The sequence below is a fragment of the Bradyrhizobium sp. HKCCYLRH3059 genome (genome assembly GCF_051168035.1).
GTDB lineage: Bacteria > Pseudomonadota > Alphaproteobacteria > Rhizobiales > Xanthobacteraceae > Bradyrhizobium.
Window position 1 is genome coordinate 114821 of sequence record NZ_JBNPUF010000007.1, and the last position, 229266, is coordinate 344086.

General features: G+C 64.3%; 211 protein-coding genes (2 of these 211 only partly in view). 104 read left to right on the forward strand and 107 right to left on the reverse strand.

Annotation, left to right across the window (positions count from 1 at the left end):
- Positions 1-173: the final stretch of a lysylphosphatidylglycerol synthase transmembrane domain-containing protein gene (locus ACQR13_RS22155; RefSeq protein WP_315712786.1), read on the forward strand. It extends 790 nt beyond the left edge of the window; only the last 173 of its 963 coding nucleotides appear in the window; the start codon falls outside the window, past its left edge; its stop codon occupies positions 171-173.
- A gap of 105 nt (positions 174-278) precedes the next feature.
- On the opposite strand, the gene asnB is transcribed toward ACQR13_RS22155, so the two are convergent.
- From asnB to ACQR13_RS22170, 3 genes are all read right to left on the reverse strand, one after another.
- Positions 279-2249 carry an asparagine synthase (glutamine-hydrolyzing) gene (gene asnB, locus ACQR13_RS22160; RefSeq protein WP_316192919.1) on the reverse strand — a complete coding sequence of 657 codons (1971 nt, stop codon included), beginning with the start codon at positions 2247-2249 and terminating at the stop codon, positions 279-281.
- Positions 2250-2287: 38 nt separating this feature from the next.
- The gene (locus ACQR13_RS22165; RefSeq protein WP_316172937.1) at positions 2288-4243 is read right to left on the reverse strand and encodes a TIGR04372 family glycosyltransferase; all 1956 of its coding nucleotides are present in this window, start codon (positions 4241-4243) and stop codon (positions 2288-2290) included.
- A gap of 417 nt (positions 4244-4660) precedes the next feature.
- A complete protein-coding gene (locus tag ACQR13_RS22170; RefSeq protein WP_316172938.1) occupies positions 4661-5722 on the reverse strand; it encodes a hypothetical protein in 1062 nt (353 codons plus the stop codon).
- Between the two features lie 453 nt (positions 5723-6175).
- On the opposite strand from ACQR13_RS22170, the gene ACQR13_RS22175 reads away from it, so the two are divergent.
- The 18 genes from ACQR13_RS22175 (at position 6176) to ACQR13_RS22260 (ending at position 25410) form a co-directional block, all read left to right on the forward strand.
- Positions 6176-7678 (forward strand): MBOAT family O-acyltransferase, encoded by a 1503-nt coding sequence (locus tag ACQR13_RS22175; RefSeq protein ID WP_434863245.1) that lies wholly within the window; start codon positions 6176-6178, stop codon positions 7676-7678.
- Between the two features lie 67 nt (positions 7679-7745).
- Complete coding sequence (locus tag ACQR13_RS22180) at positions 7746-8882, forward strand: hydrolase (RefSeq protein WP_315753224.1); 1137 nt, start codon at positions 7746-7748, stop codon at positions 8880-8882.
- A 133-nt stretch (positions 8883-9015) separates the two neighbouring features.
- Positions 9016-10149: a hypothetical protein gene (locus ACQR13_RS22185; protein WP_315753225.1), complete on the forward strand. Its 1134-nt coding sequence runs from the start codon at positions 9016-9018 to the stop codon at positions 10147-10149.
- Positions 10150-10630: 481 nt separating this feature from the next.
- On the forward strand, positions 10631-12118 hold the full coding sequence (locus ACQR13_RS22190) for a PfkB family carbohydrate kinase (RefSeq protein WP_409977946.1): 1488 nt from the start codon (positions 10631-10633) through the stop codon (positions 12116-12118).
- A 9-nt stretch (positions 12119-12127) separates the two neighbouring features.
- Entirely contained in the window at positions 12128-12850 is a 723-nt protein-coding gene (locus ACQR13_RS22195; protein ID WP_315753226.1) for a nucleotidyltransferase family protein, read from the forward strand.
- A gap of 108 nt (positions 12851-12958) precedes the next feature.
- The gene (locus ACQR13_RS22200; protein WP_315712796.1) at positions 12959-13897 is read left to right on the forward strand and encodes an NAD-dependent epimerase/dehydratase family protein; all 939 of its coding nucleotides are present in this window, start codon (positions 12959-12961) and stop codon (positions 13895-13897) included.
- A complete protein-coding gene (locus ACQR13_RS22205; RefSeq protein ID WP_315712798.1) occupies positions 13894-14502 on the forward strand; it encodes an SIS domain-containing protein in 609 nt (202 codons plus the stop codon). Before ACQR13_RS22200 ends, ACQR13_RS22205 begins: the two co-directional genes overlap by 4 nt.
- A gap of 12 nt (positions 14503-14514) precedes the next feature.
- Positions 14515-15513: an NAD-dependent epimerase/dehydratase family protein gene (locus ACQR13_RS22210; RefSeq protein WP_315753227.1), complete on the forward strand. Its 999-nt coding sequence runs from the start codon at positions 14515-14517 to the stop codon at positions 15511-15513.
- A gap of 45 nt (positions 15514-15558) precedes the next feature.
- On the forward strand, positions 15559-16407 hold the full coding sequence (locus ACQR13_RS22215; RefSeq protein WP_315753228.1) for a transketolase: 849 nt from the start codon (positions 15559-15561) through the stop codon (positions 16405-16407).
- Positions 16404-17327: a transketolase family protein gene (locus ACQR13_RS22220; protein ID WP_315753229.1), complete on the forward strand. Its 924-nt coding sequence runs from the start codon at positions 16404-16406 to the stop codon at positions 17325-17327. The genes ACQR13_RS22215 and ACQR13_RS22220 overlap by 4 nt, the downstream gene beginning before the upstream one ends.
- An 8-nt stretch (positions 17328-17335) precedes the next feature.
- Entirely contained in the window at positions 17336-18373 is a 1038-nt protein-coding gene (locus ACQR13_RS22225; RefSeq protein ID WP_315753230.1) for a zinc-binding dehydrogenase, read from the forward strand.
- Between the two features lie 9 nt (positions 18374-18382).
- Complete coding sequence (locus tag ACQR13_RS22230; RefSeq protein WP_315753231.1) at positions 18383-19000, forward strand: hypothetical protein; 618 nt, start codon at positions 18383-18385, stop codon at positions 18998-19000.
- The gene (locus ACQR13_RS22235; RefSeq protein WP_315753232.1) at positions 18978-20024 is read left to right on the forward strand and encodes an aminoglycoside phosphotransferase family protein; all 1047 of its coding nucleotides are present in this window, start codon (positions 18978-18980) and stop codon (positions 20022-20024) included. The genes ACQR13_RS22230 and ACQR13_RS22235 overlap by 23 nt, the downstream gene beginning before the upstream one ends.
- Positions 20025-20051: 27 nt before the next feature.
- Positions 20052-20714: a class I SAM-dependent methyltransferase gene (locus ACQR13_RS22240; protein ID WP_315712807.1), complete on the forward strand. Its 663-nt coding sequence runs from the start codon at positions 20052-20054 to the stop codon at positions 20712-20714.
- Positions 20715-21393: 679 nt separating this feature from the next.
- The gene (locus ACQR13_RS22245) at positions 21394-22338 is read left to right on the forward strand and encodes a TylF/MycF/NovP-related O-methyltransferase (protein WP_315712808.1); all 945 of its coding nucleotides are present in this window, start codon (positions 21394-21396) and stop codon (positions 22336-22338) included.
- A 57-nt stretch (positions 22339-22395) separates the two neighbouring features.
- Positions 22396-23484, forward strand: a complete 1089-nt coding sequence (locus ACQR13_RS22250; protein WP_315753233.1) for a GSCFA domain-containing protein — start codon at positions 22396-22398, stop codon at positions 23482-23484.
- Between the two features lie 50 nt (positions 23485-23534).
- Positions 23535-24428, forward strand: coding sequence for a hypothetical protein (locus ACQR13_RS22255; RefSeq protein WP_315753234.1), 894 nt, complete (start codon positions 23535-23537; stop codon positions 24426-24428).
- Positions 24429-24435: 7 nt separating this feature from the next.
- Positions 24436-25410, forward strand: a complete 975-nt coding sequence (locus tag ACQR13_RS22260; RefSeq protein ID WP_315753236.1) for a hypothetical protein — start codon at positions 24436-24438, stop codon at positions 25408-25410.
- Between the two features lie 59 nt (positions 25411-25469).
- Here ACQR13_RS22260 and ACQR13_RS22265 read toward each other — a convergent pair whose 3' ends face one another.
- Entirely contained in the window at positions 25470-26375 is a 906-nt protein-coding gene (locus tag ACQR13_RS22265; protein WP_315753238.1) for a TylF/MycF/NovP-related O-methyltransferase, read from the reverse strand.
- Between the two features lie 538 nt (positions 26376-26913).
- Between ACQR13_RS22265 and ACQR13_RS22270 the strand changes: the two genes are divergently transcribed.
- Positions 26914-27882, forward strand: a complete 969-nt coding sequence (locus ACQR13_RS22270; RefSeq protein WP_315753240.1) for a TylF/MycF/NovP-related O-methyltransferase — start codon at positions 26914-26916, stop codon at positions 27880-27882.
- Positions 27883-27887: 5 nt separating this feature from the next.
- Here ACQR13_RS22270 and ACQR13_RS22275 read toward each other — a convergent pair whose 3' ends face one another.
- The 3 genes from ACQR13_RS22275 to ACQR13_RS22285 form a co-directional block, all read right to left on the reverse strand.
- The gene (locus ACQR13_RS22275; RefSeq protein WP_315753242.1) at positions 27888-29867 is read right to left on the reverse strand and encodes an acyltransferase family protein; all 1980 of its coding nucleotides are present in this window, start codon (positions 29865-29867) and stop codon (positions 27888-27890) included.
- Positions 29845-30888 carry a hypothetical protein gene (locus tag ACQR13_RS22280; RefSeq protein WP_315753244.1) on the reverse strand — a complete coding sequence of 348 codons (1044 nt, stop codon included), beginning with the start codon at positions 30886-30888 and terminating at the stop codon, positions 29845-29847. The genes ACQR13_RS22275 and ACQR13_RS22280 overlap by 23 nt, the downstream gene beginning before the upstream one ends.
- A 71-nt stretch (positions 30889-30959) precedes the next feature.
- Positions 30960-32921, reverse strand: a complete 1962-nt coding sequence (locus ACQR13_RS22285) for an acyltransferase family protein (RefSeq protein WP_315753246.1) — start codon at positions 32919-32921, stop codon at positions 30960-30962.
- A gap of 540 nt (positions 32922-33461) precedes the next feature.
- On the opposite strand from ACQR13_RS22285, the gene ACQR13_RS22290 reads away from it, so the two are divergent.
- Positions 33462-35600: a TIGR04372 family glycosyltransferase gene (locus tag ACQR13_RS22290; RefSeq protein ID WP_316172939.1), complete on the forward strand. Its 2139-nt coding sequence runs from the start codon at positions 33462-33464 to the stop codon at positions 35598-35600.
- Positions 35601-35750: 150 nt separating this feature from the next.
- On the opposite strand, the gene ACQR13_RS22295 is transcribed toward ACQR13_RS22290, so the two are convergent.
- A complete protein-coding gene (locus ACQR13_RS22295) occupies positions 35751-37799 on the reverse strand; it encodes a TIGR04372 family glycosyltransferase (RefSeq protein ID WP_316172940.1) in 2049 nt (682 codons plus the stop codon).
- Between the two features lie 153 nt (positions 37800-37952).
- Complete coding sequence (locus ACQR13_RS22300; RefSeq protein WP_315753252.1) at positions 37953-38222, reverse strand: hypothetical protein; 270 nt, start codon at positions 38220-38222, stop codon at positions 37953-37955.
- 380 nt (positions 38223-38602) lie between these two features.
- Between ACQR13_RS22300 and ACQR13_RS22305 the strand changes: the two genes are divergently transcribed.
- From ACQR13_RS22305 to ACQR13_RS22355, 11 genes are all read left to right on the forward strand, one after another.
- Positions 38603-39814: a methyltransferase domain-containing protein gene (locus ACQR13_RS22305; protein ID WP_315753253.1), complete on the forward strand. Its 1212-nt coding sequence runs from the start codon at positions 38603-38605 to the stop codon at positions 39812-39814.
- Positions 39811-40347, forward strand: coding sequence for a WbuC family cupin fold metalloprotein (locus tag ACQR13_RS22310; RefSeq protein ID WP_315753255.1), 537 nt, complete (start codon positions 39811-39813; stop codon positions 40345-40347). The genes ACQR13_RS22305 and ACQR13_RS22310 overlap by 4 nt, the downstream gene beginning before the upstream one ends.
- Entirely contained in the window at positions 40344-41084 is a 741-nt protein-coding gene (locus ACQR13_RS22315; RefSeq protein WP_315712830.1) for an SDR family NAD(P)-dependent oxidoreductase, read from the forward strand. The genes ACQR13_RS22310 and ACQR13_RS22315 overlap by 4 nt, the downstream gene beginning before the upstream one ends.
- A gap of 69 nt (positions 41085-41153) precedes the next feature.
- Positions 41154-42419, forward strand: a complete 1266-nt coding sequence (locus ACQR13_RS22320) for a class I SAM-dependent methyltransferase (RefSeq protein ID WP_315753257.1) — start codon at positions 41154-41156, stop codon at positions 42417-42419.
- Between the two features lie 145 nt (positions 42420-42564).
- Complete coding sequence (locus ACQR13_RS22325) at positions 42565-43407, forward strand: ABC transporter permease (protein ID WP_315712833.1); 843 nt, start codon at positions 42565-42567, stop codon at positions 43405-43407.
- 32 nt (positions 43408-43439) lie between these two features.
- Entirely contained in the window at positions 43440-44189 is a 750-nt protein-coding gene (locus tag ACQR13_RS22330; protein ID WP_315712834.1) for an ABC transporter ATP-binding protein, read from the forward strand.
- 42 nt (positions 44190-44231) lie between these two features.
- Positions 44232-45299: a glycosyltransferase family 2 protein gene (locus ACQR13_RS22335; RefSeq protein ID WP_315753259.1), complete on the forward strand. Its 1068-nt coding sequence runs from the start codon at positions 44232-44234 to the stop codon at positions 45297-45299.
- Positions 45296-47404, forward strand: coding sequence for a TIGR04372 family glycosyltransferase (locus ACQR13_RS22340; protein ID WP_315753261.1), 2109 nt, complete (start codon positions 45296-45298; stop codon positions 47402-47404). The genes ACQR13_RS22335 and ACQR13_RS22340 overlap by 4 nt, the downstream gene beginning before the upstream one ends.
- Positions 47405-47596: 192 nt before the next feature.
- Positions 47597-50470: an NF038122 family metalloprotease gene (locus tag ACQR13_RS22345; RefSeq protein ID WP_410052255.1), complete on the forward strand. Its 2874-nt coding sequence runs from the start codon at positions 47597-47599 to the stop codon at positions 50468-50470.
- 150 nt (positions 50471-50620) lie between these two features.
- Entirely contained in the window at positions 50621-51778 is a 1158-nt protein-coding gene (locus ACQR13_RS22350) for a glycosyltransferase family 4 protein (RefSeq protein WP_316225665.1), read from the forward strand.
- Entirely contained in the window at positions 51775-52776 is a 1002-nt protein-coding gene (locus tag ACQR13_RS22355) for a glycosyl transferase (protein ID WP_315825084.1), read from the forward strand. The genes ACQR13_RS22350 and ACQR13_RS22355 overlap by 4 nt, the downstream gene beginning before the upstream one ends.
- A gap of 4 nt (positions 52777-52780) precedes the next feature.
- Here ACQR13_RS22355 and ACQR13_RS22360 read toward each other — a convergent pair whose 3' ends face one another.
- From ACQR13_RS22360 to rfaD, 4 genes are read right to left on the reverse strand one after another with little or no spacing between them, the layout of a single operon-like run.
- Positions 52781-54694, reverse strand: a complete 1914-nt coding sequence (locus ACQR13_RS22360; RefSeq protein WP_315753268.1) for a polysaccharide biosynthesis protein — start codon at positions 54692-54694, stop codon at positions 52781-52783.
- Complete coding sequence (locus ACQR13_RS22365; protein ID WP_315753270.1) at positions 54691-55974, reverse strand: O-antigen ligase family protein; 1284 nt, start codon at positions 55972-55974, stop codon at positions 54691-54693. Before ACQR13_RS22365 ends, ACQR13_RS22360 begins: the two co-directional genes overlap by 4 nt.
- Positions 55971-57443 carry a D-glycero-beta-D-manno-heptose-7-phosphate kinase gene (gene rfaE1, locus ACQR13_RS22370; RefSeq protein ID WP_316166172.1) on the reverse strand — a complete coding sequence of 491 codons (1473 nt, stop codon included), beginning with the start codon at positions 57441-57443 and terminating at the stop codon, positions 55971-55973. Before rfaE1 ends, ACQR13_RS22365 begins: the two co-directional genes overlap by 4 nt.
- A gap of 38 nt (positions 57444-57481) precedes the next feature.
- Positions 57482-58462, reverse strand: coding sequence for an ADP-glyceromanno-heptose 6-epimerase (gene rfaD / locus ACQR13_RS22375; RefSeq protein ID WP_315768713.1), 981 nt, complete (start codon positions 58460-58462; stop codon positions 57482-57484).
- 148 nt (positions 58463-58610) lie between these two features.
- Between rfaD and waaF the strand changes: the two genes are divergently transcribed.
- From waaF to ACQR13_RS22390, 3 genes are all read left to right on the forward strand, one after another.
- Entirely contained in the window at positions 58611-59723 is a 1113-nt protein-coding gene (gene waaF, locus ACQR13_RS22380; RefSeq protein ID WP_434863246.1) for a lipopolysaccharide heptosyltransferase II, read from the forward strand.
- A gap of 63 nt (positions 59724-59786) precedes the next feature.
- A complete protein-coding gene (locus ACQR13_RS22385; protein WP_434863304.1) occupies positions 59787-60326 on the forward strand; it encodes a D-sedoheptulose 7-phosphate isomerase in 540 nt (179 codons plus the stop codon).
- Positions 60327-60854: a D-glycero-alpha-D-manno-heptose-1,7-bisphosphate 7-phosphatase gene (locus tag ACQR13_RS22390; RefSeq protein WP_434863247.1), complete on the forward strand. Its 528-nt coding sequence runs from the start codon at positions 60327-60329 to the stop codon at positions 60852-60854.
- Here the strand turns inward: ACQR13_RS22390 and ACQR13_RS22395 are convergent.
- Complete coding sequence (locus ACQR13_RS22395; RefSeq protein WP_315753281.1) at positions 60836-61882, reverse strand: glycosyltransferase family 4 protein; 1047 nt, start codon at positions 61880-61882, stop codon at positions 60836-60838. The two genes, ACQR13_RS22390 and ACQR13_RS22395, sit on opposite strands and share 19 nt — an antisense overlap.
- A gap of 129 nt (positions 61883-62011) precedes the next feature.
- Here ACQR13_RS22395 and galE point away from each other — a divergent pair, with 129 nt between their 5' ends.
- The 4 genes from galE (at position 62012) to ACQR13_RS22415 (ending at position 67717) form a co-directional block, all read left to right on the forward strand.
- A complete protein-coding gene (galE, locus tag ACQR13_RS22400; RefSeq protein ID WP_315753283.1) occupies positions 62012-63025 on the forward strand; it encodes a UDP-glucose 4-epimerase GalE in 1014 nt (337 codons plus the stop codon).
- A 102-nt stretch (positions 63026-63127) separates the two neighbouring features.
- On the forward strand, positions 63128-64933 hold the full coding sequence (locus tag ACQR13_RS22405; protein WP_315753285.1) for an ABC transporter ATP-binding protein: 1806 nt from the start codon (positions 63128-63130) through the stop codon (positions 64931-64933).
- A 33-nt stretch (positions 64934-64966) separates the two neighbouring features.
- Positions 64967-65668 (forward strand): fumarylacetoacetate hydrolase family protein, encoded by a 702-nt coding sequence (locus ACQR13_RS22410; RefSeq protein ID WP_434863248.1) that lies wholly within the window; start codon positions 64967-64969, stop codon positions 65666-65668.
- 1533 nt (positions 65669-67201) lie between these two features.
- Positions 67202-67717: a hypothetical protein gene (locus tag ACQR13_RS22415; protein ID WP_315712857.1), complete on the forward strand. Its 516-nt coding sequence runs from the start codon at positions 67202-67204 to the stop codon at positions 67715-67717.
- A gap of 81 nt (positions 67718-67798) precedes the next feature.
- On the opposite strand, the gene ACQR13_RS22420 is transcribed toward ACQR13_RS22415, so the two are convergent.
- From ACQR13_RS22420 to ACQR13_RS22430, 3 genes are all read right to left on the reverse strand, one after another.
- Complete coding sequence (locus ACQR13_RS22420) at positions 67799-68728, reverse strand: aspartyl/asparaginyl beta-hydroxylase domain-containing protein (protein ID WP_315768730.1); 930 nt, start codon at positions 68726-68728, stop codon at positions 67799-67801.
- A 220-nt stretch (positions 68729-68948) separates the two neighbouring features.
- Positions 68949-69104, reverse strand: coding sequence for a hypothetical protein (locus tag ACQR13_RS22425; protein ID WP_316201824.1), 156 nt, complete (start codon positions 69102-69104; stop codon positions 68949-68951).
- A 176-nt stretch (positions 69105-69280) separates the two neighbouring features.
- Positions 69281-69973, reverse strand: coding sequence for a PilZ domain-containing protein (locus ACQR13_RS22430; protein WP_316186981.1), 693 nt, complete (start codon positions 69971-69973; stop codon positions 69281-69283).
- A gap of 672 nt (positions 69974-70645) precedes the next feature.
- Here ACQR13_RS22430 and cpaB point away from each other — a divergent pair.
- From cpaB to ACQR13_RS22450, 4 genes are read left to right on the forward strand one after another with little or no spacing between them, the layout of a single operon-like run.
- Positions 70646-71461: a Flp pilus assembly protein CpaB gene (gene cpaB, locus ACQR13_RS22435; RefSeq protein ID WP_315712864.1), complete on the forward strand. Its 816-nt coding sequence runs from the start codon at positions 70646-70648 to the stop codon at positions 71459-71461.
- Positions 71462-71478: 17 nt separating this feature from the next.
- A complete protein-coding gene (locus ACQR13_RS22440) occupies positions 71479-72948 on the forward strand; it encodes a type II and III secretion system protein family protein (RefSeq protein ID WP_410052254.1) in 1470 nt (489 codons plus the stop codon).
- A gap of 33 nt (positions 72949-72981) precedes the next feature.
- A complete protein-coding gene (locus ACQR13_RS22445) occupies positions 72982-73719 on the forward strand; it encodes a CpaD family pilus assembly protein (RefSeq protein WP_315712867.1) in 738 nt (245 codons plus the stop codon).
- Positions 73716-74984 (forward strand): AAA family ATPase, encoded by a 1269-nt coding sequence (locus ACQR13_RS22450; protein WP_316187617.1) that lies wholly within the window; start codon positions 73716-73718, stop codon positions 74982-74984. The genes ACQR13_RS22445 and ACQR13_RS22450 overlap by 4 nt, the downstream gene beginning before the upstream one ends.
- 131 nt (positions 74985-75115) lie before the next feature.
- Here ACQR13_RS22450 and ACQR13_RS22455 read toward each other — a convergent pair whose 3' ends face one another.
- The 3 genes from ACQR13_RS22455 to ACQR13_RS22465 form a co-directional block, all read right to left on the reverse strand.
- On the reverse strand, positions 75116-75985 hold the full coding sequence (locus ACQR13_RS22455; protein ID WP_315712870.1) for a tetratricopeptide repeat protein: 870 nt from the start codon (positions 75983-75985) through the stop codon (positions 75116-75118).
- Positions 75986-76069: 84 nt separating this feature from the next.
- On the reverse strand, positions 76070-76315 hold the full coding sequence (locus tag ACQR13_RS22460) for a PilZ domain-containing protein (protein WP_315712872.1): 246 nt from the start codon (positions 76313-76315) through the stop codon (positions 76070-76072).
- Between the two features lie 136 nt (positions 76316-76451).
- A complete protein-coding gene (locus ACQR13_RS22465; RefSeq protein WP_316192909.1) occupies positions 76452-78374 on the reverse strand; it encodes an FAD-binding monooxygenase in 1923 nt (640 codons plus the stop codon).
- Between the two features lie 100 nt (positions 78375-78474).
- On the opposite strand from ACQR13_RS22465, the gene ACQR13_RS22470 reads away from it, so the two are divergent.
- Positions 78475-78927, forward strand: coding sequence for a MarR family winged helix-turn-helix transcriptional regulator (locus ACQR13_RS22470; RefSeq protein WP_315753628.1), 453 nt, complete (start codon positions 78475-78477; stop codon positions 78925-78927).
- 213 nt (positions 78928-79140) lie between these two features.
- Here ACQR13_RS22470 and ACQR13_RS22475 read toward each other — a convergent pair whose 3' ends face one another.
- Complete coding sequence (locus tag ACQR13_RS22475; RefSeq protein ID WP_409998680.1) at positions 79141-80691, reverse strand: flavin-containing monooxygenase; 1551 nt, start codon at positions 80689-80691, stop codon at positions 79141-79143.
- A gap of 60 nt (positions 80692-80751) precedes the next feature.
- On the opposite strand from ACQR13_RS22475, the gene ACQR13_RS22480 reads away from it, so the two are divergent.
- Positions 80752-81477, forward strand: coding sequence for a hypothetical protein (locus ACQR13_RS22480; RefSeq protein WP_316225656.1), 726 nt, complete (start codon positions 80752-80754; stop codon positions 81475-81477).
- A gap of 175 nt (positions 81478-81652) precedes the next feature.
- Positions 81653-82384, forward strand: a complete 732-nt coding sequence (locus ACQR13_RS22485; protein ID WP_315825096.1) for an alanyl-tRNA editing protein — start codon at positions 81653-81655, stop codon at positions 82382-82384.
- Between the two features lie 118 nt (positions 82385-82502).
- Here ACQR13_RS22485 and ACQR13_RS22490 read toward each other — a convergent pair whose 3' ends face one another.
- Complete coding sequence (locus tag ACQR13_RS22490) at positions 82503-83471, reverse strand: AraC family transcriptional regulator (protein WP_434863249.1); 969 nt, start codon at positions 83469-83471, stop codon at positions 82503-82505.
- A 494-nt stretch (positions 83472-83965) separates the two neighbouring features.
- Between ACQR13_RS22490 and ACQR13_RS22495 the strand changes: the two genes are divergently transcribed.
- Positions 83966-85651, forward strand: a complete 1686-nt coding sequence (locus tag ACQR13_RS22495) for a methyl-accepting chemotaxis protein (RefSeq protein WP_315712876.1) — start codon at positions 83966-83968, stop codon at positions 85649-85651.
- A 92-nt stretch (positions 85652-85743) separates the two neighbouring features.
- Positions 85744-85998, forward strand: a complete 255-nt coding sequence (locus ACQR13_RS22500; RefSeq protein WP_316187620.1) for a hypothetical protein — start codon at positions 85744-85746, stop codon at positions 85996-85998.
- A 112-nt stretch (positions 85999-86110) separates the two neighbouring features.
- On the opposite strand, the gene ACQR13_RS22505 is transcribed toward ACQR13_RS22500, so the two are convergent.
- The gene (locus ACQR13_RS22505; RefSeq protein WP_315753608.1) at positions 86111-86602 is read right to left on the reverse strand and encodes an AAA family ATPase; all 492 of its coding nucleotides are present in this window, start codon (positions 86600-86602) and stop codon (positions 86111-86113) included.
- 466 nt (positions 86603-87068) lie between these two features.
- Here ACQR13_RS22505 and ACQR13_RS22510 point away from each other — a divergent pair, with 466 nt between their 5' ends.
- From ACQR13_RS22510 to ACQR13_RS22525, 4 genes are all read left to right on the forward strand, one after another.
- Positions 87069-87449 (forward strand): DUF2946 family protein, encoded by a 381-nt coding sequence (locus ACQR13_RS22510; RefSeq protein WP_434863250.1) that lies wholly within the window; start codon positions 87069-87071, stop codon positions 87447-87449.
- A gap of 179 nt (positions 87450-87628) precedes the next feature.
- Positions 87629-90127 (forward strand): TonB-dependent receptor, encoded by a 2499-nt coding sequence (locus ACQR13_RS22515; protein ID WP_434863251.1) that lies wholly within the window; start codon positions 87629-87631, stop codon positions 90125-90127.
- Between the two features lie 268 nt (positions 90128-90395).
- A complete protein-coding gene (locus ACQR13_RS22520) occupies positions 90396-90674 on the forward strand; it encodes a PepSY domain-containing protein (RefSeq protein ID WP_315753602.1) in 279 nt (92 codons plus the stop codon).
- A 47-nt stretch (positions 90675-90721) separates the two neighbouring features.
- Positions 90722-91297: a cytochrome b/b6 domain-containing protein gene (locus tag ACQR13_RS22525; protein WP_315753600.1), complete on the forward strand. Its 576-nt coding sequence runs from the start codon at positions 90722-90724 to the stop codon at positions 91295-91297.
- Between the two features lie 9 nt (positions 91298-91306).
- Here ACQR13_RS22525 and ACQR13_RS22530 read toward each other — a convergent pair whose 3' ends face one another.
- Positions 91307-91486 (reverse strand): hypothetical protein, encoded by a 180-nt coding sequence (locus ACQR13_RS22530; RefSeq protein ID WP_315753598.1) that lies wholly within the window; start codon positions 91484-91486, stop codon positions 91307-91309.
- Positions 91487-91780: 294 nt separating this feature from the next.
- On the opposite strand from ACQR13_RS22530, the gene ACQR13_RS22535 reads away from it, so the two are divergent.
- On the forward strand, positions 91781-92803 hold the full coding sequence (locus ACQR13_RS22535; protein ID WP_315712887.1) for a hypothetical protein: 1023 nt from the start codon (positions 91781-91783) through the stop codon (positions 92801-92803).
- Between the two features lie 282 nt (positions 92804-93085).
- Here ACQR13_RS22535 and ahcY read toward each other — a convergent pair whose 3' ends face one another.
- The 3 genes from ahcY to ACQR13_RS22550 all read right to left on the reverse strand — a co-directional run bounded on the left by ahcY (position 93086) and on the right by ACQR13_RS22550 (position 97232).
- The gene (gene ahcY / locus ACQR13_RS22540; RefSeq protein WP_315712889.1) at positions 93086-94507 is read right to left on the reverse strand and encodes an adenosylhomocysteinase; all 1422 of its coding nucleotides are present in this window, start codon (positions 94505-94507) and stop codon (positions 93086-93088) included.
- A gap of 121 nt (positions 94508-94628) precedes the next feature.
- Positions 94629-95825: a methionine adenosyltransferase gene (gene metK, locus ACQR13_RS22545; RefSeq protein WP_434863252.1), complete on the reverse strand. Its 1197-nt coding sequence runs from the start codon at positions 95823-95825 to the stop codon at positions 94629-94631.
- Positions 95826-95882: 57 nt separating this feature from the next.
- Entirely contained in the window at positions 95883-97232 is a 1350-nt protein-coding gene (locus tag ACQR13_RS22550; protein ID WP_315712892.1) for a hypothetical protein, read from the reverse strand.
- Between the two features lie 155 nt (positions 97233-97387).
- Here ACQR13_RS22550 and ACQR13_RS22555 point away from each other — a divergent pair, with 155 nt between their 5' ends.
- The 4 genes from ACQR13_RS22555 to ACQR13_RS22570 all read left to right on the forward strand — a co-directional run bounded on the left by ACQR13_RS22555 (position 97388) and on the right by ACQR13_RS22570 (position 101582).
- Positions 97388-99055: a caspase family protein gene (locus tag ACQR13_RS22555; protein ID WP_434863253.1), complete on the forward strand. Its 1668-nt coding sequence runs from the start codon at positions 97388-97390 to the stop codon at positions 99053-99055.
- Positions 99056-99238: 183 nt separating this feature from the next.
- A complete protein-coding gene (locus tag ACQR13_RS22560; RefSeq protein ID WP_315712895.1) occupies positions 99239-99616 on the forward strand; it encodes a DUF2147 domain-containing protein in 378 nt (125 codons plus the stop codon).
- 57 nt (positions 99617-99673) lie between these two features.
- Positions 99674-100366 carry an SGNH/GDSL hydrolase family protein gene (locus tag ACQR13_RS22565; RefSeq protein ID WP_434863254.1) on the forward strand — a complete coding sequence of 231 codons (693 nt, stop codon included), beginning with the start codon at positions 99674-99676 and terminating at the stop codon, positions 100364-100366.
- A gap of 85 nt (positions 100367-100451) precedes the next feature.
- Entirely contained in the window at positions 100452-101582 is a 1131-nt protein-coding gene (locus tag ACQR13_RS22570) for an acyltransferase family protein (RefSeq protein ID WP_316187624.1), read from the forward strand.
- 42 nt (positions 101583-101624) lie between these two features.
- Here ACQR13_RS22570 and ACQR13_RS22575 read toward each other — a convergent pair whose 3' ends face one another.
- From ACQR13_RS22575 to ACQR13_RS22600, 6 genes are all read right to left on the reverse strand, one after another.
- On the reverse strand, positions 101625-102743 hold the full coding sequence (locus ACQR13_RS22575) for a cobalamin-independent methionine synthase II family protein (protein ID WP_434843980.1): 1119 nt from the start codon (positions 102741-102743) through the stop codon (positions 101625-101627).
- A 448-nt stretch (positions 102744-103191) separates the two neighbouring features.
- Positions 103192-103908 carry an ABC transporter ATP-binding protein gene (locus ACQR13_RS22580; RefSeq protein ID WP_315712901.1) on the reverse strand — a complete coding sequence of 239 codons (717 nt, stop codon included), beginning with the start codon at positions 103906-103908 and terminating at the stop codon, positions 103192-103194.
- Entirely contained in the window at positions 103908-104654 is a 747-nt protein-coding gene (locus ACQR13_RS22585) for an ABC transporter ATP-binding protein (protein WP_315712902.1), read from the reverse strand. The genes ACQR13_RS22580 and ACQR13_RS22585 overlap by 1 nt, the downstream gene beginning before the upstream one ends.
- Positions 104651-105688 carry a branched-chain amino acid ABC transporter permease gene (locus ACQR13_RS22590; RefSeq protein ID WP_315768766.1) on the reverse strand — a complete coding sequence of 346 codons (1038 nt, stop codon included), beginning with the start codon at positions 105686-105688 and terminating at the stop codon, positions 104651-104653. Before ACQR13_RS22590 ends, ACQR13_RS22585 begins: the two co-directional genes overlap by 4 nt.
- A gap of 7 nt (positions 105689-105695) precedes the next feature.
- Positions 105696-106565 (reverse strand): branched-chain amino acid ABC transporter permease, encoded by an 870-nt coding sequence (locus tag ACQR13_RS22595; RefSeq protein WP_315825108.1) that lies wholly within the window; start codon positions 106563-106565, stop codon positions 105696-105698.
- A gap of 244 nt (positions 106566-106809) precedes the next feature.
- A complete protein-coding gene (locus ACQR13_RS22600) occupies positions 106810-107988 on the reverse strand; it encodes an ABC transporter substrate-binding protein (protein ID WP_315768767.1) in 1179 nt (392 codons plus the stop codon).
- Between the two features lie 284 nt (positions 107989-108272).
- Between ACQR13_RS22600 and ACQR13_RS22605 the strand changes: the two genes are divergently transcribed.
- Positions 108273-108572: a hypothetical protein gene (locus ACQR13_RS22605; RefSeq protein WP_434863255.1), complete on the forward strand. Its 300-nt coding sequence runs from the start codon at positions 108273-108275 to the stop codon at positions 108570-108572.
- A 15-nt stretch (positions 108573-108587) separates the two neighbouring features.
- On the opposite strand, the gene purU is transcribed toward ACQR13_RS22605, so the two are convergent.
- Complete coding sequence (gene purU, locus ACQR13_RS22610) at positions 108588-109451, reverse strand: formyltetrahydrofolate deformylase (protein ID WP_316201822.1); 864 nt, start codon at positions 109449-109451, stop codon at positions 108588-108590.
- Positions 109452-109607: 156 nt separating this feature from the next.
- Between purU and ACQR13_RS22615 the strand changes: the two genes are divergently transcribed.
- Entirely contained in the window at positions 109608-110450 is an 843-nt protein-coding gene (locus ACQR13_RS22615; protein WP_315753580.1) for a uroporphyrinogen-III synthase, read from the forward strand.
- Between the two features lie 130 nt (positions 110451-110580).
- On the opposite strand, the gene fcl is transcribed toward ACQR13_RS22615, so the two are convergent.
- The 3 genes from fcl to ACQR13_RS22630 all read right to left on the reverse strand — a co-directional run bounded on the left by fcl (position 110581) and on the right by ACQR13_RS22630 (position 113407).
- A complete protein-coding gene (gene fcl, locus ACQR13_RS22620) occupies positions 110581-111534 on the reverse strand; it encodes a GDP-L-fucose synthase (protein ID WP_434863256.1) in 954 nt (317 codons plus the stop codon).
- The gene (gene gmd / locus ACQR13_RS22625; protein WP_315825111.1) at positions 111518-112600 is read right to left on the reverse strand and encodes a GDP-mannose 4,6-dehydratase; all 1083 of its coding nucleotides are present in this window, start codon (positions 112598-112600) and stop codon (positions 111518-111520) included. Before gmd ends, fcl begins: the two co-directional genes overlap by 17 nt.
- 132 nt (positions 112601-112732) lie before the next feature.
- Positions 112733-113407, reverse strand: a complete 675-nt coding sequence (locus ACQR13_RS22630; protein WP_315753574.1) for a Crp/Fnr family transcriptional regulator — start codon at positions 113405-113407, stop codon at positions 112733-112735.
- 329 nt (positions 113408-113736) lie between these two features.
- On the opposite strand from ACQR13_RS22630, the gene ACQR13_RS22635 reads away from it, so the two are divergent.
- The 10 genes from ACQR13_RS22635 (at position 113737) to ACQR13_RS22680 (ending at position 127885) form a co-directional block, all read left to right on the forward strand.
- The gene (locus ACQR13_RS22635; RefSeq protein ID WP_315712912.1) at positions 113737-114558 is read left to right on the forward strand and encodes an ABC transporter ATP-binding protein; all 822 of its coding nucleotides are present in this window, start codon (positions 113737-113739) and stop codon (positions 114556-114558) included.
- The gene (locus ACQR13_RS22640; RefSeq protein ID WP_434863257.1) at positions 114555-116486 is read left to right on the forward strand and encodes a long-chain fatty acid--CoA ligase; all 1932 of its coding nucleotides are present in this window, start codon (positions 114555-114557) and stop codon (positions 116484-116486) included. Before ACQR13_RS22635 ends, ACQR13_RS22640 begins: the two co-directional genes overlap by 4 nt.
- A gap of 121 nt (positions 116487-116607) precedes the next feature.
- A complete protein-coding gene (locus tag ACQR13_RS22645; protein ID WP_316166153.1) occupies positions 116608-117501 on the forward strand; it encodes a branched-chain amino acid ABC transporter permease in 894 nt (297 codons plus the stop codon).
- A 3-nt stretch (positions 117502-117504) separates the two neighbouring features.
- Complete coding sequence (locus ACQR13_RS22650) at positions 117505-118578, forward strand: branched-chain amino acid ABC transporter permease (protein ID WP_315712915.1); 1074 nt, start codon at positions 117505-117507, stop codon at positions 118576-118578.
- Between the two features lie 58 nt (positions 118579-118636).
- Positions 118637-119923, forward strand: coding sequence for an ABC transporter substrate-binding protein (locus tag ACQR13_RS22655; protein ID WP_316169712.1), 1287 nt, complete (start codon positions 118637-118639; stop codon positions 119921-119923).
- 166 nt (positions 119924-120089) lie between these two features.
- Entirely contained in the window at positions 120090-120926 is an 837-nt protein-coding gene (locus ACQR13_RS22660) for an ABC transporter ATP-binding protein (RefSeq protein ID WP_315712917.1), read from the forward strand.
- A gap of 126 nt (positions 120927-121052) precedes the next feature.
- Positions 121053-122273 carry a phenylacetate--CoA ligase family protein gene (locus ACQR13_RS22665; protein WP_434863258.1) on the forward strand — a complete coding sequence of 407 codons (1221 nt, stop codon included), beginning with the start codon at positions 121053-121055 and terminating at the stop codon, positions 122271-122273.
- 136 nt (positions 122274-122409) lie between these two features.
- The gene (locus ACQR13_RS22670; protein ID WP_316191404.1) at positions 122410-123600 is read left to right on the forward strand and encodes a CaiB/BaiF CoA transferase family protein; all 1191 of its coding nucleotides are present in this window, start codon (positions 122410-122412) and stop codon (positions 123598-123600) included.
- 167 nt (positions 123601-123767) lie between these two features.
- On the forward strand, positions 123768-123929 hold the full coding sequence (locus tag ACQR13_RS22675; protein ID WP_315712919.1) for a hypothetical protein: 162 nt from the start codon (positions 123768-123770) through the stop codon (positions 123927-123929).
- Positions 123930-124825: 896 nt separating this feature from the next.
- Positions 124826-127885, forward strand: a complete 3060-nt coding sequence (locus tag ACQR13_RS22680; protein WP_434863259.1) for an autotransporter outer membrane beta-barrel domain-containing protein — start codon at positions 124826-124828, stop codon at positions 127883-127885.
- Positions 127886-127951: 66 nt separating this feature from the next.
- On the opposite strand, the gene ACQR13_RS22685 is transcribed toward ACQR13_RS22680, so the two are convergent.
- The 6 genes from ACQR13_RS22685 to ACQR13_RS22710 all read right to left on the reverse strand — a co-directional run bounded on the left by ACQR13_RS22685 (position 127952) and on the right by ACQR13_RS22710 (position 134691).
- Positions 127952-129472: a tripartite tricarboxylate transporter permease gene (locus tag ACQR13_RS22685; RefSeq protein ID WP_316183848.1), complete on the reverse strand. Its 1521-nt coding sequence runs from the start codon at positions 129470-129472 to the stop codon at positions 127952-127954.
- A 119-nt stretch (positions 129473-129591) separates the two neighbouring features.
- A complete protein-coding gene (locus tag ACQR13_RS22690; protein ID WP_315753558.1) occupies positions 129592-130134 on the reverse strand; it encodes a tripartite tricarboxylate transporter TctB family protein in 543 nt (180 codons plus the stop codon).
- Between the two features lie 32 nt (positions 130135-130166).
- A complete protein-coding gene (locus ACQR13_RS22695; protein ID WP_315825115.1) occupies positions 130167-131153 on the reverse strand; it encodes a tripartite tricarboxylate transporter substrate binding protein in 987 nt (328 codons plus the stop codon).
- A 133-nt stretch (positions 131154-131286) separates the two neighbouring features.
- A complete protein-coding gene (locus tag ACQR13_RS22700) occupies positions 131287-132084 on the reverse strand; it encodes an enoyl-CoA hydratase/isomerase family protein (protein ID WP_315753554.1) in 798 nt (265 codons plus the stop codon).
- On the reverse strand, positions 132084-133277 hold the full coding sequence (locus tag ACQR13_RS22705) for a pyridoxal-phosphate-dependent aminotransferase family protein (protein WP_434863260.1): 1194 nt from the start codon (positions 133275-133277) through the stop codon (positions 132084-132086). The genes ACQR13_RS22700 and ACQR13_RS22705 overlap by 1 nt, the downstream gene beginning before the upstream one ends.
- Before the next feature lie 208 nt (positions 133278-133485).
- Positions 133486-134691, reverse strand: a complete 1206-nt coding sequence (locus ACQR13_RS22710; RefSeq protein WP_315753550.1) for a pyridoxal-phosphate-dependent aminotransferase family protein — start codon at positions 134689-134691, stop codon at positions 133486-133488.
- Positions 134692-134818: 127 nt separating this feature from the next.
- Here ACQR13_RS22710 and ACQR13_RS22715 point away from each other — a divergent pair, with 127 nt between their 5' ends.
- The 5 genes from ACQR13_RS22715 (at position 134819) to ACQR13_RS22735 (ending at position 140905) form a co-directional block, all read left to right on the forward strand.
- Positions 134819-135577 carry a GntR family transcriptional regulator gene (locus ACQR13_RS22715; protein WP_315753548.1) on the forward strand — a complete coding sequence of 253 codons (759 nt, stop codon included), beginning with the start codon at positions 134819-134821 and terminating at the stop codon, positions 135575-135577.
- 113 nt (positions 135578-135690) lie between these two features.
- Positions 135691-138648 carry an FAD-binding and (Fe-S)-binding domain-containing protein gene (locus ACQR13_RS22720; RefSeq protein WP_434863261.1) on the forward strand — a complete coding sequence of 986 codons (2958 nt, stop codon included), beginning with the start codon at positions 135691-135693 and terminating at the stop codon, positions 138646-138648.
- A 167-nt stretch (positions 138649-138815) separates the two neighbouring features.
- The gene (locus ACQR13_RS22725; RefSeq protein ID WP_315753544.1) at positions 138816-139244 is read left to right on the forward strand and encodes a GlcG/HbpS family heme-binding protein; all 429 of its coding nucleotides are present in this window, start codon (positions 138816-138818) and stop codon (positions 139242-139244) included.
- 206 nt (positions 139245-139450) lie between these two features.
- Complete coding sequence (locus tag ACQR13_RS22730) at positions 139451-140455, forward strand: SDR family oxidoreductase (RefSeq protein WP_315753542.1); 1005 nt, start codon at positions 139451-139453, stop codon at positions 140453-140455.
- Positions 140456-140542: 87 nt separating this feature from the next.
- Positions 140543-140905: a VOC family protein gene (locus tag ACQR13_RS22735; protein ID WP_315753540.1), complete on the forward strand. Its 363-nt coding sequence runs from the start codon at positions 140543-140545 to the stop codon at positions 140903-140905.
- 1 nt (position 140906) lies between these two features.
- Here the strand turns inward: ACQR13_RS22735 and ACQR13_RS22740 are convergent, their stop codons facing one another.
- Positions 140907-141731, reverse strand: coding sequence for a GNAT family N-acetyltransferase (locus ACQR13_RS22740; RefSeq protein WP_315753538.1), 825 nt, complete (start codon positions 141729-141731; stop codon positions 140907-140909).
- Positions 141732-141942: 211 nt separating this feature from the next.
- Between ACQR13_RS22740 and ACQR13_RS22745 the strand changes: the two genes are divergently transcribed.
- Both ACQR13_RS22745 and ACQR13_RS22750 read left to right on the forward strand, forming a co-directional pair.
- Positions 141943-142428, forward strand: coding sequence for a hypothetical protein (locus ACQR13_RS22745; RefSeq protein ID WP_315753536.1), 486 nt, complete (start codon positions 141943-141945; stop codon positions 142426-142428).
- A gap of 145 nt (positions 142429-142573) precedes the next feature.
- Complete coding sequence (locus tag ACQR13_RS22750) at positions 142574-143683, forward strand: DUF418 domain-containing protein (protein ID WP_315753534.1); 1110 nt, start codon at positions 142574-142576, stop codon at positions 143681-143683.
- A gap of 698 nt (positions 143684-144381) precedes the next feature.
- On the opposite strand, the gene ACQR13_RS22755 is transcribed toward ACQR13_RS22750, so the two are convergent.
- The 5 genes from ACQR13_RS22755 to ACQR13_RS22775 form a co-directional block, all read right to left on the reverse strand.
- The gene (locus ACQR13_RS22755) at positions 144382-145161 is read right to left on the reverse strand and encodes an enoyl-CoA hydratase/isomerase family protein (RefSeq protein WP_315753532.1); all 780 of its coding nucleotides are present in this window, start codon (positions 145159-145161) and stop codon (positions 144382-144384) included.
- 72 nt (positions 145162-145233) lie between these two features.
- Positions 145234-145971, reverse strand: a complete 738-nt coding sequence (locus ACQR13_RS22760; protein WP_315753624.1) for an esterase/lipase family protein — start codon at positions 145969-145971, stop codon at positions 145234-145236.
- Positions 145971-149396 carry an acyl-[ACP]--phospholipid O-acyltransferase gene (locus ACQR13_RS22765; RefSeq protein ID WP_434844940.1) on the reverse strand — a complete coding sequence of 1142 codons (3426 nt, stop codon included), beginning with the start codon at positions 149394-149396 and terminating at the stop codon, positions 145971-145973. The genes ACQR13_RS22760 and ACQR13_RS22765 overlap by 1 nt, the downstream gene beginning before the upstream one ends.
- Before the next feature lie 268 nt (positions 149397-149664).
- A complete protein-coding gene (locus ACQR13_RS22770; protein ID WP_315753528.1) occupies positions 149665-149931 on the reverse strand; it encodes a hypothetical protein in 267 nt (88 codons plus the stop codon).
- A 188-nt stretch (positions 149932-150119) separates the two neighbouring features.
- Positions 150120-152207: a molybdopterin oxidoreductase family protein gene (locus ACQR13_RS22775; RefSeq protein WP_434863262.1), complete on the reverse strand. Its 2088-nt coding sequence runs from the start codon at positions 152205-152207 to the stop codon at positions 150120-150122.
- Positions 152208-152568: 361 nt separating this feature from the next.
- Between ACQR13_RS22775 and ACQR13_RS22780 the strand changes: the two genes are divergently transcribed.
- The 3 genes from ACQR13_RS22780 to ACQR13_RS22790 all read left to right on the forward strand — a co-directional run bounded on the left by ACQR13_RS22780 (position 152569) and on the right by ACQR13_RS22790 (position 154704).
- The gene (locus ACQR13_RS22780) at positions 152569-153255 is read left to right on the forward strand and encodes a GntR family transcriptional regulator (protein WP_315713634.1); all 687 of its coding nucleotides are present in this window, start codon (positions 152569-152571) and stop codon (positions 153253-153255) included.
- A gap of 55 nt (positions 153256-153310) precedes the next feature.
- On the forward strand, positions 153311-154309 hold the full coding sequence (locus tag ACQR13_RS22785) for a TRAP transporter substrate-binding protein (protein WP_315825123.1): 999 nt from the start codon (positions 153311-153313) through the stop codon (positions 154307-154309).
- Between the two features lie 206 nt (positions 154310-154515).
- Entirely contained in the window at positions 154516-154704 is a 189-nt protein-coding gene (locus tag ACQR13_RS22790; protein ID WP_315753523.1) for a TRAP transporter large permease subunit, read from the forward strand.
- Between the two features lie 29 nt (positions 154705-154733).
- Here the strand turns inward: ACQR13_RS22790 and ACQR13_RS22795 are convergent, their stop codons facing one another.
- Both ACQR13_RS22795 and ACQR13_RS22800 read right to left on the reverse strand, forming a co-directional pair.
- The gene (locus ACQR13_RS22795) at positions 154734-155465 is read right to left on the reverse strand and encodes a Crp/Fnr family transcriptional regulator (RefSeq protein WP_315753521.1); all 732 of its coding nucleotides are present in this window, start codon (positions 155463-155465) and stop codon (positions 154734-154736) included.
- A gap of 569 nt (positions 155466-156034) precedes the next feature.
- Complete coding sequence (locus ACQR13_RS22800) at positions 156035-156748, reverse strand: helix-turn-helix domain-containing protein (RefSeq protein ID WP_315712941.1); 714 nt, start codon at positions 156746-156748, stop codon at positions 156035-156037.
- Positions 156749-156886: 138 nt separating this feature from the next.
- Here ACQR13_RS22800 and ACQR13_RS22805 point away from each other — a divergent pair, with 138 nt between their 5' ends.
- The gene (locus tag ACQR13_RS22805) at positions 156887-157204 is read left to right on the forward strand and encodes a c-type cytochrome (protein WP_315712942.1); all 318 of its coding nucleotides are present in this window, start codon (positions 156887-156889) and stop codon (positions 157202-157204) included.
- 10 nt (positions 157205-157214) lie between these two features.
- On the opposite strand, the gene ACQR13_RS22810 is transcribed toward ACQR13_RS22805, so the two are convergent.
- The 3 genes from ACQR13_RS22810 to ACQR13_RS22820 are packed head-to-tail and all read right to left on the reverse strand — an operon-like array spanning position 157215 to position 160237.
- Positions 157215-158315, reverse strand: a complete 1101-nt coding sequence (locus ACQR13_RS22810; RefSeq protein ID WP_434841796.1) for an ABC-type transport auxiliary lipoprotein family protein — start codon at positions 158313-158315, stop codon at positions 157215-157217.
- Positions 158316-158318: 3 nt separating this feature from the next.
- Positions 158319-159098 (reverse strand): ABC transporter ATP-binding protein, encoded by a 780-nt coding sequence (locus tag ACQR13_RS22815; protein ID WP_315712944.1) that lies wholly within the window; start codon positions 159096-159098, stop codon positions 158319-158321.
- A gap of 2 nt (positions 159099-159100) precedes the next feature.
- Positions 159101-160237 (reverse strand): ABC transporter permease, encoded by a 1137-nt coding sequence (locus ACQR13_RS22820; RefSeq protein WP_315753517.1) that lies wholly within the window; start codon positions 160235-160237, stop codon positions 159101-159103.
- Positions 160238-160398: 161 nt separating this feature from the next.
- Between ACQR13_RS22820 and ACQR13_RS22825 the strand changes: the two genes are divergently transcribed.
- On the forward strand, positions 160399-160671 hold the full coding sequence (locus ACQR13_RS22825; RefSeq protein WP_315753516.1) for a hypothetical protein: 273 nt from the start codon (positions 160399-160401) through the stop codon (positions 160669-160671).
- Positions 160672-161178, forward strand: coding sequence for a phage holin family protein (locus tag ACQR13_RS22830; protein WP_315712946.1), 507 nt, complete (start codon positions 160672-160674; stop codon positions 161176-161178).
- A 38-nt stretch (positions 161179-161216) separates the two neighbouring features.
- On the opposite strand, the gene ACQR13_RS22835 is transcribed toward ACQR13_RS22830, so the two are convergent.
- Positions 161217-163910 carry a bifunctional acetate--CoA ligase family protein/GNAT family N-acetyltransferase gene (locus ACQR13_RS22835; protein ID WP_315712948.1) on the reverse strand — a complete coding sequence of 898 codons (2694 nt, stop codon included), beginning with the start codon at positions 163908-163910 and terminating at the stop codon, positions 161217-161219.
- A gap of 250 nt (positions 163911-164160) precedes the next feature.
- Between ACQR13_RS22835 and ACQR13_RS22840 the strand changes: the two genes are divergently transcribed.
- Together ACQR13_RS22840 and ACQR13_RS22845 are read left to right on the forward strand one after the other, a co-directional pair.
- Positions 164161-165150 carry a zinc-dependent alcohol dehydrogenase family protein gene (locus ACQR13_RS22840; protein WP_315753513.1) on the forward strand — a complete coding sequence of 330 codons (990 nt, stop codon included), beginning with the start codon at positions 164161-164163 and terminating at the stop codon, positions 165148-165150.
- 22 nt (positions 165151-165172) lie between these two features.
- A complete protein-coding gene (locus tag ACQR13_RS22845) occupies positions 165173-166717 on the forward strand; it encodes an AAA family ATPase (RefSeq protein ID WP_434841795.1) in 1545 nt (514 codons plus the stop codon).
- 40 nt (positions 166718-166757) lie between these two features.
- On the opposite strand, the gene ACQR13_RS22850 is transcribed toward ACQR13_RS22845, so the two are convergent.
- The gene (locus tag ACQR13_RS22850) at positions 166758-168431 is read right to left on the reverse strand and encodes a PHA/PHB synthase family protein (protein WP_409998682.1); all 1674 of its coding nucleotides are present in this window, start codon (positions 168429-168431) and stop codon (positions 166758-166760) included.
- A 209-nt stretch (positions 168432-168640) separates the two neighbouring features.
- Entirely contained in the window at positions 168641-169003 is a 363-nt protein-coding gene (locus ACQR13_RS22855) for a hypothetical protein (RefSeq protein ID WP_315825132.1), read from the reverse strand.
- A gap of 162 nt (positions 169004-169165) precedes the next feature.
- Here ACQR13_RS22855 and ACQR13_RS22860 point away from each other — a divergent pair, with 162 nt between their 5' ends.
- A complete protein-coding gene (locus tag ACQR13_RS22860) occupies positions 169166-169894 on the forward strand; it encodes a CBS domain-containing protein (RefSeq protein ID WP_315753506.1) in 729 nt (242 codons plus the stop codon).
- Between the two features lie 55 nt (positions 169895-169949).
- Here ACQR13_RS22860 and ACQR13_RS22865 read toward each other — a convergent pair whose 3' ends face one another.
- The 6 genes from ACQR13_RS22865 to ACQR13_RS22890 all read right to left on the reverse strand — a co-directional run bounded on the left by ACQR13_RS22865 (position 169950) and on the right by ACQR13_RS22890 (position 173510).
- Positions 169950-171212, reverse strand: a complete 1263-nt coding sequence (locus tag ACQR13_RS22865; protein ID WP_315712958.1) for a CaiB/BaiF CoA transferase family protein — start codon at positions 171210-171212, stop codon at positions 169950-169952.
- A gap of 193 nt (positions 171213-171405) precedes the next feature.
- The gene (locus ACQR13_RS22870) at positions 171406-171867 is read right to left on the reverse strand and encodes a GNAT family N-acetyltransferase (RefSeq protein WP_315753505.1); all 462 of its coding nucleotides are present in this window, start codon (positions 171865-171867) and stop codon (positions 171406-171408) included.
- A 4-nt stretch (positions 171868-171871) separates the two neighbouring features.
- The gene (locus ACQR13_RS22875) at positions 171872-172171 is read right to left on the reverse strand and encodes a hypothetical protein (protein ID WP_316216926.1); all 300 of its coding nucleotides are present in this window, start codon (positions 172169-172171) and stop codon (positions 171872-171874) included.
- Positions 172168-172551: a hypothetical protein gene (locus ACQR13_RS22880; RefSeq protein ID WP_315739049.1), complete on the reverse strand. Its 384-nt coding sequence runs from the start codon at positions 172549-172551 to the stop codon at positions 172168-172170. The genes ACQR13_RS22875 and ACQR13_RS22880 overlap by 4 nt, the downstream gene beginning before the upstream one ends.
- 1 nt (position 172552) lies before the next feature.
- Positions 172553-172795: a hypothetical protein gene (locus ACQR13_RS22885; protein ID WP_434844939.1), complete on the reverse strand. Its 243-nt coding sequence runs from the start codon at positions 172793-172795 to the stop codon at positions 172553-172555.
- Between the two features lie 136 nt (positions 172796-172931).
- Positions 172932-173510: a hypothetical protein gene (locus ACQR13_RS22890; protein ID WP_434844938.1), complete on the reverse strand. Its 579-nt coding sequence runs from the start codon at positions 173508-173510 to the stop codon at positions 172932-172934.
- A gap of 253 nt (positions 173511-173763) precedes the next feature.
- On the opposite strand from ACQR13_RS22890, the gene ACQR13_RS22895 reads away from it, so the two are divergent.
- On the forward strand, positions 173764-174849 hold the full coding sequence (locus ACQR13_RS22895; RefSeq protein WP_434844937.1) for an acyltransferase family protein: 1086 nt from the start codon (positions 173764-173766) through the stop codon (positions 174847-174849).
- A gap of 34 nt (positions 174850-174883) precedes the next feature.
- Here ACQR13_RS22895 and ACQR13_RS22900 read toward each other — a convergent pair whose 3' ends face one another.
- From ACQR13_RS22900 to ACQR13_RS23000, 21 genes are all read right to left on the reverse strand, one after another.
- Entirely contained in the window at positions 174884-175918 is a 1035-nt protein-coding gene (locus tag ACQR13_RS22900) for a phage tail protein (protein WP_434844936.1), read from the reverse strand.
- Between the two features lie 257 nt (positions 175919-176175).
- Entirely contained in the window at positions 176176-176697 is a 522-nt protein-coding gene (locus ACQR13_RS22905; protein WP_434863263.1) for a hypothetical protein, read from the reverse strand.
- Positions 176698-176706: 9 nt separating this feature from the next.
- A complete protein-coding gene (locus ACQR13_RS22910) occupies positions 176707-177792 on the reverse strand; it encodes a hypothetical protein (protein ID WP_434844934.1) in 1086 nt (361 codons plus the stop codon).
- A gap of 101 nt (positions 177793-177893) precedes the next feature.
- Positions 177894-178760: a tail fiber domain-containing protein gene (locus ACQR13_RS22915; RefSeq protein ID WP_434863264.1), complete on the reverse strand. Its 867-nt coding sequence runs from the start codon at positions 178758-178760 to the stop codon at positions 177894-177896.
- Between the two features lie 812 nt (positions 178761-179572).
- A complete protein-coding gene (locus ACQR13_RS22920; RefSeq protein WP_315739058.1) occupies positions 179573-180427 on the reverse strand; it encodes a hypothetical protein in 855 nt (284 codons plus the stop codon).
- A 195-nt stretch (positions 180428-180622) separates the two neighbouring features.
- Complete coding sequence (locus ACQR13_RS22925) at positions 180623-181048, reverse strand: hypothetical protein (RefSeq protein ID WP_315739059.1); 426 nt, start codon at positions 181046-181048, stop codon at positions 180623-180625.
- Complete coding sequence (locus ACQR13_RS22930; RefSeq protein ID WP_315739060.1) at positions 181032-181343, reverse strand: hypothetical protein; 312 nt, start codon at positions 181341-181343, stop codon at positions 181032-181034. Before ACQR13_RS22930 ends, ACQR13_RS22925 begins: the two co-directional genes overlap by 17 nt.
- Entirely contained in the window at positions 181340-182812 is a 1473-nt protein-coding gene (locus tag ACQR13_RS22935; RefSeq protein ID WP_434844931.1) for a hypothetical protein, read from the reverse strand. The genes ACQR13_RS22930 and ACQR13_RS22935 overlap by 4 nt, the downstream gene beginning before the upstream one ends.
- A 143-nt stretch (positions 182813-182955) precedes the next feature.
- A complete protein-coding gene (locus tag ACQR13_RS22940) occupies positions 182956-183567 on the reverse strand; it encodes a hypothetical protein (RefSeq protein ID WP_434844930.1) in 612 nt (203 codons plus the stop codon).
- A complete protein-coding gene (locus tag ACQR13_RS22945) occupies positions 183567-184583 on the reverse strand; it encodes a hypothetical protein (RefSeq protein ID WP_434844929.1) in 1017 nt (338 codons plus the stop codon). The genes ACQR13_RS22940 and ACQR13_RS22945 overlap by 1 nt, the downstream gene beginning before the upstream one ends.
- Position 184584: 1 nt before the next feature.
- Positions 184585-185016 carry a hypothetical protein gene (locus ACQR13_RS22950; RefSeq protein WP_434844928.1) on the reverse strand — a complete coding sequence of 144 codons (432 nt, stop codon included), beginning with the start codon at positions 185014-185016 and terminating at the stop codon, positions 184585-184587.
- Between the two features lie 25 nt (positions 185017-185041).
- Positions 185042-185713, reverse strand: coding sequence for a phage adaptor protein (locus ACQR13_RS22955; protein ID WP_434844927.1), 672 nt, complete (start codon positions 185711-185713; stop codon positions 185042-185044).
- Positions 185686-186024, reverse strand: coding sequence for a hypothetical protein (locus ACQR13_RS22960; protein ID WP_434844926.1), 339 nt, complete (start codon positions 186022-186024; stop codon positions 185686-185688). Before ACQR13_RS22960 ends, ACQR13_RS22955 begins: the two co-directional genes overlap by 28 nt.
- Positions 186024-186335: a hypothetical protein gene (locus tag ACQR13_RS22965; RefSeq protein ID WP_434844925.1), complete on the reverse strand. Its 312-nt coding sequence runs from the start codon at positions 186333-186335 to the stop codon at positions 186024-186026. Before ACQR13_RS22965 ends, ACQR13_RS22960 begins: the two co-directional genes overlap by 1 nt.
- A gap of 1 nt (position 186336) precedes the next feature.
- Positions 186337-186699: a hypothetical protein gene (locus ACQR13_RS22970; protein ID WP_434844924.1), complete on the reverse strand. Its 363-nt coding sequence runs from the start codon at positions 186697-186699 to the stop codon at positions 186337-186339.
- A 67-nt stretch (positions 186700-186766) separates the two neighbouring features.
- Positions 186767-187729: a DUF5309 domain-containing protein gene (locus ACQR13_RS22975; protein WP_434844923.1), complete on the reverse strand. Its 963-nt coding sequence runs from the start codon at positions 187727-187729 to the stop codon at positions 186767-186769.
- A gap of 366 nt (positions 187730-188095) precedes the next feature.
- The gene (locus ACQR13_RS22980) at positions 188096-188566 is read right to left on the reverse strand and encodes a hypothetical protein (RefSeq protein WP_434844922.1); all 471 of its coding nucleotides are present in this window, start codon (positions 188564-188566) and stop codon (positions 188096-188098) included.
- A gap of 19 nt (positions 188567-188585) precedes the next feature.
- Positions 188586-189164: a hypothetical protein gene (locus ACQR13_RS22985; RefSeq protein ID WP_434844921.1), complete on the reverse strand. Its 579-nt coding sequence runs from the start codon at positions 189162-189164 to the stop codon at positions 188586-188588.
- Entirely contained in the window at positions 189161-189931 is a 771-nt protein-coding gene (locus ACQR13_RS22990) for a hypothetical protein (RefSeq protein ID WP_434844920.1), read from the reverse strand. Before ACQR13_RS22990 ends, ACQR13_RS22985 begins: the two co-directional genes overlap by 4 nt.
- 242 nt (positions 189932-190173) lie before the next feature.
- Entirely contained in the window at positions 190174-190473 is a 300-nt protein-coding gene (locus ACQR13_RS22995; RefSeq protein ID WP_434844919.1) for a hypothetical protein, read from the reverse strand.
- Entirely contained in the window at positions 190466-192127 is a 1662-nt protein-coding gene (locus tag ACQR13_RS23000) for a portal protein (protein WP_434863265.1), read from the reverse strand. Before ACQR13_RS23000 ends, ACQR13_RS22995 begins: the two co-directional genes overlap by 8 nt.
- 108 nt (positions 192128-192235) lie before the next feature.
- Between ACQR13_RS23000 and ACQR13_RS23005 the strand changes: the two genes are divergently transcribed.
- Positions 192236-192547: a hypothetical protein gene (locus ACQR13_RS23005; protein ID WP_434844917.1), complete on the forward strand. Its 312-nt coding sequence runs from the start codon at positions 192236-192238 to the stop codon at positions 192545-192547.
- Positions 192548-192613: 66 nt separating this feature from the next.
- Here the strand turns inward: ACQR13_RS23005 and ACQR13_RS23010 are convergent, their stop codons facing one another.
- The 10 genes from ACQR13_RS23010 to ACQR13_RS23055 all read right to left on the reverse strand — a co-directional run bounded on the left by ACQR13_RS23010 (position 192614) and on the right by ACQR13_RS23055 (position 200401).
- Positions 192614-193303, reverse strand: coding sequence for a hypothetical protein (locus ACQR13_RS23010; protein WP_434863266.1), 690 nt, complete (start codon positions 193301-193303; stop codon positions 192614-192616).
- Positions 193300-193680: a hypothetical protein gene (locus tag ACQR13_RS23015; RefSeq protein WP_434844915.1), complete on the reverse strand. Its 381-nt coding sequence runs from the start codon at positions 193678-193680 to the stop codon at positions 193300-193302. Before ACQR13_RS23015 ends, ACQR13_RS23010 begins: the two co-directional genes overlap by 4 nt.
- 129 nt (positions 193681-193809) lie before the next feature.
- Positions 193810-194400: a portal protein gene (locus ACQR13_RS23020; protein WP_434863267.1), complete on the reverse strand. Its 591-nt coding sequence runs from the start codon at positions 194398-194400 to the stop codon at positions 193810-193812.
- Positions 194401-194530: 130 nt separating this feature from the next.
- A complete protein-coding gene (locus tag ACQR13_RS23025; protein WP_434863268.1) occupies positions 194531-195823 on the reverse strand; it encodes a hypothetical protein in 1293 nt (430 codons plus the stop codon).
- Positions 195824-196291, reverse strand: a complete 468-nt coding sequence (locus ACQR13_RS23030; protein WP_434863269.1) for a hypothetical protein — start codon at positions 196289-196291, stop codon at positions 195824-195826. It abuts the gene before it with no gap.
- Positions 196292-196445: 154 nt separating this feature from the next.
- The gene (locus ACQR13_RS23035) at positions 196446-197732 is read right to left on the reverse strand and encodes a PBSX family phage terminase large subunit (protein WP_434863270.1); all 1287 of its coding nucleotides are present in this window, start codon (positions 197730-197732) and stop codon (positions 196446-196448) included.
- 102 nt (positions 197733-197834) lie between these two features.
- On the reverse strand, positions 197835-198587 hold the full coding sequence (locus ACQR13_RS23040) for a hypothetical protein (RefSeq protein ID WP_434863271.1): 753 nt from the start codon (positions 198585-198587) through the stop codon (positions 197835-197837).
- Positions 198588-198821: 234 nt separating this feature from the next.
- Entirely contained in the window at positions 198822-199178 is a 357-nt protein-coding gene (locus ACQR13_RS23045) for a hypothetical protein (RefSeq protein ID WP_434863272.1), read from the reverse strand.
- Positions 199179-199376: 198 nt separating this feature from the next.
- Positions 199377-199811, reverse strand: coding sequence for a hypothetical protein (locus ACQR13_RS23050; RefSeq protein ID WP_316169730.1), 435 nt, complete (start codon positions 199809-199811; stop codon positions 199377-199379).
- Positions 199812-200137: 326 nt separating this feature from the next.
- Entirely contained in the window at positions 200138-200401 is a 264-nt protein-coding gene (locus ACQR13_RS23055) for a hypothetical protein (RefSeq protein ID WP_316169731.1), read from the reverse strand.
- A 679-nt stretch (positions 200402-201080) separates the two neighbouring features.
- Here ACQR13_RS23055 and ACQR13_RS23060 point away from each other — a divergent pair.
- On the forward strand, positions 201081-201266 hold the full coding sequence (locus ACQR13_RS23060) for a hypothetical protein (protein ID WP_315753501.1): 186 nt from the start codon (positions 201081-201083) through the stop codon (positions 201264-201266).
- 31 nt (positions 201267-201297) lie between these two features.
- Here ACQR13_RS23060 and ACQR13_RS23065 read toward each other — a convergent pair whose 3' ends face one another.
- Together ACQR13_RS23065 and ACQR13_RS23070 are read right to left on the reverse strand one after the other, a co-directional pair.
- Complete coding sequence (locus ACQR13_RS23065) at positions 201298-202236, reverse strand: hypothetical protein (RefSeq protein ID WP_316201810.1); 939 nt, start codon at positions 202234-202236, stop codon at positions 201298-201300.
- A gap of 100 nt (positions 202237-202336) precedes the next feature.
- Positions 202337-206194, reverse strand: coding sequence for an ATP-binding protein (locus tag ACQR13_RS23070; RefSeq protein WP_434863273.1), 3858 nt, complete (start codon positions 206192-206194; stop codon positions 202337-202339).
- Between the two features lie 165 nt (positions 206195-206359).
- On the opposite strand from ACQR13_RS23070, the gene ACQR13_RS23075 reads away from it, so the two are divergent.
- Together ACQR13_RS23075 and ACQR13_RS23080 are read left to right on the forward strand one after the other, a co-directional pair.
- Positions 206360-207664: an NRAMP family divalent metal transporter gene (locus tag ACQR13_RS23075; protein ID WP_316201808.1), complete on the forward strand. Its 1305-nt coding sequence runs from the start codon at positions 206360-206362 to the stop codon at positions 207662-207664.
- Positions 207665-207860: 196 nt separating this feature from the next.
- Positions 207861-209492 (forward strand): NAD-dependent malic enzyme, encoded by a 1632-nt coding sequence (locus ACQR13_RS23080; RefSeq protein ID WP_434841850.1) that lies wholly within the window; start codon positions 207861-207863, stop codon positions 209490-209492.
- 55 nt (positions 209493-209547) lie between these two features.
- On the opposite strand, the gene rocF is transcribed toward ACQR13_RS23080, so the two are convergent.
- Positions 209548-210522, reverse strand: coding sequence for an arginase (gene rocF, locus ACQR13_RS23085; RefSeq protein WP_316192893.1), 975 nt, complete (start codon positions 210520-210522; stop codon positions 209548-209550).
- A gap of 194 nt (positions 210523-210716) precedes the next feature.
- Here rocF and ACQR13_RS23090 point away from each other — a divergent pair, with 194 nt between their 5' ends.
- Positions 210717-210977, forward strand: a complete 261-nt coding sequence (locus ACQR13_RS23090; RefSeq protein ID WP_315712969.1) for a hypothetical protein — start codon at positions 210717-210719, stop codon at positions 210975-210977.
- Positions 210978-210987: 10 nt separating this feature from the next.
- Here the strand turns inward: ACQR13_RS23090 and ACQR13_RS23095 are convergent, their stop codons facing one another.
- The gene (locus ACQR13_RS23095) at positions 210988-212178 is read right to left on the reverse strand and encodes an OpgC domain-containing protein (RefSeq protein WP_409998681.1); all 1191 of its coding nucleotides are present in this window, start codon (positions 212176-212178) and stop codon (positions 210988-210990) included.
- Positions 212179-213043: 865 nt separating this feature from the next.
- On the opposite strand from ACQR13_RS23095, the gene ACQR13_RS23100 reads away from it, so the two are divergent.
- Both ACQR13_RS23100 and ACQR13_RS23105 read left to right on the forward strand, forming a co-directional pair.
- Positions 213044-213196 carry a hypothetical protein gene (locus ACQR13_RS23100; RefSeq protein WP_315712972.1) on the forward strand — a complete coding sequence of 51 codons (153 nt, stop codon included), beginning with the start codon at positions 213044-213046 and terminating at the stop codon, positions 213194-213196.
- Between the two features lie 151 nt (positions 213197-213347).
- Positions 213348-213662 (forward strand): c-type cytochrome, encoded by a 315-nt coding sequence (locus tag ACQR13_RS23105; RefSeq protein ID WP_315712974.1) that lies wholly within the window; start codon positions 213348-213350, stop codon positions 213660-213662.
- A 108-nt stretch (positions 213663-213770) separates the two neighbouring features.
- Here ACQR13_RS23105 and ACQR13_RS23110 read toward each other — a convergent pair whose 3' ends face one another.
- The 3 genes from ACQR13_RS23110 to ACQR13_RS23120 all read right to left on the reverse strand — a co-directional run bounded on the left by ACQR13_RS23110 (position 213771) and on the right by ACQR13_RS23120 (position 215732).
- A complete protein-coding gene (locus ACQR13_RS23110; RefSeq protein ID WP_315713636.1) occupies positions 213771-214124 on the reverse strand; it encodes a phasin in 354 nt (117 codons plus the stop codon).
- A gap of 100 nt (positions 214125-214224) precedes the next feature.
- Positions 214225-214515 (reverse strand): hypothetical protein, encoded by a 291-nt coding sequence (locus ACQR13_RS23115; protein WP_315712976.1) that lies wholly within the window; start codon positions 214513-214515, stop codon positions 214225-214227.
- A gap of 197 nt (positions 214516-214712) precedes the next feature.
- On the reverse strand, positions 214713-215732 hold the full coding sequence (locus tag ACQR13_RS23120; protein ID WP_315753489.1) for a GlxA family transcriptional regulator: 1020 nt from the start codon (positions 215730-215732) through the stop codon (positions 214713-214715).
- Between the two features lie 179 nt (positions 215733-215911).
- Between ACQR13_RS23120 and ACQR13_RS23125 the strand changes: the two genes are divergently transcribed.
- The 4 genes from ACQR13_RS23125 (at position 215912) to ACQR13_RS23140 (ending at position 218902) form a co-directional block, all read left to right on the forward strand.
- On the forward strand, positions 215912-216508 hold the full coding sequence (locus ACQR13_RS23125) for a hypothetical protein (protein ID WP_434863274.1): 597 nt from the start codon (positions 215912-215914) through the stop codon (positions 216506-216508).
- Positions 216508-217800, forward strand: coding sequence for an MFS transporter (locus ACQR13_RS23130; protein WP_316192892.1), 1293 nt, complete (start codon positions 216508-216510; stop codon positions 217798-217800). The genes ACQR13_RS23125 and ACQR13_RS23130 overlap by 1 nt, the downstream gene beginning before the upstream one ends.
- A 116-nt stretch (positions 217801-217916) precedes the next feature.
- Complete coding sequence (locus tag ACQR13_RS23135; protein ID WP_409977957.1) at positions 217917-218579, forward strand: YqcI/YcgG family protein; 663 nt, start codon at positions 217917-217919, stop codon at positions 218577-218579.
- Positions 218576-218902, forward strand: a complete 327-nt coding sequence (locus ACQR13_RS23140; protein ID WP_316166115.1) for a cupin domain-containing protein — start codon at positions 218576-218578, stop codon at positions 218900-218902. The genes ACQR13_RS23135 and ACQR13_RS23140 overlap by 4 nt, the downstream gene beginning before the upstream one ends.
- A gap of 2 nt (positions 218903-218904) precedes the next feature.
- On the opposite strand, the gene ACQR13_RS23145 is transcribed toward ACQR13_RS23140, so the two are convergent.
- Complete coding sequence (locus ACQR13_RS23145) at positions 218905-219093, reverse strand: hypothetical protein (protein WP_315712988.1); 189 nt, start codon at positions 219091-219093, stop codon at positions 218905-218907.
- On the opposite strand from ACQR13_RS23145, the gene ACQR13_RS23150 reads away from it, so the two are divergent.
- Entirely contained in the window at positions 219074-219304 is a 231-nt protein-coding gene (locus tag ACQR13_RS23150; RefSeq protein WP_315712990.1) for a hypothetical protein, read from the forward strand. The genes ACQR13_RS23145 and ACQR13_RS23150 overlap by 20 nt on opposite strands.
- A 224-nt stretch (positions 219305-219528) precedes the next feature.
- On the forward strand, positions 219529-219762 hold the full coding sequence (locus ACQR13_RS23155; protein WP_316174114.1) for a DUF6894 family protein: 234 nt from the start codon (positions 219529-219531) through the stop codon (positions 219760-219762).
- A gap of 223 nt (positions 219763-219985) precedes the next feature.
- Here ACQR13_RS23155 and ACQR13_RS23160 read toward each other — a convergent pair whose 3' ends face one another.
- On the reverse strand, positions 219986-221041 hold the full coding sequence (locus ACQR13_RS23160; protein WP_315825140.1) for a hypothetical protein: 1056 nt from the start codon (positions 221039-221041) through the stop codon (positions 219986-219988).
- 231 nt (positions 221042-221272) lie between these two features.
- Between ACQR13_RS23160 and bamA the strand changes: the two genes are divergently transcribed.
- Positions 221273-223594, forward strand: coding sequence for an outer membrane protein assembly factor BamA (bamA, locus tag ACQR13_RS23165; protein WP_434863275.1), 2322 nt, complete (start codon positions 221273-221275; stop codon positions 223592-223594).
- 36 nt (positions 223595-223630) lie between these two features.
- Here the strand turns inward: bamA and ACQR13_RS23170 are convergent, their stop codons facing one another.
- Entirely contained in the window at positions 223631-224047 is a 417-nt protein-coding gene (locus ACQR13_RS23170; RefSeq protein WP_316192890.1) for a hypothetical protein, read from the reverse strand.
- A gap of 249 nt (positions 224048-224296) precedes the next feature.
- On the opposite strand from ACQR13_RS23170, the gene ACQR13_RS23175 reads away from it, so the two are divergent.
- Positions 224297-224653 (forward strand): hypothetical protein, encoded by a 357-nt coding sequence (locus ACQR13_RS23175; protein ID WP_315825142.1) that lies wholly within the window; start codon positions 224297-224299, stop codon positions 224651-224653.
- A 68-nt stretch (positions 224654-224721) separates the two neighbouring features.
- Here ACQR13_RS23175 and ACQR13_RS23180 read toward each other — a convergent pair whose 3' ends face one another.
- Together ACQR13_RS23180 and ACQR13_RS23185 are read right to left on the reverse strand one after the other, a co-directional pair.
- A complete protein-coding gene (locus ACQR13_RS23180; RefSeq protein WP_315825143.1) occupies positions 224722-225321 on the reverse strand; it encodes a DUF6456 domain-containing protein in 600 nt (199 codons plus the stop codon).
- 52 nt (positions 225322-225373) lie between these two features.
- A complete protein-coding gene (locus ACQR13_RS23185) occupies positions 225374-225904 on the reverse strand; it encodes a GcrA family cell cycle regulator (RefSeq protein WP_315825144.1) in 531 nt (176 codons plus the stop codon).
- Between the two features lie 150 nt (positions 225905-226054).
- Between ACQR13_RS23185 and ACQR13_RS23190 the strand changes: the two genes are divergently transcribed.
- From ACQR13_RS23190 to ACQR13_RS23200, 3 genes are all read left to right on the forward strand, one after another.
- Positions 226055-226672, forward strand: a complete 618-nt coding sequence (locus ACQR13_RS23190; protein ID WP_315713004.1) for a LexA family transcriptional regulator — start codon at positions 226055-226057, stop codon at positions 226670-226672.
- Positions 226673-227617: 945 nt separating this feature from the next.
- On the forward strand, positions 227618-228607 hold the full coding sequence (locus tag ACQR13_RS23195) for a hypothetical protein (RefSeq protein WP_316192889.1): 990 nt from the start codon (positions 227618-227620) through the stop codon (positions 228605-228607).
- 217 nt (positions 228608-228824) lie between these two features.
- Entirely contained in the window at positions 228825-229100 is a 276-nt protein-coding gene (locus ACQR13_RS23200) for a hypothetical protein (protein ID WP_315713008.1), read from the forward strand.
- A 50-nt stretch (positions 229101-229150) separates the two neighbouring features.
- Here ACQR13_RS23200 and ACQR13_RS23205 read toward each other — a convergent pair whose 3' ends face one another.
- A protein-coding gene (locus ACQR13_RS23205) for a quinone oxidoreductase family protein (RefSeq protein ID WP_315752890.1) crosses the window boundary here: on the reverse strand, positions 229151-229266 show its final stretch. The gene runs 859 nt beyond the window's last position; 116 of the gene's 975 nt are visible here — the last part of the coding sequence; the start codon falls outside the window, past its right edge; it ends in the stop codon at positions 229151-229153.

Below are 229266 nucleotides of genomic sequence, written 5' to 3' on the forward strand. Positions count from 1 at the left end.
CGATGATGGTGGCTTTCGGCTATGCCGGCCTGGCGCCGGCGGACGGCACCGTGGTCTCGATCCTGTTCGGCGCGGTCTACTTCATCGTCGGCGGCATGGGCGGGCTGGTGTGGATTCTCAGCGCCGAAAAAGGCGCCGGCCGCCTCGCCGTTCCCGCGACGGTCGAAGACTGACCTGGATCATGATGCGATTCCACGGAATCGCATCATGATCTCATCTCTTTGTTTGAGCATGATCTTTTCGGAAAACCGGTTTCCACTTTTCCGGATCATCATGCTCTAAGCGGCGCGCGCCCATTCGTCGTGCCAGGCCTGCGCCATCAGCACGTTCCACAGCCAGTAGGAATGATTGTGGCGGCGGCTGAGATGCTCGTCGAACATGCGCGTCACCCGCACCGGATCGAACAGGCCCTGCCGCCTCAGCCGCTCCGGCGACAGCAGGTCCGAGGCCCAGGATTTCAACGGCCCACGCAGCCACGCGTCGAGCGGAATGCTGAAGCCCGTCTTCGGCCGATCGATCATCTCGGCCGGTACGTGGCGATACAGCACCTGCCGCACCAGCCATTTGCCGCGGCCGTCCCGCACCTTCATGCCGGCGGGCACCTTGGCGGAGAACTCGACGACGTCCTTGTCGAGGAACGGCACACGCGTCTCCAGCGCAACCGCCATCGCCGCGCGATCGACCTTCTGCAGGATGTCGTCGCTGAGATAGCTGAGGGAATCCGCCAGGGTCATGCGGTCGAGCGGATCGAGCCGCGCCGCGAGCTGCCGCATCTCGCTCCCCGCCCAACTCTCCTGCTCCGTGCCACCCACCACCGTCCCGGCCGGATCCTGATCGATCGAGCACAGCGCCCGGTAGAGGCCATCAAAGCCGTCGGCGGCAATGACGCGGCCGAGCTTGGCCACCTGATCGCCGGCATGCCGAACCTTCAATCGGGCCGGCAACACCGGCTGCAGCGCCCTGAGAACCGTCTCGGCCGGCTCTGGGGCGATCGCGCCGAGAACGGCGCCAATGGCACGCCGCAGCGGCATCGGCACGCGACCAAGACGCGCCTGCAGCGCGCCGCCCCAGACATGCCTGTTGTAGCCGCCGAACAGCTCGTCGCCCGCGTCACCTGACAATGCGACGGTCACATGCCGGCGCGCGAGCTGCGCGACCAGATGCGTGGGGATCTGCGAGGAGTCGGCGAACGGTTCGTCATAGATCCGCGGCAGCTTCGGCACCACGTCCATCGCGGTCCGCGCATCGACGTACAGCTCGGTATGATCCGTGCCGAGATGCTGGGCAACCCTGCGGGCGTCCTCGGCCTCGTTGTAGCCACCTTCGGCAAAGCCGATGCTGAAGGTGCGGACCGGCTGGCTCGCCCCCGCCTGCATCAAGGCCACGATGGTCGATGAGTCGACGCCCCCGGACAGGAACGCGCCGAGCGGCACGTCCGACAGGCACTGCCGCTTCACGGCGACCGACAGCAACTGCTCCAGCCGATCGACGGCCTCGCGCTCGTCGGCGATGCGATCCTCCTGGGCGGCAGCGACGCGATCGCGCAGCGACCAATAGGGTTGCGGCAGTGGCCAGCCGCCGGGAGCCGCATCCAAGGCGAAGCTCACGAACGACGCCGGTGGCAGCTTGCGGATGCCGGTCCAGATCGTGGCAGGCGCAGGCACGTAGGAATAGCGCATGAACGCCGTGAGCGCCGCGCGGTCGAGCGACGGCGCCCAGGAGGGATGCGCCGCCAGCGCCTTGAGCTCGGAGCCGAACACCAGATCGGCGCCGCTCCAGCCGTAGAACAGCGGCTTTTCGCCGAAGCGGTCGCGCGCCAGGATCAACTGCCGAGTTTCGGCGTCCCAGAGCCCGAAGACGAACATGCCGATCAGGCGCTGAAGCGCCGGCTCAACGCCCCATCGGCTGATCGCGGCGAGCAGCGTTTCGGTGTCGGAATGACCGCGCCAATTCGGCGCGGCGCCGGCGGCCTCCAGCTCTGCACGGACATCGAGATGGTTGTAGATCTCGCCGTTGAAGGTGACGGTGTAGCGTCCGCAGGCACTGTGCATCGGCTGCGCCCCGGCCTCGGAGAGATCGAGGATCGCCAGACGGCGATGTCCGAAGGCAAGCCCCTTCGCAGCACTGATCCAACTGCCGGACGCATCGGGGCCGCGATGCGCCAGCGCTGCCGTCATCCGTTCGACGATCCCGGCCAGTTGGGCCTGGTCGGCTCCGCCGAGGCGAAACAGGCCGGCTATGCCGCACATGGTCCCCTCTCCGCCGCTTCGTCCCCCATCTGCATGGCTCAGTGACCCTCACCAGCGTCGTGCAGCAATTCCGTCTCATGATTGGCCAGGAAACCGAGGCTCGGACGGCTGGTGCCGTAGTAATAGGGCAGCCCCAGCGCACGCCTCCAGCGCGACAGCAGTCGTGCGCCATCGTGATCGCCTTCGAATTCAGCCAACCGACCGTCGGCGATGGCCAGGACCTCATCCGCCGTGTGGCGGATGTCGTCCGCCGAGTTGGTCTCCGGATGCGCGCCGCTCCGGCCCAGCACGGCCGCATCGAACACGCGCCAGCGCCAGGGCGACGTCGTCAGTTGGTGCTGCGTCAGCACGGTGCCGTCTGCCAGTCTGACGGGCTTGAGGGCAAAACGGACGTTGCTGTTCCATAGCTGGGCGTCGGTCGTGATCGCATTCACGATCGCACAAGGAATGCCGAAACTGACAGCGACATTCGTCAACCCGGACGTCGTCCCGATGAAGGCGTGGGCGTGGCGGATCAGGTGGATGTCCATCGGCTCCGATCTGAATTCGCTCAGCGCGTAATCGATCGTGCGAGCCATCGGCGGAAGCCTCGGCGAGTTCGGACCACCGAGCTTGATGACCCATCCGCCACGGGAGGCGATCAGACGAATGGCGTCCAAAGACGTCTCGATCGGCGCATTGCGGTGGGTCTGCCCTGTGCCCATGAACTCGAAATAATGCGCTGCGTCCCGGGTGTGCAGGCACACATACCAGTCGTCGGGCTTCATGCCGTACCTGGAACGGAACGCATCGAAGCGAGCCGCAGCGGCGGCCGCACTCCGGTCGTAGGCATCACGCAACGGATGCCCTCTGCCCTCACGCTCCCATTGCTCGATGGCGATCGCACCCGCGTCCTGCCAGGGCACGACCCGCCCATCCGGCAGCCTGAACGCGTTGAAGTTCAACCCGCACCAGCGCTGCAAGGACAGCAGCTCCTCACCCAGTCGCTCCGATACGGTTTCGCCGATCACCACGACCTTGCCGAAACCTTCAAACAGCTTGAAGAAGACCGCGTTGGCGATGCTATCGGGACGGACGACGATCACGGCTTCGCCTGACCACCAGCCCAGCTCTCGCATCCGAAACAGAATGTCGAGCATGCCGAGATGGCCGATCTGCGTCGCCCATTCCTCAGGAACGAGCCGCAGCGTATCGAAGGTGAGGCCGAGCCGGTCGAGCAGACGCTTCAACTCATCAGAAAGCGGTGGCGGCGATGCCCGCAGTTCCCGCTGCGCATCCAAGGCGCGCTCATACAACCGAATTGCAATCTCGCCGCGACCGACATGCATCACGCGCTGGCCCGTGAAGTTGCACAGGTCGAACAGCCGGCCGGGAGCGCCGCAGAGGAAATCGAGGCTGTTGGGAACATAGCGCGGTGAATTCCGAGCTGCGATGTTCTGGTGGGGACGGAAAAAATGCAGGCTGCTCCGACCCGCCCAGAACATCGCGTCGAGCGCCGCCGCCTCATCCCCTTCGATCACGTCGACCATGGCCTTGTAGAAGGCGAGATCGACCATCGCTTCGAGCTGTTCGGGCTTCGCTCCCGCCGCGGCATCGCGCGCTTCCGAAAACTCGCCCAGTTCGAACAAGGATCGAACCAGCGCGTATCTGGTGTCCGCATCATCGAACGCCAAGGTTTCGCGGCCGACAGTCCCGGCCGCCTCGCGATAGGCACCGATGCTGCTCAGGGCTTGAATCGAAGCGCCGGGGAAATATCGGCTGAGAGCCGTCGAAAAACGAAACTCCGGCCGAGCTGCAAGATGCGACGTCGCATAGGGAAAATAGGCCTGAGCAAGGCGCCGCCGGAGTGGAAGTCTCGCGGCGAAAGCGATGACCAGACCAAGGAACACCGCGCGTCGCGGCAGCAGATTGAGGGTCGCTCCGACTATGACGAAGACCTGGTAGACAAACCGTCGGCGGCCGCCGCGCATCGGCCTTTGCTTTTGCAGTTTCATACGACCAAGTTCCACACAACCTTGAAATCCCGGATTCCGCGCGTTCGGATCAAGGCGGAGCCTGGACGACCGGCCATTCAAGTCGCCTGCGCGCCAAGGATCACGTCTCAGGATAAGGACAATACGCTCGCCGGGTCCAATGGGAGAATTCCCCGTGGAGACATCGCCGCCGCAAATGCCAACCAAGGATTGAGCCGATTGGATCGCAGCTATAACAGAGGTCCCGGGAATTTTCCAAGCCGAACATGGGGATGAACGCGAGCAAAACCGGATGAAATGAGGATTCAGAATCTTAAGCCCGGCGCCGATTGGTCTCGGGGAGTCCCACCTGATGAGCGAGGGCTCGGACGAAGCGTGTCGGACGACCCCGCGTGGAGGCGGCGGCTCCTCCTTGGTTGGAATTCAGCAAAATCGGCATCATTTGCCGTCGCCAACTCCAACGGGAAATGCCCGCTTGAAAGCCGCCGTCTTGACGATCTCGCGAGCGAGATAGCTCGTAAAGATCTGCGCTCCGTGCCTGTCCAAATGGCCGCCGCCGTCGATCGTCGTCAGGCCATCGAATGGCGGCGCGATCAGTTCGATGTTCAATTCCTTCGCCAGTTCTGCGGCCTGCTGGACGCAGGACTGGCTATGCGGGACCAATGTGAGCACGGCCTCTCCGCCCACTTCCTGGAGAAATCTCTTCGCATAGTCGACAATCGCGGGGGTCGTATGGCAGTCGGGATCGCGGGCCGACAGCATCGGCTTGTTGCCCAAGGCGACATAGCCCGGATTGTCATCCAGCCCCATGTCACCATCAGCGATGTTGCGATAGAGGCCGGTGGGCGAGAAATGGCCGTTCTGATACGCCGCAATCAAGTCCTCGATACGCCAGTGCAGATTGCGGCCGACCACCGTCAGGTACCCCCGTAGTCGGTTGCGCTGGACGGCGGCAATGGGCTGCTTCTGCGGACCAAGAGTGACGTTGAGGTCGTTGCTGAAGAAGTGCACGAACTGATCGTCGGCATTGATGATCCACAGACGCGGACGGATTTTCCAGCGTTGGATCACGAGCCGCGAGAACTCACCGCCGCGAATGCCCACGAAGGCCATGTTGTAGATCCCCAATCGACCGAGCACCGGCGATTGCGCGAGCGTCTGCCGGTCTACGGCATAGCTGACGAAGGACGGACCGAGAAAGACAATGTCAGACTGCTCGGCGGCTCCGACCGATCCTCCCAGATTGCTGTAGAAGATATCCTGGTCCTGGATCTGCGGAATGCTGCGGCCTCCAAAATCACGATACCAGTTGGTGTCGCTTTGGCGCGGAATCTGCAACAGCCCATCGCGCAACGTCCACGCGTCGAATGAGAAGAGCGACAAGCCGAGCGAAAACGCGAACGCGGCCGCCAGGCCGACAATTCCGACTGCGATGAGATAGCGCCCGAATCCGGCCGGTTCAGCTGACTTTTCCGGTGCAGACCGGCCGACTGTCGACATGACGCAATTTCCGCTCGATAGGTTGTCTCGGTGGGTGTCGTGGCAGCTGCTTTCGGCTCCGACGACGAGAGTCTAGACACGACGTCAGCCGGTGGAACAGAGGGCTTCCCACTCCTCCCAAGTTTGCTTTGCGCGGGAGCGCAGACCTATCGGGATGTCATCTGCATGATCCATCGAGGGGTTTCTTCGCCGCTGCGGTCGTCGGCAAGAGTGATTGCGCGCCCCCCGTCACGGCGGCGTTGGATTGGCGTCGTTGGGTCGAATTTTGAGCTGCCATAGCAGAAGAATCATTGATCGAAAAGGGTCCGCCCTGTTCGAGAGGCCGGCCGCACGTCGCCACCGTCAGCAGGCGGCATCCCCCGAAATTCGCAGTTGGAGAGGCGCACGCAACTTGGCAGCGCCCTCAATCATTGATAAAGCAGCGCAATATGCAGCAACATCAAGAAACTTGTTATGCTCTTCACGCAGTTTGAGTTTCTGTTCCTGTTCCTGCCGGTGACTCTGGTCGGTTATTTTCTGCTGGCTCGCTTTTTCGCCGCCCCTGTCGTGCGCCTCAGCTGGCTCGCCGCGGCGTCGCTCACCTTCTACAGCTATTGGGAGATCCACTTCGTCCCGATCATCCTAATCTCCATCGCCTTCAACTATACGATGGGTCTGCTGATTGCCGGACAGACCGGAAAGCTCCGCACCGGCCTGTTTTCCGCTGCCATCACGCTCAACCTGGCCGCGCTCGCGTTCTACAAATATACGAATTTCGGCATCCAGATCCTCAATGCGATCACCGCGTCGAAGCACCCCTCGCTTGCGATCGTTCTCCCGCTTGGCATTTCGTTTTTCACCTTCACCCAGATCGCCTACCTCGCCGACGTCTATGGCGGGTATTCCGATGAACGAAGCTTTGTGAAGTACGGCCTGTTCGTCACGTATTTTCCGCATCTGGTCGCCGGCCCGATTCTCCATCACCGCGAGATGATGCCGCAATTCGGCTCGGAGGAGAGCCGACGGATTTCCATCGAGAAGGTCGCGGTCGGCCTTACGATTCTGACCATCGGACTTTTCAAGAAGTCGTTCATCGCGGACGGGTTCGGCCTGATCGCGAATCCCGTGTTCCACGCCGCCAATTCGAGCCACCTTCACCTGATGGACGCCTGGGGCGGCGCGCTCGCCTACTCGCTGCAGATCTACTTCGATTTCTCGGGCTACTCCGACATGGCGATCGGCATTTCGATCATGTTCGGGATCCGGCTGCCCTTCAACTTCGATTCCCCCTACAAATCGCTGAGCATCGTCGAGTTCTGGCGCCGTTGGCACATCTCGCTGTCGCGCTTCCTCCGCGACTATCTCTACATCCCGCTTGGCGGCAATCGCTACGGCGAGCACCGGAGAAACGCCAACCTCTTCGCCACCATGCTGCTCGGCGGTCTCTGGCACGGAGCAGGCTTCACCTTTATCATATGGGGAGCGCTGCACGGGCTGTTTCTGATCGTCAATCATCGCTGGGGCAAATTCGTCGCACAGCGACCGGCCCTCACCCGCCTGTCGGCGACCGCCTGGTATGCGGTGGCGGCGCTCTTGTTGACACAGTTCGTCGTGGTTCTGGCGTGGGTTTTCTTCCGGGCCGACAATCCGAATGCCGCGGTCAGGCTCATCAAGGGGATGCTCGCCCTGTCCAACCCGGAGAAGATCACGGCAACGAACCTCGTCGATCCGCGCCTCATGATCGCAATCCTGGCAGGCTATGTCGCCTGTTTCACCCTGCCCAACGTGAACACGATGTTCGAGCGCTGGAAGGTCGGACTGGACACCTACCACAACCCTCGTCCCTGGAGCATTCTGAACCTGAAGTGGCGACCGTCCCTGCCGTGGGCCATCGGAACTTCGATCGCGCTGGTGGCGGCGGTTCTGATGAACATCATCGCCGGAGACACCTCCCAGTTCCTCTACTTCCAGTTCTAAGCTATCACCGCGTGCACCGCAGTGCTTTGCGCTGATGTTAATGAGCATGGTTTCAGACGACCGCTGCATGGATGATCAACCGCGGCCACCGCTTTCAGTGCAGTCGATGGATTGCACGCGGCGTTACGTCACGACGGTTCTGGCGACCTCCGCGCTGGCCGGCTACCTGCTTCCCGCGACTCTTTTTCAACTAGCCCGGCCATTCGGCGCTACGAAAACTCTGCAGGATCTGGCTGAGTCCCAGCGAAAGAACCCCGGGCAAATCGTGCTTCCCTTTGATCTGCGCTACAATGCAGCGTTCAAGTTGGCGAGGCTCGAGCAGGAGCGTCCCGAAGTCATCTGGATCAGTTCATCGCGCGCAGGGTCGTTTCGTTCCGCCCATTTTGTTCCATACAGCTTCTACAATCTCTCGTTCACGGCTTGGACGACTGACCAGATGGTCGATCTGTTCGAGCGCGCCACACGGTTCGCGCCTCCCCGGGTCGCCATTCTCTCACTGGATCACTTCTTGTTTGCCGAGCGTTGGGAAGAATGGTTCGCTCTTCCACGAAAGATGCGTTACGATCTCGCGCTCACCTATGTGAGATCAAGCCTTTTGGATTTCGCGCGGACGGCAGCGCGCAATCCGGCGCCATTCCGGAACTACGCCAGCTCGCCGACGGCCTTCGTCGGCACCCAGTCCATCCTTCATGGGGAAGGCTTCCGCAGTGACGGATCCTACCTCTATTCACCGGCACATATTGCCGATGCGCGCTCACGTTACTTGAATGCCGAAACGCTCGCCGGGAGCCTTCCTCGCGCGCCAGGCGTGTCGTCACGGCTGAAACAGCCGATCGCTCGACTCGCGGAAATCGCGAAATCTCGCAAGGTAAAGCTCATTGGCGTTCAGTTGCCGTTCATTCGGGCTGGCGTTGATCTTCTAGATCGCGAACAGGACGGTCCTCAGAGGTTCGGTGCTTGGCGAGAGTTCGCGAGCAAGCAAACTCGGGACTGGATGCAGGAGATGGGAATCCGCTTCTTCGATTTGGCGCGCCTAACGATGGAGCATGAGACGGCCAGTTTCGTGGACGCCTACCATTTGGCGGAGGCCGGCGCCGCCCGAACGATGCTGCATTTGCTGAATGATCCGGATTTTGGAGCTGAGTTTCCGAGGATCGACCCCTCAGAGATCCGGCGATCACTCGCTTCTTCACCGCAAACCTGAGCACCATACAACGCTCTTTGGCCAGCACCTCTGAGTCGTCAGCTCGACACGTGGACAGTCAACGTCCGAATGTTGCTTGTTGGGGGCCAAGATGGCCGAGCTTTGCGGCAGGAGACGGAATGGATACAAGCCCGTGACCCGGTATATCGCGATAGTCATAACGCTGTTCGCTGCCGCGTTCGTGCCGCTGCTGGCGATGTTGGAATGGGCGGGCTGGCAATTGGGCGCCACGGTTCCGCTTTCAGTGATCGCGGCGGAGCAGTCACAAAGCGACCGGCTCGTCTGGCTTGGGACGTTCAAGGACTATGCCGCTTACAAGCTGGAGCGAATTAGGCGAACTCGCCCTGAGATCTTGCTGGTGGGAAGTTCCCGCTGCGGCCAAGCCCGCGAACAGATGTTTCGCCCCTATCGCAGCTATAACGCCTGCCTGACGGCTTGGCCTCTCGCGCACGTCGTAGATTTCGTCGATCGCGCGACCAAAGCTGCGAAACCGCGCGTCGTCGTCGTGGCGCTGGATTACTTCCTGTTCGACGATTCCCTTGCCGATGCCTGGACAAAGGAACGCACGATGGACTTCGCACAGGGGCTCGATGCACACCGGCGAGAGTTGCACAGCGTGGTAGAGTTCGTGATCCGGACTGGGGGAAACATCGAAGCAATCCGGTCCGCGCTCTTGATTCCGCAGTTCGATCCTGTGGACAACAACAAACTGGTCGGTCCAGAGGCGATTCGCGGGAAGTTCGGATTCCGCAAGGACGGCTCGGTCATAGTTGCCCCACCCTATCGAAGCGCATGGGCCGAGACGATGTCTAGAGGCGCTCAATACATCCTGTCGTTCTGGGGTACATCCCACCTCAGCGAAAGGCAGTTCCTGGAAGTCGATCGCTTGGCCCGACTGTCTCGCGAACGAGGCTTTTCGGTGGTTGCGATCCAATATCCGTTCCTGGAAAGCGCGGCAGCCTTCCTCGATACCGATGAAGCCTACCGGCCCTATTCTGGTCACTGGCGCGAGATCAGGAGTCCACAGACCGTCGAAAGATTTGCGCAGCTTGGCATCCAGTTCTTCGATATGAGCCGCACCGAGATATCGCGCGATTCCGGCAACTTCTTCGATCCCGCGCATCCCTCGGAAAGGGGCATGCTCAAGACCTACCTCGCCCTGCTGGACCGGACCGAGTTCAGCAAGCTGTTTCCGCGGATCGACCGCAGCGCCTTGGCAGCCGATCTCGAAAAGGGACAGGGTGAACAGTTCGATCTCTATCACTGAGGCATGCTGCGAGAGACTTGCGTCCTCCGAGGCTTTTCCGATTGGCCCGCCCACCAGCGAAGCAGTTCGTCTCTCGTCGGAGCATCCTCGGATCCATCCTCCGCCTGATTCGTCAGCAAAGATGCTGAGCATCGCGGAGAAAGGATGATGAGCTCTCCGGAAGCCGCATTCCAACGCGACCACACAACCGTAAGCTAACAGGACTGTTTGTGCTGCTGCGCACACCTGATAAAGAGACCGCTGGAAATGACCGCCGCCGGCCCCTCCATCGCTCCGATCGGGGGACCGTGCTTGTTTTTTCGCAACGAAATCAATGTCGAGCATGAAAGATGCAGATCGGAACGGGATTCGCGGTGCAGATGTGCCGGGCGACAGCGACGCTTTGCATCGGAGTTCCTCGGCCCGCGAATGACACGGTGGCCGATTATCCGACCTCAGCCCGATCGAACCGGAGGCGAATTCCTTGGATCAGGTGATCGATATGAGTGAGATGGATCTGGCCTGTCAGACTGTTCGCGCCTCCTGCGACTCCGGGCAGACGATTGCGTTCGTGTCCGGCAACTTCAACGTCGTGCACCCCGGACATTTACGGCTTTTGAAGTTCGCCGCCGAGCAGGCCGACGTGCTGGTCGTGGGCGTCAATCCCGATTCGACGCCTGGCGTGACCCTGGCGCAGGACATGCGCCTCGAAAATGTGCGTTCCATCGCCTTTGTGCACCATGTCGTGCGCTTGGAAACATCGGCGTCCGACTTCATCGCGCATCTGAAGCCGACGGTCGTCGTCAAGGGCAAGGAGTTCGAGGATCGCGCCAATCCCGAGCAGGAGGCCGTGGACGCCTATGGCGGACGGCTGATCTTCTCGTCCGGTGAATTGCGCTTTGCGTCGCTGTCGCTGCTGGAACGCGACGCCAACATCGACATCTCCACGGTCCGCAAGCCGCAGGAATTTCCCAGGCGCCACGGCTTCGAGATCGCGAATCTGAAGGATCTGCTCCGCAAGCTGTCCGGCATGCGGGTCGCCGTCATCGGCGACCTGATCGTCGACGAATATGTCACCTGCGATGCGGTCGGCATGTCCCAGGAGGACCCGACCATCGTCGTGACGCCGCTGATGACCCGCACCTTCGTCGGCGGCGCGGGTGCGGTTGCGGCGCATGCGCACGGGCTCGGCGCCGACGTGAAATTCTTCACCCTGGTCGGCGACGACGAAGCGGCGCGGTTCGCCCGCAACACGCTCGAACAGCATGGCGTCAACTTCAACGCCTTCACCGACCAGAGCCGGCCGACCACGCGCAAGCAGCGTTTTCGCGCGCTCAACAAGACGCTGTTGCGCGTCAATCATCTGCGCCAGCACGCGTCGGATGCCGACCTGCAGCGGCAGATGCTGACCTCGGTCGAGCGCGCCTTGAAGACCTGCGATCTGCTGCTGTTCTCCTGCTTCAACTACGGCTGCCTGCCGCAGGATCTGGTCGACGCGATCGCCGATCGCGCCCGCGCCCAGGGCGTGATGATGGCGGCCGACAGCCAGGTGTCGTCGCAGACCGGCGACGTCTCCCGCTTCAAGGGCATGACCCTGCTGACGCCGACCGAGCGGGAGGCGCGCGTCGCACTGAACGACTTCATTTCGGGTCTCGCCGTGATCAGCGAGCGGCTGGTCGAACGGGCCCGCACCAAGAATCTCGTGATCACGCTCGGCGCCGAGGGCGCGCTGATCAACACCATGGCGGACGGCACCTTCACCTCGGACCGCCTGCCGGCGTTCAATCCATCCCCGAAGGACGTGTCCGGTGCCGGCGACAGCTTCTTCATGGCCTGCTCGATGGGCCTGCGCGCGGGCGCCGATATCTGGCAGGCCTCCTATCTCGGATCGCTGGCGGCTGCCCTCCAGGTTTCCCGCGTCGGCAATCTGCCGTTGACGACGGCGGAATTGGTGCGGGAAATCGACGAGACCGGATTCAGCCAGGAGTAGGATGTCGTCATGCGTGCCCTCCTGCTCGCGGCGGGGATCGGAAGCCGGCTGCGCCCGCTGACCAATACGACGCCGAAATGCCTGGTGCGTGTGCACGACCGTCCATTGCTGGACTACTGGCTCGATCTCGTGTTCGAAGGCGGCATCGAGCGCGCGCTGCTCAACACACACTGGCTCGCCGAACAGGTGCGCGCCCACGTGGCGCAATCGCGCTGGCGGGACCGCATCGATCTTGTTCACGAAGATGAACTGCTCGGGACGGGCGGCACCGTGCTTGCCAACCGCGCCTGGTTCGGCGACCAGCCCTTCCTCGTGGCTCACGCCGACAATCTGACGGATTTCGACGTCGCGGGGCTGCTCGCCGCCCATCGCAACCGCCCGCCCGGCTGCATCATGACGATGCTCGCATTCCGCACCGATGATCCGAGCTCGTGCGGGATTCTCGAGCTCGACGATCAGCACAGGGTCATCGCCTTCCACGAGAAGGTCAAGAATCCGCCCGGGAACCTCGCCAATGGCGCGGTCTATGTATTCGATCCCGCCGTCATCGCCGACATCGCCGCGCTGGGAAAGCCGATCGTCGATCTCTCCACGGAAATCATCCCCAACTATTTGGGACGCATTTTCTGCGTGGAAACCAGCGGTTATCATCGGGACATCGGCAACCCGGAAAGCTTGCGCCGGGCCCATTTGGAGTTTAATCACGAACCACGCCGTGGCGGGGACGCTTGACGGGCGGGTTTCGCCGCCGGGCTGGTCACCTTCTTCTGCCAATTTGTATAAAGGTGCGCGCGACGCGCCAGCCGGCGACACGACAGGCGAGCCACGGGGATTGCTCAGATGAAGATATTCGTGACCGGAGCGTGCGGCTACAAGGGCAGCGTGCTCGTGCCGAAGCTCTTGAAGGCCGGCCATAAGGTCGTTGCATTCGACATCATGTGGTTCGGCAACTTTCTCGAGCCGCATCCGGATCTCACCGTCGTCCAGGGCGACGTCCGCAATCCCGACGCCATCGACCTGACCGGGGTCGACGCCATCATTCATCTCTCCAGCGTCGCCAATGATCCCTGCGGCGATCTCGACCCAAAGCTGACCTGGGAGATCTCCTGCCTCGCCACGATGCAGCTCGCCGATCGCGCCTATCGCCACGGCATCAAGCGCTTCATCTACGCCTCCTCCGGCAGCGTCTACGGCGTCAAGGAAGAGGAGCAGGTCACCGAGGATCTCGAGCTGCTGCCGATCTCCGAGTACAACAAGACCAAGATGTGCGGCGAGCGCATCGTGCTGTCCTACAAGGACGACATGGTGGTGCAGATCGTGCGCCCCGCGACCGTCTGCGGCTACTCTCCGCGCCAGCGGCTCGACGTCTCCGTCAACATGCTGACGATGCAGGCGCTGATGAACGGCCGCATCACCGTGTTCGGCGGCGACCAGACTCGCCCGAACATTCACATCGACGACATCACCGATCTGTATCTCTTCCTGCTCGATCATCCTGAGCACACCGGGATCTACAATGCCGGCTTCGAGAACATCTCGATCCTCGACATCGCCAGGCTCGTCACCAAGCACGTGCCGGCCGAGGTCATCGTGACGCCCTCGAACGACCCGCGCAGCTATCGCGTCAACTCCGATCGCCTGCTCGCGACCGGCTTCCGGCCGAAGAAGACGGTGGAGGACGCGATCAAGGAAATCATCGGCATGTACTCGCAAGGCCAGCTCAAGAACGACGACCGCTGGTACAATCTGAAATGGATGGAGAAGGAGGTCGTGAAATGAACGTCCTGGCCTTCAAGACCCCCGGCAGCCTGTTCGCCGACTACACCAGCCGCTTCAGCACCGTGCTGAAGGATTTCGACTGGAGCCCCGTCGAGAAGCTCGCCTATGATCTGCGCGACTGCTGGCAGACCGGCCGGCAGGTGTTCTTCTGCGGCAATGGCGGCAGCGGCGGCAACGCCAACCACCTCGCCAACGACTTCCTCTACGCGCTGTCGAAGACGCCCGGCTCCGGCCTGCGCGTGCATTCGCTGTCGTCGAACCCGTCCGTGATCACCTGCCTCGCCAATGACGAAGGCTATGACCAGGTGTTCTCGCTGCAGCTCGCGGTGCTCGCGCGCAAGGGCGACGTGCTGATCACCTTCTCCGGCTCCGGCAACTCGCCGAACATCCTGAAGGCGCTGGAAGAAGGCAAGAAGATCGGCATGACCAGCTATGCCGTGCTGGGCTTCTCCGGCGGCAAGGCCAAGGCGCTCGCCGACGTTCCGATCCACTTCGCGGTCGACGACATGCAGATCGCCGAGGACGCGCAGATGGTGATCGGCCACATGATCATGCAGTGGCTGTACGCCCAGCGCGGCGACATCATCACGACGCGCGAGGTCTGACGGGCAAGGACGATGGCTGCGAACGAAAAGTACCTGATCCTCGGCTCGAACTCGTTTTCGGGCGCAACCTTCGTCGACTTCCTGGCTGCGGCCGGTCACGACGTGATCGCGACCAGCCGCTCGGACGAGCCGCATGACGCGTTCCTGCCGTACAAATGGCAGAAGCGGGCCGGCAAGGTCCGCTTCCAGCGCGTCGACCTCAACCACGATCTCGATGCGCTGAAGGCGCTGCTGGCAGCCGAGCGGCCGACCCACGTCGTGAACTTCGCTGCGCAGAGCATGGTCGGCGAGAGCTGGCTGCATCCGGACCACTGGATGATGACCAACGTCGTCTCCGCGGTCCGGCTGCACGACATCCTGCGCAACTATGACGGCCTCGACCGCTACGTCCACGTCACGACGCCCGAGGTCTACGGCTCGACCGAGGGCTGGGTCCGTGAGGACGCGCCGTTCAATCCGTCGACGCCCTACGCGGTGTCGCGCGCGGCTGGCGACATGAGCCTGCGGACCTATTTCGCCAACTACCAGTTCCCGGTGGTCTTCACGCGCGCCGCCAACGTGTACGGTCCGGGTCAGCAGCTCTACCGCATCGTGCCGCGCACCATCGTGGCCGCGATGACCGGGCAGAAGCTCCGGCTCGACGGCGGCGGCAAGTCGATCCGCGTCTTCATCCACATGACCGACGTCTCGGACGCGACGGTGAAGATCGGGCGCAGCGGCAAGCTCGGCGAGACCTATCACATCTCGGGCTATGAGCTGGTCTCGATCCGCACCCTGGTCGAGATGATCCTGGCCAGGCTCGGCAAGTCGTTCGAGGATTGCGTCGAGATCGGACCCGAGCGTCCCGGCAAGGATACCGCCTATACGCTCGACAGCTTCAAGCTGCGCACCGAGCTTGGCTGGCGCGACACCTTCTCGCTGGAACAGGGCATCGACGACGTCATCGCCTGGGCGCGACGTTTCGAGGATGTCATGGCCAAGCTGCCGACCAAGTACGAACATAAACCCTGATCGAGACCCCTGCGCTTCCCCGAGGAAGCGCGACTGGAGAGCACGATGAACGTTGCAGTCCGGAGCACCGCGGCCAAGCCTGACGCCGCCGCCCTGAAGGCGCAGGCCGCAAGGCTGCGCGGCAAGATCATCGAGATGTCGCACAAGGCTCAGGCCGCGCATCTGGCCTCGTCGCTGTCCTGCGCCGATGCGATGACAGCGGCCTATTGGCATGTGCTCAACATCGACCCGAAGAACCCGAGCGATCCGCTGCGCGACCGCTTCATCCTCTCCAAGGGCCACGCCGCCGCAGCGCTGTTCGCGACCTTGGCGATGAAGGGCTACTTCCCGATCGAGGAGCTCGACACCTACTGCCAGGACGGCGGCCGTCTCGCTGAGCATCCGCCGGCCAACCTGCTGCCCGGCGTCGAGGCCGCGACCGGCTCGCTCGGCCACGGCCTGCCGCTCGGCTGCGGCATGGCGCTCGCCGGTCGAATCAAGGGCGAGAGTTTTCGCGTGTTCGCCCTTCTCTCGGACGGCGAGAACAATGAGGGCTCGGTTTGGGAGGCCGCGATGTTCGCCGCCGCCCAGAAGCTGGAGAACGTCTGCGTCGTCGTCGACTACAACAAGTGGCAGGCGACCGCGCGCTCCAACGAAACCCTGATGCTGGCACCGCTGCGCGACAAATGGGCCGCCTTCGGCTGGGACGCGCACGAGATCGACGGCCATGACGTCGGCGCGCTGGCGGAAGCCATGCAGAACATCCCGAACGGCTCGGGCAAGCCGGTGGCGCTGATCGCCCACACCGTAAAGGGCAAGGGCGTGTCGTTCATGGAAGACGACAACAACTGGCATTATCGCGCCCCCACCGCAGACGAAGTGACGAAGGCGTTCAAGGAGCTCGGCCTGTCATGAGAAACGCTTTCGCTGACGAACTGACCAAGCTCGGTAACGAGGACAGCCGCGTCGTCATGCTCTCGGGCGACATCGGCAACCGCCTGTTCGACAAGTTCAAGGACAAGCACCCCAGCCGCTTCTTCAACTGCGGCGTCGCCGAGGCCAACATGATGGGCGTCGCCGCCGGCATGGCCATGAACGGCCTTCGCCCGGTCGCCTACACGATCACGCCGTTCGTGACGACACGCTGCCTGGAGCAGATCCGCACCGACGTCTGCTATCACGAAGTCCCCGTGACCATCGTCGCGGTCGGCGCCGGCCTCGCCTATTCCGGCCTCGGCCCGACCCACCACGCCTGCGAGGACATCTCGTTCCTGCGCTCGATCCCGAACATGGTCGTGATCTGCCCGGGCGATGCCTTCGAGGTGCGCGGCGCGCTGCGCGCTGCGATGCAGCAGGACCGTCCGGTCTACATCCGCATGGGCAAGAAGGGTGAGCCTGTCGTTCACAAAGGCCCCCTCGCGGATTTCAAGATCGGCAAGGCGATCACGATCGAGGAAGGCTCCGACGTCTGCCTGCTCTCGACCGGCAACATGCTGCCGGAAGTCATTGAAGCCGCACACAGATTGAAGGAGAAGGGCATCTCCGCCGAGGTCGTCAGCTTCCACACCGTGAAGCCGCTGGACGAGGATAAGCTCAAGCAGGCCTTCAGCCGCTTCAAGCTGGTCGCGACCATCGAAGAGCATTCGCTGATCGGCGGCTTCGGCTCCGCCGTGTCCGAATGGCTCGCCGATACCGAGACGAAGCACCAGAAGTTCCTGCGCTTCGGCACGCCGGATGCGTTCTTCAAGAAATCAGGCGAACAGGAATATGCCCGCGAGGTGCTGGGACTGACCGGCCACCAGATCGCGGACAAGATCATCCACGCGTTGAGCTGAGACATCACATGAAGACCCAAGCTGCCCTCCTGGTCCAGACCGGCCAGCCGCTCGTGCTGGCCGAGATCGAGACCCCCGCCCTCAAGCCGGGCCAGGTGCTGGTCGAGATCGCCTATTCCGGCGCCTGCGGCACCCAGGTGATGGAGTGGCGCGGCGACAAGGGCGAGGACAAATGGGTGCCGCATTGCCTCGGCCACGAGGGCACCGGCACGGTGATCGAGGCCGGCAGCGCCGTCACCAAGGTCAAGGTCGGCGACAAGGTCGTGCTGTCCTGGATCAAGGGCACGGGCATCGAGGCTGGCGGCGCCGTCTATGACTGGGATGGCAAGAAGGTCAACGCCGGCGGCGTCACCACCTTCCAGCGCCACGCTGTCGTCAGCGAGAACCGCCTGACCCTGCTGCCGCCGGACCTGCCGATGGATGTCGCGGTGCTGCTCGGCTGCGCTGCGCCGACCGGCATGGGCGCGGTCTACAACGTGCTCAAGGTGCAGCCCGGCGACGCAGTCGCCGTGTTCGGCACCGGTGGCATCGGCCTGAACGCGCTGATGGCCGCCGCGCTGGCCGGCGCGATGCCGGTGATCGGCATCGACCCGAACCCGACCCGCCGTGCGCTTGCCCAGATCTACGGCGCAACTCATGTCATCGATGCATCCGGCGACGTGCTGGCCGAGATCAAGAAGATCGTGCCGCAGGGCGTTGATCTCGCGGTCGAATCCTCCGGCATTCCGGCCGTGATGGAGCAGGCGATCAATTCCACCCGTCAGCAGGGCGGCCGCGCGGTCGTGATCGGCAACGCCAAGCATGGCGCGGCGCTCACGCTGAATCCCGGCGTCTTCAACCAGGGCAAGAGCCTGCTCGGCACCTGGGGCGGCGACAGCGTTCCGGATCGCGACTACGGCCGCTACGGCCGGCTGCTGAGCTCCGGCCGCTTCCCGGTGCGGGATCTCTTGTCGAAGCCCTACAGCCTCGCCCAGGCCGACCAGGCGCTGCAGGATCTGGCCGCCGGCAAGGTCGGCCGTCCGCTGATCGACATGTCGCTGCGTTAAGTCCAGGCCATGCGGATCGGGATCGACTTCGACAACACGATCGCCTGCTATGACGGCGTGTTTCATGCGGCCGCGCTCGAGCGCGGCCTGATCCCGGCCGATCTCGGCCGCGACAAGAACAGCGTTCGCGACCATCTCAACGGCTCCGGGCGCAAGGACGACTTCACCGAGCTCCAGGGCTACGTCTACGGTGCCCGGATGGACCTGGTGTCGCCCTACCCTGGCTTCGCGGAGTTCGTGACCGCGGCCCGCGGCGCCGGGCATGACCTGTTCATCGTCAGTCATAAGACCAGACACCCCATTCTCGGTCCGAAGCACGACATGCATGCCGCCGCGCGCGGCTTCCTGACCGACCGCGGGCTGATGGGATCGGCCGCCAGCCAGATCGCGCCGGACCGGGTGTTCTTCGAGCTGACCAAGGACGAGAAGGTCGCCCGTGCGCATGCGCTGGCCTGCGAGGTCTTTGTCGACGACCTGCCGGAGATCCTGGGCATGACCGGATTCCCGCAAGGGATGCGCAAGGTGCTGTTCGACCCGGAGAACCAGTTCGCGACCACGGCCGTCCCTTACGAGCGCCGCGCCTCGTGGGCCGAGATCGCGGCGGATGTCGTCCGTGACCGCGGCTGAGGCCAACGCCGACGCCGCCCTGCTGGCGCTCGCCCAGCGCCTCGCCGCGCAGGCCGGCAAGGCCAGCCCTACGGGACTGACGCGGCTGGCCGGCGGTCGCAACAACCAGGTCTTCCGTCTCGACACGGCCGACGGCCCGCTGGTCCTCAAGCGCTACTTCACCGACGCTCGCGACACCCGCGACCGGCTCGGCGCCGAATGGAGTTTTGTCAGCCATGCCTGGTCGCACGGGGTCCGTGTCGTGCCGGAGCCCCTGGCCTGCGACCGCGCCGAACAGGCTGGCCTGTACAGCTTCGTCGAGGGACGCAAGCTGACGGTCGCGGAGCTGGCGCCCGTTCATGTCGATGCCGCGATCGACTTCGTGCTCGCCGTGAATGCTCCGCCCCGCCCGGCGCTGGCGGCCGGATCCGAGGCCTGCTTCTCCCTCGCCGAGCACCTCGCCACCGTCGAGCGCCGGGTGGCGCGGCTGGCGACGCTCGATGGCGACGTGCCCCATGTGGCCGACGCCCGACAGTTCGTGACCGCACGGCTGCAGCCGGCCTGGGCAGAGGTGAAGGCGACCATTCTGCGCGGCGCCGCGGCCGAAGGGCTCGCCTTCGAGACCGCCATCCCCGCCGATCAGGTCTGCCTGTCGCCGTCCGATTTCGGCTTCCACAACGCACTGATCGACGACCAGGGCAAGCTCACCTTCCTCGACTTCGAATATGCCGGCCGCGACGATCCGGCCAAGCTCGTCTCCGACTTCTTCTGCCAGCCGGAGGTGCCGGTGCCGCTGGCGGTGCACGAGCATTTCATCGACCGGCTCACGGACGGCCTCGGACTGGACGCGGCCAGCGTCGCGCGCTGCCGGCTCCTGCTCGACGCCTACCAGGTCAAGTGGACCTGCATCATCCTGAACGACTTCCTGCCGCTCGGCGCCACCAGGCGCGCCTTCGCCGACACAGGCGCCTGGGCGCAGCGTTGCGCCGCGCAGCTCGCCAAGGCCGACGCCAAGCTCGACCTCATCGGCGCCACATCCGACTAACCGACATCGTAACGCCCGGAGATCTTCATGGCCTATCGCGAGTTCGTCAGTCTCGTCCACAAATCGACCAAGCGCGACTATCTCGCGCGCGTTACCCAGCGCGACAAGGCCGATGTCGCGGAGATGGCGATCAAGTACGACTACGACTACTGGGACGGCAGCCGCGAGACCGGCTATGGCGGCTACAAATATGACGGCCGCTGGCGCAAGGTCGCCGATGCGATGATCGCGACCTACGGCATCAAGCCCGGCATGCGCGTGCTCGACGTCGGTTCCGGCAAGGGCTTCATCCTGCACGATTTCCGCGAAGCCATCCCGGATCTCGAGGTCGCCGGCATCGACGTCTCCTCCTACGGCATCGAGCACACGATGGAGAGCGTGAAGCCGTTCTGCCAGGTCGGCACCGCGGCCAAGCTGCCCTACCCCGACAAGCACTTCGATCTGGTCATCTCGATCAACACGCTGCACAACCTCTACAACTACGATCTCGATGCCGCCCTGCGCGAGATGGAGCGCGTCAGCCGCGGCGCCAAGTATCTCTGCGTCGAGGGCTACCGCAACGAGCGCGAGAAGGTGAACCTGATGTACTGGCAGCTCACCTGCCGCATCTTCCACACCCCCGAGGAATGGGCCTTCGAATTCAAGCGCTCCGGCTACACCGGCGACCACGAATTCATCTTCTTCGAATGAGTGTGAGCTGAGAGCGTCGACAGGCGCTCTCGCGACGCATTGGCATCCGAGCTATCAGTCGACGATCGCTCTCTCGAACGAGAGGGCGCGGGGAAGGCCGGGAGCCTGCCGCCCCCATGGCCCGCCTGCAGAAAGAAGTGCAGGCGGCAGGTACCACAGGTTCGGCTGGGACATCCCGGCCTTCCCCGCGCGACTGGTTTTAACGGTGTCCTCCGTGCTCTCCCTGGGGATCGGCGTTCTTGCCCCCATTTTGCGACAACGCGCCTTTGGCGCGTTGCGCAGACCTCAGCGTCGAGAGGCCAGGACCACACGACTTCGCCGTCCGCGCCGATTGCGCTCGTCTGGCGCAGCCGTCACGTCCATCGCAGCCCACCTCCACGTATCGTGACGACGCGTACGTCCCTCTGCATGAGGCGGGATGACGCGAGAGAACCATATTTTCCGATAAAACGAAAGAAGAATATCTTTCCCGGCAGGACTGGACAGGGGTGATGCACCTGAAGATGCGGACCAATTCGTCTTTGACGCGCACGCCGGACCGGTTCGACCATCAGCGGCGCCTCGCCGGCCGACACCCACGCAAAACGAGTGCAGAGCCCGCATGCCGCTTTTGCGATCTTTGCAAAATGTATCTACAAATTGGCGGCGGACATCGCGAACGGCGGGGAACGGGGCTGTCATGACCAAGTCATTGAAGGTGGCGATTGCCGAAGGCCTCCCCCCCCAGACGCTGTTCAAGCTGCGCTCGATCAAGCGCGCGCTGATGGGGCAGCCGCCCCCGGAACGGCCGCAGGCTGCTCCGGAGCCAGAGCCCCAGCCCGAGCCTCAACCGGCCCCCGCGCCGGTCGTCGAAGCGGTGTCGGAGCCGCGGACGCGGCAGACCGAAGCCCTGGAACGGCTCGACGCCCACAAAATCAGCGCACCGTACCTGTTCTTCGACATCGACGACGTCCTTATCCTCCCCGCCAAGGAGATCGCGCGCACGCTGACCTTGAGCGTGATGTACATCAACAGCGCCGACGTCAAAGGCGATATCGCCGAATTCGGCACCATGGGCGGTTTCACCGCACGCACCCTGGCGAACGCGATGGTGTTCGACCCGCGCTATCAGCCGAACCAGCCGCTGCGCAAACTGCGCCTGTTCGACAGCTTCGAGGGCCTGCCGGAAATCACGGCGCAGGTCGACCTCGAGTCGCAGCACGTGAAATCGGGCACCTGGTCGAAGGGCGGCTGCCGGATTCTCAGCGCCGCGGATCTGCGGACCATGGTCGAGGCCATCATCCCGCCCAGCCGGGTCGAGATCTATGAGGGCTGGTTCGCCGACACGGTGAAGCTGCTCCCGGACGACACGCGCTTTGCGCTGATCCATTTCGACGGCGACCTGTATTCGTCAACCATGGACGCGCTGGTGCCGTGCTTCGAACGCGGCTTCATCTCGAAGGGCGCCGTGCTCTGCTTCGACGACTGGAACTGCAACGAGGCCGACCCCGAGGCCGGCGAGCGCAAGGCCTGGGCCGACCTCGTCAGCCGCTTCAATATCGTCGCCAGCCATTCCGGCGACTACTCGATCCAGGGTACCAAGTTCATCATTCATTCCTATCTCGGAATGAAGCCGAGGGCTTGAGCAGCATGCGCTTCGCTTTCATTGCGTCGCGGCCCCGTGCGGTCAGAGGGTGAATGCATGAGTTGTCCCTACACCACGCTGCCCGCGAGCAGCTTCTGGCGTCAGGCCGTTGCCGAGCGCAGCCCATCCGATCTCGATCCTCATCTGACCGCGCGGCTCCGCTTCGGTCCAGATCAGCGCGTCGCCTCGGCCGGCAGTTGCTTCGCGCAGCACATCTCGCGCGCCCTGAAGGAGCGGGGCTACAATTACCATGTCACCGAGCCCGCACCGCCGCATCTCACGCCCGAGCAGGAGGAGCGCTTCGGCTATGGCGTGTTCTCCGCGCGCTACGGCAACGTCTACAGCACCTTGCAACTGCTGCAACTGCTGCAGCGGGCGTTCGGAGCTTTCCAACCGGCCGATCAGTTCTGGACCGACAGCGACGGCTGGGTGTTCGATCTGCTGCGCCCCCGCATCACGCCGCGCGGCTACGTCTCGATGGTCGAGGCCGAAGTCGATCTGAAGCAGCATTTGCAGGCGGTGCGGCGGCTCTTCGAAACCACCGACATCTTCATCTTCACGCTCGGTCTGACCGAGAGCTGGGTGTCCAAGCTCGACGGCACGGTGTATCCGACCTGTCCGGGGTGCGGCAGCGCCGGCGACTTCGACGATGCCAAATACGCGTTCCACAATCTCTCGGTCATGGAGACCACCGGCTATCTTGCCGAGGCGATCAACCTGATGTCGGCAGCCAATCCGCGCCTGCAGATCATCCTGACGGTCTCGCCGGTCCCGCTTGCGGCCACCATGGAGCCGCGCCACGTGCTGCAGGCCACGGCCTATTCCAAGAGCGTGCTGCGCGTCGCCGCGGAGGAGATGGTCCGGCGCTACGACAACGTGCATTACTTCGCATCCTACGAGATCATCACCAATGCGAAGAACGCGGGAGCGTATTTCGCCGACGATGCGCGCTCGGTCACGTCCGAGGGCGTCGCGCGCGCGATGAAGCTGTTCTTCGCGCAGTTCACCGGCGAGGACGCTGGCGCAGAGGTGCGATCCGCACGTGATGACGAACGAATGCAACCGGCGGCTCCTCCGACCGCGCCGCAGATCATCTGCGACGAGGACGAGTTCTACCGCGCACTGGCCGCGAGCCGTAACAACTGAGGACGAGCGGCGGCTGCGGCCGAGCCTGTGATGTGAGGGGAAGTATCAGCGTGGACACCGAGCTCGAAGCGGTTCTGCCGGTCTATATCGTCGGCGACAGCCATTCCCTGCCGTATCGGAACATGGTGTTCCGCGAGCGTTGGACCGGCGCCTGGGTGATGGCCCGCACCAAGTACATCCCCGGCGCCACGGCGCGGGAGTTCTACGATCCCGCCACCGGCGAGTTTCATCCCGACTTCATCGCCTTCCTCGAATATGAAGGCCTGGTGCGCAACGGACGCGCGACGCATCTGTCGATGGACGAGGTCGATTTCGCCATTGCCAAAGCGGTCGGCCAGGCCGTGCGGCCGCCGCTGATCATGATCACCGTCGGCGAGATCGACGTTCGCGGTCCGCTCCTGCAACTCCTCAAGGACACCCACGACTTCGTTCCGCCGTTCGCCACGACGCTGCCTCTGCTCGACAAGCCGCTGGTGCCGTGGGATCTCATCGACGAGGCGATCGAAGCCCGGCTCGGGCCGCTCGTCGCCGGGCTCGATCAGCTGGTCAAAGCCGGCTTCAAGCGCGTCTACGTGCAGAGCGTGGTTCCTCCGACCCGGCAGGAAGCGCGCATCCGCGAACTGCAGAACTACGACTGCCCGGTGTCGGTGCGCACCAAGCTGGTCCAGGCGTTCAACTGGAAGCTGGCGCAGAAGGTGCGTTCGGTGAACCTGTTCATGATCGACCGCTGGTCAGACCTGACGGACGGCGATCTGTTGCGTCCGGAGTTCGATTTCGACGGGGTGCATCTGCCGCCGAAGGGCGCCCGTCTCCTGCTCGAGGCGCTCATCGATCACGCGATCGACAGCCGCGGCCTCGTCGCCAATCATCCGCGATACGAACTGTATTATCGAATGGCGTGCGGCCTGGACCCGTTCCAGCCGACCAAGCCGAACGCAGCATGAGGACAGCATGGCCTTGGGATCGATGATCAGCACCGCCAAGCAGCGGCTCAAGGGCGGCGTCAACCAGGCGCTCGGCGCTCTCGGCTACCGCCTGGTGCGGGCCGACACGCTCGACCGCCTGAATGGACATCTCAGTCCTGACGCAGCCCCCGCAGACAAGAACGGCACGGCGCAGCCGCGCCGGCTGACGCTGCTCCCGGCCGCGAACAGCGCCCCGCCGCTGTGCACGGCCCATGCGCCGAAGTTCGATCCGCACAAGACGCCGAGCCAGCTCGCCGACAAGATCGTCGCGTTCCAGCAGAACGGCGTCACGGTGATCAGCACGAATCCGGAAAAGGCGACCATGTTCCGGGAAACGGAGAGCTTCGATCGCGACGTCAGCAATCGCCACTCGGCGTGGGACTGGGCCGGCAACAGCGTCGCCTCCTACACGCAGGATCTGCAGACCGGGATGCCGTCGGCCGCCCTCGTCGACTATCTGCACGCGCTGTTCAGCGGCGGCGATTTCGATTCCTTCTTCCGCGGTGTGCTCGGCTGCCCGGCCAAGGTCGCCAATGTCCGGCTGGTGCGCTCGAAGCCGCATGTGACCGAGGGCGTCGGCCCCCAGGAATGGCATAGCGACCACTGTCCCGCCGGCGTCATTCGCGGCGTGCTCTATCTCTGCGATGTCGACGAGCAGACCGGTCCCTTCCAGTATCGCGACGCCAATTACCGGGAGCACACGGTTCTGGGCAAGACCGGTGATCTGCTGGTGTTCGACGCAACCCGCCTCATGCATCGCGGCAGCCCGCCGTCGCACAAGACACGCTCCGCGATTGATCTGGTATTCATGCCCCGCATGCCCGACGAGGAGATGACGATCATGGTCGCCGGCATGAACCACTGGCCGGCGGACCCGTTCTTCGTCAAGCTGCCGAAGGAGCGGACCGCAGACGTCCACGACGCGCTGGCCGACGGACGCCGGGCTGCCAGCCTCTATTGACGCATGGCCGCCCGCTTGCACCAGGAATGGAGGCAGGGGCTGGGATGCGCTCGCGCCTCTCATAAGGCGTCAGGCTTGATCATCAGGCCCTGTCCGGTGGGCAGTGCCAGGATCGCAACGCCGCGCTCGGCCGCGAAGGCGTCGAACGCTGCCTTCTGGGCCTCGTAGCGGACAAAGCCGTAATCATCGAGCAGGATCGGAGCGCCAGGCGACAGCTTGTCCCAGAAGTAGTTCGCGGCGGCGATCTCGGGGGCCGCATTGTTCATGTCGATCGAGAGGTAGGCAACCTTGCCGATGTCGACGCTGGTCAGCGTCTCCGGAACGCTGCCGCGGGTGATCACGACATCCTTGAACTCCGCGAAGTTCCTGACGACGTGGTCGTAGATATCCTCCCCGTAGCCGATCCGGAAATGCGGAATGTTGATCAGCTCCTCGTCCGCCAACTGCGTTTCGTCGACCCCTCGGAACGTATCGAACAGGAAGAATTTCCTGCCGACGCTGTTCCAATCGAAATAGGAGGCGATGGCCGTGCTCAACAGACCCTTCCAGACACCGCATTCGACGAAGTCCCCCTCGAGCCGCAGGGCGAGGCTGGCACACCACAGCGCGACGTGAACACGCCAGTAATAGCGATGGTCGATGACCGTCGATTGCACCGCGCGCTTGTAGGCGGCAACGAAGCGCGGCTCGCGCATGAAGTCGTGATTGTGGATCACGTGGGGATCATTGCGCAGTCCATCGAAATCGTAGATCGGAACATAGATGCCGTCGCCCGCCGGCGCCTCCTGTCCGGACTGCGGCGGTGACTGCTGCACGGCCGCTCCCCCGGCCGACAGCAATTCGACGGTGCGGCGTAGCTGCACCAGCTCGTCTCCCTGGACCCGGAGCGCAGCCGATTCACGCTGCAGCGTCGTGAGATAGGCCCGGCTGACCGTCTCTACCGGCTCACCATCGCGTGGCACCATGCGAAACTTGTTGGCTTCAACGCTGCTCCGAAAAGCGGCCTCCACCTGCTTGGCAACAGGGTCCGCAACGGCCGGCACCTCAGCGGGGACCGGGTCCGGTCCCCGGGCAGGAGGCGCTGCGGACGCTGCCGCGCGCTGAGCCGCCACCAACCGATCGATCGTCTCAGTTCGCACCAACTGCAAACCAACCGAGCGTAACATCTGGTTGGTGATACCTTTCCCAGCCGTGACCAGTCCCATCTGCCATCCCCAGCATCTACGCACAGAACCTGTAAGTTGTGGCAGGTCTCCGACACGTTGTCCAACGCTCGGACCGTGTAGCAGCCGATCGTGACCGCTGATAGATCGACGTCCAACGCTGTTCCCCGTGGAGATGATGCGCTCGCCTTCACGGAACTGCTCGGCGTCGCCGACCGACCTTTTCCTTGCACAGCCATCGCGGGAACGTTAAGCGGGATAGCCGGGCCGAAACGGTCTTGATGACCGCTTCTTTCGAGGTCGCATGGCGCCTGGGCTGCACCGCGTCGGAGATATTCGAATGCTTACCCCGTTGAAGAATGGGCTTGCAAATGCACTCTCGCCGGCGGCGCTCTACTGGCTGCGCTCGGTCAAGCGCGCAATCATGTCCGAGCCCCCATTGCCCTGGCCGGGTGGCCCCCATCAGGAGCCTGGAACGAACACGTCGTCCCCGCCTGTGATCGCTGCCCCCGCTCCGAGCGAGGATGGTCGGCCGATACAGGACATCGCACTCGAGAGATACAAGCTTCACCAGCTTCCTTCGCCAGACTCCTACTATACCTACGAAGACGTTCTCATCGTTGCGGCACAGGAAATAGCAAAGATGCTGACGCTTTCCGTGCAGTACATCAATGGGTCACACGTCTATGGCGACGTCGCCGAGTTCGGCACCATGGGAGGCTTCACCGCGAAGGCTCTTGCCACATCGATGGTCTTCGACCTGCAACGTCAGCCGCTGAGCAAGAGCGCATCCGGCGAGAATCCCTTTCGCGTTCTGAGATTGTTCGACAGTTTCGAGGGACTGCCGGAAATCACGTCTCCTGTGGACCTGTCATCTCCCCATGTGGTCTCCGGGGCGTGGGCGAAGGGCGGATGCAAAGTGCTGGCCGCACCGGAGCTGCGCGAGCGGATCGGCAGGATCATCCCGCCCCATCGTTTCGAGATCTATGACGGCTGGTTTGCAGACACGGTCAAGACACTGCCGCCGGAGACGCGTTTTGCGCTGATCCATTTCGACGGCGATCTCTATCAGTCGACGATGGACGCCCTGGTGCCGCTGTTCCAGCGCGGGATGGTCTCGACGGGGGCGGCGCTTCTGTTCGACGATTGGAATGCCAATCGCGCGCTTCCAAGCACCGGCGAACGCCGAGCCTGGCGCGAATTGGTCGCAGAGTTCGACATTGAAGCCAGTGACTGCGGCGACTACTCCATCGCCGGAAAGCGCTTCATCATCCACTCCTATCGCGGCATCCCGGCGGACCCGGAATAGCCGGCTCAACGAGACCGCTGCCGGGACGGACCGAGCAGGCGGTCGAGGGTGTCGCTCGCCAGGAAGATGGAACCGGGCACCGTAAGATGCCCGGCATCAAATGCCGTCAGTTGAGAGCCGCCGGGGCCGATGCGGCTGAGACATCCCTCGTCGTTGCAGAAGACATCACGCACCGAGATGTAATCGATCCCGAGCTCGCGGGTGAGCGCGCGAAGCAGCGCGTCGCGCCCGCGCGTCCATTCATCGTTGGAACGAAACCATGTTCGTTCCGGCAATATCTTCCCGGTCTGCCGATAGTACTCCAGCACGTTGTGCGACAGACCAACGCCTTGCCAGCCGGGCGGCGGACCCATCACGACGATACGACCGACCCCTTGCGCCCGGAGCTGCTCGACCGTGCGCGGTAGATCCTCGCGCAGCTCGGCTTCACCGTGGCCCCACGTCGCATCGAGGATGACAACATCGGGACGCAAGCGACCAATCCGCTGCACGACGTCAACGTTGATGCTCTTGCAGAATGGGCGCGCTGCGAGCGTGTAGCCGATCAGCGGCGGGCAGGCGGAGGCCGTGTACTGGGCGACGTCGTAGCCGCGCTCCGGCGAGAAGTGCAGCAGCCCCGGATACAGCGCGGCCCCGTAGGAGTCGCCCCAGATCAGCAACAGCGGCCGGCCTCCCTGCCCCGCGCAGTCGGCGCCGAACTCGGATGCGGGTTGCAGGATCAGCAGACAGCGGCCACGGCGCCAGTGCGACGTCGTCTCGCTGCCCGAGAGCATGAATCCCCTGATCTCCGGGGCGAACCGAACCGGCAATCCGCGCGTGGTGGTCGCAGTGATGCCGACCGCCCCCACCATGGTCATGGCGGCCAGCAACGGCCCGACCCGCCATGCGACCGGGGCCGCTCCGAACCTGAGCGGCCGCTCGATGGAACGCCACGTGACCCAGGCCAGCACGGCGCTGAGCCCAAGCACAGCGAACAGCGCCCATTCCGGGGCCGCGCCGGCGAAATGCAGCCTGGTGAAGACGAGGAGTGGATAGTGCCAGAGATAGAGCGGGTAGCTGATGAGACCGACGAAGACCAGCGGAGGCCAGCGCAACATCCGGTGAACCAGCGTGTCGCCGGTTGCGATCAAGAGCATGGCGGAAATCACGACAATGATGGTCCGGACGCCCGGCCAGGGCGAGGCTGCGCTGAAGCTGAAGAATGCCGCGAAAAGACCTGCCGCCGCGATCGCGGCGAGCAGGCTTCCGCTCGCCGCCGTCGTTCGAAGGATGGGACGCTGCGGCAACCACACCGCCAGGAGCGATCCGGCCAACAGCTCCCAGCCTCGCGTGGTTGGCGCGTAGAAGGCCCAGGCCGCCTGCTCGGCGGGGGTCGCCAGGCAGACCGCAAGCGAGCCAAGGCCCAGCGCTGCAACGATGGCCACCTTGTGCGACGGCCTGCGGGCGATCAGCACGAAGGCAGCCGGCCACAGGATGTAGTATTGCTCCTCGATGCCGAGCGACCAAAGATGCAGTAGCGGAAGACGCTCGGCGCCCGGATCGAAATATCCGACGATCTGCTCGTGCAGCATGAAATTCTCAATGAACGCTGCAGCACCCGTGATGTTGGACCCGAGTGCTTCCATCTGGGCCACCGGGAACACAAACCACGCGATCAGGAAGGTCGCCAGTACCACCGTGATCAGGGCCGGGAAGATCCGCAGGATGCGGCGGGCGTAGAACGTCGCGAAGCTGAAGCTCTTGTCCGCGCGCTGTTGGTCGATCATGCCCGTGATCAGATAGCCCGAGATCACGAAGAAGACGTCGACGCCGGCAAAGCCGCCGGGCAGCAGCTGCGGGAAGGCGTGATAGATGAGCACGACGATCACCGCGATCGCACGCAGCCCGTCGATGTCTGGCCAGTACTTCAACGCATGCGCCGTGGTCGCCTGCGGCGACGAGACGCTGCCGTCGGTTCGGTGGTCAACGCTGCCGACGATCGTCATTCTCGCGCATCCGTTGAAACGCACTGGTCGTCTCCAGAGCGCTGATAAGATCGCGGGTGAAGTCGCCGGCGCCCCTGCGATCGAGATGGCCACCGCCGTCCCAGCTCGAATAGTCGGTGCGCGCCGGCATCGCCGTTTCGATGCCGACGGCGTCAGCGATTTCGCGCACCTGAGTCCGACAGCCGTGGAAATTCGGCACCAGGGTGAGCACGACGGGCGCTCCGAGCGACTGCACCAGATCGCGCGCATTGGCAACGAGATCCGGCGTGGCGTGGCAGTCCGGATCGCGCGTCATCTTCACGCCGGGATTTCCATCGGCGAGAAAACGCGGAAACCCGCGCATGTCGGCCGCACCGGTCCGGTCGTCGCGCTCGAACGCCGGAATCGCGTTTGCCCTTGGCGCCGCAAAGGCGCGGCGGACATCGCGCGTCGCGTCTTCGAACCGCCAGCGCAGATTGCGCCGGACCACCTCGTAACGTGCGCCGAAGCGGCTGAGCGTCGTACTCGGGATCGGACGGACGTCGGCACCGAAGGAGCGGGTCAGGTTGCGGTGGAAGAAGCTGCCGCCGCCGCCACCGTCATCGGCATTCACGATCCAGAGGCGCGGATGAAGATGATGCTTGAGGGCGACCTGCCGCGCGAACTCGCCGCTGGCGACACCGACGAAGGCCATGTTGTAGAATTTCAGGCCATAGGTCCATTCGAGGCGGTCGCGAATGACGTTGCCATCGATCGCGAACGACACCAGCGAGGAGCCGAGGATGATGATGTCCGCCTGCCGCGCATGCTCGATCGAGCGGCCGATATTGTGGAAGAACAGATCCTGGTCCTGGATCTCGGTGACGCCGTCGCCACCGAAGTCGCGATACCACGCGGCGTCGCCCGGCCTGCTGATCGCGCTGAAATGGTCGCCGCCCTTGACGGCGAACCAAAGCGACAGGCCGCCCAGCATCGCGACGGTCAGTCCGAGCAGGCAACCCAGATAGCGCCGGCCGGCGCGGCCCGGTTCGCCTTGGCCCACATCCCCGCTTGGAAGACCCGCTTCCTCTGTCCGACGATTCATCGAGTGACCCGGGCGATCGGCCAACATGCCTATTTTTCAAAACCGGGCACAGCGTCCAGCGCCCGTCCGGCCACGAAGATCGCGCCGGGATAAGTCAGATGGCCGATGTCATAGCTCGTGAGTTCTGATCCATCCTTCCCGATGCGGGCGAGACACCCGTCATTGTTGCACATGATCTGGCGGGTCGAGACGTACTGGATCTCCAGTGTCTTTGCTTCGCTCTCGAGAAACGCCTCCTGAGCGCGTGTCCAGTTATCGTTGGAGCGATACCACGTCCGCGCCGGCAGCAGGTCATGAGTTCGGAAGTAATACTCAAGAAGATTGGTCGGCAAGCCGTCGCCTAACCAAGAGGCCGGAGGCCCCAGCAGAACGATCTTGGGAACGCCGACGGCTTTCAATCGCAACACCGTTCGTTGGAGCCCGTCACGAACCGATTCAGTTGGCCCATAACTCCAGGTGGAATACAGAAGCACCAGCTCGGGCTTGAGCTCAGCGAGCCGGTCGGCGACGAAATCATTCGCTCCCTTGCAGCCCGGTCTGTCCGTCTGAACAAAGCCAATCAGCGGTGGACAGGAAGAAGCGGTGTATTCCGCCACGTCGAACCGTCGCTCGTCACCAAGATATCTGAGCCCAGGATAGAGAGACGCGCCGAACGAATCACCCCAAACAAGCACGAGCGGATGACGCCCCTCCCCCGCGCATTCGGCGGCGAAATCGGCCGCGCTCTGGTCTGGTAGCAGCAGGCACTTGCCCTGACGCCAGTGGATCGATGTCTCCCCACCGGTCAGCATGTAGCTGCGAATGCTCTCTGGGATCCGACCGGGGAAGCCATTGGTACGATCGACGGACAGTCCGACCAATCCGAGCGCAGCCATGCCGCCCACAAGAGCTCCAATCTTGAGCAGCACCAGCCGCCGCCCGAACCGGATCGGCCGCTCGATATAGCGATAGGTCAGCCAGGCCAGCACGACGCTGGCGATCATGATGGCCCACATCACCGAAGGTGCGACCCCATCGACGAAATGGGTCCGCGCATAGGCCATCAGCGGATAGTGCCAGAGATAGAGCGGATAGCTGATCAGGCCGACGAAGACGCTGGCGCCCGCGCCCAGCACAAGGCGATGGACGAGTGTGCCGCTGGTCCCGATCAGCACGGCGGCGGCCAGCACCGGAACCAGCGTGAGGAAGCCGGGGTGCGGCAGCTTGCGATCATAGAGCCAGAACGCCGCGCCGATCGCCAGCAACGCAGCCCAGGCGGCGATTTCGCGACCGATGAGCACCGCCGGTCCCGGCGCATTGGCCGCGCCCCTGCCGCCGACCCACAACGCGAGCGCCGAGCCGACCAGCAGCTCCCAGGCGCGGGTGACCGGAAGATAGAACGCGTAATCGGGCGCCCGCGGCTGCACGACAACGCAGGCGACGAACGAGGCCGCGGCGAGCGCCATTGTGATCGCAAAGCTCCTGCGCCGCCACGCGCCGATCAGCATCAGCAACAGCGGCCAGGCCACGTAGTACTGCTCCTCGATCGCCAGCGACCAGAGATGCAGCAGCGGCTTCTTGTCCGCGGCGAGGTCGAAATAGCCGACCTGGCCGAGCAGGATGAAGTTCTGGATGAAGATCGCGCCGCCCGCGATATTGGTGCCGAGCGACTTCATCTCACGTGGCGGCAGCACGAACCATGCGATCAGGAAGGTGACGAGCACGACGATGATCAGCGCGGGAAAGATGCGGCGGATGCGGCGTGCATAGAAGTCGGCGACGCTGAACCTGCCCGACAGCATCTGCTTGTGGATGATGCCGGTGATCAGGTAGCCGGAGATGACGAAGAAGATGTCGACGCCGTAGAAGCCGCCGGGAACGGTGGTCGGAAATGCGTGATAGAGCAGAACGGGCAGCACGGCGACCGCGCGCAGGCCGTCGATATCCTTGCGATAACCGAGGGGCGTCGCGCGGGCCTCGTCGCGGGCAAGGTTCGGCTGGACAAAGTTCATCGGCTCGGGGCGCTCCAGGACAGCTTCGGCAGAAAAGCTGAATCCGTCCAAAGGACGTAGCAGTAAGGCCGCCGGCTGCCGACAAATTCGGAGATATTCACAAGTTTTTCCCGGACCTCACCGGCCGTCCGATGGCACGCAACGCGCTGACAACGGGACCAGCCTCGCGTTGGTGGTCTACAGGACGTCGACGGTCTTCAAGGCGCCCTCGCCATCCCCTTCGCTTACGATCGGCTCGCATGGGTGGCGGCCTCGCCATTGCGAAGGTCCACGATCTGCGTCACACCTCCAGATCGACAATCACGCACGAAAATGCGGACAAAGGCTATCTGTCGTCCAGTTCGTTGACAAGAGCGACGACATCGAACGAACCGAGATCACAACCTCGGGTCAGTCGGCTGTTCTACATGCCGCCCGCCTCTCGCACCCCTCCGGAGCGCCGCTCGCTCAACGGCTTGCGGCCGGCTGAATAGAACTATATTCGAAGAGCAGTATAGTCATGAGCTGCGCAGCCGTCGCGGTCGGGCATGGGGCTCCAGAATGTCCTTCGAGTCCATCCATCCAGATCCGGCCGGCCAACCCGCGCCACGCCGGCAGGGCATGATCCGATCACTGAAATCGAGCCTGGCTGAGCGTGGCGTAAAGGCGATCAGCTGGTACCTGAACGTCGTCGGCGAGCGGGCCGAATCCCTCAAGGACCTGATCTTTGCGCTGTTGCCGTTCCGCCAGGCATTCATGGTCGCACTCGTTTTTCACCGCTATGCACATCGAAATGAGTTCGACCGGCAGTTTCGCTATTTCTGCGGACCCGATCTGGACAAGGAAATGGGATGGGTGCTCGCCAGTCCCCGTTCGGATCAATACTGCAATGAGCTGATCCTCTTCCTTCTGATGTGCGAAAAGGACAAGCATGCTCTCCAGCTGTTTCCCAACATCGACTGGGGACGGGTTGACGATGAGTTCATGGAGGCGATTGGCAGGCTGACGAACAAGCTGACGTCCGGCTATTTCATGGAGTTGCTGGCGCAGGCCCACACGATCGATTGGATCGCCCTTCGCCCCCGGGACCTGCGTCGGTTTGCCGAACTGATCAACGTCATGCTGGAGCATCGGAACTTCCGTTATGAACAGAGGTCCTTCGAAGGACGACAATACGATGCTCGCAGAGACGGCGATCCCGTGCCGCTCGAGGCCCCTCTCGACCGTTACGTCCACGAATATTTCTGCGACAAGGAACTGATCGAGACCCTGGTCACTGAGCTGAACCTTGCCCGCTACGACGATATCCTCGCCGCACGCGAGGACCGCGGCCAATATTGGGAACGGTTTCCCGCCGACCATCCGCAGCGCAAGGTGCTGTCCGAGATCAACCTGTTCTACGCCTATCGCAACCTTCTGCTGACGACATACCACAGCGGCGAGGGGTTCCACGTCCCCCAGGTCTACACCAAGCTGACGGAGACACAGAAGCGCCTGCGCCGCCACCTTCCCGCTCCCAGCCCTCAGCTCAAGGCCCTTCTCAAGAAGCTCGACACCGATCTGTCGGACGTCAAGCTGCTCTCTCCGGACTGGAGCGCGTTGATCGGCCATAATGGCCACCTCAACGTTCATCTGATGATGCGCGAGATGGGGTGGTGGCAGGGCCAGCCGCTGCTGCTGGCCTACAAGGACCGGATAGCCAACAAGCCGTTCCTGTCGCTGTTCTCGGACATCTGTCCGACGCTCACGCTGGGCGAGAACGTCAGCACCGGCGTGTGGCACGAGCTCGCCAGCCTCACGCCCTTCATCGGCGATTCCCACCAGGCATTCCGCTTCGAGGACGGACGTGCGGTGTACTGGAACGATGCGGGGTCACTGGCGCTCAAGCAGTGGGAAAGCCGGCAGCGAACCTTTCCGCTGCGCGACATCTACGACCGCCGGCTGCTCGCCGACAACCGCATCGAGCTGACCTACCAGGACTACCGTCGCAGATGGGGCATGGCGGACGGCGACTGGTTCGTCTGCCTGCACGTGCGGGACGCCCAGACCCGGAATGATACCGACGGGGTCGGCGAATCCATCCGCAACGCATCGCTGGCGAGCTATCTCGATGCGGTCCGTCACATCACCGGATGCGGCGGCTGGGTTATCCGGATGGGCGGTGGCAAGGTGCCCCCGTTCCCGCAAATGGAACGTGTGGTGGACTATGCCCGCAGCGACGATGCATTTCCGGAGATGGACATTCATTTGATGCGCCGTGCGCGCATGTTCATCGGGACCACCTCCGGCTTTGCCTATGTGGCAAGCAGCTTCGGCATTCCGACCGCCATGGTGAATGCGTTGAGTTCGATCGGGCTGTTGTGGTCGAGGGACACCCGCTTTGCGCTGAAGCCCGTGCACAGGGCCGATGGCCGGATGCTGTCATTGAGCGAATGGACCTCGGAACGGTATCGTTGGGCCTATCCGACCCATGAATCCGTGGCGCGCGCCGAGCTCGTCGTGAGCGAGAGCAGTTCCGACGAAATTCTGGAAACCGTGCGCGAGGTGCTCGAAATCTCCGATCCCCTGCGGAAAGGACCCGCTCCTGGCGTGGACGGCAGCTGGGAACCTCACGTCCAGGTGCCGGGCTTCTTCGGCAGTTCGCGGCCAAGCCGGTATTTTCTGGAGAAGTACGCGAGCGACCTGCTGAGGGGCGAATGAGTTCGACGTGATCGACATCTCGCGACGGCCAGCACCTTGCTACGACCATGAGTGGGCCTGAGAGCTCGATATCGGCGTCTGTATGAGAGCGCGCGGCCTGATTCCGCAAGGGATCGAAGATATCGATGCGAGAGCGCTCGCGGAAATCCGTCAGTTCGAGACCTTGTCCGGCGCCAGAAATTCATTCTCGTACTTGGCAAGGTAGTAGGCGCTGATGCTGCCCGCGCCATAATAGTGTGATACTGAAAGCTGTCTCTTCCAGCGCGCCAGAAGTTGTGGCTCGGGACTCCTCGGGCATCGGGAGGCAAGATCGAGCACTTCTTCTGCGACGGCCTGGATCTCGTCCGACGTGTTGTTCTGCGGCTGAGCTCCGCTGCGGCTCAGAACACCGGCATCGAACAGGCGCCAGCGCCACGGACTGGAGGTGAGCTGCGCCTGGGTCAGGATGGTTCCGTTGGCAAGACGCACCGGCTTCAGTGCGAAGCGGACGTCACTGCTCCACAACTGCTGGTCCGTCGTGATGCAGTTCAGCAGCGCGGTTGGAATGCCCAGACTGATCGCGGCGTTCGTCAGCCCGGAGGTGGTGCCGATGAACATCCGGGCGTTCCGAATGAGACAAATGTCCATCAGTTCGGAGCGGAATGGGCTGAGCGGATAGTCGATCGCGCGCTCGAGGCATGGCAGCGCCGGCGAGTTCGGACCGCCGAGCCTGATGACCCAGCCGCCCCTGGACGTGATCGCGCGGATTGCGTCGAGATACGTTCCGATCGGCGAATTGCGATGGGTCTGGCCGGTGCCGTCCGTCTCTGAATAGTGGGAAGCATCACGCGTATGCAGGCATACATACCAATCGTCCGGCTTCATCCCCCAGGCTTTGCGCATCCGCCAGAAATCGTGCTGCACCTGCAGCTTTGCCCCATAGATCCGATCATACTCGTCTCGCAACGGATGGCCCCGGCCTTCCAGCTCCCACTGCGTGATTGCAAGCGCGCCGGCCTCCTGCCACGGCACCACCTCACCGTTCGGCAGCCGAAAGACGTTGAAGTTCATGCCGTACCAGCGCTGCAGGGATAGCAATTCTTCGCCCACGGCTTCGGAGACCGTCTCCCCGATGACGACGATATCGGCAAATCTCTCGAACAGCCGGATGAACGGCTTGTTGGCGACAAGGTTCAAACGCACGACCATCAGTGGCTTTCCGGACCACCACCCCAGCTCGCGCATTCGAAACAGGATGTCGAGCATCCCGAGATGACCGATCTGGGTCGACCACTCCTCGGGTAGGATCCGCAATTGATCCAGGGGAATGTTCAGCCTGCCAAGCAGATGGCTGACCTCTGCCGAGACGGCCGGGGATCCTTGGCCGCGCAAATCTTCCTGCGCGGCGAGCGCGCGAGTGAACAATCCAATCCCGAGATCACCCCGGCCGACGTGAGTGACTCGCTGGCCGGCGAAATTACAGAGATCATGTAGCCTGCCCGCCGCACCGCAGGCGAAGTCGAGCGGGTTGGGCTGGTAACTCAGCGCCGGGCGCGAAGCCATGTTTTGATGCGGACGCATGTAGCCGGGGAAGCCGCGGCATGCAATCGACATGCTTTCAATCGCGCCGGCCTCATCCCCCGCGATGATATCGAGCACCCCCTTGAAGAAAGCGAGATGACACTCCGCTTCCGATTCCGCTCGCAGAGGCCGCCGCGATGCCAGCCAATGCGCCTTGTCGAACTCGCCGACTTCGAACAGCGACCGGATCATCATGTTGGTCAGCGCGGGCGAATATTTGACGAGCCCATCCTGAACGATGAGATCATAGGCTTCGCGATCAGCACCGATCCGAAGCAGAAGTTCCGCGACCTCGACCGGAAAGTACCACCCGAGCCGTCCAGAGAATTGCTGGCCCGGATTCTTCGCCCGCAATGCAGCCACATGGACCTGATAGGCCCTTTCGAGCAGACGCCGCCCGCGAAGTTGCCCGATCTCCGAAAACAGCAGGATCAAAAAGGCCAGGCGAGGCGGCAGCAAACCCAGAATCCGGCCTGCCGCTGCGATGAGGGCGCGCGCCGCACGCTGCGGCTGGAGCAAAGTCAATTCTCGAAGGCGTGCAATTCCGGCCAGCAGGTCGCGTTGCCTGGGCGGCGGCTGGAACATACCGGATCTGCGCATCGGACTCAGCACACTTAGTGAAGCCTTGAAACGCTGCATCGGCCAACCGTCCTCCGCCTCCTTGAACCCCTCAAACCCATTCGCGGTTCCACGGATGCATGGGAACAATCCAGATCGAGGAAGGCGATCACGCAGGACGTCCAAGACGCCCGAATCATAGCCACACGCGTAGGCGGCATCTCGGTCTGACCGTCAAGTCAACCCGCGACTGATGATCGCAATGATCCCATGCAGCCACTGGGTGATCGGCAACAACCCCGACTTATCGACAACGAACAGAATTGTGGACCACAGCGCCAGCTGCTCAAGCACAATCCGTCCCAGTCCGACCGCAAGGAAAACGAAAGCCGTCAGCCCCGCCAGTAAGGAGTAGAGGAATCCGGCGCCGAGCGCGAGAAAAATACAGAAGTAGACCGTGCTCACACAGACGATCCGCAGGATCGTCCGGAGCGTCAGAAACATGTTTTTCACGCACGTGCCCCCTCTTGCCAATCCCAAATCGCATGGCGGAGCAACAGCCGCCAAGAGCCCCTGAGCATCGCATGTAGCATCTCGCCGTGACGACCAGGCAAATTGATCAGGAAGGTTCGCAGCTTTCTGACCAGTTCGACGATGAATACATCCGGGCGCGATTCCGAATCTGGTATCCAGAAAACGACCGCAATAGCAAGCTCCGGCACGGAGTTTGCCAATAGCTAAGCATCCGCGAGCCAGGCATCCGCGACCGTTGGCCCCTCGCGCATCTGTTGCAAGCTGAACATTTTACGTTGTATTGTTCGCAACTGCACTGCTATTGCGGCTCCTTCCGAATGGCAATATCCCTTCGCGGTCCAGCCGAACCAATGCCCACCAGATCCTCGTTCGGCTGCCGGTTATGCGGCCAGCCGATCACGACGCAGCCTCTCACGCTCGGCGTCCTCCCCGTCTGCAACCGCTTCACGCGTGACGGCCGCGTCGATCACTCGTCGGCGCTCGACGTCGTCGAATGCGAAGCTTGCCAACTTGTTCAGCTCCGTGAGTCTCCGCCTCCCGAGATCGTTGCTCCGGCGGTGCCGTGGATCAGATATCGCGAACCGGAAGGCCACCTCGATGCGTTGGTCGAACGACTCGTCTCGTTCAGACCCCTTGCGGGGCGCGCGCTGGGCACAGGCCCCTTCGAGCAGCCGCTTCTCACCCGCCTGGCTCGGCGAGGTCTGCAGATCGAGTCGCTCGATCTGGAGGAGAAGGGTTGCGGAGGGCGCTATCCCTATCTTGAAACCTGGCAGGCCCGCCTCAACGCGGCGGATCTCGCAGCTCCAGCCGCCTCGCTCGGAACATTCGACATCGTCTCCTGCCGCTATCTCATCGAGCACACGTCAGCCCCTGTCGATGCCTTGCAGGCTCTCAAGACCCTGCTTTCGCCCCAAGGCCTTCTGCTGATCGAGGTCCCCGACAGCAGCAAATTCCTCGCGGCGCGCGACTACTGTTTCCTATGGGAAGAGCACAGCTGCTATTTCGTCGAGGAAACGCTGCGCCGTCTGGCCGAGGAGAGCGGCTATCGCGTGCTGGCCCTGCTACGCTATCCGGGGGCCCTGGAGGATGCGCTGGCGGCCGTCCTGACCCCCGCGGGCAGTCCTCCGGCAGCGGTCTCACCGCGGCGGGGATCTTCCAGCCTGTTCCAAGCCTATCGTGACGATTTTGCTCCCACCCGGGCGCGGTTGCGCGGGAAACTGACGACCCTCGCCGGGCCGGACGGGGATCGAATCGCTCTGTTCGGCATCGGACATCACGCCATCATGTTCGCCAACGCCTTCGGCGTGGCCGACATGTTCGCGCTTGCCGTCGATGACGACCCCGACAAAGCGGGCTTTTTTCCACCGGGTTTCGCCGTCCCCGTGGTAGGATCGGATCGCCTGCTGGCTGATGGGCAGATCACCACCTGCCTGTTTGCCGTGGCACCTCACATCGAAGGCAAGGTGCGCGAGAAGCTCGCTCCCCTCGCTGCGCGGGGCGTGGAATTCCGCTCGATCTACGCCGCGCTCGACAACGCAATCACGAAGGACCTCGCTCCATGAGCCTCGTTCAAAAATCACCCGAGGTATTCCTGGCCGAGGGCCCCATTTCATCGGTGGGCGCGGCCGAGATCAACACCCTGAAGGCCGCGGTGAAGGCCAGCCCGAAGCGGCGGGCCCGCATCAACGCCCATCCGGACGGCGATGACAGCCTGCATGAAATGATCATCGCGATCGATTCCAGCTCCTACATCCGTCCGCACAAGCACCCCGGCAAGAGCGAGGCGTTCCACATCATCGAGGGCGAGGTCGATATCGTGGTGTTCGACGATGACGGCCAGATCGAGCGTGTCGTCGAATTGGGGCCGCCGGGCGGTGCGCGCCCCTTCTACTATCGCATGTCGAATGCATTCTTTCACACCCTGATCATCCGCAGCGACCTGCTGATCGTGCACGAGATCACCAACGGCCCGTTCCGCCCCGGCGCCAGCGTGTTCGCCAACTTCGCGCCCGAGGACAGCGACGCCGCCGGGGCCGAGGCCTATCAGGCCGATCTCGTCCGGCGTGTCGCCGCACGGCAGGGCGTTGCCGCATGACCAGCCATGCCGTCGTGGTCGGCGGCACCCGCGGCCTCGGCCGCGTGGTCGTCGAACGCTTCCTGGCGCGCGGCTGCGCCGTCAGCGTCGTGTCGCGGCAGCGCCCGGCCGATTTTCCCGATCAGCCCGGCTTGAAGCATTTTTCCGCCGATCTCGAGCGCAGCGAGAGCTTTGCCGGGCTCTGGGGTGAGATCGCCGAGGCCAACGGCCCGGTCCGCTACCTCGTCCTGAGCCAGCGCTTTCGCGGCCAGGGCGATCCCTGGGCCGGGGAAATCCAGGTCGGCCTGACCGCCTCGCGCGACCTGATCGAGGGCTTTTCCGGCCATTTCGCTGACGATGGCGACCGCGCCATCGGCGTGGTCAGCTCGGTCTATGCCGAATTCGTCGGCAGTTCGCAGCCGGTCGGCTACCATGTCGTGAAGGGCGGCCTCAACGCCATGGTCCGGCATTACGCCGCGACGCTCGGCCGGCGCGGCATCCGCGTCAACGCGATCATGCCGCTGACCTATCTGAAGCGCGAATCGCGCATCTTCTATGAGCAGAACGAGAAGCTGATGGAGACCTACCGCAAGCTGGTCCCGCTGGGCCGGCTCGGGACGGCCGAGGAATGCGCCGACGCCCTCGACTTCCTCTGCAGCCCGCGCGCTTCGTTCATCAACGGGCAGAGCCTGTTTCTGGATGGCGGAGTGTCCACAGTCTGGCAAGAAGAGGTCGCCAAGAGCTTCGCCGGCCTGTAAAACCCGCCGCAAATTCCTCTTCGGCCGACCGTCCCGCCTGCGGGATCGCCAACCCAGGATCGACACCTCATGCAGCACGTCAAGCACAAGACCGATTGCCGCCTTTGCGGCTCGACCTCGCTCGATCACGTGCTGCCGATCAGGCCTTCGGCGATCGGCGACGCGTTCGTGACGGCGGACCGGCTGGGCGAGAAGCAGGACCTCTACCCGCTCGACTGCTATCTTTGCCTCGACTGCGGCCATCTGCAGAATCTCGACGTCGTCGATCCCGACATCCTGTTCCGCGACTACACCTACCGCACCTCGGTCTCGCTCGGCCTCGTCGAGCATTTCAAGCGCTATGCGCAATCGGTGGTGTCCTCGCTCGCCATCCCCAAGGGCAGCCTGGTCGCCGAGATGGGCAGCAATGACGGCTCGCTGCTCAAGGCGTTCAAGAACGAGGGCATGCGCGTGCAGGGCATCGACCCCGCCCGCGACATCGCGGCGACCGCCACCAAGGAAGGCGTGCCGACGATCCCGGATTTCTTCACCAGCGCGCTGGCGGCCCGCATCAAGTCGGAGCAGGGCGAAGCCAAGCTGTTCTGCGCCAACAACGTGTTTGCGCATATCGACAACATGTCCGACGTCGTGAAGGGCATCCGCCTCCTGCTCGCCGACGACGGCGCCTTCGTGTTCGAGGTCTCCTACATCGTCGACATGATCGACAACATGGTGTTCGACACGATCTACCACGAGCACGTCTCGCATCACGCGCTGATCCCGCTCGAGACCTTCCTGAACCGGCACGACATGACGCTGTTCCACGTCGAACGCACCGGCACCAAGGGCGGCTCGATCCGCGCCTTTGCGCAGCCGAAATCGACCGGCAAGCGCCCGCGCTCGGCGGAGCTGTCGACGCTGATCGCCGAGGAGGAACGGCGCGGCGTCACCAAGCCGCAGATCTACCGTGACTGGTTCGTCGCCATCGAGAACTGCAAGCGCCGGGTGCTCGCTACTCTCGACGAGGCCATCGCCGCGGGCAAGCTGGTCGCGGCCTACGGCGCCTCGACCACCACCACCACCCTGCTCTACCATTTCGAGCTGGAGAACCGGATCAAGTTCATCGTCGACGACAACCAGCTCAAGCACGGCCGCTTCAGCCCGGGCGCCCACATCCCCGTGCTGCCCTCCAGCGAGCTCGCGACGCGAAAGCCCGACATCGTCGTCGTCCTCGCCTGGATCTATGCGGACCCGATCCTGAAGCGCAACCAGGCCTACCTGGACGCAGGCGGTCGATTCCTGGTGCCGCTGCCGGAGCCGCGGATCGTCGACGCCTCGGGCTCGGTCGCGATCTGAGCCGCGGCGGCGGCCTGAGCTGACCGGTTGACAGTGCCCTCGTAACATGGTCCAGCAAGCCCCGGCGATGGGCCGCCGGCGTGGCGGGGGTCCAACCGCATTCAGCTGGTAAGACAAACACTTACGGCTCTCGCGAGGTACAAGGATGACCACCCTGACCGATGGACAGGTCGAGCGGTTCGTGGTTGCGGATCGGCGTCGCATCTCCTGGGCGCGCTGCCGCGAGGACATCGCGCCTTTCATCACCCGTCACGTCACCTGGCGCGCGCTCGCTGCCGGTGACATCCGATCGAAATACCGCCGCACCATGCTGGGCCCGTGGTGGATCACGGCCACCAACGCGATCACCGCCCTGATCATGGGCACGGTGGCTGGCCGCTTCCTCGGCGCCGACATGAAGACCTACCTGCCCCACTTCATGGTCAGCATGACCATCTGGAGCTTCATCTCGTCCTCGCTCAGCGAGGCCTGCTACACGATGATCAATGCAGGCGGCATGATCAAAGCCGTCGACATGCCGATCCTGATCCATGTCATGCGCATGGTTCAGCGCAACCTGATCATCTTCCTGCACAACATCGCGGTGATCCCGTTCATCTGGCTCGTCTATCCATGGTCGGTCGGGTTCGGAATGGTCCTCGCCATCCTCGGCCTGATGATCGTCTACGTCTTCGTCGTCAGCGCCTCGGTGATCGTCTCGATGATCTGCGTGCGCTATCGCGACGTGCCGCCCGTCATGGCGGCGGTGCTGCAGCTCCTGTTCTTCATCTCTCCGATCATCTGGGAACCGTCGAGTATCCGCGGCGGCGAGCTCATCGTCACGCTCAATCCGATCGCCTATCTCTTGTCGGTCACGCGCGGTCCGCTGATGGGCGACGTTCCCGGCCTTGCGACCTGGGCCGGTGCCATTGGATCGGTCGCGGTCCTGACCGCCGCCATGATCTATATCTACACGCGCTATCGGTCGCGCGTCGTGTATTGGGCCTGACATCATGGCCGGGAGCTCTGGATCCGCCTCGAATGACTCTCATTGAAGCCAAGCAAATCGGCATCGAATTTCCGGTCGCGCCGCCGAACGCACGATCATTCCGGCATCTGGCCATCAAGGCGGCCTCGCGCGTCGGCGGCCGGGTCTCGAAGAGCGACGGCTCGTTCCAGTTCGTCCAGGCGCTCGATGACATCAGCTTCACCCTGAAGCAGGGCGACCGGCTCGGCCTGATCGGCCACAACGGCGCCGGCAAGACCACGCTGATCCGCGTGCTCGCCGGCATCTACGAGCCGACGCGCGGCTCGCTGCGGACCGTAGGGCGTAACGTTCCGATGTTCGACATCGGTCTCGGCATGGACGAAGAGGCCTCGGGCTACGAGAACATTCGCACCCGCGGCCTCATCCTCGGGCTCTCGCCCGAGGAGATCGAGCAGCGCGTGCCCGAGATCGCCGAATTTGCCGAGCTCGGCGACTATCTGGAACTGCCGATCCGGACCTATTCCTCGGGCATGCTGCTGCGTCTCGTGTTCTCGATCGCAGCCTCGATTCACGGCGACATCATCCTGATGGACGAGTGGATCGCGGTCGGTGACGCGCAGTTCCGCAAGAAGACTCACGGCCGGCTGCAGGACATCACGATGCGCTCGGGAATCGTCGTGCTCGCCACCCATGATCATGGCCTGCTGCGCGACACCTGCAATCTCGGGCTCTATCTCGATGGCGGCCGCGTGCGGGCCTTCGGCGCCCTGGACGACGTTCTGAAAGAGCTGCCCAAGGTTTGAGCGGCCGGGCTCGACAGCATGCGGCAGGAAGCTCGCTGAACCATGACCACGACGCCCGCCCGCGCTGCCTCCCCGACCGTCACGCTGGTCGTCCCGAACTTCAACCACGCCCACTACCTGCCCGAGTCGCTCGGCAGCATCGCGAACCAAACCCGCGCCCCCGACCGCGTCATCATCATCGATGACTGCTCGACGGATGACAGCATCGCGGTCATTTCACGCTTCGTGGCGGAACGGCCGAGCTGGCGACTGATCCGCCACGAGACCAACCAGGGTGTCGTGCGCGGTCAGAACGAGGCCCTGGCGATCGCGGACACCGAATGGATCGGTTTTCTCGGGGCCGACGATGCGCTGCATCCGGCTTATCTCGAAAAGGCGATGGCGCAGGCGACCACCCATCCCGAAGCCGGTCTGGTCTTCGCCTGCTGCGAGATCATCGGCCCTCAGGGACCGTCCGCAAAACGGATGCTGCGGCCGGTGATGCTGCCGGCTTCCGCATCGGCGATGCTGACGCCGGCCGACGTTCGCCACGCGCTGCGTTTTGGCGACAACTACTTTTCGGGCACCACCTCGCTCTACCGCCGCACGGCCTTGCAGGCGCTCGGCGGATTCGACGTCAAGCTCGGCTCGTTCTCGGACGCGTTTCTCGCCCGGCGGCTGGCATTGACCTATGGCTGCTGCTTCATCGCCGAGGCGCTCGGCTACTGGCGCATTCACGGCCAGAACTATTCGACGGCGACCGCAACCGATCCGGCTTCGCTCAACGCCAAGCTCGCGGAGATCGGCGCGCTGATTGCGCAAAGCAGGCTGTTCCCAAAGGGGTATGAGGATGTGTTCGCCCGGCGCAATCGCTTCGGCGCCGCGCGGATGGTACTGGGCGGCGATACGGCAGCGTCGGCCAAGGCTGCGCGCGTATCCGCCTTGCTCGACGGCAATGCGCTCGATACGCACCTGCTTGGGCTGATGTTGAGCCTCGGCTCAAGCGGCCGCCTTGCTGCGCTGGCTTGGATCACCTTGCGGACGCGGCCGATGTCGCTGTCTCGCCTGCTCGCCCAGACCGCCACCCGGCGGGCGATCTTGTCCGCCACGCACGGCTATCGCGCGTCATGACGGTCCGCGCCCCCTTCGGCTCTCTCCGGCGCCGCCTCGGTGCGAAGGCGGCGCCTGCGCCGATCCGCGCGACGCCGACGGCGCAACCATCGCCGCAGGCGCCGCGCAGCCGCTGGTCGCCGCGGACGTGGCTGACGGCATCCGCATTTCGTCTCTATGCGTTCCTGAGCGCGCGGCGCCGGCAATTGCTGCCGCTGACCACTCGCGCCGCGAACATCGTCGACAGCAGGCTCATCGTTGCGCCGGCCGGGGCGACGCTGCTCCGGCTGATGGACCGGCAACTGGCAAGGGGATCGCGCCTTGGCCGTTTGCTGGCGCTGACGACCTCGACCACGTTGGCCGCCGCCGCGCAGGTTCATCTGGCCGCCAGCCGCAAGCCGAGCGCGCTGCGTGCGGTGCGGATCTTGAACCTGATCTTCCGCAGCAACGTGCGTGCGCGAGCCGGTGTGGGCGCGCAGGCCTATTTCACCACGCTGGCGCTGTGCAGCGCCTATGACCGGATCGTGCGCGACGTGCCACGGCCCGAGACGATCGACAGCTTCGCGATCAATTTCGCGGTCGGCGTCGCCCACATGTATCGCGGCAATCTGCCGGTCGCGGCCCATTTCCTGACAGCGGCTGCGGCCTCCGGCGACGGCAACGCGCTGCGCAAGCTCGGCGCCGTCCACGCCTTGGCCGGCGACCACGTCCAGGCCGCCGCTTGCTTCGAGGCGTCGGTCGCACGCGATCCCCGCTCGGTGATGGCGCACCAGAACTATGCCGGCGGCTATGATCCGTCGACCTACACGCCGAGCGCCTGGGAGCTGGAGCATGCCGGCGAGCTCCTGATCTACGACAATCTGATCCAGCTCGGCGAGAACTTCTATCACCAGGGCCGTTACGACGACACGTTCCGCTGCTATCAGGCCGCGCTCGACCATCAGGACGCCTTGGCGGCCAAATGGTCGATTCCCGGCGCGCTGATCGATCGGATTGCCGGCGCCAGCAGCATCTTCGATCCCGCGCTCCCGGTCCGGCTGCTCGGCTACGAATGGGTGACGCTGATCGGCCACATCGGCTTCATCGACTGCCATTTGCGCATGGCCGCGCTCGGCATGCTGCCGCGCGCCAACTACGTCCTGCTTGCTCCGGCGAGCAAGGTGGTCAACCAACCGTTCCTCAGGCTGTTCGCGCCGCATGTCACGATCGTCGAGGACCCTGCTCTCGTCGACGACCTGCTGCCCTATCAGCGGCTGGTCGGCGACCAGTTCATCGCCGTCCGCGGCCAGGACGGTCTGGCCGAGCCATGGGCCCACGCGGCGTCGCGCGCGCAGGTCGCCTGGGCCGAACAGCGGCGGCTGCCGATCGTGAAGGTCCCATCGGAGCTGATGGACACCGGGGCTGCCAGGCTGCGCGCCGCAGGTGTCACCGCGGACTGGTTCGTCGCGATGCACATCCGCGAGGGCGGCTATCATGGCGACGGACCAGGCACCACGCGCCAGCATCGCTCCGCCAATGTCGGCGACTACCTGGACGCCATCGCCGCAATCACCTCACGCGGCGGCGCCGTGGTCAGGCTCGGCGATCGCAGCATGACGCCGCTGCGCGGCATGGCCGGCGTGTTCGACTACGCGCACAGCGACATCAAATCGGCGGAGATGGACCTCTATCTCTGCGCCGCAGCTCGTCTATTCGTCGGCACGACATCGGGCCTGACCACGGCCGTGCAGGCGCTGGGAACGCCGATGCTGCTGGTCAACTGCATCTCCAACGACTGCCAGTTCTGGCATGACCGCACCGACTTCACCGTGCGGCCGGTCTATGACCGGCGTGGACGGCGCTACCTCTCGCTGCGAGAGACCTACCGCCAGCCGCTGCAGGCGCTGCTGATCGACACCGCCGTGCTGGCCCGTCACGGGCTCGAAATCCACCCCAATACCGCACAGGACATCACGGCAGCCGTCCGCTACAAGCTCGATTGCCTGGACGGAACCGGCAGATCCCTGCGTGAGGGCGGCCCGCAGCTTGATCGCTATCGCGCAGCGCTCAGCAGCAACCCCTACAATTTTGGTGCTGCGCTACCGGTCCCCGCGTTCCTGGACCGTCTGCCCGAGCTGCTGCACTGAACGCGTAACCCGGCCTCGGTTCGATCAACGCCCGCGACGGCCATAGCGGGTCGTTTTCCAGTGCTTCGGGGCTCCCGTTAACCTCCGAGCAAGATCGATGCCCTGTAACTTGGGATGGTCGCGATTCGGCTCGGCAGCGCGTCGATACGGTCGAGCCATGCGCCGCTCATGCGATTAGCCGGAACTGAGGCAATGCCCGGAGTGTCCACCTTACAGTCGGTCACGACCTCACCTCCGTACGACGCGGGGGTCCCTCCGCCGTCGAATCCCGTGGAGCTGCCCGACGAGGCGGTCCAGGCCCAGCTCGCGCAGGGCGACTTCGGCGGGATCGGCGCGGTCACCGCGGTGAGCGCCGGCGGACTGACAATCAATCTGCTGTTCGACACGGCGGCGATGAATGCACCGGCGAGCTTTCGCGCCGGCATTCAGCAGGCCGCCGCGATCCTCACCTCGATGATCTCGGATCATATCACCGTCAACATCAAGATCGACTATAGCGGCGTCGGCGGCGGCGCGGCGGCCGGTCCTGACGGCGGCCAGTGGATGAGCTATTCGAGCGTCAGGTCCAACCTGATCAACTATGCCAGCCCAGGCGATACCACCTTCAATGCCCTGCCGGCGGGATCCAGCATCCAGGGACAGTCCTACGTCGCGGTGTGGAATTCGCAGCTGAAGCTGTGGGGCGGCCTCGGCGCCAACGATGCCACCACCGACGACGGCAGCGCGACGTTCGCCACCGATATCAATTCGAGCCTGCTGGTCGGCGTGGCCCTGCATGAGCTCACGCATGCGTTCGGCCGCGTCCCCTACGGTCCGCAGCCGGACATTTTCGACTTCTATCGTTTTTCGAGCCCAGGCGCGCGCCTGATGACCGGCGGCGCCACGGCGTCGACCGCGTATTTCTCCCTCGACGGCGGCTATACCAAGCTCGCCGATTACGGCCAGTCGTCCGACCCGAGCGATTTCCTGAACAGCGGCGTGCAGGGCGGCAACGATCCGTTCAACGAGTTCTACACCTACAGCACGCTGCAGACGCTGACGGCGGTGGATCTCAAGCAGCTCGATGCACTCGGGTTTCACCTGACCGGCTCGTCCGGCACGGTGATCCAGACGAACGGCGACACCAGCCTGACGTTGGTGGGAAACCGCTATTATCTCATCAGCAGGACGACCGGAACCGGCCCTGAAATGAAGTACGGGGGCACGCCCGTCACGGTCGGTGAATTCGGCAGCGTCGCGCCGGTAGGCGCCATCAAGACGGGCTCTGGATACAACATCGCTTGGCAGGTCGCAGGTACGAATCAGTTCACCTTCACGACCGCCGACAATAACGGGAACTACACGTCGAACATTTCCGGCATCGTCTCGGGAAATAGTTTGACTTCTGAACTCCAGGAAACAACCTTCGGGCAGGATTTCAACCACGACGGGTCCGTCGGAGTCACTGCGTCGCTTGTCCACGCCAACGGCGACACGAGTCTGCTCCAGATCGCCGACCAATATTTCATGTACGTCAACGGCTCGGGTCCATCGATCAAGATTGGCGGTGCCCCCGTCGTTGTTGGCCAGTTGGGAAATGCCGCCCCGATCGGCGCGATTCACACCTCGTCCGGCTACGACATCGTCTGGAAGGATTCGACCACCGGCCAGTTCACCTTCACTGCTGCTGACGGCAACGGCAACTACACGTCCAATCTCAGCGGATGGGTGTCCGGGAGTAGCGCGACGGCGATGTCCGAAGAAATCGTCTTCGGTCAGGATTTCAGCGGCGACGGCACGATCGGGCCGGTCGCTACGGTCATCCAGGTCGACGGATCGACCAGCCTGGTCCAGGTCGGCAACAACTACGGACTCTACACTGCCGGCTCTGGCCCGACGATCAAGATCGGCGGCGCGCCGGTGGTCGTCGGCCAGCTCGGCAACACGACCCCGATCGGCGCCATCCAGGTCGGGTCCGGTTACGATATTGCCTGGAAGGATGCGACGACCGGCGAGTTCACCTTCACTGCTGCCGACGGCAACGGCAACTACACATCCAACCTCAGCGGATGGGTGTCGGGAACGAGCGCGACGGCCAAAACATTCGAAACGACCTTTCACCAGGACTTCAATAGCGACGGTGTGATCGGCATATCCGCACCAATCGTCATTCAGACCGATGGATCGACCAGCTTGGTCCAGATCGACAACAATTATGGTCTCTACACCGGTGGGTCCGGCCCGACGATCAAGATCGGCGGCGCGCCGGTGGTCGTCGGCCAACTCGGCAACACGATTCCGATCGGCGCTATTCAGATCGGATCGGGCTACGACATTGCCTGGAAAGATCCGACCACCGGTCAATTCACCTTCACAACCGCAGATGGAGATGGTAATTACAAGGCGAACCTCAGCGGGTGGGTATCAGGGACAAGTACGACGGCTGAGAACCTCGAAACGTTATTCCATCAGGACTTCAACGGCGACGGCACGATCGGTGTTCCCTCCTCCAACAGCCCGCTGCTGGCAGCTCCACAATCGGCAACGCCTGCCGGCGGTCAGAACCTGACAGCGTCGGCGGATTTCAGCGGCAATCTCATCGGATTCGGTAGCACCGCCGCTCAGATCGATCTCAAGAGCATCGCATTCACATCGCTTCAGACGCATTTCGACGAGACGAGCGGAATGCTGTCGCTGAGCGACGGGCCCAACAGCGCGTCGCTGCACTTCGTCGGCCCATTGTCGCAGGACAGCTTTCACTTCGCAGCGGACGGCCAGGGCGGCACTCTGATCTCCGGGACCTCGATCTCCGGCGCGGCATCCTCATCGGTGTCGCTGCAGGGACACGACACCTTCGTGTTCGCCGAGCATTTCGGTCAGGTGAACATCGCCGACTTTGCGGTCGGCACCGACAAGATCGTGTTCAGCCAGAGCATCTTCGCGGACCCGTCCACGCTGCAGGCCGCCATCCATGACGACGCCGCGGGCAACGCCGTCATCACCGATCCGGCACTCGACACCATCACGATTCAGCACGTGTCGACGGCCGAGCTGCTGTCTCATCTGTCGAGCTTCCATCTGGTCTGAGACCGGCGGCATTCGAGGCGTCGTCTCCGCCATTCGGCGGGCGAAGGGTGCCCGGCGGGCGGTTTCCGCCCGCCGCAGGACAGATAACGGCTCGCGCGAGGGCCGCTCTTGCCCTATACGGCGCTTCGACCATCCTACACCGTGAGTTTGATGCCCCCGCCCCGCTCCGCTTCGCCGCGCCGCCTGCTCTACGTGGCCAACGAGGATTACGCCTTCCTGATGCATCGCCTGCCGATGGCGCGCGCGGCGCGCGAGGCCGGCTACGAGGTGCATGTCGCGACCAACGTCAATGCCGGCGCCGCCGCGATCGCCGCCGAGCGGTTCGTGCTGCATCCGATCCCGTTCCAACGCGGCGGGCTGTCGCCGTCATCAGCCCTGCCCACGATCCGCGCGATCCGCGCCGTCGAGGCTGCGATCAGCCCCGACGTGGTGCATCATTCCGGATTGCAGTCGAGCGTGCTCGGCTCGCTCGCCGCGCTTGGACGCACCACTCCGGTCGTCAACGCCATGACCGGCCTCGGCTATGTGTTCACATCGGCGAGCTGGCGCTCGCGTCTGCTCAAGCAGGGCCTGCTGTGGCTGCTGCCGCAGCTCATGAACCGGACACCGAGCTGCGTGCTGGTCCAGAATCCCGACGATCGCGAGGCGCTTCAAGCCATGGGCGTCCGGGGCGACAAGATCACGCTGATCCCGGGCTCGGGCGTCGACACCGACCGCTTCCAGCCGCTGCCAGAACCGGACGGGCCGATCACCTTCGGCTTCGCAGGACGGCTGCTGACCGACAAGGGCGTCCGCGCCCTGGTCGCTGCGCACCGCATGCTGCGCCAGCAGGGCCGCGACGACCAGTTGCTGATCGCCGGCTCGCCTGATCCGGCCAATCCTGCCTCGGTCTCGGCCGAGGAGGTCGAGGCCTGGCGGAAGGAACCCGGCATCACCCTGCTCGGCCAGATCAAGGACATCACCGAGCTCTGGCGCCGCTGCCACGTGGCCGTGCTGCCGTCGCATCGCGAAGGACTTCCGGTCAGCCTGCTGGAGGCCGCCGCCTGCGCCCGGCCGCTGATCTCCACCAATGCACCCGGCTGCCGCGAGATTGCGATCCACGACCAGACCGGACTCGCCGTGCCGGTCGAGGATGCGGCGGCGCTCGCGCAGGCGATGGCGCAGCTGGCGGCGTCGCCCGAGATGCGCGCACGTTATGGCGCGGCGGCCCGTCAACTGGTCGAGGACAAGCTCTCGGCCAGGATCATTGGCCGTTCGGTGGTGGCGCTCTATGATCGCCTCATCTCGGCCGCAGAGGTCTGCGGATGATCGCCGATCCCACCGCGGTCCTTGCCGCCATCGCCGTGCTCGCGGCCGCGATGTGCGCCATCCTGATCGTGCTGTTGCGTCCAGTGCTCCAACGCTACGCGCTGGCGCGGCCGAATGCGCGCTCGTCGCACAAGATCCCGACGCCGCAGGGGGCCGGCATTGCCGTGATCGGCGCCACGATCGTTGTCGGCGGCGCGTTCGCCTCCGTGGCCGGTTTCGCGCCGCTGCTGATGCTGTTCATCGCCGTGCCGATGCTGGCGCTGGTCGGCCTGATCGACGACATCAGGCCGATCCCGGTGCTGCCGCGCCTGGTCCTGCAGGGATTGGCCGTCGGCCTCGTCGTATTCACCGCGCCTGACGATCTCAGGCTGTTTCCGATCCCGCTGGCGGTCGAGCGCACGCTGCTGCTGATCGCCGGCCTGTGGTTCGTCAACCTCGTCAACTTCATGGACGGGCTCGATTTGATGACCGTGGCCGAGGCAGTGCCGATCACGGCGACGCTCGTCCTGTTTGGCCTCTCCGGTGAACTGCCCTGGCCGGCGACCGCCATCGCTGCGGCGCTGGGTGGCGCCATGCTCGGCTTTGCGCCCTTCAACCGTCCCGTCGCAAAGGTCTTTCTCGGGGATGTCGGCAGCCTGCCGATCGGGCTGCTGCTCGGCTGGGGCCTGCTCCATCTTGCCTGGCAGGGCGACGTCGCAGCGGCGCTGCTGCTGCCGCTGTATTATCTGATCGACGCCACTTTCACCCTGTTGCGACGGATGGCACAGCGCGAGCCGTTCTGGGCGGCGCACCGCACGCATTTCTATCAACAGGCCACCGATAACGGCTTCACCGTCTGGCGCGTCGTCAGCGAGGTGTTCATCCTCAACGTCGTGCTTGCGACGCTCGCAGCCATCTCGGTCGCGCAGCGTTCCATGACGGCCGACGCCATCCTGCTCGTCTTCGGTCTCGGCGCCGTCACCTGGGTGCTGAGCCGCTTCTCGCGGCGGCGCCATTGAAGACTCAGGCCGCGCTCGAGCCGAATTCCGGCACCGCATCCTTCAGCACCGACTTGATCGTCACCGGATCATTGCGCGCGATCGCCTGATCGAGCGCCGCGATCCAGGCCTTCAGCGTCGGCATCGGCGGCTCGTTCGGGTTGGCGGCCATGATGCCGGCGACACCGATCTCGACCGGCGGCTCCTCGCTCGCAAACAGGATCTCGTTGAGGCGCTCGCCGGGCCGGATGCCCGTGAACACGATCTCGACGTCGTAGCCCGGCTGCAGGCCGGACAGGCGAATCATGCGTTCGGCCAGTTCGACGATACGGACCGGCTGGCCCATGTTCAGCACATAGACCGAGACGTCCGGGCGCTGCGGCGCCAGCGCATGCGAGGCCGCGGTGATCACGAGATCGCAGGCCTCGCGGATGGTCATGAAATAGCGCACCATGTCCGGGTGTGTCACCGTGACAGGACCGCCCGCCTCGATCTGGGCCTTGAACTTCGGCACCACCGAGCCGTTCGACGCCAAAACGTTGCCGAAGCGCACCGAGATCAGCCGCATCGGCGGCCGTCCCGTCGGCCGGTCGGCGAGCTGGCGATCGAGCGCCTGGCAGTACATTTCGGCGAAGCGCTTGGTGAGGCCGAGCATCGACACCGGCTCGATCGCCTTGTCGGTCGAGATCATCACCATGGCCTCGGCCCCTGAGGCCACCGCGGCATCGGCCACGTTGATCGAGCCGAAGATGTTGGTCTTGACGCCCTCGCTCCAGTCGCGCTCGAGGATCGGCACATGCTTCAGGGCGGCGGCATGGAAGACCAGATCCGGCTTGAACTCGCCGATCAGCGCGAACACCCGGTCGCGATCGCGGATGTCGGCGATGCGCCCCTCGACGGCGACGGCAGCCTCGGGATCGGCCGCGAGCACCTCGGTGATCGCGTAGAGCGCCGGCTCGGAATTCTCCAGAATGAGCAGCCGCGCCGCGCCGAATGCCACGACGCGCTGGCAGATCTCGGCCCCGATCGAGCCGCCGCCGCCGGTGACGACCACCGCCTTGCCACGCACCAGCGCTTCGAGACGTCCGTAATCGATCTTCTCGCTCGGCCGCAGCAGGAGGTCCTCGACCGCGACCGGCGCGAGCCTCGGCGCATCGCCGCTCTCCAGCGACGGCAGGCGGCTCACGATCAGGCGCAACCGGCGCGCCCGCATCAGGAAGGTTTCCGGATGACAGTCCGGATCGAACGCCGTCGGCATCATCAGGGCGCGCGCGATCGGCCGGTCGCGGCGGGCGAAGTCGGCCGCGACATCCTCGACATCGTCGATGCCGCCCAGCACCGGCACGCCGCGGATCAACTGCCCCCGGTCGGCGGCCGATGGCGAGAGAATGCCGATCGGCCAGATCCGCTTGACCGCGCCGCTCTCGATGCCGCGCAGCACGACCTCGGCGTCGGCAGCACGGCCGATCAGGAGCGCGGGGGCAGCGTCCTCGGACCGCGCGTGCCGTCGCACCCGCGTGTAGCGGAAGTAGCGATAGGCGAAACGCAGCGCGCTCAGCGCAAAGATCTCCAGGAACCAGTAGAGAATGATCGTGAGCTTGCCGAAGAAGAAGGTGCCGCGGACGTTCGGCGCAACGATGATGTAGTCGAGAACCAGCAGCGCCAGCGTCAGCACGGTCGCGACTCGGACGATGTTCAGCGCGTCCGGCAGCGAGATGAACCGCCACTTCGTCGTCAGAAGGCTCGAGAAGTAGAAGACGACGAAGCTGAAGGCGATGAAGTACGGCAGGATCTGCAAGAGCAGCGGCACCCGCTCCCAGAAGGTGCTGGCGCCTTCGAAGCGGATATAGAACGCCGCGAACAGCGCGACGACGCTGACCAGGAGGTCATGCGCGGCGATCAGCATATTCCGGTAGGTCAGTTGAGACGGACGCGTCATGGTTCGAGCGTCCCCTGCCCAGCATCAGGCGGCGTCCGCGATCGCCACACCATTCCGCCGGCCACGCCGACGCCGATCACGTACATCCACCCCTCGTGGAAATCGAAGATGTGGGAATTGAACAGCGAGGTGAAGATGTTCTGCACGACGACGAGCAGCCCGATCCAGGGCACCAGCCCGTCGCCGCGGAACAACAGAAGGTGCACGGCCCACATCGCGTAGAGAATCACGATCCCGAGCGCCCCCCATTGGACCGCCACGTAGAGCGTCTGATTGTGCGGATTGCTGACGACCTGGCTCGAGGAGAGGTCGCGCGACCCGCTCGCGGCCAGCTCGAACAGATGACGCGTCGAGCCCGAGCCGTGCCCGATCAGCGGCGCGTCGGCCAGGAACCGCAACGACTTGCGCCAGAACTCGAGCCGCTCGCCGATCGACGTCACCGCGCGATCGTTCCTGTAGTCCTGATATTGGCTCGTGAACGTCGCCACCTTGCCCTGCAATTGCGGGGACACGGTCCATGCCGCGAGGCCCAGCGCAAGGGCAACGGCCGCGATCAGCAGGTTGGCACGCCATTTCAGGTGGATCAGCCCGAACACCGCAAGCAGGATCGGGATCGTCACCAGCGCGGTACGCGAGACAACGATGAAGATCATGTTGGCGAGGAACGCGATCATGATCGCAGTGAGCAGGCCGGCCGGAAGGAAGCGGCGGGCGCGCAGCAACTGGGCGATCGGATAGGCCAGCGCCACGGCGCAGAGCGAGAACTCCTGGCCCTGGTCGATGTAGTTCTTCACGAAGATGCCGCGATCGGCATTGGCCTTGAGCGCGAGCGCAGGATTGAACGCGACCGCGGTCGACACCACGACCATCAGCACGCAGGAGGCGAGAAACGCGGTGAAGACCCACAGGCCGCGCTCCGACCGCTGGAAATGGTAGAGCAGCGCGGGCAGCACCAGAAGCTTGGCCGCAGGTCCCACCGCGTAGAACCGCGCGCCCCATGCGACGTCCGACCACAGCGTTCCCACCAGCGCCAGCAGGAACAGCGCGATCGGCGCCAGCGCGATCGGCCGCTTCAGGACCTGCAGCAGACGCTCGACATCGAGAAACGGCACCATCGTGATCAGCATGACGACGCCGAGGATCGACACCAGCGAGGTCGACCACGGCAGCGAGGCCGCCAGCAGAATCGCCACGACATCGACCGTCGTCCGCCACGCCGCCGGATCGCGCCAGCGGCGCGCCAGCAGCGCCGGGCCGGGATGACCTGCCAGCGCGCTCATCGCGCCTCGCTCCGGGCGCGATCGACCAGCGCGGTCGTGCTGTGCCCTTTCAGGATGTCGATCAGGATCACCTCGCCGCCGCCGGCCTCGACGACCTCATGCCCCACCACCTGCTCGCGCGTATAGTCGCCGCCCTTGACCAGGACGCTCGGCCGGACCAGCTCGATCAAGCGGAGCGGCGTGTCCTCGGCGAAGATGGCGACGAGGTCCACCGCCTCGAGCGCGGCCAGGACCTCGGCGCGCGCGCGCTCGTCCTGCACGGGCCGGCTTTCGCCCTTCAGCCGCTTGACGGAGGCATCGCTGTTCAGCCCGACCACGAGCCGGTCGCAGGCGGCGCGCGCCGCGGTCAGCACCTTGACGTGGCCGGGATGCAGAATGTCGAAGCAGCCATTGGTAAAGCCCACGCGCAGGCCCTCTCCCCGCCAGACCTCGACGCGGGCGGCGAGCTCGTCATCGCTCTCGATGATCTTCTCCTCAGCGGCACGATAGGCATGCGGCAGGATCTTTCGGCGCAGCTCGGCCGATGTCACGCTGGCGGTGCCGTGCTTGCTGACGGCCACCGCCGCCGCGGCGCTCGCCATCCGCAACGCATCCGCCCAGGCGGCGCCGGCCGCGAGCGTCGCGGCAAGCACCGCAACAACCGTGTCGCCGGCGCCGGAGACGTCGCGCACCTTCACGGGATAGGCCGGCACGTGAATCGGATCGCCCTCGCGCGGGACCAGCGTCATGCCGCGCTCGCTCTGCGTCACCAGGATCGCCTCGCAGTCCGCGAGATAGATCGCATCCTGCGCGGCCGCGGCGATCTCCTGTTCGGTCTCGGCGCGGCTGCGGGTCGCTTCCGAAAACTCCTTGCGGTTCGGCGTCAGCACGCTCGCGCCGCGATAGATCGCGAGATTCGCGCTCTTGGGATCGACGATGACGCGCTTGCCGGCCTTGCGCGTCGCGTCGATCACGTTGCGCAACACGCGCGCCGTGAGCACGCCCTTGGCGTAGTCCGACAGCAGCACGATATCGGCCCGCGCGATCAGCGGCAGGATGGCCTCGATCAGCTTCTGCTCGATCTCGCCGGCCGCCGGTGCGGCGCGCTCCCAGTCGGCGCGGAGCATGTGGGTGGAGAAATGCTCGGAGACGAAGCGCACCTTGCGCGTCGTCGGCCGCGAAGGATCACGGACAAGCACGCTCTCGATGCCACCCTCCTTGGCGAGCTCGGCCTCCAGCTGGTCGCCGGCCGCATCCTGCCCGACGAGACCGACGAAGATGCAGCGGGCGCCGAGCGCGGCGATGTTGCGCGCGACGTTGCCGGCACCGCCGATAGTGGTCTCGCTTCGCTGGACCGCGATGACCGGCGCCGGCGCCTCGGGGGAAATCCGCGACACCTCGCCATAGACGAACTCGTCCAGCATCAGGTCGCCGATGCACAGCACCGTCTGGCGGGCGATCGCTTGCGAGAGATCGTCAAAGTCGAACATCAGCGGCAGTCTCGGTGCAATGGTCGGAACCAGATCGTCTAGCGGAAGCGGTCGGCGGAATCGAGATAGTTCCGGATATAGCCAGCGACCGCATCCTCGAGCGACGTGAAGCCGCCGTTGTAGCCGGCCGCCAACAGCCGGTCGACCTTGCTCTGGGTGAAATACTGGTAGCTGCCGCGAATCGCTTCGGGCATGTCGATGTACTCGATCCGCGGCGTCGCACCGAGCGTAGCATAGGCCGCCAGCATCATGTCCTTGAAGCTGCGCGCCTGGCCCGTGCCGACGTTGAACAGGCCCGAGACGGAGGGAGAGGCCAACAGCCACAGCATCACGCGGACGACGTCGTCGACATGGATGAAGTCGCGGCGCTGGTCGCCGTCGGCGATGCCTTCGCGGTGCGACTTGAACAGTTGCAGCGTGTGTCCGGCCTTGATGTCGTCGAAGCGGCGGGTCAGCACGCTCATCATCGATCCCTTGTGGTACTCGTTGGGACCGAACACGTTGAAGAACTTCAACCCGGCATATTGCGGCGGCAGCCTCTCGCCGCGCTCGGCGCGCGCGGCCACCGCCATGTCGAACAGATGCTTGCTCCAGCCATAGAGATTCATCGGCCGCAACGTCTTCAGCGCCGCCAGCGACGGCTCATCGACGAAGCCCTGCGCGCCGTCGCCATAGGTCGCCGCCGACGAGGCGTAGATGAACGGCGTGGTGTTGGCCGTACACCAGTCGAGCAGGCGCAAGGAACTGCGGAAGTTGCGCTCCATCACGAGATCGCCGTCGACCACCGTGGTCGCGGAGATCGCGCCCATGTGCAGGACGGCCTCGAGCCGGCGCCCCTTCAGCCAGACGTCCAGATCGGAAGGCGGCACGACGTCGGCCAGCTGCCGCTTGGCCAGGTTGCGCCACTTGCCCTCGCTGCCGAGCGTGTCACAGACCACGACATCGGTCCGGCCGGCGTCGTTCAGCGCCGCGACCAGATTCGATCCGATAAACCCGGCGCCGCCGGTCACCAGCAACATTCCGCAACCCGTCCTGATCCCGAAAACCCCGGCCCTCGCGTAGCGCATGCGGCGGCAAAGTGTAAGCGCTTTGGTGACGGCCCGCTCGGCCCACTTTACCTGCGGCGGCCGAGCGGCTACCAGCGCGCCTGAGCTAGGCAGACAAAGAATGAATTCGAATTCGGCCAAGGTCGAGGTGGACGCGGCGGACACCAGCCCGATCCTGATCATCCCCTATATGTGGATCGGCGATTTCGTGCGCGGCCACACCGTGGTGCGGGTGCTCAAGGAGCGCTGGCCGAATCGGCCGGTCGACCTGCTGGTGACGTCGCTGTGCGCGCCGCTGGTCGATTACATGCCCGGGGTCCGCTCCGGCATCGTCTGGGATCTGCCGCGCAGCCGGCTGGCGCTCGGCCGGCAATGGCAGCTCGCCGCGATGTTGCGCGAACGTCGCTATCGGACCGCCCTGGTGATGCCGCGGACCTGGAAATCGGCGCTGGCACCGGCGCTGGCCGGCATCCCCGAGCGGGTGGGCTTCGTCGGCGAGGTCCGCTTCGGCCTGCTCAACCGCTGGCGCTGGGGCGAGAAGGCGCTGCCCCGCTTCATCGACAAGAATGCCGCGCTGGCGCTGCCCGACGGGGCGCCCCTGCCGCCGGAATGGCCGGTCCCGCAGCTGCGGGTGCCGCCGGAGGACGTCGCGCGCTGGCGCGAGGCCAATGGCCTGGGGAACCGCCCGGCCGTGGCGCTGGCACCGGGATCGGTGGGTGCCGCCAAGCGCTGGCCCTATTACGGCGAGGCGGCCCGGCTGCTGCGCGGGGCCGGCCTCGACGTCTGGGTGGTCGGCGGCCCCGGCGAGAAGGCGCTCGCCGCCGAGATCGTCGCCGCCGGCGGCCCGGACGTCCGCGACCTCACCGGAACCGACCTGCGCAACGGTATCCTGGCCATGGCGACGGCCAGCGTCGCCATCTCCAATGATTCGGGGCTCATGCACATCGCCGCGGCGCTGGGGACGCCGACCATGGGCATCTTCGGTCCGACCAGCCCATACCATTGGGCGCCGCTGAACGGCCTCGCGGCGACGGTCCAGACCAGGACTCATATCCCCTGCCAGCCCTGCCACCGGCCGGTCTGCCGGATGAACGACCACCGCTGCATGCGCGACATTCCGGCGACCGATGTCGCCGCCATCGCCCAGCAGGTCCTTGCCGACGCGGCAATACCGGTCGTGCACCAGCTTGCGAAGCGACACCGCGCCCCATACACCGGCCCTGACGTAACCTGAGCCGCCCGCGTGACCCGCGCCCTCAACCCGATCGCCAACCATCTCGCCCGCTCCCGCGCCGCCATGGAACGCGCGGCCGACGATGCCGCGATGCTCGCCAGCGCCGGGCGGATCGCAACGAAAATCATCTCTGCGCTGCGTCGCGGCCACAAGCTGCTGATCGTCGGCAATGGCGGCAGCGCGGCGGACGCGCAGCACATCGCCGCCGAGATCGTCGGCCGCTACAGGCAGGAGCGGCCCGCCTATGCCGCGATCGCGCTGACGACCGATACCTCGGCGCTGACCGCGATCGGCAACGACTACGGCTTCGATCACGTCTTCGCCCGCCAGGTCGAAGGGCTCGGTACACCGGGCGACGTGCTGCTGGCGATCTCGACCTCCGGCCGCTCGCCGAGCATCCTCAACGCGCTGCGCAAGGCGCGCGAGCGCGGACTGGTCACGGTCGGCTTCACCGGCGCCAAGGGCCTCGCGATGGGCGAATTGTGTGACGAACTGCTGGTGGCGCCGAGCGACGACACGCCGCTGATCCAGCAGATCCATCTCGCGACGGCGCATGGCATCTGCGAGATGATCGAAGCGGCGCTGATGCAGGACGAGGGCTAGATGACGACCGCTCAGCTCAAGCCGGCGGCGTTTCTCGACCGCGACGGCGTCATCAATCACGACGACAACTACATCGGCTCGCCCGATCGCATCCGCTGGATGCCGAACGTGGCGCAGGCGATCCGGCGGCTCAACGACTCCGGCTATCACGTGTTCCTGTTCACCAACCAGTCCGGCGTGGCGCGCGGGCTGTTCTCGGAGGATGACGTCACGGGCCTGCACGACTGGATGCGGGCCGAGCTCGCGGCGCAGGGGGCTGTCATCGACGACGTCCGCTACTGCCCCTACCACACCGAAGGCTCCGTCGAGCGCTATCTGCGCGAGCATCCCTGGCGCAAGCCGGCGCCGGGCATGATCCTCGACCTGATGCAGCACTGGCCCGTCAGGCGCGAGGGCAGCTTCGTGATCGGCGACCGCGCCTCGGACATCGCGGCGGCCGAAGCCGCCGGCCTGCCCGGCTTCCTGTTCGCCGGCGGCGATCTCGATGCGTTCGTCGCCGACATCATCGCTCAGACCAGTTCGCGATAGACGGCTGCGATCTTGTCGGCCTCGGCCTCGAGGCTGAACCTCTCCACCACCCGCTGCCGCGCCCGCGCGCCCATCGCCAGTGCGGCATCCGGATCCCGCATCAACGGCTCGAGCGCTGCGACCAGCGCATCGACGTCGCCGGGCGGGACCAGCACGCCTGTGACGCCATCCTCGACCACGATCTCCGCCGCGCCGGCGCGCGCCGCGACCAGCGCCGCTCCTGCCGCCATCGCCTCGATCAGCGTGAGACCAAAACCTTCGTTGCGCGAGGTGAAGGCGTAGATCGTGAGACGCTGGTACCAGCGCTGCACGTCGGCGATGTCGAGCTCGCCGGTGATGATGATGCGCTGCTCCAGGCCCGCGGCGGCGATCTGCTTCTTCAACTCGCTCGCGAACGGCATCTGCTCGGGCGTCACGGCGCCGACCAGCACCGCGGAAAAATCCGGAAAACGCGGCAGCAGCCGGCACATCGCCGCGACGAACACGTCGCTGCCCTTCTGCGCGCGGACGCGGCCGAAGCAGCCGATGGCATATTTGCCCGGCAGTCCGCTCTCGGCGAAGGCCGCGGCGCGATCCGCCGGCGGGGAATACACGTCGGTGTCGACGCCATGCGTCACCACCGTCGCTTCGCGTTTCAGATAGGACGCCGAGATGTCGCTGGTCGCGATGATCGCGTCCATGCGGCGGATCAGCCAGCGCGTGATCCAGCTGTGATGGCGCTGCGCGGCCGAGGTGAACACCAGCTTCAACGGCCAGCCGAGCGCCCGCATGATCACGCCGACGATCATCTCGTCGTTGCGGCGGGCATGCCAGATCAGCGGCCGCCGCCGGCCCCACAATTTGAACAGATCGCTCGCGCGCATCCGCGCGATCCCTTCGGGCGCGTAGGAGCCGAGCCACGCCGCGCGCACCAGCCTCGCCAGCTTCGGCGCCACCATCCGGTTGGTCGCGGTCACGCCGGAATAGCGCCGGTGCAGGTTGGGCACGATCACGTCGAGATCTGCGGCGGAAAACGGCTCGGCTTGCACACTCAACTCCAATTGCAGCGGTTCCCTATACGCAACATTAAGCATCGCCGCCAGTTCGCTATGCACGCAACAGGTCGTTCATTTCGCGGGCGTTAGTCTGCCGGAAACAAACAGGGATCGCGTCAAACAATGACCGTGCTCGTGACCGGCGGCGCCGGCTATATCGGCAGCCACATGGTGCTCGCGCTGGCGGAAGCCGGCGAAAGCGTCGTGGTGATCGACAACCTTTCGAGCGGCTTTTCCGCCTTCGTGCCCGACGGCGTGCCGCTGTTCATCGGCGATGCCGGCGATGAAAATCTCGTCGACGGCGTCATCGGCCAGCACGGCGTCGACAGCATCATCCATCTGGCGGGCTCGGTCGTGGTGCCGGAATCGGTGCGCGATCCGCTGCTCTACTACCGCAACAACACCATGACCACGCGCAGCCTGTTGAATGCGGCGGTCAAGCGCGGCGTCAGCCGCTTCGTGTTCTCCTCGACCGCGGCCGTCTACGGCAATCCGAACGAGGTGCCGGTGCCCGAGAGCGCGCCGACCCGTCCGACCTCGCCCTACGGCACCTCGAAGCTGATGGCCGAGATCATACTGCACGACGTGGCCTCGGCACATGACCTCAACTACGTGGTGCTGCGCTACTTCAACGTCGCCGGCGCCGATCCGTTCGGACGAGCCGGGCTTGCCACCGTCGGGGCGACGCACCTGATGAAGATCGCGATGGAGGTCGCCACCGGCCAGCGCGCCAAGATCGACGTCTACGGCACGGATTATCCGACCCCCGACGGCACCTGCATCCGCGATTTCATCCATGTCTGCGATCTCGCCCAGGTGCACCGCTCCGCGCTGGCCTATCTGCGCGCCGGCGGCAGCTCGGTCACGCTGAATTGTGGGTACGGCCGCGGCTATTCCGTGCTCGAGACCATCGAGGCCGTCCGGCGCGTCTCCGGCCGCGCCATTCCCGTCCAATACGCGCCGCGGCGCCCCGGCGACATCATGAGCATGGTCGCCGACACCAGCCGTCTGAAGGCGCTGCTCGACTGGACGCCGATCTATGACGATCTGGAAACGATCGCCGCCCATGCGCTGGCCTGGGAGGAGAAACTGTTCCTGGAACGCCACAGCGGCACGCTGCAGCGGGCCTCGGCCTAGAATCAACGACTTAGCCGGACGCCGGGGGGCTTGAAAAAGCCGCCCCGAGCGGGCAAGCACTGCTGTCCGCCCGGCGATTTGTCCCGGCGGCCAGGGACCAGAATGGCCGAATTTCCGAAGAAGATCACCGACGATCCCTATGGCGCCGCGATCCTGATCCGCCGCCTCGTGATGGAACAGGGCATCCTCTACTGGCGCCGCTATCTCACCGCCTTCGCGCTGATGGCGGTCTCGGCCGGCGCCAGCGCCGGCGCCGCCTACATCCTCGGCCAGGTCATCAACAAGGCCTATGTCGACAAGAGCATCCCCGGCATCGCGGTGCTCTCCGGCGTCACCGTGCTGCTGCTGTTCGTCAAGGGCGTCTCGACCTACGGCTATGCGGTGATCCTGTCGAAGATCTCGAACGCGATCCTCGCCAACAACCAGCGCGCGCTGTTCGCGAAGCTGATGAGCGAGAGCATCGGCTTCTTCTCCGAGCGGCACTCGTCGGAGTTCCTGGCACGCCTCACCGCCGGCGCCAAGTCCATCACCGACGTCCTGACCATGCTGATCAACGCGATCGGCCGCGACCTGCTGCTCTTGATCAGCATGATCGCCGTGATGGTCGCGCAGGACCCCTGGATGTCGCTGCTCGGCCTCGTCGTCGTGCCGCCGGCCATGCTGGTGCTGCGCAAGCTGGTCAAGCGCATCAAGGGCCTCGCCCACAGCCAGTTCACCGGCAATGCCGACATCCTGGAGACCATGCAGGAATCGCTGCAGGGCATCCGCACCGTCAAGGCGTTCACGCTCGAGGACGCGATGCGCGCGCGCATCGACGAGAACATCGCGGTGGTCGAGCGCAACGCCAACAAGATGGCCCGCGTCTCCAACCGCTCCAACCCGCTGATGGAGATGCTCGGCGGCTTCGCGGTCGCCGGCTGCCTGATGTATGGCGGCTATGCCGTGGTCGCGCTCAACGCCACGCCCGGCCAGTTCTTCTCCTTCATGACCGCCTTCCTGATGGCGACCGAGCCGGCCAAGCGGCTGGCGCGGCTCAACATCGATCTCAACAGCCAGCTCGTCGGCGCCCGCATGCTGCTCGAAGTGGTCGACAGCCCCGCCAGCGAGCAGCCCGACGACGACAAGCCGGCGCTGAAGCTGACGCAGGCGAAGATCGAGCTGCGCGACGTCTCCTTCGCCTATCGCGACAACGAACCGGTGCTCAACCGCATGAGCTTCACGGCCGAGCCCGGCAAGGTCACCGCGCTGGTCGGCCCGTCCGGCGGCGGCAAGTCGACGGTGCTGGCGCTGCTGCTGCGGTTCTACGAGGCGACCGCGGGCGACATCCTGATCGACGGCCAGTCGATCGCGCAGGTGTCGCGGCGCAGCTTGCGCGAGCAGACCGCCTATGTCGGCCAGGACGTCTACCTGTTCCGCGATAGCATCCGCGCCAACATCGCCTTCGGCAAGCCGGGCGCGACCGAGGCCGAGATCATCGAGGCGGCGAAGGCGGCCTGCGCGCACGACTTCATCATGAGCTTCCCGCTCGGCTACGACACGCCGGTCGGCGAGCACGGCACCCAGCTCTCCGGCGGCCAGCGCCAGCGCATCGCGGTCGCCCGCGCGCTGATCCGCAACGCGCCGATCATCCTGCTCGACGAGGCCACCGCGGCGCTGGATTCCGAATCCGAGCGCCAGGTGCAGGAGGCGATCGAGCATCTCTGCCAGAACCGCACCACCATCGTCATCGCGCATCGCCTGCACACCATCATGAACGCCGACGCCATCCTGGTGGTCGAGGCCGGCGAGATCGTCGAGCGCGGCCGGCATGACGATCTGTTGCGCCGTGGCGGCCGCTATGCTTCGTTCTTCCGCCTGCAACAGCGCGACATGGGGCCGAACGTCATCCCCATGACCGCGACGTCCTGACCCGCTTATTTCACCGCACCCGAGATCCATTTCATGAGCGCCTCCACCGTCATCCCGGCCTTCCCGCAGCCTTCGCTTCCCGTTGTCGGCGAAGCCGGCGTCTTTCCGGTCCGCCGCATCTGGTGCGTCGGCCGCAACTATCTCGAGCACATCCGCGAGATGGGCAATGACGAGCGCGACCCGCCGTTCTTCTTCGCCAAGCATGCCGACATGCTGGAGCCGGACGGCGCCGTGATCCCCTACCCGTCGCTGACCAAGGACATGCATCACGAGGTCGAGCTGGTGGTCGCGCTGAAGAGCGGCGGCCTCAACATTCCGACCGACAAGGCGCTCGACCACATCTACGGCTACGCCGTCGGCATCGACCTCACCCGCCGCGACCTGCAGCTCGCCTCCCGCAAGATGCAGCGCCCCTGGGAGGTCGGCAAGTCGTTCGACCATTCCGCGCCCTGCTCGTCGGTGGTGCCCGCGGCCAAGATCGGCCACCCGTCGAAGGGCAAGATCTGGCTGTCGGTCAACGGCACCGAGCGCCAGACCGGCGACCTCTCCGAGCTGATCTGGAACGTGCCGGAGATCATCTGGAAGCTCTCCCAGCAGGTCGAGCTCGCCGCCGGCGACATCATCATGACCGGCACGCCCGCCGGCGTCGCGGCGGTCGTTCCGGGCGACAAGATCGAATGCGGCGTCGACGGCGTGGGCACGCTGAAGGTCTCGATCGGGCCGGCGGCGGCGTAAGCGGCGCCCACGGTCCCTCGCAACACTTCCAAAAAGGCCGCGCTCTGCGCGGCTTTTTTCGGTCTGGCGCCCGATCGCAGCCAGGCACCGAGGTCACCCTCCCCTGGAGGGGGAGGGTCAGACCTGCTTTGCGACATCATCTGATCCACAATCTCAAACAGCGTTCAGGCTGAGACGAGCATCCACGCTCTCGCGACGCAGTCCGCGCCCTGAACGGCTTTCCTTCATTGAAGCCCAATCGCAGCCGAGGACTGGTTCACCCTCCCCTGGAGGGGGAGGGTCGCCTCACGAGGAGCGAAGCGACACGTGAGGCGGGGTGGGGTGATCTCTCCTCTGGCACCGGTGCGCGTGGAGAGATCACCCCACCCCGCTCGCCCGCTTCGCGCGCGAGCGACCCTCCCCCTCCAGGGGAGGGTGGGCACCGGCCGAGCGGCAACACTGATCCACAATCTCAAACAGCATCAAGGAAGAGACGAGCACTCACGCTCTCGCGACGCTCCCGCGCCCGAGTGATGCTCCAATTCCCGCCCTCTCCAGATGGAGGGCGCAGGGAAGGCCGGGCGCTGGCCGCGCCCGTGGCCCGCCTGCAGAAAAAAAGCAGGCGGCAGTCACCACAGGTCTGGCCGAACACACCCGGCCTTCCCCGCGCGATGGTTTTAACAGGCTATAGCGCGCTCTTCCTGGTGCACCGGGCTTTCTGGCCACCATCCGCTGCGCAAAGCGAAGCTTTGTCGCAACGTTGATACTAGCGTCGGAGTATCAGAACCACACGCCTTCACCGTCCGCGAGGCAAACGTTCGTCCGTGCTCATCACACACCGCCGCCCCGCGTCCACCGCTCCCCGCTGCCAACGTCCGTGACGACCGCGAACCGTCCCCTACCGTGCAACAGGATGGGCGGGATAGTAGTGCTGATTTGGGGGCGCCGCAAAGCTGTTTATGTTTTTCGGAAGGGATTGACACTGTTCCGTAAAAACGAATTGATTTGCCCGTCGGGTCATCCCGCCTGTTATTCCGGGACGCGGCGAGGCGCCGCAGCGAAGCTGTGACGCCGACCGCGAGCCCGGAATCCATACTCACGATGGTGGTACAGGACGCGGTTCGAGCGACGACACGTCGCCGCCTCATGGCCGTTCGTGGCTATGGATTCCGGGCTCATTCGCGCCGCCATGGCTTTCGTCATGCCGGCACGAATGCCACGGAATGACGTGCGGGAGAGAGCGGCCCCGACCAATGGCCTAGGTGGCCTGCCGTACACTTTGCGCTCGTGTCGTCATGCCCGCGAAGCAGGCATTGAGTAGCCCGCGTTAGCGGAACGACACACGAGAGATAGAACCCGGATATCGCCGTCTGCCGCGCCTTAGCCGCAGGTACAGTCGGCCGTTCCGCGAACAACTTAAGCAAATTCTTGCAAGACCGAGTTTCGCCGCGCAGGGGACCTGGGCCGCGCAGTGCCTCTTGACACGCGGCTGATCTTTGTTCATCTTATTCGTGAACTTCATGAACAACACGATGTTGTCGACGGAGATCGAAAATGTTAAAGATTGTGGCTAATCCTTCACAGGCAAAAGCCAACATTAGGAAATTCGAAACAGAGCTGAAGCGCAGCCCAGATCTTCAAGCCCGTCTTGCGTATGCACGTGCGTGGTACGCTGACAAAGACGAAAATGGACAGTGGCATTTTGGACCGTCGAAGTTCATCGGCTATCAGGATATCGACGCCAAAAAGTATTTAGCGTCGGCCGAAGATAGTGACGGCCGGCGTACAGAGGCCCAGTTGCAGAGCTGGTTTGATATCGTCGATCCCCAGAATCCGCTGCACACGGAAGTTCATTCAGCGCTTCTCGCATTCCTTGCCGAATATGGCAAAACGCCGAGTGCGATGGCGAGAATTAATGTGGAGCGAAAGAGACGGGCGTTGCCACTTTTAAATATGAAATCAAAAGACAATCCCGGCGCATTAGTTAGCCTTTTGGTCGAGGTGGCTGCATGCTTACCCGAAGAGCAGTTTCGTGAACTGCGCGGCCGGCTTGAGGAAATTTGGTCCTAACAGTTGGTCGCGGAGGAGTAACCCGCCATGCGTCGGAGAATATGGCGGATTACGCTCCGCTAATCCGCCCTACTCCGTCCATCACCGAAACGCCGACACCACGATGGCGCCGACGATCGCCACCGTCAACGTGTACTTCGCCGCATAATACACCGTCCTGTTCCACGCCTTCACCTTCCGCGTGGCCAGATGAAGCTCATACAGCTTGCCGAACACCTTGTTCAGCACGCCGACGTGCTCGCCGTCGACGTTCTGCGTCGCCGAGGCCTTGACGATGTGGTGGCTGACCCAGCGGTTGATGGCGGCGATGAAGCCGAGCTTCATCGGGCGCTCGACGTCGCAGAACAGGATGATGCGGTTGACGTCGGTGGCGTTCTCGGCGCTGTGGATGAAGGTCTCGTCGAACATGAAGGCTTCGCCGTCGCGCCAGACGCAGGGCACGCCGTCGACCAGGATGCGGCACTTGTCGGAGTTCGGCGTGACGAGCCCCAAGTGATAGCGCAGCGAGCCGGCGAAGGGATCGCGGTGGGCGCCGAGCTTGCCGCCGGGCGGCAGCATCGCGAACATCGCGCCATGCACGTTCGGGATGGAGTTCAAAAGCTCGACCGTCTTCGGACACAGCGTACGCGCCGACGGTAGGAAGTCGTCGTACCATTTCAGATAGAAGCGCTTCCAGCCGCTCTTGAAGAACGAGTAGAAGCCCCAGTCGTTGTTGGCGGCGGCGGCGCGGATGAAGCCCTCGTCGAACAGGCGTACCGCCTCCTCGCGGATGGTCTGCCAGTTATCGGTGAGCTTCTTCAACTCGGGAAACTGCTCCACCGGGATCACCGGCGTGTTGGGCACAGCCGAGCCGGCATACATCAGCACATTGTAGGGGGCGAGATAGGTGGAGTGGTCGCCGAGCTGGCGGGCGAAGCGCAGCCGCTGCTTGCCGCGGAAGTGGACGTAGATGGTGGCCCCGATCAGGATGTAGAGGCCGATGAGCTGTGGCGCGAAGAGCTGTCTGAGCATGTCCGGGACCCATGATCCGGCCGCTCAGAGCGTGTTGCGCAGATGTGTCGCCTTCTGGGCGAGATCGAAGGGGTGCTCTGATGCCGGCCAAGGGCCTCAATTTAGCCGCAAGCGCGATCGGCCGCATCCCTTCGCACGGGGGTTGTGAACGGGAATCGGGGTTGAAAGTTCTGCGGCGTGACCCGGCTGCAACAGCCGCCGGCCCCGGCACGCGATCCCGCTAAGCCCGCGTCAGCTCCTGCAGGCCCTTGAAGGTCAGCCGCTTGGGGTCCCGGACGCCGGCCAGATACATGCGGCGGATGAAGGCGACCACCGCGTCGCGGTCGCAGCCAGTCAGGACGACGATGGCATCCACCGCGGTCTTCTGGGCCTCCATGGGACTGGTCCTCCTGGCAATGCACCCGGCACGCGCAAGCTGTCACGATGCCGATTAACATCGCGTTAACCGTGCGGACGGCCGCCGGTTCCCATGCCGCGATTCCTGCCGCCGCTCCATACGCGAAACCGCGCAGGCCGGAGCGGCCGCCGTCGAGCGCCGCGGGAGCGCCGCCGTCACACCAGGAAGAAGTCCTCCGGCGCCCCGATCAGGCGGTCATCGCCGTGGACCACGAGCTTCCGCCGCATCGGGCGCACCGGCGGCGTGATGACCCGCCGTTCGAGCTCGTTGGCGCCTGGCAACTGGTCGACGAAGCGGACGGCGAAGCCGTCGGGGAAATGCCTGATGACACGGCCGATGCAACTGCCCACCGCCAGCGGCGTGCCGATCTCCGGCTGGATCTCCGCCGAGACCGCGGCGCCCGACATCGAGGCATCGATCACGAAGCACGGGATGCAGCTGCCGTCGGCGAGCGTCAGCGCCGAATGCGGCGAGTTCGGCACGAAGCGCGCATCGCGGCGGGAATCGCGGATCGACGGATCCTTCTGCTTCTTCTCCAGCCAGACCAGCTTCTCGGCGAGCTTGGCGCGCTCGGCGCGCGTCATCTCCAGCTCGAGCAGAAAGCCGCCATGCACGGTGTCGCTGATCTCGCCTTCGAACTTGCCGAAGTCGCGGAAATACGAGGTCAGGCGATCGCCGACCTTGCCGACCACGGGCACCTCGAGCAGCGCGCGGAACGGCGACACCCGCGTGGTGCGGCAGGCGAAGGATCGCAGCCGTCCTTCCGGGGAATACCAGTTCGGAAGCGTGTAGGACCCGACCGTCTGAATCCTGACCGCGCGCTGCTTCAGGAATCGAGCAACCGACATTGCACGTCTCCCCCCGACCCCATGCTGTCCCCGACGATGGCCCGGCCCACGCCGCGGCACGATATGCCTGTTACAATTTCTACGTGCATTTTCGGTCGAACTAAATCGAATTGGGCAAAGCCGCCATGCCCGGACCGTGCGCGCAAATTGTTGAGGAAATCTGAATCCGAGACGGAAATCCCGCTCAACGGAATCGTATGTCCAACCCGTTTCTGCTTTCTAAAAATGTCGGCCCGTCGGATTACGGTGCGGCGCGGCACTTGTTCGTCCGGGCACGAGCGGCTGATCGCATCAGCCGCGGCGCCATCGCGCCACGACGCACACCGTCTCACGATGAGCGTGCGTTCGCGTCCAACGTGATTAGTCAATGATTCATCCTAACGCGCGACCACCGAGGCGCGGATGCAACTCACAATTTCATTCAATCTGGTGAGCAACTATCAGCGCGCGCAACCGCGCTGCGAGCAAACAGCTAACACATTCGCGTCGTTTCGCTATTTGCTTGCTAACAACCTGTTCACCACTTGCGCAATCGGTCGGCACGGCAGCTGCTGCAGCCCATGCCGTTCAATTTCGCTTATACTATTGCCGCTTAGTCGTAAGTGAGGGGGACGGCTGTCAGTCGGCTCGCGCGTCGCCCCGGGCGTATGAGTAAGCAGAGTAGTCACGCGTATGATGACCGCACGCATCGTGGTGTTAACCATCGCTCTCGGCGCGGGCGGCGTTGCGGCCTATCTGGTCAGCAATTCCGACGGCCAGCGGCAGGCGCCCGTGGCGCCGGTCGTGCAGCTGCCGACGGTCGAGGTGCTGGTCGCCAAGACCGACATCGGGCTCGGACAGGCGATCAAGCCCGGCGACCTGATCTGGCAGACCTGGCCCGAGGCCGCGAGCAACATCTTCATCCGGCGCGGCGACCGTCCCGAGGCGGCCAATCAGCTGGTCGGCACCATCGCCCGTTCGCCGTTCGTGATCGGCGAGCCGATCCGCGAGCAGAAGCTGGTGAAGGCGGACGGCTCCGGCTTCATGGCGGCGATCCTGCCCGCGGGCATGCGCGCGATCTCCACCGAGATCTCGCCCGAGACCGGCGCCGGCGGCTTCATCCTGCCGAACGACCGCGTCGACGTCATCCTGTCGAAGCGCGACAAGAACCCTGACAAGCCCGGCGCCGCCGACTTCGTCAGCTCCGAGATCATTCTCTCCAACGTCCGCGTGCTCGCGATCGATCAGGCGCCGAAGGAGAAGGAAGGCCAGAACACCGTCGTCGGCAAGACGGTGACGCTCGAGCTCAGGCCCGAGCAGGCCGAGACCCTGGCGCGCGCGCGACAGGCCGGCTCGCTGGCGCTGGCGCTGCGCAGCATCGCCGACGTGAACGCCGCCGACGGCAACAAGACCGAGGCGCAGCAACAGCAGCAGCAGATGGCGCGACGGGGCAGCGCCATCGAGATCATTCGCTATGGGATCACGAGCTCGCTCACGGCGCAGAAGTGACCGAAAGGACGAGGAAGATGATGGGTGGGCATCAACGCGCAAAGTTCGGGACGTGGGTCGTCCGCGCGCTATCGACATCGGCCGTGATCGGGCTTGCGCTCAATCCGGCGCTGACGCCGGTGAAGGCGGCCGACGACAGGCCGGAGACGCCGGTGGTTTCGGTCGGCTCGTCGAAGGTGCGCTTCCTCTCGCTCGGCATCGGCAAGTCGGTGGTCGTCGACTTCCCGCAGGACGTCAAGGACGTGCTGGTCGCCGATCCCAAGGTCGCCAACGCGGTCGTCCGTTCGGCCCGGCGCGCCTACATCATCGGCGCCGCAGTCGGCCAGACCAACGTCGTGTTCTTCGACGGCGAGGGACAGCAGGTCGCCGCCTATGACATCGCGATCAAGCGCGATCTCAACGGCGTGCGCCAGGCGCTGAGCCAGAGCATTCCCGGCGTCAAGATCGACGGCGTCGGCGAAGGCGTGATCCTGACCGGATCGGTGTCGAGCCCGGTCGAGGCGCAGCAGGCCGGCGAGATCGCCGCACGCCTGGTCGGCGGTGCCGACAAGGTGGTCAACTCGATCGTCGTGCGCGGCCGCGATCAGGTGATGCTGAAGGTCAACGTGTCGGAGGTCCGGCGCGAGATCGTCAAGCAGCTCGGCATCGATCTCAGCGCCAGCCTGAACTACGGCACCGCGGTGGTGAACTTCAACAACACCAACCCGTTCACCGCCTATGGCAAGTCGCTGGTCGGCCCCAACGGCCTTTCCGCCACCGGCGGCGGCTTGTCGTCGGTCTCGGCGACGCTGCGCGCCATGGAGACGGCCGGTGTCGTCAAGACGCTCGCCGAGCCGAACCTGACCGCGATCTCCGGCGAATCCGCGACCTTCATCGCGGGCGGCGAGTTCCCGATTCCCGGCGGCTATTCCTGCGATCCCACCACGCGGGTCTGCAGCACGTCGATCACCTACAAGAAGTTCGGCATCTCGCTCAACTTCACGCCCGTCGTGCTCGGCGAAGGCCGCATCAGCCTCCGGGTGATGACGGAGGTGTCGGAGCTGTCGAACGACAACGCGATCACGGTGTCCTATGCGCTGACCTCGGCCTCGACCTCGTCGGTGACGATCCCCGCGATCCGCACCCGCCGCGCCGAGACCACGGTCGAGATCCCCTCCGGTGGCTCGATGGCGATGGCCGGCCTGATCCAGAACCAGACCAAGCAGGCGATCAACGGCCTGCCCGGGCTCAACCAGCTGCCGGTGCTCGGCCAGCTGTTCCGCAGCCAGGACTACGTCAACAACGAGACCGAGCTGATGGTGCTGGTGACGCCCTATGTCGTGCGCGCCGTCGCCCAGAAGGAGCTGTCGCGTCCGGACGACGGCTTCGCGCCGGCCACCGACTCGGAGTCGGCGCTGCTCGGCCGCATGAACCGGCTGTACGGCATCGCCGCCAGGGTCGACGCGGCCACGGGGCAGCCGGCCGGCTTCGGCTTCATCATCGACTGAGATTGCGGGACGACGGGGCACGGGGGAACGATCATGTCGGCAACATCCATACCAGACGGCAGGCGCGCGCTGCGCCGGATCGTCGCCATCGCGGGGCTGGCGCTCACGCTCGGCGCCTGCAACACCACCACCGGTGAGGTCGTCGCGACGATCCCGGACGACTACAAGATCCGCCATCCGATCGCGATCGAGGAAGGCCGGCAGTCGACCGTCGTCTTCATCGGCAGCGGCCGCGGCGGCCTGACCTACCAGCAGCGCGTGGACGTCGCGGGGCTCGCGCGCTCATGGCTGCGCGAAGGCACCGGCGGGATCATGGCGGAGGTGCCGACGGGCACGTCGAATGCGCGCGCCGCGGCCGACGCCTACCGCGAGATCCGCGCCGTGCTGACCGCCGGCGGCGTTCCCTCGCACGCGATCACCCTGCGCAACACCATGCCCGACGATCCGCGGCAGCTCGCCGTCATCCGGCTGAGCTATCCGAAGATCGCCGCCGTCGCCGGTCCCTGCGGGCTGTGGCCCGACGACCTCGGGCCGAACTTCAGCAATCCCGGCTACAGCAGCAACCAGCACTATCAGAATTTCGGCTGCGCCACGCAGCGCAACCTCGCTGCGATGATCGACAACCCGGCCGATCTCGAGCAGCCGCGCTCGGAGATGGCCGCCTACACGCCGCGCCGCTCCGCGCTGTTCGAGAAGTACCGCAAGGGCGAGTCGACGGCGGTGGCGTATCCGGAGTCCGACAAGGCCAAGCTCAGCGATACAGGCAAATGATCAACGCGTCCCGTCAGAGCCAGGATGAGCAGCCCGGCCCCACCGGCCCGGCCCTCGACGATCACATCGCGCCGGTCCCGCGCGTCTCGGTGCAGGCATTCTGCGAAACCGACCAGACCTCGGCCGCGATCCTCGCCGCGAGCCAGGACCGCCGGCTCGGCAAGGCGCACATCACGATCAAGGCGGGCGGCATGCCGCGCGCCATCGAGACCTATCATTCGCAGCCGACGCCGAACGTCATCGTGATCGAGACCAGGCCCGGCGGCGACATTCTCGGCGGCCTCGACGATCTCGCCAGCGTCTGCGATCCCGGCACCCGCGTGGTGCTGATCGGCAGCCCGTCCGACGGCGTCGCCTATCGCGAGCTGGTCCGGCGCGGCGTCAACGACTACGTGCTCGGCCCGGTCGAGACCATCGACGTGATCCGCTCGGTCTGCAGCCTGTTCTCGGCCTCGGAGGCCGTCATCACCGGCCGCATCGTCGCCGTGGTCGGCGCCAAGGGCGGCGTCGGCGCCTCCACCGTCGCCCACAACGTCGCCTGGAGCATGGCGCGCGACCTGACGCTGGATTCGGTCGTGATCGATCTCGACATGGCGTTCGGCACCGCGGGGCTGGACTACAACCAGGATCCGCTGCAGGGCATCGCCAACGCCGTGTTCCAGCCGGACCGGCCGGATACGGCGCTGATGGAGCGCCTGCTCGCCAAATGCACCGAAAATCTCAACCTGCTCGCCGCGCCCGCGACGCTCGACCGCGTCTATGATTTCGGCGCCGACGCATTCGACGCGATCTTCGACACCCTGCGCATGACCCAGCAATGCATCGTGCTCGACGTGCCGCACCAATGGTCGGCCTGGACGCGGCATGCGCTGATCAATGCCGACGACATCCTCGTGGTCGCCGAGCCCGATCTGGCGAACCTGCGCAACGCCAAGAACCTGCTCGGCGTGCTCAAGGCCTCCCGTCCCAACGACCGGCCGCCGCTGTACTGCCTGAACCAGGTCGGCATGCCCAAGCGGCCGGAGATCGACCTGAAGCGCTTCGCCAAGACCGTCGAGGCCGAGCCGGTCGCGGTCATCCCGTTCGACTGCAAACTGTTCGGCACCGCCGCCAACAACGGCCAGATGATCGCGGAGATATCGGGGCTGAGCCGCACGCCAAAACTGTTCCAGGACATCGCGAACCGGCTCACCGGACGGATCGACCACAAGCCGCAGCGCGGCTCGCTGCTGGCGCCGATCGCGAAACTGCTCGGCGCGAAATAGCGCCTGAGATCATGATGCGATTCCAGGGACTCGCATCATGATCTCATCTCTTTGTTTGGGCATGATCTCCGCGTAAATGCCGTTGGCGTTTGTCGCGAGGGAAAACCGGTTTCCACTTTCCGGATCATGCTCTAGTCGTCGGACCGGCTGAGTGCCCGCGCCAGCGCCTTGTCGGGCTCGCCGGCCACCGGACGGTCGCGGCGCGGCGACAGCTCGCGCTGCGCGATCTTGCGGCGCTCCAGGATGCGCTTGACATAGGCGACGCTGGCGCTGGCCTGCTCCGGCGGCAGCCCCGAACGCGCGATGCTCTCGGCCTCGCTCATCCGGCCCTGCAGGCCGACGATGACGGCGAGATTGGTCCGGACCCGCGGGCTGGCATCGGGGTGCGCGCTGGCCTTGCGCAACTGCTCCTCGGCCTTCGGCAGTTCGTTGGAGAGCGCATAGGAGAGACCGAGATTGGACAGCACGGAAGGATCGTCAGGGGCGATCTTCAGCGCCGTCATGTAGTATTGCCGGGCCTCCTCGTTGCGCCCCATCTGGTCGAGCGTGGCGCCCTGCGCCGACAGGATGCGCCAGTCGGGATCCTCGGGCGAATGCGCGCGGCTGAGCACGTCGAACGCCTGCTGGAAATTGCCATTGTCGGCAAGCGCGCGGCCAAAGGCCGCCAGCAGCGCCTTGTTGCCGGGATTGGCGATCGTCGCCTGCTCGAGCACGGCGACCGCCTGCGAGCGCTGGCCGGTGCCGCGCAGGGCGCTGCCATAGCGCAGCGCCACCTCGGGATCGTTGGGATTGGCGCGGAAGCGCTCGCGGAGCTGGTCGATCTCGGCGCGCGGGTCGGCGGCGGCCGCGCGGCTCTTTTCGGGATTGCCGCCCAGTGCCCCCGTGACCTCGCTGAGATCGGTGGTCTGGCAGGCGCCGAGACCGAGCAGCACGGCCGTGAACGACAGCGCGAACGCGGCCGGCCGGAGCAGAGGGAGAGAGCGAAGGGGCCGCGTACGCATGCAACTGAACTACTTCGGGACCAGATGATCTGCACGCTGGCAGATTAACCCTAAGGTCCCGTTAAGCGGGCGCGGCCGGCCCGCTCAATCGATGAATTCGGCGCCGAACTCGCAGCCGATGCGCCAGGCCAGCCGGCACTTGCGCTGGTGGTCGGGCGCGAAGACGATGGTGAACTGCGGGGGAATCTCGACGAATTCGGCGATCACCTTGACGCCGCCGTCGGAAATATCCGTGACCGTGCAGTCCCGCGGCAGGCTGCCGTTGCCATAGTGAATCTTCGCGATCCTCCTGCACAGCCGACGTTCACTCTTGCGACGGTTCGCCAACATCAACATTTCGACGTCTCACCCACTCAATCGTCCAATCCGGAGACCTCGTTTGTAGCGAGGAAACCTTGGGATCTGGCTAGCGCCAAGCCCGGAAATCCGGCGACCGGATTTGGGTTTCGTTTACCCTCTGCATCCCTCAGCGAACCGGCAGCAGCACACGATCGAAATACGCCGACAGCCTCCCGACGTCGTCGAGCGGCAGGACGTCGGCGACATACTGATCGGGCCGCACGATCACGATGCAGCCCGCGGCGCGATCGATGCCGCGCATCGCAAAGATGTCCTGGCCGCTCTTCAGATCGGCACAGAACATCTTCTCGTAGTCGATAAGACCGTAACGGCCCTTCCGCGGCAGCAGCAGCTCCGGCATTCGTTCGAGCGCGAGTTCGCGATGCCCCTGCTGGAACACCGCGCGCAGATCGATCACGGAGTCGATGTCGGCGCCCACCTGGGTGTGGCGGCGCACGGGCGAGGCCGAATCCTCGCTGAGGAATGTGCACAGGCGGCGGATCGCGGACCCCGGCGCGGCCGGATCCTCCGCGGCCGCGAAAGCGAAGATGCGGAAGCGGCCGTCGGCTTGCACGACATGTCCGAGCTGCGCCGGCTTGGCGTCGCCGAGCCGGATGACCGGCGCCGAGTGAAAGCGCTTGCCGATGACGAAGCCGGTGGCGAGCGGCTGGAAAGTGTCGTCGCCGGTGAGGACGGAGGGCCGATAGTGCGTGGCGGTGCCCGCCGTGTAGCGGCCGTGACGGACGAAATAGTCCTGCGTCCTGGCCGCATCGGCGCCGCCCTGCTTGGCGGCGGAGGCAAGAATTCCCGACCATTCGCGATCGAAATCGATCAGCTCCTGGGCGATGGCCCGCCGTTCGGCCGAATAGCTGTGCAGGAGCTGCGGCGCGCAACGCCTGCCCAGCACGGCGGCGAGCTTCCAGCCGAGATTGAACGTGTCCTGCATCGACACGTTCATGCCCTGCCCCGCCTTCGGGCTGTGGGTGTGGCAGGCGTCACCGGCGATGAAGACGCGCGGCAGCCGCGTTGCGACCTCGGCCTCCGGCACGTCGTCGAACTTGTCGGTGATGCGCTGGCCGATCTCGTAGACCGACCACCACGCGACCTCCTTCACCTCAAGCGTATAGGGCGCGAGAATGCGCTGCGCCTTGGCGATCACCTCGTCGACGGTGATGTTGCGCCCGGCCACGCGCTCGCCGACCTCGAGCTTGGCGAGCTCGACATACAGCCGGACGAGATAGCCGCCCTCGCGCGGGATCACCAGCAGGCTGCCGTCCTTGGCGGACTGGATCAGCGACTTGAAGCGGATGTCGGGAAAGTCGGTCACGGCGAGCACGTCCATGACGCCCCAGGCGTGGTTGGCGGAATCCCCGTGCAGCTCGCGGCCGATCGCCTTGCGCACGACGCTGCGCGCGCCATCACAGCCGACGACGTAGCGCGCGCGCACCGTCTCCACCTGGCCTTCATGCTCCGGATCAATGCGATCGAAGCTGACTGTCACGCCGTGCGCGTCGATGCCCGCGGCCGGATCGATCCGCAGATCACGCAGTCGCCGCGCGTAGTGCGGCTCGAGCTTCGCGGCCGAACGGCGCATCACGTCCAGGAAGAAATCGTGGACCCGAGCCTGGTTGAGCACGACATGCGGCATCTCCGACAGGCCGTCCTCGACGTCCTGCACGCGACCGCTGCGCGCGATATGCTTGCTGTCTTGGTCGCTCGGCTTCCAGAACGTGGTCTCGTTGATCCAGCACGCTTCCCTCAGCACTTTCTCGGCAAAACCATAGGCCTGGAACATCTCCATGGTGCGGCAGGCGATGCCGTCGGCCTGGCCGAGCAGCAGCCGGCCCGGCTTCTGCTCGACGATGCAGGTCCTGATGTCCGGAAAAGCGGAAAGCTGGGCAGCGAGGTTCAACCCGGCGGGGCCACAGCCGACGATGAGGACATCGGCCTCGGGCGGCAGCGGGCCGGTCGCGCCGGCGCTCGCGACACGTTCGGCCGCGTCGAAGATCTCGGGATCGCCCGGCTGGAAGCCGTTGAGATGAAACTGCACGTGACCACCCTCCCTCGCCATTCTTATTGATCAGTATGCTGATCATCAGTATGCTTGTCAAGCTGGTGACAGGAGATTCGAATTGACCGAGATGCGGGACATGCCGGGGCACCTGGCGCGCCGGTTTCAGCAGATCGCCGTGGCGGTGTTCCTGGCGGAGGTGGAAGCGGCCGGCTTCGACCTGACGCCGGTGCAATATGCGGCGCTGGCGGCGATCGCGGCCAACCCGGCCATCGACCAGATCACGCTCGCTGGCCTGATCGCCTATGACCGCACCACGATCACCGGAGTGATCGACCGGCTCGCACAGAAGGGCCTCGTCGTCCGCCGTGCGAGCGCGCGCGACCGCCGGTCACGGGAGCTGTTGATCACCGACGAGGGGAGAAGGACGCTGGAGGCGATCACGCCGGCGGTCGAGGCGGCGCAGCGGCTGATGGTGCGCGGCCTCAGCGAGGCCGAGGCGAAGGAGTTGATCCGCCTCATGCAGAAGGCGATCGCCGCCGGCAACGATCTCAGCCGCGCGCCGCTGCGGGAGGGGGCGGCGGAGCGGTGATGGAGGGCATTGCATTCGGACATGGGGGCGCACGCCGAAAGTGCCTTTCACCCCGGGCGAACTGCGACCTAGTTGCTCATGGTCGGGCTTGTCCCCGACATCCATCTCGTGGTTGCCCGGCATGTCGGCGTGGATGGGCGGGACAAGGCCGGCCATGACGCCGTGGAGAGATCTTGACGCAGACTCACACCACGTTGCCGATTCCCCCTGCCCTCATGAATACCGCATCACGCCGTCGTCGACCTTGCCGAAGCGCAGCGAGACGATATCCAGCGCGTAGTTCTGGTACAGCCGCCACGGCCGCTTGGAGCCCTGCTTCGGCAGGTCGGCGACCGCGCGCTGCACATAGCCGGAGCTGAAGCTCAGCGACGGCAGCGGCGTAACGGTGGAATCGTCATTGTGCGGCACGCATTGGCGATAGCCGTGCCGGTCCATGTAGTTCAGGAGACGGCAGACATATTCGCAAGTGAGGTCGCATTTCAGCGTCCAGGACGCGTTGGTGTAGCCGAGCGTCGCCGCCAGATTCGGCACGTCGGAATACATCATGCCCTTGTAGTTGAGCGTCTTGGCGAAATCGACGGTGCGGCCATCCACGACGACCTCGATGCCGCCGAGCACCTGCAGCACCAGCCCGGTCGCGGTGACCACGATATCGGCCTCGATTTCGCGGCCGTCGGTGAGGCGCAAGCCGCGCTCGGTGAAGGTCTCGATCCCGGCCGTCACCACCGAGGCGCGCTGCTCGCGAATGGTCTTGAACAGGTCGCCATCCGGCACCAGGCACAACCGCTGGTCCCACGGGTTGTAGCGCGGCGTGAAATGGGTGGCGACGTCGTAATCGGGGCCCAGCGCGGCGCGCACCCCGCCCAGGATCAGCTGCTTGACCCGCTGCGGCTTGCGCCGGCTGAGCTGGAAGAAATACATCCCGAACAGCACGTTGCGCCAGCGGATCAGGTGATAGGCGAGGCCAGCGGGCAGATGCCGGCGCAGCTTGTTGGCGAGCGCGTCCTGCGCCGGGCGCGACACCACATAGGTCGGTGAGCGCTGCAGCATCGTCACATGCGCGGCGGACTTGGCCATCGCCGGCACCAATGTGACCGCGGTCGCGCCGGAGCCGATCACGACGACGCGCTTGCCGGCATAGTCGAGATCCTCCGGCCAGGCCTGCGGATGCACGATGCGGCCCTTGAAATCGGCCATGCCCTTGAAGTCCGGCAGATAGCCCGACTCGTAGCGGTAGTAGCCGGAGCACATGAACAGAAAGCCGCAGGTCATCGACACTGTCTCGACCGTGCCCTGCTCCGTCCGGCGCTCGGCCTCGACGGTCCAGCGTGCGTCCGCGCTCGACCACGACGCGCGCCGGACCCGATGGTTGAACCGGATGTGGCGGTCGATGCCGTTCTCGGTCGCGGTGTCCTGGACGTATTTCAGGATCTGCGGCCCGTCGGCGATCGCCTTCGGATCGGTCCACGGCTTGAACGAATAGCCGAGCGTGTACATGTCGCTGTCGGAGCGGATGCCGGGATAGCGGAACAGGTCCCATGTGCCGCCGATCGCGCCTCGCCCCTCCAGGATCGCGAAGCGCTTGCTCGGGCACTTGTGCTGCAGATGATAGGCGGCGGCGATGCCGGACAGCCCGGCGCCGACGATCAGCACGTCGACATGCTCTGTTGACATGAGGTGTTCCTGGCGTTTCCTGGTGCGGCTTTCTTGCTCTGGCTGCGGACAGTCGCAACCCGGCTCGTCGCTGTCAAATCGCCGGCGCATTCGTCGTCGGTCAACCCTCCTCCGCTATCAGCGGGAAACACCCTCGATACGGATCTGGTGATGAACGCTCCCCACCCGCGCGACGACAGGCCCGGCGACAGCGACAGCCGGGACGGCAGTGGTGCGCCGTCGCAGCGCATCGCCCTGGGCTTTTCGCTGTTCGCAATCGGGCTCGCAGCCTGGTCGCTCTTCCCGAGCTTTCCGGCCGGCCAGCTGATCGCGGTCGTCACCGTCATCCCGCTGGTGGCGCTCATCCTCACCTTGCGCTTTCCCGGGCGGTTCCGCATCGGCCTCGGCTCCGGCTACGGCGCCAATCTCGGCACCGGTTGCATCGTGGCGGCCGGCACGCTTGCCGCGCGCACGCTGTCGGACATCAATCTCGTCGACTGGCTGCCGCTGACAGCCTTCGCGACCGCGGTCGCGATCATTTTCCTCATCGTCGCCGCGCGGTTCGAAACCCAGCTCCGCCGCCGCGGCTGGCGGCTGCTGCTCGCCGCTCTCTTCGTCGCCGCCTATGCGTTCGGGACGCTTGGCCAGTTCAACACCGCACTCGACCGCTCGGCGCCGGCGCTGCTGCGCAGCCGTGTGCTCGCCAAGCATCTCGGCCACAGCCGGCTCGCCACGCATCAGGTGACGCTCGAGCCGTGGGGCCCGTTCGCGCGAGCCACCGATGCCCATGTTGCGCAGGCGCTGTACGAAAGGTTGCAGCCGGGCGACACCGTGTGCCTGCGCCTGGGCGATGGCGCGTTTCGCATGGCGTGGTTCACGGTGGCCGCATGCCGTTGAGACCCGGCGCTGCGGCCGAGACAGGAACGGCCATTTGCGCAGCGCGGCGATGCTGCGTATCGTCGTAGCTTCGTGGCCCGCATGAGCGCAGCGATATGCGGGGCCTCACGCGCCGTCTCGATGAACCCGGACGTCGCTCCGCTCATCCGGGCGATGCGATTGCGAGCCGTTCTGCATGACCGACTTCCTGCCCCGCCCTTTCGCTGTCGATCGTCCCGACGTGCTGGAGCTCGACATCACCGCGCTCGACGCGCGACCCGGCGCGGTGCTGGTGGCGCGCTCGCCGTTCTATCCCGGCGGTGGCGGACAATTGCCGGACCGCGGCACGATCACGTGGAACGGGATCGTCCGCGTCGTCACCGGGTTCGAGCCGACCGCCGACGGCATCTGGCACCTGATCGGTGATGACGCCATCCCGGACGGGGCGATCGAACTGCACGTCGATCCGGCGTTCCGGCAGCGCATGAGCGAGCAGCACACGGTGGCGCATCTCGTCAACAGCGCCGTCTACACCCTGTTCGACGGCGCGCTGCTGACCGGCGTCCGCATGACCGAGACCGACGAGTTCAGCGTCGACTTCGACCTGCCCAAGTTGGCGCCGGAGCAGCTGCGCGCGGTGGAGGACGCGGTCAACGCGGCGATCTCGGACGATCGCCCGGTACGCGCCTTCGACATGCCCTATGACGACGCGCAGGCGACCGCGGGCCTGTTTCGCGCCAAATCGGTCGCCCCGCCGCGCCAGGCCGACGGCCTGATCCGCATCGTCGACATCGACGGCCTCGACCGCCAGGCCTGCGGCGGCACGCACCTGGTCTCGACGGCGCAGGCGCGGCGCATCCGCATTCTCAAGGTCGACAACAAGGGCCGGCAGAACCGGCGGTTGAGGATCGGATTCGTCACGGCTTGAGAATCGCGCGGCTCGCGATGAAACGGCCGGCGTCGCAATGCACATTGTCAAACGCGTATATCATCGCTCGACGTCCGATACGATTGTAACGCAGGCGCGTCCGTGATCCCATGGAAGCTCACGTCTTCCTTGCGTTCCGCAACGTCTCCGAGGGCAACTCACCCATCATCTGACGGTACTCGCTGGCAAAGCGGCCCAGATTGCCAAAGCCGCATTTGAAGGCGACCGACACGACGCTTGTGTTGGCATCGGGCCGTCGCAAAAGTTCGGATGCCCGCTGAAGTCGGACGCGCTTGGCAAACTGGCCGGGTGATCCGCGTCCCGACTCCGAGAACTCGCGGAAAATCGACCGGACGCTGACCCCCGCGATCGCGGCAATCTTCTCGAGGTCCAGAGGCTCGTCCCAATGTGCCTCGATATAGGACTCGACGGTATCGACAACCATACGGTTGACTCGCTGGGGCGCATTCAGCAGGCGGCTGCTAAAGCTGTGCCGATTTGCAAGCAGGAGCCGGATCATCAAGCTCCGCTCGAGCTCTGCGATGGCTATCGGCGAGTAGTCCGCTCCGAACATCTGCAACTCACCGGCAAGCCTGAAAACGTCCTGGCGGACGAGAGCCATGACAGCAGGATCGGTTGGGCCTTCGTCAAAGGTCAGATTCGTATCTCTGTCATCGCCGAGCATGGCTCTCAACAGCTGGTGCAAAGGCGCGCTTTCGACCCTGACCACCAGTTGGCAGTAGCCGGCAGGAAATTCGAGATCCAGTCTTGAATCCCCGGATATCAGGGGACTCCAGGCGACGATCGCCTGGTGGCCTCGCGCAGTCCTGTATCCGGCAGTGCCCTGGATCGAGAAGAACTGTCTGTAGATCGTCGATTCCGGAAACGACACCGACGCCGCGCCCGCATATGAGCAGAACGCCAGCCCCGCGGTGCTGAGCCGCGCAAGATTGGCCTCGATGCCGAAGCTGGAGTCGGAGCTGTCGAAACGATCGACGGCGTAGATGCTGAACAAGCGATCGCGCGCGAACTCGCGATCACGCGAGCGAAACAGCGGATATCGATCGAGATATGAGATTTGACCCAAACAGCTCCTCCGCCCGATCGGCATCACCACCTGGTCAACCCTCGTGCAATCGTCAGGCGCGTGAGCACAAGGCCGTGCGTTAGGACACGTGGCAAGCACGAATTTCGTTCAGTTCCACAGTTCGGACAACGTCCCGGCGCGAGGGGGCGTACGATTTTCGCGGTGATAACCGAACACCCCGTATTGTTACGGACAGAATGCTGCCTCGCGGGGCTGGCCGTGGTCTGCGCCGGGTCGTCCAATGGCTCGCTCGGAACAACGGCGTACCAAGCGGCCAAATGCGATGGGTATCGGGGTCATCGGAGCGGCAGCATACGGCCGATCTGTCGGGGATCGGACAAATACTTGGATAATTCGATTCAACTACGATCCGCTCACTCTGGACCAGAGTCGGGCCTCGCGGCGGCGTTTGGCCCCAGCGAACCAAGGTCCTGGAAATCGACAGACGTGCATGTGCCGAAACCCCGGCAGAGCAGACCTAGAGAGGAAAGAGAATGTTCGGCCGCAGACACGCCAAGGGTGACGCACAGGCCATGCTCGACGCGATCAGCCGCTCGCAGGCCGTGATCGAGTTCAACATGGACGGCACGATCATCACGGCAAACAAGAACTTCCTCGATACGCTCGGATACCGGCTGGATGAGATCCAGGGCAAGCATCACAGCATGTTCGTGGCGCCGGCCGAGCGGGACAGCGCGGCCTATCGCGAATTCTGGGCGGCTCTCAACCGCGGCGAATTCCAGGCCGCAGAATTCAAGCGGATCACCAAAGGCGGCGGCGAGGTCTGGATCGAGGCGTCCTACAATCCGGTTCTCGACGGCAACCGCCGACCGGTGAAGGTGGTGAAGTTCGCGACCGACATTACCGCGAAAAAGCTGCGCAGCATGGCGGACGGCTCCAAGATCGCTGCCATCGATCGCGCCCAGGCCGTGATCGAGTTCAAGCTGGACGGAACGGTCGTGACGGCGAACCAGAACTTTTGCGACGTTCTGGGTTATCGGCTCGACGAGATCCAGGGCCGGCATCACAGCATGTTCGTCGAGCCGTCACAGCGCGACAGCGCGGCGTATCGCGAGTTCTGGACGGCCCTCAATCGCGGCGAATATCAAGGCGGCGAATACAAGCGCATCGGCAAGGGAGGCAAGGAGGTCTGGATTCTCGCCACCTACAATCCCATGCTCGATACCGCCGGCAAGCCGTTCGGCGTGGTCAAGTTCGCGACCGACGTCACCGCGCAGAAGCTCAGGAACGCGGATCTGGCCGGCCAGATCGATGCCATCGGCAAGTCGCAGGCTGTGATCGAGTTCAACATGGACGGCACGATCATCACCGCGAATGACAATTTCCTGCATGTGCTCGGCTACACCCTGGCCGAGGTCAAAGGCAAACATCATAGCATGTTCGTCGAGCCTTCGGAGCGCGATGGTGCCGCATATCGCGAGTTTTGGGCCGACCTGAACCGGGGGCAGTATCAGGCGGCGGAATACAAACGCATCGGCAAGGGCGGCAAGGAGGTCTACATCCAGGCCTCGTACAATCCGATCCTCGATCTCAACGGCAAGCCGTTCAAGGTCGTGAAGTATGCGACCGACGTCACCAGGCAGGTGCTGGTGCGCATAGGCAACGAGCGCGTCCGTGCGATGATGGAATCCGTCGCAGCAGGCTCCGAGGAGTTGAACGCGTCTGTGCGGGAGATTTCCGAAGCCATGACCAAGTCCCGCGAGACGGCGATGGGCGCCGTCGGTCAGGTGGCATCCGCCGACGGCCAGGCGCAGCGGCTGTCCGAAGCCACGCAGGCGATGAGCGGCATCGTCGAGATGATCAACAACATCACCGGGCAGATCAACCTGCTCGCGCTCAACGCCACCATCGAATCCGCCCGCGCCGGCGAAGCCGGGCGTGGCTTTGCGGTCGTCGCCGCCGAGGTCAAGAACCTCGCCAACCAGGCCAAGCAGGCCACCGACAAGATCGCCCAGGAAATCGAGAACCTCAACGGCATCTCGGGCGACGTCGTGACGGCGCTCAACTCGATCAAGCAGGCGATCAACAGCGTCAGCGAATACGTCACCTCGACGGCGGCGGCGGTGGAAGAGCAGAGCACGGTGACGAACGAGATGTCGTCCAGCATGGCCCGCGCCGCAGCCGAAGCTCAGGCCTTGGCCGCCCGGACCGCGGCTTAGCTGCGCGCGACCAGGGCGGCGGAGCCCGGCGGGTCGCCGCCCCATAAGCGATCGAATGCGGGCGTTCACCAGAAGGCGCTGACGAGAAGACCGTGGCCGACATCATTCATTTTCCTGCTCCCGATTCCTCGCGATTCGTCGAACAGCACGCCGTGGCGGCTTGTCGGGCACTCCTGCGTCCCCAGACCGAACGCCTCCAGCAAGAGTTGCAGCAGTGGCGCAACGCCTTGGATGAGTTGGATCAGCACATCGGCGCGGACCCGTCATTCGCCGCGCTACTGTCTGAGAGCGCAAAGGTGCGCGCGCTCATCTCCGCTGCCGAAAGCGCGCTGGACGCAATCTTCTGAGACCAGGCGGTGATCGCCGCGGCACGGCTGACGGTTGCGCGGCGACGCGCACCGCCAGGATTGCCGCCAACAAGCCAGCGGGACGACAGCAGTCCCAGTCGCCGCCGCAAGGTCACGGCCGATGCAAGATCACGTCGAATCCTTCCTCCGGGGTCGGCGCCACGAAGTATGAAGTGAACAGGTCGAACTCCTCGTCGGTCACGGTGAAGGCGTGGCGGCCTTCCGCGTTGCGGGCGCGCAGCCGCGCCTTGCAGACCTCGTCGGGCACGTCGAGGTGATGCAACTGGTGCGGCACGCCGGCGGCTTCGAACAGACCGCGCATCCAGGCGCGGCTCGCCGGCGTGTTGGCGGGGAAGTCGAGCACGACCGAAACGCCGGCTCGCAACAACGCGACGACGTGCGGCCCCATCACGCTGCGCAGCCGTGACGAATTGCGCACGTAGTCCGCCAGGCTGCTCTGCTCGCCGGGATAGAGCCGCGACAGCCAGTCGTCCTCGGCGACCACGACGGTGGCCGGGCGATGGCCGAGCTCCGCGGTGAGCGTCGATTTGCCGGCAGCGATCTTGCCGCACACGAGGTGCAGCGTCGGTTGGTTGGGAGACACGGATACAGACCTCGCATACGGCGCATCTTCGGGCGCCAAGAGCATTCACAGGCAATTCTCGCAGGCGGAAGCGCCCGGCCCGACGGATCAGGCCGGGTCGGTAATTCGGCTGCTGACGGCAGCGCCTGCGATGCGAATGCGGAAGGTCATGAGGATATATTTGACAGATGTCGCTGACGGCGTCCAGGCCCGGCCGTCATCCGTCGCGAGACCGCGCCGCGATTGAGTTCGACTCGCAAGAATGGCCCGCGCGCATTTCAGTCGCACCGGCCGCTCGCGAATGAGTTGAAGTCACTTCACTGTGGCCGAATTGATCCACTGCGACGGGAGTCGAGCCGGCCGCGTGTCGTCCATTGCCAACCGGATGTCCGCTCCTGTAGGTAGTTGCGAGGGACGGGGGCGTCAGTCGGTGGCTCGTCAAGGGCGTCAACTACAAGGCATCGCATCAGGACGACGTGAGGCGCGCATGCGCTCGGCGCGGCGGCGCGCAGCGCTGTCGCGGCTCGGCGGCGCTCTCGTCTGGTTCGCGGCATGGGCCCTGATCTTCCAGTCCGCGCTGGCGCTCTCCGCGATGAGCGCTGCGGTTGCGGCCCCCGATGCCGTCGCCGTCATCTGTCAGAGCTCCGCCGACGATCCAACGTCGGACGACATCGGCACTGCGGCCAAGCAATGCGCGAGTTGTCCGTTCTGTGCGCTCGGGCGCGGCGTCACTGTCCCGCACGTCCCCGCCGTGGCGCGGCCGATGCCGGTGGTCGTGGCGATCCTGATCGAGCGGACAGACCTCGTTGCGGCGCCTCGGCCTGCGCTCGAACTGCCGGTCGCTCGCGGACCACCGGCGGCCCTCTAGGCCGATACTCCAGACATCTCATCCCGTCACGATGCGGCCGGTCTCGTCCGCGCGCGCTGTGGGCTGCCGTCCGGCGGTCGCCGCAGCCGTGCCCGGAGCCGCCTCGTCGCGACATGTTCACGAGGCCACGGCGCGCTCGCAGCCGGGCGCCTCTCCCATTCCTATTCCGAGATCCCCTCATGGACCATTGTTCGACACCCGTCCGGCAGCGGTTGCTCCGCTCAACCACCGTGCTCACATCGCCGGCGCTGCTGGCATTCGCCCTTTCGAGTCCCGTGCTCGCGCAGGACCCATCGCAGGCTCGCTCCGCCGCCACGCTGCCGCAGGTGACGGTCGCTGTCCCGAAGCCCCGGCCGGCCGCCCGAACGGCAGTCCGCCGCAGGGGCGCACATGCGGCGACCAATCCGGCCAGCGCGCCACCGCCGCAGGCGGCCTCATCCGACGGCGTCGGCGCGCCTCCCGGCGCCACTTCGGTTGCACCGGATGACATCCTGGCGAAGCGCGCCACCACGAACGACACCGCTGCGCTGTTTGCGGATGTCCCCGGAGTCAGCCTCTATTCGGCCGGAGGGGTCTCCAGCCTGCCGGCGATCCATGGCCTCGCCGACGACCGCCTGCGCATCAAGGTCGACGGCATGGACACCATCGCCTCGTGTCCCAATCACATGAACCCGGCGCTGTCCTATATCGATCCGGCCCAGGTCGCCGCGGCCAAGGTCTGGGCGGGCATCACGCCCGTGAGCGTCGGCGGCGACTCGATCGGCGGCACCGTCGCCGTCAGCTCGCCGGCGGCCCTGTTCGCGGCGCCGGGGCAGAGCCTGCTGACCAAAGGCAGCATCGGCACGTTCTACCGCAGCAACGGCAACGTGCGCGGCGTCAACCTGTCGGCCACCATGGCCACCGAGAACTACAGCGTCAGCTACAGCGGCGCTGCGGTCAAGGCCGACAACTATACGGCCGGCGGCAACTTCAAGAACTTCACCCTGAGGAGTTCGATCACGCCGGTGCTTCCCCTCGATCAGGTCGGCTCATCCGCCTACGAGACCAGGAATCATCTGATGGGCATCGCCTGGAACAAGGACGGCCAGCTCATCGAGCTGAAGGCGGGAGTGCAGGAGGTCCCCTATCAGCTCTACCCGAACCAGCGCATGGACATGCTGGGCAACGATGCCTACAGCTTCAACCTGCACCATCTCGGCCGGTTCGACTGGGGAGATCTGGACACCCGCCTCTATCACCAGTCCGTCGATCACTACATGGACTTCGGCGGCGATCGGCTGTTCTCGTATGGCACACTCAGCCCGCCGAACACGACGGGTGCGCGCTATCCGGTCAACGGCATGCCGATGTATACGCACACCAAGACCAACGGCCTGACCTCCAAGGCCGACATCACGCTGTCGTCCCGCGACGTGGTCCGCGTCGGCGTCGACCTGCAGACCTACCGTCTCGACGACTGGTGGCCGCCGGCCCCCGATTGCGGCGTCGGCAACTGCATCGGCGGCATGGCGCCACTGACGTTCTGGAACATCAACGGCGGCAAGCGCGACCGGGCCGGCGTGTTCAGCGAGTGGGAGGCGAAGTGGAGCCCGTCCTGGCTGTCGCTGCTGGGCGTGCGGTTCGAACGCGTCGAGACCGACACCGGACCGGTCGTCGGCTACAACACCAGCACCACGCCGCTGACATCGGGATTCATGTCCGGCATGTACGAGACGAGCTCTGTTGGCTCCCGCGCGGCGTTCAACGCCATGGATCGCTCGCGAAAGGACAACAATGTCGATCTGACGGCGCTGTTCCGGAACACGCCGAGCGCCCATCTCACCTTCGAGTTCGGCGCGATGCAGAAGACCCGCTCGCCGAATCTCTACGAGCGTTATTCCTGGTCGCGCAACACCATGGCGCTGGAGATGAACAACTTCGTCGGCGACGGCAACGGCTATCTCGGAAACCCCAATCTGAGACCCGAGGTCGCCCATACCGTGAGCTTCACCGGCGCCTGGCACAGCGCCGACCATGAGGCCGAGATCCGGCTCACGCCCTACTACACCCATGTACGCGACTACATCGATGCGGTGCAGTGGAAGGCCGCCACCAACACCGCCGCCGTGCCTGCCGTCGCCAACCAGTTCGTGATCATGAAATACATGAACCAGCAGGCACGGCTGTACGGCTTCGATCTGTCCGGCAAAGTGCCGCTGGGCAGGACGCCGATCGGCGATTTCGGCCTGAAAGGAGTGTTGAGCTATACCAACGGCCGGAATCTCGACACCGGAAGCGGTCTCTACAACATCATGCCGGTCAACGGCAGGCTGACGCTCACGCACCGGCTCGACGGCTGGGACAGCGGCCTCGAGCTGGTGATGGTAGGCCGCAAGTCCGACGTCTCCGTCGCGCGCAACGAGCTCAAGACCCCGGGCTACAGCCTGGTGAACCTGCGCAGCAACTACACCTGGCAGAGGCTGCGCATCAGCTTCGGCGTCGAGAACCTGTTCAACAAGCTCTACTACCTGCCGCTCGGCGGCGCCTATATCGGCGAGGGCGCATCGATGTCGTTCAACAAGGAGGCCGGCACCGTCGCTGCCACCGGCGGCGGCGTATCGGGCACCGCGACGATGTGGGGCACCGCCGTTCCCGGCCCCGGACGTTCGTTCTATCTGGGTGCGAACCTGGAATTCTGACGCCGGCATTCGTATCTCGCCCTGTCCCGCCAGCGGGACAGGGCGAGAGCGGGCGCCAGACGACCACGGCGTCGCGACGAGCGGCACGAGCGAGACGTAACGTCGCGCATCACGCCGTCTGCGATTCTCGGCCAAAATCGCCGCTCTCACGAACTTGGAAAAGCTCTAAGAGCGATTCCAGCCGCCGCTCCGTTGACACATCGGGGCGGTTGCCGTCTCCACTGATCCCACGATGCATCGTATTTGAATCTTCTCATTGGAGGGATTGATGAGACTGACCATCGCGGCCGTGATCGGTGCCGCACTCGCCGGCTTCGCCATCTCGCCGGCTCTGGCCGACGGCTACAAGGACTGCACCAAGCTCGACAAGGCCCAGTGGAAGCCGGCCGCCGAGGCGGAAGCCAAGGCCAAGGAAGCGGGCTACGAGGTGCGCCGCTCGAAGGTCGAAGGCTCCTGCTACGAGGTCTACGGCGTCAAGGGCGGCAAGCTCCATGAGCTGTTCTACAGCCCGGAGGATATCAGCCTGAAGCACACGATCGCCAAGTAGTTGGCGCAAGCGTCGCCCAGCGTGCTGGACGACGTGACGTGAGAGCCATGCACGGCACAGCCCCCCGAGCCAGCCTGAAACGCAAGGACACCGCCGACACCGTGCAGGTCTGGGACCTGCCGCTGCGGCTGTGGCACTGGATGCTGGTCGTGCTGGTGCTCATCGCCTGGGTGACGCCGAACGTCCATGACGGCCTGCACCGGATCGCGGGCTACGCGATCCTCGGCTTGCTCGCCTTTCGCCTGATCTGGGGCATCATCGGTACGCGCCATTCGCGCTTCCGCAGTCTCAAGCTCCGGCTGCGCGCGACGCCGGCCTACCTGTGGAATCTGCGGCGCGGCAAGACCGGGCGCTATCTCGGGCTGAATCCCGCGGGCACGGCGATGCAGCTCGCACTGCTGCTTCTGCTCATCGTCTCCGCGATGACCGGCGCGATGCAGGTGACCGTGCGCTTCTTCGGCATCTGGTGGGTCGAGGACACCCACGAGGTGACGTCATATCTCCTGATCCCGCTGGTGGTGCTGCATGTCGCCGGCGTCGTGCTGGTGAGCCGCCTGCAGCGCGAGAATCTCGCCCGCGCCATGCTGACGGGGCGCAAGCTGCTGCGGCGCGGCTCGCGCTGACCGGGCGGCTCAGCCGCGCACGGCGTAGGGCGTCTGCGCCAGACGGTCGGCCCCCACGGCGAGATCGCGCTGCGCATCGGCCAGCGCCTTGCGTTCGCGCTTTTCCTCGGGCAGCGACCAGATCGAGTCCTCGGGCGCGTAGTCCCGGATCAACCTCGTGCCGCCGACGATGATCTCGATGGTGCTCATGACGTCAGCTCCACGAACCAGTTTCAAGAGAGTACGCGGCGCGGCTGGCGGTGGCAACCGAGCGTCAGCCAGAGGCCCTGCGGTCTCCAGCATCTGTCATCGCCGAACGATCGTTCGCGGCGAATCGCGCCACACACGGAACTCACGAGCGTTGCACGCAGGCCACAGTTCTCGCAAAAGCTGCGCGGGCGCGGAGATGCGTTATTGCGCCGGGCCGTCTTGCGCCGAACAATCGCAGGTATCGGATGCCTGACCGCCCCTCACCAGCAGGGGCTCGGATTTTGGGGAGGCCGGATGATGAGCTCGCAGCAGCTTTTGGCGCGTGCGTTGTGTCGGTCCGTTGTCCTGGTAGCTTGTGCGGCGGCATGGCCCGCGGCCGCCGCCGAGATCGAGGCAGCGACGCCGCCCGTCGCCGCGGAGCCGATCGCGACGTCGCCGCAGCCGACCGCAGCCGAGACTGCGCTGACGACCGCGTCGATCACTCCATCGGCTGTCCTGCCGGCGGACGAACAGGCCGCGCCCGGCGCGGCGACCGAACCGCCCCGGCCCACTGTCGCCAGCGCCGACCGCATCGAGATCCTCGACGAGTGCCCCGACATCGATGCCTGCATCGACCGCTATCTGTGGGCGCTGTACGAGCGCGCACCGAAGCTCGACAAGATCCGCGAGACCGAGCGCCGCGTCGTCACGGTCAAGCGCAAGGGACGCATGGTGAAGGTGACGCGCAGCTTCACCAAGCTCGTCGACAACGACTTCACCTGGAAGGATCCGAAGGCGGCCGAGCGCATCGGCCGCAGCATGATGGAGTATGTGATCGGCGGCATGGACCGCGGCTTCAAGCTGAAGCTGTTTCACACTTTGCATGCCGCCGAGGCCGCAGGGCTCGCGCCCGGCATCACCAGCGGCTTCCGCGACGACTACCGGCAGGAGATCGCGAGCGGCCTGAAGGCCGCCAGCAACCGCTCCTATCACGGCGGCAGCCTGCGCGGCGGCTACGGCCACGGACTCGCGGCCGACATCGTCAGCGTCAACGGCGCGACGCGCGCACAGCGCTGGGTGGCGACCGAGGCGCTGTGGAAATGGGTCGATGCCAACGGCAAGACGTTCGGCATCGGCCGGCCCTATCTCGATCACGACCCGCCGCATGTCGGCCCGGTCGACGGCGAGGAATATGCCAAGCATCGCGCGCCGGCCGTGAAGGTGGCAGCGGCGGAGACGAAGAAGCACAAGCGGATCGCGGCACGGCCTGAGCATCATGCGGCGAAGCGTACGAAGGCGATCCGCGCGTCGGCGCTGGCCTCGCGGCGAACGAGCTGATTGTCACGTTCACCGCAGGTCGCGGCGTTCCGCTGATTTCATAGAGCGCGCCGCGATCTCCGTCATTGCGAGGAGCAAAGCGACGAAGCAATCCAGAGTCCCGTCCACGACTCTGGATTGCTTCGCGGAGCTTGTCATCGGGCCGCGCACCTGCGGGGACAAGGTGGCTCGCAATGCCGATCGGAGGCAGGCGCAGATTCAACTCACAACTACGCCGAAGCAAGCAAAAGGCCGGGGCAATGCCCCGGCCTTCGCCATGTCAGCCGCGCGGTGCGCCGGATATCAGTAGCGGTAGTGGTCCGACTTGAACGGGCCTTCCGGCTTGACGCCGATGTAGGAGGCCTGGTCGGGGCGCAGCTTGGTGAGATTCACGCCGATCTTGGCGAGATGCAGCATCGCCACCTTCTCGTCCAGCGACTTCGGCAGCACGTAGACTTCCTTCTTGTACTTGCCGTCCTTGTTGTTGGCGTAGAGCTCGATCTGGGCCAAGGTCTGGTTGGTGAAGGACGCCGACATCACGAAGGACGGGTGGCCCATCGCATTGCCGAGGTTCACGAGGCGGCCTTCGGACAGCAGGATCATGCGCTTGCCGTCAGGGAAGGTGATCTCGTCGACCTGCGGCTTGATGTTGGTCCACTTCAGGTTCTTCAGCGAGGCGACCTGGATCTCGTTGTCGAAGTGGCCGATGTTGCAGACGATGGCGCGATCCTTCATCGCGCGCATGTGCTCGATGGTGATGATGTCCTTGTTGCCGGTGGCGGTCACGAAGATGTCGGCGCGCGGCGCGGCGTCCTCCATCGTCACCACCTCATAGCCCTCCATTGCCGCCTGCAGCGCGCAGATCGGGTCGATCTCGGACACCATGACGCGGCAGCCGGCCTGGCGCAGCGAGGCGGCCGAGCCCTTGCCGACGTCGCCGAAGCCGGCGACCATCGCGACCTTGCCCGACATCATCACGTCGGTGCCGCGGCGGATGCCGTCGACCAGCGACTCACGACAGCCATAGAGGTTGTCGAACTTCGACTTGGTGACGCTGTCGTTGACGTTGATCGCGGGCCACAGCAGCGTGCCGGCCTTCTGCATGTCGTACAGGCGGTGCACGCCCGTGGTGGTCTCTTCCGAGACGCCCTTGATCGACTTGGCGATTTCGGCGAAGTAGCCCTTCGGCTTCTCCTTGAGCTGCTTCTTCAGCAGCGCGAAGAACACCTCCTCTTCCTCGGACGCCGGCTTGTCGAGGAACGCGGTGTCGCCGTTCTCGGCGCGCAGGCCGAGATGGACATACATGGTGGCGTCGCCACCGTCATCGAGGATCATGTTGGGATGGCCGCCGCCGTGCCAGTCGAACAGCTTGGCGGTGTAGTCCCAATAGTCGACAAGCGTCTCGCCCTTGACGGCGAACACCGGAATTCCGGCGGCGGCGATCGCGGCCGCCGCGTGGTCCTGGGTCGAATAGATGTTGCAGGAGACCCAGCGGATGTCGGCGCCGAGCGCCTTCAGCGTCTCGATCAGCACCGCGGTCTGGATGGTCATGTGCAGCGAGCCTGCGATGCGCGCGCCCTTCAGCGGCTGCTTCGGGCCATACTCCTCGCGCGTCGCCATCAGGCCGGGCATCTCGGTCTCAGCGAGCGAGATCTCCTTGCGTCCGAACTCGGCGAGCGAAATGTCCTTGACGATGTAGTCGTTGAAACCTGGCTTGGCGGTCATGTGGGGTTCCTGTCTGTAAAAGGCGTCATTCCGGGCGCGCGTCAGCGCGAACCCGGAATCCATCACTTCGAGATTCCGGGTTCAGCGCTGTCGCGCGGCCCCGGAATGACGGCACTAAGAGCTACACCGCACGCTTGAGCGCCTCGACGAGGTCGGTCTTCTCCCAGGAGAAGCCGCCCTCATTGTCCGGCGTACGGCCGAAATGGCCGTAGGACGAGGTGCGCGCATAGATCGGGCGATTGAGGTCGAGGTGGGTGCGAATGCCGCGCGGGGTCAGGTCCATCGCCTGAGCGGCCGCCTTCTCGAGCACCTCCTCCGGCACCTTGCCGGTGCCGTGGGTGTCGATATAGATCGACAGCGGCCGCGCCACGCCGATCGCATAGGCGAGCTGCAGGGTGCAGCGGTCGGCGAGACCAGCGGCGACGATGTTCTTTGCGACGTAGCGCGCGGCATAGGCGGCGGAGCGGTCGACCTTGGTCGGATCCTTGCCGGAGAACGCGCCGCCGCCATGCGGGGCAGCACCGCCATAGGTATCGACGATGATCTTGCGGCCGGTCAGACCAGCGTCGCCATCGGGACCGCCGATGTAGAACTTGCCGGTCGGGTTGATGTGCCAGATCGTCTTCGGCGTGATCCAGCCTTCCGGCAGCGCCTTGCGCACATAGGGCTCGACGCGCTTGCGGACCTGCGCCGAAGTCATGTCCTCGACCAGATGCTGGTGCGACACCACGATCTCGCGCACGCCGACCGGCTTGCCGTTCTCATACTGCACGGTGACCTGGCTCTTGGAATCCGGACCGAGCACCTTCTCGACACCGGCGTGGCGGGCTTCCGAGATCAGCCGCAGGATCTTGTGGGCATAGAAGATCGGCGCCGGCATCAAATCCGGCGTTTCATTGGTCGCGTAACCGAACATGATGCCCTGGTCGCCGGCGCCCTCTTCCTTGACTTCGCCGGGCTGCAGCGCGTCGACGCCCTGGGCGATGTCGGCCGACTGCGGATGCAGCAGGATCTCGATATCGCAGGTCTTCCAGTGAAAACCTTCCTGCTCGTAGCCGATGTCCTTGATGGCCTCGCGGACGACGTGCTCGATGTGCTCGTTGGTGACCGAAGCCGGGCCGCGGGTCTCACCGGCGATCACGACCTTGTTGGTGGTGGCGAGCGTCTCGCAGGCGGCGCGGATCTGCCAGGGGTCGATGCCGGCCTTCGGCCCTTCACGGTAGAACAGGTCGACGATCTCGTCGGAAATACGGTCGCAGACCTTGTCCGGGTGGCCTTCGGACACCGACTCCGAGGTGAACAGATATGACGCGCGCATCAAGCAACCCCTTCTTCGCCGCCCACGGCGGTCGTTTGTATTGATCCCTAAGGAATGTCAGTCGCGACGCCGCGAGATGACGTAGGATTCATCGTAGAACCACAGCCCGTTGTGCTTTCGCAGAACCTCTCTGGCGGCGTCGAGCGCGCGGGACGAGTGGGCCACCTCGGTCAGGCGGTCTTCCTCGATCTGCGCGACATACACCGCCGCGTTCCAGGCTGCAAAGGCCGTCGAGGTTCCGATCGCACCGGTGACCTCGTTGGGCAGAGCCTCCATCTCATACCTGAAAATCGAGCGATTGTCCGCATAGGCGTTAAAATTTAAGTCCCGCCCACTGGAGCCGAGCTCGTATTTCACGGCGCGCAATAGCTCATGGCGGCTGACCGAGAAAGGATTTTCTCCCGGCCAGACCGCCTGGATGATGTCCAGGCCCGGATCCTGGCCGTGGGAGTGGATTCCGATCAGCCGGCCGCCCGGCTTCAGCGCCCGCGCCAGCGGTGCGATGATGCGCTTGGCGCGGAAATTGACCGAGGACCGGGCCCGGTAGGGCTGCGAGGCGATGATCAGGTCGAAATTGGCCTCGACCCGACCGGCCCGCGGGATGATGCCGTCGAGCAGGAAGCGGTGATCCTCGCGATACAGCACCAAGGCGATCGGCCGCTCATAGACCGGCATGCCGGTGCGCGGGGAGACGTTGGCGCGCCAGTTCTGCTCCAGAAACGGCTTCAGCGCCGTGATCTGGGCCTCGAAATCCCCGGACGAATCGCCCTGCAGCACGACCTCGTGCCAGATCATCGAGGCGGCTACCGAAGGCGACGCCGGCGTCAGCCAGGGCGCCTCGGCATAGTTCATGTTGGTGAACACGAACACGCTGGCCGGATGCTCGAACAGCCGGTCCGGGACCTTCTCCAGTGTCAGCCTGACATCCTCGAGGCTCAGCTCCTTGCCGGCCACATAGAACGGAATGTGTGGAAAACGGCCGTGCATGGTGCGCAGGACCTTCGACAGCACGGTGCCGTCGCCGACGCCGGCGTCGAACAGCCGCAGCGCCGGCGGCCGCGGATGGATGCTGGCGAGTTCGAGACCGACGCGCTCGGCCACCACCCGCTTCTCGCTGCAGGTGTGCACGAACAGCAGGTATTTCTGACGGTTCTCGAAGAAGCGGAAATTGCTCTTGGGATCGCGCTTTTCGGGCACGACGTCGAGCCGCGGCGGCGGCAGCGTGCCAGTCGAGGCCGCGATATAGGCCTGGATGCGATCCAGCGTGTCGATGGTGATGCGCTTGCCCTCGCGCAGCCGCTGCACGAGCTTGCCGTCGTTCACGGCGCGCCGGCCGAACGTCGATTCCGCCATGTCCGACTGGCGGCAGAACTCCGTGATCTGGGCGAGCAGCTGGTCGTTCTTCATTCGGCTCGACGGGTGGGAAACAGGAGTGGGCAACGCGCCCTTGGCCCAACCTCCTAGCACCATCTGCCCACCATTGGAAAGAGCCTGAACCCGGAACCTTCCGGACGCAACAAACCGGATAGGTTCCCGCCTCTCGTCCCCCACGGTCCGTGCCGATGCGCCGCTCCCTCCTGCTGCTGATACCGCTGCTGGCTGCCCTCTGGGCGTCTCCCGGCCTCGCCCAGTCGAAGTCCCAGCTTGGCCCCCTCTGTACCACCGAGACGACGCCGGCCGACCAGATGATCGCCGCCTGCACCAAGATCATCGCGCTGAAGGTGTTCTCCGGCAGCCAGCTCGCCACGATCTATTTCTGGCGCGCGGTCGGCTGGAACAAGAAGGGCGACTACACCCACGTCATCGCCGATGCCACCGAGGCGCTGCGGCTGCAGCCGGCGCAGGCGATCTACAATCTGCGCGGCTCGGCCTATTACGACAAGGGCGAGTACGAGATCGCGATCGCCGACTTCAACGACGCCATCAAGATCGGCGCGCCGAGCGGCACGCTCTTCCACAACCGCGGCAACGCCTATCGCGGCACCGGCGACTACGCCAGGGCGATTGCCGACTATGACCAGGCGATCAGGCTGACGCCGAAATCCGCGCTGTCCTGGCAGAATCGCGGCATCTCCAAGGAAGCGACCGGCGACCTCGACGGCGCGCTCGGCGACATCAACGAGGCGATCCGGCTCGATCCGGCGCTGGCCTCGCCGCTGATCAACCGCAGCGTGATCTGGCGCGCCAAGGGCCATCTCGACCGCGCCGTTGCCGACGCCTCCGAGGCGGTCCGGCTGGCGCAGAATCCGCCGGCCAACGTGATGACACCGCCGGGCAGCGTCGTCATCTCAGCCCACGTGCATCGCGCGCTGGCCTATGAGGCCAAGGGCGAGTTCGATGCGGCCAAGGCGGATTACGCCGCGGCGCTGAAGCCCACCGCATCCGATGCCGGCAGCAAGGCCAGCCAGGCCACCGCCAGGGTGCGGCTGTCGCTGCTGTCGGAGCCGGCGGCGCGCCCCCAGCAGCGGCCGGAATCCCCGGCCCCCTCCTCGGCCGCAGCGGTGCCGACCGGGCAGCGCATGGCGCTGGTCATCGGCAACGGCGCCTACACGCACGTGCAGCCGCTGCCCAATCCGCCGCGCGACGCGCGAGCCATCGCCAGGAGCCTGCGCGACATCGGCTTCACGGTGACGGAGGGCCTCGATCTCGACCGCGCGGCGATGCAGGCGAAGACGCGCGACTTCCTGCGCGAGGCGGCGCGGGCGCAGGTCGCCGTGGTGTTCTATGCCGGCCACGGCGTGCAGATCGACGGCCGCAACTATCTCGTCCCCACCGACATTGCGCCGTCTGCAGGCAGCGACGTGGTCACGGCGATGGTCGACATGGACCAGATCCTGGCCGGGCTCGACGACCAGGTCCGCACCAACATCCTGATCCTCGATGCCTGCCGCAACAATCCGTTCGCCCCGCCGGAGACGGCAGGCGCCGGCCCCGGCCGGGGTCTCAGCGCCAGCGGGCTCGCCGCACCAACCTCGCTCGGTACCGGCGCAACGTCCGGGGCCGGCACGCTGATCGCGTTCGCGACGGCGCCGGGCAAGGTCGCGCTCGACGGCGACGGCGACAACAGCCCGTTCTCGGCGGCGCTGACCCGCCACATCGGCACGCCCGGTCTCGAGGTGCAGCAGATGCTGACGCGCGTTCGCGCCGAGGTCGTGGCCGGCACCAAGAACAAGCAGGTGCCGTGGTCGAACTCCTCGCTGCTCGGTGAGGTCTATCTGGCGGCGAGATAGACCTGCGGCTGGGCAGGCGCTGCTCCAGCCCGACCGTCACGGCCCTCGGGGAGTCAGGTGCAGCATGCCCGAATCCTGATATGCTGCCGCACAATGGAGACGAAGCGTATCGCCGTCGGCCCGCCCAATCGCCGACACGATCCGCCGGCAACAAGCTCGTCTCGAAGGATCAGGGAGGCTCGCATGATCGGTCGTTTCGTTGTTGGACTTGGTCTGTCAGTCGTGCTGGCCGCAGGCCCGGCGCTCGCCGACGATGTCACCGGCGTCTGGCTGCGCGAAAGCGGCGCCTCCAAGGTCAAATTCGCGCCCTGCGGCGGCGCCGTCTGCGGCACGCTGGTCTGGATCAAGGAAGGCACCGACACTCCCGCCAAGGTCGGACAGCGGCTGTTCTCCGGGATGAAGCCGACCGGCCCCAATGCCTGGGCCGGCAGCTACAGCAATCCCGATGACGGCAAGACCTATGATGCCAAGATGACGCTCACCGGCGGCACCCTGACGACCGCCGGTTGCGCCTTTGGCGGCGTCATCTGCCGTTCCTCGACCTGGACGCGGGCGAATTAGAGCTCCGTTTGCGAATTCAGACTACGGTCGGGTCGCATCAAGGCATCGATCGTCCATATGGCAGCAAAGACGCAGGCGCGGCTGGGATTCGTGCTGTTTGCGGTGATTGCCGCAGCAGCCGCGACGTTCGTGCTGGCGCGCCGCTCCGCGACGCCGTCGGGCAGCGACAACCGCACGGTTCGCCAGCTCATCGTCCACTACAACCTGATGGCGCGCTCCGATGACCCGATCGTCGTGCTCGGCGACAGCATCGTCGAGGCGGCGACGCTGCCGGCCAGCGCCTGCGGACATCCGATCGTCAACGCCGGTCTCGCCGGCGCCGGGACGCGCAGCGACCTGGCCGGCTGGCTCAAGCCCGCACTCGGCCCGAAACGGCCGTTCGCGATCATCGTCTCCCTCGGCGTGAACGATGCGCTGACCGCCAAGTCCGACTCCGGCGAGGCCTTCGCCGGGCGCTACGAGGCCCTGCTGCGCGAGCTATCAAACCTCACCACGCGCATCTTCGTCACCGAGTTTCCCTCCGTCGAGGCGCGCGGGCCATTCACGCCGGCCATGGAGAAGGCCGCCATGGCGAACATCACCGGCTATCGCGCCATGCTGCCGGACCTCGCGAGGCGCACCGGCGCGACCTTCCTGCCCCTGCCGCCGATGGAATCGCCGTTCACGCTCGAAGGCATCCACCTGAATGCCATGGGCTATCGGTCCTGGGACCAGGCGATCCTGCAGGGAACCGAGCTCGCCTGCCGCTGATCCCGCAGGCTGCGAAAACAATCCTTCACTTCGCGCCGGCTAGGATGGGGGCGCACATCCCGTCGAGACGGTTAACGATCACCGCATGGCCCCGCTTCACACATCGACATCGCCTGGGACTCACAAGCTGCTCGGACTGGAGCTGCTGCGTTTCCTCGCCACGATCTCGGTGCTGCTGTGGCACTACCCGCACTTCGCCTACATCGCCGATGCCCCTGTCGATCTCGTCCGCAGCGAGCTGCCGTTCTACAATGTCCTGTTTCCGTTCTATGAGCTCGGCGAATACGGCGTGGTGATCTTCTGGTGCATCTCGGGCTTCATCTTCTTCTGGAAGTACAGCGCGATCATCCCGGATGGCACGGTCGATGGCTGGACCTTCTTCGTCAACCGGGTGTCGCGGCTCTATCCGCTGCATCTCGCAACGCTGCTGCTGGTCGCGGGGCTGCAGGCCCTCTATGCCGCGCAGCACGGCGTCTTCTTCGTCTACCAGAGCAACGATCTCGCTCATTTCGTCACCCAGCTTTTCATGGCGAGCGACTGGCTGCCGCCGACCGGGGTCAGCTTCAACGGCCCGATCTGGTCGGTCTCGATCGAGGTTCTGGTCTATGCGGCCTTCTTCCTGGCGCTGCGTTTCGTCACCACATCACCGCTGTTGAACCTGGCGATGATCCTGGCCGGCATCGCGAGCGGGACACTGGTCGGCAAGTGTTTCGTGTTCTTCTATGCCGGCGGACTGGCCGCCATGGTGCGGCAGAGCGTCGCCGATGCCCCGTACCGCGCGCGGCTGGAAGCGTTCGCCGCGTGCGCCGTCGTTACAATTCCGCCGGCCCTCTGGCTCTCCGGCGTTGAGCTTGCCGAGCGCTCCGCAGCGCTCCTGCTCGTTTATACACCCATCCTCTTGTTCGTCTGCGCGACGCCCATCACGCTGCCGCGGCGCACCGAAGTCCTGCTGCAGGCCGCCGGCAACATGACTTATTCGTGCTACCTGTTGCACTTCCCGATCCAGCTCACGATCGCGCTGGCTTTCGGCGCGCTTGGACGAGCGATCCCCTACGGCAGCCCCTCGTTCTGGGTCGGCTTCATGGGGCTGACCCTGACCGCGGCGTATCTCACCTATTCCGGGTTCGAGGCCCCGGCACAGCGGCTGATCCGCCGCGCGCTGCTGCGCAAAAAAGAAGCGGAGCGGATTGCTCCGGCCCCGCTTCCGCATCACTGATCAGCACGCCCCATGTCGAGGCGTGCAGTGTTCACGGCGCGCTTACTTCCCCCAGATCTCCTCGGCAAGCTCGACGCAGAGGCGCAGCTTGGCCCACTGCTCTTCCTCGGAGAGGATGTTGCCTTCCTCGGTCGAGGCGAAGCCGCATTGCGGCGACAGCGCGAGCTGGTCGAGCGGGGCGAACTTCGAGGCCTCTTCCAGGCGGCGCTTGATGTCGTCCTTCTTCTCCAGCTCGCCGACCTTCGAGGTCACGAGACCGACGACGACGACCTTGTTGCCCTTGGGCAGGAAGCGCAGCGGCTCGAAGCCGCCGGCGCGCTCGCTGTCATACTCCAGGAAATAGCCGTCGTAATTGGTATTGGCGAGCATGGTCTCGGCGACCGGCTCGTAGCCGCCCGAGGAAATCCAGGTCGAACGGAAATTGCCGCGGCAGACATGCGTGGTGATCGTCATGTCCGCGGGCCGCTCGGCGATCGCGTAGTTGATGATGCGCGAATAGATCTGCTGCAGACCGTCGGGATTGTCGCCGCGCTCGCGCGCCTTCTTGAGCTCGTCCTGCGAGCACAGATAAGCCCAGACCGTATCGTCGAACTGCAGGTAGCGGCAGCCGGCGTCGTAGAAGGCCTTCACGGCCTTGCGATAGGTCTTGCCGAGATCCTCGTAGAAGGCGTCGAGATCGGGATAGACGTCCTTGGAGATCGACTTGCGGCCGCCACGGAAGTGCAGCACCGCCGGTGACGGGATCGTCATCTTCGCCGTGACATGCGCGGTGTCGGCGTGCTTCTTGAGGAAGCGGAAGTGGTCGAGCATCGGATGACTATCCGGGAAGTCGAGCTTGCCGATCACGCGCACCGCGTCATGACGGGTCTGCACGCCGGTGAACTGGATGCCGGTGTTCGGGTGAAACAGCTCGCATCCGGTCAGCTTGGCGAGAAAGTCGAAGTGCCACCAGGAGCGACGGAACTCTCCGTCGGTGGCGAGCTTGAGGCCGGTCGAGGCCTGGCGATGCACGACCTTCTCAATCTCCATGTCCTCGATCTTTCGGAGATCGTCGGCCGAGATCTCGCCCTTCTCGAGCTTGGCGCGGGCTTCCTTGATCTTCTGCGGCCGCAAGAGGCTGCCGACTTCGTCGGCGCGGAATGGGGGCTTGGTGCGTTGCATGTGCTCACTCCTTGGAAGGCGTCGATTCGTTGGATAGGGTTGTTGGACCGGCTGCGATCTGTCCTGGCTGGTTACCTGGGCAAAGCGTGATGGACTGGGTCCATCCCCTACCCCGTATCCGGTCGGTATACAATTCTATCGAGGAGAGATCGTGGAGGGGCATGGCGCAATCCATGGCCCGTGCAATGGGCTGACCTACCCTGACCTCGTTCAATGGGGCATCCTGAGGTGAACCCATCAAATCCGCCTCCAGGTGAAGTGCCATCGCGACAACGGCGCTGGCCAGCCTTCCTGCTGTAACGACCGGATCCTGCATACCGGTGTCCACGGCGGCCGCACCATACCGCCGGATCTTCCGGCAGGGCCTTCACGCTGACTGCGCGAGCCACACCGTCCCTGCAACCAAGGATGACGCTTCGCCCCGTAGCGTTCAAGCCCGACGATCAGGTCAATGCGCCGCCGCGCTCGCGACGCCGAGGTGCCGCTCCAATGGCGCCGGATCGGCCTTCAAGGCGCTCGACGGCGCGTCATGCACGATGGTGCCACGCTCCAGGATGACGACGCGGTCAGCCAGCGCGAGCAGCTTCTGCGCGTGCTGCTCGACGATCACGGAGCACAGGCCGCCGGCGCGACTGATGGTGCCGATCGCGGCCAGCAGCTCCTCGACGATGATCGGCGCGAGGCCCTCGGTCGGCTCGTCGAGCAGCAGCACCTTGGGATTCAGGGTGAGCGCGCGGCCGATCGCCAGCATCTGCTGCTCGCCGCCGGAGAGCTGATTGCCGAAATTGTTGCGTCGCTCCTTGAGCCGCGGAAACATCTGGTAGACGCGCTCGATCGTCCAGGGTCCCGGCTGCGCCACCGCCGTCATGTTCTCCTCCACCGTGAGCGAGCGGAAGATGTTGCGCTCCTGCGGCACCCAGCCGATGCCGGCGCGGGCGCGCTGGTCGGCGCGAAGAGCCGTGATGTCGGTGCCGGCGAGCGCGAGCTTGCCGGAGAAGCGGCGGGTGACGCCGACGATGGAGTTGATCAACGTGGTCTTGCCAGTGCCATTGCGGCCGAGCAGCGCCAGCACCTGGCCCTCGGGCAGCTTGAGCGACATGTTCGGCAGCACGACCGCCTGGCCGTAGCCGGCGCGAAGATTTTCAATCGCGAGCAGATCGGTCATCACGCAGCCTCGCCGAGATAGACCGCCTTGACCTGCGGATCACGCGCGACCTCGTCGGGCGTGCCTTCGACCAGCAGAGCGCCGGAGACCAGGACCGAGATGCGGTCGGCGAAGGAGAAGACGAGGTCCATGTCGTGCTCGATCAGCAGCACCGTGACGTCGCGCGGCAGCGCGGCGACCGCGGCGAGGATGTCCTTGCGCTCGCCCTCGGGCACGCCGGCGGCGGGCTCGTCGAGCAGCAGCACGCGCGGGCGCGCGGCGATCGCGACCGCGATCTCCAGCAGGCGCTGCTTGCCATAGGGCAAGGTCGAGGTACGGTCGTTCATCACGTCGAGCAGCCGGAAGCGCTCGAGCGTCTCGGCGATCTCGGCATTGATGTCGTCGCGCGTGCCCATGCGCCGCCACCAATTGCCGCCGCCGCCGAGCCGCTCGGAGACCGCAAGCCCGATGGTCTCCAACGGCGTCAGGTCGGGATACAGCTGGTTGATCTGGAAGGTGCGCGACAGGCCGCGCAGCACGCGCTTGTGCACCGGCAGATCGGTGATGTCCTGGCCTTCGAGCAGGATGCGGCCGGCGCTCGGCTCCAGCACGCCGGTGAGCTGATTGATGACCGTGGTCTTGCCGGCGCCGTTCGGACCGATCAGCGCGTGGCGCGCGCCGGGCGCGATCTGCAGCGACAGATCGCGGGTGACGTGAAGGCCGCCGAAATGCTTGTCGAGGCCGCGGGTTTCCAATGCGTAGGTCATGGCGCCTCGTTATCGGTGAGGGCCACCGCGGCCTTGCGGCCGGCGATCTGGCGCAGGACGAGGTTGGGCAACCACAGCGCATAGGCGTGGATGCGGTGGCGGCCGACCAGCACGATGACGACCAGCACCAGGCCGATCCAGAACATCCAGTACTGCGGCGTGATCCACTGGAACAGTTCCTGCAACATCCGGAACACGGCGGCGCCGATCAGCCCGCCATAGAGATAGCCGGAGCCGCCGATGACCAGCATCAGCACCAGATCAGCAGAGCGCTCGAACGCGAACACGTCGAGCGAGGCGAGCGCCGTGGTCTGGGTGAACAGTGCCCCCGCAATGCCGGCATAGAACGCCGCGACGGTGTAGATCGCGATCAGGCGCTTGTTGACGGGAATGCCGACGGCGGCGGCGCGCAAAGGATTGTTCTTGATCGCGCGCAGCGACAGGCCGAACGGCGAGTGGACGATGGTCCGCGCCAACAGGAACAGCACGAACAGCACCGCAAGCGAATAGAAGAAGCCGGTCCTGCCGAACATGTCGAAGGCGAACACGCCGAAGATCGGCTGGATGTCGATGCCCTGGAGACCGTCGGTACCGCCGGTGATGTTGGAGAAGCGCTCCGCCAGCGCCTCCATCAACAGCGCGATGCCGAGCGTCACCATCAGCCGCGTCAGGTCGACGCCGCGGATGACCAGGAAGCTGGTGGCGAAGCCAAGCACGGTGGCGGCGAGGCCGGCCACGATCAGCGCCAGCACCGGCTCGTTGATGATGCCGTGCACCGAGAGCAGGCCCGCGCAATAGGCCCCGACGCCGAAGAAGGCGGCGTGGCCGAGCGAGACGATGCCGGCATAGCCGAGGATCAGGTCGAGCGAGAGCGCGAACAGCGCCAGCCGCAGGATCTCGGTCATGATCAGGTAGCGCGAGGGAAACGCCAGTCCGACCGCCAGCACGACGATCCAGAAGGCGAACTCGCTCCAGTGCCAGCGGCCATGCTGCCTGGCGTGAAATCCGACCTCGGTTTGTGCGTTCGTGGTCATGCGATCCTCACCGCGTCGCCGTGCGACCGAACAGGCCGTTCGGACGCCAGATCAGGATCACGATCATGATGGTGTAGATGACGAAGGGGCCGAGCTTCGGCACGTAGTATTTGCCGGCGACGTCGCCGATGCCGAGCAGCAGCGAGGCCAGGAACGGCCCGGTGATCGAGGACGAGCCGCCCACGGTGACCACGATCAGGAAGTAGATCATGAACTTCAGCGGGAAGTACGGATCGAGGCCGAGGATCTCGGCGCTGAGCGCGCCGCCCAGGCCAGCGAGCCCGCAGCCGAACGCGAAGGTGAAGGCGAACACCTGCGGCACGTTGATGCCGAGGCCGCTCGCCGCGCGGGGATCATCGACGGCGGCGCGCAGTCGGCTGCCGAACCGGGTCTTGGAGAGCACCAGCTGCAGCCCCACCGTGAGCAGCCCGCAGATCACGATGATCATCAGCCGATAGCGGCCGATGCCGACGCCGAAGACGTCGAACTGGCCCTGCAGCACGTCGGGCAGATTGATGAAGATTCGCGAGGAGCCCATGATGTAGTCGACCGCGGCCACCGTCATGAAGACGAGCCCGATCGAGAACAGCACCTGGTCGAGATGGCTGCGCGCATAGAGATGCTGATAGAGCGCCCGCTCCAGCAGCGCGCCGATCATGGCGCTCGCGACGAAGGCCAGCGGCAGCGCCGCGAAGAACGGCCATCCCATCCGGTTGACGAGCACGGCGCAGACATAGCCGCCGGCCATGGCGAAGGCGCCATGGGCGAGGTTGACGAAGTTCATCAGGCCGAGCGTCACGGCGAGCCCGCAGGCCAGCACGAACAGCAGCATGCCGTAGGCGACGCCGTCGAACAGGTTGGTGAGGATGGCGGTCATTGAAGTGTACGTCGGTCCCCGGTCCTATCCCTTCCAGGGAAGGGCACACATGTCACGCTTCGCTCGGTCTGCGCCTCCCCCGCGTGCGGGGGAGGTCGGATCGCATCGAAGATGCGATCCGGGTGGGGGAACTCTCTGCACACGACCAGCGCGCCGCGGGGCGCCCCCACCCCAGCCCTCCCCCGCAAGCGGGAGAGGGAGCGGCACCTGTCGTGCCGCGCGTCCCTCGATGACGCCTATCGCGTCACTTCTTGGCCTTGCCCGGATCCTTGACGGCGTCGAAGGTCTGGAATTCGACGTTGTAGAGCTCGCCGTCGACCTTCTCGACCTTGCGGATGTAGACGTTCTGAACGATGTCGCGCGTCTCCGGATCGATCGAGATGGGACCGCGCGGGCTCTCCCAGGCCATGCCCTTCATCGCAGCAATCAGGGAATCGCCGTCGGTCTTGCCACCGGTCTTCTTCAGCGCCTCGTAGATCAGATGGATGCCGTCGTAGCCGCCGACCGCCATGAAGCCTGGACGGCTGTTGAACGCCTTCTTGTAGGCCGCGACGAACTCCTTGTTCTTCGCCGACGGATGCGCCGCCGAATAGATGTGCGCGGTGACGGCGCCGAGCACGGCGTCGCCCATGTCGTTGAGCAGGTCGTCGTCGGTGACGTCACCCGGTCCGATCACCTTGATGCCGCTCTTGTCGAGGCCGCGCTCGGCATATTGTTTCATGAAGTTGCCGCCCTGGCCGGCCGGCACGAACACGAACATGGCGTCCGGCTTGGCGTCCTTCATGCGCTGCAGGAAGGGAGCGAAGTCGGGGTTCGCCAGCGGAACCTTGATTTCCTCGACGATCTCGCCACCGCCAGCGGTGAAATGCTCCTTGAACGAGGCCAGCGCGTCGTTGCCGGGCGCGTAGTCCGAGGTCAGCGTGGCGACCTTCTTGATGCCGTTCTTGACCGCCCAGTCGCCGATGATGGTGGAGGACTGCGGCAGCGTGAAGCTGGTACGGACGATGTAGGGCGACTTCTCGGTGATGATGGAGGTGCCGGCCGCCATGACGACTTCCGGGATCTTGCCCTGGGTGGCGAGCGGCGCGGCGGCGAAGGCCGCCGGCGTCACGCCAAAGCCGGCGATCACGTTGACCTTGTCGTTGACGATCAGTTCCTGCGCCAGACGCTTGGTATTGTCGGGCAGCGCCGCGTCGTCCTTGAGGATGACCTGGATCTTCTTGCCGGCGACGGTGTCGCCGTTCTGCTGCATGTACAGCTTGATCGCGTTGTCGATCTGCTTGCCGGTCGACGCCTGGCCGCCGGTCATCGGCACGATCAGGCCGATCTTGAATACGTCTTCGGCCCGCGCCGCACCCGACGCGAGCGCAGCCGCGGCAAGAGCCGCACTGGCGAGCGTCAGTGTCTTGCTTCGCACGAACATTGAAACTACCTCCCTGGTCGGATCAGGACCGCAGCCCCCGGCCATTGTTGTCTTAACCGTGCGATCTCGTTCACGATACCGCGGGCGCATCGCTGCGGACTCGGGACCCCGTTGTCAATGGCGATCATGGGAGGCTTCGTGAACGGTAGGTTTCCGCAACGGACCACCAATCCGTGATTGGTATATTAATACCCAAATCATCGAACGGCCAAATTTTGCCAATTGATGGCAAGTCGTTAGGGTCCAGGCCGCGGGTCGCCCGCAGCACGAAAGGTCACCCATCAATGCCGGCCAGACACCCCCACCGGACCAGACTGTTTCCGGCCGCGATGATGCTTCTCGCCATGGCCGGGCCGATCCTTTCCGGCTGCTCGTCGATCAATGAGAAGGTCGGCGCGGGGATGGGCGATCTGATGCCGCAATGGGCCGGCGGTCTGCCGGCCGACGCGCCACCCCGGCCGGGCACCGCCGAATACGACCGGTTCATGCAGGAGCGCGAGCGGCAGCGGCAGATGCCGGCCGCCGAACGCGACAAGGAGACGCAGTCCAATGCCAACGCGCAGGCGACCGTCCCCGGCCGCTGACAAGCGGTGACGACATCAATCCATGAAGACGACGGTCTTGCGGCCGTTGAGGATGACACGGTCCTCCAGGTGATAGCGGATCGCCCGTGCCAACACGCGCCGCTCGATGTCGCGGCCCTTGCGCACGAGATCGTCGGGGGTGTCGCGATGGCTGATGCGCTCGACGTCCTGGTCGATGATCGGGCCCTCGTCGAGATCGCGGGTGACGTAATGGGCGGTCGCACCGATCAGCTTGACGCCGCGCTCATAGGCCTGGTGGTAGGGTTTGGCGCCCTTGAAGCCCGGCAGGAACGAATGATGGATGTTGATGCAGCGGCCCGACAGGCTGGCGGACATCTCGTCAGACAGGATCTGCATATAGCGCGCCAGCACGACGAGATCGGTCTTCGTCTCATCGACCAGCTTCAGGATCGCCTGTTCCTGGTCGCGCTTGGTGTCCTTGGTCACCGGCATGTGGTGGAACGGGATGTCGCCGAAATCGAGCCCGGCATAGGTCTCGCGCGGATGGTTGGAGACGATGGCGGTCGGAATCATCGCGAGGTCGCGGGTGCGCCAGCGATAGAGGATGTCGACCAGACAATGGTCGAACTTCGACACCAGCAGCATCACCCGGCGCTGCCCGGCGCGGTCGCGCATCTGCCAGTCCATCGCAAAGCGCTCGGCGATCGCGGCGAAGCCGGTCTGCAGCGCCGGCAGGTTGACGGCGAGATCGGCGGCCGTGAACACCACCCGCATGAAGAAGTGACCCGTCTCGAAGTCGCCGAACTGCTGGGCATCGAGAATGTTCTGGCCATTGTGGGCGAGGAAGGTGGAGACGGCCGAGACGATGCCGGGACGATCCGGGCAGGACAGGGTCAGAACATACTGGTGGTCGGACATGGCGTGACGTTACCGGGCGGATGACGAAGGGGTGAATGATGCGGCAGGCTTGGCGCCCGTTCGGGCCCTGCTCTACCACCCTCCGCGCGCTTGCGCCAACGCCCGGCGCGGGGGCAGGATGAACAAAACATCAACTCTCAAACTTCGAGCATCGCCATGGCTGACAGGCTGACCGGCAACCGCATCCTGATCCTGGAAACCCGCGAGGAGGCGCAGTTCTCGCGACTGCTCGCCGAGCAGGGCGCCGACGTGCTGCAATGTCCGATGTTCACGATCGAGGATGCGCCGGACCCGGTGCCGATCGAGGCCTGGATCCGCCGCTGCATCGAGCGGCCGTTCGATGACGTGGTGCTGATGACCGGCGAAGGCCTGCGGCGGCTGATGACCGTGGTGCGCCGGATCGGCCTCCAAGCGGAGTTCATCGCCGCGCTCGGCAAAACACGCAAGTTCACCCGTGGCCCGAAGCCGGGTCGCGCTTTGCGCGAGCTCGGGCTCGAGCCGCAGGTCACGACCGAGAAGCCGACATCCGAAGGCGTGGCTGAGCTGCTGTCGCGCTACGATCTCCAGGGTCATCGGCTCGGCCTGCAGCTCTATCCCGACAAGGACCATTCGGCACTGATCGGCGCCATCAAGGCCGCGGGCGCCGAGGTCGATCCCGTGCTGCCCTACGTCTATGACGCCAAGGCGGCGGATGCGAACATCCTCACCGCGATCGACGAGATGATCGCCGGCAAGGTCGATGCGATCGCGCTGACGAGCTCCGGCCAGCCGCGGCGGCTGTTCGACGTGGCCAGGGCGCACGGCGTCGAGGCACGCCTGCGCGAGGGGCTGGCACGCACGCAGATCGCCTCGGTCGGGCCCGTGGTGACGGAGGAGCTGGCTGCGCATGGGCTGGCGCCGTCGATCACGCCGGCGGGCGAGGCCTATTTCATGAAGCCGCTGATTTCGGCGATGGCCACGGCGCTGGGTGTGAAAGTGCCACGCGCTTCACCAAACTAATGGTGTCGTCCCGGCAAACGCCGGGACCCGTACCGCGTGATGTCTGACATGGGCAAACGGCACATTCCGCGCGTCTCACAGCATCCGGTGGTTATGGGTCACGGCTCGAGGCCGGGACGACAGCGGAGGGTTACGCTTGCGCGTGCCCCCTCTCCTGCAGGAACGCTTGATACGCGCGCGCGATGCCGTCCTTCAGCGACGTCGTCGCGCGCCAGCCGAGCGCGGCGAGGCGCGACACGTCGAGCAGCTTGCGCGGCGTGCCGTCTGGCCGCGAGGTGTCGAAGCTGATCCGTCCCTGATAGCCGACCGTCGCCGCGACCACACGGGCGAAATCGGCAATCGTGATGTCCTCGCCGGTGCCGATGTTGACCAGCCCGGCGTCGGAATAGGTCTTCATCAGGTGCACGCAGGCATCCGCCATGTCGTCGACATAGAGGAATTCGCGCCGCGGCGTTCCCGTGCCCCAGACGACCACCTCGGGCGCATCGGCGAGCCTGGCCTCGTGGAAACGGCGGATCAGCGCCGCGACCACGTGGCTGTATTCAGGATGGTAGTTGTCGCCGGGACCATAGAGATTGGTCGGCATCACGTTGATGAAGTCGGCGCCGTACTGGCTGCGATAGGCCTCGACCATCTTGATGCCGGCGATCTTGGCGATCGCATAGGGCTCGTTGGTCGGCTCCAGCGGCCCGGTCAGCATGGCGTCCTCGCGCAGTGGCTGCGCGGCAAGCTTCGGATAGATGCAGGAGGAACCGAGAAACATCAGCTTCTCGGCGCCGTTCACATGCGCGGCGTGGATGACATTGGCAGCAATGGCAATGTTGTCGTAGATGAACTCGGCGCGCAGCGTGTTGTTGGCGACGATGCCGCCGACCTTCGCCGCAGCGAGGAACACGACCTGCGGCCTGGCGCGCGCGAACCATGCGAACACCGCCGCCTGGTCGCGCAGATCGACCTCGCTACGCGGCACCGTCAGCAACTCGACGCCTTCGCTCGCCAACCGCCGCACCAGCGCGCTGCCGACCATCCCGCGATGGCCGGCGACGAAGACACGCTTGCCGCGGAGATCAAACGGCGTGGCCACTGCTCGCCTCCCGCCGCGCGGCGCACAGATCGCTGGCGACCATCTCCTTGACCAGTTGAGCGAAGCTCGTCCTTGGTTTCCATCCGAGCTTGTCGCGCGCCTTGCTGCAATCGCCGATCAAGAGGTCGACCTCGGTCGGGCGGAAATAGGTCGGGTCGATCCGCACCACCGCCTTGCCGGACTTGGCGTCGATCCCGGTCTCCTCGACCCCCTTGCCGCGCCATTCGATGCGGCGACCGACCTCGGCGAAGGCGAGTTCGACCAGTTCGCGCACCGAATGGGTCTCACCGGTCGCCAGCACGAAATCGTCGGGCGTATCGGCCTGCAGGATGCGATGCATGCCCTCGACATAGTCGCGCGCATGGCCCCAGTCGCGTTTGGCCTCGAGATTGCCGAGATAGATCGTCTCCTCCAGGCCGGTTTCGATGCGGGCGACGCCGCGGGTGATCTTGCGGGTCACGAAGGTCTCGCCACGGATCGGGCTCTCGTGGTTGAACAGGATGCCGTTGCAGGCGAACATCCCGTAGGCCTCGCGATAGTTCACCGTGATCCAGTAGCCGTAGAGCTTGGCGCAGCCATAGGGCGAGCGCGGATAGAACGGCGTGGTCTCCCGTTGCGGGATCTCCTGCACCAGGCCGTACAACTCCGAGGTCGAGGCCTGGTAGAAGCGCGTCTGCTTCTCCATTCCGAGAATGCGAATGGCTTCCAACAAGCGCAGAACCCCGAGCGCGTCGGCATTGGCGGTGTATTCCGGACTCTCGAAGCTGACGCCGACGTGGCTCTGGGCGGCGAGATTGTAGATCTCGTCGGGGCGGATCTGCTGCACCAGCCGGATCAGGTTGGTGGAATCGGTCATGTCGCCGTAGTGCAGCAGGAACGGCACGTTGCCTTCGTGCGGATCCTGGTAGAGATGGTCGATCCGCGCGGTATTGAAGGACGATGACCGCCGCTTGATCCCGTGCACCGTGTAGCCGAGACCGAGCAGATATTCGGCCAGATACGCGCCGTCCTGGCCCGTGACGCCCGTGATCAGCGCCACGCGGCCGCTGCAGTCCTTCCCCGCCATGCTCACTCCAACACCGTCGCGCCCCCTCGGGCCGAAGTTCCCGGCGAGCAGTCCACAGCCGAAGCCGCCGGTCAAGCTCGACGGAAAACAGGCGTTGGATCAATCCCGTATCGGCGCAACGAGAAGCAGGACCTAATCCCCGTAGCAGCGCAGGCGGTCGAGATCGAGCACCGTCACCCCGCCATACTCCACCCGCAGCAGGCCCTCGCGCTCCAGCGTCTTGAGACACTGATTGGCGTTCTGCCGCGACAGGCCCGACAGCGCGCCGATCTCCTCCTGGGTGATCTCCAGATGGCGGGTCGTATTCGGGTAGAGGATCGGATTGAACAGCGAGGCAATGCTGCGGGCGAGCCGCGCCGTCGCATCCAGCGTGCGGCCGACCTCGACGAGGCCAATGAACTGGCCGAGCCGCTCGTTGAGCTGGGTGACGAGGAAGCGGTTGAAGCCGACGCTGTTCTCGAACAGCCGCATGAAGGTCGGCCGCTCCATCAGCGCGACGCGCGTATCGCGCAGCGCCACGACGTCATAGCGGCGCAGCTCGTTCTTCAGCACGCTGCCCTCGCCGAACCAGGCGCCCGCCGACATGCCGGCGAATGTCGTCGCCTTGCCGCCGCGCGACACCGTGCTCATCCGCGCGAGACCGGTGACGATCCCGGTCCAGTAGTCGAATTGGTCGCCGCGAAGGAAGATGTGCTCGTTGGCCGCAAACGACCGCTCGACGATGCCGGCCGCAGCCGTGTCGATTTCCTCGGGCTTCAGATGGCGGGACCAGGGCGCGATGCGCAGAAGGGTATCGGGAGAGATCAAGCCGGCATCTCGTCTCGTCGAAGCTCGCGGCGACCATATTGCATCGCAACAATCCTGCAGTGAATATTGCCTGGGAATTGTCAGGCGCAAGACAATTCCTGATAGCGCTTTCCCCTATCGAGGACCACCGTCTTCGACTCGCGCCTCTGGACACCGACGAGGCGCATCGAGATGCGGCAAAATGCGCCCGCCCGGGCGGCCCGTCATTCGTCGGATGGCGCGGAACCGATGCCCGGGATAGGATTGCACCCAATGCGACGAACTCAACGTCGCGCGACACGATGCCTTGAAGAGCGCGCCAAGCGCCGAAGACAGTTCGGGAGGACGACTTGGACTATACGTTGGAAGCGCGCGGAGTGTCGCTGCGTTTCGGTGGGGTGCGAGCCCTGACCGACGTCAGCTTCGGCGTGCGCGAGGGCGAGTTGTTCTCGATCATCGGCCCGAACGGCGCCGGCAAGACCTCGATCGTCAACTGCATCTCCGGCCGCTACAAGCCGACCGAGGGCCGCCTGTTCCATCGCGGCCGCGACATCACCGGCCTGCCACCGAGCGCGCGCGCCAACATCGGCATCGGCCGCACCTTCCAGAACCTCGCGCTGTTCCACCACATGAGCGTGCTCGACAATATCATGGTCGGGCGCCATCACCTGCTGAAGAACAATTTCCTCACCGGCTCTCTGTATTGGCTCACCGGCGCGCGGCGCGAGGAGCTGAAGCATCGCGAGAAGGTCGAGCAGATCATCGACTTTCTCGACCTGCAGTCGGTGCGCAAGGCGCCCGCCGGCACCCTCTCCTACGGTTTGCGCAAGCGCGTCGAACTGGCGCGCGCCATGGCGCTGGAGCCGCATCTGATCCTCCTCGACGAGCCGATGGCCGGCATGAACTTCGAGGAAAAGGAGGACATGGCGCGCTACATCGTCGACCTCAACGAGGAATTCGGCATGACGGTCGTGATGATCGAACACGACATGGGCGTGGTCATGGACATCTCCCATCGCGTCATGGTGCTCGATTTCGGCCGCAAGATTGCCGAGGGCGACCCGGCCGCCGTGCTCGCCGATCCTCACGTCAAGCGTGCCTATCTCGGCGAGGAGGACGAACTGCTGGTCGATCCCGACGAGGCGCCGTCCATCGCGGAGGACGCGGCATGATGGACTATGCGGGTCGCGTCAAGCAGGCCGACACCTATCCGAAGCTGCTACGGCTGAACGCGAAAGAGCACGGGACGGAGATCGCGCTGCGCGAGAAGAATCTCGGGCTGTGGCGCACCTTCACCTGGGCCGACTACCAGGCGCGCGTGCGCGATTTCGCGCTCGGCATGGTGGAGCTCGGCCTCGGCAAGGACGACGTGATCGGCATCATCGGCGACAACCGGCCGGACTGGGTTGCCGCGGAGGTCGCGACGCATGCGATCCGGGCCATGAGCCTCGGGCTCTATCGGGACGTGCTCGACGACGAGGCCGCCTACCTGCTCAATTACGGCGAGGCGCGACTGGTGTTCGCTGAGGATGAGGAGCAGGTCGACAAGCTGCTCAACCTCGCCGAGCGCGTGCCGGCGCTCAAGCACATCGTCTATTCCGATCCGCGCGGCATGCGCAAATATGACGATCCCAGGCTGCTGCCGGCGGACAAGCTCGCCGAGCTCGGCCGCAACCGGGCGGCGCGCGAGCCCGATCTCTACGACCGCATGGTCGATGCAACCGTCGGCGACGACGTCGCCATCCTCTGCACCACCTCGGGCACGACCTCGCATCCAAAGCTCGCGATGCTCTCGGCCGCGCGCGTGCTCAAGCATTGCGCCACCTATCTCGCCTTCGACCCCAAGGGACCGCAGGACGAATACGTCTCGGTGCTGCCGCTGCCCTGGATCATGGAACAGGTCTATGTGCTCGGCAAAGGTCTGCTCTGCCGGATGAAGGTCAACTTCGTCGAAGAGCCCGATACGATGATGAACGACTTCCGCGAGATCGCGCCGACCTTCGTGCTGTTCGCACCGAGGGTGTGGGAGCAGATCGCGGCCGACGTCCGTGCCGCCGTCATGGACGCCTCGCCGCTGAAGCAGCGGCTCTATCATCTGGGCATGTCGACCGGCCTTGCCGCGCTGGAGAGGGGCCAGCATTCGAGCCTTGCCGACATGCTGCTGTTCCGGGCACTGCGCGACCGGCTCGGATTCACCCGGTTGCGCTCGGCCGCCACCGGCGGCGCCGCGCTCGGGCCCGACACGTTCAAGTTCTTCCGCGCCATGGGCGTGCCCTTGCGCACGCTCTACGGCCAGACCGAGCTGCTCGGGGCCTACACGCTGCACCCGGCCGACAAGGTCGATCCGGACACGACGGGCGTGCCGATGGCCGAGGACATCGAGATCAAGATCGACCAGCCCGACAGCCAGGGGATCGGCGAGATCCTGGTACGCCATCCGAACATGTTCCTGGGCTACTACAAGGCCCCGGAAGCCTCGGCCGCCGACGTCAAGGACGGCTGGATGCATTCGGGCGACGCCGGCTATTTCAACGAGGCGAAGCAGCTCGTCGTCATCGACCGCATCAAGGACCTCGCCGAGACCGCGCGCGGCGAACGCTTCTCGCCGCAATATATCGAGAACAAGCTGAAGTTCTCACCGTATATCGCCGAGGCCGTCGTGCTCGGCGCCGGCCGCGAGCATCTCGCCGCGATGATCTGCATCCGCTACTCGATCATCTCGAAATGGGCGGAGAAGAACCGCATCGCGTTCACCACCTACTCCGATCTCGCCTCGCGCAACGAGGTCTACGCGCTGTTGCAGAAGGAGGTCGAGACCGTCAACGCCCACCTGCCGCCGGCGCAGCGCATCGCCCGCTTCCTCCTGCTTTACAAGGAACTCGACGCCGACGACGGCGAGCTCACACGTACGCGCAAGGTACGTCGCAGCGTCATCAACGAGAAGTACGCCGATATCATCGACGGCATCTATGGCGGCAAGCCTGCCATCCCCGTCGATACCGTCATCCGCTTCCAGGACGGCACCACCCAGCGCATCCGCACGACGCTGAAGGTGGTGGATCTGGGTGGACATGGCGCCATGGCGGAGGCCGCGGAGTGATGCGCCTTCTGCCACATGAGGTCGTCATGCGCGGGCTTGACCCGCGCATCCATCCTCTTCCGAAAACCTCCTTCGCGATGGATCGCCGGGTCAAGCCCGGCGATGACGAGTGAGAACGATCATGAACACCGCCTTCCTCATCCAGCTCCTGGTCAACGGCCTCGTCGTCGGAACGCTCTATGGCGTGGTCGCGATGTCGTTCGTGCTGATCTACAAGGCGACCCAGGTCGTCAATTTCGCGCAAGGCGAGCTGCTGCTGATCGGCGCCTGGGTGTGCTGGGCATTGCTGACGAAATATCAGGTGCCGTTCTGGGTCGGCATGCCGCTGACGCTGGTCTTCATGTTCGCGTTCGGCATCGCGATCCAGGTCGTGATCCTCCGTCCGATGATCGGGGAGCCGATCATCTCCGTCATCATGGTCACGATCGGCCTTTCGACCGTGTTCCAGGCGGCGCTGAAATGGATGTTCGGCGTCAACCCGCAGCCGTTCCCGCCAGTGTTCGCCAGCACGTCCGTCGACCTGTTCGGACTTCAAATCCAGACGGTCTACGTCATGAGCCTCGTGGTATCGGTCCTGATGATGCTCGGCATGGCTTGGTTCTTCAAGGCCTCCAAATATGGCCTGGCGATGCGGGCAACCGCCTTCAACCAGCAGGTCGCGCAATCGCTCGGCATCTCCGTGAAGAACGTGTTCGCGATGGCCTGGGCCATCTCGGCAACAGTCTCGGCCGTGGCCGGTGTTGTCGTCGCCGTGGTCAACGGCGTCTCCTCCGGCCTGTCGGCCTACGGCATCAAGGTTTTTCCGGCGGCGATCCTCGGCGGCCTCGACTCGGTCGGTGGCGCCGTGCTCGGCGGCATCATCATCGGCCTCCTCGAGAACATCGCGCAATATGTCGACAGCCAGTATCTGCACTGGGGCAATCTGTACGAGATCGCGCCATTCTACGTGCTGATCATCATCCTGATGATCAAGCCCTACGGCCTGTTCGGCACCAAAGACATCGAGCGGATCTGAATCATGGTTGCGCGCTCCACGATACCCGCCGGCGACTTCCGCACCTCCTACGCGGCCGACACCACGATCTTCCCGACCAGAACCAGCCGCAATTTCGCGATCGCCGGCGTGATCCTCTTGTGCTTCGCGCCGCAGGTGTTCTCCGAATACTGGCTGTCGGTCTCGATCCAGATCGGCATCTTCGCCATCGCCGCACTAGGCCTCAACATCCTGGTCGGCTTCACCGGCCAGATCTCGATCGGACAGGCCGGCTTCTTCCTGCTCGGCGCCTTCACCTCGGCCTATATCAACAACACCTACGCGATCCCGGTGTTCTTCGCGATCCCGCTCGCCGGGGTGATCACAGCACTCGTCGGGCTGATTTTCGGACTTCCGGCGGCGCGGCTGAAGGGTCTCTATCTCGTCATCGCCACCCTCGCCGCGCAATACATCCTGCTCGACTTCTTCTCCCGCGCCGAGTGGTTCTCCGGCGGCTCGGTGCCGGCCTCCGCCAATCCGTTCTCGATCTTCGGCTATACGCTGCGCGGCGACCGGCAATATTTCTACGTCGTGCTGGCCTATGTCGTGGTGTGCTACCTCCTGGTCACCAACCTGATGCGCACCCGCGACGGCCGCGCGCTGATCGCAATCCGCGACCACTATCTCTCGGCCGAGATCATGGGCATCAACCTGACGAAGTACCGGACGCTGTCGTTCGGCCTCGCCGCGTTCTTCGCCGGCATTGCCGGCGCGCTCTACGCGCACTACCAGCTGGTGATCTCGCAGGAAGGCTTTGGCATCGAGCGCTCGATCCTGTTTCTCGCCATGATCATCATCGGCGGCACCGGTTCGATCATGGGCACCCTGATGGGGACAGCATTCGTCGTTCTGCTGCCGGAATCGATGGAATGGCTGAGCCACCACCTCAAGGGCGGCGCGATCGACAAGGCGCTCGCGCTCAACAACAACATCACTTTTTTGCGCGAGATCGCGATCGGCCTGATCATCATCGCCTTCCTGATGTTCGAGCCCGACGGGCTGGCGCATCGCTGGCGCCAGATCAAGACATACTGGAAGCTCTATCCGTTCTCACATTGAACTCAACCAACAGGGACCGGCGACAATCCGGCCCGAACGCATCACAGGAGGAAGCACTATGACGATGAAATCATTGCTCGGCTCGGCGGCGCTGGCGCTGCTCGCAGGCGCCTTCGCCTCAACCGCGCAGGCGCAGCAGATCGCAATCGGGCATCTGCAGGATCTCTCGGGCGGCACGTCCGACGTCGGCACGCCCTATGGCCAGGCCGTGATGGACACCTTCGCCTGGGTCAACAAGAACGGCGGCATCGGCGGCAAGCAGCTCGCGGTCGACAGCAACGACTACGGCTACCAGGTGCCGCGCGCGATCGCGCTGTACAAGAAGTGGTCGGCCCCGGACAACAAGGTCGCGGCGATCATGGGCTGGGGCACCGCGGACACCGAGGCGCTGACCGGCTTCCTCGCCAACGACAAGATCCCTGACATGTCCGGCTCCTACGCCGCCGCGCTGACCGACCCTGAAGGCACCAGCGGCAAGGCCAAGGCCGCGCCGTACAACTTCTTCTACGGCCCAAGCTACTCGGACGCACTGCGCGCCGAGCTGACCTGGGCGGCCGAGGACTGGAAGGCCAAGGGCAAGCCCGGCAAGCCGAAATTCGTGCACATGGGCGCCAACCATCCCTATCCCAACGCGCCGAAGGCCGCGGGCGAAGCGCTCGCCACCGAGCTCGGCTTCGAGGTGCTGCCGCCGCTGGTGTTCGCGCTGGCGCCCGGCGACTACAGCGCGCAGTGCCTGAGCCTGAAGAGCTCCGGCGCCAACTACGCCTATCTGGGCAACACCGCGGCCTCCAACATCTCGGTGATGAAGGCCTGCAAGAATGCCGGCGTCGACGTCCAATTCCTGTCCAACGTCTGGGGCATGGACGAGAACGCCGCCAAGACCGCGGGCGATGCCGCCGACGGCGTCGTCTTTCCGCTGCGCACCTCGGTGGCCTGGGGCGGCGATGCGCCGGGCATGAAGACGGTGCAGGAGATCTCCAAGATGTCCGACCCGACCGGCAAGGTCTATCGGCCAGTGCACTATGTCGCCGCGGTCTGCTCGTCGCTCTACATGAAGGAGGCGATCGAGTGGGCTGCGAAGAACGGCGGCGCCACCGGCGAGAACGTCGCCAAGGGCTTCTACCAGAAGAAGGACTGGGTGCCCGCAGGGATGGAAGGCGTCTGCAGCCCCTCGACCTGGACCGACAAGGATCACCGCGGCACGATGAAGGTCGACCTCTATCGCGCCAAGGTAACCGGCCCGACCGATGGCGACCTCAACGATCTCATGGCCAAGGGCGTGATCAAGCTCGAGAAGGTCAAGACCATCGAGCTGCCGCGCAAGGCGGAATGGGCGGGTTGGTAAGTTGCCAGGCGGCCGCTGAATCAACTCAGCAGCCGCTCCGCACGCCATCGTCATCCCCCGCGAAAGCGGGGGATCCGGTACGCCGCGGCTTCTCCACCGAGCATCGGCGGCTCTGGAATACTGGGCCCCCCGCCTACCGCGGGGGACGACAGTGAGGTGAACGGATATGGTTGAGACCCTCGATAAGCCCAATGCAAATGCGACCGCGAGCGCAGCCCCCCTGCTCTCCGTCCGCAACATCGAGGTCGTCTATGACGACGTCATCCTGGTGCTGCGCGGCCTCAGCCTCGACGTGCCCAAGGGCGCGATCGTTGCGCTGCTCGGCGCCAACGGCGCCGGCAAGTCGACGACGCTGAAGGCGATCTCCGGCCTGTTGAAGACCGAGGACGGCGAGGTCACGCGCGGCGAGATCATGTTCGACGGCACGCGCATCGACGGCATCGATCCGGAGAAGATCGTCCGGCGCGGCATCTTCCAGGTCATGGAGGGCCGCCGCATCGTCTCCGACATGACGTCGCTAGAGAACCTCAAGCTCGGGGCGTTCACGCGATCCGATCGCGAGGTCAACAGTGACATCGAGATGGTGTTCAACTATTTCCCGCGGCTGAAGGAACGCACCGGCCTTGCGGGTTATCTTTCCGGCGGCGAACAGCAGATGCTGGCGATCGGACGGGCGCTGATGGCGCGGCCGAAGATGATCCTGATGGATGAGCCGTCGATGGGCCTGTCGCCGCTGCTGGTGAAGGAAGTGTTCGCGATCATCAAGGAGATCAACAGGGATCTCGGCGTCACCATCCTGCTGGTCGAGCAGAACGCGCGCGCGGCGCTGTCGGTGGCCAGCCACGGCTACATCATGGAACAGGGAAAGGTGGTGCTCGACGGCACCGCCGACAGCTTGCGCGACAACGAGGACGTCAAGGAATTCTACCTCGGCGGCGCCGGCGACCAGCGCAAGAGCTTCAAGAACCTGAAGAGCTTCAAGCGGCGGAAGCGGTGGCTGTAGCCGAACTCTCTCCTCGTCATGGCCGGGCTTGACCCGGTCATCCACGCACGAGCCGCAACGACGAACGACGTGGATGCCCGGGACAAGCCCGGGCATGACGACCGCAAGATTCAAGGACTGGGTACGATGACCCACTACGACGCCCTCGAAACCCGTGATCCCGCAGCCCGCGAGCAGGATCTGTTCGGCCGCCTGCCCGACGTGCTGCACGCGGCGATGAAGGCGCCGGCCTATGCCGCGCTGCTGCAGGGCATCGATCCCCAGGACATCACGACGCGCGCTGCGCTCGCGCAACTGCCGGTGCTGCGCAAATCCGAGCTGCCTGCCCTGCACAAGGCGGCCCCGCCATTCGGCGGCTTCGTCGCGCAGGCGCCCGGCGCGTTCTCGCGTCTGTTCACGTCGCCCGGGCCGATCTTCGAACCGGAGGCGGCGCACAGCGATCCCTGGCGCGGCGCCCGCGCCCTGTTCGCCTCGGGCTTCCGCAGCGGCGATATCGTACTCAATACCTTCAGCTATCACCTCACGCCCGGCGGCTTCATCTTCGACGCCTCGGCGCGTGCGCTCGGCTGCGCGGTGATCCCGGCTGGCCCGGGCAACACCGAGGCGCAGTTCGAGCTGATCGAGGCCTATCGCCCGATCGGCTACAGCGGCACGCCCGACTTCCTGAAGATCCTGCTCGACAGCGCCGCCAGCGCCGGCCGCGACGTGTCCTCGCTCAAGCGCGCGCTGGTGTCGGGCGCGGCGTTCCCGCCGTCGCTGCAGGCCGAGATCAAGGCGCGCGGCGTCGATGCCTATCAGGCGTTCGGCACCGCCGATCTCGGCATCGTCGCCTACGAGACCGCAGCGCGCGACGGCATGGTCGTCAACGAGGACCTGATCTTGGAGATCGTCCGCCCCGGCACCGGCGATCCGGTGGCGCCAGGCGATGTCGGCGAGATCGTCGTCACCTCGCTCGATCGCCACCATCCCTGGATTCGGCTTGCCCTCGGCGACCTCACCGCCGCCCTGCCCGGCACCAGCGCCTGCGGCCGCACCAACATGCGCATCAAGGGCTGGATGGGCCGCGCCGACCAGACGACCAAGATCAAGGGCATGTTCGTGCGCCCCGAGCAGGTCGCCGAGATCGGCAAGCGCCACCCGGAGCTCGGCCGCCTCCGCCTGGTCGTCACCCGCGCCGGCGAGACCGATGCGATGACGCTGAAGGCGGAATGCGCCTCGCCATCAGATGGCCTGCAGGACGCGCTCGCCGCCAGCCTGCGCAACATCACCAAGCTCGGCGGCAGCATCGAGCTGATCGCACCAGGCACGCTGCCCAACGACGGCAAGGTGATCGCCGACGAGCGGTGAAGTCCTCGCGTTGTTCCCGTAGCAGGAAGCCCTGCGCCAGCGGCATGAGCGGGGCGGCCCGCACCACCCGCACGCAATTGTCGCCTCCCGCGCGCTCTCCTATACAGCCATGTCACGTTCTCTCGGAGTTCGTCGCATGGCCTTTCCGCGCGCGTCCAAAGCCCTGTCCCGCTTCACTGTCCTCGATTTGACGCGGGTGCGCGCCGGCCCGACCTGCGCGCGGCAGTTCGCCGATTGGGGCGCCAACGTCATCAAGATCGACGCCATGATGGAGGATGGTGGCGAGGCCCTGGGCGGCCCGCGCCGCGGTTCCGACTTCCAAAACCTGCATCGCAACAAGCGCGCGATGACGCTCAACTTGAAAGACCCAAAGGGCGTCGACGTGTTCATGCGACTGGCCAAGCGGGCCGATGTCGTGATCGAGAACTATCGCCCTGATGTGAAGACCAAGCTCGGCATCGACTACGAGGCCGTGCGCAACGTCAATCCGCGCATCGTCTATGGCAGCATCTCCGGTTTCGGCCAGGACGGCCCCTATGCGAAGCGGCCGGGCTTCGATCAGATCGCGCAGGGCATGGGCGGGCTGATGTCGATCACCGGCGCGCCTGGAGAGGGCCCGATGCGCGCGGGCATCCCGATCGCCGATCTCTCCGCAGGCCTGTCCTGCGCGATGGGCATCCTCACCGCGCTGCTCGAGCGCGAGGTCTCCGGTGAGGGCCAGTGGGTGCAGACGTCGTTGTTGCAGGCGCAGATCTTCATGCTCGACTTCCAGGCCGCACGCTGGCTGATGGAGAAGGAGGTCGCCCCTCAAGCCGGCAACAACCATCCGACCAGCATTCCGACCGGCGTGTTCAAGACTTCCGACGGCTACATCAACATCGCCGCCACGGGGGGGCGGATCTGGGAGCGGCTGTGCCAGACGCTCGGCGCGCCCGAATGGATCGACAATCCGGACTACGCGACCGCGCCGGCGCGCTCCAAGAACCGCGATGCGCTCAACGCCGAGATCAATGCGCGCACGCTGGCGAAGACGAGCGAGCAATGGGTCGCCGAGCTCAATGCCGCCGGCGTGCCCTGCGGGCCGATCTACGCGATCGATCAGATGTTCGAGGACCCGCAGGTGAAGCATCTCGGCATGGCGCAGCAGGTCGCCAGCGACGACGGCCGCGACATCACGCTGGTGGCGCAGCCCTTCACCTTGTCGCGCACGCCGAGCCGGATGGCGGCACGGCCGCCGGAGTTCGGCGAGCAGACCGAGGAGATCCTCTCCGAGTTCGGCTTCACCGATGGCGAGATCGCCGATCTCCGGCTGCACCGCGTCGTGTGAGCAGGTGCAATATGACCAAGCTGCGGCATCCCGCCGCTGTGGCCCAGATGTCACCACGTTGGAACTTCGACCTGGGCGGGATTGAGGCCAGAGCGAGACCGCGTTAACCTCTTCGCATCAGTTGATCGCGGACCCCTTCGGCCCGCGCGTGTGAGGAGTAGCCTTCCATGAGCGCGACGGAATTGAACGAGTTTCTGACGGCGATGGACATGGTGCGCGACGTCAACGCGGCCGCTCTGAATCACGTCGGCGTTCTGCCGTTCGACGAAACGATGCTCGACAACGAGTCCGACTGGTACCACATGCCGGTTGCGGAGAAGGCCCACTGAGGCTGACTTACCTCGGGTCCGCGCGCTCGCTGACCTGAATCATCTTTGCTCGAAGCCTTCGTTCCGAAAGCCGGACGGAGGCTTTTTCTTTTCGAGGGCGGCGGGATGAGCTGCGAACTCTGATCCGCCGAACGCAAAAAAAAGCCCGACGCACGCGCCGGGCAAGGTGATCGTCTCGGGAGGAAACATCAGGGCGCGATGACCAGAGATCAGGCACCGCGCGTGAGCAGAACGATATCTGCCCATGAATGGAGCCTATCACCGCTCTGCCTAAAATGCTGTCATCGCAAAGACACAACCTCTGGAGAAGCGCCCGACGGCTTCGAACATCGGTACGATTGTTTTGGTGTTCCCAGCCAAGCCCTATCCACCACAATCCGCGAACCAATTACGGCATGGTCCCAATCAGAAACTCGCAACTGATGCCGATGGTCGTGGGAGCCTCAGCGTGTGGCCTGTTCACCCGCCGCGTTTGGCCGGCTCGGTCCGCGAGGCTGACGCGCAGGGAGAATCTGGGCAATTCAGGTGCTCGTCGCGGTCTATCCGCAGCGTTTGAGGCAGGATCGCTGATGCCACAGCCCATGCTGCACAAGCCCGCCGCATGCGCGCCGTTCGGTTGCGGAACGACCACGCACAACCGGAGGCGGAGGCTGGTTCGTATCGAATGTTGCACGACGGTCACAGGCAGCGACGAACTTAGGCCATCTCGAAATCCACCCAAAAAATCACAGTACCCGCCGAGGCGATCTTGGCTGCGATATGCCGTCTGGCACGATTGGAGGCGCCTGACGGCGCCTGCATGACATGGATTCAATCGCGAAGATGCAAAGGCTGACGTGCTGATCGCAAACCGATCCGGTCCCCATACGGTCTCGCGCTCGAGGCGGTTGTGCTGGTTGTCAGCGGCCGCGCTGGTCACCCCGGTGCTTGCGGCGGCGCCAGCCATTGCGCAGGCCACCAGAGGCGGCGCCGGCGGCAGCAGCCAGGACACCTTCGCCAATGGCGGTGCCAGCTCGGCCACGGCCGTTGGAAATGTCGGCGCCAACGCACCTATTCCTACCCGAGGCGGCGGCGGTGGCGGCGCCGGCACACTCGGCGGGGCCGGCGGCAGCGATTCGACCGGTAGCGCGCCGGGTGGCAGCGGCGGAATCGGTCCGGGCGCCAACGGAATAAGCGGTCAAAGCGGCTTCTCGATTCACAGCGGAGGCGGAGGTGGTGGTGGCGCACATGGCGCCGTCGTAACCACGGACACGAGCAACTCCGCAGCGGTGTCGGGCGGCAATGGTGGACGTGGCGGCGCCACCACCGGGGATTTCGGAGGTGGCGGCGGCGGCGCCGGCGGATACGGGGTGGTCGTCGATGGCAGCGGGCTCACCTACAGCAATGGCAGCAGCATCACGGGAGGCAAGGGCGGCAATGGCGGCGCGGCTGCCTCGCTAAATGTCGTCGTGAATGGCTGGGGTGGCAATGGCGGCCAGGGCGGTTACGGTATCTTTCTGACGGGAAGCAGCGTCGTGCTGACCAACGCCGGCACCATCAAAGGCGGTGGCGGCGGAAATGGTGGTGACGCGCCATCCAGCACCCAACCGAATGCGAGTGGCGACGGTGGTAGTGGTGCCGCCGGCGTCGCCTTCGCCGCGGACGGCACGCTGATCAACTCCGGCACCATCACCGGCGGCGACGCAGGCGTGGCCGGCGCGACGGATACAAGTCACTCCGGCACGGCTGGAACGGCCGGTGCGGGCGTCATCGGCGCCAATCTCGCGATCATCAACAGCGGCACGATCTCGCGCGGTAACGGCTTCGGATTGTTCGCGGCCCCCGCCGCCATCAGCTTCACCGGCGGCAGCAACGTGCTGGAGATCTGGGCGAGCTCGATCATCAATGGCAATGTCGTCGGCACCGGCACCGATACGTTCCGGCTCGGCGGCGCCGCGAACGGCAGCTTCGACGTTTCCACGATCGGCGCGACCGCGCAATTCCAGGGCTTCTCGAGTTTCGTGAAGACGGGCACCGCGACCTGGACGCTGACCGGCACGACGACCGCGGTTACGCCGTGGAGCATCAACCAGGGCGCGCTCGCGGTGTCATCAGATGCCAATCTCGGCGATGCTTCCGGCGGCGTGTCGTTCGGTGGCGGCACGCTGCAATATCTCGCCGGCTTCAGCTCCAGCCGGAACGTGACCCTCAATGCCGGCGGCGGCACGTTCGATACCAACGGCAACAACGCGACACTCAGCGGGACGATTTCGGGCACGGGCGGGCTCACCAAGGTCGGCGTAGGCATCCTGACCTTGTCAGGCACCAGCAGCTACACCGGGGCGACGACCATCGACGGCGGCGTGCTCGACGTCGAAGGTGCGATCACGAACACCTCTGGGGTGACCGTGAATGCCGGCGGCACCCTGACGGGTGCGGGTCTCGTCGATCCGCCGATGACGGTCGGCATCAATGCCGGCGGCACGCTGGCGCCCGGCAATGGCACCGCCGGCTCGTCGATGACCATCGTCGGCAATCTCGCCTTCCAGTCCGGTGCGTACTATCTGGTGCAGCTCGATCCGACCACGGCCTCATTCGCGAGCGTCACCGGATCGGCCACCCTCGGCGGCGCCACCGTCAACGCCGTGTTCGGCACCGGCGGCGGCTATATCGACAAGCGCTACACCATCCTGACCACGAGCGGCGGCATCTCGGGCGGCTTCGGATCGGTGGTGAAGACCAACCTGCCCTCCGGCTTCAAGACCAGCCTGAGCTACGACGCCAACAACGTCTATCTCGATCTGATCCTCGCCTTCGCCGTGCCCGGCGGACTCAACGGCAATCAGAAGACGGTCGGCGATACGCTATCGGCGTTCTTCGATCGCACCGGCGATATTCCCGTCGTGTTCGGCAAGTTGAACCAGGCGGGCCTCACGCAGGCGTCCGGCGAGAGCGCCACCGACGTGCAACAGACCACGTTCAACGCCATGAGCCAGTTCGCCAGCCTGCTGACCGATCCCTTCGCACAACGTCAAGCCAGCGGCGGGGGCGCGATCAGCTATGCTGACACATCCCGCAAGCGCACCGATGCTTTCGCGATGCTGACTGACGACAGGCCGGCCGACTTTGCGCAGCGCTGGAATGTCTGGGCGGCGGGCTTCGGCGGCTCGCAAACGACCAGCGGCAATGCAGTCGTCGGCTCCAACGATACCACCAGCCGCATCGCCGGCACCGCCGTCGGCGCCGACTACCGGATCGCACCGCGCACGATTGCGGGCTTCGCGCTCGGCGGCGGCGGCACCAGCTTCAGCGTCAACGGCCTCGGCTCCGGCCGCTCCGACCTGTTCCAGGCCGGCGCCTATCTGCATGATCATATCGGCCCGAGCTATCTGAGAGCGGCCCTGGCCTATGGCTGGCAGGACGTCACCGCGGATCGCACCGTCACCATCTCCGGTGTCGACCGGCTGCGCGCGACCTATCAAGCCAATGCCTGGATCGGCCGCATCGAGGGCGGCACGCGCTTCGTCGCTCCCATAGGCGGCATCGGCCTGACGCCTTACGCGGCTGCGCAGGTGACGAGCCTGCGCCTACCGGCCTATGTGGAGCAGGCCATCTCCGGCACGTCGACCTTCGCACTGAGCTACACCGGCAAGACCGTCACCGACACACGCACCGAGTTCGGCCTGCGCACCGACAAGTCCCATGCGCTGGCAGACGGCGCCCTCACCTTGCGCGGCCGCCTCGCCTGGGCGCACGACTTCAATCCCGATCGTTCGGTCGCGGCGACGTTCCAGACGCTGCCGGGCGCAAGCTTCGTCGTCAACGGCGCCGCGCAGGCGCGCGACTCCGCGCTGACGACGACCTCGGTCGAGATGAGCTGGCAGAACGGCTGGAGCGCCATGGCGACGTTCGAAGGCGAGTTCTCGAGCGTCACCCGTTCCTATGCCGGCAAGGGCAGCGTGCGCTACACGTGGTAGGAACGGCGTAGCCGATCGAGCGCAGGCATCCAGCTGGCAGGGCACGGGTGATCAGCGACAACCGTACTAAGCCTCGGCCTTCGCGGCCGGCGCTCCCGACTTGCTGAAGCTCGCGATCACACGATCGATCAGCGGCCAGAACAGCAGCACGATCGCCAGCGTCGTGATGGTGCCCACCAGCCCGTTCGCCCAGAACACCTTCATGTTGCCGCCGGAGATGATCATCGACTGCCGGAACGCGTCCTCGGCACGGCTGCCGAGCACCAGCGCCAAGGTGAACGGCGCCAGCGGGATCTTGATCTTCTTGAAGACATAGCCGACGACGCCGAAGCCGAGCATCAGCCAGACGTCGAACATCGCGTTCTGGATCGCGTAGGCGCCGATCGCGCAGGACACCACGATCATCGGCGCCACGGCCGCGAACGGCACGCGCAGGATCGAGGCGAAGATCGGCACGGTGGAAAGCACGAGCACGAGGCCGACGACATTGCCGAGATACATCGAGGCGATCAGGCCCCAGACGAAGTCCTTGTGCTCCACGAACAGCAGCGGGCCGGGATTGAGGCCCCACACCATCAGGCCGCCGAGCAGGATCGCCGCGGTGCCCGAGCCAGGAATGCCGAGCGCCAGCATCGGCAGCAGCGCCGCCGTGCCTGAGGCATGCGCGGCCGTCTCAGGCGCGAACACGCCCTCAATGCGTCCCTTGCCAAAACTGTCCGGATTCTTGGAGAATCGCTTGGCGAGGTTGTAGCCCATGAAGGAGGCCGCGATCGCGCCGCCCGGCGTGATGCCGAGCCAGCAGCCGATCACCGAGGAACGCAGCAGCGTCATCCAGTATTTCGGCAGGTCCTTCCAGACGGCGAGCACCGTGCGCAAGGAGATCGCGGCGGCGTGACCGCGCAGCGCCAGGCGTTCCTCCATCGTCAGCAGGATCTCGCTGATGCCGAACAGGCCGATGACCGCGACCAGGAAGTTGATGCCGCGCAACAGATCGGTCGAGCCGAAGGTCATCCGCAACTGACCGGACACGGTGTCCATGCCGACGCCGGCAAGCAGCAGACCGAGCGCCATCGCAATGACCGTCTTGTGCTTGTCCTCGCGTCCCAAGCCCACGAATGAGCAGAAGGTCAGGAGATACACGGCGAAGAATTCAGGCGGACCGAACTTCAACGCAAACGACGAGATCCAGGGCGCCAGGAAGGTGATCAGCATCACCGCGACCAGCGAGCCGATGAACGACGAGGTGAAGGCGGCCGTCAGCGCCTCCGCCGCCTTGCCCTGCTGCGCCATCGGATAGCCGTCGAAAGTGGTCGCCACCGACCACGCCTCGCCGGGAATGTTGAACAGGATCGAGGTGATGGCGCCGCCGAACAGCGCGCCCCAGTAGATGCAGGACAGCATCACGATGGCCGAGGTCGGGTCCATCGAGAAGGTCAGCGGCAGCAGGATGGCGACGCCGTTGGGCCCCCCCAGCCCGGGCAGCACGCCGACGAAGACGCCGAGCACGAGCCCAACCATCATCAGCAGCAGCGTCTTCCAGGTCAGGAGGACCGCGAACCCGTGCAGCAGCAGACCCAAGGCTTCCATGATTTCATTCCAACTGTTTCCTCGTCATTGCGAGCGCAGCGAAGCAATCCAGAGTCGAGTGCGCAGCCCTGGATTGCGTCGTCGCGTTGCTCCTCGCAATGACGGGGGAGAGACCGGTGTCAGTACCCGAACGCCGCTTCGAGCGGGCCCTTCGGCATGATCACGTCGAACACGACATCGAACGTCACGAACATCACGGCGCTGAACAGGAACGCCGTGAGCAGCGATTTCCAGATCGCGATCTTGCCGACGAGACGCATGAACCCGGCGATGAGCAGGAAGCTCGCGACATAGATGCCGAGAAACTGCATCGCGATGCAGAACAACAAGGTCGGCACGAACACGGCCATCACGCGCCGCAGCTGCGCGCGCGTCACGAAGGTCTCGACCGCTTCCTTGCTCGACAGGAAGGCGGCACCGATCCCGTAAAGGCTGGCGCCGCCGAGGATCACCGACAGATAGAACGGAAAGTAGCCGGGCTCCGGACCGGTCGAGTCCCAGGACGCGCCGGTCCGCCAATTGTCCCAGGCGAGTACGGACGCGAGCGCGAGCAGCAGCAGCGACACCGCGACGTCGACGGTCCGGGTAGAGGTGACGGCCGGAGAATTCTCCTCCGGCGCGGTCGGATCGTCGACGGCAATCTCGAGCTCAGCGTTGGACATCGATCCTCCTCATCCCCTCGCCCCGCCCAGCCTCACTTGGCGACGAAGCCGGCTTCCGTCATCAGCTGCTTGTTGAGCGAGCCGTCCTCTTCGAGGAACTGCAGCATGTCCTTGCCGGTGAGGAAGATCGGCTTCAGCGCCTGCTTCTCCATGTAGTCCTTGTACTCCGGTGTCTGCACCAGCTTGCTGAACAGGTCGACGTAGAACTCCTGCTGTTCCTGCGTCACCTTGCCCGGCAGGAACATCGCGCGCAGCATCAGGTATTGCACGTCCAGCCCCTCCTCCTTGCAGGTCGGAATGTCGTTCCAGGACTGCGTCTCCGTGACCTTGGTCGTGTAGGAGATGCGCTCCTTGTCGAACACGCAGAGCGGACGCACCTGGCCGGCGCGCCAGACTTCGAGATTCTCGGAAGGATTGTTGACGTTCGCTTCGGTGTGCCCGCCGACCAGTTGGGTCGCAGCCTCGCCGCCCGACTTGTAGGGCAGATAGGAGAACTTGGCTCCGGTCTTCTTCTCCATGAAGACCGTGAGCACGTGATCTTCGCGCTTAGAGCCGGTGCCGCCCAACTTGAACGGCGAGCTCGACGCCTTGGCAGCCTCGATGAACTCCTTCACCGTCTTGGGGCCGTTGACGTTGTCCCACAGCACGAACTGATCGAGTGCGATCACCGCGACCGGCGACAGCTCGTGCCAGTCGAACGGCAGCTTGGCCGACAGCGGCAGCATGTAGATCAGCGAATAGGCGATCAGGATCTTGTTCGGATCGCCGTCGCTGGACTTCATGTACATCAGGGCTTCGGCGCCCGACGCGCCGCCCTTCAGCGACACGACAACCGGCTGCTTCAGAAGATTGTTCTTCTGAATGGCAGCCTGCATCATCCGCGCCATCTGGTCTGATGCACCGCCAGCGCCTGCGGCGACGACAATCTCGACCGGCTTGGTCGGCTCCCAGCCGGCAAAGGCGGGCGCAGTTGCAAAAAAGGCCGCCGTTGCGGCCGCGATCTTGATGAGTTTGCGCACGTGTTTTCTTCCCCGTTCGAAGCGCCAGCTTGCATCCTACCAGGATACTGCTGGCTTATTGTGGTCAGTTCAAGAACACAAGCATGATGCGGCCTCATGTTCCTCGGCATAAGGTCGCAAGCACGGCATTGGACTACTTGCCTTTCCAATTCGGCGTCCGCTTGTTGAGGAACGCCTCCATCCCCTCGCGGAAATCCTCACTCATATAGGCGCGCAGGATCAAATCCTCGCCCTCGTCCCGCGACAGGGTCCGGCGAATGCGGCGCACCGCCTCCTTGGTCACCTCGAGGGTGATCGGCGCGTGCGAGGCGATGAGCCTCGCGGTCTCCAGCGCGCGTGTCTGCAGCGTCTCGACGTCAGGCACGATCTCGTTGAGCAGACCGAGCGCGAGCGCCTCCGGCGCCTCGACCAACCGTGCCTTGAAGATCAGATCCTTGGTGCGCGCCGGTCCGATCAAGGAGACCACGCGCGAGATGTTCGACATCGACAGGCAGTTGCCGAGCGTGCGCGCGATCGGAAAACCGATACGTGCCGTCTCGGTGCCGATGCGAATGTCGCAGCAGGCGGCAATGCCGGCGCCGCCGCCGGTGCAGGCGCCCGCAATCGCCGCAATCACCGGCACACGGCACAGCTCCAGCGTGCCGAGCACGCGGTCGATCCGCGCCTCGTAGTCGAGCGCATCCTGCGCGGTCTTGAAGGCGCGGAATTGCGAGATATCGGTGCCGGAGGCAAACGCCTTGTCGCCCGCACCGGTCAGGATCAGCGCCTTGATCGACCGATCGGCGTTGATGGCCTCGCAGATCGAGGCCATCCGGTCGTACATCGCGAAGGTCATCGCGTTGCGCGCCTGCGGCCGGTTGAAGGTGATCTTGGCGATGCCGTCGTCGACGGCATAGATCAGATCGTCGGAGCCGGTCACAGGCGCGGTCATCAGGCCACCTTCGGGATTGGCGCCGCCTCGCGCGCCTTCAGGACGTCCATTGCCGCGAGCACGCCACCGGCACGATGCGGCACATTGGCGAGCGCAAGGCCCATCTCGACGCCGGCGAGCGTCCCCATCAGCATCAGGTCGTTGAAATGACCGATGTGGCCGATGCGGAACACCTTGCCCTTGATCTTGTTGAGGCCGGTGCCGAGCGACATGTCGAAGTTTTCCAGCACGGTCTTGCGGAACTGATCGGCGTCATGGCCTTCGGGGATGACCACGCCGGTCAGCGCCGGCGAATGCGCCTGCGGATCGGCGCATTGCGTGTCGAGGCCCCACGCCTTCACGGCGGCGCGCGTCGCAAGGCTGTGGCGGCGGTGGCGGGCGAACACGTTCTCGTGCCCCTCCTCCTCCAGCATCTTCAGCGCCTCGTTGAGGCCCATCAGCAGATTGCAGGCCGGCGTGTACGGGAAGGTGCCGAGCTTGTTGAAGGTGATGATCTCCTGCCAGTCCCAGTAGGAGCGCATGCCGGGATTGGCCTTGGCGGCGGCGAGCGCCTTCTCCGAGACGGCGTTGAAGCCGAGGCCCGGCGGCAGCATCAGGCCCTTCTGCGAGCCCGCAACGGAGACGTCGATGCCCCACGCGTCGTGCTCATACTCCATCGAGCCGAGGCCGGAGATGGTGTCGACCATCAGGAGTGCCGGGTGGCCGGACCGGTCGAGCGCCTTGCGCACCTCGAGCGGCGGCGTTAGGCAGCCGGTCGAGGTCTCGTTGTGCACGACGCAGACGGCCTTGATCTTGTGCGCCTTGTCGTCGACCAGACGCTGCTCGATCGCCGCGATGTCGGCGCCATGACGCCAGTCGCCGGGGATGAAGTCGACGTCGAGCTTGAACTTGTCGGCGATGCCCCGCCACAGCACAGCGAACTGGCCGGTCTCAACCATCAGCACCCTGTCGCCGGGCGCGAGCGCGTTGACGATCGCGGCTTCCCACGCGCCGGTGCCCGACGACGGATAGATGATCACCGGCTGCTTGGTGCGGAAGATGCGCTGGCTGGCCGCCAGCACGGCGAAGCCGAGCTCCGCGAACTCCGGACCGCGATGGTCCAAGGTCGGCATGTCCATCGCGCGCAGCACGCGGTCGGGCACGTTGGTCGGTCCCGGAATCTGAAGAAAATGCCGTCCCGTGTGCACAGTCATTGGCGTCCATCCCCGGTCATTTGGTTGGTGCGCGGACGTGGCATCCCACGCGCTGGTCGCGCTTTTCTCCCGCCAGACCGCTGGCGTCAATAAAGAAGACGCAAGCACCGATCGCTCCGGGCTGACATCCCTCAGATGCACACAAATCCCCTTCTTCTGTGCAGTGCGGCATAGCGGGACGCCCCAGCTTGCTGCACGCGGTTTGGCCTCATTTCACCGCCGCAAGCTGGCGCGGCGCATTGCCCTGCGATGGCTCATCCAGCAGCACCATCGCGGCATCGACACCGCCCGCGCGATGCGGCACGCCGACCGCACGCAGCCCCATCTCGACTCCACTCAGCGCCGCCATCAGGGTCAGCGCATTGCACTCGCCGAGATGGCCGATGCGAAACACCTTGCCCGCGACCTTGGACAGGCCCGAGCCGAGCGACATGTTGTAATTGTCGAGCACGACCTGGCGGAACTGATCGGCGTCATGGCCCGGCGGCATCAGCACGGCGGTCAGCACCGGGGAAAAATCCTTCGGCTCCTGGCACAGCACCTCGAGACCCCAATGCTCGACCGCGGCGCGGGTCGCGGCCGCAAGCCGCTGGTGGCGCGCGAACACCTGGTCGAGTCCCTCCTCGAGCAGCATGGCAATCGCTTCGCGCAGGCCATAGAGCAGGTTCGTCGCCGGGGTATAGGGGAAGAAGCCGTTCGCGTTCAGCTTCAGCATGTCCTCCCAATCCCAGAACGAGCGCGGCATCTTGTTGGCCTTGGCAACAAGGCGCGCCTTGTCCGAGACGGCGTTGAAGCCGAGCCCCGGCGGCAGCATGAAGCCCTTCTGCGAGCAGGACACGGCGACATCGACCTTCCACTCGTCGAAGCGGAAGTCGGCCGAGGCGAGACCGGAGATGGTGTCGACCATCAGCAGCGCCGGATGCTTGGCGCGGTCCATCGCGGCGCGCACCTCACCGATCCGGCTGGTCGCGCCGGTCGAGGTTTCGTTGTGCACGACCATCACCGCCTTGAGCCGATGACCGGCGTCGGCGACCAACGCCTCCTCGATGACGGCAGGGTCGACGCCACGGCGCCAGTCGCCGGGAATGAAGTCGACCTCGATTCCCCACCGCGCCGCCATCTGCCGCCACAGCGTGGCGAAGTGGCCGGTCTCGACCATCAGCACCTTGTCGCCCGGCGACAACGTGTTGACGATGGCAGCCTCCCAGGCGCCGGTGCCCGAAGACGGATAGATGATCACCGGGCTCGTGGTCTTGAAGATCGCCTGCGAGCCGCCGAGCACGGCCTTGCCGAGTTCGGCGAACTCGGCGCTGCGGTGATCGATCACTGGCATGTCCATCGCCCGCAGCACCCGCTCGGGCACCGGACTCGGGCCCGGAATATGCAAGAAATGACGGCCTTGGGGACGGGTCACGACAGAGCTCCGGGCGACGACGGCATTCTGGCACCCATAATTGCATTCAATTCTTCAGCATGCAAGAGCTCAATCGCATGCACGCACGAGGTCGACCACATCTGTAACTACCGCTACAATGCGTAAGATGAATTCCACGATTCCCGATATCGAGACGCCACCCTTGGCAGGGCCAAGCGGTCGATCCGTGCCTGCGCGGGACGAGACCTCGCTGCATGACGAGATCCTGGCGCGGCTGCGCGACTACATCGTCGAGGGCCATGTCGCCGACGGCGGACGCCTGTCCGAGCGGCAGCTTTGCGAAATGCTGGGGGTGTCCCGCACCCCCTTGCGCGAAGCGCTCAAGGTGCTCGCAGCCGAGGGGCTGGTCGAGCTGCTGCCCAATCGCGGCGCCCGGGTGCGCCCGCTCAGCGCCGCCGACATCCACGAACTGTTCGACCTGATGGGAGGCCTGGAAGGCCTCGCCGGACGCCTCGCCTGCGAGAAGATTTCAGATGAAGCGATCGCGGAAATCGAGCAATTTCATCATGATATGTACGGATTCTACATGCGGCAGGACATGCAGGGCTATTTCCGCATGAACCAGTTGATCCACCGGGCGATCGTCGACGCCGCCGCCAACGCCACCCTTCATGCGACCTATGAGAGCCTGGCGGGCCGCATCCGCCGGGTGCGCTTCTCGGCCAATTTCGCCCGCAAGCGCGAACGCTGGAGCGAGGCCATGCGCGAGCATGAGCTGATCCTCGATGCCCTGCGCCGGCGCGCCGGAAGCGAGCTGTCCGACATCCTGTTCCAGCATCTGCGCAACAAGGGCGCGGCTGCGATCGCGTACTTCGCCGAGAGCCAGCCGCCGCTGGCGGCAGCCAAGCCAGACAAGGTCGAATAACGCCGGGGATTGCGCAAATTTGCATGCAATCAGATTGACGCATTTGCGGAAATGAATGACACCGGGCGGAACAGCGCCCGCCGGACGACAGCCGGGCCCCACCAGGGATCACCATGCCGAACGCCAAAGCCGGTCCGTCCAGGCTCGAACAGAAGCTCCGCGCCGAGATGATAGGCGACGTCTTCTTCGACCGCTTCAACCGCGGCCGCTACGCCACAGACGCCTCGTTCTACCAAGTCATTCCGGCGGGCGTGGTCGTGCCGCGCACGATGGACGAGGCGCTGCGTGCGCTCGCCATCGCCCGCGACGACGGCCGCATCGTCACGCCCCGCGGCGGCGGCACCTCGCAATGCGGCCAGACGGTCAACGAGGGGATCGTCGTCGACTTCTCCAAGCACCTGAACCGCATCGTCTCGCTCGATGTCGAGGGGCGGACCTGCGTGGTCGAGCCGGGCATCGTGCTCGACGACCTCAATCGCCAGCTCAAGAAGCACGGCCTTTGGTTTCCGGTCGACGTCTCCACGGCGTCCCGCGCCACGATCGGCGGCATGGCCGGCAACAATTCCTGCGGCGGCCGCTCGCTGCGCTACGGCACGATGCGCGACAACACCATCGCCATCGACGCCGCGCTGGCCGACGGCACGCTGGCGCATTTCGGCGAGGTGGCGCGAGACCTTCGTGACGTCAGCGCGCCGGACAGCGCGCGCAGGTTGTTTCGCGACATGCTGGCGCTGGGCGAGCGCGAGGCCGCGGAGATCGCCGACAGGTTTCCCAAGGTGCAGCGCCGCGTCGGCGGCTACAATCTCGACGCACTGACGCCGCGCAACGCCGCCAACAACCTGGCCCATCTGCTGGTCGGCTCCGAGGGCACGCTGGCCTTCTCCACCCGGATCGAGCTCAAGCTGTGGCCGCTGATCCGCACCAAGGTGCTCGGCGTCTGTCATTTCGGCAGCTTCTATCAGGCGATGGATGCGGCCCAGCATCTGGTCAAGCTGAAGCCGATCGCGGTCGAGCTGGTCGACCGCACCATGATCGGGCTGGGCCGCGACATCGCGATGTTCCAGCCGGTGATCGCGGCGGCGGTGCGCGGCGATCCCGACGCGATCCTGGTGGTCGAGTTCGCGGAGGAGACGAAGGACGAGAACCTCGCCAAGCTGAAGCAGCTCTCCGAGTTGATGGGTGATCTCGGCTTCTCCTGGAGCAACGAGATCTGCAAATGGGGCGGCGTCGTCGAGATATCAGACCCTGCGCTTCAGACCGCCGTCGCCGACTTCCGCGCCGCCGGCCTCAACGTGATGATGTCGATGAAGGAGGCCGGCAAGCCGGTGTCGTTCGTCGAGGACTGCGCCGTGCCGCTGCCCCACCTCGCCGACTACACCGCGCGGCTCAACGAGGTGTTCGCCAGGCACGGCACGCGCGGCACGATGTACGCGCACGCCTCCGAGGGCTGCCTGCATGTGCGCCCGGTGCTGAACCTGAAGCTGGAGAAGGACGTCAAGGCGATGCGCGCCATCGCCGAGGAAGCTTTCGCCATGGTGCGCGAGTACAAGGGTTCGCATTCCGGCGAGCATGGCGATGGCATCGTGCGCTCGGAATTCCACGAGCAGATGTTCGGCAGCCGCATCGTCGCCGACTTCAAGGAGGTCAAGCAGCGCTTCGATCCGGCGAACGTGCTCAATCCTGGCCGCATCGTCGATCCACCCAGGATGGACGACCGCTCGCTGTTCCGCTATCCGCCGGACTACCGCATCGTCGACGACATCAAGCCGGTGCTCGACTGGTCGGCCTATCCGGGTGCCGCCGGCGGCTTCCAGGGCGCGGTCGAGATGTGCAACAACAACGGCGCCTGCCGCAAGCTCGACGGCGGCGTGATGTGCCCGTCCTATCGCGCCACCCGCGACGAGAAGGATGTCACGCGCGGCCGTGCCAATACCTTGCGGCTCGCGATCTCCGGCCAGCTCGGTCCCGGCGCGCTGTCGTCCGACGAGATGATGGAGACCTTGAAGCTCTGCGTCTCCTGCAAGGCCTGCCGCCGCGAGTGCCCGACCGGCGTTGACATGGCCAAGATGAAGATCGAGGTGCTGGCGGCCCGGGCGACGACGCATGGCCTCACGCTGCGCGACCGGCTCGTCGCCTATCTGCCGCGCTATGCCGATATGGCTGCCCGCATCGCGCCGCTCGTGAACCTGCGCAATCATGTTGCGCCCCTGCGCGTGCTGATGGAGCGCGTTGCGGGCATCAGCGCCAAGCGCAAGCTTCCGGCCTTCCGCACCGACACCTTCCGCGTCGACGCCGACGCGTTCGGTCCGGCTGATGGCCGCGAGGTCGTGCTGTTCGGCGACACCTTCAACCGCGTCTATGAGCGCGAAAATCTCGACGCCGCGCTGCGCGTGCTGATCGCCGGCGGCTATCGCGTCTACGTGCCCAAGCCGGCCGATGGCGGCCGCGCCCTGTGCTGCGGCCGCACCTTCCTCTCCGCCGGCCTCGTCGACGAGGCCCAGTCCGAGCTGCAGCGCCTGGTCGAGACCTACGCGCCGTTCGCCTCGCGCGGCGTGCCGATCATTGGCCTCGAGCCAAGCTGTCTGCTGACGCTGCGCGACGAACTGCTGTCGCTGCGCAACGACGCCACCGCGAAAACGATCAGCGCACACGCGCTGCTGCTGGAAGAGTTTCTGGCGCGCGAGGCCGAGAGCGGCAGGCTGGCGCTGCCGCTCGCCCCCCTGCCCGGTAAGGCCTTGTTGCACGGCCATTGCCATCAGAAATCCTTCGCCGCTTTCAAGCCTGTCGAGCAGGTGCTACGACTCATTCCGGAGCTCACGGTCGAGACCATCGAATCCTCCTGCTGCGGCATGGCCGGCGCGTTCGGCTATGGCGCGGAGACCTACGAGGTCTCGCAGCAGATGGCGGAGGCGTCGCTGCTGCCCGCCGTGCGCAACGCCGACGCCGCAACGTTCATCGTTGCCGACGGCACCTCCTGCCGCCACCAGATCCAGGACGGCGCCGCCCGCGGTGCCGTTCACGCCGCGCAGCTCCTGGCGATGAGCCTGGAGCGGGCGCAAGCATCAACGTAGGTCACGAGAGACCGGACGCCGCGGAGCGCGACCTCAATGTTCGTCATTGCGAGGAGCGTAGCGACGAAGCAATCCAGACCTTTTCTTTCGTCCTGGATTGCTTCGCTTCGCTCGCAATGACGGATGATAGAGCCGACTTTTCATCACAAATCGCAAAGGACACCGACATGGCCGATCTCAAGCTCGACGCCGCTCGCAAGATTCTGGATGCCACGCTCGCGAAGGGCATCGAGAAGAAGCTCAAGCCGCTCGCCGTGATGGTGCTCGACGCCCGCGGCTGCCTGAAGGCGGCCGCCGCCCAGGACGGCACCAGCCTGATGCGGGCCGAGGTCGCGCATGGCAAGGCTTATGGCGCGCTGGCGCTCGGCCTCGGCTCCCGCGCCCTGTTCCAGCGCGCCCAGGAGCAGGCCTATTTCATCGACGCCGTGAACACGCTGGCCCAGGGCCGCATGGTCCCGGTGCCCGGCGGCGTGCTGATCATGGACGGCACGACGCTCGTCGGCGCCGTCGGCGTCTCCGGCGACAGCTCCGACAATGACGAGATCTGCGCCGTCGCCGGTATCGAGGCCGCCGGCCTCAAGGCCAATCCGGGCTGAGCTCCGGTCGCACCTGCAAAGCTCAGCGAGCTTTTCCGTCCCACAATCTCGAGGGGGCTGGCCGCCCTCTCGAAGCCTGATCGATCATGCGTCGAATTCCACGGCTCAGATCGCGGCTGACGGAGAATTCATTCGGCCGGCTTGACCGGCCCGAAACATTGCCGGCTGCTGCACGTTTGTACGACGGGGCGCGTGGAGAACCGGACATGCCTCGCAGACGAGCTCGCACCATCATCATCACTGGCGCCTCCGCCGGCGTCGGCCGTGCCATCGCGAACCGCTTCGGCGAGGCCGGCGATCGCATCGGCCTGATCGCGCGCGATGAGCATGCGCTGCGCGACGTCCAGCGCGAGCTGCAGGCGCGGTTTGCCCATGCCGAATACGAGGCCGTCGATGTCGCCGATGCGCAGGCCCTGTTCGACGCTGCCGAGCGGCTCGAGCAGCGCCTGGGTCCGGTCGACATCTGGATCAATGACGCCATGGAAACGGTGTTCTCGACCGTGGCCGACATCACACCGGAGGAATTCCGCCGCGTCACCGAGGTGACCTATCTCGGTTTCGTGCACGGCACGATGGCGGCGCTGCGATCGATGCGCCGACGCGGCGAAGGCCGCATCATCCAGATCGGTTCGGCGCTCGCCTATCGCGGCATTCCGCTACAGGCGGCCTATTGCGGCGCCAAACATGCGATCCGGGGCTTCACCGACTCGCTGCGGGCCGAGCTGATGCACGAGCGCTCAGGCATCACGCTCTGCATCGTCGATCTGCCCGCGGTGAACACACCGCAATTCGACTGGGCTCGCGCGCACCTTGCGCATACGCCACGGCCAATGGGCCGGCCGGTGGAGCCTGAGGTGATCGCTGACGCCGTCTATCGCGTTGCCGATGGCGGCTTCCGCGAATATTGGATCGGCTGGCCGACGCTGCTGACCATCCTCGGCAACGCCATCGCCCCGGCTTTGCTCGACCGCTACCTCGCCGCCAAGGCGATCGCCGGGCAGCAGACCGACGTGCCGCTGGTGCCCGACCGCACCGACAATCTCGATCACCCGGTTACACGCCTGCACCGTACCCGCGGCTCGTTCAGCCGTGGCGCGGCCCTGCACGCGATGCTCGTGCCCGGCGATGTGGCCCGCGCCGCGACCGTCGCAATCGGGGCCGCTGTCTTCTTTGCGCTGGGAGCGACGCTGAGCCGGCGGGGGAGGCGCTAGGCCGCGCGTTGCAACGCGGTGCTTGCGTGACACCGGCGAGATGCGCTTTTCTGCTCCGCGCTATCCATTCCCGTCCGGAGCGCCTGCATGACCATCGAAAGCATCAGCGCGATCACCATTGCCACCCATGACATGGCCCGCGCGGTCGCCTTCTATCGCGCGCTCGGCTTCGACGACATCCCGTATGGCGGCGCCGACACCCCGTTCACGACCTTCCGAGTCGGCGCGGGCTATCTCAACCTGATCGCTATGCCGGAGGACAAGCAGTGGAGCTGGTGGGGCCGCATCATCTTTCATGTCTCGGACGTCGACGCCGTCTACGCCAAGGCGCTGGCCGCCGGCTTCTCGCCCTCCACCACGCCGCGCGACGCCGAATGGGGCGAGCGCTACTTCCATCTCACCGATCCCGACGGTCACGAATTGAGCTTCGCGCGGCCGCTCGACAAATGAGCTAGCCGAGCTCGAAAGTGGTGACGCCGAACAGCCGCTCGATGCGTAGTGGCGCGATCGGGCGGGTGTACATGCGCGCGGTCTCGAACACCGGCTTCAGCCCGAGACTCTCCGCCAGCGCCACCGCCTCCGGGTTGATCGCCGGCACATCGAGGAAGACCTCGGAGTCGCCGATCTCGCTCAGCAGCGCCGAGACGATGGCCTCGGCATCGGCCCGGCTGTGCGCGACCAGCGGACCGATCTTAGAGCCGGTGCGGCACGGCCGGATCACGCCCCAGGCGGCAAGCGCGCCATCACGGATGACAGCGCGGCCGACATGGCCGGGGGCTCCGATCCAGGCCTGCAGGAACGCGCGGCGCGACGCCGGAAACACAGCCGCGTCGGAGGCCTCGATGTCGGCCAGCGGCACGTCGCTCAGCGCAACGAAGTCCGATCGCGCAGCAGCGGGCAGCACCGTAGCGGCCTTCCCACTGTAGCGGACATTGGCATAGGCATATTTGAAGCCGGACTTTCGATAATTGTCCTGCTGCGCGACGACACCGTCGAGGCCGACGACACGCGATCCCGCATGCGCCATCGCAGCCTGCCAGAGCCGCAGGCCATAGCCATGCCCGCGCAGATCAGGACGTACGATGTAGAAGCCCAGAAACGCGAAGCGTTCGTCGTAGTTGACGCAGGACACCGTCGCGACCGGCACACCGTCACGTTCGGCGATGAGAAATCCCTGCGGATCGACCACGGAAAAGCACGCGGCATCGGACAGGCCGGGATTCCAGCCCTCGGCCGCCGCCCAGTCGATGGCCAGCGGAATCTCTTCCGGCCGCATCGGCCGGATGAGAAGGCCGTCGGTTGCAATTGGGCCACTTTGCATCATCTCACAACGCTAGCGCCAACTGCCGTCCTTCGCAGCAACAAAGATGCCCTTGGGCGGGAATATTGCGATCGTTGCGCACAACGCTGCGCAGGGCTAACGTTCATCTCCCATGATACGACGAAACGCACAAACCGATCGCATGCGCCCTCGGTGGCTGACATGGATGCTGCGTGGCCTCATGGCCAGTGCCGCATTGCTCGCGACGGGGTCAGCTTTCATCGCCATCTTCAATCCACCGGCCGCCGTTCTATTTCTTTCAATACTCACCTCGCCGCTGTTCATGAATACACGGCCACCTCCGATGTTCGAGAACGACGTTGCGGACTCCTGGCTCAAATCAGTGGAGAGCGGAAAACGGCTCACGGCCCACCTTCAGGCGGAATTCCCATCCGGAACACCAGCCGCGATGTTGACAGCAACGCTGCTGAAGCAAGGATTCGAACCGTTCCCGGATTGCGTCCGCGACGGACATATCGTGGTGCGGCTGGGAGAGATTCATGCACCATGCCGAACGTCCGAGACCGCCAATGTCCATTTCTATCGATGGGGCAATCCAGCCTGTGTGCAGACGATCGACGTGACCTGGAAGTCAGACGATGCAGGAGCGATCACAGAGGTGACAGCAAGCCATCATGACGCCTGCCTGTGAACGCGGAAGTCAGTCCATTCCCTGCTTATGAGTTCTCAGCCCTATGACTGCGACGATCGGATCAGCTAATCCGACGGGGCCTGCCTCTGGTGGCGACCGGCTGCCAGCCATCGACATCCTCCGGGGCCTCGCCCTCTTTGGCGTCATGGCCATCAACGTCGTATTTGAGTTCCGTATCTCGATCTTCCAGCAATTTCTGCCGACGCCGAGAGCGCACGAAGCGGGCACGACCTTCTTCGCCGGATCGTCATCACCGGAGACGGTCAAGCTTTTGTGGGCCATCGTCGGAGACTCGCCCTTCAATCGCGCCATCGAAGATGGTCTCGCGCGCGCCGTCTCCATGAAGGCGCTTGCCCTGTTCTCGCTGCTGTTCGGCATCGGGCTGGCCATGCAGTTCGACCGGATCGCTCCGGAGCGACGTATCCCCCTGCTGCTCCGGCGGCTGCTCGTCCTGCTCGCGATCGGCATTTTGCACCTGACGCTGCTGTGGAATGGTGACATCCTGACCGAATATGCGCTTGCCGGACTGCTCGTGCTGCCGTTCCTGTTCGCGCCAAGCTGGCTGGTGATCGCGAGCAGCCTCACCCTGCTCGGGCTGTACTTCACCAGCTGGCTTATTCCCGTGCTGCCGCTACTAAGCTCCTCCTGGATGATGCAGCATGTTGTCGATGCCAATCGCATCTATGCCAACGGCAACTTCTCGCAGATCCTGGTGTTCCGGCTGTCCGAAATCAGCGCCATCGCGCCGCTGCATTTGTGGATCTTTCCGCGCACGCTCGGACTTTTCCTCGCCGGCATCGTCATCTGGCGATCCGGCCTTCTGCGCGATATGCCGCATCACCGCGTCATGCTGCTGCTGACGGCCCTGGCCGCACTCGCTGTCACGATCGACGCCGGCGCATCGCTTGCGACTGTGAGCCTGGCGCTTGCCTATGGTGCGCTGATCCTTTCGGCTGCAAGCACCATCTGGGGCGCCCGCCTGCTAGGCTGGGCGGCTCCCGTCGGCCGGATGGCCTTCACCAACTATCTCATGCAGTCCGTCATCTTCGGCGTCGTGTTCTACGGCTATGGCCTCGGCCTGTTCGGCCGGCTCAGCGTCTCGCTCGCACTTGGCATCGGCGTGGTCGTCTATGTGCTCCAGGTGATCGCGAGCTGGTGCTGGCTGAGGCTGTTTCAGTTCGGCCCCATCGAATGGCTGTGGCGCAGCCTGATGTACAACAAGCTGCAGCCGATGCGGCTTCGGCCGCACTCCTGACGCGACTTTGCCCGTCGGGTTACTATGTCGCACCCCGGTGGGTGTTGTCTTGTCGGGCAAATCAGCTGCACATTTCACGGCGTCGCGGCTTACGAGAGGGGGCGCCTCGCGATCGTCACAAGCGTTGGGCCGGTGATGCGATGGCCGTCGCGGCATCAGGCGCGTTTGCGCAAGACGACTGGTGGCGTGGCGGACGGCGAAATCGTGTGGTCCTGACATCCCGACGCTGATGTCAACTCGCGACGAGGCTTTGCTTCGCGCGGGGATGGTGGCCAGAAAGCCCGGCGCACCAGGGAGATCACGTATAAGCCGTAAGCCCGTCGCGCAGGGAAGGCCGGTAGTTGCGGCCAAACCTGTGGTCACTGCCGCCTGCTTTTCTTCCTGCAGGCGGGCATGGGGGCGGCGAGCGCCCGGCCTTCCCTGCGCCCTCTTCGTTCAGAGGGCGAAATCTGACGCAAGACTCGGACGCGAAGCGTCGCGAGATCGCGGATCCATGTATCACCCTATGTGGACAAATATTGTTGGAGCAAAGAACCTTTCCACCCCTCCACTGTCATCGCCCGCGAAAGCCGGCTATCCAGTATTCCAGAGGCCGTGGTCATCGAACCGGGAGGCCTCGGCATACTGGATGCTCCGCCTTCGCGGAGCATGACAGCGGCAACAACAGAGCCGCCGTCACACACTCTACCCGCAGCGAGCTACTTCCCCGGCCACACCGGCTTGCGCTTCTCGGCAAACGCCCTCAGGCCCTCCTTGGCATCCTCGGTCATCGCCAGCAGCGCGATCTGGCTTTCGAGATAGGCGATGGACTCGTCGAACGACATCGAGGCGATGGCGCGCATGGCGTATTTGCCGCGGCGGATGGCGGTCGGCGACTTGTCGACGAGACGGCCGATCAGCCAGTCCATCTTGCCGTCGAGCTCGGCGGCGGGAACGACATGGTTGAGCAGCCCGGCAGCCTGTGCAGTCTTGGCGTCGAACGGCTCGCCCGTGAGCGCCCATTCGTTGACGAGACGCGGCGGCGCGATACTCTGCAAGAGGCTCAGGACCTGCATCGGGAACACGCCGACCTTCACCTCCGGCAGGCCGAAGACGACGTGATCGGCTGCGACCGCCATGTCGGTCATGCACAGCAAGCCCATGCCGCCGGCCATACAGACGCCGCCGACGCGCGCAATCGCCGGCTTGGTGGAATTCTGCGACAGCCGGAGCAAGTCCGCGTAATCGACATTCGGGCGGGAGAAATCCATCGCGAAGGCCGCGCCGGAGTTCTGCAGGTCGGCGCCGGCGCAGAACGCCTTGTCTCCTGCGCCGGTCAGCACGATCACGCGCACCTCGGGATCGTCATGTGCCGTGCGATAGCCGCGCGAGATCCCGGCGATCACGTCGCCATTCAGCGCGTTGCGCTTCTCCGGACGATTGATGGTGATCCAGAGGGCCTGCCCGCGCTTGTCGAGAATCACGCTGTCGTCGGTCATCGCCTTGCCTGTCGCTTGATGTCGGATGCGAGATTGTCGCGGGATAGCTGCCGCGGGCAAGGAAAACTTGCGTCAAGAGGCCGCGCGGCGGCCGATCTCGGCGATGACCCCGTGCAGCAGCGGACGCACCGGCTCGAACTGGCCAGTGCGCAGGAACGCGATGGTCTGCCGGAACGACGTCGGATGCACCAGCAGGCCCATGTGCGACGCCTTGATGGTGGTGTGGTCCGTCATCCCGGCGAGCTTGCAGCTCTCGACGGAGACGCGGCCGTCGTTCGGCCACGGCAGCAGGAACAGCCCGGCGATCGGATCGAGGAAGCGGTTGCCGGCGATCACGCCGATCTCGTAGTCGGCGGGTGGCAGAGAGGCGAGCGTGACGTCCTTCGTGGTCACCAATTGCAGGCCGGCTGGACCGAAATAAGCGCGATAGAGCCCGACGTTCTGCAGCCGGTCGGCAAGCTCGCTGCCGCCATTGGGCGTTCCCAACATGACGACACGGCCGAGCCGCGCCGGCCGATGCTTCGCAATCGCGACCCGTGCCAGCAGCCCGCCCATCGAGTGGGTGACGAAGTGGATCGGACCGTCGATCCTGGCGGTGAAATCGGCGATCGCCGGGCGGATGTCGTCGGCAAGAAACTCGAGCGGTTTCTTGCGGCTTTCATAGTCGAGGTTCAGCGTCGCAAAACCTGCGCGCTGCAACCGCTTTTCCAGTGGACGCAGCATCAATGATCGGCCGGCGATGCCATGCAGCAGCACAACCCCCGCGCCGCGGGGGCCACTGTGCTGAGAACGCCGGCGCAGCGATGCGATCACGCGACTTCCCGCTCCTCCGGCTCGCGCTCCGTCGTAGCGGTTGCCGCACTCGCCTCGGCAAGTGCCTTGGCGCCGACATAGTCGGTCTTGCCGGAACCGAGCAGCGGGATCTTGTCGACCACCATCACGACGGCCGGCACCGCAAGCTCCGGCGCACCTTGGCCCTTGGCCTGGCGCTGCATCGCGGAGCGCTCGGCATCCTTCTGCGTCGTGATCAGCACGATGCGCTCGCCCTTGCGCTGATCGGGGATCGACACCGCGACCGAAGCCGCCTGCGGCCACAAGGTCGCGGCGATCTGCTCGACCACCGTCAGCGACACCATCTCACCGGCGATCTTGGCAAAGCGCTTGGCGCGGCCCTTGATCGTGATGAAGCCCTGCGCGTCGATGGTGACGATGTCGCCGGTGTCGTGCCAGCCCTCCGGCAGCGCCTCGAGCACGCCGGGATTTTCGGCCCTGACATAGCCGAGCATGACATTGGGCCCCCGGACCGAAAGCCGCCCGCCCTCCTCGATGCCCGGCACCTTGTCGAGCCGGTACTCCATCAGCGGCGACAGGCGCCCGACGGTGCCGACCCGGTTGGCCATCGGCGTGTTCATCGCCAGCACCGGCGCGGTCTCGGTGACGCCATAGCCTTCGAGCAGGCGGATGCCATAACGCTCCATGTAGATCTGCCGTGTCCGATCCTTGACCGGCTCGGCGCCGGCGATGACCAGCCGCAGCGTGCGGAAATCATAGGCATGAGCGGAGCGTGCGTAACCAGTCAGGAAGGTGTCGGTGCCGAACAAGATCGTGGCGCCAGTCTGATAGATCAGTTCGGGCACTATCCGGTAATGCAGCGGCGACGGGTACATATAGATCGGAATGCCCGCCAACATGGGCATCATCATGCCGCCGGTGAGGCCGAAGGAGTGGAACACCGGCAAAACATTGAACACAAGATCGTTAGCGTTGGCATCGACCCTCGCCAATGCCTGGGCGGCGTTCGCGAGAATGTTGCGATGGGACAGGACGACGCCCTTTGGCGTGCCTTCGGAGCCGGACGTGAACAGAATCACGGCGGGGTGGTCGGCATTGCGGGCGATGCGCGGCCTGGTGCCGTCGATCATTCCCTTGATCTTGTCGGCCAGGCTGACCGAGGCCTTGACGTCCTCGAGATAGACCAGACGGGCCTGCCCCTCGATCGCCGCGATCAGCTTGTCGAGCTTGCCCTTCTCGATGAAGGCCCGCGACGTCAGAACGGTCGTGACCTGCGCCGCCTTCATCGCCGCCAGCACGTTCACCGGGCCGGCGGAGAAGTTCAGCATGGCCGGCACGCGGCCGATCGACTGCAGCGCCATGAAGACCACGGCGACGCCGGCGGAGTTCGGCAGCAACAGGCCGATGTTCTCGCCCACCATCGTGCCCTGCTCGAGCTTGCGGCTGAGCACCTGCGAGCCCAGCAGCAGCTTGCGATAGGTCAGCTTGGTGCCGAGCGGATCCTCGATCATCACCTTGCCGGTGTCGTGGTCGCGATGGGCATGGGCGAGCGCCTCGAACAGCGTTCGATCCAGCATGGCGTTCTTCACCATGGCTTCGATCATCACGTCCTGCAGCGCAGCGCCAGCTGCATTGCGGCGGGTCTTGCCCTTGAGAGCCGCATCGATGGTGAGCTTCACCGGCGGCAGGATCGTCACCGTCACCTTGGGAAACCACGAGCGCTTGATCTGGCCATCCTTGAGATAGCTGAGATGCGAGCGCTGCGCACCCTCGATGCGGACCGGCACCACGACGGCGTCGGCCTTGTCGGCGATCATCGCGGTGCCGTCATAGACCTTCATCAGCGAGCCCGACACCGTGATGCGGCCCTCTGGGAAGATCACCACCGGTTCCTGGCTGGCGACCAGCTTGATCAGATCGCGAGCACCGAGCGGCTTGGTCGGGTCGATCGTGATGTGGCTTACAAGTTTCAGGAAGACCTTCGCCCACCAGGCCTTGGAGATCCCGGTGTCGACGGCAAAGGTGGCATCGATCGGCAGCACCGCGTGGAGCAGCGGACCGTCGATCAGGCTGACATGGTTCGGCGCGATCAGCATGCGGGTGCCGGCCGGCGGCAGGTTCTCCAGCCCACGCACCTCAGTGCGGAACAGCGCGCGGAACAGCATCGCGCCGAAGTCGCGCACGCCCTCCCTGCCCCATTTGTTGAGCACGAACCAAACGGCGCCGAAGCTCGCCAAAGCCAGACCGAAGAAGATCCAGGCGATCGAGAGGCCTGCGGCCTGCAGACCGGCCACGCCCAGCGAGCCGACCACCATGAAGGCGGCCTGCAGCACGTTGCCGGCAGCGATGACCCGGGCGCGCTCAGTCGGCTCCGACCAGGCCTGCACCGCGGCGAAGGCAGGAACCACGAACAGGCCGCCACCAAAGGCGAACACCGCGAAATCAATCAGCATGCGCGCTCCCGCCCAGGAGCCGACGAAGGCGAGCGGCGTGAGGTCCTTCGCGGTCGCTGTCGTCCCGATCGTCCAGGACAGATCGAGACCGAGCACGCCCATGAGGATGGCGCCGATCGGCACCAGCGCGAGATTCGGCCTGACGTGGCTGAGATGCGCCGCGAACAGCGAGCCGATGGCGATGCCGATCGCGAAGACGGCGAGGCACAAGGTGACCACGCCCTCGGTGCCGCCGACGACATCCTTGACCAGCGCGGGCAGCAGCGACAGCACGACGGCGCCGACCAGCCAGAACCACGACACGATCACCATGCCGTCCCACAGCCGGGGCATGGCATGCAACGACTTCAGAAGGTGCGAGGTCGATGTCCAAGGGTTGGCCGTGATGCGCAGATCCGGTGCCGACGGCGAAGTGTGCGGAATGCGCGACGCCGAAGCCCAGGAGATCACCGCGAGGCCGATGACGGCGAGAGCGACCCATCCCATATGCGACGAGCCGGAGACGAGCTGGCCGCCGGCGATGGTGCCGATCAGGATGGCCATGAAGGTCGCACCTTCTACCAGCGCGTTGCCAGTAGCGAGTTCACCGACCGTCAGTTGATCCGGCAGCATCGCGTATTTCACGGGGCCGAACAGCGCGGCGATGACACCGAACATGCCGAGGGCGACGAACAGAAGCGGGATCGAATGCAGAAAGAAGCCCAGCGCCGCGAAGCCTGCGGCAAAGATTTCCGCGAACTTGAGCCGGCGCGCCACGATTCCCTTGACGTATCGATCCGCCAGCTCGCCGCCGAGCCCGGACAGGATGAAGAATGGGAAGATGAAGACGGCGCCCGCCACGGTCACAAGCGCGTCGCCATGCGTTGCCACGGCGCCGTAGAGCAGCATGATGACCAACGCATTCTTCAAAACGTTGTCGTTCAGCGCCGAGGAGAATTGGGCCCAGAACAGCGGGGCAAAACGACGCGACGACATCAACTGCTTGATCATGATCGATTCCTGGTGTGCTGCAGCGGCTTGGCCGCAAGGACCGCAAGAGCCTGGGTTGGTGATGAAATGAAGTGGTGCCGGTGATGCATCCCGTTAGACGCGGTCATGCGGTTTCGCGTTCTGCTGTTGGTCGCCGACCAGCACGAAGAGTAGCGCGTAGGTCGTGTGCAAAAGGCTTATCCAGACCTGTAGGAGCTGGAGGGGATGTATGGAACGCAAGGACATGGTGACCGCTTCGTTGCGCCTGAGATGGGGATTCGAGACAAGGTCAGGTCAGTTCGCTCAGGTAGCGGAAGCAGCCGAATAGGCCGCCACGGCGAAGCCGGCGCCCTTCGCGCCCGGCGGCACGAAAAAGACGTTGTCCGGCCAGCCGCCTCGCTCGTCGCGCAGCGAGCAGACCGGCAACATCACAGGCATTTGCGATGCGCTCGACGCGCGCCGTCAAAAGGTGAGACGCGGACCGCGCCAGACCGTTCAGCATCACCATGGGATTGATCGAAAAAAGTTGCGGAGCGCGAGAGCTGAGAACCTGCATGGGACTTCTCCACGTTTTTGAGCGTTGCTCAAAATGCTTACAACAAATTTGAGCGACGCTCAAGCGGGGAATGCAAGAGGCCCGATAAAGGTAAAATAATCCTGTGAACGGCCCGCTCCTAGGCGTGAGAGGTGAATAACGCCTTGGAATCAAAAGGGATGTTGATAACTCGGCTTTTGCCGAGCTGGTCAGCCCGCCGATTTGCGCAGCCAGACCTTGTTGTCGTGGAAGGCAGCGCCCCCGATCGGAGCGACGGTGTCGGCTGCGGTGAGCACGTTGATGCCCCGTCCACCGATATGGGCGCGATTGGGATGGATCGATTCGGCGATCAGCACCCCGCGTTGAACTCCGTCGAACAGCCGGGCGGCAAGCGAGGTCTGTCCGCGCTCATTGCCGAGCGTGACGATGTCGCCGTCGACAATGCCGAGCGGGGCTGCATCCAGTGGATGGATCATGACGGAGGGGCCCCCTTCCCGCGCCTGCGACGATGGCGTCTCGTTGAAGGAGGTGTTGAGGAACGAGCGAGCCGGACTTGTCGCAAGCCGGAACGGATGCTGCTGATCGACCTCTTCGGTCACCGCCCAATGGTCGGGCAATGACGGCATGCGCTCCGGATTGCCCATGACGCGGCCGAATGGCGGATGAGCCCAGTCGGCCTTGAAGTGGAATTTACCGTCCCTGTGCGCGAAACCGTCGAGATAGTGCGAGGTGCGAAAGTCCGGCTGAAGGTCACGCCAGACATCGGCCTCGAGCCCGGCGATATCGCCATGGCCGCTCTTCTTCAACGTCGCATCGATCAACTCGCGCGGCGACATCTCGAAGCCCGGATGCACCGCCCGCAACCGGCGCGCCAGGCCCTGCAGCACCTCATGATTGGACCGGCACTCGCCGGGCGGGTCGATCAGCTTCGGTCCGACCGAAATGTGCTGATGGCCGCCGCCGTAATAGAGATCGTCATGCTCCATGAACATCGTGGCGGGCAGCACGATGTCCGCCATCTGCGCCGTCTCGGTCATGAACTGCTCGTGGACGGCGACGAAAAGGTCTTCGCGCGCAAATCCGTTGCGAACCAGCTCCTGCTCGGGTGCCACCGTCATCGGATTGGTGTTCTGGATCAGCATCGCCTTGACTGGCGGGCCGCCACAGAGGGCCACCGCGTCTCCCGTCAGGATGCGCCCGATCTGGGACTGATCGAGAAAGCGAGTGGAATGATCCACGGCGTCGTGGCCCTCGATGATGGACTCGTCGAAATGCCACAGCGCCGCGTTGTTGAAGAAGGCACCGCCTCCTTCGTATTGCCAGGCGCCCGTCACCGCGGGAATGCAGGATGCCGCATGCATCTGCGTCGCGCCGTTCCTGCTGCGGGTGAAGCCATAACCCAGTCGGAAGAAGGTCCGCTTCGTCTCGCCGACCAGACGGGCGAACGCCTCGATCTCGGCCACGGGAACGCCAGAAATCTGCGATGCCCATTGCGGCGTCCGCGTCTGCAGATGCGCTTCGAGTTCCGCAGGACAGTCCGTGTACTTCTCCATATAGGCGCGGTCGGCATAGCCATCGCGAAACAGCACGTGCATCACGCCGCAGGCAAATGCGCCGTCGGTCCCAGGTCGCAGGATGACCTTGATGTCGGCCTGCTTCATGGTCTCATTGTCGTAGACATCGATCGCCGCGATCTTGGCGCCTCGTTCCTTCCGGGCGCGCGCCGCATGAGTCATGACATTGACCTGCGTGTTCACCGGGTTCGTGCCCCAGATCACGACCAGATCCGAGAGCGCCATCTCCCGCGGATCGACGCCGGCAATCTTCCCGGTGCCGATGGCAAAGCCGATGCGCGCGACATTGGCGCAGATCGTCGAGTAGAACCGCGAGTACTTCTTCACATGGGTGAGACGGTTGAGGCCATCGCGCATCACGAGACCCATCGTGCCCGCGTAATAATACGGCCAGACCGACTGAGCGCCAAAGTCGCGCTCCACCTGGAGAAACCGCTCGGCGATCACGTCCAACGCCTCGTCCCAGGTGATGCGTGCAAATTGCCCTGAGCCTTTCGGGCCGACGCGACGCATCGGATGCATCAGCCTCTCAGGATGATGAATCCGCTCGGCATATCTCGCGACCTTGGCGCAAACCACGCCAGCCGTATAGGTCTGCCGTTTCGAGCCGCGAACGCGGCCGATCGTCTTCCGATCGAGCACTTCGACGTCGAGCGCGCAGGCCGACGGACAATCGTGCGGGCAGGTAGAATGGCGGATATCGACCCGAGTCTGCTGGTTCATGCCCGATTGGTAGCATCAAAGAATGCATCCGCCGAGAGCATTCGCGAGGCATTCGCACGAACGAGATTCGTGCGTGTCTGCTCCACCGCAGATTTGCTTCTGGATGTGGACAAGTCGCCGCCGACAACGGCCGATCCGGCGTTAGGGGCGAGATGAAGACGGCAAGAAAAGACGATAGGCTCTGTTGCGTGCTCGTGGTTGCTGCCTGCGTACAGCGCAGTGCACCATCGCGAGTCCTCAGCTGACGGCAATTTCGATTGCAAAGCCAGTTTCATATATTAATATATCAGCTGAGGAAACGAAGATGTCCGGTCGACCCCCGAGGAAATTGGCCGCAGCGCCACGGCCCGTGGTCGCCCGCATGCGCCGCAATGGTCGCCCCCGCGGCGCGACAGCAGCGTCACGCATCTACACCGATCTCAGGTCCGAACTCGTGTCGCTCGTGCGCCTGCCGGGCGAACCGATTTCGGAAGCGCAGATCGCGACGGCCTATGGCGTCAGCAGGACACCGGTCCGCGAGGCCATTCTGAAACTCGCGGACGAAGGGCTGGTCGAGATCTTTCCGCAGTCCGGCATCTTCGTCTCGCGCATTCCGGTCGCAGCACTCCCCGAGACCATCATCATCCGAAAGTCTCTCGAAGAGACGACCGCACGGATGGCGGCCGAGCATGCGACATCGAGCCAGTTGCTCAACCTGCATGCGACCCTCGAACGTCAGCGCGAGGCCTGCGCCGCAAAGGATCGCGAAGCCTTCCACCAGGCGGACGAGATGTTTCACGCTGGCATCGCCGAGGTCGCCGGCTATCCCGGGATCTGGAAGCTGATCGTTCAGGTCAAGGTTCACGTCGACCGCTATCGTCGACTGACCCTGCCGCAGATCGGACGGATGGCCGAAGTGATCGCAGAGCACGAACCAATTCTCCAGGCCATCGAACGGCGCGATCCGGATCGTGCCAGGGCTGCCATGGCGAGTCATCTGGAACGCCTGCTCGACGACATCTCTGAAATTCAGACCAAGAATCCAGAGTATTTCGATCAACCAGGCTAACGAGATGATCGCATCGAACCTTGCGGCGACACGATCATTCCGTCGGAGAGACGCCATGAAAAGACGCGATTTCATCAGACTGAGCGTGGGCTTTGCGGGCGTTGCAACGCTGCCGCCGATCTCGGCCGCCCTTGCGCAATCGAAGGCGGTGTTCAAGGCATCCGACGTTCAGCCGCCGGGTTATCCGACGGTTGCAGCAACAGAAAACCTCGGCAAGAAGCTTGCAGCGGCAACCAACGGCAGGCTGTTGATCCAGATGTATCCCTCCGCTCAGCTCGGCGGCGAGAAAGAGACTATCGAGCAGACCCAGATCGGGGCGATCCAGATACTGCGGGTCAGCGCCGGCGCGCTCGGCCCGATCGTCGACGACGTCAACGTCGTCAACATGCCCTTCCTGTTCAAGAGCATCGAACATTCTGAAAAGATGATGGACGGTCCGATCGGTCAGGACCTTCTGGACCGCGTCAGCGCCAATGCCAGCGCAAATCTCGTCGCACTCTGCTGGATGAATTCTGGCGCGCGCAGCATCTACAACACCAAGAAGCCCATCAGGACGGTCGAGGACGTCAAGGGGCTGAAGATCCGCGTGATCGGCAATCCCATCTTCATCGACATGATGAACGCGCTCGGCGGCAACGGCGTCGCGATGGGCTACGATCAGGTCTTCAGCGCGCTGCAGACCGGCGTGATCGACGGGGCCGAAAACAATCCGCCGAGCTACGTCTCCAGCAATCATTACACGGCCGCGAAGTACTATTCGCTCACCCAGCATCTCGTCATTCCGGAAATCCTCGTGTTCTCGAAGCGGTCCTGGGCAAACCTGTCGACCGACGACCAGACCTTGATCAAGAAGTTCGCGCGCGAAGCGCAGATGGAGGAGCGCGAACTCTGGAAGGCCTACGAGCGGGAAGCGATTGAGAAGGCCAAGGCCGGTGGCTCCGAGATCGTCGAAATCGCCAACAAGGCGCCGTTCCAGAAGGCCGTGAAGCCGGTCTGGGACAAATACGGTCCGAAGTACCAAGAAATGATCAAGCGCATTCAGGACATCGCATAGACCGCATGCTCGGTTCGGACGATCAAGAGGCTTACGATGGCCGGACTCTATCGCCGGGCGATCGATGCACTGTATCCCGCTTGCGTCATCGTGGGCGTAACGGCGCTCGTGCTGATCTCAGCCGTCATCCCTTGGGCGGTCTTCACCCGCTACGTCCAGAACGGCGCCGCTTCCTGGCCCGAAGCGATGGCCGTCCTGTTGTGCTGGTGCCACCAAGCCATAACGCCGTCCTTCACGCGCTCGCGCCCGGCGGAACGATCTCGATCAGCGCACTGTTCATGGCGGGTGTATTCCCGGGGCCACTGCTCGGCCTCTCGCTGATCCTGCTCTGCATCGTGATCGCCTATCGTGAGGGCCATCCCCCACGGCCAGCGGGTCCGGCCATCATCGGCTAGGTAGGACGCCGGAAACTGCCGCGCCGCCCCTACTCGTCTTCGTCTTGACCAGCCTCCGCCAATCCGCGTAGCGGCTCGGGGTTCAGAAGCACGATCGCCCCGTGCTCGAGGCGGACCCAGTCCCGCGCGGCCCATGCACGCAACTGCTTGTTGATGCTCTCCCGCGTCATGCCGACCATTTCGCTGATCTCCTGCTGCGTGATGGCTATGGTGCGGCTCGCGGCATCCAGCTTGCGCTTGTCGGTCAGGCCGAGCAGCGCACTGGCAAGGCGGCGGGGAAGATCCTGAAGGATGACCTGCTCGACCTGGTCGCTGGTCCAGCGCAGCCGATCGCAAAGCAGCTCGATGAACTTCATTGCCAGCACCGGCTGGCTCTTTACGAACGGCAGGAATTCGCGCCGATCGATGACCAGGATCTCGCAGTTCGTATTGGCCGTTGCATCGGCTGTACGTTCTCGTCCGTCGAGCACGGCGACTTCGCCGAATATCTCGCCGGCGCTGATCAGGTTCAGGATAGCATTGCGACCGTCGGGCGACGAGACACTGATTTTGACGGTGCCACTGATCACGGCATACAAGCTCGAGCCGGGATCGCCTTTTGAGAAGATGGTTGCACCGCGCTTGAGCGATGTCGGCTTGGCGTAGCGGCAGAGCTGATCGACCGCATCAGCCTCGAGTTCACAAAAAATCGGGTGCTGACGCAGCACCGACAGCTTGCCGTTGTTGGTAGGTCGGACGCTCGCCCGCTTTTCCTCAGCCACACCGCATCTCCCAGGCGTCCGAATACCGCCGCCCAAGGGAGAGGTCCAAAGCCGGTGGCCAAGGCCCCGCAAATGTCAGGGGACTATGGACACGCCTACAGCCACCAGCAAAGACGATCCCTCGGACTTGCGACCACCGATCCTCGATTTCATTGCACCTCGGAATACGGCAGATCGGCGGATTGTCCAGGAAAATGCGGCGAACGCTCAACGGCGAAGCCAGTGCCAATCGACGCCGGGGGCGTTTCCGCCGCCGAGACGGGCCGGCATACATTGTGCAACGCGTGAGCGTCGTCCAGCCGCCCCGTCGGACCAGCAGTGCTACTCTTCTGAGCGCAAGATGCCGCAGTCCAAGGGCAGCCTGTACCTCACACCCGATGCCTTGTCTGTGAATCAGCCCAAAGCAGGACCGCAGCGAACCCGACAAAAACCCCCACAACTGCAAAGCTGACGATCATAGCGTCGAGCGGCATGTCTCTCTCCCCTGTTCGAGTTTGAGACACAGTTCCCTACGGGCTGCGCGACAGTCCTTGATCCAGATCAATGCAATGCGGATTTCGCCAACGATGTCAGGCAGCAGCCATTGCTTCGGCTCGCGCCGAGTCCCGAAGCGAGACGCCCCCGGGCAGGATCGCGATGATGCCCTCCCGTTCGAGCTTCGTGAACGTTCGACTGACGGTCTCGATGGTGAGCCCGAGATAGTCGGCGATATCCTGCCGACTCATCGGCAACGGTACCATGTTAGAGGGTCCCCGAAGCTCCACCAGCCGATCCCTCCAGCCAACGAGGAATGTCGCGACCTTCTCCTCGGCTGATCGGCGCCCAAGAAGTACCATGTGATCACGCGCCTGATTCAGCTCCTGCACGGCCAGTTCGTTCATCCGGCGCAGCAGATTCGGCTTGTCCTCGGCAAACCGTCCGAACGGTCCCTTCGCGAACTGGCAGACGGTGACGGGACCGATCGCGTCAGCCGAAAATCCGTGCCGTTCCTCCGTCGTCATGCCGACGAAGTCACCGGGGAGCGCAAATCCGACGATCTGCCTGCGTCCGTCGGGGAGAAGCTTGTAGAGCCTCATGACCCCATCCAATAAATTGTAGAAGCAGGACGACGTGTCTTCCTGCGCGAAAACCGTCTCGCAGGTCGCAAAATGCGCTCGGCGGCTGAGGTGCTCGAATTCGCGCATTTCGAACTGGTCGAGCGACGCACAGACACTGAATCCCCGCACGGCACAATCGGCACAGGCCTGCCCGTGGAAATCGATTGCAACAAGAGACGTCTTCATACGGGGGCTCCGGTGGGCCAAGCGCAAAGAGAATGATTGCATTCTAACGGACGCTCGAAGTTCCGATTGATTCAAATCAAACGAACCAACAATCCGGGCCCTATCGTGGCCGCCACTCCCAACCAATGGATATCGTGAATGCAGCGGCTTGTTCTGTGCCACCTTCTCGCCGCGATTGCGTTAGCGACCCCGTCATACGCGGCGTCGACGGCGCAGCAACGCGGACAGGCTTTCGCGAAGGCCCACTGCGCACGATGTCACGCCATTGGTCGAACGGGAGATAGCCCGTTCGAACCGGCTCCTCCGTTCCGAAGCCTCCATCTCCGCTACCCGATCGAATCTTTGGGCGAAGCGCTCGCGGAGGGGATCATGACTGGTCACCCGGCCATGCCCCAATTCCAGCTTGCGCCGCCGCAGATCCACGATCTGCTCTCGTATTTGAAGAGCTTGGAATAGCCCGATCGATTCAGAGCGCCTGTATCGTCCAGGTCAGAATCGATTTGGCAATCCGGCCGAAGGCCTCATCGAAGGCGGACACGGCATCAGCAGGATCAAGCCGGGCAACGGGCTGGTTTTCGTCAAACAGCCGAGACGCGATGGCCTTGCCGTTCTTGTCGACGAGGCGAGCCGACAGGCCAATTTCCACCGCGGCGGTATCGCCATTGATCCGGAAACGGCGGACATCGATCAGCAGCTGAAAATCCGGCTGGCCCAAATCGGATGTCCGCAGCGGAGCGTGGGCCACATCGTAGTTCTCGAAGGCATCGATCAGACGTGATTGCAACAACTTGGGGATGCTGTCAGCCCACAGGAAATCACCGAACCCGGGGTAGTCCTTTGTGGGCGTGAACAGTATGCGCTGAGTCTGCAGCATCGCCACGGCCGTGGGCTCAGGTATCGAGAGCTGACCCTTGATGGTCTTGTTGACCGGCCCCAGTTCTCTTGGCGCGCTCAGATCATAGGTGACTTTCTGTGCTGGAGCACCGCCTCCCGTCATTTTCTCCAGACCCGAGACGATTCCATCGAGCTTGCCGGTATTCCGCGCGAGGCCGTCCGAGAATGTCTTGAGGTTGGCGATCGTATCTTTGAGCGGCCCGGCATTCTCCGCAAGAACTGCGTCGACACGCCGCAGGGCGTCCCGGGCGGCCTGCGTCATGCTTTGTCCGGCGCCTGGTTCTGCAATCAAGGTCGATACGGCACTCGCCGCTCCTGCAGACGCGCCGCCCTCCAGCGCGATCACCGGCACTCCGGTCAGCCCCTGAAATTCCAACCCTACTTTGGTGTCGGCGCGCACCGGGGTCGTCGACGCCACGGAAATCGTTGCGTTGACCCGACGCGGATCGTTCGGCGCCAGACCGAGCTCAGTCACCTCGCCGACCCGGATTCCGTTGAACAGAACGGCAGCCCCGACCAGCAGGCCGGGCACCGAGCCCTCGAACTGCACGTGATAGGTCGTGCGAGGCCCGAGTCCTCCGGTGTTGTTGAGCCAGTAAACGAAGCCAAAGATCGCGACGATGGCCGCCAGCACGAAGCCGCCGATGACAGCGAAGGGCGCACGGGTTTCCATCTTTCAACTCGCTTTTGGTTGCAGCATCTGGGATCGCTTGCCGTGAAAATAGGCTTTGACCCATGGATGTTCTGATCGGAGGAGGTCGCTCATAGGACCAATCGCCACGATCCTGCCATCGGCCAACGCAGCGACACGGTCGCAGACCGTGTTGAGGCTGGCGAGGTCATGGGTCACCATGAACACCGTCAATCCCAACGTCAGCTGGAGCGTCTTGATCAGGGCGTCGAAGTCGCCGGCGGAGATCGGATCGAGGCCGGAGGTCGGCTCATCAAGAAATACGATCGCCGGATCGAGAGCGAGGGCGCGCGCCAGCGCGGCGCGCTTCGTCATGCCGCCGGATAGCTCGGCTGGGAATTTATCACCGTCCTCTGCGCGAAGGCCGACCATTTCGAGCTTGGCTATCGCGATCTCATCCATCAACTCCTGCGACATCTGCAGGCTCTCGCGCAGCGGAAACTGTACGTTCTGTTTGACCGTCAGTGACGAGAACAGAGCACCCTGCTGGAACAGAATTCCCCAGCGCTTCGCTGCAGCCTGCGTCGTCCGCTCCTCGGCGCCCCCAACGGTTGTCCCCATGACCTCAATGGTCCCGCTGCGCCGAGGAATGAGTCCGATGATCGTCCGCATCAGGACGGATTTTCCGCCGCCCGACGCGCCAACCAACCCGAGAATCTCACCGCGACGAACGTCGAGCGAAAGATTGTTCAGAACGAGCTGCCGGCCGAACCCGACAACGAGATCGGTCACGCGGATCGCGCTGGACACGCCAAGATCATCCATCGCTACATTCCAATGGACGCAAAAAACACGGCGAAAAGACCATCGAGCACGATGACCAGGAAAATGGATTTCACCACGGATGTCGTAGTCTGTTGCCCCAGCGATTCGGCACTACCTTTCACACGAAGTCCCTCACTGCAGGCAACAATGCCGATCACCAGGGCCATGAACGGCGCCTTCAATATTCCCACTTCGAAGTGCGTCACCGAGATGGCATCGTGTAGCCGGGCGATGAAGATTGCCGGTCCCATGCCGCCATAGAGCTGGGCCACCAGCCCTCCTCCATACAGGCCGGCCATCGAGCCGATGAAGGCGAGAATTGGCAAGGTCAAGATCAACGCAACGATACGGGGCAGAATCAGCACCTCGACAGGATCAAGTCCCATCGTCACCAGCGCGTCGATCTCCTCGCGCATCTTCATCGATCCAAGCTCGGCCGTGTAGGCGCTTCCCGACCGCCCTGCCACCATGATCGCGACGATCAGAACGCCAAGCTCGCGCAGGACCAGAATTCCGACCATGTCGACGACGTAAGACTCGGCACCGAAACGTCGAAAATGGAAGATCCCCTGCTGGGCGATGATGGCGCCGATCAGGAATGTGATCAACACCACGATTGGAATGGCCTGCCACCCGATGCGGTACATCTGATAGACGAGGGAGGTCACGCGCAGAGATTGAGGCCGGCGCAGCGTGCGCAGCAGCGCAAAGAACAGCGCGGCCAACATGTCCAGAAACACCTTGATGTCCTGGGCGGCCCCCAGACTCGAACGACCGAGGTCGGTGAGTTTGGCGAGGATCGGGTTCAGTCTCGGTGCCGGCTCGACGACTCGTCGATTGACCTGCCGGACCTCCTCGACGAGGCCGACGTAGTTTTCTGCTACCCCGATCATCTCGACCCGACGATCGCCCGCAGCAGCCCGGCGGCCGAGCTTCTCAAGCAACCAAGCACCGACGGTATCGATTTCGCTGACGGCCCCAAGATCGAGCTTCACGGCGGTCGCGCTGTTGATGCTGTTGCCGACAGAGCTGGTCAAGCTCTCGAGCTCTGCCACGTTCAGGGACACCCATGATCCGCTCGGACGAAGCTCGAGCACATCCTCTGTCGTCGCCGCGGTCAGTCCCGGATGAGCACGCAATTGGATGTCTCCCTCAGTCGGCGTGCCGAGGCACACCCGTTCCTAAATCGCGCCGATCTGCCTCGCTTGATCTGCGTCAATCCCGTCAGCGCAACGGGTTGAGCGAAATCAAGCATCGTGCCGAGCTACGTTCTACAGTGATTTTGACGCAAGGACAAAACATGGCCATCGACCCGACGACCCTCCGGACCGAGCTGGAGAGCCTGACGCGAGAGCTAAGCCAGCTGTTGCGGGGCGCGGGTACGCCGCGTGACAACCCGGACGCGCAACCAGCCGCCGCCGGAATGCTCGCTGCAGCGATCGAGGTGCTAGACATGCGTCTAAGCGAGACAGACGTTCAGGTGGAACGAATGATCAGGGATCGTCCGATCGTGGCGACGGCTTCGGCCTTCGCCCTCGGGCTTGCCGTTGGCCTCCTGCTGCGGAGAACTTAAGTGGATACCGAAAATGTCGTTAAACATTTACGCCTTCTCTGGCGGACGGACCGGGTCATTGCCGACATCAGGCTTCGGCACTTGCTCGTCGGGCTTGGCCTCCGGGCCTTTGCGGCGCTGATCGCCGTCTTTGGCCTCCTGATGTTCGAGCTGGCGGCCTATCTTGCATTGGTCCAGGTCACCTCCGCGGTCGTGGCAGCCGCGGCACTCGGAGCCTGCAATATCGCGATTGCGGCGATCCTGCTGATCATCGCATCCCGTGCACCGTCCGGCCGGGAACTCGAACTAGCCAACGAGATTCACTCCTCGGCGATGGACTCGCTGCAATTGGAAGCACGAGCTTTGCAGTCCCGAATCTCGAGCGTGGTCAACCATCCGCTCAACAGCCTCATTCCGCTGCTCATCGTTCCCATTGCGACGATGATCATCAGAACTCTCCGCTCGCATGGCGCTTCCGAAGGCGAGGCGGCGAGTCCGCCGTCCAATGACGACCACCATCCGACCTGAACCGATGGACCGGGTGAGAGGACACCGAAGATCTGAGCTTAGAGCCTGAGTTTGACATTGCAAAGGTCGCGCTCGGTTGGATCGGTTTTGACCTCGAAACCGAGATTCCTACACATCTCCAGCATGACGACATTCTCCTGCAGGACGTCGCCGGAGATCATCTTCAGGCCCTCCGACTTGGCGTATTCGATGATCAGCTGCATCAATGCCCAGCCGAGTCCGCGTCCCTTGAGATCCGACCGCAACAGGATCGCGTATTCCCCGCTCTCGTAAACCGAGTCGGAGTGAATCCTCACGACGCCGACCAGTTCGTTTGTCGCTTCATCGAGAGCCACAAAAGCCATCGCGCGCGCATAGTCGAGCTGCGTCAGGCGCGCGATGAACTCGTGCGTGAACTCCTTCATTGGAGCAAAGAATCGAAGACGCAGGTCTTCCGCAGTGACATGCTTGAGGAACTCATGAATGGTTGGCTCATCCTCGGGTCGGATCGGCCGCGCAAGGATCCGCCAGCCGTCCTTGACCTGGAGATGCCGTTCCCATTGGCTCGGATAGGGCCGAACGGCGAAATTCGACGGACCAGAGCCTTTGAATTTCGGCGGAACCCTGCCGACGGCGACGCGCGCATCGACGGCCATGACGCCGCTCTCGTCGGCGAGCAGCGGATTGATATCGAGTTCGCGAATCTCCGGAACGTCTGCTGCAAGCTGCGCAAGCTTGACCAGCACCAGTGCGACTGCATCGGGCTTGACCGCTGGGACATCACGATAGGCGCGCAGCAATCGTGAGACGCGCGTCCGCTCGATGAGGTTTCGCGCCAGATGGAGATCGAGCGGAGGCAGACCGAGCGCTTTGTCGTTGATGATCTCGACGGCGGTACCGCCCCTGCCGAACACGATCACGGTTCCGAAGGTCGGATCGTCGGCAATGCCCATGATCAGCTCCCTCGCCTTGGCGCGGACGATCATGGCTTGCACGATCACGCCGGAAATCCGTGCGTCGGGCCGAACGGCCTTCGCGCGGGCCATGATCTCGTTCGCGGCGTTACGCACGGCCTCGGCCGTAGTGAGATTGAGCACGACACCGCCGACGTCGGATTTGTGAATGATATCTCTCGACAAGATCTTGAGCACGACAGTTGTGCCTTGAGCGAACAACTGCTCCGCATATCCGACCGCCTCGTCGACCGAGGACGCAGCGAACGTCGGAACCATCGCAATATCATAGGCCTCCAGCAGGCGACTGATCTCGACCGGATCGAGCCAGGTCCGCCCGTCGGCGAGGGCTGTCGCTACAATTCTGCGGGCTGCCTCGACGTCGGGCGCAAAAGAGCTCGGCATGGCCGGCGGCACAGCGGCAAGCGATTCGACCACCTCCCGATGACGAACGAGATGCATGAAGCCGCGAACGGCATCATCCTCCGTTGGGTAGTTCGGAATTCCTGCCCCGCTCAAGGTCTCGATGACCGACTGCTCCGCACCGACCCATGCCGCCAGAACCGGCTTTGCCCAGCGCCGGTGCTGCTTTCGATAGGTACTGACGAACTCGGTGACAGCCGTGGCAATGGCGCTCGCGGATGCAATCGCGGTCTGAACGTTCATGACGAGAATTGCATCGTTGGCTCGATCGGCGAGCAGCGCCTCGAGCGCGAGCGTGTAGCGTGCAGCATCGGCATCGCCGACGATGTCGACCGGGTTGGATCCGGACCAGGTCGGCGGCAGGATGGCGTCGAGTTTGTCGTGGACGACCGGCGAGAGTGCGGCAGGCACGCCTCCGAGCTCGACCAGTCGATCCACCGCGAGCACGCCGATCCCGCCGCCATTCGTGAGAATGGCGAGCCTCTTGCCCATGGGCGACTCCACCCGCCCCAGCGTTTCGGCGCAGTCGAACAACTCGCGCAGATCGGAGACCCGCAGAACGCCGGCCCGGCGAAAAGCCGCATCGTAGACGGCATCCGCTCCCGCCAGCGCGCCCGTATGTGTCGCGGCAGCTTGCGCACCGACGGCACCGCGGCCCGATTTCACGACCACAACCGGCTTGACCCTTGCCGCCGCTCGCGCCGCGGACATGAACTTTCGAGCGTCCTTGACGGCTTCGATGTAGAGCAGGATCGCGCGGGTCCCACCGTCCAGCGCGAAGTGGTCAAGAAGATCTGCGAGATCGACGTCCAACTGATCGCCGATCGAGACGATTCCAGAAAACCCAACACCGCGCTGAGCAGCCCAATCTACCATCCCCGCCGCGATAGCGCCGGACTGTGAAATGAGCGCCAGGCTGCCTGCAACCGGCATGTGCGCCGAAAAGCTCGCATTGAGCTTGATGGTCGGCATCATGATGCCGAGACAGTTCGGCCCAATGAGACGCATGCCGTATTTCTGCGCTGCCTTCTCTGCCTGATCGGCGAGGGACCCCTCTCCGTGCCCGAGACCCGAGGTAATGATCAGAGCCCCTGCCGTCCCCAACGCGCCTGCGCGATGAATGAGATCCGGGATCGAAGGGGGTGGCGTCGTGATCACCACAAGTTCCGGCACAAACGCCAATTCGGCGAGACTGCCAACGGCTGCGATGTTGGATATTTCCCGATAGCGGGAATTGACCAGGCCAAGCTTGCCCTCGAACCGCGCCTTGACGATATTGTCGAGAATGGCCTTCCCTACCGAGTTCGGTCGCGGACTCCCTCCGATCAGAGCGATGGAGCGAGGCAAAAGCAGGTTCCGCAATCGGTAGGTCGACATTTGCACGTCCAACATCAGTTGGTGAAAGGCGGGTGAATCCCGGAGATTGATCTTAGTTTCAATCCGCAGCGGGTCTAGCGCGACTTATCATCCCAGCATAGTGACGGATGCAATACCGCTCCGTTCCCCGACCGCACCTGCCGGCTCTGCTCGGTAGGCCGCAGTATTCGAACCAAGTCCTTGATGAGCATCAAACGATTGCCGGGCTGATTATCTTATTACCCTGCAAATTCGTCCGGGAGGCTCTCCGATGCGAGCGATGGTTCTGCGAAAGCCTGGAGCGCCTCTGCAGCCCGAGACACTCGCGGACCCCGATCCTGGTCCCGGTGAGATCCGCGTCAAGGTCAGGGCATGCGGTGTGTGTCGCACTGACCTGCATGTGTTCGACGGTGAGCTCCCCGACATCCGGTATCCGATCATCCCCGGACACGAGATCGTCGGTCATGTCGATCAGATTGGTCCTGGTGTGACGACGCACAGGCTCGGCGAGCGCGTCGGAATTCCATGGCTGGGGCACACATGCGGCCACTGCACGTTCTGCGCACGTGGCATGGAAAATCTCTGCGACCAGCCGACGTTTACCGGCTATACGCGCGATGGCGGCTATGCGACCCACACCGTCGTCGACGCAAATTATGCGTTCCCGCTCGGAGGTCTGGAGGATGACGTCGCCACCGCACCGCTGTTGTGCGCCGGCCTGATCGGCTGGCGATCCCTGGTCATGGCAGGGAACGCCGAGAGGCTTGGCATCTACGGATTCGGCGCGGCCGGTCACATCGTTGCCCAGGTGGCCCGCTGGCAGGGGCGCCAGATCTATGCGTTCACCCGCGAGCACGACGAGGCTGCGCAGGATTTGGCGCGCCAACTTGGCGCCACATGGGCCGGAGCGGCGGGCCAGCGTCCCGATGTTGCTCTGGATGCGGCCGTCATCTACGCGCCGGCTGGCGAGCTCGTTCCGGCCGCTCTGCGGGCTGTTCGGAAGGGCGGCCGGGTGGTCTGCGCAGGTATCCATATGAGCGACATTCCGACGTTCCCGTATTCCCTCCTCTGGGGCGAACGCCAGGTGGTGTCCGTCGCCAACCTGACGCGGCAAGACGGTCTCGATTTCCTGCGAGTCGCGCAGCAGGCTCAAATACGGACCCATACGACGCCCTATCCGCTGTCCGACGCAAATGACGTTCTGGCTCGCCTGAGGCGGGGTGACGTCGTCGGCGCGGCGGTGCTCATCCCGGACTTTTGAATTGAACGTGGCAACACCGCCCATGGCATCACCATCCGATCAGGAACTGGTCTTCTCCTTCTTGGGCAATACCGCCCGACATCCAGGTGTCCGCCGGATCGACACGCACGCGGCTTCCGTGTTTCTGATCGGCGACCGCGCCCTGAAGATCAAGCGCGCCGTTCGGCTGCCATTTCTGGACTATTCGACGCTCGATCGGCGCAAGGCCGCGTGCGTAAAGGAAATGGAGATCAATCACCCGTTTGCTCCGGACATCTATCTGCGTGTCGTCGCCATCACCAAGGCGCCAGACGGGTCATTCGATGTCGGTGGATCCGGCACTCCGGTCGAATATGCCGTCGAGATGCGTCGCTTCGATGACAGCCAGACGCTTGATCATCTTTCTCGCCGCCAGCAGTTGGACGTCGGATTGGGCGAGCGTCTGGCAGAGACGATCGCAGCGTCGCATGCAGTCGCCGTTCGGAGCTCCTCCAATCTGTGGACGGAGTCCATTCCAATCTGGATCGACGCATTCGTCGCCAGCTTTCGGACAGTCTCGCGATTTGGCGAAACGGAGGTCGAAGAACTCCGCGTCCTTTGCCACTCGGCCTTCGCGCGGCTCCGCCCCCTGCTCGAGCAACGTGCAAAGGACGGGCACGTGAAACGCTGCCATGGCGACCTCCATCTGGCCAACATTGTCCTCATTGACGACAAGCCGGTGCTGTTCGACGCCATCGAGTTCGACGACCGAATAGCCACGATCGACGTCCTGTACGACCTCGCCTTTCCACTGATGGACCTCTTGCACTTCGCGCAGCCGGTCGCTGCAAGCCACCTCTTGAACCGCTACCTCTCGACCGCAGCGCCCGACCAGACCGAAGGATTGGCTGCTCTGCCTCTGTTCATGGCGATCCGGGCCGCCATCCGTGCACAAGTCTTTGTCGCAAGGTTCGACCGCCTTGATGCTGAACACTCGGACGCAGATCGCTCCGCAACGATCGAGACCGCAGAGAGCTACTTTCAACTTGCGCGCAGCCTGATTCGGCCGGCGGAGCCGAGGATGATCGCGGTCGGAGGCCTGTCGGGAACGGGGAAATCTGCGCTCGCCCGGACTCTCGCTCCTCTCTTGGTTCCTCCACCGGGAGCAATCGTGTTGCGCAGCGATGTGCTGCGCAAGCAACTGTCTGGCGTGAAGGAAACCGAACGCCTCCCAGCTGAGGCCTATACGCCGGAATCGAGTGCACGAGTCTATCGAGAGTTGACGACGCGGGCCAGCCGCGTGCTCTCACAAGGTTTCACGGTGATCATCGACGCCGTGTTTGCACGTTCGGATGAACGGCAGGAGATCCATGATCTCGCGAAACGGCTGAAGGTGCCCTTTGCCGGCCTCTTCCTCGTTGCAGATTTGCGCAGCCGGCAGGAGCGGATTCACCATCGAGTCGCCGATGCGTCCGATGCAACGGTCGGGGTTGCCGAGGATCAGGAACACTACGATATCGGTGGTCTCGATTGGCTCCAGGTCGATGCGTCAGGCACGGCTGAGACGACATTGGACCGAAGCCTTTCATTGCTCCGGGCCAGCGCCTAAGTCCGACGGGATGGTGCTCCTTGGCCGCAACATGCGGCGATCACGTGTGCACGTAGTCGCCCGGCGCGTCTCCAAGATCATTCGAACGATCTGTCCCGACTTGCGGCGGCGCGCCCGGCGCTCCCGACTGCTGTCCGAGCCATGTTGTCCAGGCCGGCCACCACGATCCCTCCAGCTTTGGAGAGCTGCTCTGCCACTCGTCCGGCCCGAGATAAGGAGCGTCGGCAGCCTTGGTCCGCATCTGATGGGAGCGCCCCTGCTCGCCCGGCGGCGACACGATGCCGGCATTGTGGCCGCCGCTCGCGAGCACGAAAGTGACGTCAGCATCAACCTCGTAATGGACCTTGTACGTCGATTTCCAAGGCGCAACGTGATCACGCAGCGTCCCGACGACGAACATCGGCGTGTGGATATCGGAGAGCGAAACAGGCTTCCCCTCGACCCGATACCGCCCCTCGGCGAGATCGTTGTTCAGGAAGAGCTTGCGCAGATATTCGGAGTGCATCCGATACGGCAGCCGCGTCGCATCTGCGTTCCATGCCATCAAGTCGCTCGGGTTTGCGCGCTCGCCGAGAAGATAGTCGCGCGAGACACGAGACCAGATCAGATCGTTGGAGCGCAGCAATTGAAATGCGCCCGCCATCTGGGTGGTATCGAGATATCCACGCTCCCACATCATGTCTTCGAGAAAGGCGACCTGGCTTTCATTGATGAAGAGCGTCAGCTCTCCCGCTTCCGTGAAATCGGTCTGGGCCGCAAACAGCGTGATTGTCTTCAGACGCTGGTCGCCATCCCGTGCCATGGCTGCCGCCGTGATCGAAAGAAGCGTTCCCCCGAGACAATAGCCTGCGGCATGGACCGGCGTATTCGGAATGATCGTTCCGATCATGTCCAGGGCAGCCATGACGCCCAGCGAGCGGTAGTCGTCAAACGCAAGATCCCGGTCTTCCGCTCCGGGGTTTCGCCAGGAGATCATGAAAACCGTAAAGCCCTGGTCGGTCAGGTATCGGACCAGCGAATTGTGCGGCGACAGATCCAGGATGTAATACTTCATGATCCAAGCCGGTACGATCAGGACCGGCTCTGGTCGCACCTTCTCGGTCGTCGGCATGTATTGAATCAGCTCAATCAACTGATTGCGAAGCACAACCTTGCCCGGTGCCGTCGCGACAGTCTTGCCGACGACGAACTCACCATTGCTCGATATCTTTCCCGGCTGCATCACCTGCATGATATCGGCGAGCCAGTTCTGCCAGCCGAAGATCAGGTTCTCGCCACCGCTTTGAAACGTCCTTTCCAGAACTTCCGGGTTGGTCGCTGCAAAGTTCGATGGCGCTAAAATGTCGAGCAGTTGACGAATTGAAAAGTCGACGACGGCTTCGTTGGCGGGGTCGACACCACGAATGCCGGTGGTCGCCTTGTGCCACCAATCTTCTCCAAGCAGGAACGCCTGGGCGAACAAGTTGAACGGTTGGGCCGTCCATTGCGGCTTGGAAAAGCGATGATCGTTGGCCTGCGGCCTGATCAGATCCCAAGGACCGCGATTGGGATCCGCAAAATGCAATGACCGTTCGGCAACCAGCTTCGCGCCGTTCCAGGCGTCTCGGACGATCTCGATTTGACGCTGAGGCGCAGCCGCCAGATGGCACACCCAATCCAGATACGCCATCGACAGAGCAGCCGGCGATATCCCCGCGGTGAGTCGAGCCAGCATCGCGCTGAACGCCTTGTCCAGCTCGTGGTCCTCGCGCCGAAATGCCCCGGAGCCCGCGTCGGCTTCCTGACAGAGCGACCTTGCGTTCGATGTAGCGAGCCCCCCCGCCGGCTTCAAAGAGGTCTCTACGGAGACAACGGCCTTGCTCCGGTCGTTGTCGGTTATTCTCTCACGCTCCCGCGCCTCGAGACGCGACACACCCGCACTCTTCAGTTTCGCCACCGTTGCCCCATAAGATTCACGCTGGCATCAATCAGGCGTTGCCCGTGCTTGAAGAGTCGATCGCAATCCCGCCTGACGAAATCAATCTGATGCCGTCCACATTCCTGAACCATCGCCTGGATTCCCATCACGGAATGCACGCCAGCCAGCTTCGACACGAACTCGGCCAGCAGATGCGTCTCCGTACGCGCGCGATCCAGCACTTCGTTGCTGGCAAACAGAACCTCCTCCATGACGATCTGCTGCGAACCAACTAGCAGCTCAAGTGCGTGCTTGTTGGAGAGAGCGACACGTTCGGACAGTTCGGCCGTTTCGTCGGCCAGGATCTTGGTCCCGGAGAACTCGGACATGGGCACCTCTCCTCTCGCTGGATCAGAATGCTTTATAGCTGCAATTCAATGCCAAGACCTTGAGCTGCGTCAATGACGGCGGCGGCACCTCCTTTGACCTGCGTCAATTCAAGACCGTCGCAGCGGGTTACTTTTTCTTAGCCTTTGACATTGGAGTTCGCTATGCGCGCCCATCAGATCATGACCCGTCCCGTCATCACTGTGACCCCTGACACTTCCATCGTGGATGCGGCAAATATCATGCTTCAACGGCACGTCAGCGGCCTTCCAGTGGTCGACCCCGGCGGAAAGCTGGTGGGCGTCGTCTCGGAAGGCGATTTCATTCGCCGAACGGAGATCGGCACTGGGCGAAAGCGCGGCCGTTGGCTGCGATTCATTCTCGGGCCCGGAAAGTCGGCCGCCGACTTCGTCCACGAGCATGGTCGCAAAGTGTCAGAGGTGATGACCAAGTCTCCCTTGACGATCACCGAAGACGCCGCGCTGGCTGAGATCGTGGAACTGATGGAAAAGAACCACGTGAAGCGGTTGCCCGTGGTCAAGGGAGACCGGGTGATCGGCATCGTGTCACGGGCGAACCTGCTGCAAGCGGTTGCCGCGCTCGGGCGGCAGGTTCCAGATCCAACGGCCGACGACGATCACATCCGCAACCGCGTGATCGACGCCCTCGAGAAGAACGACTGGTGCCCGTTCGGATTGTCCGTCATCGTCAAGGACGGTATCGTTCATCTGAGCGGCGTCATTACCGAAGAGCGGTCGCGGCAGGCGGCGATCGTTGCCACCGAGAACATCTCTGGCGTCAAGAAGGTGCATGATCATCTGTGCTGGGTCGACACCATGTCGGGCATGTATCTGAACTCACCGGAAGACGATGAGATGGCCAAAGCCGGCTGATGGCTGCTGAGGACGCTGCCGCTCTTCTTCCGTGTCCGGCACCAGTGACGATGCCTTAGGCTCCCGGATCGTTGCGTCCGAACGCCCCTACCTGACGCAGGGCTTCGATCTCCTGCTCGGTGTACCGAAGCCTGTCGCGCAGAATTGCGGCCGTATGCTCTCCCAGCCGCGGCGCCGCCGTGGGCTCGACGGTCGGTGTGAGCTTCATGGTGATTGCCGGCTCGACGTTGGGTATCGAGCCTGCCGTCGGGTGCGGAATACGACAGGTGCGGTCGCGCATCCGGACCTCGGCCGCGTTGAACGCCTGTTCGACCGTTCGAACGTGTCCAACCGGAACTCCAGCCTGGTTCATCCGAGATATCCAGACATCCATCCGTTCCGCGGCAAGGATGTCGGCGATGAGGCCGCGCAGTTGCGCACGGTTGACCCATCTCGCTCTTCGCGTGGCAAAGCGAGGATCGCTCAGGAGATCCGGACGACCAAGTACCTCCGTTGCCAACCGGCGGTAGAGTCGATCGTTGGCACATGCGATGTAGAGCGGGCCATCTGACGCTTCAAAGACGCCGACCGTCGGAGAGTCGTTCGGCGAATTGCCCGTTCGCGTGGGGTTCACGCCGCTCATCAAATACGCCATTCCGGAGAAGCCCGTCATCGCCAAGGCGATGTCGAACAGCGCCACTTCGACGTGCTGCCCGCGACCGAGCCGCTGCCGGGCGGCAAGTGCCAGCAGGATGGCATTGCAGGCGGACATGCCGGTGGCCAGATCAACGATCGGAGGACCGGTCCGCACCGGCGGACCGTCGGCGAAACCGTTGAGGGACATGAACCCGCTTTCCGCCTGGGTGATTGGATCGAACCCTGATCGCCACGCGAATGGACCTGAGCGTCCGTAGGCCGAGATCGAGCAATAGATCAGCCCGGGATTGGTGCTGGACAGTGTTTGATAGTCCAGCCCGAACCTCTCCATGACGGACGACGAGAAATTCTCCACGACGATGTCGGCCTTGGCGATCAGCGCACGAGCGACGTCTCTGGCCTGCGGTATCGTGAGATCCAACACCATACCGCGCTTGTTCCGGTTGAGGCTGAGGAACGCCGCGCTCTCTCCGCCGAGCTCGGCGTGCTCGTATGCGCGGGTATCGTCTCCCGTGAGCGGCTGCTCGATCTTGATCACCTCGGCGCCGAAATCGGCCAGCGTCTGTGTACACGCCGGCCCTGCGACAACGCGCGTGAAGTCGATCACCAGCAGACCCGCCAGCGCGGTTGGCGCGTCAGGCGGCCGTGGCGCACGCTCTGGCAGGGTGACCTCGGCCGGCATCCCAGAGTCCTTCCCGCTGCTTTGATCGTCTGAAGCGATCTTCCGTTAACTGCCGGGCGCGGCTTGTCTCCAACGTCCGACAACGCATGGTTAGCTCAACGACGGCCGCAAAAAAAGGCCCGGGTCGGAGCTGTCGGACCGGCTTAATTCTGCTGCAGCGCAATGCAATCTGCATGAGGCGTCGGTCGACAGCTCACCGGCCGATCATCTTGCGCCAATAGAGCGAGTTCCCCCAGGCCCAGGGCCGGCCCGGTTGGAACAACACATATCCGCACCGAATGGAATTGTTCGCGGAGACAATGTTGCAGGTCGTGTCCGAAACGATGCAATCCAGGCCCGAGCGACGCGCGCGCAGTTCGATCGCACGCATCAGCCGCCGCTGCAGGCCGTAACCACATCGCTCTTGGAGAACACCAACCCTCGAAAGATAGGCTATGCCTTTGCCGAGGGATGACGGCACCATTCCTGCAAAGGCGACGGGCCGTCCGAGCTCGGTCGATATCCACCATTGTCCGCTCTCGAAATCGGGCAGAGGCGCGCAATCGAGGAATGTGCGCGCATGGAGCTCCTTCAAGGTGTCGAGGACGTCAGGCTCGCAAGCGTCGACCTCCCTGATGCGGAAGCGGCGGCCTCGCCGTGAGATCCTGGCTGGCACGGCATCACCTTCCGAGCACGACTTTGATGCCGAGCCAGATCGCACCGATCAGACCGGTCGCGATGACCGTGATGACGGCCTTGAACGTATAGCTCTGAGCCTGCTCCACGCTCTTGCGCCAGCGCCGCAGGTGCTGGAAATCGGCTCTCAGCTCCTTCCGATCCTCCTCCTCGATGCCGAACGAGGTGAGAATGGTCGCGATCGCCCTCATCACGACAGCATCGATCTCGTCGCGCTGAAGCTGGCTCTGCTTGGCCAGGGTCTCGGCGACGACGGCCGTGATTTCGTCATGGGTGATGTTCATCGCCTGATGATCCTCGCTACATTTTCGAAGCCGCGCTTGGCAAAATAGAAGGAGATGACGAGATTCGCGGTGGTCGACGCGAAGCCCGCGAGCGGATCCGTCGAGCCCAGCCCGAGCACCTTGTCCCACACCAGCAGCTTGGCAAAGTAGATCGAGACGCAGTAGCCGATCAGCTTGTCCGGCTCGTACCAGCAGCCGATTTCCGCCGCACGCAGCCGGAGCTGCGCGTCGCTTTCGGAGACCTGCGCGGCGATCTCCGTCGCCGCAAGGTCTGCCGCGATCTTGGCATCCGCGTTGCCCGCCCTCAGCTTCGCCTGGTAGGCGTCGATCAGCCCCTTGATCACGGGCCCGCCCAGAAAGCCCAGAATGCTCATCCACATGTCACGACGCCCTCTTCAGCGAACGCAGCCGTGCGAGAATCGTGATCAGCGAGATCGCGAGAAAAATCCGGCCCACGGCGCGGGCATCGCCCACGGCGGCGCTGATCTGATCCTTCAAGCTTGGGTCTCCAAGCGCGTCGCTGACGTTGTCGACGATCGACAACAGAAACCCGATGACCGCCAGCGCGTAACCCCAGGCGATCGTCAGCGAATGACGGCACGCGGCCTTGACTCTTGTCCACATGATGAATCCTTTCCAAAAATGCGCAGACGCGCCGCCGGCTCTCACAAGCCACGCTCGGCGCGCTGCAGATCGTTGTGTTTTGCCCGAGACCGCGCGTCCGTCGGTACGCCGACCTGGAGCACGAGGACTTCGCCGGTCAGCGATTGCCGAGAAGGCGCTTCACCAGGGCTGCAAAAAGGGCTCCAATGGAGCCCTTTGCCGGATGCCTGATCGATGCGGGAGTTGGCGCCGGAGGCCCGCTGTCGGGCGGCCGCTCCTGCGCCTCCACAAGACCGGGCGGGAAGCCGATGGTCGCATCGATCTCCATCATGGCCTTGAGCAGCCCGGCGCACCCCGGCTGACGGTCGACCGCCTGGGGATCGTAGACTCCGTCACGGACATACTTGCCGGCACGATATTGATCGGTTCCGGCCCAGACATAGGGAGACGGCACGCCCCGGCGCGCATAACCGAGCCCATTATACTGCTCGAGAAGCGTCAAGGCGCCGCCAATCGACCAGTCCCGCCAGCGCGCCGCGTGCGGCGCGCAGTTGACGAGCGCATCCACCGCGGCGTCCTCCCAGGAGGCGAATGGTCCCCGTCCCGCAGGCACGTGGACCGACACTCGGTCCCAGGGATCCCCCTGCGCCAGCGACCGGGCCCAGCTCTGCGACGATTCGCGCTCGTGGATGACGGCGATGATTGGCCAGGGGACGCCGGTCGCGGCCTCGACCACTTGGTAGCGTCTCCGGGCGGCAACAAGGCGGCGGGCTGTGGCGTCCAATGAGCGGGTTAGGTTGGCTCTCTCCCACCGGCGGGCGTTGGCATCGGCTATAGAATTCAGGTCCATCAGGGGGGGCGTCCCTTCATAAAAAGCCGCTAAGGCTAGCGGCTTCCGTCTTGCTACACACGGGGTTGCGTGATTGTGTCGTTGCTCGCATGCCTCGGCGGCGGGCCAGTCGCCACCTTAGAAACGCGTGAGAGCCACCTTGGTCATTCCAGATCGCAAACCGTACCTGGACGGTCTACGCGGGGTCGCAGCCGTGGTCGTCTTCATTGGCCACCTGCTTCTCTCTCTTTTCGGCGCCTTCTGGATTTTCAACGGTCGCGCGGCCGTATGCGTTTTTTTCGTCCTGAGTGGATACGTGTTGGCCGATATGATTGCTCGCTCAAGAATGAGCCTGCCAGCGCAGGTTTTGCGACGCTATGTTCGCTTGGCTGGCCCCATGCTCCTCACATCAGCGTTCGCCTGGGGACTTCTCGCAGTTGGCGCCTATCGAAATGCTGAAGCCGCTGCGGTCACGGGATCGCAATGGCTCGCACTCTGGTACCAATTCGAGCCGTCGTTCACAACGATGGTATGGGAGGCTGTTTACGGTGCCTTCATTACCGGCACGTCCGCTTACAACTCGAACCTTTGGACGATGCGTCCGGAGTTGATTGGCAGCGTCTTCGTATTCGTTATCGGCTCCTTCTCGATGACGAGAATATGGAGGGCCATCTTTTACATCGCCCTGGCCATCTGGTTCTGGTCTGATTACTTGATGCTGTTCTCGGTGGGCGCGCTGTTTTTCGATTTCAACTCCGAGCTTTGCCGACTGATGAGATCGACTGTACTACGCGTAGTATCACTTGTAGCTGGGCTGTTCTTCTTCATTGCAACCGAACGAATACTGAATCGTCTGAATTTTCCTCACGTAGATATGATGAAGTGGCAGATGCTTTCAGCAGTCTTGATCGTAGCCGTGGTCCTGACTTGGCCGCTTGTGCAGCGCTTGATCGGCGGCGCGCTAGGTCGGACGTTGGGCCGCATTTCATTCACGCTCTACCTAATCCATCTTCCGATCATCTGCAGCATGACGAGCTGGCTCGTCATCACGCTCCCGCCCTCCGTTGCTACCCCGGCTTCCGTTGCTCTTACCATCGTCTGCGTTTTCGGCGCATCCCTCCTGCTGAGCCGGCTGGTTGATCAATGGCCAACCATGATTTCCCGAGCTGCGGGAACCACTATCGACGCCATTGTCAAGTCGACACGAGCTAGCTTTAGACAGCGCTACACCGCCATCATAGACTAGCATAGTCACCGCGCGTGGCCGCGCCCACCATATATCAGATGACCCTCATGATGCGATTGCAGAGAATAGTCGGTTGAACGAGATTGTGAGATAATCCGCCTGTATTGTTCGAGGTTACGTTGATTTGGTTGGCGCCTGAGAGCGAGTTGACGCCTGCCCAGCTTGCGCTGCTAGAATTTGCAGAATAGGGCCCGCCAGAGCCGAACGCAGCGACGCCGCCCTGGACATTTACCGCGGCTGTCGTAACGGGAATTCCGGTAAGCCCGTTTTGTGATTGAACCGTGATGTTATTCGATGCGCCGGACGCAATGCCCGTCGGCAACTCCGAAAGCGTCAGAGTATGCGCATCTTCTCCTCCAGCTCCACCTAGGCTATGGCGAACACCGGCTAGTGCTCCTGATGCCAACCGGTTAGCCGAAGATCCGCCCATGTTGTCTGGGCAGGCCGTCGCACGGCCGCGGAGGTCTGGCAGGTTGAAGGTGGTTGACCCATCACCCGAACCATAGTTGATGCCAATCAGTGTAAACAGGGTGGCGTAGGTCGTGCGGCTGATCGCCTGGCCGTAGGGGAACGCAAACGAGCTGTTCGGGCTGCTCCCCGCCCAGTATTCGAGTGTTGCCCCGAGCGGAATGTTATACGGATTACCGTAAAATCCATGCAGATAGAAGCTGCTATCCGTGTGATTGTACACGGCGACGTAGGGCGTCCCCTGGATGATCGTTCCGGGCAGAAGATCCGCATTGGGGGCGCTGCGCAGCGGCTTGGCACCAAGCGAATCGACGTTGAGCGTCACCGGTGCGCCATTGGTGACGTGCGGCGTGAACGCGATGATCTGGCCGTTGAGATGCGGCAACGAATCGAATTGCTGATTGCTCGTTACGGCATAGGCTGTGCTCGTGCCGCTCGTTGCGATCGCCCCCGCGATGTCGTCGCGATATTTTGCGGTCGCGGCCATCATGGCCCGAGCGGAGTCGTTGATGCTCGACGGGACCTGTCCTTCGGACCAGTTGATCGTCGGATCGGCCGTGGCATCGGCCGAGGCGGTCTGCGACCATCGATAGAGTGTCATTCTGCTCCTCACATGAAAATGGCAGCCACGCGGGGCTGCCGGGGACCTAGTTCTGGCTCGTCGATGCGGGCGCATCGTGGCTCGTGCCCGATGATCGATCACGCGTGCGTGGCTAAGTTTCTCGCCGTAGCGTCAGATATTGCTCACAGGCACAGGACGGCGCCCTGGCGATCAGCAGATTGCGGATCACCCCCTTGGGCACTCCGGGGCTCTCTCTTGCGATCGCGTCCACGCGAGTCTGCACGACACGCTCGATCTCACCCCGAAGCTCCTGAATCCTCTCTTCGATGGTCGGATTGCTGCGATTCTGCTTCATCGGTCTGATCCTCCTTCATCGTACGCTCCGCCGATCGGAGGCGTGCGAGCATCTTGTTCGTATGCGCCAGGGCGTTCTGTGTGCGTCTCAGGCTCTTTTCGCGCCTCGTCTCGTGATCTGCGATGAAGCGCTTCAGATCGTGCGGCAAAAGCCTGAAGCGCTCCTTCCAGGGACCCGGCCAGGATTGCGGGGGCGATAGGTTGGCGATGTCGTCGACGACGATCGCGACCGGCTCTGCCGCTGTGGGATCAGCCAGCCCCAACGAGGCGTGAGTTCTGGAGACGTCGAGAAGCGCCTCCCAGACCTGCTCGACACCCAGGCCGGCGTGTTCTCTGGCAAAGCGGGCGACCGCCGCCGGCGAGGCCGGGCAGAACGTCTCGTGCTCCCGCTCACACCAGCGTGCGAACAGCGGAGCGCGCTGCCTGCGCGCCTCGGCAAGCGCAGCCAGAACGGGGTTTGTCATCGACCGGCCTCACGGCCGTCTGGACATGCGGGCCTGATAGAGGGCGACCGCGTCCTTGAGATCACCCGACGATGTCAAGCGGGCGTTGAGCGCCCGCAGATCCGTCCGTCCCCGCTCCCCCGACGAGACTGAGACCCCCGGCCGCACCACGGGCGGGACAGCCTTCGTCACCGCAGCGTCCTTTGCCCGCATCATCAGGCGATATCGCGCCGCGTCGTACATCATCCGCTGGAACGTGGCGTGGCGCATCAACGGCTCGGTCTGGAACAGCCGGTTGAGTTCGGACGCCGGGATCCCGCTCTCATTTGCCGACGCCACGATCTCTGCGGCAACGGCCTGGCGCATGGCGCGCGGCTCGCTCTTCAGCATGCCCTCGAGCTGGTCGTCCTGCTCCTGCGCGAAGGACTGGAAGCTCCGCTGAGCCAATTCGGCGTGCTGGCGCTGCGCCTCGGCCTGCTGTGCCAGCAACTGATCCGACATCGCGACAGCCGCCTGGATGCGCCCGAACCTTCCGGGATCCTCGCGCGACATCCGTTCGAGCGCGGCGGGGACCTGCTCCGCGGGCATGCCGGCAAATTCAGGAAACTGGCTGAGGAAGCTCGCCTGGGCAATCTGGACGGCCGATGCCAGGCCTTCTCGGTAGGATTGGCGGGCCTGCTCTGCTTCGCCGATCTTCTCCTCGATCGCCTGCAGCACCTGCGGATGCTGCAGGGCTCTCTCCAACTCCGGCGCAAGCCGCGACGAAGCATCGTGCTGCGTCGAGCCGGTCTCGGCAGTGGACTCGGCTTCGCCTGAAGCCGGCTCGAAACCGTCGGGCTCACCATTTGCCGGCGAACCCAAGTGGTCGCTCGAATCGGAATCCGGCGTCCCGCGAGATGCCTCACCCACCTCAGCGGCCCGGACGCGCGCGTGATCACGCGCCGCGCGTTCGAGCGTGACCGACTCGCCGCGATCGACCAGGTTGCCGGCTTCGTCGACATACTCCCGGACCATCACCGGCGGACGGGGATCGGTGCGCTGCTCGGCAGCGTCGCGCAGCGACGCAACGTCGCCGCCGAGCGCCTCGCGCTCCGGCCGCTCCTCCGGATCCGGCATCGGCCGATAGCCGGCATTCTCCAGCTCGAATGCTGCACCCGTCACGAGATGCTCTGATTCATCTGACATTCACGACCACTCCCTCGAGACGCTGCACCGAACTACTTCTTGCCGAACGCGCCGCTGAACGGCTGTAGAAGACTGCCGATGCCGCCGGCGATCTTCGCAAACTGGTCGGCACCGGACATCTCCTGTGTTCCCGTCATGGTGCCGTTGGTCTGCTGACCGAGCTGTGCGATCGGCGTTCCGATCTGCGCCAGCAGTCCGAGCGCCTGCACCGGGATGCCGCGGCGCTGCGCCTCCTCCGCCAACGTGGCATTGGCTCCATAATTCTGCGCATCGAGCGCGGCCTGTGACGCCGTCAGCCCCTGCCCCTGATTGGTGAGGTACTGCTGCTGCATGCCGCCCAGCATGTTGGCCGTCGTGTTGCCGGCACCGTACAACGCATTGGCCGCGCTCAGCTGGTTCTGGACGTCCTGGTTGTACTGAGCCGCGATCACAGGCGCTTCCGCCGCCGCCACGCCGCGGCCATACGCCATCTGGTTGGCGCCGCTGAAATCGCGTCCGGCGGCCGCGAACTGGCCGTTGATGGAGGTGCCGACGTCGTTCTGGAGCTGCGCCAGTTGCGCCGCCAGCGCAGGATTGTTGCCGATCATGCTGCCATTGGCGTAGGGCGTCAGCTGGCCCTGCAACGTCTGCAGATTGGCCTGGGCAGCCGGCGCCTGCGCCTGTGCGTTGCCGCCATTGAGCAGCGACTGCGCATAGGCCCCGATACCGCCGGCATAGGGATTGCCCAACGCCCCATTCTGCTTGAGCGTATCGAGCGCGCCGGTCTCGGCGCTGGTCAGCACGGTATTGTTCAGGCCGTTGCCGACCTGAGACAGGATGTTCTGCAACATCGGCTGCGCCGGCTGCCACGGCTGCGTCTGGGATTGTTGAGTCTGGGTGCTGGATGATTGTCCGCCCATTGGGCACGTTCCTTGATTTGACAATGCTAAGAGTTGGCGCAACTGCAAGATCGCAGTCCTCGAACAAGGCGTCGCCGTGAGCAAGTCTGCGATCCGTCCGGAGGAGGCAGCGGCACACGGAGAGTTCAGTCGTCCTCGTGCAGATCAACGTTACTCAACGCGCGATCTCAAGAAGCGCTTCTGCGGCTTCGATGGTTCTTCGCTTGAACCCGTTTGCGATGCCCGGGTCGGATGACCCTGATCGGCCTGCTGTGCGGCAGCAAGTCTCATGTCCGGATCAAGTCCGGTGCGACTGGCATCTTTTCTCAATGCCGACTGTGAGGTCTGCTGAAATGGCCGTTGGTCCAGAAGATTGTTTCCGAGCAGATAATCAAACAGCCAGTCGCGGATCGGCCTTCCAGGGATGGGTGACGGTGCGGGAACTGGTGCCGGAATAGGAGGAAAACCCGGGCTAGGATTGCCGGGTGCCGGATATTTCAACGATGGCGGCAGGCCCGGCTGTGATGGATCTTCGAACCAGGAGGGCAATCTTGGTGGCGAGCTTGGCGTCCTCGACCCTGGCAGCGGAATACCCTGGAAAGGACGGGTATAATCTCTGCCATCAAGATAACGTCTCCAATCAGGCACACGCAATACTTCTGGCTCGATCCCCTCACGCACTATATTTGGCCAATCACTTGATTTCTCTCTTGGATTTCCCACCATATCTTCATTCCCCGAGGTAAAAAAAAGCGCGCCACGTCAGCGCGCCGTCAACTATCAAGGCTTTTTCGGGTGTCAGAACAGCTCGGCTGACATTTCGGAAATAGCCCTCATGGATCGTAAACAACTCGAGCACGGAGCCGCAATCGCTCGGCAAGAGCCGCAACTTCCTCCTGGCTATCGGGATAGCGTTCGTAAACGATCTTGGTCTTGACTGAACTTTGTTGATAGCGAGGATGCCATGTCCACATCAGACCAGTTGTCTCGGTCGCCCTTTTCCAATCGATATTCCTTAGAGCTCTCCTGATAAATGTACTCTCCGGCGGTTCCTCGAAATTATCATTGACGCGCCGTACGCTCATGAATCCCAGCCTCAGTTCATAGATTGGACCTGGCGTCCGCAGAAGCGGTTTCCCACAGGGGCCGATGTCAAGGCGTGGCAAACCTTCGTCGAGTGCATTCCGAAGACCTAAGCAGAATCCGTCCACCACCAAAGGTCCCCATGCAACCAACGCATCTTTCAGTATAATCGTCATCCCGGAGGCAACCACGATATAACTGGCGCACCCAAGCAAGCAGTAGCTACGAACTACGACGGTCGCATTCCGACCACGTAGGCGCTCCGCAAGCTCCATCATTGCAACGTCGTCACCACCAAAACTGCGGATAACGACTAGTCCGCCGACTTGCAATTCGTCGACGAGCGACAGATCCTGATGGGCATAGAGATGGCCGTCAAAGCAAAGAATCCGCTGATCCGGCGAAAGTGCCAGCGGACCCGCGACTTCGCGAGCGCAGTATTCTGCAGCAGCGCGATAAGGGCTGAAGTCAATCTGCTCGGCACGAGTCGAGTCCATTCTCATCGTGAGTGCCAGCGCCACGAGAGCGGCTTTTGCTCCCGACTGCACAAAGCCTGCTAAGACTCTTGCTGTTTTGGTGCGATCTGCACTTGTCTGATAAAACATGCGTTTTGTCCGGCAACTGCGCAATTTGGGGACGCAACATGCCCTCTGAATTAAAAAGGAACATATCAAGAACATCCTGTCAAGTGCAAAGGTCGCCTTTGCGCGTGCCGGGGGCAGAGCTGATTTTATCCGTGATAGGATCATCTTGTCTGATCAGCGTATGAAAAGCGCTATCGAGACCATCAACGCTGATTGTCACCTCAACTCCTTCTGGATAATCACATGCGTGTGCCGATAGTCGGCGAGCGCGCGCAGCCAGCCTTTACGGCCGTAGATGCGCATGCCGCGACAGCTTTCTGTCTTCGCGTAAGTTTCGATGCCGCCGATCAGCGGGAGCCAACGGTATCGCCCCCTGCCCTCACAGGCGACGATGACGCACACTTTGCCGGCGTCCGTCAGTTCGAGCCGTGTCGTGGCCACCGCATCGATCGCGATTATGTCGCCCTCCTGGCTCAGCGCCAGCCACAACAGCGCGCGGCCGTCGAGAACGTCGCGCTCCACATCGGCGAAGGCAGACAGACCGGTCCGCAGGATCGCCCGCCGCAGCCGCGGCGCGACCTTGGGCCAGATAAGTCCAACCTGACCGGGATCGACGCAGGCGAGTTCAGCCGAGCAATGCATAGAGAAACGTCCGCGCCGCCGCGCTGTTGGCGTGCGTGAGCGTGAACGATCCGTTGGTCACGGCGCTGACATGGATGGTGCCGTTGCCGAGCTCCACCGCGGCGCCGGGGCTCGCCGCCGTCAGAATCGGGGTCGACGCGGCAGAGCAGTTCATGTCGGCAACCACGGTGGTCGCGACCCCCGGCAATAGGGTGACGCTGCCGACAGCGTTGGATCGCCCGGCGGCGAGCTGCTGCAGCGCCAGGATGATCTTCTTGAGATCGGTCTCGGTGATACCAGGAACATAGGCTGTCATAGTGTGCCGCTCGGGGTGAGGTCAGGCACAACGCCTGCACAGAAGCTCCATGACGCGTCGGCCGGAATCCGGACCTTGAAGCGGGCATAGCGCGTGTCCTTGCGAAGGTCGCAGCGACCCGTCCGCGTGTTGACCGACACCTCTACCCCTGCGGCGGCGGCCGCCGATGGCCTGTCGCGCGAGGAGACCGATCCGAACAGCGTCGTCGCGTCGGTGACCGGCCGAAAGCCACGGATCATGATCCGGCTGTCGTCGGTGCCCTGCTCTGCGCTCTCCATCGTCGCCTCGAGATTGTTGCCACGGAAGAAGCCCAGCACATGATTTGCGGAGAACTGCGCGATCTCCGGCTGGACGGCCGTCGCGTAGGCGTCGAGGCTCAAGGTCATCGCGTCGATCGACGACGAGATGCTGTCGAGATTCTCGAGCGTGAGGCCCGTCTGCGACATGCCGAGCAGGTATTCGCCGGTTGCCGCGATCGAAAAGAAGCGGTCGAGCAGGAAATCGTAGCCCAACAGCTTGTCATAGGTGCCGATCGCGCCGGAAATCGACCTGTAGGACCAGAACACCCGCGTCGAGCGCGGATCTGCCGCCCCGATCAGCAATTGCAGATTGCCCTTGTCGAGATCGGCAAGGAATGTGCGGTCGACCTTCTCGCGGCCGATCGGCTGCGGCAGGCCGCCGGGCTCGATCTTGTGAAAGCCCTGGCCGGCATAGAAGAAGATCCGCTCGCCGGCACGGATGATCGAGTACGGCGCATAGAGACCCTTGTCCTGGGTGATGCGATCGATCTGGAAGATGATCGGCGATCCCGGGACGTAGGACATGCGCCGGATCGCCTGATCCTGGAAGATGATCCCGGCTTCCCCGCCGGCAACGCCGCGGACGATGCCGCCGTCCGGAAAGTCCTGATGATCGGACCCTGCCGTCAGGCCATCCCAGGACGTCGCCGAATTGAAGTTGTTGAGACCCGACCATTGGATGCGATAGGGCGTCGACAGCAGGCCGGAGAGCACCAGGAAGCGTCCGACCACGCTGATATAGGCGGCCTGCGGCGGCGAGCCCAGGGCATTGTCGAACGCGGTCGACGACGTCAGATCGAACACCTGCAGTAGCGCATTCGCCTGCGTGGCGAACACGAGATTGCCGGTCTGTGCGAACTGCCACTGCGCTGCCGCGGAGAGCTGCGAATAGCTGGCGCCGCCCCTCGAGACATCCAGCCAGGTGAAGTCCGTGTTGTTGAGGCGGTAGAGCTTCGTCGCGGTCGCGGCGAATGTCACGACGGTGCCGTCCGATTTCAAGGCGTAGAACGCACCGCGGCACGGGTCAGGCAGAGCGGATGTGTAGGCCGAGAAGGACGGAAAGGGGCCATAGCCGTCGCCACGCGGCACGACGTTCTGGATGTTCCGGGTAGCCTGACCTTCGTAGTCGCTCACGTCGGGCCGATATTCGCCAAAGGCAAGAAGAGGCATGTCACCTCCAATCATCGATTGCCGCCGGCGGACCTCCGCCGCGGTCAAGAGGAAACAGAAAAGATCGACAACGTCGATGGTGCCCGGGCCTTCAAACGGCCGCGCGCATCAGGCTCGAACAGATGATGGCCACGACGAGGACATCAATCGCTCGTCCAGGGCGGCGTCGATGGAGGCACCGCATTCCACGAAAATGACAATGCCGGGACACCCAGCCAATGGTCGGCTATACTTGGCTGCGGCGACCAGGACTGCTCAGGAGCGTTGCTGCCGCTCCAGCCGATTGTCCCGGTGCCGAGAGGATACCAGGCCTCGAAGCCGCGACCGTAGCCGACGTCGTATCCGACGAGCTGATATGAGGACTTGTCGCCGGTCATTGCGCCGACGAAGGCCGATGATTGGCCGCTGACGATATGAGTCCGCCCCGCGGCCTGCATCTTGCCGACCGTCGTGATGGAGTTCCCCGCCGCGACGAAATCGCCGCGGGCGGCGAAAGCACCGAACGAATACAGGACCGTGGTGCCCGCCGTCAGCCAGCCGTTCTGCGCACTGAGAAGACCGATGCGCGCAACCGCCGAGCCGCCGGCATAGACGAGCGCCGCGGTGATCTGAGTGAGCGCAGATTGGAAGCTGGTTGTTCGACCTGCAAGCGTGACGGCGGCCGGACTCGCGAGGAAGATCGTATTCGTTGCGGAGCCGCGCGGGAGTTGCGCGATCGCCAGACTACCGACGGCGTCGAATCCGAGCAGTGACATCAGTAGTACTCGTCGATGATGATGATGCCGGAGCCACCGGCGCCGCCAGTCGTGCCGTTCGCCCCCGCAGAACCGCCGCTGCCCGCTGCGCCGACCGAATACGCGTATGTCGCGGCCGGAGCAGCAATGTACTTCTCCAAGTACCCTCCGGCGCCACCGCCGGCAGCACCGCGCCCGCCCGAACCGCCGTCAGTGCCTCCGCCTCCTCCGCCGCCGCTGCCGCTATTTGTCGCCGCGGCACTTCCTGCAGAGCCAATCCATCCGCCTGCTCCGCAGCCGCCAAATGCAGAGTTGGCGCCATTCCTTCCTTGAAGCGCCGCGCCTGTCGAACCGCCCGCACCATCGGTCGGCGTGCTGTGACTCCCTCTGATATTGAGATCACCGCCCGCCGCACCGCCACCACTCGCGTAAGCGTTGCCGTACGGGCCGCCGTTTGCTCCTCCCGAGGCGGTCAGGAACGACGAGCCGAACGTTGTGTCGCCGCCGACACCACCAAATGTCGCTCCCGTCGTGCCACCGCCACCCCCACCGCCCCCGCCGCCAACCATCCGGACCAGCAACGCCTTGCATCCGGCTTTGAGGGTGTAGGTGCCGGATCCTGACGTCAGGACGGAGCGCGTCCAGTTGCCGGGGCCTGCAGCCGCGGCGATATTGCTCCGCGCCTGCGCCTGCTGCGTGCTGGTGAAGACGTTGGCCTCCTCGATCGAAACGAGATCCTCCTTCAGCGCGACGATCGCGACCTGCGGCGCAGCGGAAAAATTGACCTTCGCCGTCGTGCCGGCCGAGGTGAACAGGATCGTCGTCCGAGCCAATGTGCCGGTCGACGAGGCGTAGGCGCCCTCGCCAACTTCCCATTGCGTCAGGTCGGCACTCTCGGCCCTGTATTTGTAGAGCCGGCCATTGACCGCGCCGGCCGCGGCCGGGCTCTGATAGCCCTGGACGGCGGCGGCATAGGTCCAGTCCGTCGTGCCGCCGGTTGTGGGCAGGAACCTGCAGATGTCGAGAAAAGCTGCCATGTCAGGTGATCGTCAGGATGCCGTTCACCTGGTCGAGGTCGACCGTGAACGTGTTGCCGTTGGTCAGGGTGACGGAGGTGCCGTAGTCCCACCAGCCGATCAGCGGCTTGGTGGCCGATGTCGCGTTGTAGAGTACGGCGTACTGAAAGGGCCCGATCGAGCCGCCGGCCGCGGTCCACGACGGGTCGCTGCCGCCGATGAATCGGAAGGTGCCGGAGGTCTGCCCGCCGGTGATCGTGCCGATCGAGACGCCACCTGCCGTGTAGCCATTCCCGGTCGTCAGGTCGGCGGGCGTGTTGTAGACCGTATTGGTCGCGACCGGCGTCGTGCTGGTGAGATAGATCCTGTAGACATGCGACGTTCCCGTGAGCATGTCGTGCAGGGCATGCGCGACGTCCTGGACGAAGCAATTGAACTTGTTGAAGGCAGCCATGTGATCCTCTGTGTTGGACGGTGTCTCAGACGGCCTGGCCGGAGAGCCGCATCGTCATCGGACCGGCGTTGAAGGTCGACGTCAGGCCGAGAGCATTGAGATCGGCGAGAGCGCTGGTGAAGCCGAGGCCCCAGGTCTGAATCCGTCCGTCCTCTTTGAGATACGGCGCCGACTCCAGCAGAGCGCCGTAGAGATAGAGATCGGGTGCCAGCGTGAGCAGCCAGTTCGAATCGTTCGATGCCAGCGGCGGGATGGTCCGTCGGTAGACCATCTCGATCGTGTAGGCCGCGTCAGGCCGCGGCGCGAGCTCGATCTGGTCGCCGAAGACCGAGAAGTAGCGCGGCTGGCCCGCGACGTCCGAGACACGACAGCGATACTCGTCGAGTTGCACGCCGGACCTGAACTCCAGCGCAGGCTGGCCGCGCACGCTGGTCAGCCGTATCCGCCGCATCGACTGAAAGTCGGACGGCAACGCGATGAACTCCGGCTCGCTGGCGCCGAGATCGACGACCGCAATCGCCCGCTGTTCCATCTGCCGCACGAACAGCTGCCGGTTGAACTTGGCCTCAGCCAGCTGGATGAAGCTCGGTATCCGAGCTACCAAGGTGGTGTCCTGGTCGCGCGCCAGGTATTCGGTCACTGCGGACTGCAACGATGAATAGTTCGAGATCAGCGGCATGACGGCTTCGCCCTCCATCCGCTCTGCAGCGCAGGCTTGTCGATGCGCAGATAGGCCCAATCGGGATCATTCAGCTTCGTCTGCACGATCGCGTCGAACTCGGGCGTGAACAGGCGAAGCCGGGTGTTGCCCCTGGCATATTCCTCGTTCAGCCATTTGACGTAGATGACGTTCGGAATGCGCGCGACGTGGCGGCCCCAGTCGCTGCGCTGCTCGTCGCGGCGCGCTTCGCTGTTCCAGTCCAGGATGGGCGCGACATCCTGGAGATGCTCGATCACGAGACCGGAGCCATCGCGGTCGAGATGCGGGCGAATGGTCAGCCCGTCCATCACGACAGCTCCGTGATCCACAGCGTGCCGGCCGTCGCCGTGACCAGGCCGTTGCTGGCGGCCTTGATGGCCGCGATGTTCTGTCCGGGAGTGACGGTGACGTATTCGACCGCGTTGGCGGGGAGAAAGACGTCGGCCGTGGTCGCCGTCTGGGCGCCGTCGCCGATCCGGTAGCAGCAGGCCGAGCTCGCGGCGAGTCGAAGCTGGAACGTGCCCGGACCGAACTTGTTGGTGGCTCCGACGCTGCCGTCAAAGGCGATGGTCTGCGTGCCGCCTATCCGGGATGATGGCTGTTTGGGAAAGAACGACATCTCAGGCTCCCCTGACTGCAAGCGAAAAATGCATCGGCACTGATGCGCCCGACGCACCGGAGGGTGTCAGTGCAACGACGTCGTCTTCGTTGAGGTAGACCGGCGACGCCGGCACCACCGAGAACAGCTGACCCGCCGCGGAGCCTGATTGCGGCACCGTGTAGCTTGCGACCGACGCCCCGTTCACCGTCACGGTGACGGTGCCGTCGGCCGTGGTGATGGCACCGCCGAGGATGCCGGCCACCTTGAGCAGCCGGCCGCGGAAGGGCGCACGGACATAGGCGGCGACGGGACTCGCGCCGCAGGAAGGCGTGTAGGCCGTCAGATCGGCCGTGTTCAGGGGACGATTGCCGGGAAGCGGCATGAATGAACCTCCAAAAGAAACAGGCGGCCCGAGAGCCGCCTGCGGGTCAGGGTGGTGAAAGATCGGACTATGCGGTGGTGTTGTCGAAGATGCCGCCGCTGGCCTTCTCGTTGCGCGCGACCAGCGCGTATTCGGCGAGGATCTGGCGCCGGTCGGAATCGCCGGTCTTGGCGAGCGGGATGGAGATCATGTTGCGGCCGTTGAGATAGGCCACGGCCCACTTGTCCATTTCGAGCACGAGCACGTCACGCGGCCGCTGGAAGCGGCTGGCGACCACCTTGAGCTTGCCGAAATCGGATTCGTAGGCATCGACCGAGGCGACGATCTTCTTCGATTTGGCCTCTTCGATCGCGGTCGAGCGGCCGGTGAAGGTCGAGAACACCTGCTTGTTGAACGCACCGGTCAGGATCGTGCCCGGCTTGCCGCCGTTGATCCAGATCGACGACAGCACCGTCTTCAGCCGCGCCTCGGTGAAGGCGATCTGAGTGCCGTCGGTGCGCGTGCCCGAGCCGTCGGCCGCGGCCGGATCGGCCGCGCCGCCGGCGCTGCCCTTCGACGTGTTGGAGACGATCCATGACAGGATCGAAGCCGTCTTGCGCGGCGTCGTGGTGTTGCCGATCAGCTTGGCCTGGTTCGTACCGCAAAGAATGGTCTCGAGATCGCGCTTGAGCTCGAGGCCCTTCAGCATTTCCTGATAGGCGAGCTCGTTGTCGCGGCCGGCATGGTCGACCGCCTGCTGGGTGCCGGAGACACGCGCGACCTTGTAGGAGATCTGGCACTGGTTGCCGAGGCGAACGGTCGGCGTGGTCACGTTGGTGTTGGGGTCGTCGCCTTCGAGCTGGGCGTTGCTGCCATCCGCCGGCGCCAGCGCCTGGGTCTGCCATTCGTGATTGACGGCCGTCGCCTTTTCCTTGTCGACGCCGCTCATGAACGGCGTGTCGACCGGGTCGATGCGATAGATCATATCGCTGAGATCTTCGCGGTTGCCGACCGCCTGGTAGGTGACGAAAGTGGACGTGGGTGTGGTCATCGATGATCCCTCGTGTTGCTTGCACGGCGCGCGGCCTTCGCCGAGATCGTGCCGCCGCTTGGAAGTCACGACCGTGCGTTGCGCCGATCGACGCTGCGCAGTTCTGAAGATGGTCTGAGGCGTTCAGGTCCCGCCGGCACGATGGCGCGAGAGATAACTCTCGGTTCGGCTCATACGAGATACCGATGCCGTGGCGCCCGTTGCGAACGGGGTCGGCAGGACCGACTGTCATGACCTCACCTCGTTTGGCGCGGTGACGTTCAACAGCATGGTCCATGTGTCGAGAGCCGGACGACGTGATGGCTCACGAAAAAGCCCGCGGCGGTGTGTCCGGCGCGGGCTCGTGTAAGTCCTGTGATGTTGCCTTTATGACGGTGATTTGCCCGACGTGTCAATGGGTGATCGTTGCGAGCTGTATTCTTGTTGATCAGTTGATCGCCACCTGATCCGATCATGGATCAGCTGCCCGATACGATGCCGTGCGACGAGCGCGTCGAACTCGTCCTGACCTTCGGGATAGGCTTCGTAGATGATCTTCGCCTTGAAGAAGATGTTGTACCTGGGGTTGAGGCTCCAAGCGATCTTCGGATCGACACCGAACTGATCGTAGGGATTCCTGACTACCCAGCCGTCGAAACATACGATCCGCTTGTCAGGGCCCTGGGCCAGTGGGCGCTGCAACGGTCCACGGCAATAAATCACGGCGAGATGATAAGGGTCCCAGGCGCCGTCTCGTTGCTGCGCGTCGCCGCTGCCTGCAACAATGGCAACGCCCAGGACCAAGGCCAGTGCGAGCGACCGGCGTGCGATCGCCAAGATGCCAGAGCGCGATTGCATCCGACATCGCCCCTCGATTTCACCTTCGGGACGATCGATCGTCGGGATTGGCCGCCATGAGCTCGGCCAGCAAGCCGAGCAGACCGCCGCCTCGGGTCTGTTCGCCGTAGCTGGGCGCCTGCGACGAAGCGCCGAGGCCGAACAGAACAGCCGGCCCCCTGGGGCGCGAGGCCAACGCGCCTGAGCCTCGTCCGGCTACGCCGCTTGCTCCCGACGCGTCGCCAAGCGCGGCATGCGCCATCAGTGCTTTCAGGGCCGATGACGAAGCAGGCCAGGCCCACGGAGAGAACATCGATTCAGGCAACGACGACTGTGGATCAAGTGAGCGCGGCGTCTCCCTTCGATAGTTCGGCAGCCAAGGCGAATTGGTGGGATTGTCCCCGGCCGGGTCATCGCCGGGAAGATAGCGAGGCGGCCGGTTTCGAGCGAGGTCCTCGACACTTGGTACCGTCCACTGCTGGCGGTACCCTCGCAACTGGCCTGAATAGTTGGGATCCGACACGATCGGCATGGAGTCTAATGCAGCTCTATCCCTCATTTTGGACACTCCTGACAATGCTATCGCGTTGTTGATCAGATCGGATGCGCTGATGATCATGGATCATAGATCACGTCGCGCGCGCCGAAATGATTGGCCAATGCCGTCGCTTCCTCCTGCGATTGCGGGTAGGCCTCGTAGATGATTTCAGCCTTGAAAAGGCGCTTGAGCGATGTCGGGCTCAACATCCATCCAATGGCTGGAAATCGCCCCGTCTGATCGTAGAGCCCCTTCAGGCGCTTTCGGACATATTCGCTGTCGGGCAGCGGTTCGAAATGGAATTGATCGATGACCCTGTCCTGATAGAAGCGCCCGAACTCCGGATAGTCGCTCGCAAAGGTGAGACGCCATTCATCACCTTTCGGACACTCCGCGCGCCAAAGCTTCGGGATGCTGGAATCGCGCGGCTGACGAAACGTGACCCTGCAATCTTCCAAAGCCTGCTGCCATTGTACGATCGTATTCTTCACGACGTAGGTTCTTGCCGAAGCCACGAAGTAATACGCGGAGCAAGAGAGAGCGCAGACGTCGAAAACCACCACCGTCGCATTGCGGCTGCGCAGCAGGTCGGAGACGCTCATCGCCGTCGCGCGCCTTCCACCATAGCCGCGCACGACGAAGAGCCCGTTTTCGGCGATCTGGCTCACGATAGACGGGTCGACGTCGGCGCCGTACGGATCGCCGAAGCAGACGATCGTCCGGTCGGGGCTGATCGCCGTGGGCCGCGGCACGTCACCACGACAGTAATCCACCGCGCGATGATAAGCCTCGGGGTCCGGCTTGACCTGCTGAGCTTCCAGATGGTGCGGGACAATGAGAACGAGCACGGCGAAGCTCGTCAACAGCCCGCGGCTTACGATACGTATCAGGTTTCGGCACATGCAACACCACGATCGAATGTTCGCCAGTGACCAGGCAGGCGCACAAGGAGTTCGCGACGGTCGGAACGCCGGACTGATGCACCTTCGCATTCTGTCCACCGCCCAACGGGTCTCCGCTCAGAAACGTACAGAACAAATCGCGAACATGTCAACGCCGCCTTGGTCGTCCTCTGGCGGGGCCGGGCTGCTCACAGCACGCCAAACCGCTTCCTCCGCTCCGCGGTTTGCGCGAGCTCCCTCAGCTCCGCCTCCGCCAGCTTGCCGTTGGCGACGATCGCACCGAGATGGTTGCGCACCTTGCCGACGATATTGATGGCGAGGAACAGCTTTTCGCGGCCGGCGACGTCGTCGATCTGCGTCTGCCGCCAGGCCGCGCTGTAGCTCGCCTCCAGCACGTCGAAGGCGCCGGCGAGCAGTTCGTCGTCGAGCAGCGCCTTGGCGCGAGTGCCCCGCGCCGCCGTCTGTTGCAGGATGCTCTCGTCAGTCATCGTGCCCCTCCTTCTGCTCATCAGATGCGCGATTGGCATGAGCTGCAGTTGCGAGACCCACGGCCGCTTCGGCGATCTTCAGCTCGTGAGCCGCATGCGCCTGCTCGCGCTTCTGCGCCGACTCGATCGACTTGAGGTGCGCATCGAACAGCGCAATCTTGGCATCCAGCCCGGCCTTGATCTTGGCCAGCTCGATCTCGGCCTGCATCTTCACCTGCTGATGGACCATGTCGTTGTGCGCCTGCTGCTGCGCCAGCTCCGCCTTATGCGCTGCGATCGCCTGCTCGGTCTGCAGACGCGCCTGCGCCGCGAGCAGCTTCGGATCGGGCGGCGGCTGCAGCGGCGCCGGCGGCGGATGCAGCTGCCGGCCGGTCTGCGGGTCGACCGCGGCCGGATCGTTGAAGAACCGACCGGGATTCTTGTGCCCCATGATCCGCGTCAGCTCGGCCGCCGTGTTGTAGAGCTCGCGATCGCCAACCAGGTTGATCTTGCCGGCCATCGCCAGCTCCTTCTGGACGTTGGCAATCGCCATGGTCTGCGCGAACTGCTGCGCCTTGCCACCGGAGCCGAGCCCAACCTCGATCGTCATGTCGTCGCGCGTCTTCCAGCCGCGCGGATCGATTTGGACCCAGGCATTGCGCAGCCGCACGGTCTGGCGCTGCTGACCATGCTTGCGGATCGTGCCATGCAGCAGGCCGAACATGTCTCGCACGCCCTCCGCCATGATCCGCGCGATCAGCTTGATGCGCATCTGCGAGGCGGAGAACACTTGCGCAACTGCCGTCGCCGACTGGTTCTGCAGCGCATTGGCGTCGATGCCCTGCGCCTGCTTCGAGAGCCCCGAGCGGCTCTCGAGCTCGGCATCGATATATTGCAGCATCGGATAGATCGAGCTGGTGATGTCGGGCACCACCTGCCAGTTCAGCCCGCCCGCGGTCTTGGTCCGAACGACGCCGCCGGGACGCGAGACCAGGAGATCGTCCAGCGTGTTCGGCCCCGCGTTCTGCTCGGCCACCTCGACGCGCGGATTGTTGTGCAGATAGAGATTGTCCAGCGCGCCGCGCTTCAGCGCTGTCTTCTCGCGCTGCAGCGGCATGACCAGATCGGCGATCGAGCGACCGAAGAAGCGATGCGTCATCGGCACCGGCGTGGTCGCCGCGAACGGGATCGCGTCGAACGGCGTGATGCAGTCCTGGCCGTCCTTGCGCAGGATCTCGCCCTGGTCGCCGCCGGTGATGATCTGGTACAGGCACGGCCTGCCCTCGCCTTCATAGTCCATCCGGACGTAGTGCTCGGTGATCCGGACGAGCCTGGTGCCCGAGTTCGACGCGCTCGATGACGCCGGAGAGTGCTCGTCGACCGTATCGCGGGCGAGCGTCTCGACCCGGGTCGTCCCGCCATCGTTGCCGAGCGAGCGGATCTGCGCGGCGTCAAATCCTTCGGCAATCAGCTGCGCCTCGGTCTTGGTAACGATCTCATGGAAGCAATAGTTGCAGTCGCGGATCGAACGCGCGCCGCGCTCGATCCCGAACTCCTCCGGCGGCACGCCCATCACCCGCGCCTGGGCGAGTTTTCGCGTGGTGACGATGGTGACGTCGTGCGTGATCGGTTCCGGCACCGGTTGCAGCGGTGCGGACTGAGGAGAGATGTTCATGGCGTTGGGGCTCATTCGGTGATAGAGAAACGGATCGGGACGGTGTCTATCGACTGGCGATGAAATTCATCGATCAGCTTCGATCGAACCCTCGCCGGATCTGCAAACATGTCCTACGCGACAATCGGCATCCTTCTCGTTTGGACGATCGCAGGTCTGCCGCTATGGGCACTCTGGCTGAATGACCTTCGCGTCATTCACAATCACATTGCCCCGAGCGCCTCGGACATGCGCTACATGAGGCCGGGCTATTACACGTCATGGCTGTTTTGCGGGTTTCGCTTCTCGGCAATGGATCCTGCGAAGCTGACGGAGCCCGGTCGAGAACATCTGAAAATCGCAATCCGGCACGAACGCATCCTGTGGGGATGGTTGGCTGGCGGCTTTCTCATCATCTTGGCGTTGGGAACGCTAAGATGACGGCTTCAAGCAACTGGCAAGCCGTCTCAAATACACATATCTAACCCGCGGTCGGCAACTGTGCGTTCAGTCTCCTGCGCGCCCGCCTTGAGCGGAGCGCATGTAGTCTTGGATCATGCCCAGCAGGCCGCCTGCGGCCGGCTGGTCTTGAGCCGTCTCTGGTCGATCGCCGCGTGCGGCGAACGCGACTGGACCGGATAAGCTGCCTGCGTAGGGATAAAGAATCGGCGGACCTGCCGTGTCGAAGACGGACGTCTCTCCTGAACGGCCAGAGGGTTTCGTCGTCGCTCGGGCATCGTTCGCGGCCGCCGATCGCGAAACTCGCGCGCCCGCGGGCGCGTCTTGAACATCAGGGAAGCCGTACTCGAACACGTTGTAGCGGCTGGGGACTCCGGCCATCGCGGCCCGGTCGCGGACGATGGTCTTGATCCAGGGATGCGAGAAATCCTGGGACATCTCGAGCGGGCCGAACCCGTAGGTCACTCCGACGCCAGGCGTCCCGATCCCGAAGCCGGATGCGCCGCCGCTGAATCCGGCATTGGGACGGATCACTCCGATCCCCGGACTCCCGGAGATCGAAGTCCCCGTCAACAAGCCTTCGAGGTCATCCGTGTAGCCCGCCGACAAGCTCGCGCCTGGCGTGCCGTAGTAGACCTGCGGGTACACGCGCCCGTGATTGTCGATATAGAGCCCGCCGCCGAGGCCCCCCAACCAGGGAATACCGAACGTGCCACCACCATACGTTCCTTTGGTCATTGACTCGTCTCCTCAACACGATCGATCGGCCGATCGAGATTCGATTTGTAGGTTCTCCAGCCCTGCAGCGCGCGGTACGTCGCGATGACGAAGGCCAGCATCGCAAGGCAGCCCAACACGACATTCCCTGCAGCAAAGAAGCCGAAAGAGATCGACAGACAGGCCGGGCAGGACAGGACCATGGCCTTGACGTAGGAGGCCTGAACATCCAACGGCGTCGTCGGCGCCAAGGCGTATACCGAGAATGCGTACCGCGACGTCCACTCGTCCTGAAACTGCGGAGGCAGCGTGTCGAGAATGGCACGATAGACAGAATGCGTGTGGATAGCCGCGACGAACAGGAGAAATCCACCGAGAACGAATAATACCCCTGCCATTGATCTTTCCCTCCAACAGGCCTGCGCCGTTCGGGCGCACTGGTTCGTATGCGAGCTACGGCTGCCGAGGCGGCCGATGATCGTCGGAGCGAGCGACCGTGTCCGGCACCGCCGCCGCGGCCAACGCGGTCACGCGTCCGCCACATCCCGACCGGCGTTGCGCGGTTTGACGTCCTGCCGCCGGCCCCGCATCGAATGCGCCACGATCCTCATCGCACCCTCGGACTCCATGACGGATTGCGCCAGCAGCGCAAACTGATCCTCAGTGAGGTCATAGTAGGTCTCACGGCTCTCTTCCTCACGCTCCTCCCACCACACCTTGACGACACCGACCTTCGAGAGGAGAGCATCCTTGATGAAGGAATACAGGATCATGAAGCCGGGGTTCTGCTGCATGAAGACATGATTGACGTAATCCGTCTCCTGCGCCGCGGCGGCCTCGTCCTCCGGCCCGACGGGCTCGAACCGCACGACCTCGTCGGATCCGGCGAAGATGTCCATCAGGTGCGGCATCAGTCCTTCTACCGTGTCGGCGACATCGGTCGAGACCGCCCGCGAGCGCCCCTCCTGCGCCGGCATGTCCTTGCGCATGTTGCCGAGATAATAATCCATCGCATCGGCGCGCTCTTCCGCCAGCCGTGCGGCGGAGATGGCGGCCAGTGCATCGGCCTTCTCGGCGGCGAGCATCGTCTTGAGGTCGGCGTTCGACATTTTCGGCATGGTCAGAACCGTATCGTTGGCATGATGTGAGCGATGAGATGGGCCGACTGGTGCCGGCGCTGAAGAGCGGCATCAACGGGAAGGCGCCAGACGCGGCCGCCGCCAGGCCTGTTCGCAGACGGGGCCGCAATCAGCGCGCCGGGCCCCACGGCGAACGCCGACGCCGAGTCCCGGCCCAATCCTCCAAGCCAGGCGTTGCCTCTCCAAACGCCGGAATCTCGAAAGGATAATCCGGCATTGCATTCCCGGTGAGCACACCGGCCGAGCCTGCCGACTCCGGCATCGGCAAGAACGGCAGGTAGGGCGAGAGCGGCGCGGTCACATTGCCCGTCGACGCCCAGCTTCCGAACCGATCATCGAACGACGGCACTTGGTCGCCGACGGGCATTTGATTGGGAGCAGTCCCGGGCGGTCCGACGCTTGCTGCTGGCAGCATCTGATCTGCGCGGCGGGAGCGCAGGATGCGGATGGGAGACCTGACCGGATCGGGGCCGCCTCCACTCGCGGCGAGATCGGCCTGGTTCGGCGGCTCTCCCGACTCTCCAGGAAACAGGGGAGACGGCGATGGGGACCCGGACCGAAACGGCTGAGCGCCAGCCGCCTCCGCATTCCCGCGGCGCGCGAGCTCACGCAGGAGCGGTGATTGCGACACCGCGGCGGCGCTGGTCGAAGGGGACCATCGGCCGAAGCGGTCGTCGAACCAGGCGGGAGCATCATGAGCAGCCGACGGCGCGCGCGATCCGACGGGACCGACCTGGTTGCCCGGAGCCACCGGTCCGCCCTCCGCGGGATCATCGGCCGGATCGGGCGCGGACCACTCGTCTTTCTCCCAGGCTTTATCCTCGAACGCACGTTTGGCATAGTAAGGCGTCGACTTGATCTGCTTGTTCACATACGTTCGATCGTGCGACAGGCCGTTGTAGAGCGAATAGATGTTTTCGACGCTGGGATCGTCCAGCCGCTTTGCGATCCCCGCCAGCAGCTTCGCGGTGAGCTCGATGTTGTCTCGCGGGGTGTGAACGTCGGATCCGGGAATGAGCTTCTGCCAACTGGAATCGATGTTGCCTGGCAGGATCGTGCGAGCAATCACGTCATGGTCGAGTCGAAATAGCGACCTCACCGCCCGGCCCACAGCCTCCCCCGGATAACCGTACTCGCCTCCTCTCGAGACCTCCGTGTAGATTACGGCTCTCACGAGATCGGGGTTTACCCCATGGCGCCTGGCGGCCTCCTCGATCAGCGCATTGTACGTCTTGACTTGCTGAGCACCCCACTGGTGGTGCTGCACAGCGGTATTGATGGCAGGTCGCTTATCCTTCGGAATGTCGGAGAACTTCTGGCTTTCGAATTCGAACTTGGTATCCGGCGCATCATCCAGGAGCGCCCGCTTTCTATCTTCCGCAGTTCGCAAATAGGTTGTCATTCAACTCCCCTGGAAACGTCCGTGCATGACTTTGATGAAGAGGCTTGAAGCGAGGAGGATGGCATACAGCGCTGCGGCCGCAGCAACGATCTGGAGCGTATGGGACGCGAGGAGGCTCTCCTGCTCCTTCACAAGAAGAGCCAGGAACTGCACCCATCCGCACTCGTCGCAGCGGTAGTAGATGTCGTACCAATAGGTCTCGAGCACCAGATAGAGGTGGACAGGCGGCGCAAGCGCCACAGGCGCGAAGAGCACAAACCACCTATTCAGCCGAGCTGTCAGCTTCACACCAAACCTTACTGACACGGTCGCCAGGGCAAGCAGAAGGATTGCAACCAGATAACCAGTCACGACGACCGCCAGCGCAAGCTGCGGAAGATTCGAAACAACCGAAAACTGGAGCGGAAACCACGCGACGAGAATGAGCGTTACGGAGCCATACTTTAGAAGCTTGAACAGAAGCTGCATGTCGGCCTTCACGAATTTCAGAGCCAGCGGGCGCGTCAGGAACAAATAAAGAACGACGACAATTCGCGGTTGTCAATGACGATCGCGAAGAGTGCGGCACGCATAACGTCTGGGACCATCGGCTCTCCAACGCCCTCGCCAGCCCCTGGCGACGTTACCGCCACCCCGCATCCTGATATCGAATGGGACGGTTAAAGCTTGCGGCCCGCCCCGGAGCCTCGTAGCAGACCGCCATCAGTCCGAGCGCATCGGCGGCGTGCGACGACCAGTCGTGCTCGGGGCCGAGCCCGACATTGCGCGTCTCATCCCTGCGCTCGTGATAGAAGCCGAGCGCCTCGCGCCCGGCTTCGGTCGCCGCTTCGTTGAACCAGAGCTGCGGGCCGAGCCGGCGCAGGGCCTCGATCCGCATCATCGCCGCTCCCCTGCCCTGGTTCTTGAGCGGCGGTTCGACAGCGAAGCCGGCGTCGCGCAGATGGTCGGCATAGCGCTTGCCGGTCACCGCATTGGTCGCGAGGCCATCATGCGGAAGATTGAGGATCGCGTTCTGATAGCCGCGCGTGCGGAGCCAGTTGACGTGGAAGGCGAGGACCTGGCCGACCGCCTCATAATAGTCGAGCACGCGAATTTCGTTGCCGACCCACTGCACGATCCAGATCGTGAACGCGTCGGCTGTGGCGCCGGCGCCCCCGATATCGACGAAGGCGCGCAATGGCAGCAGCGGATCCGCCGCCAGCTTGCCGATCCGCCCGTCGCGCTTCGCTTGCGCCAGCAGATCGGCGAAATAGGCTCCTTCGAACGCGCGCACGTAGTCGCCCTCCCAAATGTGCTCGTAACGGTCGGGATAGAGCGCGAGGTCGAGTCGGCGCTCTTCGTCAAGCACCGCCGGAAGCCACGGGTTGTCGCGCCAATTCGCCTTCACCACGACCGCCCCGTCCGGCTTGCGGCTGCGCAGGAAATCGTCGACGGCATCCGACTTGCGGCGCGGATTCCAACTCGCCCACAGTTCCGAGCGCGGCGCGCGGATCGTCGGCCGCAGCAACGCCAGCGAGCGCGCGCTCAGGGTCTGCGCCTCGTCGATCCAGGCGATGCGAAATCCCTCCAGCGACTTGATCGATTCCGCGGTGTGATCCTGCATGCCGCGAAAGATGATGAGCCCGTCGCCCGGCGTCGCGATGCGGTCGCTGAACGAGCGAAAGCCTTGGCCGAGGCCGAGCGCCGCGATCTTGTCCTCGATCAACCGCTTGGATGATTGCGCCAAGGTGCGTTGCGCCTCGCGAATGCAGACGGCGAGCGTACCTCGATCGGCCTGGCAGGTCTCGACCAGCAGTTCGCCGAAGAAGTGCGACTTGCCCGAGCCACGCCCACCGAACGCGCCCTTGTAGCGAGCCGGCGCGAGCAGTGGCTCGAACACTCTTGCGGTGAGGATTTTCAGCGTAGACAATGATCACCTGCTTCTGCCGGGCGGCTGCGCGGTCCACGGGCCCGACAGGAAGGGCACGGGCGGAGCCCCAGCATCGAATACGGATTGATCCGTCGGAGTCGACTACCGCGATCGAAGACGGCGTACGGGCTGACGCTTGTCCTCGATGGTGAAGCCCGACTCGGCCTGCCTTGGCACGGCGGCTCCTTCCACCGGATTGATCCAGTCTCCAAACCGCTCATCGAAGAGGGCGGCGGGCACGGATCGCGCGCCGCTGTTTGATTGACCGGGAAACCGTCCCAATCGCTCGGAAGGGGTGTCCGCTCCACCGCCGACGTAGGCGTAGTCCTTCTGAATTCCACGAAGGGCGTCAGGAACTGGCAATCCGGTTCGTGCCAATCTCCGCGCTTTTGGATCCTTCGCCAACGTGTCGGCTATGTCGGACAGATACTCGTAGTTGGCTTGCGGAACCGGATAGAGGTGCTTTCCGAGACCTGCAGCTTCGGTGATCCGGTTCACGATCGAAGTACAGATGCGGGGGTCTTGTGAAAAACGAGCAAGATCCCAGCCATTGTAAAAGAGAGGCTCGGCACTGAGCTTTGCGATCTCCCCACGGGCGAGATCCGCTTGCCGTTCGGTGATTGGAACTGTGAACGTTGCGTATTGGCCCTCATCCGCAACGCTGGAAAAGTCGTTCGGTGGCGCCTTTCCATCCTGCATCGAATGAGCGTCGAATCTTCCCTTGTCAGAAATCGAACCATGATGCTCTGGCCCGAATCCCGCATACACCTGCCCGGTCGGATCATTGACGACGACGGCGGCGTGCCCCGGCAGGCCGGGATTGATCTGAAATGTGAGCGAGTGTCGAGCGGCCATAGTCGCCTCCCTTTGTGTTGATAGAGATTGTTGAATGAACGCTGCCTGCTCGCTGCGAGCGCAGTTGGACGCCACTTGGTGGCGCGGCTATCCATATGAACGACGCCGGCGGCTCAGCGTCGGGCTCATTCATCTTGCGACCGCGAAATGTTGGAGCGGGCAGTCCGTCCTGCGCGCCGCTATGCGGATCGGCGCTCGCCGCGCAACGAGGCCACCGGTCGTCGCGTCGTGCGACTAATCCCGATGCAATCGTTTGATCAAACGGGCGTCGATCCGGTCCAGGCCAGGACCAATGCGTCTGACAGCCAGACGCCAGAGACTATGAAGCATCCATCCGAAAAGATACGACACCAGCAGGCTTACGGGGAAATAGGAGAGATAGCTATTCATCCAACTATCGATATCGAAGGGCGGATCGTGAAGACCCAGGGCTGACCACAACCAACCAAGGATCATCCCGGCCGGAAGAACAGCCATTTCGGCCAGCAATACGCTTGACTTCAAGCCGGCGAAATAAGACAGGCAGCTGAACACCAGAAAGTGCACGGTGTAGAGGGCCGAAGCGATCAGTCCCCCCTTATTAGGTCGCACAATACGCCTCCTCTACCGCGCAACGCATGCGGGCTACCGAAGTGCTGACGCTCGTCCCGACAAGTGTCATCCGACGGCCTCCAGCCTCTGAGGCGAGGGGCGAACGAGGACAGTCGCACGAGCTGACGCCCCCCCTGGAACAAAAACAGAACATCAGATTGCGGAGGAATTGTCAACGGCCAGCTCCCACGCGCCCGATTACTTCGCCAAGCGCTTTTGTGAGAATGCGAGATAGATGGTTCCAATCCGTCCATTCCAGGAGAATGGGGTCCTGACGAAATCATCATGCGGTGACCACATGCGCTGATAGATCTCCAACCGCGTCAGGCCGGGTTTGATGGTCGCTCGAAATTGCTCTTTGGCCTCGAAGTTATAACAGCAGCCAGGCGGTCCTTTGACAATCATCTCCAGCATGGCAACGCCTGCTTCTGAATAGAGGACGATTTCAACGTCCAGACCGGCAGCGTGGAAGCGGCATATGCCGACCTCGTCGCAATCGTTGAGATTGCCGCTATCCGTCTCTCCCTTGACTTCAACCGCATAGCTGATGAGGACATCGCTTGCGACAGCCGCGCGGCACGATAATCCGAAGAGCAACAGCCAGAGAGCAAGCAGCCGCTTCAAGACACTCACGACTCGCGCCGGCCAAGACCATGCTGATGCAATCATGTTGATGACCCGAAGATATCCAGACTGCGATTTCCCACGGAACGAAACGACGCGGGGCGGCGTTCGCATCAAGAACAAAGCTCGAACAAACACGCGTCGGCGTCAAGTCGGCCGGCTCTGACTTTTTCTACTTGTTTGGGCGCTGAGTCCGTCTTGACACACAATTTCGGGCCGACGCGTTTTGATCTGATTTCGCCACCGTCGCGGAAGCCGGGGTGAACAGCAAGCTGCCACTCAATTGAACGTCGATCTTCCCATCGTACGAGCGCACGCCTCACCCACCACCGGGATCACTCATCCTCCTGTGCATCGTCCTCTCCATCCGGATGCACGATGACACGCTCGATGCGGTGGATCAGCTCGAGGGCGCCGTCCTCGCTGTTCTGCAGCGCCTGAGGCGCCTTCCCCCAACCGCGGTCGAGGATGGCGTTGGCGGCGGACACGCGCGCGGCATGTGTCGCCTTCGGCGAGCGCATCACGCCAACCAGCGTATTGATCGCCGTCTTGGTGTGGCTGCGGGCCATCGAGCGAATTTCGGTGATCGTCTTCGACATGGTCAAGTCCGGTATCATGGATGATGAATGCGAGGTTGGTGATCGTCACGAGATTGCATCGGCGGCTGCGATCATCACCAGGCCGATCAGGGCGAGCGCGATGAGATAGGCGGTCATCTTCCTCTCTCTCCTAGGCGAAGGAAAAGTGCGGCAGATCGCAGCCGAACGCGCGATCGTTTCAGGCGCGAACCCTATCCCTCGGCTCAAGCAAGGGACCGCTGCGGGCGGAGCGACGGTCGCCACGCCCACGCGCCGGCCCGTTCGCGCAGGCCAGCGAGTAACCGGATGTTCGAAGTTGTCTTCGCGCCGGCGCGCGATGAATTGCCGGCGATCATGGTCGACAGACGATGCCGGCCTGCGCCGCTCACGTCAAATGCCCGCGGACAACCCGGCATCATATTTTCGGAAAATTCGATAATAACACTATGCCGGTGATTTGCCCGACGTGTCAAATTTGATCGAAATGCAGCAGTCAGGCCTTGCGATTTCGATAACCGCCGCTCCAAATCCGGTCCGAGCGAACAAAAAGCCCGCTGCCGAGTTCGCGGCGCGGGCTCTATGATTTCTTCGACGATGGCAAAATGCGCCTGATTTGCCCGACGTGTCAAGCGCAGATAGTTGCGCCGGCCGGCAACGCAACTTCAGCCCGTCGGGCGCGGCCGGCGGAGGAGATCTTCCGATGTATGTCGTTGCGGTCGTGCTCGCCGGCTTGTCCGCCCTGTTCTATGTGGCGAGCCAGCACCAGCTCGGAGCGGTCGGCGCCGATGTCTGTCAATATGGCAGCCTGTTCTGCGACAAGCCGCACTACATGATGACGGGCGCGTTGCTGGCCGCCCTCTGGGGCAAGTTCGTGAGCATGCGCTGACACGAGCCGGCGCGAAGCTTCGATCAACCCGTCAGTTCTTGATCGCGTAGAGCGGCGTTCTCACCGTCAGCTGGTAGACCGGCTTCGGCGCCCAGGCGATCTGCGCGGTGATGCCGAACAGCCGGTTGTCGTCATCGTCCATGCGGTCGAGATCCAGCCTGACCAGCGGCTGCGTGTAGGGCGCGATCGGCGTGACAGCAAGCAGCTGCGCACCGCCGAACGACTGGAGGCCGACGCGCGCGGAGACCTTCCAGTTGTTCTCCCACTGATAGAAGCCGCCGACATAGCCCGCCGTCGTGCTGCCGACATGCGCTAGCACTGAGTCGACCTCGACATGGGTATATTGAACGCCGGCGAGCCAGCCTTTCATCTCATCCGGATCGAGCGCGTATTTGGCTTCGATGACGGTGTTGAACGAGGTCGTCGCCAACGGCGCGTCCGGCACCGACCGGGTCAGCGTCGACTGCAAGGTGAGCGTCGGAAGCGCGCCGCCGTTCTGCTGATAGACATCGGCCTGGAAGCCGAGGAACCAGCTCGTGACCGCCACGTCGGACCAGCCGGACAGGCCGTTGTACGACGTGCTGCCGGTGAAGCCCGCGTAGAGCGACAACGCGTCGCCGAGATCGACCGTGAGCGGAACGTCGACGCCAAGGCCCTGGTTGGTCGGAGCCGACAGTTGCGGCCGTCGTGGCAAGGCTGGACGGTCGAGCAGCTTGCGCAAGGTCGCGAGCTGCGACAGAGTTCCGAACAGGGAGGTGTCGCCAAGGCCCGTCGACAATGCTCCGCCGGGCACATAGGCGTAGTTCGTGCGGAAATCGATGTAGACGTTGGCAAGGCCCGGCGCCGGCGCGTCCGCCTCATCGTCCTTGGCAAGGGCGCCGCCGCTCGTCACCAGCGCCGCGCCCGAGACAAGAGCGAATATCCGCCGCTGCGCCCGACCGCCACGCAGCCGCCATTTCTCGTCTGCCATGAGACTTCCCCCGGAGACCGAAAATACGCCGGTCCGGCGCGATCCTTCAAGTGCGGATCGCGCGAGGCCCACCATGGTCAGGGGAAAGCTGCCGCGGTTCTCATGCCGACGACGCCGGCTTCGCGCCTGCGGCTCGCGCGGCCATGACCTGCCGCAGCACGCGCGACAGCTCGTCGACCGAGTAAGGCTTCTGGATCAGGCTGAAACCGTGGCGGTCGCCGTCGGCGAGGACATGGCTGTAGCCGCTGTTGAGCACGATCGGGATCATCGGCAGCCGCCGGCGGATTTCCTGGCCGAGCGTCACCCCGTCCATGCCGGGCATCACGACGTCGCTGAGCACGAGATCGAAGCTCTCGGGATCCTCGTCGATCATCCGCAACGCATCCGTTCCGCTGCGCGCGAGCACCGTTCGGTAGCCGAGATCCTCGAGCAACTGCGTGGAGAACTCGCCGATTTCCGGATTGTCCTCGACGACCAGCACATTCCAGCGCGCGGCGAGCTGTTCGGGACCCTGCTCGCTCCGCTCGCGCGGTCCCAGCGGCTTGTGCGTCAGCGGGAGTAACAATGTCAGCTTCGTGCCCTTGCCGAGCTCACTGTCGACCAGCACCCGTCCGCCGGACTGATGAACGAAGCCGTAGACCTGAGACAGGCCGAGGCCGGTGCCGCGCCCAACCCCTTTGGTGGTGAAAAACGGCTCGAAGATCCGGTCGATCTGATCTGGAGGAATGCCGGATCCGGTGTCGCTGACGGCAATGGAGACGAACGACGACTGCCCGGACCGACCGTCCTCTCGGACGATCTCGCCGCGAATGGTCAGGACGCCCTGCCCCTCCATCGCATCACGCGCATTGGCGACGAGGTTCACGAGCGCCGTCTCGAACTGATTGATGTCGACGTCGACCGGAAGCGGCCGCAATGCGAGGTCGAGTTCGATCACGGCCGGCGCTCCGAGGACGGTCTGCAGCATCTCTTCGATCCGCTCGATATGCCCCGCGGCATCGAAGACGCGGCGCTCCATCGGCGTCCGCCGCGCGAAGGCGAGCAACTGTCCGGTGAGCTTGGCGGCGCGATCCGCCGTGTCCGAGATCGCATCCACGTAGCGCCGCATGCGCTCCGGGGACAGCTGGCGCCGGCGCAACAGGTCGGCCGACGACCGGATCACGGTCAGCAGATTGTTAAAGTCGTGCGCGACGCCGCCGGTGAGCTGGCCGATCGCCTCCATCTTCTGGGCCTGGCGGAATGCTTCCTCCGCCTTGCGCCGTTCGGTCAGCTCGACCGCCTCGGGCACGATGGCGGCCACCTGTCCGGTCTCGTCCCGCACCGGCCGCATCTGGAAGTCGAACCAGCGCGAGCCGCCGACCGGCAGTTCGAGCTGCAGCTCCTGGCGCGCCCCGTCGCCGCGAGCGACGGCGTCGACCAGGGATCTGATCACCTCGGGCATGCCGGGCGTACCCGCAAACCACGGCGTCTCCCAGAATGGCAGCCCTGCGACCTCGTGCAGCGGCGCAGCGATCGCTTCGAGCGAGGTCGCATTGGCGTCCAGAAGCGTCCCATCGGACGAGAGCAGCGCTTGGAACGTGTAGCTCGCCTCGAAGATCGTCCGCAGCCGCGCCTCCTTGGCCTGCAGCTCCGCGGTACGCTCGGAGACCTGCGTCTCCAGACGCTCGTTCAGCTCACGCAGCGTGATCTCGGCCTCGTGCCGCACCCGCGACAGATCGATATTGGCGCGCACCCGCGCCAGCAGCTCGCGCGCGCTGAACGGCTTGGTGAGATAGTCGCTCGCCCCGGCATCAAGCCCCTCGACCTTGGCCTCCTCTCCGGCGCGCGCCGACAGCATGACCACAGGAATGTCGCGAAGCTGCGCATCGCTACGCAGCGCTTTCAGCAGGCCGAAGCCGTCGAGCCCCGGCATCATGACGTCGGTCAGCACGAGATCGGGGCGGCGCTGTCGGACGGCCTCCAGGGCCGCCATGCCATCGCTGACCGCCTCCACGTCATAATCCTCGCCGAGCAGACGGCGGACGTAGTCGCGCATATCAGGATTGTCGTCCGCGAGCACCACGCGATCACGGGCCGATGCCGTCGCGGAGCGAACTCCCAGGTCGTCGGATGATGACGGGTGAGGAAGCTCGAACGGCACACCGCCGTTCAACCACCCGAGCGCCTCCTCGATGTAGGCTTCGGCACGGACGTTGGTAACGGCCAGGACACGGGAAGGTCCGATCTGGCCCGCTGGCAGATGCGCCGAGCCTAGCGGAATTCGCACGGTGAAAACCGAGCCGCGGCCGAGCTCGCTGTCTACAGCGATCTCCCCTCCATGAAGCCTCACCAGCTCCTGAACGAGAGCGAGACCGATGCCGCTGCCCTCGAAGGATCGGCCGCGCGCGCCTTCGATGCGACGGAACCGTTCGAACAGGTGCGGCAGTTCACTGGGCGGGATGCCGGTGCCGGTGTCGCGAACCCTGAGCTCGGCATGATTGCCGTCAGTGGACAAGCCGATCGACACCGCGATTTCACCTTCGAAGGTGAACTTGAACGCATTCGACACCAGATTGAGAACGATCTTCTCCCACATGTCGCGGTCGACATACACCGGCTCGGACAGGGGCGTGGGGTCGATGGTGAGACGCAGGCCGGCAGGATCCGTCGCCGAGCGGAAGTTGGACACGAGCTCGGCCGTGAAAACCGCAAGATCGATCGGCTCGAAGTGCGCGGTCATGCGGCCGGCCTCGATGCGCGAAAAGTCGAGCAGAGTGTTCACGAGCTTCAACAGGCGAATGCCGTTGCGGTGGATCAGGCTGAGGACGGATCGCGCGTCGGAGGTGAGTTGGGCCTCGTCGCGGCCGAGCAGGTCTTCCAGCGGGCTCAACATCAGCGTCAGCGGCGTGCGAAACTCGTGGCTGATGTTGGAAAAGAACGTCGTCTTGGCGCGGTCGATTTCGGCCAGCGCTTCCGCCCGACGCCGCTCTGCCTGATAGGCCCCGCCATTGCTGACGGCCGCTGCAATCTGCCCCGCGACGAGGTTCAGAAAGCGGGCATAGCTCTCGTCGTAGAGACGGAACGGATTGAGACCTGCGATGAGGAATCCGCCCCGTCCGGCTTCCCCCGACGCGGGCAGCGGAAGCACAACGGCGTGCTGTGGCGGCTGACGCCATCCGCCGGTCGGAAAGCTGAGGCCGAACCGCCGCGGAAGGTCACGAACCAGCACCGCATCCTGCAGCTTCAGCGCTTCAGCCAGAGGCCACGTTCCCTCCGGCTGAATTCTCAGCCTCGGCTGAACGGCAGGATGATCGCGGTCGATGCCGGTCAGGGCCTCCAGTCGCGCCGCCTCGCCGTCCGGGTCGGTCATGTAGATCATTGCGAACGGCAGGTCGCGCGACTCCCGCGCCAAGGCGTCCGCGCAGCTTGCGCAGGCCTGATCGATGCTGCGGGCCCCGGCCCCGGCATTTGCCAGTTCGCGCAGCAACGAGAGCTGGCGCTCGCTGATCACGCGCTGAGTGTCATCGGTGTTCGCGCAGAAGATTCCTCCGGGTGATCCATCGTCGTCCGGAATGGGACTGTAGGAAAATGTGTAGTACGTCTCCTCGGGAAAGCCGTTGCGCTCCATGATCAGGAGTTGCGCCTCGACATAGGTGCCCTGATCACCGCCGCCGGCCTTGGCCAGCAACGGACCGATGTCCTCCCAGATCTCGTGCCAGACTGCAGAGATCGGTCGGCCGAGAGCCCACGGATGTTTGCCGCCGATGATGGTCTTGTAAGCATCGTTGTAGAGATAGATCAGCTCCCTGCCCCAACCGATCCAGATCGGCTGTTGGGATGTCAACATGATCCTGACGGCCGTCTTCAGGCTCTGCGGCCAACGCGCCGGCGGTCCGATCGAGGTGCTCTCCCAATCGAACCGCAACATCAGTCCGGCCAGCTCACTGCCTCCGGAAAAAAGCCTCTCGCGCTCGGCCATGCCGAGCTCCTGATCGTGCCCTGTTTGTCGCTGGTCCGGCACGCGCTCCCCCTGGTCGAAATCCGACGTGATCTGGAACGCTGGTAATCTCCTCCGGTTCCGGAGCCGGGAACAAAAAGGGGTCGTGCGACTTCGAGAGACATACACCGCCGGGGGAGCGCTGCCATGGCCACGACCATCGGATCTGAACCGAACAAGCCGAAACGGTCGCTCTGGAGCGTATTCCGGCTGTTGGGTCCAGGTCTCGTGACCGGTGCCGCCGACGACGATCCGTCGGGAATAGCGACGTACTCCCAGGCCGGCGCGCAGTTCGGCTACGGGCTGTTGTGGACGGTCTTTCTGACAGCGCCTTTCATGATCGCGATCCAGCTGGTGAGCGCGCGCATTGGCCGTGTCACCGGCAAAGGGCTGGCGGCCAACATCACCGCGCTTGCGCCACGCGGCATCGTCTTCGGCCTCGTCGCGCTCCTGGTCGGCGCCAACACCTTCAACATCGCAGCCGACATTGCGGCGATGGCGGAGTCGCTGTCGCTGGTGATCGGCGGTCTCAATCATGAGCACGCGCTGATCTTCGCCGCCGGCTCGACGCTGCTCCAAGTATTCCTGCCCTACCGCCGCTACGCACCCTTCATCAAGGTGCTGACCCTCAGCCTGTTCGCCTACGTCGCGACCGCCTTGATGGTCAAAGTGCCCTGGAGCACGGCGCTGCTCGCGGCGGTTTGGCCCAGCTTCTCGACGGAGGCCAACTATCTGCTGACGGTGGTGGCTGTGCTCGGCACCACCATCAGCCCCTACCTGTTCTTCTGGCAGGCCTCGCAGGAGGTCGAGGAGATGAACCAGGGCAAGGTCGACCGTCCCTTGCGCGAGCTGTCGAAGAAGGACCACCCCGACCTCCGACGGATCAGGATCGACACCACGATCGGCATGATCTTCTCGAACGCGATCGCGTTCTTCATCATCGTGACGACCGCCACGGTGCTGCACGCGCATGGCATTACCAAGATCGACTCGGCGACGCAGGCGGCCGAAGCCCTGCGCCCGCTCGCGGGCGACTTCACCTTCCTGTTGTTCGCGCTCGGCATCATCGGGACCGGCATGCTGGCGATCCCGGTGCTGGCGGGCTCGGCGGCATACGCCGTCGCCGAGATCTTCGGCTGGCACGCGACCCTGGAGGCCAAGCCGGACGAGGCGGTCGGCTTCTACAGCATCATCGCTGCCGCCACGATCATCGGCTTCGGGCTCGGCTTCACCGGCATCGACCCGATCCACATGCTGGTGTGGAGCGCCGTGCTCAACGGCATCGCCGCCGTGCCGATCATGGCGATGATGATGGTGATCGTGTCCAATCCCAGGCTGATGGGCCGCTTCCGCGGACGGACCTGGCTGATCGCCCTGGGGTGGATGGGGACAGGTATCATGGCCATCGCCGTGCTGGCGCTGCTTTGGTCATTCGTCACGGGCCGCGCCTAGCGGCCATCGCATTTTCCTCTGCGTGGGCTGCAACGCAGTTGCACAACGTCATTGGTGCAATGCGGAACGTAAACTGTGTTAACAGTCCCGTTCCCGCCATCCCGCCGCGATTGATGCCGATCAACGCCGGGCGCGCTCCGGTATGGCGGTGCTCGAACAAAGGACCTCGGAGACTGCCTTGACCCAGCCGCAACGCATGAGCGCATCGACGCTACCCCCCTATTCTCCGCGCGGACTTGCGCTGCTGCGCGATCCGCTGCTCAACAAGGGCACCGGCTTTACCGAGCAGGAGCGCGATGCGCTCGGCCTGCGCGGCTTCCTGCCCGCCGGGGTCATGTCGATGCAGGCCCAGGCCGAGCGGATCCTGGTCAATCTTCGCAGCCTGTCCAGCGACCTCGAGAAGTACGTGGCACTGAACGCACTGCATGACCGCAACGAAGCGCTGTTCTTCCGGGTGGTCTGCGACAACATCGACGAGATCCAGCCGCTGATCTACACGCCGACCGTCGGCCTCGCCTGCCAGAAATTCGGCCTGATCTTCCAGCGTCCGCGCGGCCTGTTCATCTCGGCCAATGACCGCGGCCGGATCGCGGAGATCCTCGCCAACTGGCCGTATCGCGCCAAGCTCATCGTCGTCACCGACGGTGAGCGCATTCTCGGGCTCGGCGATCTCGGCGCCAACGGCATGGGCATTCCGGTCGGCAAGCTGTCGCTGTACTCGGCCTGCGCCGGCATCCATCCGGAAGAGTGCCTGCCCGTCATGCTCGATGTCGGCACCAACAACGAAGAGCTTCTGGCCGACCCCTACTACATTGGGCTGCGCCAGAAGCGCCTTACGGGCGAAGCCTACGACACGTTCGTCGACGAGTTCATGACCGCGGCCCGCGCCGCCTTCCCGGGCGTGCTGATTCAGTTCGAGGACTTCGCCAATCACGCCGCATTCAAGCTGCTGCACAAATATCGCGACGACGCCTGCGTCTTCAACGACGACATCCAGGGCACGGCGGCGGTGGCGCTTGCCGGCCTGTTTTCGGCGCTGCGCATCACCGGCGGCAAGCTCCGCGACCAGACGGTGCTGTTCCTCGGGGCCGGCGAGGCGGCCACCGGCATCGCGGATCTCGTCGTCTCCGCCATGATGGCCGAGGGCCTGTCCGAAGCAGAGGCGCTGCGGCGCAACTGGCTGACGGACTCGCGCGGCCTCGTCATCAAGAGGCGAGAGAACCTGCACGGCCACAAGCTGCGCTATGCGCACGACCAGGCGCCGATCGCAGACTTCCTGACCGCGATCAGGACGCTGAAGCCGACCGCGATCATCGGCGTGGCGGCCGTCGGCGGCGCCTTCACGCCAGAAGTGCTGCAGGCCATGGCCGAACTGAACGAGCGACCCATCATCTTCGCGCTCTCCAACCCGACCTCGAAGGCGGAATGCTCCGCGGAGTCGGCCTATCGCTATACCCAGGGCCGCGCGCTGTTCGCCTGCGGCAGCCCCTACGATCCGGTCAAGCTCGACGGCAAGACCTTCGTGCCGCGCCAGGGCAACAACTCCTACATCTTTCCCGGCGTCGGCCTGGGTGCCATCGCCAGCGGCGCGCGGCTGGTGACCGACGAGATGTTCATGGCCGCCGCGCATACCCTGGCGAACTGCGTCACCGGCGCCGATCTTGAGCAGGGCAGCCTTTACCCGGCGCTGCCGCGCATCCGCGAGGTGTCTGCCTATATCGGCGCCGCGGTGGCCGGCGTTGCCTATCAGAACGGGCTCGCCACAGGGCCTGCGCCGAACGATCTGCTCGGCTTCGTCGAGTCGAAGATGTACGACGCACGCTACTGAGCCCGAGATTGCGGATGCCTCGGGCTCACCGAGGTCGAGTGAGGAGGCATCCGCTCTATTGATCCGGAACGATCGCATTGCTCGGCGTCGGCCGGTCCGTGATCTGCTGACCGAACAGGCTGGCGACCAGTTCGACGGCGACGCGCGCGGTCTTGCCGCGCTCGTCGAGGAACGGGTTGAGCTCGACGATGTCGACCGAACGGACCAGGCCGGAATCGTGCAGCATCTCCATGATGAGATGCGCCTCGCGATAGGTCGCGCCGCCCGGTACGGTCGTGCCGACGCCGGGGGCGACCTCGGGGTCGAGGAAGTCGACATCGAAGCTCACATGCAGGACGCCGTTCCGCGCACGAACCTTGTCGAGGATCCGGCGCATCAGCACGCCGACGCCGAATTCGTCGATGGCGCGCATGTCGGCGATGCTGATACGCCGGAGACGCAGCAGTTCCTTTTCCGCTCTGTCGATCGAGCGGATGCCGAACAGCTCCAACTGATCTGGGGTGATGGACGTGCGTGCCTCGTCGCCGAGCAGACCATCGAGACCCGGCTCGCCGCACAAGAACGCGGCGGACATGCCGTGCATGTTCGCCGTGATGGTGGTTTCAGGCGTGTTGTAGTCGGCATGTGCGTCGAGCCAGAGCACGAACAGCTCCCGCCCGATCTCGTGGCAATGGCGCGCGATCCCGTTCACAGACCCCATCGACAGCGAATGGTCGCCGCCGAGAAACACCGGGATGGCGCCGGTCTGCGCCAGCTCTTGACTGCGACGCGCCAGCACCAGCGACCAGCGCTGGATCTGGCGATAGTGCTTGGCCTTCATCGGCGGCTCGTCAACCTGCTCCGTGATGTCGGCGATGCCGACATCGCCGTAGTCGGTGACGTCGAGCCCGAGACTTTCCAGCACGGTGACGAGACCTGCGGTGCGCAGCGCAGCAGGCCCCATCAGCGTACCGCGGACCGACGCGCCGAGATCGATCGGCGCACCAAGGACGGCGATGCGATGTGGCGCTGTAAGGTCTGGAGAAGCCAAGACGGAATCCTTTCATCGACGGCCGGTCGCCCAGCGTAGCGCGATTTTGCACCGCATGCTTCGCCAGCGACGTCTCGGTCCATGGGAACCAATCGCATCAGCCGGCATTTTCAGGAGCATTACATTCGCCCTCGGCCGAATCGCGTCGGCACGGGGGTGCCAATCCGACGAGCCGCGGCAAGAAGGCAACGACAGTGAACAGCGAAACGTTCGAAACACCTCCACAGCCGGGCGTTGCCGAACGCGCGCTCGACACCGCGACGGACATGTCACACACACTCGGCGAGGTGGTGGGCACGCTGGGAGCGGCCGTTGACCGACTGAGCGAAGCGGCAAGGGCCGCGCGGCGGCCGGGGACCGCCCTGTCGACCATCAGCGCGATCACCCGCGAGGCGCCGCTCGCGAGCCTGTTCGTCGCCTTCCTGCTCGGGGTCACCGTCGCACGCCGGCGTTGAGGAGCGGTGGTCAGAACAGCCGCGGCCCGCGCCGGTCGAGCTGTGATTCCCATGTCAGCAGCGTGGCCGCGATGGTCATGATCGCGATCCCGGCGACACTGATCAGCAGCTGCATCGCCAACCCGCTCGCCACGTCGGTCAGAATGACCTGGCCGAGGAAGGCCAGCAGCACACCCTGGCAATAGATCGGGAGCGAGTTCTCGCCGCACCTGATCATGGCCGTCATCAGCGGACGAATCGGCCCCTTCCAGTCCCGCGGCGCCAGCCGCGACACCACGAAGGCAAGCGCCAGGAAGTGCAAGAGCCGCACCGGCGCCAGGTGGCTCTTGTAGATCGGATAGATCAGGCCGTTGATGGCCGACGGGATCAGGTTCTCGAGACTCTTGAACTCCCAGCTGAGCGCCATCAACAGGCTGAACGCGAGATAGGTGATCGCCACGATCAACAGCGCTCGCGAGTCGAGGAGCGGACGCAGGCGCGTGGTGCCGGCACAGCCGTACCAGGCGCCGATCACGAACAGGAACTGCCAGGCGAACGGATTGAAATACAGTTCGCCGCTCGGCCACGCCGGCACCTGCCAGCTGAACAGCTGAACCATCATGTAGAGCAGGAATGAAAGCACCAGCGTCAACGTCGCGCTGGTGATCATCAGCCACAGGATGACGGGAAAGCAGATGTGCAGGATTGCGAACGTCAGCAGGATGTCGGTGTTGACGGGCGCGAATTGCAGCAGCGCCACATGCACCAGCGTGGGCCCGGGCTCGCGAAAGAAGAAGCCGGTGTTGGTCTCGTCGACGAAGCGCGTGCCGCCGCCGATCACCCAGACCAGCGCCGCATAGGCGAGCAGCAGCACCAGGAACGCCGCATAGATCTCCCAGGCGCGCCGCAGCGCCCGCACCACCGTGGTCGCCCAGCCCTGCTTCGGCAGCGCTCCGCCATAGGCGAGCATGCAGGTGTAGCCGGAGACGAAGACGAACACCTCGGAGGTGTCGCTGAAGCCGTAGTTGCGCAGCGTCAGCCACGCCAGCGAATTGTCCGGAACATGATCGATGAAGATGAACCAAAGGGCGAGCCCCCGGAACGCGTCGACCCGGAGGTCACGACCTCCGTTGCCGTTACCGGCTGCCACGCTATCTGTCTTCGCCAGTTCTTGATCATCGGCAAGCAAGATGGACCTCGTCTCGGGATGGCGGACTAACATCGACTCCGGCATGTCGTGCCTTGATATCTCCTGCCGGCCATCGATCGGAACTCGAATCCGCCACACGCGTCGTCCGCCCTTCTGGCAGATTTCGGGCCCTTGAACGCAGCCCCCGTCTGCGTCTTCAGGCTGCCCCGCGATTTCCGCCGATTGTGCACGGCCGATATCCGCACCGGAAAAGTGTGCACGGAAGCCGGGCACCTGCGGAACATTGTCGGCATGGTGGTGTTAACCCTCTAACCACCGCGGAGCTGGCAATTGTTCCAGTCCCGTATTTGCCCGGATTGATTGTAGATTGGTTAGACATTGACTTTGAGTGGAAGTGTTGACAGGGGGGGTTCCGTGATCCACCGAGGTGTTCAATATACCGTCGTGGCGACTGCTGAACCGGACATTTGGGAATGGCGGTACGAGTTTGGCGATCAGATCAAGACCGGACGCACCCAGACCAGACTCGCTGCGCTCGCAGCGCGGCGCGTGAAGTCGAAGATCGATGCGGCCCTCCGTGCGGCCCAGACGGGTTCCGTGTCCACGGTAAACGTTGCCGAACGGATCGGCAGGGCGAAGGCCGCATCGCATAGCCTGACCTGACATTCTGTCCTCCGGCAGTCCGGCACGCGCCGGTCGCCTCATCGTCTGTTGAGACAGATCAAGGCATCGATGCCGGCATTTGTCATGTTTAGATGATGGAAACTCTCGTTTTTCGCTGCTCCCAGACGGGATCGAACGTTCAGATCGACTTGGCCGCACCGGTTCTTGCCGACCAGTTCGATGCCTATGAGGCGGCCGCATGCCCAGCATGTGGCGGTACGCATCTCGTCAACAGGCTGAGCGGAAAGATGCTGAGCGACAGGGAGGGCTCGACATGTCCTACGTTGCGGAAGAGTTGACGATCACCGCCTCGACCGACGTGTCTCGCCCGGCCGATATGTCTTGGCTGCGCCGCGCGACCGCGCTCCTGAAGGCAATCGTCAGCCGGATCGACCTGTCCCACTTTCCCAAATCATGCTGTAATTGACGTCGAGATTCATCGACGTGCCGCGCGTGCCTGCGAGACGGAGCCGCCAAGATCGCTCCTCTCCGGGGGCGAAACATTCCTTCGTGAGCCACCCGCCGTCACTCCGGCGAGGTATGCCACCACCCAACAGACAAAGATCAGGAGTTCCTTGATGCACGCCTCGGTGATGAGAGTTATGGCGATCGCGATCGCGGCTGCGGCATCGACACCGGCCTGGGCCGCCGATCCGGATCACGGCGGAGATCTGGCCCGTCGCTGGTGCGCCTCGTGCCACCTCATCGAGGGGACGCAGAAGCAGGCCAGCGCGGACGTTCCCTCCTTCGCCCAGATTGCTCAGAGAACGGATTTCACGCCGGAGAAGGTCGCGTTTTTCCTGCTCGACCCGCATCCGAAGATGCCAAGCTTCCCGCTCAACCGGCTGGAGGCAGCCGACATCGCCGCCTATATCGGCAGCCTGCGAAAATAGGGCTGGGCTCTTTCGCCCGTCTCGTCCGCTCGCATCCATTCGGCGGCAGCACTGCCGCCGAGTTCCGTCCATGCAGACCGTCGCTCCTGCGACGGCGAGGCTCGCGCTTCAGCTCTTGGGCTCGGTCGCCTTGCTCGCGGCCGACATGATGCTCGCCGTGATCGTCTTCATGTGTTCACCGGCGTTGGTGAACTGGCTGCGCAGGAACTCGGACTGGATCCGCATCGCCTCCTCGAGCTCGGTGGCGTGAACGAGCTTTCGAGCGTGCTCGAAGGCCGTCTTGATGTTCTGCTCGGTAAGAGTGAGCGCCTGCTTGGACATGTCGGCGGCAGGCCCGGGAACTGTGCCGATCGACTTGCCGGCTGCGTCGAAGAACATCTCGAATGCTTTTTCAGCCTGCGAGATGGTCTTTTCGGCCAGGTCCCGCAGTTCAGCGGGCACTTCCAGTTTGGTTTGGGTCATCGTTGCTTCCTCCACGACAGATCCAACTACCACATCCGACTCCCTGCGTCGCCGTACAAATGGATGCGGAGGAAAGCCGCCAGCGGCTGTCAGAATGCGGCTATACGTTGACGCGCAATCTGCAAAGCGTATTCGATCGAAGCGAGGTGACGATCATAGATCCGTCGCGCGCGCTCGTCCGCAACAGGCCCGAGAGCTCTCGCGCATGCTGCAGGGCAAGATCGAGGAGGAGGACAGTTTTTCTCGCATCCTCCCTGACGCTGAATGCACCGACTCGCACGGTGTCCATGAGGCCAGCACCGGCCACCACAACCACCGCCTTCTGCTCAGCGCTCGCAAAGGCGGCCTCAGGAGAGAGTGTCCTCGTGCGAAAGGGAACGATGTTGGTCATTGGCCTTTCCCCTCGGCGGAGGCGGATCTGCATCAAATTTTCAGCATTATACACGTGGCCTTTTACGGAAGGCTTTGAGCGCTCGCATAAGGCATGGCCGCACCGGCCTCAAAGCGAGCGGCGGGATTGACCCGAAAGCAAAGGAAAGGGCGCCGAGTCCGGCGAGTCTTGTCAGCCCCGGTTGCGGCAAGCGCCGCTCAGCCCGAGAAGCGGCGCCGATACTCCGACGGCGACACACCGAGATGCCGCAGGAACGCCCGCCGCATGCGCTCGTCGTCGCCAAAGCCCGCCCGTTTGGCGATTTCGACCACGTTTTCGATCTGGCGGCTTTCGAGTAGGAGGCGCGCCGTCTCGACCCTGAGCGCCTCGACTCCCTGTGCCGGGGTCATGCCGGTGCGGCTGACATAGGTGCGCGCAAAGGTGCGCGGCGTCATGCCGGCTCGCGCGGCCAGCGCCTCGACCCGCAAGTCGCTGGCGATGTTCTCGATGATCCAGGCATGCAGCGCACTGAACCGACCCTCGACGTCGGACGCCTGCGCCGCCAGGACGGTCGAAAACTGACTCTGGCCACCAGGACGTTTCAGAAAGACGACGAGCCGGCGCGCCACGTCGAGCGCGATCGTATGGCCGAAATCCTCCTCGATCATCGCCAGCGCGAGATCGATGCCGGCGCTCACGCCTGCGGATGACCAGACCCGGCCATCCTGCACAAAGATCGCGTCGGGCTCGACCTTCACGTTCGGAAAACTGTCCTGCAGACGGGGGCAGTAGCGCCAATGTGTCGCGGCCCGCCTGCCCTCCAGCGCGCCGACCCAGGCCAGCGCAAAGGCGCCCAGGCAGACGGATGCGATGCGCCGGGCACCGGGGAGCACCTGGCCGATCCACTGCATCACCATCTCGTCCTGCCGCAGCTTCCAGATGCCGGGCCCCCCCGGGATCAGCAGCGTATCGACCTCCTCAGGCTTCAGGGACGAGAGTGGCGCAGTGTCGATCATCAGGCCGACATCGGTCGGCACCAGTCCGCCCTCCTTGGACACGTAGCTCAGCGCATAGCCCGGCCCTGGCAGCTCGATCTCGCTGAGTTCGGCGAACACCTGCGCCGGGCCGGAAACGTCGAGCAACGTCACTCCGGGAAAGGCAAAGATGGCCAGCCGCCTTTCGGCACTATCTCGACGCACCGCAGCACGCCGGGGAGAGTTGGCAGAATTCGAGGGCATATTGTCCTTTAAGCCATCGGAGGACCGCCTGTATAGCTCGACCTTGCAGTGGTGGAGTTCACGCGATGTCGCGCAATTTGGACGGTCGATACAGGACCATCGCCTCGCCCTGGGACGACTACACCGTCTACAGCTTTTCCGACGCGTCGGAGATCGAGCTGCCTGATCGGCAGCCGATCATGGATGCAATGAATTCGATCATTGCCATTAACTGGAAAGCAATCGAACCGCATTGGACCGCGGCCTCGTCGCCATTCACCGGCAAATACGGCCTCGTTCTGGTCTACGATCACGTCGGACTGGTCGCGTTCTCAGTCTATCGCGTGATGACCATCGCGCAGCGGCCGGCCATTTATCGCAGTGGGACCGAAGTATTACCCGCACATCAGGGTCGTGGCCTGTATGGGTTCTTTACGTCGCAGATCCTCAAGCATCACGGCTCGGCCACACCCGGCGAAGAAATTCTTTACGGATGGCGTACGCGCAACCCGATCGTGTGGGCTGCCAACGCCAAGATCTGCGAGAGAGTCGCGCCGTCGCTGCTCGATGAGACGGCGGATGCCGAGTTGCAGGCCGCCTGCGTCGAGATGTGCGCGACGATCTATCCGGGCAAGCCGCTCGAGGTGCCCCGCATGATCATGCGCGGCGCCTACGGACACATCCAGCACATCAGGCAAGACTATCACGGCAGAGCCTCGCTGGTCGAGACCGCGATGTCGCGGATCATCCCGGATTCCGCCGACGCCCTGTTCTCCGTCGGCTATGCGAGGGTGTGATGGCGGCGCTCGGACAACAAGCGGTCGCATCCTCTCCGCTCCGGTTCCTCGATCGCGCCTATGTTGCGTGGGGTACGGTCGCGCTCGCCTACGCCGTCGCCTTCCTGCAGCGGATGTCGCCGCAGACCGTGGGCCTCGACTTCATGCGCGACTTCGGCACCGACGCCTCCGGCGTCGCGATGCTCGCCTCCAGCTACTTCTGGGGCTACACCTTGATGCAGATCCCCGCGGGCGTTCTGGTCGACCGCTACGGTGTGAAGCGCGTCGTGCTGTGCAGCATGACGGCGTCGGTGCTCGGCAGTGCCGCCTTCGCCCTGTCGCCCAGCCTGCTCGACGTCTTCGTCGCGCGCGTGGTCGTGGCCTGCGGCGACGCGCTGGTGTTCACGGCGCTGCTGAAGCTCGTCGCGCAGAGCTTTTCCGACCAGCGTTTCGGCTTGATGTCCGGCATCTCCCAGGTGTCGGGCTATGTCGGCGGCGTCCTCGCCACGACCCCGCTCGCCGCTGCGGTCAGCGGCTTCGGCTGGCGCGCCTGTTTTCTCTTCATCGCCTGCGTCGGCGTCGCGAACTTTGCCTGCGCGTTCGCGACCTTGAAATCGGCACCGGCGAACTACACCAGCCGGACGCTGAAGAGCGTCCTGGTCACAAGCTGGCATGCGCTCGGATCGGCCGCGACCTGGGGCTGCGCCATGAGCTTCGCTGCCCATTTCGCGGTCGTGACCACGCTCGCCGGGGTATGGGGCATCCCGATGGTCGCGCATTATTTCGGCATCTCGCCTTCGGCGGCCGGCGGTCCCCTGCTCGCTTTCATGGTCGGCAACGCCATCGGATCGATCTTTCTCGGCCATGCCGCGGACCGGATGCAGTCGCTCAATGCAGCTCTGATCTCCATCACCTTGCTGCGCATGCTGCTCGTCGTGATGCTGTTGCCGGCACTGGCGCACAGCTTCGGCTTCTTCTATGTCGGCGCGGTGTTCGCCGTGCTCGGTCTGATGGCCGGGGGCACCGTGCCGCTGATCCTGAAAAGCACCAAGCATCTCTACACGGCGGAGCGCATCGGCGTCGGCGCATCGATCAATACGACGGCCGCCGGCATTTTTGCCGGACTGGCTCAGCCGGTGATCGCCTTTGCCATGGTGAGTGCGAGCGGCCTCAACCCCGACATCGGATCAAGCCTGCGCAGTGCCGCCAGCGATTCCGGCTACGCAGCCCTGATCGAAATTCTCGTTCTGATGTCGCTTCCTGGACTCCTTGGGCCGCTGATGATGAGGCGCAAATTGATACTTCGTACTTAAGCATAAGAACAGAGAGGGTCAGTATGTCGCGTTTGTATTTGAGAAGGGACGAAGCCCGATCCGGCCATCAGGCCGGCACCTGGCAAAGTGTCCTGTTTTCGGAATTCGAGGCTCAGATGAGCAGCGAAGCAAGACCCTTTCCGTGCGTATTCGGCGTCGCGGGCTATCGTCACGATCAGCTTCGTTATCTGTTTCTCGACCCCATCGACATCGACGTGCTCGGCCAGCAGCTCGCCTTGTTCGTCTCGGAGAGCCGCTCGCACGGACCCAACACCTCGCTGGTGCTGTTCACGCGCCCGCGCCCGGTCCAGACCATCAACTCTTACTACAAGAAGTTCTGGCACATCCTCGATCAGCTGGCGCGCGTCGACAGCCAGCCGTGGCCCGCCGAAATTCCCGAGACCGTCGATCATCCGATGTGGGAGTTTTCGTTTGCCGGAGAGCCGATCTTCGTCGTCTGCAGCACGCCCGCGCATGTGATGCGGCAAAGCCGCCGCTCGAGCGCATTCATGCTGACCTTCCAGCCGCGCTGGGTGTTCGAACGGATGCTCGGCACGGAGGAGGCCGCCGCCAAGGCCTTCGGCGAGGTGCGCAAACGGCTGGTCCCATTCGACACGACGGCGCCTTCGCCCCAGCTCGGACGCTACGGCAATCCGGAGGGCCGGGAGTTCAAACAGTACTTCCTCTACGACGACAACCAGCCGCCGCCGGCCTGTCCCTTCCACAAGCTGGCGCAGACCAAGCCATCGTCCATTGCAGACAAGGAGCAGGCCGCATGACCCAGATCATCGCTGGAACGAAGACCAGCTTCGCGATCGATCCCGACATCCTGGCGCTGTTGCCGACGCAGGGCTGCATCGAGCTGCAGCACGATGCGGCCGGCAAGGTTCACGCCTTCCATACCCACCCCGTCGACGAAATCCTCGTCGTGATCCAGGGACGACTCACGTTTCGTTGGGAAGGTGGCGAGCGCATCTGCACGGCCGGCGACAAGATTCTGCTGCCGGCCGGGACGCTGCACGAATCGGAAGCGCTGGATGATGCAATCTATGCGATTGCGACGCGACCTCCCGCAACCATTGCAGGTAATCGGGAGGGATGAGCTCAGGACAGAGGGCGATCGGTCTCCGAAAGGGACTCCGCGGTCAACCGCTCAACCATCTCGATCACCTCGATGCGCTGGCCCGGAGCCAGCTTCAGGAATGCCTTCAGCAGACGAAGGCTTTCCACGGCTTCGCTCGATGGGGCTCCGAGCTTCGTGTGCAGCTCCGCGATGAATGTTGAATTCTTCATCTCGCACCTTTGGCAGGAAACAGTAATGCCAGTCCTTAGCAAACGTGAAGGCCTTGCACGCAAGGTAGATACTGCAGCAATCGAGGCTGAAAGTCTCGGTCTGACGACTGCGACCCTGATCCTCAGGATGGCCCGCCTGGAAATCGACCGTGCGGAACCCGACGAGGTTGAAAGTATGCCAGCGAACAACTCTTGCAGCAAGCCGAACTGACCGGTTGGTTGATTTCGGCGTCACAATTTGAGCCTTCTGGCAGTTTCCGGCTGACGATACCAGTGGAAACGGTCGTTTACCGAACGAGGCGGGGGGATTACGGCAGCGGTAAGCTTGTCCTCCACATTAGAGGTCTTCTATAGTTTGCTTGGGGGGAAGAATGGGTTGCGGATCTCGCTCGGGATCCGTGCCCACTCCCGCGACACAGCGGCTGCAGGAAGACCATGCGCACTTATTATTTCGATATGAAGGATGGCATACCGACCAGAGACCGGACCGGCCTGGAATTTGCGACGAGTGCAGGGGCGATCGAGCACAGCCGGGATTTGGCCCGGCGCCTCCGGCACGACCCGCGCATCACCGACCGCAGGCTGTCCATCGTCGTCGTCGACGAATCTGGCGCGGAGGTTCACCGCGAGCCGGTTTATCCGGCTGCAGTGAAAGTCAGCCTGTCCTGATTTTTTCATAGGCGTGCCGGCAGTGACTGCGCGCTGACTGCCTTTTCTACTTTTCGTAGAGGAAACGAAAAGCCGAACAACTCTTGAGTGTGCATATCGGGCACGCGATCGGGCCGCTTCCGCAGCAAGAGCACCTTGAGGGCTAGACGCCCCGCCGATCCACTCCACCGGCTCTCCCCTTCCCTCGGCCGCCAACGAACGCCTCCGCTGCGCCACCGAGGGTCTATTGCTGCTTCTCCCAGAACGAGAGCAGGCCCTGGGAGGCCGAGCCGCCGATCACGCAAGGGATGCCGACGGCGACCTGCCCCAGCGCGGCGGCCGAGACACAACCGAGCGCAAGGGCGCCGACGCCGAGCTGTCCCCAGAAATCCATGTTGCGCCGGGCGTCAGAGCCCCTGGTCTTCAGCTCCTCGACGGCGGCGACGGCATCCTTGCGGACGGCGCCGAGCTGCACCGTATCGGCGGCCTCAACCACCTCCCTGAGCGGCTCCTTGACCGGTCCCGACTGCCGCGCCAGCTCCTCCCGGAGATAGTCGCGCAGGCTGGCATCGCGCACCGAATAGCTGGCAAGCGTATAGCGCGCCATGCTGCCGATCGTCAGCTTGTCGACCGTGTCGCGGCTCTTCGACCACGGCAGCATCTGCACGATGCGCTGGATCGGTACGCGCGAGCCGGTTGCGAAGTAATAACCCCAGAGGATGTCGAGCAGATCCTGGTGGGTCGCGTAGCTGAGCCGCGTGTCGAGCTTGCGCTCCTCCTTCTTGAACGGATTCTGCGTCAATGCGCCACGCAGCTTGTCCATCACGCCAGGCTTCGTTTCCTCCAAGGGGATGTCCATCAAGGTCGGCTGTGCGCCGCTCAGATAGCCGTCGATCATCACGCGGCGGCCCGGCATCTTCGGCGCGACCCTGCGCATGAGATTGCGCCAATCCGGCAGACCCGAATAAGCGATGGCACGCACGACCACCCACTCCTCCTCGGGAGGCACGGGAAAGAAGCTGTTGACGAGTTGTTCGGCCTTGGCGGGATTGGAGCCGATCGCCCCCGCGATGAAGCCGAGATAGATGCCCGCGTTCTCCGGCTCCTTGAACGTCTGCGAATGAAACAGCACCCGGACCGCCGCCGGCACATGGGCGTAGTCGGGTTTGGTGCGATAGTTGTAGATCCAATTCTGGACGACACCGAGCGACGCGCGTGGGTCGATCTCTGGGACGACCGCAGCAGCAAGGGCTGATTGAACGAAAGTGCAAGCGATGAGGGCCAAGGCGATCGCGCGCATGGTCTGCTCCCGACAAACGTTCGCCGCATCAGCATCTGCTGGCGCGTACGGATGAGGACGATGCTGCACGCCGTTTGAATCGACTCTGCGTCGATTCTGCGGCCGCGCTCGGTTCCCTGCCGGCCACCCTTCGCAGGCGTGATCGCAGGCCCCCGAGTCTCCACGGCCTCGACATGATTTGGCCGCCCACCGGCTCTTGCATCCCGGCATGACGAGCAGGCAGACGCGCGCATGTTGACCCAAAACAGCCGTCACCGCGGAGACAGCAGATCGCGACACGTCGCATTGATCGTTGCGACGCTGTCGGTGCTGACGTCCGCGCCGCCGGCGGTGGCGGGCGAAGCCCTTGCAGTACAGGGCAATCGGCGCGTCGATGCCGACACCGTGCGATCCTATTTTCGCGCTGACGCCAACGGGCGCTACGACGCCGCCGCGCTCGACGCCGGCTTGAAGGCGCTGGTTGCGAGCGGACTGTTCGACGACGTGAAGATCAGCCGCGCCGACGGACGGACCGTGGTCCGCGTCTCGGAAGCAAAAGTGCTCGATCGCGTCGCCTTCGAAGGTAACAAGAAGGTGAAGGACGCGGAGCTCACGGGCGCGGTGCTATCAAAGCCGCGAGCCGGCCTGCAACGCGCAACTGTCCAGGGCGACGTCGCCCGCATCATCCAGGCGTATCATCGTGCGGGACGCGACGACGTCCGCGTCGTCCCGGAGATCATCGATCGCGGAAACGACCGCGTCGATCTCGTCTTCACCATCACCGAAGGCAGGAAGACGCCGGTCAGGGCGATCAACTTCACAGGCAACCGCGCCTATGGCGCCCGACAATTGCACGCGGTGATCAAGACCTCGGCCACCAACGTGCTGAGCTTCGTGACCGGGGGCAACGTCTACGACGCAGATCGTGTCAACGAGGACCGCGAGCTGCTGCGGCGATATTACCGTGACCACGGCTACGCCGATGCCGAGGTCACGAACGTGAGCGTCGACTATGACGCGGCAAATGGCGGCTACAACCTCACCTTTGCGATCGAGGAAGGCGGCCTCTATAAATTCGCCGCAGTCGACGTCTCCTGCAACGTGCAGGGGCTGGCCTGCGACCGCCTGCGCACATTGTTGCTGACGCAGCAGGGCGACACCTTCGACCAGAGCAAGATCGACAAGACCTCGGACGTCCTGACGGCCGAACTTGGCAAGCTCGGCTTTCCGTTTGCGCAGGTCGAGCCCAGGATCAATCGGCATGCGCAGGATCGGCAGGCCGACGTCACCTTCCAGATCGAGCAGGGACGGCGCAGCTATGTCGAGCGCATCGAGATCCACGGCAACACGCGCACGCATGACGACGTGATTCGACGCGAGTTCGACGTCAGCGAGGGCGACGCCTACAACCGGACGCTGATCGACCGCGCCGAACGTCGCCTGCGCAACCTCAACTACTTCAAGACCGTCAAGATCTCGACGCGGCCGGGCTCGGCCAGGGATCGCGTGGTGCTGGATGTCGAGGCAGTCGATCAGGCGACCGGGGACTTCAACGTCTCGGGCGGCTATTCGTCCACGGACGGATTGCTCGCCGAGGTGAAGATCGGTGACCGCAACGTACTCGGCACCGGCAACACTGCGCAGGCCACTTTCACCTACGGCCAGTTCGCGCGAGGCGCCAGCCTGTCCTTCACCTCGCCCTACGCCCTCGGTCGAACGACACCCGGCATGGAGCTGTTCGCGCGACAGAGCATGGTCAGCACATTCCAATCGTTCGGCAGCAACACCTATGGCGGTGCCCTCACCCTGGGCATGCCGGTCAGCGAGCAGACTGCCATGCTGTGGCGCTATTCGCTCTACGACCAAAGGGTGGTGCTCGCGCCGGGAATCTCGCCGGCGGCGGTGTCCCTGCCGGTTCGCCAGGCGGTCGCAGCCGGACGGCAGACGGTGTCCTCGCTCGGCAATACCGTCACCTACAGCTCGCTCGACAACAACAAGGTGCCGACCAGCGGCATTCGTTCGCAGTTGACGCAGGATCTCGCCGGTCTCGGCGGCGACGTTCGCTTCTTACGGACCACGGGCGACGTCCGCTATTATCGGTCGATCAACAGCGACCTGACCGGCATGGTGCGCGCGCAAGGCGGCTATATCACCGGATGGGGCGGCCAGCAGGCGCCGCTGCTCAACAGCTTCTTCGGCGGTCCCACCATGGTGCGCGGCTTCGCGCCGGGCGGCTTTGGGCCGCGCGATCTGACGCCAGGATCGACGATGGACAATGTCGGCGGCAGCCTGTTTTGGGCGACCACGGCGGAGCTGCAGGGCAACATTCCCGGATTGCCGCAGGAATACGGCCTGCGTGCATCGGCCTTCGTCGACGCCGGAACCGTGTTCGGCTATCGCGGCCCGACCCAGAATGCCCAAGTGGCGAACAGGAACGTGCTGCGCTCCTCGGTCGGCGTCGGCATGACCTGGGCATCACCGTTCGGACCGCTTACCGTCGACTACGCGGTCCCGATCAGCAAGGCGGCGTACGACGTCGTGCAGCCGCTCCGTTTCAGCGCCGGCGGCTTCTGAGCCGACACCACAACATGGACGGAGCGCCGCGTCACGTCAGTACGGACTGTAGTAGTAACCGGGCGGCCCGTAGTACGGACGAACATAATATGGCCGCGGTGCGTAGTACACCCTTGGCGGCCCGTAATAGCCGGGTCCGGGATAATAGCCGGGCCCATAGTAATAATAGTCGTCGTGCTGATGCGCGGCGATTGCGCCGATGGTGCCGATCATTGCACCCATGATGGCCAAGCCGGCGGCCGGATTGCCCCTGTAGACGCGGCGATAGCGCCGACGAGCGCTGAGATCGGTCAAATCGCCGGATGTCGCCGTCGCGACCGCCGACTTGTTGGCCGGACCCGCCGCCCCCGCATGGGCTGGCGCCGGCGCGCTCGCCACCGCGGCGATGGCCGCGACGGCCGCAATCGCGATTTTTCCACCGGCCGAAGGAGATCGATATTTCCCGCTGAACATGGCATCACCCTTCACTTCACTCGTTCCCAAATACGACATGCCCGGGCGTGCAGCTTGACCTGTGTCAACTCAGGACCAACCCGGCCGTCCGGCGGCACGTACGCATCCCGCAATCGTGCTTAGACGCGACGTCACGCCCCCTGGTTCAGCCCACCGCCGCATCGATTTCTTCGAACCGACGGCCCCCCGTCGGGAACCAATGGCTGCACGCCGACGCCGTCCATCATGCCGTCGGCAACAGGAGTCCTCATGCCTTCCAGACTGACACGCCCATTCTTCAGCGCCGTCGCCACGCTGGCGCTCACCGCTTCGATGGCGAGCGCCGGTGACAGCGCGACCTCGCTGTTCAAGGTGGTGACCGTCAAGGACGAGATCGTCATCGGTCTCAATAGCGACGAGCTGGCGACGATCGGCGGCAGCGATGCCAGCGCCGTTGCGCGCGCACTGGCGCAGAAAGGCGACCTCTCAGCCTGGCAGTACAACGTTCATCGCGGCCCGAACGGCGAGCTGCAGATGGCACCTTCGGCCAAGATCGGTCTGCTGTCGCATGCCTCGCTGCGCGTCGAGCCCTACAGCACCACTTATGTCGTGACGCCGCATCCCTGAGGGAAAACGATTGTCCGACCGGCGCTCGTACCCGTCGACGACGGAACGAGTGCCGGTCGTACCGGCCGTTAGCTCTCGCCCCGATGGCCCGATCGCACGGCCCCATCGCATTTCCTGGAGACCCTGTCGGTGGACAACCCGTAGACCACGGCCAGCCGGTCCAGGCACTCCTTGAAGCGCCGGGCAAAATAATCATTCCAGCGCTGGCTGGCGAGCCCCCGCTTGTGTCCGACCTGCTCCATGGTCAGGCCGTGCACCAGGACGTCATGGGTGATCGCCGCGCCGTCGGCGCCGAGCTCGCGCTCGGCGCGGTTGAGCCGCAGCACCGCCTGCCTCTGGCCTTCGGTGACCGGCTCACGCCCGCGGGCGCCGTCAACGTGCTCGCGCGAGGGATCGACCGCCTGCGGGCCTCGCTCGGCCCGCTCCCAATCGTTCTGGAACGCCCGTCCGGCCCGGTATTGGGCGTCATCCAGCTGCTTGTGCGCGTGCAGCCGGCCGAGCGGGTCGCTGCGGACCGATCGCAACGCGACGATCTTATCGCCGGGCTCGAGCGCCAGCGGATCGTCGATCTCCACGGGAATCACGTCTGCATTTCGCGGCAGGTCGTGAGCTCTCCGGTCGTGGGTCTTGGACATGCGATGGGGCTTGCTGCGTCTGGGGCGCACCATGTCTCGTCTCCGGAAAATGGATGGGGTCGGTTCGGGTCGGGTTTGCCGCGCTCTACGCGGCGGCAACCAGCCGCAGGATCAAAGGGCCGGCGGAGCGCACGGCGGCCTCCTCGGGCGGAAGCCGCGTGAGATGGTAGTGCGGCGTGCAGTAGCAGGAGCCGGGCTGGCGCGGATGACCACAAAAGGTGATGGGATCGTCGTCCCGGTCACCGCCATAGGGGTAGCGGCAATCGTTGCGCTCGAGCTGGTCCAGGGACAGCAGGCGCGGGCTGATGCCGACGCAACGCAGCTTGACGGCCGCGGCGGGCTTCGCCGGGGACGGCATCGGCCGCACCGCCGCGTCGGCGCCTCGCCGTCCGGTTCGGGGCGCCGCGGACATCGACCGGGGCGCGGATCGCGCGGCTTTCGGCCCGCCCGGCGCGGCCAGCCCGATCCGCTTGCCGCGGCCAAGCGTCGCGTTCCGCGTATAGGCGGTTCCGAACTGCGCATTGAGGGCGCGCGCGATCTCGGCATAGGACCGCCCCTGGGCATGAAGCTCGCACAGCATCTTGGAATGCTGGTCTGGCCAATCTGTGGATTGCATTCTCGCCTCTTCCTTCTGGGTCGGGGCCGCCGGATCCGCCGGCTCACCCGACGGCCAAATCTTCCGATATTCCGAAGAAAAAGTCAAGCTTGAGTTCTGATTATTCGAAACATATAATCCCTTCCGAGATTCGCAAAAGAGGTCAAAGCCATGTTGGACGTTGCCATGATCGAGCGTGCACTCGAGAAGCCGGGAAAGACGAAAGGAGGGTTGGCCCGCGCCATGGGCGTGCGGCCGGGCGCGGTCTCCGAGATCCTCGGCGGCCAGCGCCTGATCAAGGCGGCCGAGATTCCGCTCATCACGGAATATCTGGAGCTCAATTCCGTCCCCATCATGGGGCGGGTCGGCGCCGGCTCGGTGATCGAGCCGGATTACGAGCAGGTGCCCGTCGAGGGCCTCGGCGAGGTCGCCCTGCCCTTCCCGATCTCCGAGGAGACCATCGCCTTCGAGGTCACGGGCGATTCGATGCTGCCGAAATACGAGAATGGCGACGTGATCGTGGTCTACCGCGAGCAGCGGCACCCGCTGTCGAGCTTCTACGGCGAGGAGGCGGTGGTACGCCTCAAGTCCGGCGAGCGCTACCTGAAGACGATTGAACGCGGCAAATCGCCGTCCGTGGTCAATCTGAAGAGCTTCAACGCCAAGCCGATCGTGGGGGTCAAGCTGGACTGGATCGGCGAGATCTTCGTCACCCTGCCACGCGGCCAGATCTCGCGGATCCGCGCCAAGGCGGCCGCCAAGTCGCGCGCCCGCGCGGCGAACAAGTAAGACTCGACGCCGGATGCAGGGGGAACGCCGCGGCGTTCTCCCTGCATCCCGCCTCCAAGGGAGGGTAGGCCCCGCGCCTGTGGCGCCGTCGTGATCAACAATTCTGAGCGACATATGGGGATGTGCGTCCTTAGCCTCGCGGCGCCCAGGCGTCCGAGTGATACAGTGGTCTCACCCTCTTCAAACGAGAGGGTGCAGGGAAGGCCGGACCTCGACTGAGGCCCGTGGCCCGCCTGCTCAAAAAACGCAGGCGGCAGGTACCACAGGTCCAGCCGGAACGATCCGGCCCTCCCTGCGCGATGGTTTTCACGGCTGCTTCGCGTTCTCCCCGGTGCGCCGGGCTTGTTGGTCACCGTCACCCACGCGGCGCTGTCAGCGCCGGCGCAGGCTTGATACCGGCATCGGGGTATCAGGACCACGCGACTTGACCGTACGAGCCGGTGTTGTTCGTCGGCGCGAATGACCACGCTGCAAACCGGCTCGCCCATCACTCCCCGCCTCCACGTGTCGTGACGACCGCGATACGCCCCTCTCCATGAGGCGGGATGCGCGTAGACAATCATGAATTCTGAAAAAGAGAAAGAAGAATCTTTCGGCCCGGCGGGCCAGACCGGGGCAATGCGTTGAAGCCTCGCCCAAAACAAGCGTTTCCGCACACGTCGTCTGCAGGCGATCGAAGGCCATGAACGGACCATCGTGCGGGCGCATCGACCCTGATTCGCCCGACGGGCGTGACGCCTTGCCACCAGCCGCGCCCGGCGCCCGGATCAGTCCTCGACCCGCAGCTCATCGCGATGGACGTAGCAGTCGGCATTCGGAGGCGGCGGTGGGACAGGCTGGTCTTCCGCTATCTCGGCTCCAAGCGGTGACCCGCCCCGACGATCCACGGGCCGCCAGCGAGCGGACCCGCTGTGCCATCGCGTCATCGCCGACGTCCGGCCGGCGTTGACGGCGTCGCGCAAGCGGATTGATCCCGATCAACGACCAGGCGCCGCGCCGGAGCAAACTCATCTTCAACCTGTGGCTGCACAGGCAGGACATGGGGGAAACGCCATCATGGGAAACGCCATGCGGAGATATCTTCTTGCCTTTACCTTGGTGATCGCCGCACTCGGCTTTACGTCGTCGGCGCGTGCGGGATGCTGGCCGAACGAAAACTTCCACCTCGTGTGCTGGCTGGATACCTATGGAACGGCGTGCGAAGCGCACCACGCGCTGACCAGCGTCAGAGCCGTGCTGTATCCAGAGCCGCGCTACTCGTACTATGAATTCGAGGTTTCGCACTGGTGGACGGCCCACAAGACCGTGGCCTGTCCGCCGAATCAAAAGACGACGTTCAGCGGTGTCTGGGACCGGGAAACCGGAAAGGCGGAGGAAACGGCGACCACCGGCATTTCGTCGGTGACGAGGCGCGTCTATTGCAGCAACAATCCCTGGACGGGCCAGGGGCCGCCGACGGTGCCGATCTGCTCATATCCGGCCGATGATCCGAACGTGGGACTGCCCGTCACCTCGGCGATGCTCACGCAAAGCCAGCGAGACGATCTGCTTCGCGTTCAGGAGCCGTTGCATACCCGTTGCCAGCAGATCAAGCCACTCGAGGACGAGGTGTCGTGGCTGAACGGTCGCCCCATCGTCGAGGTGGTCGCGTCCCATCATGAATATCAGAAGCTCGAATGGCATCTGTGGTTCATGGACTTCGGCGAGTTCGGACCGTGGCATGAGGTCGCGGCACCGAAGCCGAAGGGCCCTTTGATCTGGAAGGGCACGACCTATACCGAGCGCCGCATTGCGACATCGAGGCACAGATATTGGCTGAACAAGCCCGGCCGCTGGAAGGTGGTTGCGAAGCCGAAGCCGACCGCGGCGGCGGCGCAGGCGATCCCGATCAGCGTGACCACCGAATGTCCCGGCGCGACGTTCAACGTGCAGTGATGGGCGATGACGCGGTCCTCATGGCGTGCGGGAACATGCTTCCGCACGCCACGTCACATCGCCTGGACTATCTCTGCGCTGATACCGGCGTGGTCGCGGCCGCGCAGGCTGGGGATGGAGTCGGTGAGACGAGGGTGGACCGAATCAGTCTTGACAAAATTCTGATTTAAAGAAATAATGGAGCGATCACAGTCAGCCGAAGGCGAACCGGCGCTCCATGCAGTATTTCGTCGTGATGATCGACTACGGCCGGCGCGGACGCGAGGCCGTGGTCGATCCTGAGATGACCCGGCGCGACGTCGTTGCGCGCATCGCGTCGGGGGAATATTCGAACGTCAGCTTCATCCACGAGATCGTCGACCGGTCGGTTGCCGACGTCACGGCCGACATCATGTCCGAAGCCGCCCTGCCCGAGATCGATGGGCGGGACGCCGACCTGCAGGCCGCCCGGTCCGATCACCTCCGCGACCTGCGCAAGCACGAGCGGGTTTGACCCGGCTGCGCCGGCCCTATCGGGATCTCGCGACCGGAGGACGCGCCAGATCAGACCAGAAAGACCGTCGAGCCGGTCGTCTTGCGTGCCGCGAGATCGGCGTGAGCCCGGGCCGCCTCCTTGAGCGGATAGGTCTGGTTGACCTCGATCTTCACCGCGCCAGATT

Coding starts and splice junctions, on each gene's coding strand:
- ACQR13_RS23070 (WP_434863273.1), bottom strand. CDS start 206,194: ATGGCCGAGCGCGAGAGGCTTTTTTCCGGAGGCAGTGAGCTGGCCGGA.
- ACQR13_RS22535 (WP_315712887.1), top strand. CDS start 91,781: ATGATGAGCTCGCAGCAGCTTTTGGCGCGTGCGTTGTGTCGGTCCGTT.
- ACQR13_RS22410 (WP_434863248.1), top strand. CDS start 64,967: ATGAGCGCCTCCACCGTCATCCCGGCCTTCCCGCAGCCTTCGCTTCCC.
- ACQR13_RS23125 (WP_434863274.1), top strand. CDS start 215,912: ATGGATGCAATGAATTCGATCATTGCCATTAACTGGAAAGCAATCGAA.
- ACQR13_RS23015 (WP_434844915.1), bottom strand. CDS start 193,680: ATGGCAGGGGTATTATTCGTTCTCGGTGGATTTCTCCTGTTCGTCGCG.
- ACQR13_RS22780 (WP_315713634.1), top strand. CDS start 152,569: ATGCGCCGCAATGGTCGCCCCCGCGGCGCGACAGCAGCGTCACGCATC.
- ACQR13_RS22495 (WP_315712876.1), top strand. CDS start 83,966: ATGTTCGGCCGCAGACACGCCAAGGGTGACGCACAGGCCATGCTCGAC.
- ACQR13_RS22725 (WP_315753544.1), top strand. CDS start 138,816: ATGGCCGATCTCAAGCTCGACGCCGCTCGCAAGATTCTGGATGCCACG.
- ACQR13_RS22615 (WP_315753580.1), top strand. CDS start 109,608: ATGGCTGACAGGCTGACCGGCAACCGCATCCTGATCCTGGAAACCCGC.
- ACQR13_RS22575 (WP_434843980.1), bottom strand. CDS start 102,743: ATGCAACGCACCAAGCCCCCATTCCGCGCCGACGAAGTCGGCAGCCTC.
- ACQR13_RS22295 (WP_316172940.1), bottom strand. CDS start 37,799: ATGCAGCGTTTCAAGGCTTCACTAAGTGTGCTGAGTCCGATGCGCAGA.
- ACQR13_RS22740 (WP_315753538.1), bottom strand. CDS start 141,731: ATGCGGCCGGAAGAGATTCCGCTGGCCATCGACTGGGCGGCGGCCGAG.
- ACQR13_RS22275 (WP_315753242.1), bottom strand. CDS start 29,867: ATGACGATCGTCGGCAGCGTTGACCACCGAACCGACGGCAGCGTCTCG.
- ahcY (WP_315712889.1), bottom strand. CDS start 94,507: ATGACCGCCAAGCCAGGTTTCAACGACTACATCGTCAAGGACATTTCG.
- rfaE1 (WP_316166172.1), bottom strand. CDS start 57,443: ATGTTCGACTTTGACGATCTCTCGCAAGCGATCGCCCGCCAGACGGTG.
- ACQR13_RS22340 (WP_315753261.1), top strand. CDS start 45,296: ATGACGGTCCGCGCCCCCTTCGGCTCTCTCCGGCGCCGCCTCGGTGCG.
- ACQR13_RS23180 (WP_315825143.1), bottom strand. CDS start 225,321: ATGGTGCGCCCCAGACGCAGCAAGCCCCATCGCATGTCCAAGACCCAC.
- ACQR13_RS22775 (WP_434863262.1), bottom strand. CDS start 152,207: ATGAACCAGCAGACTCGGGTCGATATCCGCCATTCTACCTGCCCGCAC.
- ACQR13_RS22305 (WP_315753253.1), top strand. CDS start 38,603: ATGCCCACCAGATCCTCGTTCGGCTGCCGGTTATGCGGCCAGCCGATC.
- ACQR13_RS22315 (WP_315712830.1), top strand. CDS start 40,344: ATGACCAGCCATGCCGTCGTGGTCGGCGGCACCCGCGGCCTCGGCCGC.
- ACQR13_RS22925 (WP_315739059.1), bottom strand. CDS start 181,048: ATGCATTGCTCGGCTGAACTCGCCTGCGTCGATCCCGGTCAGGTTGGA.
- ACQR13_RS23110 (WP_315713636.1), bottom strand. CDS start 214,124: ATGACCCAAACCAAACTGGAAGTGCCCGCTGAACTGCGGGACCTGGCC.
- ACQR13_RS22665 (WP_434863258.1), top strand. CDS start 121,053: ATGACCCACTACGACGCCCTCGAAACCCGTGATCCCGCAGCCCGCGAG.
- ACQR13_RS22955 (WP_434844927.1), bottom strand. CDS start 185,713: ATGGAGGGCGAAGCCGTCATGCCGCTGATCTCGAACTATTCATCGTTG.
- ACQR13_RS23000 (WP_434863265.1), bottom strand. CDS start 192,127: ATGAACATCTCTCCTCAGTCCGCACCGCTGCAACCGGTGCCGGAACCG.
- ACQR13_RS23030 (WP_434863269.1), bottom strand. CDS start 196,291: ATGCAGCTTCTGTTCAAGCTTCTAAAGTATGGCTCCGTAACGCTCATT.
- ACQR13_RS22460 (WP_315712872.1), bottom strand. CDS start 76,315: ATGTTGGCGAACCGTCGCAAGAGTGAACGTCGGCTGTGCAGGAGGATC.
- ACQR13_RS22735 (WP_315753540.1), top strand. CDS start 140,543: ATGACCATCGAAAGCATCAGCGCGATCACCATTGCCACCCATGACATG.
- ACQR13_RS22250 (WP_315753233.1), top strand. CDS start 22,396: ATGAGTTGTCCCTACACCACGCTGCCCGCGAGCAGCTTCTGGCGTCAG.
- metK (WP_434863252.1), bottom strand. CDS start 95,825: ATGCGCGCGTCATATCTGTTCACCTCGGAGTCGGTGTCCGAAGGCCAC.
- ACQR13_RS22405 (WP_315753285.1), top strand. CDS start 63,128: ATGGCCGAATTTCCGAAGAAGATCACCGACGATCCCTATGGCGCCGCG.
- ACQR13_RS23135 (WP_409977957.1), top strand. CDS start 217,917: ATGAGCAGCGAAGCAAGACCCTTTCCGTGCGTATTCGGCGTCGCGGGC.
- ACQR13_RS22850 (WP_409998682.1), bottom strand. CDS start 168,431: ATGCTGGCTCGACTCACCGCGGGGATATCGCCGGCTGCTCTGTCGATG.
- ACQR13_RS23150 (WP_315712990.1), top strand. CDS start 219,074: ATGAATGTTGAATTCTTCATCTCGCACCTTTGGCAGGAAACAGTAATG.
- waaF (WP_434863246.1), top strand. CDS start 58,611: ATGAATTCGAATTCGGCCAAGGTCGAGGTGGACGCGGCGGACACCAGC.
- ACQR13_RS23010 (WP_434863266.1), bottom strand. CDS start 193,303: ATGACCAAAGGAACGTATGGTGGTGGCACGTTCGGTATTCCCTGGTTG.
- ACQR13_RS22245 (WP_315712808.1), top strand. CDS start 21,394: ATGACCAAGTCATTGAAGGTGGCGATTGCCGAAGGCCTCCCCCCCCAG.
- ACQR13_RS23080 (WP_434841850.1), top strand. CDS start 207,861: ATGAGCGCATCGACGCTACCCCCCTATTCTCCGCGCGGACTTGCGCTG.
- ACQR13_RS22640 (WP_434863257.1), top strand. CDS start 114,555: ATGATGGACTATGCGGGTCGCGTCAAGCAGGCCGACACCTATCCGAAG.
- ACQR13_RS22605 (WP_434863255.1), top strand. CDS start 108,273: ATGCCGGCCAGACACCCCCACCGGACCAGACTGTTTCCGGCCGCGATG.
- ACQR13_RS23025 (WP_434863268.1), bottom strand. CDS start 195,823: ATGACAACCTATTTGCGAACTGCGGAAGATAGAAAGCGGGCGCTCCTG.
- ACQR13_RS22425 (WP_316201824.1), bottom strand. CDS start 69,104: ATGGAGGCCCAGAAGACCGCGGTGGATGCCATCGTCGTCCTGACTGGC.
- ACQR13_RS22910 (WP_434844934.1), bottom strand. CDS start 177,792: ATGCCGGATCCGGAGGAGCGGCCGGAGCGCGAGGCGCTCGGCGGCGAC.
- ACQR13_RS23200 (WP_315713008.1), top strand. CDS start 228,825: ATGCAGTATTTCGTCGTGATGATCGACTACGGCCGGCGCGGACGCGAG.
- ACQR13_RS23160 (WP_315825140.1), bottom strand. CDS start 221,041: ATGCGCGCGATCGCCTTGGCCCTCATCGCTTGCACTTTCGTTCAATCA.
- ACQR13_RS22205 (WP_315712798.1), top strand. CDS start 13,894: ATGAACGTCCTGGCCTTCAAGACCCCCGGCAGCCTGTTCGCCGACTAC.
- ACQR13_RS22860 (WP_315753506.1), top strand. CDS start 169,166: ATGCGCGCCCATCAGATCATGACCCGTCCCGTCATCACTGTGACCCCT.
- ACQR13_RS22940 (WP_434844930.1), bottom strand. CDS start 183,567: ATGTCACTGCTCGGATTCGACGCCGTCGGTAGTCTGGCGATCGCGCAA.
- ACQR13_RS22215 (WP_315753228.1), top strand. CDS start 15,559: ATGAACGTTGCAGTCCGGAGCACCGCGGCCAAGCCTGACGCCGCCGCC.
- ACQR13_RS22935 (WP_434844931.1), bottom strand. CDS start 182,812: ATGCCTCTTCTTGCCTTTGGCGAATATCGGCCCGACGTGAGCGACTAC.
- ACQR13_RS22580 (WP_315712901.1), bottom strand. CDS start 103,908: ATGACCGATCTGCTCGCGATTGAAAATCTTCGCGCCGGCTACGGCCAG.
- ACQR13_RS22645 (WP_316166153.1), top strand. CDS start 116,608: ATGAACACCGCCTTCCTCATCCAGCTCCTGGTCAACGGCCTCGTCGTC.
- ACQR13_RS22585 (WP_315712902.1), bottom strand. CDS start 104,654: ATGACCTACGCATTGGAAACCCGCGGCCTCGACAAGCATTTCGGCGGC.
- ACQR13_RS22265 (WP_315753238.1), bottom strand. CDS start 26,375: ATGGTGCCACGCGATGGTGAGCCGGTAGAGACGGTCAGCCGGGCCTAT.
- ACQR13_RS22445 (WP_315712867.1), top strand. CDS start 72,982: ATGTCGGCAACATCCATACCAGACGGCAGGCGCGCGCTGCGCCGGATC.
- ACQR13_RS22825 (WP_315753516.1), top strand. CDS start 160,399: ATGGCCATCGACCCGACGACCCTCCGGACCGAGCTGGAGAGCCTGACG.
- ACQR13_RS22270 (WP_315753240.1), top strand. CDS start 26,914: ATGCTTACCCCGTTGAAGAATGGGCTTGCAAATGCACTCTCGCCGGCG.
- ACQR13_RS22390 (WP_434863247.1), top strand. CDS start 60,327: ATGACGACCGCTCAGCTCAAGCCGGCGGCGTTTCTCGACCGCGACGGC.
- ACQR13_RS23145 (WP_315712988.1), bottom strand. CDS start 219,093: ATGAAGAATTCAACATTCATCGCGGAGCTGCACACGAAGCTCGGAGCC.
- ACQR13_RS22655 (WP_316169712.1), top strand. CDS start 118,637: ATGACGATGAAATCATTGCTCGGCTCGGCGGCGCTGGCGCTGCTCGCA.
- ACQR13_RS23140 (WP_316166115.1), top strand. CDS start 218,576: ATGACCCAGATCATCGCTGGAACGAAGACCAGCTTCGCGATCGATCCC.
- ACQR13_RS22565 (WP_434863254.1), top strand. CDS start 99,674: ATGGCAGCAAAGACGCAGGCGCGGCTGGGATTCGTGCTGTTTGCGGTG.
- ACQR13_RS22485 (WP_315825096.1), top strand. CDS start 81,653: ATGACCGACTTCCTGCCCCGCCCTTTCGCTGTCGATCGTCCCGACGTG.
- ACQR13_RS22365 (WP_315753270.1), bottom strand. CDS start 55,974: ATGAGCGCGCTGGCAGGTCATCCCGGCCCGGCGCTGCTGGCGCGCCGC.
- ACQR13_RS22975 (WP_434844923.1), bottom strand. CDS start 187,729: ATGACCACACCCACGTCCACTTTCGTCACCTACCAGGCGGTCGGCAAC.
- cpaB (WP_315712864.1), top strand. CDS start 70,646: ATGATGACCGCACGCATCGTGGTGTTAACCATCGCTCTCGGCGCGGGC.
- ACQR13_RS22600 (WP_315768767.1), bottom strand. CDS start 107,988: ATGTTCGTGCGAAGCAAGACACTGACGCTCGCCAGTGCGGCTCTTGCC.
- ACQR13_RS22260 (WP_315753236.1), top strand. CDS start 24,436: ATGGCCTTGGGATCGATGATCAGCACCGCCAAGCAGCGGCTCAAGGGC.
- ACQR13_RS22905 (WP_434863263.1), bottom strand. CDS start 176,697: ATGACAAACCCCGTTCTGGCTGCGCTTGCCGAGGCGCGCAGGCAGCGC.
- ACQR13_RS22855 (WP_315825132.1), bottom strand. CDS start 169,003: ATGTCCGAGTTCTCCGGGACCAAGATCCTGGCCGACGAAACGGCCGAA.
- ACQR13_RS22385 (WP_434863304.1), top strand. CDS start 59,787: ATGGAACGCGCGGCCGACGATGCCGCGATGCTCGCCAGCGCCGGGCGG.
- ACQR13_RS22220 (WP_315753229.1), top strand. CDS start 16,404: ATGAGAAACGCTTTCGCTGACGAACTGACCAAGCTCGGTAACGAGGAC.
- ACQR13_RS22470 (WP_315753628.1), top strand. CDS start 78,475: ATGCCGGGGCACCTGGCGCGCCGGTTTCAGCAGATCGCCGTGGCGGTG.
- ACQR13_RS22520 (WP_315753602.1), top strand. CDS start 90,396: ATGAGACTGACCATCGCGGCCGTGATCGGTGCCGCACTCGCCGGCTTC.
- ACQR13_RS22200 (WP_315712796.1), top strand. CDS start 12,959: ATGAAGATATTCGTGACCGGAGCGTGCGGCTACAAGGGCAGCGTGCTC.
- ACQR13_RS22805 (WP_315712942.1), top strand. CDS start 156,887: ATGCAGCGGCTTGTTCTGTGCCACCTTCTCGCCGCGATTGCGTTAGCG.
- ACQR13_RS22950 (WP_434844928.1), bottom strand. CDS start 185,016: ATGGCTGCCTTCAACAAGTTCAATTGCTTCGTCCAGGACGTCGCGCAT.
- ACQR13_RS22800 (WP_315712941.1), bottom strand. CDS start 156,748: ATGAAGACGTCTCTTGTTGCAATCGATTTCCACGGGCAGGCCTGTGCC.
- ACQR13_RS23155 (WP_316174114.1), top strand. CDS start 219,529: ATGCGCACTTATTATTTCGATATGAAGGATGGCATACCGACCAGAGAC.
- ACQR13_RS22865 (WP_315712958.1), bottom strand. CDS start 171,212: ATGCCGGCCGAGGTCACCCTGCCAGAGCGTGCGCCACGGCCGCCTGAC.
- ACQR13_RS23095 (WP_409998681.1), bottom strand. CDS start 212,178: ATGTTAGTCCGCCATCCCGAGACGAGGTCCATCTTGCTTGCCGATGAT.
- ACQR13_RS22170 (WP_316172938.1), bottom strand. CDS start 5,722: ATGTCGACAGTCGGCCGGTCTGCACCGGAAAAGTCAGCTGAACCGGCC.
- ACQR13_RS22240 (WP_315712807.1), top strand. CDS start 20,052: ATGGCCTATCGCGAGTTCGTCAGTCTCGTCCACAAATCGACCAAGCGC.
- ACQR13_RS23185 (WP_315825144.1), bottom strand. CDS start 225,904: ATGCAATCCACAGATTGGCCAGACCAGCATTCCAAGATGCTGTGCGAG.
- ACQR13_RS22590 (WP_315768766.1), bottom strand. CDS start 105,688: ATGACCACGAACGCACAAACCGAGGTCGGATTTCACGCCAGGCAGCAT.
- ACQR13_RS22350 (WP_316225665.1), top strand. CDS start 50,621: ATGCCCCCGCCCCGCTCCGCTTCGCCGCGCCGCCTGCTCTACGTGGCC.
- ACQR13_RS22345 (WP_410052255.1), top strand. CDS start 47,597: ATGCCCGGAGTGTCCACCTTACAGTCGGTCACGACCTCACCTCCGTAC.
- ACQR13_RS22560 (WP_315712895.1), top strand. CDS start 99,239: ATGATCGGTCGTTTCGTTGTTGGACTTGGTCTGTCAGTCGTGCTGGCC.
- ACQR13_RS23175 (WP_315825142.1), top strand. CDS start 224,297: ATGCCTTCCAGACTGACACGCCCATTCTTCAGCGCCGTCGCCACGCTG.
- ACQR13_RS22430 (WP_316186981.1), bottom strand. CDS start 69,973: ATGTCGGTTGCTCGATTCCTGAAGCAGCGCGCGGTCAGGATTCAGACG.
- ACQR13_RS22995 (WP_434844919.1), bottom strand. CDS start 190,473: ATGACTGACGAGAGCATCCTGCAACAGACGGCGGCGCGGGGCACTCGC.
- bamA (WP_434863275.1), top strand. CDS start 221,273: ATGTTGACCCAAAACAGCCGTCACCGCGGAGACAGCAGATCGCGACAC.
- ACQR13_RS22515 (WP_434863251.1), top strand. CDS start 87,629: ATGGACCATTGTTCGACACCCGTCCGGCAGCGGTTGCTCCGCTCAACC.
- ACQR13_RS22675 (WP_315712919.1), top strand. CDS start 123,768: ATGAGCGCGACGGAATTGAACGAGTTTCTGACGGCGATGGACATGGTG.
- ACQR13_RS22770 (WP_315753528.1), bottom strand. CDS start 149,931: ATGCAGGTTCTCAGCTCTCGCGCTCCGCAACTTTTTTCGATCAATCCC.
- ACQR13_RS22960 (WP_434844926.1), bottom strand. CDS start 186,024: ATGGACGGGCTGACCATTCGCCCGCATCTCGACCGCGATGGCTCCGGT.
- ACQR13_RS22970 (WP_434844924.1), bottom strand. CDS start 186,699: ATGCCGCTTCCCGGCAATCGTCCCCTGAACACGGCCGATCTGACGGCC.
- purU (WP_316201822.1), bottom strand. CDS start 109,451: ATGTCCGACCACCAGTATGTTCTGACCCTGTCCTGCCCGGATCGTCCC.
- ACQR13_RS22480 (WP_316225656.1), top strand. CDS start 80,752: ATGAACGCTCCCCACCCGCGCGACGACAGGCCCGGCGACAGCGACAGC.
- ACQR13_RS22765 (WP_434844940.1), bottom strand. CDS start 149,396: ATGATCAAGCAGTTGATGTCGTCGCGTCGTTTTGCCCCGCTGTTCTGG.
- ACQR13_RS22180 (WP_315753224.1), top strand. CDS start 7,746: ATGGATGATCAACCGCGGCCACCGCTTTCAGTGCAGTCGATGGATTGC.
- ACQR13_RS22785 (WP_315825123.1), top strand. CDS start 153,311: ATGAAAAGACGCGATTTCATCAGACTGAGCGTGGGCTTTGCGGGCGTT.
- ACQR13_RS22810 (WP_434841796.1), bottom strand. CDS start 158,315: ATGGAAACCCGTGCGCCCTTCGCTGTCATCGGCGGCTTCGTGCTGGCG.
- ACQR13_RS22330 (WP_315712834.1), top strand. CDS start 43,440: ATGACTCTCATTGAAGCCAAGCAAATCGGCATCGAATTTCCGGTCGCG.
- ACQR13_RS22360 (WP_315753268.1), bottom strand. CDS start 54,694: ATGACGCGTCCGTCTCAACTGACCTACCGGAATATGCTGATCGCCGCG.
- ACQR13_RS22165 (WP_316172937.1), bottom strand. CDS start 4,243: ATGAAACTGCAAAAGCAAAGGCCGATGCGCGGCGGCCGCCGACGGTTT.
- ACQR13_RS22750 (WP_315753534.1), top strand. CDS start 142,574: ATGGCCATCAACGTCGTATTTGAGTTCCGTATCTCGATCTTCCAGCAA.
- ACQR13_RS22225 (WP_315753230.1), top strand. CDS start 17,336: ATGAAGACCCAAGCTGCCCTCCTGGTCCAGACCGGCCAGCCGCTCGTG.
- ACQR13_RS22570 (WP_316187624.1), top strand. CDS start 100,452: ATGGCCCCGCTTCACACATCGACATCGCCTGGGACTCACAAGCTGCTC.
- ACQR13_RS22595 (WP_315825108.1), bottom strand. CDS start 106,565: ATGACCGCCATCCTCACCAACCTGTTCGACGGCGTCGCCTACGGCATG.
- ACQR13_RS22835 (WP_315712948.1), bottom strand. CDS start 163,910: ATGTCGACCTACCGATTGCGGAACCTGCTTTTGCCTCGCTCCATCGCT.
- ACQR13_RS23020 (WP_434863267.1), bottom strand. CDS start 194,400: ATGCCGAAAATGTCGAACGCCGACCTCAAGACGATGCTCGCCGCCGAG.
- ACQR13_RS22550 (WP_315712892.1), bottom strand. CDS start 97,232: ATGAAGAACGACCAGCTGCTCGCCCAGATCACGGAGTTCTGCCGCCAG.
- ACQR13_RS22815 (WP_315712944.1), bottom strand. CDS start 159,098: ATGGATGATCTTGGCGTGTCCAGCGCGATCCGCGTGACCGATCTCGTT.
- ACQR13_RS22840 (WP_315753513.1), top strand. CDS start 164,161: ATGCGAGCGATGGTTCTGCGAAAGCCTGGAGCGCCTCTGCAGCCCGAG.
- ACQR13_RS22715 (WP_315753548.1), top strand. CDS start 134,819: ATGAATTCCACGATTCCCGATATCGAGACGCCACCCTTGGCAGGGCCA.
- ACQR13_RS23075 (WP_316201808.1), top strand. CDS start 206,360: ATGGCCACGACCATCGGATCTGAACCGAACAAGCCGAAACGGTCGCTC.
- ACQR13_RS22930 (WP_315739060.1), bottom strand. CDS start 181,343: ATGACAGCCTATGTTCCTGGTATCACCGAGACCGATCTCAAGAAGATC.
- ACQR13_RS22880 (WP_315739049.1), bottom strand. CDS start 172,551: ATGTGGATGAGCATTCTGGGCTTTCTGGGCGGGCCCGTGATCAAGGGG.
- ACQR13_RS22450 (WP_316187617.1), top strand. CDS start 73,716: ATGATCAACGCGTCCCGTCAGAGCCAGGATGAGCAGCCCGGCCCCACC.
- ACQR13_RS22440 (WP_410052254.1), top strand. CDS start 71,479: ATGATGGGTGGGCATCAACGCGCAAAGTTCGGGACGTGGGTCGTCCGC.
- ACQR13_RS22530 (WP_315753598.1), bottom strand. CDS start 91,486: ATGAGCACCATCGAGATCATCGTCGGCGGCACGAGGTTGATCCGGGAC.
- ACQR13_RS22660 (WP_315712917.1), top strand. CDS start 120,090: ATGGTTGAGACCCTCGATAAGCCCAATGCAAATGCGACCGCGAGCGCA.
- ACQR13_RS22175 (WP_434863245.1), top strand. CDS start 6,176: ATGCTCTTCACGCAGTTTGAGTTTCTGTTCCTGTTCCTGCCGGTGACT.
- ACQR13_RS23005 (WP_434844917.1), top strand. CDS start 192,236: ATGTCCTACGCGACAATCGGCATCCTTCTCGTTTGGACGATCGCAGGT.
- ACQR13_RS22845 (WP_434841795.1), top strand. CDS start 165,173: ATGGCATCACCATCCGATCAGGAACTGGTCTTCTCCTTCTTGGGCAAT.
- ACQR13_RS23040 (WP_434863271.1), bottom strand. CDS start 198,587: ATGGCCGCTCGACACTCGCTCACATTTCAGATCAATCCCGGCCTGCCG.
- ACQR13_RS22920 (WP_315739058.1), bottom strand. CDS start 180,427: ATGTTTTATCAGACAAGTGCAGATCGCACCAAAACAGCAAGAGTCTTA.
- ACQR13_RS22190 (WP_409977946.1), top strand. CDS start 10,631: ATGAGTGAGATGGATCTGGCCTGTCAGACTGTTCGCGCCTCCTGCGAC.
- ACQR13_RS22320 (WP_315753257.1), top strand. CDS start 41,154: ATGCAGCACGTCAAGCACAAGACCGATTGCCGCCTTTGCGGCTCGACC.
- ACQR13_RS22555 (WP_434863253.1), top strand. CDS start 97,388: ATGCGCCGCTCCCTCCTGCTGCTGATACCGCTGCTGGCTGCCCTCTGG.
- ACQR13_RS22310 (WP_315753255.1), top strand. CDS start 39,811: ATGAGCCTCGTTCAAAAATCACCCGAGGTATTCCTGGCCGAGGGCCCC.
- ACQR13_RS22300 (WP_315753252.1), bottom strand. CDS start 38,222: ATGTTTCTGACGCTCCGGACGATCCTGCGGATCGTCTGTGTGAGCACG.
- ACQR13_RS22685 (WP_316183848.1), bottom strand. CDS start 129,472: ATGGAAGCCTTGGGTCTGCTGCTGCACGGGTTCGCGGTCCTCCTGACC.
- ACQR13_RS22210 (WP_315753227.1), top strand. CDS start 14,515: ATGGCTGCGAACGAAAAGTACCTGATCCTCGGCTCGAACTCGTTTTCG.
- ACQR13_RS22325 (WP_315712833.1), top strand. CDS start 42,565: ATGACCACCCTGACCGATGGACAGGTCGAGCGGTTCGTGGTTGCGGAT.
- ACQR13_RS22355 (WP_315825084.1), top strand. CDS start 51,775: ATGATCGCCGATCCCACCGCGGTCCTTGCCGCCATCGCCGTGCTCGCG.
- ACQR13_RS23065 (WP_316201810.1), bottom strand. CDS start 202,236: ATGGCAGACGAGAAATGGCGGCTGCGTGGCGGTCGGGCGCAGCGGCGG.
- ACQR13_RS22915 (WP_434863264.1), bottom strand. CDS start 178,760: ATGGGCGGACAATCATCCAGCACCCAGACTCAACAATCCCAGACGCAG.
- ACQR13_RS22525 (WP_315753600.1), top strand. CDS start 90,722: ATGCACGGCACAGCCCCCCGAGCCAGCCTGAAACGCAAGGACACCGCC.
- asnB (WP_316192919.1), bottom strand. CDS start 2,249: ATGTGCGGCATAGCCGGCCTGTTTCGCCTCGGCGGAGCCGACCAGGCC.
- ACQR13_RS22650 (WP_315712915.1), top strand. CDS start 117,505: ATGGTTGCGCGCTCCACGATACCCGCCGGCGACTTCCGCACCTCCTAC.
- ACQR13_RS23060 (WP_315753501.1), top strand. CDS start 201,081: ATGTATGTCGTTGCGGTCGTGCTCGCCGGCTTGTCCGCCCTGTTCTAT.
- ACQR13_RS22730 (WP_315753542.1), top strand. CDS start 139,451: ATGCCTCGCAGACGAGCTCGCACCATCATCATCACTGGCGCCTCCGCC.
- ACQR13_RS22670 (WP_316191404.1), top strand. CDS start 122,410: ATGGCCTTTCCGCGCGCGTCCAAAGCCCTGTCCCGCTTCACTGTCCTC.
- ACQR13_RS22235 (WP_315753232.1), top strand. CDS start 18,978: ATGTCGTCCGTGACCGCGGCTGAGGCCAACGCCGACGCCGCCCTGCTG.
- ACQR13_RS22965 (WP_434844925.1), bottom strand. CDS start 186,335: ATGTCGTTCTTTCCCAAACAGCCATCATCCCGGATAGGCGGCACGCAG.
- ACQR13_RS22700 (WP_315753554.1), bottom strand. CDS start 132,084: ATGACCGCGCCTGTGACCGGCTCCGACGATCTGATCTATGCCGTCGAC.
- gmd (WP_315825111.1), bottom strand. CDS start 112,600: ATGGCGGGGAAGGACTGCAGCGGCCGCGTGGCGCTGATCACGGGCGTC.
- ACQR13_RS22945 (WP_434844929.1), bottom strand. CDS start 184,583: ATGGCAGCTTTTCTCGACATCTGCAGGTTCCTGCCCACAACCGGCGGC.
- ACQR13_RS23170 (WP_316192890.1), bottom strand. CDS start 224,047: ATGTTCAGCGGGAAATATCGATCTCCTTCGGCCGGTGGAAAAATCGCG.
- ACQR13_RS22980 (WP_434844922.1), bottom strand. CDS start 188,566: ATGCAATCGCGCTCTGGCATCTTGGCGATCGCACGCCGGTCGCTCGCA.
- ACQR13_RS22285 (WP_315753246.1), bottom strand. CDS start 32,921: ATGAACTTTGTCCAGCCGAACCTTGCCCGCGACGAGGCCCGCGCGACG.
- ACQR13_RS23130 (WP_316192892.1), top strand. CDS start 216,508: ATGGCGGCGCTCGGACAACAAGCGGTCGCATCCTCTCCGCTCCGGTTC.
- ACQR13_RS22475 (WP_409998680.1), bottom strand. CDS start 80,691: ATGCGCCGGCGATTTGACAGCGACGAGCCGGGTTGCGACTGTCCGCAG.
- ACQR13_RS23120 (WP_315753489.1), bottom strand. CDS start 215,732: ATGCCCTCGAATTCTGCCAACTCTCCCCGGCGTGCTGCGGTGCGTCGA.
- ACQR13_RS22885 (WP_434844939.1), bottom strand. CDS start 172,795: ATGTGGACAAGAGTCAAGGCCGCGTGCCGTCATTCGCTGACGATCGCC.
- ACQR13_RS23115 (WP_315712976.1), bottom strand. CDS start 214,515: ATGACCAACATCGTTCCCTTTCGCACGAGGACACTCTCTCCTGAGGCC.
- ACQR13_RS22720 (WP_434863261.1), top strand. CDS start 135,691: ATGCCGAACGCCAAAGCCGGTCCGTCCAGGCTCGAACAGAAGCTCCGC.
- ACQR13_RS22230 (WP_315753231.1), top strand. CDS start 18,383: ATGCGGATCGGGATCGACTTCGACAACACGATCGCCTGCTATGACGGC.
- ACQR13_RS23190 (WP_315713004.1), top strand. CDS start 226,055: ATGTTGGACGTTGCCATGATCGAGCGTGCACTCGAGAAGCCGGGAAAG.
- ACQR13_RS22985 (WP_434844921.1), bottom strand. CDS start 189,164: ATGATCATCAGCGCATCCGATCTGATCAACAACGCGATAGCATTGTCA.
- ACQR13_RS22510 (WP_434863250.1), top strand. CDS start 87,069: ATGCGCTCGGCGCGGCGGCGCGCAGCGCTGTCGCGGCTCGGCGGCGCT.
- ACQR13_RS22455 (WP_315712870.1), bottom strand. CDS start 75,985: ATGCGTACGCGGCCCCTTCGCTCTCTCCCTCTGCTCCGGCCGGCCGCG.
- ACQR13_RS22290 (WP_316172939.1), top strand. CDS start 33,462: ATGTCCTTCGAGTCCATCCATCCAGATCCGGCCGGCCAACCCGCGCCA.
- ACQR13_RS22335 (WP_315753259.1), top strand. CDS start 44,232: ATGACCACGACGCCCGCCCGCGCTGCCTCCCCGACCGTCACGCTGGTC.
- ACQR13_RS22420 (WP_315768730.1), bottom strand. CDS start 68,728: ATGCTCAGACAGCTCTTCGCGCCACAGCTCATCGGCCTCTACATCCTG.
- ACQR13_RS23100 (WP_315712972.1), top strand. CDS start 213,044: ATGTCCTACGTTGCGGAAGAGTTGACGATCACCGCCTCGACCGACGTG.
- ACQR13_RS22875 (WP_316216926.1), bottom strand. CDS start 172,171: ATGAACATCACCCATGACGAAATCACGGCCGTCGTCGCCGAGACCCTG.
- ACQR13_RS23105 (WP_315712974.1), top strand. CDS start 213,348: ATGCACGCCTCGGTGATGAGAGTTATGGCGATCGCGATCGCGGCTGCG.
- galE (WP_315753283.1), top strand. CDS start 62,012: ATGACCGTGCTCGTGACCGGCGGCGCCGGCTATATCGGCAGCCACATG.
- rfaD (WP_315768713.1), bottom strand. CDS start 58,462: ATGTTGCTGGTGACCGGCGGCGCCGGGTTTATCGGATCGAATCTGGTC.
- ACQR13_RS22705 (WP_434863260.1), bottom strand. CDS start 133,277: ATGACTGTGCACACGGGACGGCATTTTCTTCAGATTCCGGGACCGACC.
- ACQR13_RS22195 (WP_315753226.1), top strand. CDS start 12,128: ATGCGTGCCCTCCTGCTCGCGGCGGGGATCGGAAGCCGGCTGCGCCCG.
- ACQR13_RS22745 (WP_315753536.1), top strand. CDS start 141,943: ATGCTGCGTGGCCTCATGGCCAGTGCCGCATTGCTCGCGACGGGGTCA.
- ACQR13_RS22690 (WP_315753558.1), bottom strand. CDS start 130,134: ATGTCCAACGCTGAGCTCGAGATTGCCGTCGACGATCCGACCGCGCCG.
- ACQR13_RS22755 (WP_315753532.1), bottom strand. CDS start 145,161: ATGACCGACGACAGCGTGATTCTCGACAAGCGCGGGCAGGCCCTCTGG.
- ACQR13_RS22900 (WP_434844936.1), bottom strand. CDS start 175,918: ATGACACTCTATCGATGGTCGCAGACCGCCTCGGCCGATGCCACGGCC.
- ACQR13_RS22415 (WP_315712857.1), top strand. CDS start 67,202: ATGTTAAAGATTGTGGCTAATCCTTCACAGGCAAAAGCCAACATTAGG.
- ACQR13_RS23055 (WP_316169731.1), bottom strand. CDS start 200,401: ATGTCGAAGACGATCACCGAAATTCGCTCGATGGCCCGCAGCCACACC.